Source organism: Clostridium sp. CTA-6 (assembly GCF_054768115.1).
Genome location: NZ_BAAAAU010000001.1, coordinates 173,015 through 403,700, shown reverse-complemented (window position 1 = coordinate 403,700; position 230,686 = coordinate 173,015). Strand labels below are relative to the sequence as shown.

Sequence of the window (230,686 nt, the reverse complement as noted above, 5' to 3'; positions counted from 1 at the left end):
ATAAGTATACTTAATTGACTAGATAAAATAATTGATGAAGATAATGCTTTATTAGTATTAAACTTATATTTTAATACTAAAGAAGGAACAAATTTAATTACATAAATTATTAGTATAAGTAAAGGAATTGATATTAAACTTTTAGGATTTTGAAATATAGTAGTTATATCTAAATTTACTCCTACCATTATGAAAAATATAGGAATCAAAAAACCATAACCTATAATATCTAATTTATATTTTAAATCTTCCTCATGGCTTTTGTCTGTCAATAATGTAAATATAACTCCGGCTAAAAATGAGCCTAAAGCTATTTCAGTACCAGTTTTATTTGATATAGTAACCAAAGTTAATATTAACGCAAAGGCTGCCCTTACTTCTAAATGAGTATTATTAGTTGCCAAAGTAGCAAAATCATATTTTCCTTGTAATTTACTTAATACTCTATAAATTAAAAATGAAACTATAATAACTATTAAAAATAAAAAGCTTTTATAACTTAATCCATAGGTTAACTTAGAAGATATAATAGTCATAGCAATTAAGCTTACAAACTCTCCTATAAGTGAAAATATTAATAGTATTTGCCCAAACTCTGTTTTTAATATACCTTTTTGCTTTAAGAATGGTACTAAAAATCCAGGAGCTGCTGCAGAAAATAAAAAAGTCATAAAAATAGAATTTTTAATAAGTCCTAAAGAATATAAAAATTTACATATAACAAAAGAAACTACTATAGATAATAAAGACATTATAAGACAAATAATTATATTATTTACTCCTTTACTATCTTTACTAACTTTTATACTATGAACATCAATTTCTAAACCACTTAAAAACATTAAGTAGGCTAATCCTAAATTAGATAAAAATTGTATCCAAGGGTCTATTTGTATTAAATTTAAAAAGCTTTTTCCAATTATAATACCTACAAAAAGTTCTCCCACTACAAAGGGAACCTTATATTTTTTTAAAGCATTTATAAAAAGTGGAGTTATAAATGCAAGCAAAGAAAGTATCAGTAATGAGTCATAATTAATATGTTCCAATTGAAAATCTCTCCTTTAAAATAATTATTAGTCACATATAAAATTAGAATTTATTAATTATAACACATTAATTTTAGAATTTAAATATTTTGAAATTTAAAAATATTATTTAATATTTAATTTAATTCAACTTTTTTATTAAAATATGTATTTAATTATCATTAAGTTCCTATAGATAATATGCATAATAATTATTAGTAAATAATAAAATATAAACTATACACTATATATTTCATAAAATGCTTCTTAGGTTCTGGTGGAATCTCCTTAGAAGAACTACTTTTCCTCATATGAAACATATAAACAAAAAACTTTAACAAATTAAAAATAAAAGGATTTTTATTTTTAATTGTAGAATATATTAAAATATGCTTAAAGAATTTTACTATATAATGGAGGGATTCCTTTGAAATTTGAAAAAATATTGCAAATAGTTTTGGTAATAGCTATAGTTATTCAGTTTTTTTATTCTTTTATATTAGGAAGAAAACAAGATAAAGATATTGGCAATAAATTAATGACTTTAAAAAGAAGTGCAATGAAACAAAGTTTTATACTATTACTTATGGTAAGTATCGTATTTTATATGCTATATGCTTTTATAAAAAGTACTGCTTCTAATACAGGGTTACTTATAATTATATATTTTCTTATAAGTATATATGATTTTACAAAATTAAAAATAGTAACAGATAAAGGTATTGGGAATAAAAGTTTATATAATAATAGTATATATAATTTTGTATACTGGGAAGATATAACAAGATGGGAATGGCATCCTAAACATCCTAATCTTTTATTTTTTACTTTTTCAAACAAAAAAGGAAGGACAGATAGAAGAGACTGGGATATTCCATCTTCAGATAAAGAAAATTTTGAATCCATATTAAATAAATATGTAAAACATGCTTTTGTAGATAGTACTTTAGAAAACATAAACCCTAATTCTGAAAAAAATAAATAGCCTGTTAATTTAAAACTAAAAATAAAATCATATTATAATTTAACTAATATGGTATTTACCTTATACTTTTTAATACTTTGCTTAAATTAATAGGTTTATAATAATTTAAGTTGGAGGTGTTTTATGAATAAATTAAAAATAGCTTTATGCCAAATGCAAGTTCAAAAAGAAAAGAAAAAAAACATAGAAAAAGCTATAGAAATGCTAACAAAAGCTAAAGAAGAAAATTGTAATATAGCCATTCTACCGGAAATGTTCAATTGCCCTTATGAAAATAAATGTTTTAAGCCTTATGGAGAAATAATAAATGAAGAAAATGGGGGAGAAACTGTAAAAGCTATAAAAAAAGCTGCAAACGACCTAAATCTTTATATTGTAGCAGGGTCTATTCCTGAAATAGAAGGGGATAAAGTTTATAATACATCTATGATAGTAGATAATAAAGGTGCTTTAATAACTAAGCATAGAAAAATTCACTTATTTGATATAGATGTAAAAGGAGGAGTAACCTTTAAAGAATCTGATACATTAACTGCTGGGAATAAAATAACACTCTTTGATACTCCCTGGGGAAAACTAGGGGTGATGATATGCTATGATATAAGATTCCCGGAACTTTCAAGAATAATGGCACTTAAAGGAGCTAAAATCATATTTACGCCAGCAGCTTTTAATATGACTACAGGCCCCGCTCATTGGGATACTTTATTTAAAAGTAGAGCATTAGATAATCAAATTTATATGGTAGGAGTAGCACCTGCTAGGAATGAAAACAGCAATTATATATCTTATGGTAATTCATTAATTGCTAGTCCTTGGGGAAATATAGTAGGTAGATTAGGTGCTGAAGAAAATATACTTTTTTCAGAAATAGACTTGGACTATGAAAATAAAATAAGAGAAGAACTACCTCTTTTAAGACATATAAGAAAAGACATATATAGGTTAACAGAAGTTTAATTTAACAATTCTAATAATTATATGTTAAAATTAAAATAACCTTCAGAGAAATTATATTCTTTGAAGGTTATTTTAAAATTTTTACATTACAATATAAAGCATAAAGGAGGAACCATGAAAAAAGAAATTAAATTATTTATAATATTTATTTTAATTGTTATTATAGGAATTATGGCTTGGGTTAAAGCTGTTAAACCTAAGGAAGAATATTCAAACATAGGAAGGGATTCAGTAAAAGAAGAAACCCTTGATTATGAAGCTAATATAGGTAAAATGCCTGTATTATTAGAATTAAGTTCCCCAACCTGTGGACCTTGTAGAAAAATGACACCTATTATAAAAGAAGTAAAAGAAGAATATAAAGATAAAGTGGATACTCATATAGTAGATTTAACAAAGAATCCTGAATTTGGAGACAAATATAAAGTTTCAGTAGTTCCAACACAAGTATTTTTGGATAAAGAAGGGAAAGTATTTTTAAGACATGAGGGTATGCTTACAAAAGAAGAAATTATAGATATAATAAATAAGATGGGTGTAAAATAATATGAATGAGATTATAACAAAAGCTGTAAACTTAATGGGTAATAATATTTTTTTAGCCTTGATAATATCCTTTTTAGGTGGCATAATATCTTCTTTTAGTCCTTGTGTGCTTTCTTCACTTCCTCTAATAATAGGTTATGTAAATAAATATGGCAAAAATGATAAAAAAACTGCTTTTAAATATTCCTTGTTTTTTTCTTTAGGTATAATAATCACCTTTACCTTCTTAGGAATAATTTCTTCTTTGGTAGGAAGATTATTTACATCTGGAGGGAAGCTATGGTACTTATTACTAGGAATTATAATGCTTTTCGTAGGTTTACAACTTATAGGTGTAATAGAATCTAAAAATAAGTCGTGTAAAGTGCCTAAAAAGAGAAAAGGAATACTTGGAGCCTTTTTTTTAGGAATATTAGGTGGGGTTTTATCTTCTCCCTGTTCTACACCTATATTAATAGCTATATTAGCTTTTGTAGGAAGCAAAGGTAATATATTATTAGGATTTTTAATGTTACTTTTATACTCTATAGGTCATTGTTTTGTAATAATTTTATCAGGAACCTCCTTAGGATTTGTTGAATCTATAAACGGATCTTCTAAGGCAAACAGAATAAATAATATATTAAAAATAATATTAGGAATAATTATATTGGCTATAGGACTTTATCTAATATATATAGGAATATAAAATAGAACCTAGATTTCTCAATCTAGGTTCTATTTTATATTAGTTAAAGTTTAAATATAGATACACTTTCTTTTAAATTTTCTACCATACTAACTAACTTCTCTATAGATTCAGTAATTTCTTCTATGGTAGCGCTTTGTTCTTCTGTAGAAGCAGCTACTTCTTCTGTATTTGCAGAGGCTGTATTAGATATGGTTTCTATATCATATAATTTTGATGCCATAGTTGTAATACTATCATTGGAAGCTGCAATCATAGAATCTACACTTTCAAACTTATGATTTACACTAGAGAATGAAGTTAAAATTTCTTCTAAAGATTCTTTTACGTTAGCAACTATATTTTCACCTTTTTCTGATTGTGAAGCTCCATCTCTTATAGAATTTAAAGCTGCTTTAGTTTTATCCTGAGTATTCAATATTAAATTTTTAATATTATTAGCAGAGTTCATAGATTCTTCTGCAAGTTTTCTAACCTCATCTGCTACTACGGCAAAGCCTTTTCCTGCTTCTCCTGCTCTAGCGGCTTCAATAGAAGCATTTAACGCTAATAAATTAGTTTGATCTGCTATAGTATTTATTATTTCTACAATATTTCCTATTTCCTCTGAATTCTTTTGCAAATCATATATTATATTAGAAGAATTTACCACACTGTTTTTAATTGTTGACATTTGCCTAACCATACTAGACATGTTTTCTTGTCCTTTTGAGGCTAATGTATTTGTATTATTGGAAAAAGATATTATTTCATCAAATTCATCTTTTAAAGTATACATATTTCCCATAACATCATTCATTAGTAGGGAGGATTCATTACTAGCCTTTACTTGATTTTCAGCTCCAGAAGCAATTTCTTCAGTGGCACTAGAAATTTCCTGTGATACTGCTGAAGTTTGCTCTGCAGAGGATAAAATTTCCTGAGAGGAACCAGCTAACTGTACTGAAAAATTATTTATATTTTGTGTGATTTTTCTTAAACTATCTATCATTGTATTAAATATTTTGCTTAACTCTCCAATTTCATCTTCATTAATAATTTCAACCTTTTCTGTTAAATCGCCATTGGAGACCTTTTGAGCTATATTAGATAAATTATCTAGTGGCTTTAAAGACATCTTTAGTATATAAAGTATTACTAATCCAGCTAAAACAAAAGTCACTAAAGTTATCAATATAGAAGTTATTAGTATATTTCTAAGAGCAGTTTCTTGAGTAGCCAAAGATACTCCTATATCCATAGCACCTAATAATTTACCAGTTTCATCTTTTAAAGGCATTATAACATCATAAACTTCTTCACCATTATAATCATATGTAGATGTATAATTTTTACCCGTATCTAGTACACTTTTACTTCCAGTATCAGTTAAAACTTTTCCGACTCTCTTCTTATCACTATGATGAGTAACTTTAAGTTTATTATCCATAATTAAAGCAAATTTTATATTGCTATCTTTTGTTAATTTTTCTAATATAATTTGCGGGTCTACTGACTTATTAATATTATGTATTTCATTTGCGTTAATACCTATTTGTATTAAGCCACCATTAGGCATAGCTAACGCGCAATATTTATAATAATTATGATTTACCTTATTTTGTCTTATTTCTTCAATAACTTGATCTTTTTTACCCTTTAATATGTCTTGTCCAGAATAATCTAAAGGATATACATAGTTTATATTCTCTGGCATATTTGAATATATTATTTTAGCATTTTTATCTGTTACATTTATTTCTTGAATATTGCACTTTACAGCAACGCTAGTTAAATATTCATTAGAAATATTTTTGTTTTCTATAGCCATTTTTGAAATAGATAAAACTTTATCTGCTAAAATTTTGTCTATTTCCTTTGTAGCCCTTTGTGATGAAGTAATTTGAGAACTTACTTGCTTTGCTAGATTTAAGCCATCTTCTTGAACTTGATTTTGGAACTTACCACTTACCATTTTAAAGGTAAATCCCGTTAACAAAATCATTGAAATTAAAAAAATTGATAGAGAAGATATTAATATCTTCTTTTTAAAATTAAGTTTTATAAAATTTTCTTTAGTAAACATTGTATTAATCCCCCTAAATATTATTACATAATTTAGCATTATGTAATAATATTATAATGATTTTTTAAATTTAAATCAAACGAAAATCAAAATTTAAACTATAAACAGGCAAAAATACCATAATATTTTTTGTACCATGAAATTTTTTATTGATTCTAATCTTAGAATTCTTACCTTCTAGAAAAATTTAAAATTGGATAAGAGATTACTTCTTATTTCTCTATCTGTATTATTAGTGTTATTTAATATCAGTTAAATAAGATAGTATTCTATACTCAATGAGGAAAGAAAAAACAAAACAAAAATACCCGCTATAAAAACAGCAGGTATTTTTGTTTTGTTAGTTTTATAATTATATATATTAAGGGTAAAGGCTAATATTTTAAAATTAGCCTATAAAACTATCACAATAAGCATCGTAACCTTTTAAATGTTCAGCATAGTTATTAGCTTCGGAATTTATGCCATAGGTCATAATTAAATTTTTTATAAATTCTTCTTTTGACATTCCTGAATCACCTATTAAGCTATCAACTTGATCCAATACATTTTTAGGAATTTTATTAAAGTTTTTGTTCATAAAAAACACTCCTTTAATTTAATGTTAAATTCTCAATAGAGTATACTATATATTATGTATACATTTACACAAAAGGTTTATCAATCATATTACAATATAAAGTATAGCACATAGCCTGTATAAAGTCAATATGATCAACATAAATATGTATAAAAATAAATATATGTTTAAATAATCCTATACAGAAATTACATATAATATTACTTTATAATATGACTAATATATAATTGAAATGAATAATTTAAGAAATAAAAAATACTTTTAATGATTAACAACTATACGAAAATGTGTTATCATGAATAACGGTATAATTTTTAAAAATAAATTAAGGACAGTATTATTAAATATTTAAATAGAAAGGGTAAAACTAATGAAGGATTTTATTTTTGATTTAACTTTAATTTTTCAAATTTTTGTATTTGTTATAACACTATATTACCTTATATTATCTTTATTTGGTATATATAAAAAAAAGGACAATGGTGCTGAAAATTACACACCTAAAAAAAACTTTGCGCTAGTAGTAGCAGCTCATAACGAAGAAATGGTTATAGCCAAAATAATAGAGAGCTTAGAATCTCTAGACTATCCTAAAAATATGTATGATATTTTTATAATAGCGGACAATTGTACTGATAATACTGCTAAAATTGCTAAAACTTACGATGGAATATATGTTTGTGAAAGAAATGTACCAGACAAACGAGGAAAAGGTTATGCTTTAGAATGGATGTTTTCTAAATTGTTTAATATGGACAAAGACTATGATGCTATAGCAATATTCGATGCAGATAATTTAGTTTCTAAAAACTTTTTAAAAGAAATGAATTACAAAATGCTTAAAGGTTATAAAGTTGTTCAAGGATACATAGATAGCAAAAATCCTAATGATTCGTGGATAACCGGTTCTTATTCTATAGCTTTTTGGACAGCAAATAGATTATTTCAATTAGCAAGAGCAAATTTAGGACTATCAAATCAAATAGGTGGTACTGGTTTCTGTATGGATTCAAAAACCCTAAAAGAATTAGGTTGGGGTGCTACTTGTTTAACGGAGGATTTAGAATTTACCTGCAAATTAGTCTTAAATGGACACAAAGTAGGCTGGGCACATAATGCTAGAGTTTATGATGAAAAACCCCTTACTTTAAAACAATCTTGGAATCAAAGGAAAAGATGGATGCAAGGATTTGCGGATGTATCTTCGAGATTTTTTACAAAACTTATTAAAAAAGCTTTTAAAGAAAAAAGTTTTGTTGCCCTAGATTGTGCTTTATATACGGTGCAACCTTTTGTTACTCTTTTACTTGCACTATCAGCTATCCTTACCTTAATACAAAATAATTCTTCTAGGGGAGCTAATATATTCGTAATAAGTTATTTATTTTCACCTTGGATATGGAAGATGTTTAGCATAATACAATTTTTATTTACTCCTCTTATTATGCTTTTAGAAAAGAAACTTTCTAAAGGAATGTTTTTGACATTTTCAGCTTATTCTTTAAATGTATTTTTATTCGGATTGATTTTAGGTAATAAACCCAAATTATATGAAGTAGCTGTTTTATCAGTAATATATTTAAGCATTTTCATATTATTATTATATATAGTAGACAGAAAAAAATCCTTAAAAATGTTTATATGGTATTTATTGTATGGAATATATACTCTGACTTGGATACCAATAACCATACAAGGAATATTAAATAAAAATAATAAAGAATGGAGCCATACAAAACATATAAGAAAAATGAGCATACAGGAAATGGATTAAACCATAAAGATACAGTCCCATATAAAGAAAATTTATATGGGACTGTATCTTTATATATAGAATTTTAAAATAACTATATCACTATCTTAAAGGCTCTCTATTAAAAATAATATTAACAAAGGAAATTAACATTATTTTGTAGAAATTAATAATTAAGAAGCTTTTATTTATATAAGCCTAATTTAATAAACTTATATATAAAATACATAACTTTATTTTTATAAATGAAAGCTTAACTCTAATATTACTCTCATATGATTAGAACTATAATCTACTAGTACAAAACTATATATTATATTTGGAGGGATATTATGGATGAAAATATTATAATAAATATATTAAAAAAAGAGATGGTGCCAGGATTTGGTGTTACTGAACCAGCTTCTATAGCTTTATCAACCGCTAAAGCCTATGAAGTAATTGGCGGAGAAATAAAAAATATAAAAGTAATAACAGATCCTGGGTTATTTAAAAATGCTTTTTCCTGTACAGTTCCAGGAACAAATGAATTTGGTAATGAAATGGCTGCTTTATTAGGGGCTATTGGTGGAGATGCTTCCTTCGGTTTAGAGTCTTTAAGAAAAATAAAAGAAAAAGATGTAAAAAAAGCTAAAACTATGTTAGATAAAATTAATATAGAATTAAAATCTGAAACAGAAGGACTTTATGTAGAAGCTATCGTAACTACAAATAATGGAGTAGGAAGAACTATAATAAGATATAAACACGATAATATAATTTTAGTAGAAAAAAATGATAAAGTGTTATATCAAAAGGAAGATCCTTTAAATAGAAACAATGAGCTTTCAAGAAAAACTGTAAACTCTAAAAAAATAACTGAAATGAAATTAGATGAAATGGTGCATTTTGTAAATACTGTTAATTATAAAAAAATAGAATTTTTATTAGAATCAATTAAAATGAACAAGAAACTATCTAAAAAAGGATTAGAAGGTTTAGGAATAGGCCTTGGTAAACTAATTTTAGAAAGCTGTGATGAAAATAATTATGAATTATATGCTGAATCACTTACTTGCAGTGCTATAGATGCTAGAGTGTCTGGTGCTGCTTTACCTGCTATGACAATAACAGGCAGTGGCAATCATGGTATAATAACTACCTTGCCTTTGCTGGCTATAAAAGAAAAGAAGAATTTAAATAATGAAATGCTAGCAAGATCCATAGCTTTGAGCTATATTATAAATATATATATAAAGGAATATTCCGGGAAACTATCTGCTTTCTGTGGCTGTGCTGTAGCTGCAGGTACTGGAGCTAGCGCCGGAATTTGTTACTTATTAGGTGGTGGTTTAAAAGAAATAGAAAACACCATAAAAAATATGACCTCTAATATTACAGGAATGATTTGTACCGGTGGAAATTCAGCCTGTTCACTAAAAGCGAACACTGGTGTGAAAGCAGCTTTCTTAAGTGCTAAAATGGCCATTAAAAATATAGTAATACCAAATAAATGTGGCATTGTTTCAGATTCCATAGAAACTACAATGAAAAATATAGGTAGAATAGCTTATCCTGGAATGGTAGAAACAGATAAAGAAATATTAAATATAATGATAGAATGTTCAAAATAAATTAATTATATTATCCTAGGTTTTAAAGGTAAGAGATTAAAATAAAAGTACTTTTAGTGAATAAATAGCTATAAAAATAAGAAATGCTAATTTCCCCTAAAAGTACTTTCTATTTTATACCTTTAAAAGTTATCATAGTAATTTCCAATTATACGCTATTTATTGTACTTTGTTCTTTATAATATGTTCTTTACCCATCATACTCTTGACACATTTAAATAAAAAGTGTAAATTTAAAATTAATTTGTCATAATTTGAAGGAGGTTTTAATTATGCAGCAATTAGGATTAAAATATGGGAAGGATTCTATAAAATTTTCATTATCTGAAGAAGATTTATTAGGGGTAATAGATCGTAATGAGTGGAATTTAGATAAAACAGAAGAAGAAATAATAAAAGAATCTATAGAAAACCCTATATGCAGTGCACCTTTAAAGGAACTTGTTCATGAAGGAGAAAAAATTTGTATTGTTATACCAGATATAACTAGAGCTTGGCAAAGATCAAGTGTATATTTACCTTATATAGTAGAAGAAATTAAAAAAGGTGGAGTAAAGGATGAAGATATAATTTTCTTAAGTTCTACAGGTACTCACAGAGAACAAACAGAGGAAGAACATAAAATACTTATAGGTGAAAAATTATATAATAACTATAAAGTAGTTGACCACATCAGCACTAAAAAAGAAGATTTAGTCTACGTTGGTAAGACCTCTTACAACACTCCTGTAATGATTAATAAACTTGCATTAGAATGTGACCATGTAATACTTACAGGTGCAATAATATATCACTTTTTAGTAGGTTATTCCGGCGGTAAAAAAGCTATATTACCAGGTATAAGTAGTTTTGAAACAGTAATGGCTAATCATTCGCTATCCTTATGTGGGAACCTTGGTGATGGTGAAAATCCTAATGTTCGTGCAGGTAATATATATGAAAATCCAATTCATAATGATATGTTAGAAGCTGCAAGCTTTATAAGACCTACATTTATGTTTAATGTAATAATAGGTCCAGATGGAAATATAGGTGCTGCAGTATCTGGAAATTACATAAAAGCTCATGATAAAGGGAGAGAATATGTAGATAAAATAGATGGAGTAGATATAAAAGAAAAAGCAGATTTAGTTATATCTACAGCTGGAGGATTCCCTAAAGATATAAATTTTTATCAATCTTCTAAAACTATAGTTAATTCAAGAGAATCCTGCAAAGAAAATGGAACAATTATAATACTATCAGAATGTAGTGAAGGACTAGGTGGCGACGAAGGTGTTAAAATGATGCTTACAGACTTTACTAATGCCTTAGATAGAGAAAAAGAACTTAGAGATAACTATAGTATATCTAAACATACAAGTTATATAGCTTGTGATACAGCAGAAAAATTCAACTTAATATTAGTAAGTAATATAGATCCTGAAATTATGAAAAATACAAAAATTAAAGTTGTAAAAACTTTAGAAGAGGCCTTAGAGATAGTAAAAAAAGAAAAAGGGGAACACCTAAAAACCTATGTATTACCACATGGAGCTAATACATTGCCTAAATTAGTATAATACAAGGAAAGTGCAACGCACTTTCCTTAAATTTTGACTTTTTACATAAAACCTATACAATAGTATTGTTAGTATTGTTACAATAAAATATAATATAAAGGTGATTATATGGAAGAAAGATTACAAAAGTATATGGCCTCTTGTGGCGTTGCGTCTAGAAGAAAATGTGAAGATATTATTTTAGAAGGGCGAGTAGAAGTAAATGGCATTAAAATAAAAGAAGTAGGCACAAAAATTATATCTGGAAAAGACATTATAAAAGTAGATGGGAATATTATAAAACCAGAAGAAAATAAAATTTACATTTTACTTAATAAACCAAAAGGGTATCTATGTACTGCTAAAGATGAAAAGGGCAGAAAAACTATTTTAGATTTAGTAAAAGTTAAAGAAAGAATATACCCTATAGGCAGGTTAGATATGGACACATCAGGTATAATAATACTTACCAATGATGGAGAAATATACAATAAGATTATTCATCCTAAATTTGAAAAAATAAAGACTTATAAGGCTAAAGTAAAAGGAACTATGAAAAAAGACCATATAGAGTTATTTAAAAAAGGCATAGATATAGGGGATTACATAACAGCTCCAGCGGCATTAGAAATTTTTAAAACAAATAAGGATACTTCTGAAATAATAATAAAAATTCACGAAGGTAAAAATAGACAAGTAAGAAGAATGTGTAAATCTATAGGTCATCCTGTTATAGATTTAGATAGAATTTCTATAGGTAATATATCAAAAGGTGATTTGAAATTAGGTGAGTGGAGATACTTAACTAAGAAGGAAATAGATTATATAATTAAAATATAAATTAAATCTAAAAGTAAATAAGGTTGTTAAAAACTTACCAATAATACATTCAAATATTTTTAAGATTCATTTTTTAAAATCATAAATAGTTTCAAAGAAATATAGTTTTATGTAAAAACACTTATAATTCATATTATTTAAAAGATTAAGAGTATACTTATAATTATACTCTTAATAGCTGTTTCAATGATTATTTAAAATAACTTCAATATTTATTATAAGTTTATATTCTAAATATCACATCAAAGAAAATAAATATATATATATATATACGAATAATAATTGTTTTAAATAGTTCAATTAACAAACAATTGCATCATCTATTGATAAAGTTTTCAATAGATGATAAACTGAAATAGATAATGCATAATTTTTTTTACCTGTAAGAAAGGATTTGATTTATATATGGAAGAAAACAAACAAGATTTAATGAGAATAATTCAAGTTAAATTTCCAAGATTAAGTAAAGGTCAAAAATTAATAGCAGAGTTTATATTAAAGCATTATGATAAGGCTGCTTTTATGACTGCGGCAAAACTTGGAACAAGCGTAGGGGTTAGTGAATCTACTGTGGTTAGATTTGCAAATGAGCTCGGATTTACTGGATATCCAAAACTTCAAAAAGCTCTACAAGAACTTATAAAAAATAAACTTACAACAGTTCAAAGAATAGAACTTTCAAATGATTATGTAAGTGAAGAGTCTGCTTTAAAAGGTGTATTAAAATCTGATATGGAAAATATAAGAGCTACTTTAGAAAAAATTAATCATAATACTTTTCAAGATGTAGTGGACAATATATTTAAAGCTAAAAGAATTTACATTTTGGGGCTTAGAAGTTCTACTGCTTTAGCAGAGTTTTTAGGATTCTATTTAAATTTAATATTAGATAATGTAAATATAATTGCTTATGGAATTAGTGATATTTTTGAACAAATGATAAATGTATCAGAAAATGACTTAGTTATAGGTATAGGGTTCCCAAGATACGCAGCTAGAACTATAGAAGCTCTAACTTTTGCTCAAAATAGAGGAGCAAAAGTTGTGGCTATAACAGATAGTTTATTATCTCCTTTAGCTGCAAAAGCAGATTATACATTAATAGCTCAAAGTAATATGGCTTCCTTTGTAGATTCTTTGGTTGCCCCACTTAGTGTAATAAATGCATTAATTATAGCAGTAGGATTAAGAGAAAAAGACAAAATATCTTCAACCTTCAGTACCCTTGAAGATATTTGGCAAGAATATGAAGTTTATTCTTACAGGGACAATAAAGATAAAAAATACTAAAATATTCATAAAAAAGCTGTTTTTAGGGCTTGTGTAAAAAAGAGATCTCTTTTAGACCTCTTTTTTCTGTTTTTTATTATTTTTCTAAAAATTTAATTATTTTTTTATTTTAAAGAAGGAAAAGTTAAAAATTTATAGAATACATATAATATAAAAGTAATTAAAAATAAATTTTAAATGTAAAATTGCAAAATTTGTTGCAATATTATATTCACTATTGGGAGGTAATCAATATGGCAAAAGAAAATTTAAATCCATTTGAAAATGCACAAAAACAAGTTAAAACAGCTTGTGACAAATTAGGTATGGAACCAGCAGTATATGAGTTATTAAAAGAACCTCAAAGAGTAATTGAAGTTTCAATTCCAGTTAAAATGGACGACGGCTCAGTAAAGGTTTTCAAAGGTTATAGATCTCAACATAATGATGCAGTAGGTCCAACAAAAGGTGGAGTAAGATTCCATCCAAATGTTTCTTTAGATGAAGTGAAAGCGTTATCAATCTGGATGACATTTAAATGTTCAGTAACAGGAATTCCATATGGTGGTGGAAAAGGTGGAATCATAGTTGATCCAAAAACTTTATCTAAAGGAGAACTTGAAAGATTAAGTAGAGGATACATAGACGGTATTCACAAATTAATAGGTGAAAAAGTAGATGTCCCAGCTCCAGATGTAAACACAAATGGTCAAATAATGGCTTGGATGGTAGACGAGTATAATAAATTAGTAGGAAGAAGTGCTATAGGCGTTATAACTGGTAAACCAGTTGAATTTGGCGGTTCTTTAGGAAGAAATGCAGCTACAGGTTTTGGTGTTGCAGTAACTGCGAGAGAAGCAGCTGCTAAATTAGGAATAGATATGAAAAAAGCTAAATTAGCTATCCAAGGTATAGGTAATGTTGGAAGTCACACAGTATTAAACTGCGAAAAATTAGGTGGAACAGTTGTAGCTTTAGCTGAATGGTGCAAAGAAGAAGGAACTTATGCTATCTATAACGAAAACGGTTTAGATGGAAACGCTATGATAGAATATGTTAAAGAAAACGGAAATCTATTAGGTTATCCAGGAGCTAAAAAAATATCTTTAGATGAGTTCTGGGCATTAAATGTAGATATATTAATCCCAGCAGCATTAGAAAATGCTATAACTCATGAAAACGCTTCATCAATCAATGCAAAACTTGTTTGTGAAGCTGCAAACGGCCCTATAACTCCAGATGCAGATGCTATATTAAAAGAAAAAGGAATAACAGTTACTCCAGACATATTAACTAATGCTGGTGGTGTTACAGTTTCTTACTTCGAATGGGTACAAAACTTATATGGTTACTACTGGACAGAAGCAGAAGTAGAAGCTAAAGAAGAAGAAGCTATGGTAAAAGCTTTTGAATCAATTTGGGCTATAAAAGAAGAATATAGTGTTACAATGAGAGAAGCAGCTTACATGCACTCAATTAAGAAAGTAGCAGGAGCTATGAAATTAAGAGGTTGGTATTAATCTTAATCTTAAATATACAAAAAGAGGTTTGAATTATCAAACCTCTTTTTTCGTTTTTAGTATATTTTTATAAATTTTAATTTAAAAAATACTTAAATATTTATTCTTAAATATACAAATTATAATACTATATGTGAAATAAATGTACTATAAAAATAAAGTAAAACTTAATTTATAATTGTAAAGTTATCTATGAAATAAATACCTTTTTATTATAAAATATATATTTATAGTAATGAATTTATTATATAATAAGTATTAGAAAATAAAACTTAGAGGTGATAAGGTGTCAAAAATTATAGTAATAGGTGGTGGCCCTGCTGGTATGATGGCAGCCATTAAAGCAGCAGAAAAACATGATGTTATATTAATAGAAAGAAATGAAAAGGTGGGTAAAAAATTATATATAACTGGAAAAGGGAGATGTAATGTAACAAATTCTAAAGATATAAGCGAATTTTTTGATTATATTCCAACTAATCCTTATTTTTTATATAGTCCTTTATATACTTTTACAAATGAAGATACTATTAAATTTTTTAATGATAGAAATATTAAATTAAAAGTAGAAAGAGGAGATAGAGTATTTCCTTCTTCAGATAAATCTTCAGATATAATATATGCTTTAGAAAAAGAACTTATAAAAAGAAATGTAAAAATATTACTTAATAAAAGAATAACAAAAATTCACAAAGAAGATTCATGCATAAAATATGTGGAAACAGAAAAAGGAGAAAAAATAAAGGGAGATTATTTTATATTATGTACTGGTGGGGTATCCTATCCTCAAACAGGTTCTGAAGGTGATGGACATAAAATAGCCGAAAAATTAGGCCATAATATAAAAAAATTAAAACCATCTTTAGTTCCCCTAGAGACAAAAGAAGAGTGGATAAAAGACTTACAAGGACTGGCATTAAAAAATGTAGAAATAAAAGTTATAGATTCTGAAAATAAAACATTATATAAAAATTTTGGAGAAATGTTGTTTACTCATTTTGGCATATCAGGGCCTATTATACTTACAGCTAGTAGTGTAATAGATAGAGATAATTTAAAAGTTTTTATAAATTTAAAACCTGCTCTCTCACCTAATGATCTGGATGAGAGAATACAAAAGGATTTTAAGAAATATTGTAATAAAGATTTTAGTAATTCTCTAAATGATTTATTACCTAAAAGACTTATAGATATTATAATAAACTTAAGTAAAATAGATCCGAACAAAAAAGTAAACTCTATTACAAAAGAAGAAAGAAAAAATTTAGTACATTTGCTACAAAATTTACCATTAACTATAAAAGGAAAAAGATCTATAAAAGAAGCTATAGTAACCTCTGGAGGTGTTGATGTGCTAAATATAGACCCATCTACTATGAAATCTAAAATAATAAATAATTTATATTTTGCAGGAGAATTAATAGATGTAGACGCCTTTACTGGTGGATTTAATATACAAATAGCTCTATCTACAGGCTATTTAGCCGGTTTAAAGGTAGGTGAAAATTAATGCAGTCTATAAGAGGGGCAATAACTATAGAAAAAAATGAAGTAAAATATATTAAAGAAGCTTCAATAAAACTTTTTTCAGAAATATTAATAAGAAACAATATAAATATAGAAGATATATTATCTATATTTATATCCTGTACAAAGGACATAGATAAGGACTATCCAGGGAAATATATTAGAGAGAATTTTAACTTAAAAAATGTAGCTATAATGCATTTTAATGAAATGTATGTTGAGGGTTCTATGCCTTTATGCATAAGAATTCTAATTCTAATAGACAAAAAAAATAAAAATATTGAAGAAAATATAGAGTATGTTTATCTTGGCAGAGCAAAGACTCTTAGAAAAGATTTGTTTTCGCCAAATTAAAGGAATTTTTATAGATTTTATAGAATATAAAATTATATAGTGTTAATTATAAAATGCATTAAGGAAAGGCGGAATAATGTTGAATATATCTATAGCCATAGATGGCCCTGCAGGAGCAGGGAAAAGCACCATAGCAAAAATTATTGGAAAGAAATTAAATATAATGTACATAAACACAGGTTCCATGTATAGAGCAGTAACCCTTATGGCATTAGAAAATAATATAGAACCCTCTGATATAGAAAGCCTTAAGACTTTAATTAATTCCATGGACATAAGTTTTAATGGTAATAATATAATTGTTAATGGAAAAGATTTAGAAGAGGCTATAAGAATGCCTATAATAAATAATAATGTATCTAAATATGCAGCAGTGGAAGAAGTAAGAGAACTTTTAGTTTCCATGCAACAAAATATAAGCAAAAAATATAATGTGATAATGGATGGGCGAGACATAGGTACAGTAGTTCTTAAAGATGCTCCTTACAAATTTTTTATTACAGCTAGTGCGGAAGTTAGAGCAAAAAGAAGATTAAAAGAATTAAAAGAAAAGCATATAAATATTGATTTTGAGGATGTATTAAAGGAAATTAAAGAAAGAGATTATATAGACAGCAATAGAAAAATTAATCCTTTAAAGCAAAGTAAAGATGCTATTTTGATAGATACTTCTAATTTTACTATAGAAGAAGTAGTTGATAAAATATGTACCATAATAAAAAGAGATTAAGAAATAATTATTAATCCTATGAAAAAAACAATATTAAAAACATTAAAGTTAGGAGAATAAAAGATGAATGTAATTTTAGCAGATAAAGCAGGATTTTGCTTTGGTGTTAAAAGAGCTTTAGATACAACAATAAATACCAAAGAAAATTTAAAAGGTAAAATTTATACTTTAGGGCCCTTGATACATAATAATGATGTAGTTAATCTTTTAAAAGGCAAAGGTATAGAACCTATAAATATAGGGGATGTAGATAAACTTAACAAAGATGATACTATTATTATAAGATCACATGGAGTACCACTTCAAACTATAAACTATTTAAAAGACAAAGGGTTAAATGTTATAAATACAACCTGCCCTCATGTGGCTAATATACAAATTAAAGCTAAAAAATATTATGAAGAAGGCTACAAAATAGTAATAGTTGGAGATGAAAATCATCCAGAGGTTATTGGGATAAATGGTTGGTGTAATAATTCTGCTATTATCTCAAAGGATGGTTCCAATATAAATAACTTAGATAAAAAAGTTTGTGTATTGTGCCAAACTACAGAAAAACAAGAAAATTGGGAAAAAGTCCTTAATATATTAATAAAAAAATCTAGAGAGATATTAGCTTTTAATACTATATGTAATGCAACACAAGTGCGCCAACAAGCTGCAAAAAAATTATCTGAAAAAGTAGATAGTATGGTAGTTATAGGTGGTAAAAATAGTTCTAATACTACTAAGCTTTATGAAATATGTAAAAATAATTGCAAAAATACAATACATGTTGAAAATGCAAAGGAAATACCTGAGCACATATATAAAAACTCAAATATTATAGGTGTTACTGCCGGAGCATCTACACCAGATTGGATTATAAAGGAGGCCGTTAATAAAATGAATAATAATGATAATATAATAGAAGTATCAAAAAATGAAATGCTTGAATATATGAATGAAAAAGAGCAACAAATAGTAGTTGGAAAAGTAGTAAAAGGAACTATAGTTTCTTTAAATGAAAATGAATTATTTGTTGATTTAAATTATAAATCTGAAGGTATTATACCTAAGGAAGAAGTAACTTTAAATGAAGAATCTATATTAAAAGAGGCATTTAAAGTAGGAGATGAAATAGAAGCTAAAATAGTTAGAATAAAAAATGAAGACGGATATGTAGTACTATCTTTAAAAGAATTAGATCGTGAAAAAGCGTTAAAAAATTTAAAAGAAACCTTTGAAAATAAACAAACTATAAAAGTTATTGTAAAAGATGCCGTTGATGCTGGATTAATATGTATATATAATGGTGTTAGAGTATTTATTCCTGCTTCTCATATAGAACTTTCTCATGTAGATAACTTAGAAAAATATAAAGGATCAGAATTAGAAGTTAATATTATTGAATTTATAAAAGATAGATATAAAACTAAAATCGTAGGTTCAAGAAGAGAGATATTAAAAACTATTAGAGATGAACATATAGAAGAAACCTGGGCCTCTTTAGAAAAAGATACAATAGTAGAAGGAGAAGTAAAAAGATTTACAAATTTTGGGGCTTTTGTAGAAATTAACGGAGTAGATGGGTTATTACATGTTTCTGAAATATCCTGGGGAAGGGTAGAAAGGCCAGAAGATGCATTAAAAGTTGGAGATAAAATAAAAGTATATATTTTAGATATTGATAAGGAAAATAAAAAACTAGCTTTAAGCATAAAAAAATTAATAGAAGATCCTTGGAAAAGTGTAGAGCTAAAATATCCAATAGGAAATATAGTATTAGGAAAAGTAGTTAGATTTGCAAGCTTTGGAGCATTTATAGAATTGGAACCAGGTGTAGATGGCCTAGTGCATATATCAAAAATAAGTAATAAAAGAATAGATAAACCAGAAGAAGAGTTAACTTTAGGAAAAGAAGTTAAAGCTAAAATACTAGAAGTTAATTCACCTGAAAAAAGAATTGCATTAAGCATAAAAGACGTTGAAGAATTTTAATATTATTTAGAAATTTATTTTTAAAATCAATATTATTTTAAATGTATAAAATATATGTATTAGATGAAAATATTAATACATATATTTTATTTTTTTATAATTTTAAATTAGTATATAATTAACTTTTTTAAACAAGTATAAAGTAAAGATAAAAATGATCTAATAAAGAAATTTAAACAAATAAATTTACTTGTTATTGATTTAGCAAAGGTGGTAATAATCAATGAATGGACTTGGGCGTCATATTTTAGCAGAAATATATGGATGCAAAGCTAACTTATTAAATGATAAACATTATATAGAAAATTTAATGGTAGAATCAGCGCTAAAATCTGGTGCTGAAATAAGGGAAGTAATTTTTCATAAATTTAATCCTCAAGGAGTAAGCGGCGTAGTTATTATTTCAGAATCTCATCTTACAATTCACACCTGGCCAGAGTTAGGCTATGCAGCAGTAGATGTATTTACCTGTGGAGATACTGTAAATCCATGGGATGCTTGCAGTTACATGACGGAAAAACTTAATGCTAAAAATATGACTGCTACAGAAATAAAAAGAGGAGTTTTCTATGGACCTGTTAATATAAAAAAGATTAAGTCTTAACATATAGATCATCCTAAAAGATGATCTATTATTTTATATGGAGATATTTTTACTATATAGAATAAACATATAAATAAACTTTATTAGTTCTTGCTTTAAATTTTCTACCCATGGTTTTAAATAGGTTTTATAATTTTTAGTAATATTCCCTATATCTATTAATATAATTTAATAGATATACTAAGGGAGGAATCTAGATGGGGAATAGAAGAGTTATTAATTATGATGAAAGCCACATTACTAAAAAAGAAAGACAAATGATTAATAAAGTATTAAGTAAATACAACTTTAATGTTATAGATTTTTCTAAAGTAAGAAGTGTATATAAAGTTGAAACTGCAACAGGAAATAAATGTTTAAAGAGAACTAGACACGGGAAATATAAAATAAGGAATGGGTTTATATTTGTAGAAGAATTAAAAAATGTAGGATTTAACAATGTAGCCTCCTATTATAAGAGTAAAGATAATAGAAATTATATAAAATATAAAAAATGGGTATTTTATGCTACAGAATGGATAGATGGTGATGAATGCGATCTAAATGATATAGTAGAAGCAGAAAATTGTGCCAAAACTTTAGCTCAGTTTCATAAAGCTACCCAAGAAATTGATATAAATAGACTAGAAGTTAAAAGTCATCTAAAAAAATGGCCTAAAAGATTTAATAAAAGAATATCTGATATGGATAGATTTAAAAATAATATAGAAAATAAAAAAATTAAAAATGAATTTGATATTACTTACAAGGATTATATAGATAGTTTTTATGAAAGGGCTATGGTAGCACTTTCCTTTTTAAATAAATCAGACTATTATAAATTATCTAAGGAAGCTGAAAAAAATAAAAGTCTATGTCATCATAGTTTTTATTATCAAAATATAATTAAAAAGGGCAAAGAATACTATATAATAGATCTAGACAGCATAATAATAGATTTACAAGTAAATGATTTAGGAAAGTATATACGAAGACTTATGACTAAAAAAAGCTATCAATGGGATTTTGAAAAAGCCAAAAGAATAATAGAAGCTTATAGCTCTGAAAATAAACTTACTAAACAAGATCTAGAAGTTATGTTATCTTTAATTATATTTCCTCATAAGTTCTGGAAATTAGGAAAAAAACGATATATAAAGCATAAACATTGGCCAGAAACTAGGTATATGAAAAAACTAAATAAAATTATAAAATACGATGTTATGCAAAGAGAATTTCTAGAAAGTTATTTGAAATATCTAGAGCAGTATGAATAATATAGTATAAATTGACTTAAATTTCATTAAGATTTATACTATATAAGTAACTATAATAATTAACAAAGAGGCTGATTATGTTTAAATGTATTAATTTAAATAAGGATAATATTATAAAATTCAAAGAATTAAATAAAAACAGTAAAAATTTCAATCTTTTAAATGAAGATTTTTTTATTTTATATAATAACTGTAGTTTTATACAAAGATTATTTTTAAAAAAAAGAGTAAAATTGCTATATAAAAAGGAAGAATGCATTGGATATATATGGACAAATACTACTATAAAAAACATATGTCATATAAATGCCTTAAACATTATAAAAACAGATAATCTAAAGGAAGTATCTACTTATCTCATAAAATCTATAGGTGAGAATTTAATTATAGAATATGATTGTGAACATAACGGTTATAACTATAATATATTAGAGGATATAGGATTTAAAAAGGGTAGGGGAGTTCTAGAATTATATTTAGATCTGGAAAAGTTTAATGATTATATAAAAACTCCTGAACATATTAATTTTGAAAATCCTATAATAAACAAACATGAAAAAATAAGATGTTATATACAAAATGAAGTTTTTAAAAGCAATAATAGAGTTCCTCTAACCAAAGAAGATATATATTTTGATGAATCTCAAGATTATTATCTTAAAGATGTATCCTTTTTTATAAAGGAGGATGATGAATATATAGGATATGGCCAAGTTATCTTAGAAAATAATATACCTTTTATTGTGAATTTCGGAATATTACCAAATTTTAGAGAAGAGGGCTATGGGAAAGTACTTTTAAATCATATTTTAAATAAATTAAAAATTAAAGGTTTTAAAAAGGTAATGATAAGGGTAAGTTCTGAAAATAAAGTAGCATTAAATCTTTATGAATCTCTAGGTTTTTTGTTATATAAAGAAAAGCATGTATTTATAATAAATACTTCAAATAAAAAATAACCCCAAAGGGGTTATTTTTTATTTGCTATTATATTTTTCTATAGCTAATTTTAATATTTCCATAGCTTCTTTCAAATCTTCGCCCTTTAAGCAATAGGAAAGTCTTATTTCATCTTCTCCTAAACCTTCACTTGCATAGAATCCAGCTGCTGGAGCTACCATAACAGTTTTATTATTGTGACTGAATTCAGTTAACATCCATTTAGTAAATTCTTCTGCGTTATCTACAGGAAGTTTAGCTACTATGTAAAAAGCTCCTGTTGGTTTTTCGCATACAACTCCAGGAATATTTTTTAATCCTTCAAACATTATATTACGTCTGTTTTCATATTCAGCCTTTACTTCTGTAAAATAACTTTCTGGAGTATTTATTAAGTTAGCTGCTCCTATTTGTTCTACTGTAGGAACGCATAATCTTGATTGACATAATTTTAGTATTTGATGTATAAGTTCTTTGTTTTTAGAAGCTATAAGTCCTATTCTAGCTCCACAAGCACTATAACGTTTAGATATACTATCTATTACTATAACTCTGTCTTGTACATCTTCTAAGTACATAGCTGATGTATATTTTAATCCATCATATACAAATTCTCTATAAACTTCATCCGCAATTAAGAATAAATCGTTTTCTTTAGCAATATCTGCAAGCATTCTTAATTCTTCATAAGTATAAACAACACCAGTTGGATTTCCTGGATTTGAAACTAATATAGCTCTTGTTTTATCAGATATTTTGCTTACTATTTCTTCTTTTTTTGGAAGATGGAATCCTTCCTCTGCTTTTGTTAAGAAAGGAACTACATTAACGCCAGCTGATTCAGCAAAACCGTTATAGTTTGTATAGAATGGTTCTGGAATTATAATTTCATCTCCAACATCACATAAAGCCATTAATGCAAATTGGATAGCTTCACTTCCACCATTTGTTACTAGTAATTCATCTTTTTCAAAATTTATATTCCATTCTTTATAATATTTTATAAAGCTTTCTAATAAAGGATCCATACCTTTAGAGTCAGAATATTTTAATACAGGTTCTTCATAAGATTTTACACCTTCAGTGAAACATTCTGGAGTTTTAATATCTGGTTGTCCTATGTTCAAATGAAAAACATGGATACCTTTATTTTTAGCTTCAGTTGCATAAGGTGCAAGCTTTCTTATTGGTGAAAATTGCATGTCAGATATTCTTTTTGAAAATTTCATTGTTTTTACCCCCCATTAATAAATGTTTAAAATTTAATAAATATATTTAAAATTTAATAAAATATATTTTCTCTTGGAACATAACTTGATTTTAAGTTAATTAAAGTATTTTCTGTTACTATCTTATTGTAGTAACTTCTATCTATAATGCATTCATATTTTAATCTATCATTATATGAATAATCCTGTTCTTCTAAAACCTTTACATCATACACATAAATCATCTCCTTCTAGTTTTATTTTAACCTAAAAGGAGATAATTTATTTTATTTAAATAGATTCTACTAAAATAACTTAATGTTATTTATAATATTTATCTAAAACTTTACCTAATCTTTTTACACCTTCAACTATTTTTTCATCACTCATGCAAGAATAGTTTAATCTAAAGTAGTTTTCATGCCCTCCATTAGGGAAGAAAGAACCACCAGGTACATAAGCAACATTTTCAGCTAAAGCATCTTTCATTAATTCTTTAGCATCTAAATCTTCTCTTAATTCAACCCATGTAAATAATCCTCCAACAGGATGAGTATATTTTACGCCTGCTGGGAAGTATTTTTTCATACTATCTAGCATTAAATCTCTACGTTTCTCATAAACTTTTTTAATTTTTTCAATATGTTCATTTAAATCATATTTTTGCATGAATAAAGCTGTTGCTCTTTGATCTAATGTACCAGCCTGTAAATCAACACCTTGTTTTACAATTATATATTTATCTAATATTTCAGGTTCAGCACAAACCCATGCAAGTCTTAATCCAGGACAGAAATTTTTAGAGAAAGTCCCAAGATAAATAACCCATCCTTCTTTATCAAAACTCTTTATAGATGGATGTCTTTCTCCTTCATAGATAAGATCTCCATATGGATTATCTTCTATTACAGGTATTTCATATTCTGCAGCTAATTCTGCTATTCTCTTTCTTCTATCATCTGGCATAGTTCTCCCAGTAGGATTTTGGAAATCAGGGATTGTATATATCATTTTAACTTTGCCTTTATTTTCTGCTAAAGCTTTTTCCAATTCCTCTATAATCATTCCATTATCGTCCATAGGTATTTCAACAAATTTAGGTCTATAGGATTTAAACGCATTTATAGCACCTAAATAACTAGGACTTTCGCAAACAACTATATCTCCTTCATTTAAGAAAATTTTAGCTGAAAATTCTATACCTTGTTGGGAACCATTAGTTATAGCAATGTTTTCATAAGAAACGTTTACACCAGCTGGTTTCATTCTTTCATTAGCTATGATTTCTCTTAATGGTTTGTAACCTTCAGTAGAGCTATATTGTAATGCTGCTCTTCCTTGAGTATCTAATACTTCTTGCATTATACCTTTCATTTCTTCTACAGGGAATAATTCTGGTGCTGGTAATCCTCCTGCAAAGGAAATTATCTCTGGCATTTCAGTTAATTTTAATAGTTCTCTTATCTCTGATGCTTTTAATCCTGATGCTCTTTCTGAAAAACGTATATTCATTAGCAAATCCCTCCAAAAATATAATAGGTTAATCAATACCTTTATAGATATATCTATTCTACAAACACTTATTATATCCTTCTTTTCAATATATAAAAAATCAAAAAAATTTTTAAAAAAACCCATTGATGTTAAAATTTTATCATATTTCCTCATAATATTTTGTCTTAATTTGTCATTAAATAACACTTAATGATTCTTTTATCATTTATAATGTAGGGAATTTTAATCTAAATATATTTTATAATAAATATTTTTTTGATTTTTTATAATATATTATAAAGTTAAATAACTTATTAATTCCAAAAAAAAATTTAGATGTTATAAATTTATCATATAATTTGAATTATTATTACAATAAATTTAATTTATATAACTTTCTTTATATTATATAGTATCACATTAGAAATTATTAATAAAATATAGTATAATATATAAGTCGAATTTTTTAAATTTATGAGGTGAATAAATAGTGAATGAAATATTAAATACAAAAGATATAAATATTATAGGAAAATTTTTCATAGAAACCTGGGGTTGCCAGATGAATGAAGAGGATTCAGAGAAACTTTCAGGCATGTTAAAAAGAGAAAGTTATATAAGAACTGAAGAAAGAGAAGAAGCAGATGTAATTATATTTAACACCTGTTGTGTTAGAGAAAATGCAGAGCTTAAAGTATATGGCAATTTAGGGATACTTAAAGGCTTAAAAGCTAAAAATCCTAATTTAATTATAGCTGTAACTGGTTGCATGATGCAACAAGCAGGTATGGCAGAAACTATTAAAAAGAAATTTCCTTTTGTAGATATTATAATAGGAACGCATAATCTTCATAACTTTTCAAATTATTTAAATGAAGTTAAGAAAAAACATACATCTGTATTGAAAATACAAGAAAAAGAAGATAGTATAATAGAAAACATGCCAATAGATAGAAAAAATAGTATGAAGGCTTTTGTTACCATAATGTACGGTTGTAATAATTTCTGTACTTATTGCATAGTTCCCTATGTAAGAGGAAGGGAAAGAAGTAGAACTCCTGAAAACATAGAAGATGAAATAAAGAATTTAGTTTCTAAAGGTTATAAGGAAATAACTTTACTAGGTCAGAATGTAAATTCCTATGGTAAGGATCTAGAACCTAATGTTACTTTTGCAGAACTTTTAAAAAGAGTAAATACTATAGAAGGATTAGAAAGAGTAAGATTTATGACTTCTCATCCAAAGGACTTAACTGATGATGTTATAGAAGCTATTGCTAAATGTGATAAACTATGTGAACAAATACATCTTCCTGTACAGTCTGGCTCTAGTGATATGCTGAAAAAAATGAATAGACATTATGATAGAGAAAAATATTTAGATGTGGTATCTAAAATAAAAAAACTTATACCTAATGTAGCTCTTTCTACTGATATAATAGTAGGATTCCCTGGAGAAACTGAAAAAGACTTTGAAGAAACATTAAGCTTAGTAAAGACAGTAGAATATGATTCTGCTTTTACTTTCTTATATTCCATAAGAAAAGGAACTCCAGCTGCTAAGTTTGACGATCAAGTACCTGAAGATGTTAAACACAAAAGATTTAATAGATTAGTAGAAGTAGTTAATGAAATAAGTGCTAAAAAGAACAAAGCCTATGAAGGAAAAATAGAAGAAGTTTTAGTAGAGGGTACTAGTAAAAATGATGAAAATAAACTAATGGGTAGAACAAGAGCAGGAAAACTTGTTAACTTTATTGGTAATAAAGAATCCATAGGAAAACTTGTTAATGTTAAAATAACAAAAGCAAACTCTTTTTCATTAACAGGAGAAGAAATTTAAATATAAATTAAAAAGCTCTTAATAAGAGCTTTTTTTAAAAGATTAAATTAAAAGAAATATTTTAAGGAGGAAAAAATATGGGATTAACTCCAATGATGAAACAATATTTAGAGGTAAAAGAAAGCTGCAAAGATTGTATATTGTTCTTTAGATTAGGAGATTTTTATGAAATGTTTTTTGAGGATGCTAAAGTTGCCTCAAAAGAACTAGAGCTAGTATTAACAGGAAGAGATTGTGGTCTAGAAGAAAGAGCTCCTATGTGTGGTATTCCATATCATGCTGCTAATACATATATAGGTAGATTAGTCAGTGCAGGCTATAAAATAGCTATTTGTGAACAATTGGAGGATCCTTCCGCCTCTAAAGGTATAGTAAAAAGAGGAATTATAAAAATAATTACACCAGGAACTTATACTGATTCTTCATTTTTAGAAGAGAATAAAAACAATTATATAATGAGCTTTTATTTAGATGATAATATGTGTTCTATGAGCTTTGCGGATATATCCACAGGTGAATTTAACTCAACTCATAGCAATTTTAAAGAAGCTGTAGTATTGGATGAAATATCAAAATTTGCTCCTCGTGAAATAGTTTTAGATGAAAATACAGAGGAAGACTTTATACATACTATAAAAGAAAGATTTCCTAATATCTCTATAAGCAAAATAAAAGAAGAAAATTTTAGTTATAATATAGATAATAATTTAAAGGATCAATTTAGTAATTTTAATGAAGATGAATATGAAACCATAGTAAAAAAATCCGCTAATGGTCTTTTATATTACATATTTCATACCCAAAAGAATATATTATCTAACATTAATAAAATAGACTATTACAGCATAGTAGACTATTTAACTATAGATGTAAATTCAAGAAGAAATTTGGAGATAACAGAAAATTTAAGAGAAAAAACTAAAAAAGGATCTCTTTTATGGGTATTAGATAAAACTAATACAGCTATGGGTGGAAGGCAATTAAGAAGATGGATAGAACAACCACTTATAAATAAAAACCCTATAGAAGATAGATTAAATGCTGTAGAAGAATTATTAAATAATATATCTCTTCAGGAAGATTTAAAAGAAGATCTAAGATCTATATATGATATAGAAAGAATAGTAGGGAAAGTAGCTTCTAAAAGTGTTAATGCAAAGGAACTTATATCTTTAAAATGCTCTATAGGTAAGATTCCTTATATAAAAGAATACTTAGCAAATTTTAAAAGCGATTTATTTTTAAATATGGAACAAAATATAGATACTTTAGAAGATATTCATGAATTGCTAGACAAATCTTTATTAGATAGCCCATCTTTATCTGTAAAAGAAGGCAATATAATAAAAGAAGGATTTAATGAAGAAGTGGATTCCCTAAGGGAAGCAAAAAGCAACGGTAAAAAATGGATAGCTTCTTTAGAACAAAAAGAAAAAGAAGAAACAGGTATAAAATCATTAAAGGTTAGTTATAATAAAGTATTTGGTTATTTTATAGAAATTACAAAAGCAAATTTAAGTTCAGTGCCAGAGGGAAGATATATAAGAAAACAAACTCTAGCCAATGCTGAAAGATATATTACTCCTGAGCTTAAAGAAATGGAAGAAAAAATATTAGGGGCAGAAGAAAAACTTATAGATATAGAATATAAACTTTTTACTAAAATAAGAGATTTTATAGAAGAAAATATAGATAGAATGCAAAAAACTGCAAGAATAATATCTGATATAGATTGCTTATGCTCATTAGCTACTGTAGCCTTAGAAAATAATTATATAAAGCCTAACATAAATGCTAAAGATGAAATTCTTATAGAAGAGGGAAGACATCCTGTAGTAGAAAAAGTTATACCTAAAGGTGAATTTATATCTAATGATAGCTTAATAGATACAAAAGAGAATCAACTTATATTAATAACTGGTCCTAATATGGCAGGGAAATCTACTTATATGAGACAGGTAGCCTTAATTACAATTATGGCCCAAATAGGTAGCTTTGTTCCTGCTAAGAAGGCTAATATTTCTATATGTGATAAGATATTTACAAGAATAGGCGCCTCAGATGATTTAGCTGCAGGTAAAAGTACTTTCATGGTAGAGATGTGGGAAGTTTCTAATATACTAAAAAATGCTACCTCAAAAAGTTTGGTGCTTTTAGATGAAGTAGGTAGAGGAACCAGCACCTACGATGGCTTAAGCATAGCCTGGTCTGTTATAGAATATATATGTAATAATAAAAATTTAAGATGCAAAACTTTATTTGCAACTCACTATCATGAACTTACAAAACTTGAAGACAATATTGAGGGTGTTAAAAATTATTCTGTATCCGTATCAGAATTAGAAAATGAAATAGTGTTTTTAAGAAAAATAATAAGAGGAGGAGCAGATCAATCCTACGGTATAGAAGTTGCTAAACTAGCTGGCTTACCTTCTCCTGTAATAAATAGAGCTAAGGAGATATTACAACATATTGAAGGTGATACGGAAGAAAACTCCCTTAATATTACTACTTCTAGAGAATATAAAAACAAAGATTATATAGAAGCATCAAGGGAAACTTTAAGTACTAAAAATAATCTTGGAAGTGGAATACAACATGATACTTTATCTGAAACTAATACTACTATAATAGAGGATGAGAATACTAAAGATAATCCTTCTTGTAATAAAAAACAAATGAACTATAAAAAAAATGATGAAAAGTCTATAAAAAAAGAAGTAGCAATGGATTCTTTTCAAATAAATTTTGAATATATAAAAAAAGATAAAGTAATTGAAGAAATTAAAAATATAGATATACTTAATATGACTCCAATGGAAGGTTTTAATAAATTATATGATATAATAAATAAAACAAAAGGTATAGATTAAAGGATAGTTGTATTATTAGATTTTAAAAAGCTATATATTAGTACATAAAAAAATCTCATGATCTTTAGATTTTTACTAACCTAGTACCACTTATAAGTGGTACTAATCTATATAATAAAATATACGCTATGTGGTGATTTAAATGAGAAAAATAAATTTATTAGATCTAGAAACTACAAATAAAATAGCTGCAGGAGAAGTTATAGAAAGGCCCTTTTCTGTAGTAAAAGAATTAGTAGAAAATAGTATAGACGCCAATGCTAAAAATATAACCATAGAAATAGAAGATGGGGGACAAAGACTTATAAAAATAATAGATGATGGAGAAGGTATTTATCCTATTGATATAAAAAATGCTTTTCTTCCTCATGCTACAAGTAAAATAAATTCCATAGAAGATATATATAAAATAAGCACTATGGGCTTTAGAGGTGAAGCGCTAGCTAGTATTTCCTCCGTATCAAAAACTAAACTTAAAAGTAGGGTTGCTTCTTACAATTTTGGTAAAGAAATATATATAGAAGGTGGCAAAATAGAATATTTAAAGGATACTGGTTGCAATGTTGGTACAACTATAGAGGTTTCTGATTTATTTTATAATGTACCCGCAAGACTTAAATTTTTGAAAAGTACAAGAAGCGATAGCACTGCTATATCAGATATAGTAAATAGGTTTATATTAGCTCATCCAGATATATCTTTTAATTTAATAAACAAAGGAAAGCAAAGTATAAAAAGTTACGGTACCGGAAATCTAAAGGATTCCATACGATGTGTATACAACAAAACAATCAGTGAAAACCTTATAAACTTTGAAAGTCATAAGGATATAATATCTGTATATGGATTTATAGGGAAACCTGAAATAAGCCGTAAAAGCAGAACAAATCAAAGCATATTTGTAAATAAGCGGTATGTTAAAAGTAAATTTATAACTGCTGCGGTAGAAAATGCTTTTAAATCTTTTTTAACAGTAAATAGCTACCCTTTCTTTGTAATATTTATAGATATTTTCCCAGAATATATTGATGTAAATGTACATCCTACTAAATCAGAAGTTAAATTTAAAGATGAGAGGGCTATGTTTAAAGCTATATTTGATGCAGTTCATGAAGCTATAAAAGAAGAATTAAAAGAATCATTTACAAATTTCTTTAATAAAGAAGATATTAATATATATGATTCTGAAAAATCTATGGGTGAAACTATAAAAACAGAAAAAGAAGAAGTACAAATACCAATAGATTTAAATAACAATAATAAAATTCATATTTTTGGTAATAATATAAATAGTTCAACTAAAACTAACAATATAGAACCTGCTAAAGATGAAAACATTGAAGGAAAAAATATATTTGAAATTAATAATAATTCTTCTATTTCTAAACAAGATGAAGTATACTATAACAAAAATAATACTGAATACTTAAATTCAAATAATAACAAAGAAGAAAGTTCATCAAAGCAAGATAATAAGAATCCCAATACCCTATATATAAATGAGAATGATACAACGTCCTCATCTATAAATATTAAAGAAAATAATCCTACTAATTTTTATATAGATATGAAAATAATAGGACAGTTTAATAATACATATATATTAATAGAAAAGGATAAAGAACTTTATATAATAGATCAGCATGCAGCTCATGAAAAGGTGCTATTTGAAAAATTTAAATCCGAAATAGAAAAGGGATATGTAATAAGCCAAATTTTATTATCGCCTGTAGTTATAGAACTATCAGAAGATGAATTTAACATATACGAAGAAAACAAATATATTTTTAAAAACTCAGGTTTTTCAGTGGAAGCTTTTGGAGAATATACTATAAATATAAAAGAAGTGCCTTTAATTTTAGGTAAACCCAATGTAGAAAATCTTTTTATGGATATACTTTATAACTTAAAAAATATGAAATCTAAAGAAACTTCTACAATAAAATACAATGCTATTGCTACACTAGCATGCAAATCCGCAGTTAAAGCAAATGACACCTTGAAAGAGGAGGAAATAAAAAAATTAATAGAAGATATGCTTATATTAGATAATCCATACACTTGTCCCCATGGAAGACCTACTATGATTAAATTTACATTAAAAGATTTAGAAAAAAAATTTAAAAGAATACAATAAGGGGGATAAGTAAAAATGATAGACTTATTAATACTTGCAGGTCCTACAGCAGTAGGGAAAACAGATATCTCTATAAAACTTGCAAAAAAACTAAATGGAGAAATAATATCCGCTGACTCTATGCAAATTTATAAATACATGGATATAGGTTCAGCTAAAATAACCAAAGAGGAAATGAAGGGTATACCTCATCATCTTATAGATGTAGTAGCACCTCATGAAGAATTTAATGTATCCTCCTTTAAAACTTTAGCAGAAAAATGTATAAAAGATATATGGAGTAGGGGGAAACTTCCTATAATAGCAGGAGGCACAGGTTTATATATTAATTCTTTAATCTATAATTATGATTTTACAGATGCAGATAGAGACGAAGATTATAGAGAATATCTAATTAGATTATCAGAAGATAAAGGAAAAGAATATGTTCATAGCCTGCTAAAAGATATAGATGGAAAATCCTATGAAAAATTATATCCTAACGATTTAAAAAGAGTTGTTAGAGCCTTAGAAGTTTACAAAATCACAGGTAAATCTATAAGTGAATATACAAAAGAAAATGAAAAAAAATTGTATAATATACCTTATAACATAAACTACTTTGTTTTAAATATGAATAGAGAAGTACTATATGAAAGAATTAACAAAAGAGTGGATATAATGATGAATAAAGGCTTAATAGAAGAAGTAAAAAAATTAGAATCTATGGGATATACTCCAGATATGCAATCTATGAAAGGCATAGGTTATAAAGAAATTCTATTTTATTTAAAGGGCGATATTTCACTAGATGAAGCTATTTATTTAATAAAAAAAGGGAGCAGAAATTATGCTAAAAGACAACTAACTTGGTTTAGAAAAGATAAAAGATCTATATGGATAGATAAAGATAAATATAGATCTGAGGAGGAAATAGTAGATAAAATTATAAAAATGGTAAAATATAAATAAAATTAAAAGGATTTTTAATTTATTTATAGAATTATATAAGAATAAGTTTCTAATTATTTGTAATTTTTTTAGGAGGGAAAGGTTATATGACTAAAGTTGTTAATAATCTACAAGATATATTTTTAAATGGTGCTAGAAAAAATAGAATTCCTGTTACCATATATTTAACAAATGGATTTCAATTAAAAGGATTTGTTAAAGGCTTTGATAACTTTACAGTAATATTAGATTCAGATGGTAAACAAATGATGATATACAAACATGCTATATCTACAATTAATCCAGCAAAGCCCTTATTATTTGTACAAAATCCTAGCGGAGATGATTATAAAGATAAAGAATAGGTTAATTGCCTATTCTTTTTTTATATGTTAATATATACAATGTTAGATAATACATACTTATTATTTTTCTTACATATAGAGGAGGATGGAGATAGAAATGCTACATATAACAAAAGATACTCTAAGAAACATATATGACATAAATCCTAAAGTTCTAGATTTATATGAAAAGGCTATAGAAGATATTAAAGATGAGTTCCAAAAATATGATGAAATAAGAGAATTTAATCAACTAAAAGTTTTAAATGCTCTTCAGGAAGAAAGAGTTAGTGAATCTCATTTCACAAATTCTACAGGGTATGGATATGGAGATATAGGAAGAGATACATTAGATAGAGTTTATGCTAGGATATTTAACACAGAAAGTGCTTTAGTAAGACCACATTTTGTAAATGGTACTCACGCTATTGGAGCTGCTCTATTTGGAAATTTGAGACCAGGGGATACTATGTTATCTGTATGTGGAAAACCTTATGATACATTACACAATATAATAGGAATAGAAGGGGAAGAGAACATAGGTTCTTTAAAAGATTTTGGAGTTAAATATAAACAAGTAAATTTAAAAGAAGATCATTCTATAAACTATGAAGAAATAGAAAAGATATTAAAAGAGGATATTTCAATAAAACTTATACATATTCAACGTTCAACAGGTTATGGATGGAGAAAAGCTCTCCTTATACCTGAAATAGAAAAACTAATTTCTTTTGTAAAATCCATAAAAAAAGAAGTTATATGTTTTGTAGATAACTGTTATGGTGAATTTATAGATACTAAAGAACCAACGGATGTAGGCGCAGATTTAGTAGCAGGATCCTTAATAAAAAATATAGGTGGAGGAATAGCACCTACTGGTGGATATATAGCTGGCAGGGAAAAGTATGTAACTCAAGCTGCCTATAGATTAACCACTCCTGGCATAGGAGGAGAATGTGGTTCTACCTTTGGAGTAGTTAGGCAAATGTACCAAGGACTATTTTTAGCACCACATATATCTATGGAGGCTGTTAAAGGAGCGGTATTTTGTTCAAGGATAATGGAATTAGCTGGTTTTGAAGTGCTTCCAAAATATAATGATGATAGAAGCGATATAATTCAAGCTATTAAATTTAATGATAAAGAAAAGCTTATAAATTTTTGCAAGGGAATACAACAAGGTTCTCCTGTAGATTCCTTTGTTTCTTGTGAGCCGTGGGATATGCCAGGCTATAAAGATCAAGTAATTATGGCTGCAGGAGCATTTATTCAAGGGTCTTCCATAGAATTATCTGCAGATGCACCTATAAGAGATCCTTTTATAGCATATCTACAGGGCGGACTTACTTTTGATCATGCTAAAATAGGTATTTTAATTTCTCTATCAAAAATATTAAAATAATAAATTTTAACATGTAAATTAACCAGAATTACCTTGGGGATATTAAGTTTAATATATAAGTTTAATATAATAGAAAAAGCAGAATTAATATAAAAATAGTTCCCAGAAGTTATTTACTTAATACTTCTAGGAATTATTTTTATTAACAATCCTTTTTAAAAGCAATTTATTTTTAATACACATTTATTTATCAAAATAACAATGTTATTAATACTTTCTATATATTCCTACTAATCTTCCAAGAACTTTACAATCCTCTAAAATTATAGGTTTCATACTTTTATTTTCAGGTTGAAGTCTTATATAAGAACTTTCTTTAAAAAATCTTTTTAAAGTAGCTTCGTTGTCTATTAGAGCAACCACAATATCTCCATTATTTGCAGAATCGGTTTTTTCAATAATAGCTAAATCACCATCTAATATTCCAGCTTCTATCATACTTTCTCCAGATACCTTTAACATAAATAAATCCTTTGTGTTTTTTACATAATCAATAGGTAATGGAAATACATCTTCTATATTCTCTATAGCCAAAATAGGATTTCCTGCAGTTATAGTTCCTACAATAGGTACATTTATAACTTCTTTTTTTGAGGTAGGATCAACAATTTCTATGGCTCTAGTTTTGCTGCTATCTCTTTTTATCAAACCTTCTTTTTCTAATCTTTTAAGATGAAAATGCACTGATGAAGTTGAACTTAAACCTACAGCCTTGCAAATTTCTCTTACAGAAGGAGGATAGCCTTTTTCTTTAATTTGTAATTTTATAAAGTTATAAACTTCATTTTGTTTGTCAATTCGGCTTTTATTCATAATCACACCTCATTACTTAAATAATAATTAAATTATACCATAAAAATGGAAAGCTGCAAACTAATGTTCAAATAATTTATAATATAGCTTATGATTATAAAGGGTTTTTTAATGCATATAAACTATATTTTTGCTATAATAGTAAGAGTGTTTTTATAGAAGATATAAATTTCTCATAATAATAAGTGTTTTTATTATGAGGAATAACTTTTAAGTATAATAATAACCAATATAATAAATTTATAATTTGTAATAAGATACCATAAAGAAAGGTAGAGTGTAAATATATGAACAGAGAAACTTGTATTTTTAATTATACTAAAAAATGTACTGACTGTGGTGAATGTGAAATTTGTGATTTGAACACAAATAAAAAATGCGATAATTGCGGAGAATGCTTACAAAGAGAAGGAATAGATACTCAAGCTATAAAGATTGATGAAATAAAAGAGGATAAAAACTTTGTAGATAAAGAAGCCTTAAAGAAGGTACTAAAAGAAGATGAAGAGGAGTTAGAATCCTCAAAAAAATTTGAGCAGGATCTAGAAAATGAAATCCTACAGGATACAGAATTACTAAGGGACTATGATGAAAATTTTAAAGAGCAGGGACTATATGCCATAGAAAATGTAGATGGAGTACAAATAGAATATATAGAAGATGTAGATGGATTAAGTGAACTGATGGAGGATGAATCTAGATTGAAAAAGGTAGCCTACGAAGAATTTCCAGGGCTTATAAAAATTAGAGAAAATAAATAGAAAAACAAGAGCTTCTTATACAACAGTAGAAGAAGGGATGTTGGAATTGTAAAATCTAAGATAAAGCACTTTAAAATACCTATATAATACAAGGTTTTAAAGTGCTTTATAAAGTTTGCTTTATTCATCACTTAAAGGATTAGATTTAACTGCTTCTCTTAATCTATCACTATCTACATGAGTATAAATTTGGGTTGTAGATATGTTTTCATGGCCTAATATCATTTGTAAGCTTCTTATATCAACACCACCATGCTTGTACATTAATGTAGCAGCCGTGTGCCTTAATTTATGAGGAGAATATTTTTCTCCATCTAAGCCTGATTTTTTTACATACTTCTTTACTAACATCTCTACAGAACGTTTATTTATCCTTGTATAATTTTTACTTAAAAATAGAGCATCCTTGTCAACTATTTTTTCTCCCATTTCTTTTCTTACGCTTAAATAATCATTCAAAGTTTTAATGCAGGCTTTATTAAGGTAAACAGTTCTTTCTTTGTTTCCTTTACCTATAACAGTTAAAACATCATTTTTAATATTAGATATGTTTATACCACATAATTCTGAAAGTCTTAACCCGCAATTTAAGAACATAGTTACTATACATAAATCTCTTTCTTTAAACTTACCATCTATAGAAGATAATAGTCTTTTACTCTCATCTAATGTTAAATATACAGGATTTCTTTTACTTATTTTAGGACTTTCCAACTCTAGGGCTGGATTTTCCTTTATGATTTTAACTTTACCTTGTAAAAATTTAAAGAAAGATCTTAATGTAGCTACTTTTCTAGCTTTAGCATAGCTACCATTATTTCTATAATTCTCTGCAAAGGATACAAAAGCGAACAAATCCGTTAATGATATATTCTTAATGTCTTCATCACTTATATTGCTTATTTCTATATCATTAAATTCTGTTTCTCCAGGAACCATACCTTTGTATAATTTTAAAAATCTAAAAAACATAATCAAATCCAATTTATAACTTTCAATTGTATTTTCTGATTTTCCTTTTATAGTTCTAAGATAATTTAAAAAATCATTTAATCTTTGAGGAAGATTAGGATCATATAATTGTTGAATATTATATTTCATTGAAAATATGTACCTCCTTAGCCTAAAAATAACAACAACTTCGCGAAATTTATATTTCGCGATTATAATATTCTATATAAAAGGGGTAAAATCCTTCTTTTTTTTTATTAATATTATAAGTTTTGTAAGTTTTGTTATATAGATATATAACTCATAAGTATTATCTGTATTTTTATATAGATTCTTCACTATAGCTAACATATATAAAACCGCTAAGAATAGTATACCTTAGTATATATAGTTTAGCTAGCAGTTTGGATCATAGTTGAATTTTAAATTTCTGCCCTATCCCAGTCAATTGCATTTCAATTGATAATGAACATCAATTATTTAACTATGTATAATTCTATATTTATACATTTCATTCTTTTAACAGCATGTGTAAAAAAATGGTATTAATTATTAAATTGATTTTAATTCACAATATGTAATTATGTTTGTGGAAACATAATTTTACATTTATTACCATTGTTTTAATTTAAAATAATTTTTCAGTTTATTTGTATAATAATGAATAATATTTTATTCTACACTATATTTTATATGCGTCTACATTTTATTTTTATTAAAATTATTATATATGCATCTGCAAGAAAGATAACTATACTATTAAAGATAAGGTATTTCAAACTAATTTTTAAATCTATTTATTATATATTCATTGTTATTTTTAATATTACATATTTATCTGAATCTAATTATTTATAAATAATTAGATTCAGATTACAGAAACAATAAATAATAGATATCATTTGAAAACTCTTATAAATTATAGCTATTTATAAATATTTTTAATAGATAACCTCCTAGTATATTGAAAATATTTATAATATATAATAATATTAATATTGTTAGATTTAAACTAAACCAAATAAAAATAATATATATATTATTTTTAACACAATTTTATATACAATAGAGGAGATGTTTATATGACACCAGTTAACATGAGCGATTTAGCTTATAAAGAATTTAAAAAATTTATAGAAGAAAATAATGTGAATTCAAACATATTTAGAATATTTTTAGCCGGAAATGGTTGAGGAGGTCCTGTTTTTAGCATTGTTCTGGATGAACAAACAAACGAAGATTTACTATCACCTATCGGAGAATTATCATTTCTAGTACATAGGGATCTTTTTTCAGAATTTGGAGGTTTTATAATCCAATGTGCCGAAGAAAATGGCAAAGGTGGTTTTACTATAGATCCACTAATACAACCAGAAGGCATTAGTTGTTCTACTTGTTCAAGTTGTAATTAACTCAAAATACATATATAAATAATTTTTAATGTATCTTATCAACTATAATATCGATTTAAACAAATAAACAATATTCGAATTGTATATAAATATATAATTTAAATATTGTTTATTCATGTATAATTTAAACTTTTATATAATAAACTTAAAAGGAATCATATAAGAAATAAACTCTTATATGATTCCTCAATTAAATTGCTTTTATATTAGTGTGTTTGGTGTAATATAATTATTTTAACTATTATAGATTTCTTTCGTAAGCTTCTACCATCTTTCTAACCATATTTCCGCCTACATATCCGTTTTGTCTTGAAGTTAAATTTCCTTTATCCACAGCATCATAGTTTGCTATTCCAACTTCGTTTGCAACTTCCATTTTTAATTGATTTAATCCATGTTGTGCCTCTGGCACTACTAAATTATTAGAATTTCTATTTGCCATGATATATTACCTCCTTATACACCTATCTTCAAATTTTATTTTTAATATTTGTGTTTAGTTTATAGATTTCTTTCGTAAGCTTCTACCATCTTTTTAACCATGTTTCCACCTACATATCCATTTTGTCTTGAAGTTAAGTTTCCTTTATCCATTGAATCATAGTTTGATATTCCTACTTCGTTTGCAACTTCCATTTTTAATTGGTTTAATCCATGTTGTGCTTCTGGCACTACTAAATTATTAGAATTTTTATTACTTGGCATAAATATTACCTCCTATTTATTTATCTTTTGTTTTTATTTATGCTTTATTAAGTTTTGTATTATAAGTATGTGTAGTTTTAAATTTATTATTATATAAAACTAAAGGTAACTATGATTAAGTTTTACTCTTAATACATATATTGTATATAATCTTAAATATAATATATATAAACAAAAAAATAAAGAGCATAAGCTCTTTAATAAATAATAAGGATACATTAATATATTTCTATAAGGAATTTCTAAAACATATTAATTAAGTAAGAAGGAAATCATTATATAATATATAAATCAAACCATTATTAACCCCACTTATATGAGTAGCAAAATTCATGCCAAGTACTTAAAAGCTAAAAACGGTAAAGATTTATACTTTCTAATCTCAAAATGCTATAATTAAAATATCAATTTGAGATTTTATTAATATTTGTTACATTTTGATACACTATATATGAATCACATTACAGTTAATTTCAATTTCAAACTTATCTTCGTTAAATTCTATTTAATTTATTTAGTGTATAAATTTTCAGAAAAATGCGACTACAAAGCCATTAACCTATGTTTTGCAATAATAAAAACACTTTTTTTTGAATAATTATGCGTAATTAAATTAACCCCCTATTGCAAACCTTGATATCCCTAGACTTCTGCTATTTATTCAACTTGATTTTATTATAATTATACATTATAATTTAAAATAACATGAATAAAAAATTGCAAAGGAGATGGTGTTTTGGAAAATCAAAAAAATAACAAATATTCATTTAATGAATTATTTAAATTTATTTGTCCGTCTTTAATAGGTTTTATACTCTTTATAATACCTATTTCTTATGATGGAGAAATAACAATACCTATTGCTGTACTTTCAAAAATTGTTTTAGCTGGGTTAGGTAGTATATTACCTCAACTTATGGGAATCATCATATGCATTACTTTTATTTGTACAATGATTACTAAAATATTTAAACCTAAAGCTATTTTAGTAAATAAATTTTTTAACAATTTATTCAACGTGTCCACCGTATGGGTACTAGCTAGAGTATTAGGATTTATATTTATTATTTCTACCTTTTTTAAAATAGGTCCTGAATGGATATGGTCAAAAAATACAGGGGGCTTATTACTTTATGATTTGCTTCCTATATTATTTTCAGTATTTATATTCGCAGGAATGTTACTTCCTTTATTATTAGACTTTGGTTTATTAGAATTTGTTGGGGCATTACTTACTAAAGTAATGAGACCAATATTTAATTTACCAGGCCGTTCTTCTATAGACTGTATGGCTTCTTGGCTTGGTGATGGTACTATTGGTGTATTACTTACTAGCAAACAATATGAAGAGGGTTATTATAGCGAAAGAGAAGCTGCAGTTATAGGAACAACCTTCTCAGCAGTTTCTATAACTTTTAGTTTAGTTGTAATATCTCAAGTTAAACTTGCTCATATGTTTGTGCCTTTTTATTTAACAGTTTGCTTAGCAGGTATAATTGCAGCTATATTAATTCCTCGCATACCACCACTTTCAAGAAAACCAGATGCTTATTTAAATGGTGGAGAAAGCAAAAATTCTGAAGCTCTTCCAGAAGGATATACACCTTTTACATGGGGTCTTGAAAAAGCTGTTGCTAAAGCCGACTCCAATGATGATCCATTTAATTTTATAAGACAAGGGTTACAAAATGTATTGGATATGCTTTTAGGCGTAACTCCTGTAGTTATGGCTATGGGAACATCTGCTCTTATATTAGCTGAATATACTCCGCTTTTTAAATGGTTAGGTCTACCTTTTATACCACTACTAAACTTATTAAAAATACCAGAAGCCGCTTTAGCATCACAAACTATTGTAGTTGGTTTTGCAGATATGTTTCTACCTTCAGTTATTGCAGCCACTATACAAAGCGAAATGACAAGATTTATAATAGCTTGCCTTTCAGTTACTCAATTAATCTATATGTCTGAAGTAGGAGGACTATTATTAGGTTCTAAAATACCTGTTTCATTAAAAGATCTGATTATTATATTTCTTGAGAGAACCTTAATAACTTTACCTATTATTACTTTAGTAGCTCACATATTATTTTAAAAAAATATATTATATATTAGAGATTAATAAAAATAAATATTTAAAACATTCTAATAGCAATTTAATAGATTTATATTTTAAAATACTATTAGAATAATTTTAAAATAAGCACTTATAATTTTAAATAAGTGCTTATTTATATTAAACAAATTTAAAAATGTGTTTTATCAATCTAGAGGTTTTATTTAAATTTTCTCAAAAGCTACATTTACATCTATAGGAATATCATCTGCTACTATCTTAATATTTAATATTTTATCCGTATTTAATTTTATTTTTATATCCTGACCATACATTAAGGTAGGTGTAGATATATTAACATTAACTCCTATATTAGAAAAGTTTATACTAGCATTAGCTGTAAGCATATTTGAAAGTTCAGAAAGAGCACTTTGAGCCATTTCATTTAGTTTCTCCACAGGAAGACCCATCATCATTTTTGAAGCTATTTTTTTACCATTTTCCCCTTCTATATTATACACAATATTTCCTTTAATATCTCCTACAATACCTAAATTTATAAGTATTCCTAAACTTTCTACACTGTTTTTTACAGTAACATCCTCTCTTGTAACATTAGAAAAACCAATTTGAGGTAATATATTGTAAAAAGAATCTATAAAAGGATTAATATATTTTGCATCCATTATGATTCACCTCTCTTGAAGCCTACATTTATATAAATTTGCCCAAATTCTGTATTCGATTCTACAGCTAAGCTCTCTAGTAAGCTTTGAGATATATTAAGGGATTTACCATAAAATATACTTGGAGGAGCTATTCTTAATCCAAACACTTTATTTTTTCTGTTTAGCATAGAACATGCATTTCCAGCTACAATATTAGAAAACTCACCAATAACATTTAAAACCTCATTCATATCCTTTGGTTCTCTCTTCAACATAAAATTAACCATACTATTAGCTGTTTCCTGTGATAAATCTAAAATCATTCTTCCTGAAAAATTACCTATTATACCTATAACTACAGCCATACCTCTGGAAGTTTCTGAAATAGTACACTTTCTATCTTCTGAAAATTCTGCAGTAGTCTTAGTAAATTTATTTAAAGTGTCTCTAAAGGATTCTTTAAAAATTTCAAAATAATTATTTTCAAGTTGTAAAAATAATTCTTCCTTCATAATAACCTTTTCTATTGTTGCTATAAGTTCTTCTGGATCTATAGGTTTTTGAATATATCCACAAACCTTATTTTCATTAGCTTTTTTTACTATTTCTTCATCCATCATAGAACTTATAACTATTACCTTTACATTTTCATTTATTTTATTAATAGCTTTTATACATTCTATTCCATCTGTACCTGGCAAAGTCATATCCATGGTTACAATATCTGGTTCTTTATCCTTTACTACATTTATAACTTCTTCTAAGTTCCCTGCTTCTCCAACTACAGTTAATCCATTTTCCTCTAATATGTCTTTTATAATACTAATTGAAAAAGGAGAATCATCTACAATAACTACTTTAGTATTTTTCATATTTTTCCCTCTTCTTTCTTCCCAAATTTATTAATAATAAAGATTATTTCTTATTGTTTCTATTTTAATATATTTTTCTTAAAATTTAAACAATTTCTATAAATAACTTATATAAATCTTTTTCGTTCATATAATAGCTTCCTTTAGATTTATAAAAAAAATTTAATATTTTTCTATAATAAAAAATTTATTATATATTATTAACTATAAATCTTAGTTTTACTATATTCTAAATAATAATTTATTAAATACATTTAAATTTTTTGTATATATTTGTTGAGATATCAACTTATTTGTTGATTGCATAATTATATTAATATATAATTAGTATATAAGATTAAAAATTACACATTATAGTAATAATTGCTATTAAATATACCTTTAGTTACTAAATTTATTTATAGGAGGAAATTTTATGCTAAGTGAAAAATTATTAAAAGCTTTAAATAATCAAATAAACTTTGAATTTTATTCATCTTATATTTATTTAGCTATGGCTTCTTATGCTGAATCAGAGGATTTAGCTGGATTTGCTAACTTTTTTAGAGTGCAGGCTCAAGAAGAAATATTCCACGCTATGAAATTTTATGATTATGTAAATCAAATGGGCGGAAGAGTAATACTTGAGAAAATAGATCAGCCTAAAGCTGAATATAAAAACATACTTGAATGCTTTGAAGATGGATTTAATCATGAAAAAATAGTCACAAGTAGAATTTATAATTTGACTGATATTGCCACAGAAGAAAAAGAACATGCTACTATAAGTCTTTTAAAATGGTTTATAGATGAACAAGTAGAAGAAGAAAATAATTTTAATACTATAATAAGAAAATTAAGGAGAGCAGAATCTAATCCAGCAGTACTTTATATGCTCGATGATGAGTTATCTACAAGAGTATTTACTCCACCAACAAACACTGGAGCTTAATTTTTAATATAAAAAATCTGCTATTAAGTTAAATCCTATATTCAATTTTAATTAAAATACTCCCTATTCACAATCTAGTTGTGATAATAGGGAGTATTAATAATTTACTAGCGACAGATTTCACTTTATTTTCTGCTTATCTTCTCTTGAGTTTTACTGTCTATTAACTGCAAATTATATTCTCTTATAATTTTTCCAAGTAAACTACTATATAATAAATTACCATCCTTATCTTTTTTAGTACTATACCCTGCCTTTTCTATGGCTTTTGCTTGTGTCTTATATTCTGTAGCTCTAAAAACTTTATTTTCTCTATATCTCTTATTCTTAACTAAAAAATTTGCATAATCCTTTATAGAATCCTCTTTGGAAGAATAATATCTAAAGTTATCTTTAATTTTATCTTTATAATTTTCTGAGGTTTCCATATTTAAAACCTTACCTTGCCAAGAAGGAGTAGCCTTAATTCCAAATAAATTATTTCCTTTTTTACTAAGTTCCGATCTACCCCAATCTGATTCTAAAATAGCCTGTCCTATAGTTATAGAAGGTAAAATCCCATATTCATCATATAATTCCTTTGATATAGGTATCAATTCATCTATAAACTGCCTTTTATATTCATCTGGTGTTATAGGATATATATTATTTAACTTGTCTAAATATTTATGTACATTCTTTTTTTCTTCTTCAGTAAGAGACATTTTACTTATAACTTCATCTAAAGTCAGTAATCTATAATTAGTATTCTTAAACTTTCTATTTTTACTAATTTCTAAAAAACTTCCTCCTAAAGTCTTTGCACTTTCTATATTAGCTTTAGAAAAATCTCCTTCATTTTTAACTGCATCTAAAGCAGCTATGTATTTCCAATTAACTTGCAATTTGTTCTCACTAACTTCATCTGCAGCTCTAATATAAATATTCATTGCATTCTCTGGTAAAAACCTTTCTTTTGTCTTGTTTAGAATTAATGAATTAAATATTATAAAAATAGTAAAAACTAATAAAACTAATATTATTAGCTTTAAAAACAAACCTGTTATTTTCTTCATAAAACCCTCCATAACTTCCTGATATAGCTTATATATGTCTTTGTAAAAATTATTATATCAAAAATCTAAATAATTTTATTATAAAAATTATTTAAAAAGCTAATATTAATAAATATATAAGAAAAATTTAAACTATTAATTATTTTATATTTGTATTTTAATTTTGGCAGTTTACTTTTTAGTTTATTTACATAATATTTATTACGTTAATAATTTTATTTTAAAATTAATTTATTTTCTATATATAAATTTTAATATTTTATTTTAGACAAAAATGCATTCTGTTTTACTTAAAGATCTCCTATAAAATAGAAAAGAGAATTAACCTTTTAATATAAAAAATGTTAATTCTCCTTTATTTCTATATATGTTTTAAATAAGTATAATGCTAATTTTTTTTATGCATTATATTACTTATTCTTCATAAAACTTAGATATTTTATCTTCATTATCTGAAGGAATATAGTAAACTTCCCCTTCTAAAATATTTATATATTTAACTGATTTTTTAGTCAATTTAACCCTATAGCTACCATCCAAGCTTATCTTATATAATGAATCATTATCCTTATTGTCTATATAATATATGTTATTACTATATCCATTTATATTAGTTATCACTCCTGAATATAACAAGCTATTGTTACTTCCATCTATAGATATTTTATAAAGATTTCCATTTGAAATATAGTATATATAGTTTCCTATTATATTCATTTGGCTGCAAGGTATATTATTTAATTTTACTTTACCTGTACCATCAATTTTGATTTTATATATTGATGAATTATCCTCATATTTTGTATAGTATATCCATTCTCCTGAAACTACAAATTGAGAATCCGCTCTCCATCTTCCTTCTGATACTACTGCACTATATCCTGTCTTGTCTATTTTAATCTTGTATATGCCGCCTTTACTCTTATCAAAATAATAAATAAAGTCATTGTATACTGTCATATATGAAGCTGATGCCTCTTTAATCAGTTCCTCTCCATTGCCATCCTTTTCTATTCTATATATACTACCATTGCTTACATAGTATATATATTCTCCATATATATTTAAAAATTCTGCAGCATTACTAGAAAGTAGTTTATCCTCCGCTCCAGTTATCTTATTTCTATATATTTTTCCACTACCATTTTCTTTATTTATATAGTACATATAATTATTATCTTTTACCATAAATCCTCTATTTAATATATTACCAGCAGAATTACCCATACCATAAGGAACTTCTCCATTTACCTTTAGTGTTAATTTAACTTCTCCAGTATAGCCATCTACAGTACCTATATATGTATATACACCTGGTTTTGATGTATCTACACTATTCTCCTTCCAATGTACTTTAAACTTGTCCTTAGAGTCATCACTCATTATTACCTCTACAGAATCTGGGAGAGTAACTTTATCACCTTTGCTTACTTCTTTTTCAATAGGCCTTATTTCCTTTATAACTATAACATTACTATTATTTAAATCAAAATTTTTGTAAGTAAGGTTATAATAATATCCTGCTACAGGACTATAATCCTGAATTTTTTTAGGATTTGTTATTGGTAATGTTAATGATTTTAAATTAACTAAATTTTTTAAAGCATATATGCTAGTTATATCATCATTTCCAACTAAATCTAATGTAACTAATTTTGTAAGCCCTTCTAAAGATGATAAATCAATTATTTTATTTTTACCTAAATATAATTTGTTTAATTCTTTTAATCCCTTTAATATACTTATATCGGATATATTATTATCAGATAAATCCAATGCTTTTAAATTAGTAAGATCTTCTAAAAATAATAGTCCTCCGCTTAACTTCGTATTGTTTAAATATAGGTACTCTAAACTTTTTAAATATTTAATATAATCTAAAGAGTCTACTTCTCTTCCAGCTAAATCTAACTTAACTAAAGTCTTAATAGGCATTAAATTTTTTATGCCTTTTAAAATTCCTTCTCCCTTTAAGTTAATAGAAGTCAAATTAGAAAAATACTGAATCCCTTCTAAATCTACTATATTATCTCCAGTTAATTGAAGTTTAGCTTTTAATCCATCTTTTTCTATTCTCTCCTTGCTTAAATCCAAATCTGTTATATTCTCTACATCACCCTTAAATACATTAGTATTTTTATCTCTTCCTAAAATTTCTCTAGTAATTTTAGCTAAATCACTTTCTGATTTTTCATCAAAAACTATAAAATCTGAGTGAGTTGTAAAATCCTTTTTCTCCAGGTTATTATAATAAGCTAAGGTTACATCAAAATTTGATACCCCGCTATTTTTCAAATAAAGTTCCTTAAGACTATATAATTTTTTTAAAGATTCTTCTCCCTCTGAAATCTTGTTTTCGTATAATGATAAGTATTGTAAGTTTTCAAGGCCACTTAAATTAGCTATACTTACAACTCCATTTTTTGATAGATCTAATCTTGTTAATTGTGACAATCCTCCTAAAGCTGTTATATCTCCAATTATATTATTAGATAAGTCTAATTCCTTTAAAGATTTTAAATACTCTATAGGTTTTATAGAACCTATTTTATTCTTATGAAGTACTAATTTGTTTAAGTTTATAAGCCCTTTTAAAGAACTTATATCAGAAATTTCATTATTAGACAAATCTAAATATGTTAAGGTGTCCTTCATACTCTCTAGCCCTTGCAAATCCTTTATACCTTTACCAGAAAGCTCTAATTTAGTTATAGATGAAAGCTGTCTTTTATATATAGGTTCTGAGTAATTCTTAATTAATTCTCTTATTTCTTTTTCTAAAGCTTTATCTGCAAACATAACTGTTTCATTACCTATTATTTCTACATTACTAAGATGACTAAGAATCTCTGTATTTATTTTAGTACAACCTGTTATATCTAATTTTTTTAGATTTATTAGTTCTTTTACCACATCTATATTAACTACATCTGTACCTGCTATACTTAAATATTCAAGATTTTTTAAATATTTAATATTATCTATGTTATCTAATATATGACCTTTTATTTGCACATTACTTAAGCATAAATAAGTTAATTTGCTAAGAGATGATATAAATTCAATATTAGTAACATTACAATTAGAAATATTTAATTCTTTTAAACTAACTAAATCTGGAATAGTACTTACCTTTGTATCAGATACATATAACTTTTCTATATGTTTCATATTTTTAATATACTCTAAATTAGCTACCTCTGTTTTGTTTATATTTAAATGTTTAATATAAGGGGAGTTTTCTAAAGCCCTTATGTTATTTATATTTGTATCTGATATGTTTACTTCTTTTAAATTAGTTAACTCATTTAAAAGAGATATATCTTGTATGTCTGTTCCACTTAAATTTAACTTTTCTAAAGATATCATATTTTCTATAGCATTTAGTCTTTCCACATGGGTGTTATGAAGATCTAACTCTTTAATATTTTCCAAATCACTAGGATATACATAACCAGAAGGTTTATTAATCTCTTTTCTTATTAACTCCTCAAATATCTTATCCTTAAATGCTATAGGTATATTTAGTTTAAAATCCTTATCTTTAAGATTGTTGTAATAATCTTTAGCATAATCATAATTTGAGCTATGGTTACCCACTAAATATAAACTTTTTAAATATTTTAATTTAGATATTGGTGAAAAATCTCCAATGTTATTATTAGACATAAATAAATAAATTAAAGATATCTTGCCCTCCAAAGAATCTATATTCTCTATTTTATTATCCCTTAAGTCTAAGTGCTCCAAATAATTTAAATTTTTTAAATAAGATATATCTATAACTTCATTTTTAGCCATATTTAGATATTTCAATTTTGGTAAGTTGCTAACGGCTGAAATATCTTTTATATCATTATTATATAGGTTTAATTTTTCTAAACTATCAAGGCCTCTTAAATAGGATATATCTGTTATATGGTTATCTGATATATCTAAATTACTAATATTCTTTAAATATTCTATACCTTTAAGACTTTTTATATTTTTGTTATGAAGGTTCAATTCTTTTATACCTGAAACATCCATATTGGTTAAAGGACCCTTAGGTCTATCCTTAGGATTGGCTGCTTTTCTTACTTCTTCTTCTAGATTTTTATCCTGGAATTCTATATAACCATCTATATAGAAATTCATTTTTACAGTTTCTTTTAAATTTTTATTTTTATCAGAAGGAACGCTCTTATCTATATAAAGATAATAATTTTCTTTTTCTTTATAACCATCTTTAGGTGGTAATATTTCTAAGATTTTTTCATTTGGCTTTATTTTAATATTGCAATCTAATTTATTTCCTTTAGAATCCTTTATATAAACCTTATCCTTTATAACACTAATATTATTATTTAATTTTTTTGAAAGTTTAATCGTCCATATTTTATTTTTATCTGCTGTTACTTTACTATCCCATTTATAATAATCTTCAGCTTTTACAGATAGTGGTGAAAGGCATAGACAAGCTCCCATAAATACTGGAATAAGAACTTTTTTATTCATTATGTACCTCCTTTAGGTAATGATCTAACTTTATATGTAAATCTATCATTTCTTATATATTAAACTATTTTTATATTCATAGAAATCATTATATTTACACCTAAAAAATTTATTTTAATAGGTGGTAGTAACTATTTTCCACCTCTATATTATCTTCGTATATTTTTAACATTTATGTAGTAAAATTTTTACATCAATGAAGCTTTTTATAAAAATTAATTTATTTACCCTAAACATTATACCATAACTATTTACCCCTAATATTGTCATTACACATTACAAAAGATATCTACATCAAATTTAAAATCTATAAAAAGGGATTCAACACTAATTTTTAATGATTTTGTGTTAAATCCCCTAGGATTTTGAATTAAATTTTTAAATATTCACTTTTACTTATAGTAATCTTTAATTAAGCTCTTTAAAACTTTTAATTGTCATAATTAAAAGATTCTACAGTAAATGTAGGTATTACAGCACCTCCATAGTTTCTAATTACCTTAATTGTATTACCAGTTGCAGTTGCACTTTCATATCCATCTAATATTCTATTATTATTTATAGCTGTTGCAATTTTTGTTGCTATGGATTCTGCACCTTCATTAGCCACTATATCAATATTAAAGCATTTACCTGCTAGACATATTATTAGTTTACCCTTGTTCTTATCTTCTCCTGTTACAGTTATTACATATTGTTGTTTTTCTGAATCTACTCCTGTATTACCTTCATCAGGATTTAATCCTATCATATTGCTTACTATAGCTGTATCTGTGCCTATTTTAGTTTTATCATTTATTTTTATAAGCTCTTTATCATTTCCTTCTATATATATAACATCATTTACTTTATATATACTTACCTTTGAGCTTAATTGAGATCCATTTTCCTTTGGCTTGTTAGTATTTGAATCCCATTCTTTTGCTTGCATAAGTGCATTCATAAAGGCATCTATAGAAGGACTTACACCTAAGCTTCTTAAAGAATCTTCCTGTAGAGCATACTTAACTGTACCTATAGTAACTTCATAATTATCACTAACCTTTGTTAGATCCTTTGCCATATATTTTGTTCTTCCTACTAATCTAGATTTAACTAAGTCTACACCTTCCTGGTCTATTCTAATAGCTAAGGCTATAGTACTTGTATTAGTAGCAGAAGCTTGTTCTTTAAGATTTATTTGTCCAATATTTCCTGCTTTATCTTGTCCATATATAGCATAATCTGTTATTTTAGCATTTGGATCATTAATTGTTACTTCAAAAGTTTTAATGCCCTTATCCTTAATTTCTTGAGTTTTTACAGCACTCTTTGGACTATCCAATCTTGCCATACTAACAGTTATACCTTCCTTTATACTATTATCAAAACTATTATCAAAGGCTGCAAAGGTTACTGTAATCTTTTGTCCAACAGTTTCTTTAACTATATTTCCACTTCCATCTATAATTGGTTTTCCATCTTTATCCTTTGCATCTTTTTGTATTGGATCAATCTTTGCAGTATCTAATCTAACTACTGGATCTTCATTATCTACAATAACTTCTCCAGAGGATGGACTTGAAGAACCTATAGGATTTACCATATAAACTTTATATTTTCCTGATCTAACCCCCTGAGGAATTTTTCCATCTACAAGTTTGCATTGATATCCCTCTTCTATAGCTGGTTTTCCACTCTTTTCATATTCTGTTTCTCTCTCATCTTTACTCTTAGATTGATCTTCAAAGAATAAATTATCATGGGATTTATATGGTTTATTAGTTATATCCTTCGCTACATAGCTACCACCTTCTGGAGCTAAATATATTTCATCTTCCTTTGTTACTCCGGATATTTTTATAGCATCTCCTGCTTTAACATATTGTTTAGTTACACTTGGAGCTTTAGGAATCTTCTCCTCTGTAGCTTGCATAACTTTTGGAATACTTGCTGTTTTTCCTATTACAAGTGGTGATCCAAATCCATTTATATCCTCTTCTGCTTTTCCATCATAACCTACTACTACATAAATGCTATAGTTACCTTCTTTTAATTTATTTTTTAAACTATCATTAGTTAAAAGGTCATAATTAGTAAGTAATGCTCTAGCATTTCCACCATTCCAATAATTTGCACTAGTGATTCCTGCAGGTATAACACCTTGATTTTCCATATTTAATTTACCTGTTCCAGGTATTACATAGATACTTTTACTGCCTTGAGCAGCTATTTCTGTGGTATCTGATATAAATCCATCATCTCTTATGGAAGGATTATTCCATCCCTTTACAGTGAAATCTCTTCCATCTACTCCTAATGCTTCTCCATCTTCATCTAATACCTCTCCTGCTACCACAGCAGAACCTAGTTGTCTTACTTCTGTTGGCTTACTTTCTGCTTTATTTTTTCTTGTTATAGTTATCCAGAAACTTCTTCCATACATATCCAGATCCAAAGCCTTAACTAAAGGACCATTAGCATTATTAGCATCTACCTTTACATTTCCTAATGGCTTTTCCATATTTGGATTGTCATATACTTTTATAACATCTCCTATTTCTACTCTTTTTGCAAGTTTTAATTTTTCTTTTAACTCTTGATCCTGTTTTGATGGACCAAAACTTCTTTCTTTTATTATTATGGAACCATTCTTAGGTCCATTGTTATAAACTTCTATTATACTAGTGGCATTTAGCATTTCGGACGGTATAGTCAATGTACACTTTATCTGTTTACCATGTCCTAAAACTGTACCTGTATAAGTATAAATACCTTGACCGTTATATTTTCTATTTTTAATATCCCAATCTACTGGAAGCTGTTGTACTGTATCATCCTTCATAAACACTGCAACTTTTTGTGGTAAATATTTAGCTTCCAACTCTCCTATAGTTTTATTAGCATCCTCATAGGCTACAGTTATAGCTAAATCTTTAACATCCACTACAGTATTACCATTATTATCTTTAGTTACTAAAGTAGGTTTTATAGTCCCATCTGTATTAAGTGGGAGAGTATAAGTTTTTCCAGCACTTATTAGATACATAGTGTCTCCTACTATATTTATATAATCTGTAGCTAGATCTGCCAATTTTTTCTTTTCTCCAGAGCCATCTTCTTTTATTCTATAGAGTTTTCCGCCATCTTCTGCATTACTATAGTATAACCATCCATCTACTATATTTAAATGATATCCCTTATCTACTTTTCTTGTAGTTCCTCTTAAAGGTATCACAGAGCCTGTACCATCTACTCTAACTTTACTTATAGCACCGGATCCAGAACAGTAGTATGCCCATGCTCCTACTATTTGTATTCCATCTGCCCATTCATCATTTACTTTTCTTCTTATATTTCCATCCTTATTTACAGTATATATTTTGTGTCCATCCGAGAAATTACTGTAATATATCCAATCTCCTACTACATTTATAAAATTAGCTTGATCTGTAGCTTTATTATAATTACCGTAATCATCCATTACCGGCATACCATGAACCTTTCCTGCAGGGTCTCTATTGGAAGCTCCGCCATCTATGGTACCGTCTGTATTTATTTTATACAGTCTTCCCTTATCTGATTGATTTGCATAATATACAACTCCACCGGATACAGTTATATAAGTTGCGGTATCATCACATAATATTTGCTTTTTAGTACCATCCTTTTTCATCTTATATATTTTACCATTATCATTATAATTACTGCAATATAACCAATCACCTATTACATTAATATATTGAGCTTTATCAAGACTTATTTGAGTATCCATTCTGCCTGTTAAAGTCTTTCTATATAAAGAATTTTTATCTGCAGAATTTACATAGTAAACATAAAAATCTAAGTCCATAGCAGCGCTACCATTATTACTTATATTACCTGCTGTGTTTCCTAAGGTTTCATTTACACTACTTAAACTAACATAACCAGTTTTAGGCAAATATACATCCACTAAAGCTGTAGCTAAAGGCGTTTCATCTGCGGATAATATAGTTAATTTTTCTGTTGGATAGGTCATAGAATAAGAAATTGATTCTCCTATAGGTTTAATGGTATTACTATGAGCTAATTTGAAATATTTCGCCCCCGGTACTGCCTTTACCTGTTTTACAGCTAAATTAACCACTCCATTTATAACTCCTGGAGTTACGTCTACATAAGCCTTTGGAAGAACTAGTTTATATTCACTAAAAGCCTCATTCCACTCATATTCATATTGATTTCCATTTGGTGCATAATATAATATTTTATTTGCCCTTTCCTGATTACCTTTAGTAGTATTATTACCTAATACTTGTTTTATCTTTTCTCCATATTCTTTACTTATATAGGCTATGTAATAATTCCCATTAGAAGTTATTTCATTTGCTATAGAAGAATGCTTAGAAAGATACTCTACAGAATAAGCCTTATCTCCTATTACTATTAAACCATCCTCTATAGGAAGACCAGGATATTCATTGTCTCCTATAGTATTAAAGTCCATCACTGTTTCATAAGCAAGATTCTTAGATTTCTTGTTTTTATAAGCCTCACTCATAAGACCTTCTTTTGCAATCAAGGTATATTTTTTATCTTTTTCATATTTCCCTGTATAATGTACTCCATTATAAGTTCCACTTTTAAGAGCAATTTTTACATAATGCTTATCCACATCTAAAGATAGATCTATAGGCATTTCTTTTCCTTGACTATCTAGTATTTTTATATTTTCTGGATTTAATGTAGCTTTATCTACTTCTCTTGAAAATCTAATTTTCCATACTTTATCCAATGAAACATTATATTTTGTTTCATATTGTTTAGGTGAAGCTGCTTGTACATAATTATAGTTAAATATTGGTACAATAGCTAGAGAAGAATATAATAAAATCTTTGCTACAGTTTTTTTACTAAATATAGCAAACACCCCCCTTATTAAATTTTAAAAGTTAAAAAAATTTCATTTTAAAATAATTATCGTATATATATCTAATTTCTTAATAAATTCCTATATATAATATCCAAATATTATATATTAAATTATTCTGATTTGTATTATTTAATCAATAATCATAATACTCTTTATTTATTTTACTGCTCTTTGTATTCTTACTTTTTTTCCTTTTATTTTCATATCTTCACTGGCTTTAAGTACTATATTCCCTTTTCCTTCTAATATATCTACATAGGAGTGATTATCCTGTATATCTATTATACCTATATCATCTACATTAATGGTTTCTATACTAGTAATAGCACCTACAATATCTCCTGGTCTAATTTTTTTCTTTCTTCCTGCACTTATATATATTTTAGTAATATCCTTTTGTTTTTTATTATCTTTTTGTACTTTTATTTTAAGCCTATCTTTTATATTTTCTTCAAATATTTTTTTACCCTTATTTACTTCCTCTAAAGAAGGTTCTTCCCTTTTAGATATTTCTTTATCTATATAATCTTCTATATCTTTTAAAAATCTAACTTTGTTAGGCTCTATAAAGGTTATGGCTACTCCTTCTTTTCCTGCTCTTCCTGTTCTACCTATTCTATGAACATAACTTTCCTTTTCATAAGGCATTTCATAGTTTATAACATGGCTTATATTTTCTATATGAATACCTCTAGCTGCTACATCTGTACATACTAAAAACTGAAATTGTCCCTGTTTAAATTTTTTCATAGTTTCTAATCTATCCTTTTGTTCCATACCACCATGTAGAGCAATAGCGTTAAAACCTTCTTTCTTCATATACTTTAATATTTCATCTACCTTTTCTCTTGTATTACAAAATATAATAGAATTATCTACTACTTCTTTATATATTATTTTCTGTAAAAGGGAAAATTTGTTTTTTTCCTCTACTTCATAATAACATTGATTTATAGTTTTTGTAGTTATATTTTCTGGATTTATATTTATATTTTCTGGATTATTCATATATCTTTTACATAAATTCTCTATTTTATCTGGTATAGTAGCTGAAAACAACATAGTTACTCTATCTTTGGGTAATCTTTTGATAACAGCCTCTACTTGATCTATAAATCCCATATTAAGCATTTCATCTGCTTCATCTAAAATAAAATATTTTATCTTCTTTAAATTCAAATTTTCTCTTTCTATATGATCTAAAGTTCTACCTGGAGTACCTACAACTAAATGTACCCTTTGTTTTAGTTCCCTTTTTTGAAGACTCATAGGTTGCTTACCAAAAATCGCTGTACATCTTAATCTTTTATATAAAGCTATATTTGATATTTCCTCTTTAATTTGAAGAGCTAATTCTCTAGTAGGGGTAAGTACTAATACTTGAGGATCCTTTTCTTCTAGCTCTAATTTTTCACAGACAGGTATGGAAAAAGCCGCAGTCTTACCGCTACCGGTTTCAGATTTTACTATAATATCCTTATCCTTTAATATTAGTGGTATAACTTGTTTTTGTACGTCAGAGGGATTTTTATATCCTAGTTTTCTCAGGGATTTTAATATTTCATCACTTAATTTATAATTTTCAAAAGTTAATTTATTCATAAACTCAACCTCATTTTTATTTTATATAATTCTTTATTGTAGTTAATATATTTACATTTAATTTAAATAAAAATCTTTACACAAATTCCATAATTCTAAACTACAAAAATATTACTTAGTTTAATTAAATAAAAGCATCTACCTTTGGTTAGATCCAATATAGCAGATGCTCTTTCTTTTATTTAAGCTTAATGCCCTTTTCAATAAATTCTATTTTACCTTCTTTTAAAAGTCTTCCTACTGCTCTTTTAAATGCATTTTTACTCATGTTCAAAAGTTCCTTTATAGCTCTTGGATCACTATTATCATTTAAATAAAGCTTACCGCCATTAGAATTTAGCTTTTCTAAAATAGTATCTACATCCTCATCCATTTGTTTGTATGCTTTTTTTCTAATGCTTAAATCTAGTTTACCATCTTCCTTTACTTTAGTTACTCTAGCCTCCACTATATCTCCATATCTAAACTTTCCATATAATTCATTTTTAGGTATTAGTCCATGGTATTCATCGTCTACAGCAACAAAAGCTCCTATTTCTCTTTTTATATCATATATAAACCCTTTAACTTCATCATCCTCTTTATAAGGGGATTCTGTACTTAATACTCTATATACATTCATACTAGCACATAGTCTATCGCTTTTGTCTATGTATAAATAAACTAAACATTCCATTCCTTCCTGTATACCGTAAGTTTGTTCTTTAAAGGGTAAAAATAAATCTCTTTCTAGTCCCCAGTCTAAAAAAGCTCCCATTTTAGTTTTTTCTATAACCTTTAAAGGAGCTATTTCCCCAATAGTTATTTTAGGCCTATTTATAGTAGCTATCATCCTATCTTCTGAATCCCTATAAACAAAGACTTCTACTTCGTCACCTATTTTAGCATCTTTAGGCACTTGCTTTCCAGGTAATAATATATCATTTTCACTTTTATCCTCTTTAGAATTTAAATATACTCCCATAGGAGCCTCTCTTATTATTTCTAACTTTTGTATTTCACCTAACTTTATCATACTGCACCTTCTTTATTAATTAATTTAATACTATTTATGTAAAATAATCTATTTATATTAAACAATAATTTTTAAAATTATTAATTATTTACCACAATTTCACTGAATATATTTACCTACATAAGTATAACTTATACATTATACCATATAATTCTCATATTTATATATATTTAATTATTTTACTAATGTTTATTATTATTTTGTATATATAAGTAATATTTTATACTTAATAATACATTATCACTCTTTATATTTTCAAAACAAAAAGAGGAGCCTCAAAATAACTTTTATTTTAAGACACCACCTTTTTATTTATTAAATTAATACTTTTTCTTTTTATGGTTGTTTTTTGATTTATTTATAGAGCTACTTCTTTTCTTTTTATTATTATCTTTATGCGCTGAAGTAGATTTGTCTTTACTCTTTGGATAGCTGGAACTTTTTTCTTTAGAATTAATCAAAGTTCCCTTATAAATCTTTTTTTCCTCTATATTGATATTAAATTCTTTTTCATACTTTCTTATTAATGGTATTTCCTTTTCTGTTATTATGGAAATAGCAGTTCCTTCCTTAGAAGCTCTTCCTGTTCTTCCTACTCTATGCAAGTATTCCTTTGGGTTTTCAGGTAAATCTAAATTAAATATATGAGTTACGTCTTTTACATCAAGTCCTCTAGCGGATAAATCCGATGAAACTAATATTTGAATTTTTCCTAATCTAAAATCTTCTAAAGCTTTTTTACGTTGTTCTTTTTCTGCAGCACCATATATGCCATAGGCTTTAATTTTATGATATTGAAGTTTTAGTGTAGTTAATTCTATTTCTTCATTTCTATTTATAAATACAATAGCTCTTTTAGGATTTGTAGCTGCTATAAGTTTCCTTAAAATTTCAATTCTTTCTCTATGTTCTCCAGTAATATATAAATGCTTAATATTTTCATTTACAGTATTTTTTTCTTTAACTTTTACTATTTGAGGTTCCTTCATTAAATCCTTTGCAATATTTAAAGTAGATTCAGTTATTGTAGCTGAAAATAACATCAACTGTCTTTCTCTTAAAGTTGCCTTTATTACATCCTTTACTACTTTTAAATTATTTTTATCTAAAAGTTTATCCCCTTCATCTATAACTATAGTTTTAACTGTATGCGCAGTTATTTTTTTCTTCTTTATAAGCTCTAATATTCTTCCTGGAGATCCTACAATAATATGTGGTTTTTCTTTTAATTTTTCAATCTGTCTTTTTATATTTGCCTCTCCTATTATAGCCATAGATTTTACATCCATATTTGAATTTGAAGATATATTTTTTATCTCATTATTTATCTGCATAGCTAATTCATGAGTAGGAGCTAATATAATAGCTTGCATTTCTCTTTTTTCTGTATTTATTTTTTTAAATATAGGCAATAGGTAAGCTAAAGTTTTTCCAGTACCTGTTTCTGACTGACCTATTATATCTTTATTTTCCATAGCTAAAGGTATAGTCTTTTCTTGAATTTCTGTAGGTATATTTATATTTAACTTTTTTAGTCCCTCAATTAATTTAGGCTCCAAATTTAATTTATCAAATGAATCATTCATATTATTCTCCTTTATATAATGTATATAAATTATATTTATAATTAAAAACTTATATAAGTTTAAACTTAGGAAATCATTTTGTCAAGAAATTAATCCATCTTATACCAAGCAACTCATACAGCTAAATTACTACATTCACTTTAAATTCATAGTATCATCTATTCATAGTATCATCTAATTATTTTTTAATATTAAAATTTATAAACTTCTGCATCATTTAATTTATTGAACAAAATTACTATGTTATAATGTAATCACTATATATTACTTATTAATGAAACTCCTCATAAAAACAAGTAAAAATATAAAGTAATATTTTTTATATACGAAATATACAATAAATAAAATATAAGCATTTTTTTGCTATAATCCAGAAAGTGGGGTAATAAAATGGAGACTAATATATTATTAGAATCTGGTACAGGAGAAGTAGAAATAATAGAATTTTTAGTTAATAATAAACACTATGCTATTAATGTTATAAAAGTAAAAGAAGTAATAGAAGTAGATAATGTAACTAAGGTACCTCAAAGTGATCCAGCTATCGAAGGATTAATTCTATGCAGGGAAAAGATTTTCCCACTAATAGACCTTTCTTATATATTGGATCAAAAGAATACTTCAAAGAAAAAATTTAAAACTATTATATGTGAATTCAATAGGGTTAGTGTAGCTTTTAAAATAGATGAAATAGTAGCTGTTCACCGAATAGGTTGGGATAAAATATTGAAACCAGATGATATAGCTGCTAATCCATTGGTCATAGGGAACATATTATTAAAAGATAAAATTATATTATTACTAGATTTTGAAAAAATAGTTACAGATATAAATCCAAGTACAGGTATTAGTGAAGAAAGAATAGTTAATGTAGATTACAAAGATAGATCTCATATTAAGGTATTTTTAGCTGATGATTCTTCCTTAATAAGAAAGCTTTTAAAAGACACCCTTACTAAAGCTGGATTTAAAAAGCTAACTATATTTGATGATGGAAAGCAAGCTTTAGACAAATTACTTGAACTAGTAGAGAAAAAAGGCGAAGATTTTACAGAGGATGTACAAATTCTTATTACAGATATAGAAATGCCCCAAATGGATGGACATACTCTTACAAGAAAAGTTAAAGAACACCCGATACTTAAAAGACTTCCTGTTATAATATTTTCCTCTTTAATTACAAAGGATTTAAAACATAAAGGAACCTCTGTAGGAGCAGATGCTCAATTAAGTAAACCAGATATAGGTGAATTAGTAAGTATAATAGATAATTATATAGAATAAAACCTCACTAATTAAACAGAAAATTCAAATCGTAAGGGACTCACACCAAATTTGATATTTGGTGTGAGTCCCTTACTTTTGTAGTAAAAGAGTAGAAGTTTTATAATTATAAAAAAATATCTAAACTATATTAAAATAGGCAGAAGCTCACTGTATATCCCTATACCCTCATCTTTTTTTTATAATAATATAGCTTCTTCTACTCTTTCAAATCCTATTCTCTCTATCATTTTAGCTAATCTTTCACCGGGATTTCCCATTTCACTATATACATCAAAAATCCTTTGTACTAAAGCTGGTATTTCCTCTTCTTTGTACAATCCCTTTAATCTATTACCTATTCTATATTCCCTTCCAAATCTTCCACCTAAATATACTTGTAATCCTTGATCTTTAATGGCCATAGCTCCAAAAGGGCATACTGTAGCGCATTTACCACAATTTACACATAAGTCTTTTTTATATACTATTTTTTTATTTTCTACAGTAACAGCCTTTTGTCTACAGGATTTAGTACATATACCGCAGGCTTTACATTTTTCTTCATTAAGTTCCACATATGCCTGTCCCATAATTCCTATATCATTAATAGATGCCTTAGCACAGTTATTAGGACATCCTACTAGAGTTATTTTAAACTTTGATGGCAATTCATAGCCAAAGTATTTATCATGAAGCTCACCACAAAGTTTTTGTGTATCATATAATCCATGAACGCAAACGGTACCTTTACAAGATACTAAAGGTCTCACTCTTTTACCTGTACCTCCATGAGCCATGCCACTAGATACTATTTCTTTTTTTACTGCTTCTATATCTTTGTATTTAATCCAAGGAATTTCTGTAGCTAATCTTGTAGTAACTCCTAAATAGCCTTTTCCATAATTATCTGCTATTTCTGCCAATTTTATAATCTGTTTAGAAGTAAAATTCCCCGCTCTACTTAATATTCTTACAGAAAAATATCCTTCTTGTTTTTGAGCTAAAAATCCTTCACCTTTAAGTTTTGCAATTTCATTTTTACTTATCATTTTCATTAGTTGCCTTTAAAGTAACCCTTTTATGGTTATTTTAGCTTTAAAATTATTTTTAAATATAGATTTTTATTAATTTAATACTAAAATAAATATAAAATAGGTCAGTATTAAAGCAACAATTCACCTCCCCTTCTATTTTGTTCCATTATTAAATTAGTCTTTGTAAAAAACTTAAAACTTCTTTAATCTAAGATTACTTTCATAATTTTTAAATAAAAATTATATAACCTCCTATAATTTCTCAATTATAATATTACTATAATCTATAATAATAATAAAATAGTTATTTAATTATATATATAATAAGTATAACCTTATATATTTATTTTAATTTATCATAAAAATGTAAAAATAATACAAACCAAATAAGATGATGTCTCAAAATAAAATAGACTTAATTTAGCACCGCTATGGCAAAAGTATACTTTATCAACAAATTTATTTTGCTAAAAAGTTCTAAACCTAGCTCCATCAAAATTAAATCTACTTTGAGACACCATCTTTATAAAATAAACTTTATCTTATGATTCCACTCTGTAATCATCATCCTTCTAAAGTAGGATATAAGATCTTCCACACTTCTTATATATAAAACTTTCTATATTAAACTACTACATTTTATATTTATGTAAAATATTATAAATTTTAATATATTAAAGTTATTTACACACATCAATCCATAAACCTTTAGTTATACCTTCTAGCTCATCTAAGGTTACTTCTATTGCAGTATTTGCATTACCTGCTGCAGGGTATACTTTTTCAAATTCTTTTAATGATTGATCTAAATATATATCTATAGGATTTTCAAGCCCAAAAGGACATACTCCTCCAATGGCATGACCTGTTACTTCCAATACTACCTCTGGAGTCATCATTTTGCCCTTTCCATTAAAATGAGCTTTAAACTTTTTATTATCTATTCTAGCATCGCCTTTAGCTACTATAAGCATATCTTCTCCCTTAACATGAAAAGCTAAAGTTTTTGCTATTTGACCTGGTTCTACTCCTAAAGCTTTTGCTGCTAATTCTACTGTAGCTGTACTTTCATCAAATTCTAATATTTTGAGATTTAAATTTTCATCTGTGAATTGTTTTTTTACACTTTCTAAACTCATAATCCTCACCTTCTTTTTATATCTAGTATACAAGGTATAATCCCCTTATCATAGCTATACATTACTTTTATTATATGTTTTTTCTTAAAATTTAATTTTAAGAATTAGAGTTGAATAATGATTCCACCCTTATAATGATTTTTATGTATATTATATCATATTAAAGTAACTAAGACTTCTGTTGCTTTTTATAAAATACTGCTTTAAAAATTAATTTTATTTAAAATAATTTACTGATTTGAAAAGTTTGAAAGATTAACAAATACCTTCTTTTTAAATGGCTTATTTTATGGTATAATGTCGCGAGAACATAAATTTTAGTAAAGGATGGTATAGACTTGATTACAGTAACAAATTTAAGTTTAAGATATGGGGACAAAAAACTTTTTGAAGATGTAAACCTTAAATTTACACCTGGTAACTGCTATGGTGTTATAGGTGCTAATGGTGCCGGCAAGAGTACCTTTTTAAAAATTTTATCTGGAGAAATAGAGGCTAATACTGGAGATGTATCTATACAGCCGGGAGTTAGAATGTCTATTTTAAAACAAGATCACTTTAAATACGATGAATTTCCTGTTTTAGAAACAGTTATAATGGGAAATGAAAGACTTTATCAAATAATGAAAGAAAAAGATGCTATATATGCTAAAACTCCTTTTACAGATGAGGATGGCATAAAAGCCTCTGAACTAGAGGGAGAATTTGCAGACCTAAACGGTTGGGAAGCAGAAGCTGAAGCTTCATCCTTACTTCAAGGCTTAGGAATAGGCACAGAGCTTCACGAAAAAAATATGAAGGATTTATCCGGTAGCGAAAAGGTAAAAGTATTACTAGCCCAGGCATTATTCGGTAATCCCGGAGTTCTTATACTAGATGAGCCTACTAACCACTTAGATATAAAATCTGTGAACTGGCTTGAAGAATTCTTAATAAATTTTGAAGGAACAGTTATTGTAGTATCCCATGATAGACATTTCTTAAATAAAGTATGTACTCACATGGCAGATGTTGACTTTGGTAAAATTAAACTATATGTAGGAAACTATGATTTTTGGTATGAATCTAGCCAATTAGCGCTTCAAATGGCTAAAGATCAAAACAAGAAAAAAGAAGAAAAAATAAAAGAGCTTCAGGAATTCATTGCTCGTTTTAGTGCTAATGCATCTAAATCTAAGCAAGCCACTTCCCGTAAAAAATTATTAGATAAAATCGATTTAGATAACATACAGCCTTCTAGTAGAAAATATCCTTACATAGCCTTTAAACCCGAAAGAGAAGTTGGTAATGATATATTAAGAGTAGAGGGTTTAACTAAAACTATAGACGGAACAAAAGTATTGGATAATATAAGCTTTATAATAGGTAAAGATGATAAAATAGCTTTTGTAGGAGACGAATTATCTATAACTACTCTATTTAAAATAATATCTGGTGAACTAAAACCAGATAGTGGTGAATATAAATGGGGAATAACTATAACAAATGCTTATTTTCCAAAGGATAATTCTGAATACTTTAATGATGTAGATTTAAATTTAGTAGATTGGTTAAGACAATACTCTGAAGAAAAATCTGAAAGCTATCTACGTGGATTCCTAGGAAGAATGTTATTCTCTGGTGAAGAGGCCTTAAAAGAGGTTAAAGTTCTATCTGGTGGAGAAAAGGTTAGATGTATGCTATCAAAAATGATGCTAAATAATGCTAATGTAATTATATTAGATCAACCAACTAACCACTTAGATCTAGAATCTATAACTGCACTAAATAATGGTTTAATGGACTATAAGAGTAATGTATTATTTACTTCTCATGACCATCAATTTATACAAACTATAGCCAATAGAATTATAGAAGTATCTCCAACAAAATTTGTTGATAAAAAGGTTACTTATGATGAATATTTAGAAAGCAAATAAAAAACTATTTTGAAAATAAAAATCATAAAATCTAGAATGTATAACTAAATATATCCAAAACACTATCAATTTATTAAAATTTGATAGTGTTTTTTTAACAATAATAATTATAAAATAAATTTAATTCTTTACACTTTATATAGATTTAATAAAAAAATGAAGAGACATTAATAAAAATTTATTAATGTCTCTTCATTTTTTGTATATTGCAAACTTTTTAGTCTCTTAATTACTATTCTGTTTTAAATTTATTCATTTCATTTAACATATCCTGTGTCATTTCATTTAAACTTTGAGCTGTATTAGCCACTTCCTCTGAGGATGCACTCATCTCCTCAGAAGATGCAGATATTTCTTCTGCAGAAGCAGATATTTCCTCAGATATAGATGCTATAGTTTCTGATTTATTTAAAATTTCATTCTTATTTTTTTCTATAATATTAGCTGAATTATTTATATTTCTTATTTTAGGTATCATATTTGTAACAGATTTTGATATTTCCATGAAAGAATTCATAGCTTCATCTGCAGTAGATTTTTGACCATTTAATTTTTCATTTACTTCATTTGAACTTTTAACCATATCCTTAGTATCCTCTAAAACTCCATTTACTATGTTATATATGTCCTCTGAAGACTTTCTACTCATCTCAGCAAGCTTTCTTATTTCCTCTGCCACCACTGCAAATCCTTTTCCTGATTCTCCAGCACGAGCAGCTTCTATAGCAGCATTTAAAGCTAAAAGATTAGTTTTTTCAGCTATATCATTTATGAGATTAGTTATCTCATTGATTTTTTGTACATTAGATTCCATAGTCCAAATTTTTGTTTCAAAATTTTCAAATACCTTAGTTAAATTTTCTATAGAATTTAAAAGCTCCTTCATGTCTTTATTACTAACATTTGCTTTTTCATCTATTTCTTTAGACATTCCATCTATTTCTACTATGTTATTTACTGTAGAATTTATTTTATCGCTGAAATCATTAAGCATAGATACTATTTCAGTTAAAGCTTGTGCTTGATTAGTGGCACCTGTAGCTACTTCTTGTATTGCTGTTGATACATTCTCTGTGGTAGCTGTAAACTCCTCTGATATAGCGGCTAAATTATTTGCTTTATCATCTATATTAAAGGAATTGCCCTTTAAACTATTTATCATATTTCCTATAGAAAGCACCGTTTTAGATAGAGCCTTTGCCATATGACCTATCTCATCCTTTTCCTTCTCTATGTTTGAATTTACATTAGTTGTCAAATCCCCTGTTGCCACTATGTTTAAACTATCTCTCATGGATATTAAATTATTAGATATTTGTGTAGAAATAAACCATATGCAAACTAAAGCTATACCTATTCCTAAAATAGATACTATAATTATATTTCTTGTAATTTCAGCTACTTCTTTTAAAATTTCATTCTTAGGTGCATATATAGCTAAAGACCAACCGGTACTTTTCATTGGACTATAACTTATATATTTTTCAGCTCCTTTATATTTATATTGTCCAGTGCCTTCTTTTCCTTCAATCATTGACTTCTCTATAGCCGCTATTGGTTTTAATTCTTCATTACTTTGAGCATCTTTTATACTATTTTCTCTTTTAATAACAGATTCTTTATTTTTATGAGCTATTACTGTTCCAGTAGAATCTATTAAATATGCTCCTCCAGCTTCTCCTACCTTTATACTATTTGAAATATTGCTTATATCATTTCCCGCTCTTACAGCTGTAAGTGCCCCCATAATAGTATTGCCATTTTTAATTGGGACTGTATAAATTATAACTACCTTACCATCAACTTTACTTACTATAGGTTCGGATATAGTACTCTTTCCTTCCATTGCTTTTTTAAAATAAGGTCTATCCTTTATATTAACTGTAGTACCATCAGTTTGGATTGACTGGCCCCCTTTACCAACTATACCCATTTTTATATGTCCATGTAATTTAATTTCCTCATCTAATATGGTTTTCTTTTTATCCCAGCCTAGCTTTGGATCTTTTATTGTTGGCATATTAGCTACAGTTTCTATTGAATCAAGAGTTCCATTAAGACGTGCTTCTATATTTTGAACTGCTTGTCTACTTACCTCTGACATAAGACTTGAAGCTTTTCTTTCTATCATTTTTTTGGACATGAAATATGCCATAAATGATATTGCAATACAAATAATTAAAAAAAGGGATAGAAAATATGTAAGCATTTTCCCTTTCATGGTTTTAAATTTCATTTATTACTCCTCCTTATAAAATATACTTAGTTATTACCTTTTATTATTCGATATTTTTTTCATAAATCTTTACAATATATTAATTATTTTAAAATAAATATAAAATATACAATTATATTTGTTATAAAATGTTGTTTAATTAAAGGTAACCCTTTCCATTTGATACTTTTTTGCTTTCAATATCTAATCAAATATATATAATAAAACACTAGAAAGGTTTAAATCTCTCTAGTGTTTATATAAATTACAATTATAAAATTTTATAAAATCATTAAAACATTATTCTATTTTCACTATATAATTTAACTACTTTTATATTTACTGAAACTAGATTTACTATACTAAAAAACTACAACTTGTTAATTATTATAAGTTTAATTTATTATAGCTTTTGAACATTTATAGCTACAGGCCCTTTTTCTCTTTCTATTATATCAAATAATACCTCTTCACCTTCATGCAAATCCTTATTATGAGTTTTTTCTTTTACCTGCATAGAATGAACATATACATCTTTTCCATTATTCCCTGATATAAAACCATATCCTCTTTCATTATCAAACCATTTAACTATTCCTGTATGCATACTCATTTATATCTCTCCTTTAAATATTTAGTACATATACTTACACTAATTCATCTCTATTTATATATTCTTTGCTTTTTATAAATTCCATATACCAAATAAACTTAATAAAAACTTTTAAAAATTTAAAGGTAGAATGGGTAAAAACAAATCTGTTTTTACCCACTCTACCTTTAAATTAAAATATGTTAAAGATGGATACTTAAAATACTAATCTAAATTTGAACTTTACTAATTATTTCATTTAAATTTAATACAACTTCTTTTAATGTTTCTGCCGCTTCCATAGTACTATCCGCTATTTTGGTTTGCTCTTGGGTAGATGCTGAAACCTCTTCTAACCCTGCTGCAGACTCCTCTGATATGGCTGATATAGAATGAATTGATTCCAATATATTATCTTTATCTTTAGATACTCTTGTTATATTATCATATAAATTTGTAATTTGATCTATTGTATTTTTTGTGCTATGTTCTATCGTATTAAATACTTTCTTAGTATCCTCTACTGCATTGTTCACTTCTAAGATTATATTTTCACTTTCATTCATGCTATTTTTAGAATCATTTACTTTTTTCTGTATCTCCTGTATTTCTTGAGATATTTCTCTTGTAGATTCTTCCACTTGCTCTGATAACTTTCTTACTTCTTCTGCTACCACAGCAAAACCTTTCCCTGCTTCTCCTGCACGTGCCGCCTCTATAGCAGCATTTAAAGCTAATAAATTAGTTTGCTCTGCTATATCTTGAATTTTCACCACTATCTCTCCTATAGAATTAGACTTAGTCCATAATTCATTTACATTTTGACCTACCATAAATAATGCAGTTTTATTTTCAACAAATTTTTTATTTAGTATATCTATACTGTCTCTTCCTTTAATATTTTCTTTTTCTGTTTCTTTAGAAAAATCTTTTACCTTATTAGCTGTATCTACAACTCCATTAAGTTCCTCAGAAAAACCAGATAAACTCTCAACTATTATCTGTGAATTTTTAGCTTGATCTACAGACCCTTTTGCTAATTCTTCTAGAGTTTTTCCTACAGCCTCTATAGAATCAGCTGTAGTTTCTGAAGATTGTGATAAAATTTGAGAATTTGAAAGTAACAAATTAGAATTATCTTTTACACTTTCAAATATATGCCTTAACTGTTCTCTTAAATCTACTACAGCCTGTCCTATTACTCCTGTCTCATCTTTAAACTTTAATATATTATTGAAATTTTCATCATCAACCAAATTAAAATTTGCAGTTTTTTCTACTAATTTTGTTATATGAAGTATAGGAGAAGATATTTTTTTACCTAAAGTTATCCCTGCCGTAATGGCTAATGATAACATTACTACCATCATTATTAAAAGAAAAGTAATCTTATTAAAAATTTGTTTTTCTAAACTTTTTTGCTCAGTTAACATAATTTTATCTATAGTATCTATATAATTTCCTGTACCTATTACCCAATCAAAAGGTTTAAATAATTTGCTATAAGATCTTTTTGGTAAAGCTTCACTTCCCCCTTCTTTAGGAAAATAATAATCCGTAAATCCACCTTCTTCTTTTTTGCCATTTTCTATTATTTCTTTTATTAAATATTTTCCTTTAGCATCCTGCATTTCTAATCTACTTTTGCCCTCTGTATCTTTTCCTAGCAAAACTACATTTATACCCTCTAAAGTATCTGCCCAAAAATACCCTTCTTTTCCATATCTCATGTCTCTTAATAAATCTGCTCCTAACTTTTTAGCTTCTTGTAATTTTAGCTCTCCTTTTTGGTAACGTTTATTAATCCCCTCCAAAACACTGATTGCACTTTCAACTTCATTTTGTATACCTAAATCATAAGACTGTACCATTATTTTTCGTTGATTTTCCAGCACTTTATCTTTTGTACTAAATAATTGATATATTGAGAAGCCTCCTATACAAAATGCTGTAATAGTAGATATTAGTATAGCCATAATTGCTATTTTGGTGCTTATTTTTTTCATCTCAAAATCCTCCGTCTCTTATTAAAATATATTTATAATTATATGTTATTATCGATAATGTTTTTATTTTTTTTATAAAATAATGTTTCTTTTTATAAAAAATATTTCTTTTGTTAGAATATTATGGATATTTTAATTATTTTTAAAATGCCTTTTAATAAATGAAATAATGTTTTTTATTTTGAAACTAATATATTACACCTGTTTTATTAATATTTTTTTCTTTTTCATAATAACTATATATAAATATCAATTTTAGAATGGATAATTTAATAATTATGAATAATGAAAATAGCAAAAAAGATATTGATATAGAAGATATAGAAAATATAGATACTTTAATAAACCTATCTGATGAGTGTATAGAAAAAACCTTAAATAGGATAAAAAATATAAACGCTTTAAGAGATGAATTAATAAGACTTAATTTAAATCCAGAGGGATTAATTTATTTTAATAATGAAGTTTATCCTTTACTTTATACTTTAACGAATCTTAGCACCACCTCTCTAAATCTATCTACTTCTGCTAATGTTCTATCCACTGCTATATATTTAAAGCCTAAGGATTCTAAGATTAAGGATACGCTTAAATTAATTTATGAAATAACTGAACAGTGTGAAGACATATATGATTCTTTAAAATATAAAATAGATACTCTTATATGTATATCTAAAAAATCCAAATAAAAAGGCTATATCTATTAAATAAAATTTAAGATATAGCCTAAATTTGTTGGTTACATATTAGTGTCATTTATAGAATCTAACCATACTCTAACAGGTTCTATAGTTCTTTCAATAGTTTCCTTCTCAAATGGATTATTCAAATTAGCCTCTTTAACTAATTCTAAGAAAGATTTACTTCCTCCTTTTTTACATAAATTCAAATAATCTTCCCAAGCTTTTTCTCTATTTTCATTAGATTTATGCCAAAATTGCAATGCACAAATTTGTGCTAAGGTATAATCTATATAATAAAAAGGAACTGAAAATATGTGGGATTGTTTAAACCAAAATCCTCCTCTATTTAAAAAATCATTGTCTTCATAGTCTCTACTAGGAAGATATTTCTTTTCAATTTTTCTCCACTTATCTTTTCTCTCCAGAGGAGATGCATCAGGATTTTCATATACAAAATGTTGAAATTCATCCACTGTAACTCCATAAGGTATAAATATTATAGCAGAAGCTAAATGACTAAATTTATATTTTAATTCATCCTCTTTAAAAAACAATTCCATCCAAGGCCATGCAAGGAATTCCATACTCATAGAATGTATTTCTGCAGCTTCATATGTTGGGAATATATATTCTGGCACTTCATAATGTCTACTACAATAAGCCTGAAAAGCATGGCCTGCTTCATGAGTAAGTACATCTACATCTCCAGAGGTTCCGTTGAAATTTGAAAATATGAAAGGAGATTTATATTTTGATATATAAGTACAATATCCTCCTGAAGCTTTCCCCTTTTTGCTTATAAGATCCATAAGTTCATTCTGCAGCATAAATGTAAAAAATTCATCCGTTTCTTTAGATAATTCTCCGTACATCTTTTTTGCTTTCTCTAATATATCAGAAGCATCCCCCTTTGGAACAGCATTCCCTGTTAAAAATTTCAAAGGTTCATCATAATATTTAAGAGTTTTAAGCCCCAAACGTTGCTTTTGCCTTAATTTTAGCGACTCTGCTAAAGGAACTATATATTTTTCTACTGCATTTCTATAGTTTTTAACCATATTGGAATCATAATCTGATCTCATCATTCTTACATAAGCAAGTTCTACAAAATTATTGTATCCTAGTTTTTTAGCTATTTTATGTCTTACTTTAACTAATTTATCAAATATATTATCAAATTTCTCTTCATTTTCCGCATAAAAATTAGTAGAAGCTTCATAGGCTCTCTTTCTCATTTCTCTATATTTTGATTGAATAAAAGGTTCTAACTGTGCTAAATTCCTTTCTTCTCCTTCAAATACTATTCTAGCAGAAGCCTTTAATTTTTCATATTCAGTAATCAATTTATTTTCCTCTTTTAATTCCTCTAATATTCCATCTTCAAAGGTTTTAAGCTTCATCTCTGCCAATATAAATAATTGTTTTCCCCATTTATCTTCTAATTCATTCTTAAATTTTGAATTCACCAGCACTTTATAATATTTTGCTATAATCCCTTCGTATATAGGTATATTCTCATCCATAAAAGCTTTTTCTTTTTCATAAAGAGAATCTTCTGTATTTATAGAATTTCTTATATTCACAAGTTCTATCATACTTTCTACTTCATTTCTTAAAGTATTGATTTTTATTATTATTTTATCCTGTTCCTCTGAAGATTGAGATTTTTGAAAACCTTCTATTAACTTCTTAAATTCTAATAAAACCATCTCTATGTTTGGTCTTTCATATTTATAATCTGTAAATTTCAAAATATAACTTCCTCCTTATTTTAGATTTAATTAAATAATAGTTTTTCCCTTAATATAAATTTAATTACATCTTAGCATATTTTATCATCTTTATAGCATCAATTCCGAATATTAATAATATTTTAAATTTTTGAAATTATATAAAGTTATTTTATATAAAATTTATTTATTTTAACATTTGAAATATTGTTAATATTATGCTTTATAATAAAACTTTATTTCCATTTTTATTATAGGATATAAATGCACTTTTAAATTTAAACTATTATTGTAGAGAAATTTAAGGTAGGTGTAATAATTGAAGAAATTTTTATTTAAAAAAACTTTGTTCTCAGTGTTATTAGCTGGTTTTTTATGTATTTTCAAATGCACTAGTGTTTCTGCTGCTGATTATACTTCTTATACTGTAGTTTCTGGAGACAGCTTATGGAAGATTGCAGTAAAATACCAAATTGGACTAAGCAAAATAATAGAAGTTAATCCTCAAATCAAAAATACTTCTTTAATATATCCTGGTCAAAAGATAAATATACCAAGTATAGATACTATAAAAGCTTTAGAAAATGAAGTCATAAGCCTTGTAAATATTGAGAGAGAACAGGCTGGATTACCTCATTTAAGAACTAACTGCCAGGTTTCTAAAGTAGCTAGATATAAATCTCAAGATATGGCCACTAAAGGCTATTTCTCTCATACTTCATCAACTTATGGTTCTCCTCCTACCATGTTACAAAATTTTAATATAAAGTCTATTACCACTGGTGAAAACATAGCTTATGATAAAAAGATTCCTCAACAGGTTATGACTAATTTAATGAATTCTCCTGATGATAGAAAAAACATATTAAGCAATACTTATACTGAAATTGGTGTAGGTTTATATAAAAGTTCTTCTGGTGTATATTATTGGACTCAACTATTTATTAAACCTTAAGAATTAAATAAAAAGCTATGAATAGAGAATGTTTTATTCATAGCTTTTTAATGTTAAAATGAAATTTATTTTTGAATACTTTGTTACATAAGCATTCTATGTATTATATATTATATATTCTATATACTTATAATTACCCATATTATATGATTTAATTATAAATATTCTTCAACCCATTGAATATTTTTTATATTATTCTCTACAATATAAATTATCTATTTATCAAACAATCCACCAGTCTTTTTATTTCTAATGGCTTTCCTACTTCCTCCAATATTCTTTTGAGCCCTTAATTTAGAATTATTTTGTGAAGATTTATTTTTGTTTTCTTCTATTATTTTTTTCATTTTTTCTATAGTACTTTCCTTCATATTATTCTCCTCTAATTTCTATATTTTAATGATCACACAGACTTTCCCTTGAATATTATACTATTTTCTTAGAACAGTGAACACCCTACAATTTTGATAAATACAAATTTTTAACTAACTTTATTAACACAATACATCTGGAAATATTAATATTACATACTATCTTTCTATTTTTCTTTATAAATGTTTATAATTTTCACTGTAGCAAATCACTTATCATATCATATTAATTATAAGCATTTAGTGAGGTTTTAAATTTAAATGAATTGGAGAATAAAAAAACAAAACAGATACTTAAGAGAAAAGGCTGTAGCCTATGCTACAACTTATGCCTTAAATCCTAATCCCCAATATAGATACTTGCCTATAGTAAATAATAGTAGTGGTGATTGCACAAACTTTATATCTCAATGTCTATTAGCTGGTGGTGCGCCCATGAATTTTAATAGCGAGTATCCCTGGTGGTATAAACATAACAATACTATAAATGTAATGGATGATACCTGGTCTATATGTTGGGCTGTAGCTCATTCTTTATATTATTATTTAAAGGTAAACCAAGAAAAAGGTTCTTTTGGTGCAAAGGGATTAGAAGTTTACAATGAAAATGAATTAAATATTGGTGATCTAGTATTTTTTGAGGATAATAATAATCGTATATTTCATTCTACAATAATAACTTCTTTTCAAGGTAAAGAACCTTTAATATCACAGCATACCTTTAATGATTTAAATATTCCAATTAAAACTTCCTGGAAATATATCAAACCACATTTTTTAAAAATAAGTTTATAATTCTATGTGTGCTATTTTTAATACCATTGTAATATATTTTTTAGAGCTAATACTTAAGTTATATATTAGCTCTAAACTAATTTTTGTTAAAATATAAGTTAAAATTAGTTGTTTCAAAAAATAATTAGCTAGTATTTATTTATACTTATATTTAAGATTTTATACATATATAGCTATAGGCAAAGCTTGAATAGCTGGACCTTGTATACTTGTAATAATGTTATTTAAAGTTATAATATCATTATCGTTCAGTAGTTTTAAATGGGGAGTTATAGATTTTAAAAACTTATTGTAATAACCACTCATTCTAGTTTTTCTAAGCAAATCAATCTTATCTTGACTCTGTGCTATTTTAACAACCTTGCACAAAATTTTACAATTACAATAGGCCATATCATACATATATGGGTTTTCCTCAGAAAAATTATTTGTATTTACAGTTAATACTCCACTACAATTTTTTAGTCTTACTACAATATCTCTAGTATTATAACTGTTTAAATTTTCATTTAAATTTTTTAATTCTTTTAATACTACATTATAATTATTCATAAAGTGACTTTCATCTAATTTACTTTTTTCTTGAAGTAAATAATCTAATTTATTAACATCATAGCATTCCATAGTGTCTATTATACAACTTAATTGAGAAACTATACATATAGTATCCATATTAGCTTCAAACTCTACATAATCTCCACAATCTATATTATTATTTATAATATCTTTTTCTGTGATTTGTTTTATCATATTTTGGTTCATCATCATATTTTTTAAATTATGAAACAAATGAAAAGTAGTATATATTTTAGTAATTCCAAATTCTCTTATATTAGTATTTTTCCCATCTAAACTTCCCATAATATTAGATTCATCACTTAAAGAATTGCATTTGATTGATAAGCTTTCTTTATCCTTATTACATATGCTTTTTTCTCTGTTATGAAATTTATTTTTCTTTTTAGAATAAGTATCTTCATTTCTACAGCGTTTCTCCATCCCTTTTTGCAATCTAACAGAATCTGTTTTATCTGTAATATACTTTATACTTGTACTTTGTAAATATCCATTTATTAAAATAGAATGTAAATCCTGAATTAGCATCTTGTTTAAATAAATAGGCATGGATATCATAGGCTATCCTCATCCTTTAAATTATTTATACTATATATAATATTAATATACTATAATTTAGTTTACATATATGATGTCCTTAAAAAAATTATGCTTTAGCCTAATGCACATCTATTATTTATAAATTTTACTAAATTAAATAAGTTTTTGTCTATTATTTATCTGGTGCATAATAATAATTTGTAACTATTTGAGTAGATATATTATCCTCATCACCATAATAGTTTGAATTTATTTCTGGATTATTCTTTAAATCCAAACTATTTAATTGTTCTTTATTACCTCTTATTTTATTATTTTTAGTTTTCAAATAAACTCACTCCTTTTTAAATAGTTTTTTATTTTTAATAAAATTTTATTCATCATAAATTATATATATTTCCATCAACATAAGGTGATTTTTAAATATATTTTTCAAAAGTCCTGCATATTTTATTAATTTATTTGTATTTTTTTTATTATATCAAAAGTTTTTTAATTTATATAATATAAATTAAAAAAGATTAAAACAATATTAATATCTACTGTAATTTTTAAAACCTTATTACAGTATAATCGTAATATATAGATATTTTAAAATTACATTTATTTATTATAGTATAATTTTAGATTTAAAATACTTTTTGTCAAAAAAGGAAATATAGTTATTATTTATCTTTAATGTAAATCTATTGATTTTTATAACAATTAATAATATTATTATAATTGAGTTGTTAAAGATGTATGACTAGTCTGTCAATTAGATAAAAGAATAGATTTTCATTTAATTTAAATTAATATTTATTCTTTTTATTATATTTTGTTATATATTAAGTTTTTAACTTAATCATATATGTTTTAACATTAAATTTTAAATAAGGGGGGTCTTATTAAATGGCAAAAACTGAAAATTCAAAACATCCTTCAGGTCTTTATATCTGTGGGATGACAGTTGCTTGGGAAAGATTTTCATTTTATGGTGTAAAATCTGTACTTATTCTTTTTTTAGCAACTCAAATTATCAAAGGGGGCTTTGGCTTAAGCAAAGCGGATGCAGCATCTTTGGTATCCACTTACGCAGCACTAACTTATTTAGCACCAGTAATAGGTGGCTGGATTTGTGACCGTTATCTAGGAGCAAGATACTGCGTAGTATTAGGTACTTTATTAATGGCTGCTGGTAACTTTGTTCTTTTCCTAAATCAAGGGAAGTTTGGGGTCTATGCAATGATTATATTAGTAACTATTGGTACTGGTTTTTTTAAAGGAAATTTAAATACAATGGTTGGTCTTTTATATGATCAAAATGATTCTAGAAAAGATGGTGCATTCTCAATTATGTATTCATTTACAAATATAGGTGCTATGTTTGGACCTCTTTTATTTGGACTTTTTGCAGATCAAATATTTTCTACAAAAGTTAATGGAGAAATAGCTCATTATGGATACAAAGCTGTTTTCTTAGGTGGAGCTATAGCCTGTCTTCTATCAGGTCTTTCCTTTGCCCTTGGTGTTAAAAAGACAATGGGGGATTCTGGTAAGATAGCAGCTGCCAAACTCGCTCCTTCTACAACAGGTGCGGATAATAAAAAACAATCAACTGCACCTTTAACAAAAGCTGAGAAAAATAGAACTATAGTTATATTTGTATTAACATTCTTTTCTATATTCTTCTGGACAGCTTATAATCAGGCCTCTACGTCTATAGCTCTATATACTAGAGATTTTATAGATATGAATATAGGAAGCTTTACTATGCCAGTACCTTGGCTGGATTCATTTAATGGATTTATGTGTGTTATATTAGGACCTATAATGTCCGCTCTTTGGATTAAACTTGAAAATTCTAAAAAAGGTGATTTAAACATAACACAAAAAATGGCTCTTGGCTTTGTACTATTAGCTGTTGGTTTTGTATTTATGATCTTTGCAGTATTACAAAGAGGCGGTTCCGCTGACCCTGCAGTAAAGGCTAGTGTAATTTGGGTATTATTATTTTATGTATTACAAACTACTGGAGAAATGTGTTTCTCACCAATTGGAAACTCAATGGTTAATAGACTTGCACCTCCTAAATATGCTTCTGTATTAATGGGAGTTTGGTTCTTAAGTACTTTTGCAGCTAACAAGTTAGCCGGATACGGCCAAGCGTTCATAGATAAATTAGGCCCATTACAAGTATTTATAGCTATTCCTGTAGCTCTTATTGCAAATGCTGTAATAATATTTGCACTTAATAGAAAATTAACTAATATGGCAGAACAATTTGATTAATATAAAAGCCCCACATTTTATTGTGGGGCTTTTATTATTATTGAATTTTTTTCTTTAATATTCCTAAAGCCAACATTCCTATCAAAGAACCTATGACTAGTGCTACAAAATAGCCAAATGGATTACTTATATATAACAGGTAATACAAATATTCCACCATGTGGAGCTCTTAAAGAACACCCAAAATCTATAAATAAAGCTCCTGCAGTTATTGATTATTTGCTAAGGAAGCTGTTCCAAATACATAGGCTACCTTTAGAATGTCATTAATTAGTAAACCACTTAATTTTAAAATCATATTATAATATGCTTAACTAATTTTATATTTAAATAAATCAATCTTACTTTATAGTATTTGGTTTAATATCTCTTTTACTTTTTCTTTACTAGCTAAGCCTTCTGAAAATGCACTAGCACTACCAGTAGCTAATCCCATTTTGAAGGCCTCCTCTAAATTATTATTTTTTAAATATCCTGATATAAAACCTGCTACCATGGAGTCTCCAGCTCCTACAGAATTTTTTAAAACTCCCTTAGGTACTCCACTTTTTATTACTTCTCCTTTAGATGAAATAAATATTGCTCCATCTCCTGCCATGGAAATAAGAACATTTTCCGCTCCCATCGTCTGTAATTTTCTACTATAACCTATTATTTCTTCTTCATTTTTAATTTCTACACCAAACAATTCTGACAACTCATGGTGATTAGGCTTAATTAAAAATGGTTTATATTTTAATACCTTTAATAAAAGTTTTCCAGTGGCATCCACTACAAATTTTATATTTTTATCTTTAAGTCTTTCCATTATAGTTTCATATATATTCTCTGGAAGAGTTTTAGGAATACTTCCCGCAAGTATCAAAAAATCTCCTTCTTTTAGATTATCTAATTTATTAAACAATTCATCTAAGTCCTCAGCATTTATAGAAGGTCCTGTTCCATTAATCTCTGATTCTTCCTTTGATTTTAGCTTTACATTTATTCTAGACATTCCATTTTTTAATCTAATAAAATCCGTTTTACATCCAAAGGATCTAACTCTTCTTTCTATTTCCTCCCCTGTAAAGCCAGCTATATAACCTAAAGCTATATTTTCTACATCTAAATTATTTAAGACTATAGAAACATTTATTCCCTTACCGCCTGCATAAATCTTCTCATAGCTTGTTCTATTTAAATTACCTGTTTTAAAATCATCTACCTTAGCTACATAGTCTAAAGCTGGATTAAAAGTAATAGTATAAATCATTATATTGTTACCTCCACTATTCTTGTTAAATTCTTGTATTTATCATCTAAAATTCTTGTTGTAATTATAGTAGCTTTACTAATATCGCCAAAGGTTACAGAGCTTATTTGATCGAACTTAGAATCATCAGCTAATACATAAGCATTTTTAGATCTTGTTACCACCTCTTCCTTAACTAAAGCTTCTCTAATATCAGGAGTTTTATCCATTATATTTTTCATTTAAAATACCATTTAATAATATATTCATCAAATCTACCATGGCTTGTTTCATAGTAATATTATTATTAGTTAAAAATTTATAGTCTAAAAATGTATCACTAACTTTTTCTAAAATTAAACTTACTATATTTATATTTATATTTTCTCCTATTACCCCTTGATTTTTACCTTCTTTTAAAATTTTTTTTACTAAATCTATTTTAAAATCTTTAAACTCTTGAATTTTTTTAAATTCCTCAGGATAGAATTTATAAGCTTCATCCAAAATCCTTACTGGTAATTTATATTTATGATAAGAATAAATTATATTATATAATTTTTCATCTAAAGGCATTTTCTTTTCTAATAATTCTAAAGTGCTTTTTTTATCACTATCTATTATTTCATTAAAATATTGACTTATTAGATCATTCTTACTTTTAAAATACTTGTATATGGTTTTTTTACTTATTTTAAGATCATAGGATATATCATCCATAGTAAATTTTTTCAACCCATATAATTCTATATTTTTAGAGGTTATATCTAGTATGTTTTGTTTCATTATTTTATTCTCCTTTATGTAAATGGTATATAATATATCATTTGTTTTGTATACTAAAGGTTTTTTAATTAAGTATTTTTTCTTTATATTATACATCTATTAATAAAATTTTTCATTTTATGCTATAGTATCTAAAAACAATAACATTTCCCTAATTACAGCGTTTAAGCATAATTATCCCTAGAACACAAACTATTATAAGTAAAATCAATGCTATTTTTTCATAATTTACCCATAGAGCTGCCATAATAACTGAGCCAACAAAAGACCCTATATATTGAAAACTATTAACTATACCATTAGCTGTACCCCTATAGCTTTCCTCTGCTATTTCATTGGCAAGGGATGGTACTAATGTACATATACATATATATCCTGTCATAAATAATATAGTTCCTACTAATATAAATGTAAATGAACTTTTGTTAAAATAAAAAATCACACCTAAAGCAGTAACAGCAAAGGATATAATTAATAGCTTTATTCCATAACCCTTTTCTGAAACTCTTACAGCCCATGTCATAAAAGCTATAGCTATAAGAACTGAAGGCATAAATATTTTCCACATACCATCAATACCTGTAATACTTTCCAAATACTGTGGTAAAGCAAAAAATACTGCTGCCATTATAAAATTATTTAAAAAAGCTGCTATATTTAATTTTACAAATATATTATTGTCTAATAATATATGAAAAACTTCCTTAATGTTAATATTATTTTTAGAATATCCTTCTTTAGAATTAGTTTCACTTTTATGATGAGATTTTTCTTCTTTTAAAAATACTAATATTATAATCCAACTAAATAATATTAGCAAAGCACAATATAAGAACATATTATTTACAGATACATACCTATGTATTATAGGTCCTAAAGCAAAGGAAGCTGTAGCTGCAAAACCCAATATAATCCCAACTATACTTATAGCTCTTGTTCGTTTCTCACAATGTACACTGCTAGAAATCCAAGAATATCCTACTGCAATTATAGCACCACTTCCCTGCAGGGCTCTAGCAACTATTAATAAATAAATATTTTTTGCAAAATAAGCCAATAATAGTCCTATAATTACTTGCATAAGCCCTATTAAAATAACTTTTTTATTCCCAAATTTATCACTAAAAACACCAAAAGGTATCTGAAAAAAAGCTTGCATAAGACCAAATATACCCAATGCTACACCAGCTAATACTGGAGTACTATAAGCTAAAGTTTTGCTATAAACAGATATAAAGGGCATAACCATAGTCATAGCCATCTGCCTTATACCTAAGGTAAACCCTAGTGTACATATAAACATTAATTCTTTTTTTGAAAACACATTCTTTTTCATAATACACCTCTCACATTAAAATTTACCAAAGAAACTAAATTGGTTTTTTAAGTTTCTGACATAAGCTTAATACTTCCCCTCCATGATTGTCAAGAATAATTTTTTTACCGTATACTTCTAAATTACTACTTGTATTTAAATTATATAAAATTTACTTAACATTGAAATTAGATTAAAAATATTAATTTATATTTAAAAAACCTTTATTTTAAAAATTTATGTAATCTTCACTTAAAATTTTTTAATATAGATAAATAAATCTTTATTTTTCAGACTTTGACTTTCTTTGACTTTAGATTTATCATATACATATAAACTTAATAATATTAATTAACAAGGAGGAGTTAAAGAATGTTTGATATGATACCTTTTAGAAAAAACAGTATAAACAAAAAAGATGACTTCTTTTCACCATTTTTAGATACTTTCTTTAATGATGAGCTCTTTTCACTAATGACTAACTTACAGGGTAACTTCAAAGTGGATTTAAAGGAAACAGATGAAAATTATTTAATAGAAGCAGATCTACCTGGAGTAAAAAAAGAAGATATAGCAGTAGAATTTGTAAATAATTATCTTACAATTACTGCAAAAAAAGATTCTTCTATAGAAAATAAAAAAGAAAATTTTGTTAGACAAGAAAGATATTATGGAGAATTTAACAGAAGTTTCTATATAGATAATGTGGATGAAAATAATATAGAGGCTTCCTTTGAAGATGGGGTTTTAAAAATTAATTTACCTAAATTAGATAAAGAAAATTTAAATAGGAAAAGGATCGATATTCAGTAAAAATATAAACAGCCTCTTGAAATTAATCATAAAATGATAGGTTATTTTTATAATAACAAGTATAACTAAAGGAGTGCTATAAAAAGTACTCCTTTACACTTATATATACGATTTGTAATATAGAAAAGAAACCTTCTCATACTATACATAATAAACAGTAAAAAAGCTATCTTATCTCGTTTTTTATTTTTCTCCCATTGCACATAACCAATTTTTCTCTTCTAAGGTTTCTATGGATATCTTCTTATATCCCGCTTTTCCTAATAAGTTTTTTATATAATTCACACTATATATTTTCATACCTGGTACTTTTTTTAGATATTCTTCATTTCTTTCTTTAAATTTTTTACTGGTATAACTGGCATTTACTATAATAAATTTTCCTGAAGGTTTTAATACTCTTCTTACTTCTTTAAAACTATCTAATAAATTTGGCCAAAAGTATGTAGTTTCTACTGCAGATATAATATCAAATTTATCATCTTCAAAGGGCATTTTATCTACACTACCATGAATAATCTCTACTTTCCCCTTTTCTATTAAATCTTTGTTATATTTTTTAGAAAAATTTACACAATCTAAAGAATAGTCCATACCAAAAACTTTTCCTTCTGGAACTTTATTAGAAAGTCTATTTACAGTTCTTCCTCCTCCACAACCTATATCTAATATGATATTACTATCTTTTGCTTTAAGTTTATCAAGTCCCCAAGTAGTTACTTCAAAGTGTTCTTTATTCATACTTTTTGCAATAAATTTACCCATCATTCCTTTAGGTCTTCTAAATTGTCCATAAAATTTATTTATTAAATTTTTCATAGTGTACTCCTTTCTATAAAAAAATTGTATTTTTACAATAATCAAGTAATTTTCAGATTCCCATAGTAGAATATTAAAAGATGCAGAAATTTTAAAAGCTAGAAAAGAAGGCATGTGGACTTATTATAGTATCACCAATAATAAAATTTTAGATATTATATCTATGATTGAAAATTTAAAATAAATTTTTTAAATACACTTTAAATATTAACAGCCCCTATTCACTTATAGAGGCTGTTTTATAATTTTACAAAATAAAAGTAATCTAAAAATTTAACTTCTATATTTTATATATATTTTTAAGTTACAAATAAATTATATTCTTAAATTATTGTAATTTATATCTTGAACTTTTGTTAAGTTAAAAGATGTAGTTTTTTCTTCTTTATCAGTACCAAAAATATTATCGAAGAAATCTCTAATCCCTTTCCATATTTTCCCAAAGAAACCTTTCGCTTCTTCACTAGTTACAACATCTTTTAATTTATTGCTAACCTGATTTAGCTGATCTTTTATTTGTTTAAAATCTAAATCTAATCCATTTATCTTATCCATTAAAGCTGTTATTTTTTGCATGTCTTCATCACTTAATTTATAATCATACTTATTAGTTGCATCTTTTACTATATTTTTTATTTCTTTTTCTGTTTTTGGTTTTTCCTTAACAACCTCTTTTTTAACTTCATTTATTAAGTTAGCTGCTTCATCTTGTCCTATTTTTTCTCCTAGGTTACCAGTAACCACCATTTCTTCATTGGCTACTTTCTTCTTCTCTTCATCTATTTTTTTACCGCCTTTACTACTTTCAAATCCCTTTAATATACCTGTAAGAGCCGCTGTACCAGATACGTTAAAAGGTGATCCTACTTTAACATTGGCATTTTCTACTCCTGCTGTTATTAAAGCATTTCTAATCATACTCTCAGTAACCCAATATATATTATGGGTAGATATGTTTAATCCACCTTTGTCTGTAGGTTCCACATAGGCACAAGATATAGATTTCGTTCCTATTTGTTTTCTTGTAGCCACCCCAGCTAAATACTTATCTTCTTCTTCTTTGTTAACTTCCATTACATTAGCTTCTTTTCTAGTTACTCCAAAATATTTAAGCATTTCTTCCTTTTGTTCATTAGTTAAATCTGCTCCTAATGTGACAACTTTAAAAGCATCTGCATAAACTTTATTGGCCGAAGAAGCAGATATTATTAAAGAAAAAGTAAACACTAAAACTAATAATTTACTAATCACTGTTTTGCATTTCATATTTTCAGTCTCCTTTATACTTTATGTGTAGTGATATATAAATCTATACTGTTAATTTCATAAATAGGATAGATTTATATTATCATCATATATTATACTACATATCCAAGTATAAAAAAGTATAAATATAGTTACAAATTACTTATAATTTTATTAACTTTTTATTATAAATTAAGATTAATTTTAGACTTTATTGGAAAATTCATATATTATATAATTAAGCAAAGTTTAATTATATAGTATTTATGACTATTTAAGTTACAGACTTATGTATAAAGGAGATTTGTTTTATGAAAAAAATTTTTATAGATACAGAAACTACAGGTTTAGAACCTGGTGAAATTATACAACTTACTTATTGTGTTTGTGATATAAACTCAAAGGGAGAGGAAAGAGTTTCCTTTTCTAAAAACTTCTTTTTTGATGTAGATTATATTGAAGAGTCTGCGGAAGCCATTCATGGTTTTAGTGTAGAAAAATTAAAAATTTTATCTAATGGTAAAAAATTTAAAGATTTAGCTTCAGAAATTAGCTCTGATTTAAAGGATGGAATATTTATAGCTCATAATGTTAATTTTGATAGAAAATTTGTTACTGCTGAATTTAATAGATTAGATGATATAAATTGGATTCCTAAAGAATTCTTTTGTACCATGGAATATTTTAAACCTATTGTTAAAGCAACCACTAGAACGGGCAAACTAAAAAAACCTAGACTAGAAGAAACTGTTGATTTTTTAAACATAGATAAAAAAGTAGTTCTAAAGGGAGCTAAAAAACTTTTTAATTGTGATGATGTTGGATTTCATGATGCTAGATATGATGTAGCTGCTCTTGTATCTTGTTATTATAGAGCTAAAAAATTAGGATACTCTTAATTAAGTTAACTCGTACTTTTCAAATAACTCTGAAATAAAATTTTAAGGGATACAGGTTATTTAGTATCCCTTAAAGTTTATTGATAATAAAAATATTTTCCCCTTTATTAGTGATCTAGTAAGTTGGACTTAACTTTCCTTAAAAGCTTCTCATAGAATATATAGCCAAACAAGCCACCTAGTGTATTCAATATTACATCATTTCATTTATATCAACAGTTCTTATACTTCCCCAATAAATTGCTATATATTGAAAACATTCAATAAATAAAGATGTAAAGAACAAATAGTCAATGTAATTTTAAAATTTCTAAACATTTTCCTTAATAAAGGTAAAAAAATTGATAATGCTATTAAAAGCGCTATATTTCCCATAATATTTAGCATATTAATCTTTTAGTACAAATATTTTTAGGATTATTTAAAACCTCCAAAACGGAACCAGCTTCTACAATTTCACCCTTACTCATAACTAATATTTTATCTGAAATCTTCTTAGCTAAATTTATATCATGGGTTATATAGAGCATAGAAAATCCATTTAAGTTTTGCAATTGCTTTAATAGTCTTAATATATTAGCCTTAGTGGATGGATCTAACATAGAACTTATTTCATCTGCTATTAAAAGAGTAGGTTCCATTATAAGTGCCCTTGCTATTGATACCCTTTGTCTTTGCCCTCCACTTAATTCATTACATTTTTTATTTACAAAGGATTTTTCTGTAGATAATTGTACTTTCTTTAAAACTTGTAAAGCTTTATTATTTCGCTCTTCAACTGATCCATCTTTTATTATATCCAAAGGTTCTCTTATAGCCTCCATTATAGTAAAGGAACTGTTGATAGCAGACATAGGATCTTGGAATATAATTTGTATACCAAATTTTCTTGAAGTAAATTTATTACCTTCTAACTTTTCATTATTAAAATATACCTGACCTTCATCTGGCTTTAATATTCCAGATAGTATGTTTGCTAAAGTACTTTTACCAGAACCAGATTCACCTATTAAAGATACTATTTCACCACTTCTTATGTTTATATCACAATAATTTACCGCGGAAACTTTTTTATATTTAGTTTTATAAACTTTTTTTAATGAATGTGCTGTAAGTAAATTTACTATTCCACCTTTATTACAGCATATCTTTCTCCTATCTGATATTTCAGATAGATTAGGCTTTTTTTCTCTACACAAAATACCTCTTTGAACACATCTACCATAAAAAGCGCATCCTTTTTCTTCCGAAACTTCCTCATTAGGTATTCCCCATAAATCTCCAAAAGGATTTATTTCTATAGAAGAATTTATTATACCTCTGGTATAGGTATGCATCGGATTATTTATTATTTCTTTTGTGTACCCCTCTTCTAATAGGTTTCCCTTATATATAACCTCTAATTTTGTTGTTAATTTATCTATAACATATAGATCATGAGATATTACTATCATTGTCATATTATTTTTATTTTGCAATGCCTTTAAAAGCTTTATTACTTCATTTTTACTTATGTTATCTAAAGCACTAGTAGGCTCATCTACTATTAAAACTTCTGGCTCACAAGCTAATGCCATAGCTATAAGAACTTTTTGTCTCATTCCCCCGGATAAATTATGAGCATATTCTTCTCCGATATCTTCACTTAGTCCTACCATTTTCAATAGATTTTTTACTTTATTTAAAGCTTCTTTTTTATCAATATGTGAGTGTTTATAAATAGTTTCTAATATTTGTTCCTTTATATTTAAAACTGGATTTAATACTTCTGAACTATTTTGAAAAACTAGAGCTATTTTATCCCATCTATATTCATCTTTTTCTTCATCTTTTAACTTAAGTATATTTTTATATTTGTATATAATCTCACCCTGTACTTTAGAATTTGCTTTTAAAAGTCCCATTATAGCCATAGCTATAGATGTTTTACCGCTACCAGATTCTCCTATAACCCCTATGTTTTCTCCTGTTTTTAATGTAAAAGAAACATTATCTACTGCTTTATATAACTTTTCATTTTCATAATAAACAGATAAATCTCTTACTGTTAACAAGTCTTCCAATAAAATTCCCTCCAATTGATATGTAATATATTAAAAATTTTCTATCTCTTTTCCTATAAAAGCAAAGGATAGTACCAAAATAATAATAGAAAGTAAAGGTGCTGTAATCCACCATTTCCAATAATTCGTAAAGTATATACCATCAAAATCTATGGCATGATTTAAAATCATTCCCCAACTTTTAGAAACAGGATCTCCTAATCCTAAAAAAGATAAGGAGGATTCTGCTATTATTGCTTTACTTATTATTTTTACCATACTAATGCTCACTAAGGGGAAAATCTGAGGTAATATGTGCTTTCTTAATATATGAAAAAAGTTTGCCCCACAACTTTTAGCGAATTCTATATAGTTTTCACCTTTTATAGATATAACCTTAGATCTTATTATTCTAGCAGGTCCTACCCAAGAAAATATACTTAATACTATTATTACATTTTTTAAATTAGGTCCAAAAAAAGCAGCAAGAACTATCATAACAGGAAGCTGTGGTAATACTAACATTAAATCCGTAAATCTCATTAAAAATTTATCAACTAATCCTCCATAATAACCTGAAATTATTCCTACAAAACTACCAAAAGTACCAGCTAAAACAGCTGTAGATATACCTAAAGTTATACTTATTCTTCCTCCATAACAAATTTGTGACCATAGATCTATACCTAAGTCATCTGTGCCCAAAATATGCTCTATGGAGGGAGGAATTAGAGAACTGGCACTGGGAATATTATAAGGATACTTACATAACAGGGGACATAAAATAGCTATACTTATAAAAACAAGTGCAACTAAAAAGGATAATTTACCTATAACAGAACATTTTTTAAAAATTTCACAATACTTCTTCATATACTATCTCACCCTTGGATCTAATTTTTTGTAAAACATATCTGAAATTAAATTCATAAAAATAACCATAAAAGTAACTATTAAAAATATGCCTTGTATAAGAGGATAATCTCTTACACAAACTGCTTCTTTCATAAGTTTTCCAAGTCCAGGATAATTAAATACATTTTCAACTAATATAGATCCCCCTACTACAGATCCTAAACTTAAAAACATTTTCGTTATTATAGGTAATATAGAATTCCTAAGGATATGTTTAAATATAACTGTTTTGCTGCCAAGTCCTTTACCCTTTGCGGTTTTTATGTATTCTTTAGATATAACAGAAATAGCACTACTTCTTGCTACAAGATAAAACTCTCCTAACTTAGATATAGTTAACGTTATAATTGGTAATGCTGCATGATAAATTATATCTAGAAATTTATCCCCAAGGGAACTATAATCTTTAAAATCTGTTACAGCTCCAGAAAGAGGAAACAAATTTAATTTTCCTGCTAAAATAAATAAAAAAACTATACCTAATAAAAAACCAGGTATTTCAGATAAAGTCATAAAAAAGCCATATAATATCTTATCTAATCCTTTATTTTGATTAAAAGCTGATAATGTTCCTATAAGAGTACCTAATACAAAGCTTATAAATATAGAACTAATAACCAGCATAAAAGTCCACTTAAATCTAGCTTTCACTATATTTTTAACAGTATCATTGTAATAAATACTATATCCTAAATTACCTTTGCATAAGTTTTGAATGTAAGCTAAATATTGATTGCTTAAAGGTTTATCTAATCCATAATAGGCTTTATACTTTTCTATCTGTTCTTCTGAATAAGCTGATATTTCTGTTCCATTGTCTCCAGATAATATAACAAAAGGGTCCCCAGGCATAAGCCTAGGGATAAAAAAATTTAATGTAAGTATAATTACTATAGTAACCACATACTCTAGAATCTTTATAAACTTACTATTCATAATATCAACTTCCCTTATTTCCTTTGTAAGTAAGTTAATTTACTATGAGATACCACAAAGTGATCATACATATTCATATATCCATCATATTTATCAGTTTTGTGCACTGATATAGAAGATGTATTTATAATAGGTATCATAGGTATTTCTTCCGCTATTTTTTCTTGAAGCTGAAATACTATTTCTTTTCTCTTATCTGGATTCATTTCCTGCATTTGTTTCATACAAAGTTTATCTATTTCTTCATTTCTATATCCTGGTATACCATTTATAACACTGCCACCGCTTTTATCATTATTTGATTTGTAAAGTTCTCTTAAAACATCAGCATCTTTGCCCCAACCACCATGTTCAGTTATTATAGTTTCATAGTTTCCTGACTTTACCGCTGCATCTCTACTCTTCATATCCATACTTTTAATATTAACTTTTATTCCTGCTTTTTCTAATTGTAATTTTAAAAGTTCTGCCATTCTTAAATTATCCTTTTTATTTGAAACAATAATTTGGAAATTTATATTTTTTTCTTTTAAAAGTTCTTTAGCCTTTTCTACATTATAATCATATTTTTTTATATCTTTGTTATACCATATATGTTCCTTTGGTATATAGGATGCACTTCCTTCTGTTCCTATTCCTCTCATAACTTTATCTATTATTTCTTTTTCATTTATAGCATAGGCTATGGCTTGTCTTACATTTCTATCTTTAAATTCTGGATTTCTATTCATATTCAAACATAATCTATACCCAAAGAAATTATGTCCCTTTATCAATTTATATTCTTTGTTATTTTCATATTTTTTAGCTATATCTGGTTTAACACTTTCTACTAAATCTATATCCCCTTTTTCAAAAGCAAGTATAGGATCACTTACTGGAATAAATTCTATAGTTTTAACATTTTGTTTTGGTCCCCAATAATCTTTAAAAGCAGTAAATTTATAAGAACCTCTTTCTTTATTATAATCCTCTAACATGTATGGACCACAACCTATAAAAGCTTCCTTACCATCAAATTTTTTAGGATCCTCTACCTTTTCCCAAATATGTTTTGGTATTATTCTAGTAGTTCCTAAGTTTTCTAAAGAAGCTGCATTTACTGTATTAACTGTTATTTTGATATAGTTATCTTTGAGCACTTCTACCTTATCTATAAAACATTTTTTACCTATGTATATACTTTTGCTTACTGGTGGATGTTTTTTGTAATAATCAAAGGTAAATTTAACATCCTCTGGAGTAAAATTCTTGCCATCTTGCCATTTTACTCCCTCCCTTATTTTAAACAAATATTCCTTACCATTGTTTTTTATCTCCCATTTTTCTGCAAGCCATGGTATAATTCCCTTTTCATCCTTTTCTATAAGAGAATCATATATTAAATTAGTCTTAGACGTTCCTGGACCTCTAGGATATGTTCTATATGGATTTGGTTCTCCCCAATCTCCCCCTTCTAATTTAAGACTTACATCTCTTTTTTTTGTTTTATTATTTACATTTGTAGTTTCTTTTGCTTTTTTATCTCCTCCACAGCCTGTAAACAAAAAGCTTATAGCTATTAGCATTGTAAATACTAACAACATACTCTTTTTAGATAACCTTTTCATATTAGCCCTCCTACATTACTATAAATAATCTCATATTAATTTGTATTTATTTTTTAACTAGATAATACAATCTATTATTCCTGTTAAAAAAATTTGTTATTAAATACTATACTTATCCTATTATTGACTTTACAAAATAGATCTAAAGAACCCTTGAATATTCTTTAAAACAATCAGAGCAAACCATTTTTCCATCCATTATTCTTATTCTATGTTCTGCGGTACTTTCTTTACAGATTTCACAGGTAATGTTTTTAAATAATTTAGCTCTTTCTGGTAAGGAGTAACTAGGTTCTTTGAATTGGAAAAGTTCCTTATAATCTTCATTTAATATGTAATTCATATATTCATTTCTATCTTCCCTTTTTTCCTTAGGACTAAATATTATTCTTATTGCCTCCCCATTTTTTCTATTAAAAAAAGAGAAAGCCATCTTTCCAGAATCCTTATGAATAATATTACCTTTTCCTAAGGAGCAACCTAATAACACTTGTATTGCATCTACTCCACAGGCATCATTTTCTGTAACACAAACTATTTCTTCATCCTCTGAAAATTTTATATTCATAGTTTCTATAGCTGCCTCTGCAGCTTTGTAGCCTATGGCTAGCCCAGGACAAGAATGCCCATGAAAATTTGTGCATTTTTCCCATAATCCTTCTTTCATTTTTATACCTCCAAAAATATTATTATTTACTAATTGAGCACTTTACTTCGTTAAAAACACAATATAAATGAACATATTGTGTTTTACTTTGAAGGTGCCATATAAAAATAGATTTGATTTTATATTTGTGGTATAAAAATTAACTCTATTTTATATAGCCCCTTTTAATCATGAAAATTCTCAATTATCCCATAAATACTTAATAGCAATTAATATGCCAAGAACATAAATAATAGTAAATGTGCATTTGCCAATAAAATCATTAAATTTATTCTCAAAATGACACTTCTTTTGTTTCATTTTGATATTTTTATCACTTTGATACATTTTTATCTTATTTTTCCTAAATTTCGTCATATTTCTTTATTTTTTCTTATTTATATTTTATACTATACTTAATAAAAACATTATTAACTTTTGTACAGTTTCCTTAATAAGAAATGTAACTATATATACCACGATTAACATTAATTATTATTCTCAAGAGTATTCTAAATACCTGTAGCTAAATATTTATCTAATAGACTTATGGAAAAAAGTCTATTAGAATTGTTAATTGTAAAATTTATTGAAAAGGAGAATGAAGTATGGATACAATAAACTTAAAGCCTATTGGATATGTAAAATCGCCCTTTAAAAGTCTTGAAGAAATACCTCCTCAAAGTATTTATGCAAAGGATGAAAAAGCTACAATAGAAATAAAAGAAGATTTGGTAGATGGGTTAAAAGATTTAGACAAAAATTCGCATATAATAATTCTTTTTTATTTTAATAAATCTAAAGATTTTAATCTTATAACAAAAACTCCTTGGAGTGATGAAAAGAAAGGTGTTTTTTCTACTAGATCACCTAAAAGACCTAATGCTATAGGCTTATCTATAGTAAAACTAATAGAAATAAATAATAATAAAATAATAATTGAAGGGGTGGATATGTTAGATGGCACCCCTGTATTAGATATAAAACCCTATTCAGACAAACTAAATCCTTAATTAGATAAAAGATTTCATATTTGTTATTATAACGAATATGAAATCTTTATCTAACAATAACTTTTTTTATTGATCTTCTTTATATATACTTTCTACTACTTCTAAGTATAGATGGCTGTGCTCCTTTTCTTTGTACTGCAATGGCTGAAACCTTATTCCCAAATTTAACAGCTTCTAATAAGGATTTAAGCATAATATTCTCTGAATTTATTTTTGTACTTAATGCACCTATAAAACTATCTGCTACTGCTTGATTGGCACCCTTTCCCCCAGGTATTTTTTCAAAGGAGTTGCATAAAAACATCTTAAAATTTTAAAAGTTCTTCAATTTCCTCCTCTGCCATATTGGATAAAAGAACTTCCTCTCCTAGATTTTTATCTATTACCTTATCTATAATTTCTTTCTTTTTTTGTTGTATTTTATATATTTTTTCTTCTATAGTTCCTTTAGCAATAAGTCTTATAACCTCTACAGTTTTCTTTTGACCTATTCTATGGGCTCTATCTGAAGCTTGGTCTTCTACTGCTGGATTCCACCAAGGATCAAAGTGAATCACTATATCTGCTGAGGTTAAATTTAACCCTGTTCCACCTGCCTTTAATGAAATTAAGAATATGTCCCCCTTACCATTATTAAAGTCTTTAACTAAACTTCCCCTTACATTAGCCTTTGTACTACCATCTAAATATAAATAGTTTATATTATTTGCTTTAAAAACTTCTGATATATTTTTTAATACAGAGGTAAACTGAGAAAACAATAATATCTTATGCCCCTCATTTATATTACTATTTACAATATCTAAAAGGGTTTCTATTTTTCCGTTACTCCCCTCATAATTTTCTATAAAAGTAGATGGATCACAACATATTTGTCTAAGCCTTGTAATTATAGATAATATTTTAATTTTGCTTTTATTAAATCCCCTTTCTTTTATTTCTTTATAAAATTCTTCTTTTGCACTTTCTGCAAAGGATGCATATACTTTTTTCTGCTCTTCTGTCATGCTAACTATTATATTATGTTCAATTTTAGGTGGTAGTTCTTTTATTACATGTTTTTTTAATCTTCTAAGAATAAAGGGTTTTATATGATTATTTAGCTCTCTTAAAGCTTCTTCATTTTTATCTTTAACAATGGGAGATTCATATTTAGCATAAAATCTTCTATAATTTAAAAGGTATCCTGGCATTATAAAGTCAAAAATGGACCAAAGCTCTGTTAGCGAATTCTCTATAGGCGTTCCTGTTAATGCAAAATAGTTATTAGCTTTTATACTTTTTACACTCTGAGCATTTAAAGATTGAGGATTTTTTATGTTTTGTGCTTCATCTAAAAAACAATATCTAAATTTAACTTTTTCATATTTATCAATATCTCTTCTTATAAGAGCATAGGAAGTTATAACTACATCTGATGCGTCTATAGCTTTTATACTTTCTTCTCTAGAATCTTTATCCCCTGATACTAGCGTACATTTTAAATCAGGTTGAAATTTCTTTATTTCATCTTCCCAATTATAAACTAGAGAAGTTGGGCAAACTACTAAAGAAGGCATAGGTTTATTCTTATTTTCCTCCACCTCGGATTTTATAAAAGCTATAGTTTGAAGGGTTTTACCAAGTCCCATTTCATCTGCTAATATTCCTCCAAACCCACAACTTGCTAAGGTTTTAAACCATTTAAATCCAAACCTCTGATAGGGTCTCATTATGGATTGAAGATTTTTAGGGACCTCATAATCTATATCCTTTATATCCCTTATGCTATTTACTAATTCTTTAAATCTCTTATTTCTCTCTACAAAATATATTTCTTTTTCTTTAAGAGAATTATCTATGTAAACTGCATTAAATTTTGGAAGGGTTACAACATCCTTTTTAAAATCTGAAGCTTTTATATTTAAATAATCTATTATACTGCCCATATTCAAAATTTCATCATTATTTAAAGGTATAAAGCCCCCATTTTTTAATCTGTAATACTTTTTCTTTTGTTTTACTGCATTAAATATATTAAAAAGCTCTTTTTTATCTACTCCTTCTATACTAAAACTAAATTCTAAAAGGTCTTCATTATTAAGTCTAACATTGGATTTATAACTAGAAGAATTATATACTTTTATGTTTTTAAATCCTTCTGAATAATATACTTCTGCACACTGCTGAAGTTCTTCCATACCCTGTACTAGAAAATCTAAAAGTTTTTCTTCCTCTTCAAGTTCATAACACTCCACCATTTTTTTAAAAGAAAATCTCTCTAATAAATTAGTGATCGCTTTTTCTTCTTCTATATTTCTAACTAGAACTTTATGGTCTAATCTATTATTATATTGAAAAGGGTTTAGTTTAACATCACCATATGTAAATATTATATCTACTGTTACTTTATCATCTTTTTTATCAAAATAAACAGTGCTTATTAATTCCTCCTCATAAAATCTTTTTTTAAATTCTTCTTCAATATATAAAGTTTTACTTATTTTCTTTAAGGATGGAATCACATAAGAGGCTATATCTTCACTAAAACTTTCGTCAAAGCTTATCCCTATCCCATCTTCTTTAGTAAAACCTTTAACAAATCCTTTATATAGATTAATTTGTTCTGAGGAAGGCTCATAAATTTTATCATTATAAAAAAAATATTCTTTAGTAATGGTATGAGGTAAACAACCTGTCTGTTTTAAAACTAATTTATCCTTTTCCTTTTGAAGACTAAATTCTAAAGGGAAATCCTCCCTTACAATGGAAACCCCTTTAAAATTTTCACCATCTAATTTTAATTCTATGGTATCTTTATCTATTATATTAAAAAATCCTTTAATCATAGTTTCTGAAATATAAGCTTTTTTACCATTTAAAAATGAACTTATATTTGAAAAATTTATATTTTTTGCAAGTTGGTCATATTCATATACTTCTAATAACATATTTATTATTTTTTCATCTTTTTCCGTAAATCTATGTACATATGGATTGAAAATAAAATTCTTTCCAAAAGCTAATTCATGTTTTTTTGTAATAGCTTCTAAAAATCCTCTCATATTTTTTACTACATAAAATTTATCCTCCCCCAACTTAAGTTCTAGTGATATATATCTCTCATTTGGTGTACTATCTATACATAGTTTATAACTTACAGATAAATTTTTGGGCTTTGTATCTATAGTTACTTCCTTTAAAAAATTTTCCTTTATTACCTCTATGAAGTCCCTTTTTCTTCTTTTTTCGCTTTCTTTTAAGATTATATCTTTTTCATTTATATATTTAATAAGAGTGGCTACAGAATGTTTGCAATTTATTCCCCAATATTTACATTCACAATTACTACTTATATAGGTACCACCCCTTAAAACTTTTATAGATACCTCATAGAAATCTTTACCTAAAGAAGATCTTACCCTAGATCTAATATTTAAATCACCATTTTTCTCATATGCTTCTATATATTCTACTTGATTATTAATATAACAATTCAATCCTCTTTCATAGATTTTTTCTCCTGCAGCTATTCTAAGGTCTTTATTTGTAATATTCACAAAAATCTTCTCCTTAAATATGTTTAAAACTTTTTATTTATATAAGTATTATACCACCTAGAAAACTTATATAAAATAATCTTACTTACCATTAAAAATAATCTTATTTCAAAAATACATATAATACTCATATTAATTTCACAATTATTGTAAATCATTATACTATTTTAGTATAATAATATTTTTTACAATAATTTTCTTTAATTTTATTTACATATTTTCTAGACACATAAAAAAAGACATATTAAAATAATACTTATAGAATAAAAAATACTGACATCTATAATAAGCTAGAAAATTATTTTATATTATAATTTTTTATCTATTCTTTTAAAGGAGAGTTGCTATGAAAAAATACAAACAAATATATATCGTCCTATCATTGACAGGTTCAAATTTTGGACATCTTATAAAGTTTTATACAAAGGAGCCTTACTCCCATGTTTCCTTAGCTTTTGATAAAGAATTAAGGGAAATGTATAGTTTTGGTAGGAAATATCCTAATAACCCCTTCATAGCAGGGTTCGTTAAAGAATCTTTGGACAAGGGTGCATTTCTTAAGTTTAAAAATGCTGAATGTACCATATATTCCTTAGATATTACGGAAAGTAACTATTATAAGTTAAAAGAAATAATTGAAAATTTTAAAGAGGAAAGTGATAAATATAGTTATAACCTTCTAGGTATATTAGGCCTAATAATTGGTTATCCATTAGAAACAAAGTATAAATATTTTTGTTCTCAATTTGTTTCTCATGTACTTATGGAATCCGGTGTACAATTATTTAATAAACCTCCTGGTCTTACAACTCCTCAAGATTTTAGAATATATGAAAATAAAAAAATTATATATAGCGGAAAGCTTAACGAATATAATAATTATGCTTACACCCTTTAGCAGAAAATAAACTATATTTTCAAAATTATAAAATAAGAAATATTGTAAATATGTTTTTTAATATAGAGATTTTTTATAAAAATAAAATCCCTATTCAGTTATGACTTTGACATAACTAAATAGGGATAAACAAATATAAAAAATATTTTTATTAAATATTTTTCACTCCTAAATAAGTTCCATTCTCATCTATATATTTTACTCTATTTTCAAATTTAACCTTTGCCACTCCATCTACAAATTTTTCTGCTTTATCATAAATAGGTTTGATGATAAATTCACCTTCCTTATCTATATATCCCCATTTACCTTCTATTTCTACAGCTATTAAACCTTCAGTAATATCACCTACAGCATCAAACTTTAATGGTATTATCTCTGTACCCTCTTTATTTATAAAACCATATTTTTCTTCAAGACTTACCGCTGCAATACCTTCACAAAAATCAGCTACCCAATGATATTTTGTAGGTATAACTATCTCTCCATTTTTATCTATAAATCCATACCGTTCCATAAGTTCTACTGCAGCTAGCCCTTCTTTAAAAGTATGAGCTTCATAATATTTAGGCTTTATCGCCATATTTCCTGATTTATCTATGTATCCATATCTATCTCTTAACTTAACCGGAGCTAAATCTTCACTAAATTTTTTACCATAATCATAGTTAGCTTCTATAACCTTATTTCCTAGTTTATCTATATATCCTACCTTTCCTCCTGGTTGAACCATAGCTAAACCTTCACTAAAATCGCCAGCATCAAAGAACTCAGCCTTAATAGCAAAATCGCCTTTTTTATCTATATATCCCCATTTATATCCCAATTGTACCGCAGCTAAACCTTCACTAAAATCATTAGCTTCTTTAAATTGAGGAGCTACAACTATATTACCCCTAACATCTACATAACCTAATTTTCCTCCTTTATCTACTGCAGCCAATCCTTCTACAAAATCATAAACATCATCGTATTCAATATTAAGTATTTCATTCCCTTTTTTATCTATAAACCCAAAATAATCGTCTATAGCTACTACTGCTAACTCTCCTATGAATTCTTCAGCATAACTATACTTATTTTCTATACAAGTTTCGCCATTAGCATTAACATATCCATATTTACCCTTTGACTTTATTGGGAAAAGTTTTGTATCCATTGTCATATTTTTAAATCTCCTTTTTATATCTCCTTTAGCCTACTAAAGGAATTGTATTTGATTATTTTACATATAAATTATCTTTAGCTTCTAATAAGGTTTATTTAAAGGTAATATTCAAGCCTTATAAGCAACTTCTTAGAGGTTTGGTTTCTTACCGAAATAGCTCTTATTAACCTTGTTTTTAGAAAATCTTATACTCTAATAGAAAATCCTTGTGCTTTTGAAATTTTTCATTCACAACCGCAGCAACCAATATACATAGCATAATTTTCATAATTTTAAAACTCAAAAATCTTATATTTTTTTATAAAAAGAGGTGAAAAGTTTTGTGTTATATTCGTAAAACAAAACTATATGCAGATATACTTACTTATTCTCGAAAAATTATACCATAAAATGAATTTTAAAACATCAAAATTATCAAGGTTCATTTTTCTATTAGAATTCTATTAGAAAATAAATTTGCTAAATAAATTATTTTTACAATATTTTATTTATTCTGAATATTGACTTTTCTATGTATATATAGTATCATTTAATTAATCAATAGATAATATTTAATAAAAACTTTTCTTAAATTTAAAGTTCCTATCTATTGATAATAAAAAAGATTGGAGTGATTCCACCAAATAATTTAAACTTTATTCAATATTTTAAACTGTAGAAAGAAGAGGTATAGACCAATGGGAATTTAAACTTTAAAAATTATTTAAGTAAGTTCTAATTCAAATTATATATTCCCTGAAAAAATTATTTTATACTTTAAGTTTTCTATAATTAAATTAACCAGATATGTGTATATATTTGGAGTATTGAATTTGTTTAATGTTAAATTAGAAAAATTAGATTTATGTTTGCCTGTCGGTTGTAATTAAGATTTTAAATAAATTTTATAGAAAGGATGGTTGTTCATATTCAAATAGTTGAAAATGAGTTTATTAAATTAGAACTTACTAAGTGGCTAGTTTATATATGATAAGTACATATATAAACTAGCTACTATTATTTCTTTAGAATATTAAAGTCAATATAATAAATTCATATTTGTACTACATAAAAAAACAAAATAAATAAGAAGATTTGAAACCATGCTCATATTATTGAAAAACCCCATGGATTCCCATGGGGTTTTATAACACCTATTTAAATTTCAAATTTATTTACTACAGTATCTAATGTACTTGCTATTTCTTTTAAGTTTTCTGCAGTTTGAGCTATGCTTTCCATAGAAGCTGCCTGCTCTTCAACGGTAGCGGACACTTCCTCTGTGGATGCCGCAGATTCTTCTGCTATAGCAGATATGCCTTGGATAGCTGATAAGACTTCATCTTTATCTGAATCTACCTTTTTAACATTCTGCACTAATAGTTCTATTTGTTCTACTATACTTTCTATGGAATTTGTGATGTTATCAAAGGATTTTTTAGATATATCCATAGCCCCATTCACTTCCTCTACTACTCTTTGAGATACATCCATATTATTCTTTGTTTTATTGATTTCAAATTGTATTTCCTGCACTATATTCTCTATTTCTTTAGTGGAAGTAGAAGTTTGTTCTGCTAGTTTTCTTATTTCTTCTGCTACTACTGCAAAACCTTTTCCCGCCTCTCCTGCCCTAGCTGCTTCTATAGCTGCATTTAAGGCTAATAAATTGGTTTGCTCTGCAATAGATTGGATAGAACTTATTATTTCTCCTATAGAGCCAGACTTATTTGCTAACATATCTACGTTATTTCCTAATTCTTTATTCACTTTATTGTTTTCCTTAAATTTTTCTATAGTCTTTTCCATGGTTACTATGCCCTTTTGGCTATTTTCCTTTGTTTCTAAGGAATATTTTTTTACTAAATCCGCACTTTCATCTGTTATTTTAATCTCTTCTGCTAAAGTAAATAATCTTTCGGAACCATTTTGTGCATCTTTAGCCTGATCTACAGAACCCTGTGCCAATTCATCTACAGTTTTTGATACTGCCTCTATAGCTTGTACTGTTTCTCCTGTAGATTCATTTATTGATTGTGAATACTTTAAAACATCATTAGAAGAAATTTTTAATTTTTCTATAATATTTCTTAACTCTTCCCTTAGATGAATAACTGCTTTACCTATAATTCCTATTTCATCTTTATATGAATTTATATGATCATAATTATTGTTATCTTTTAAATCTAAACTTTTAGTTTCATTTACCAATTCAGTTATTTTTAAAATAGGATCAGATATTTTTTTAGCTGAATATATTGCAAATAATGTGGCCCCTATTAAACATAAAATCGTAATTGATATAAATGCAATTATTATATTATTTAAAGGTTTTTTAAACTCTGATAAAGGCACAGAAAACCCTATAGACCATTTAGCTGATGGTATCATTGTCCTTGCAAAAACTTTCTCTTTTTTATCATAATCTTTTAACATTAAGACTTTATTACTACTTGAATTTAAGGAACCTATGTCTTTTAAAGATCCATCCATAACTTGAGTTACATTAAATTTCTTTTCTTCATTAGGTTGAAAATCTTTATTTGCATGAACTACAAAATCATTATTTGCATCTAATAAAAATCCATAACTATTTTCTACAGGTGTAGCCCTTTGAACTATATTTTTAAGATCTTCTAAACTTATATCTATAGCTAAAACACCTATTACTTTCCCAGAGCTTTTAATAGGTTTTCCTATAGTTACTACCATTTTATTTACTGTTTCATCTATGTAGGGTGAAGAATAAGATATACCATTTTTTTGTATGACCTCTTTATACCAATCTCTTTCAGAACAATTATAGTCTGCTGATGGAACCCATCCATCACTAGATGCAAATTTATTATCATTAAACCCTGCATATATACATATAATATCTTTATTTCCTTTAGCTTGCTCTCTAAAATATTTCTTTAAATAATTAATATCATATTTATTATTATATTCAACATCTACTACCATAGAATCTATAAACTTTGTCTTTGTTAAAAGCCATCCTTCTATGATTTCTGAATACTTTTGTGATGCCATAGCAACTTTATTAGTTGATTCTTTCATTATTGCCTTATATGAAAAATAATAGCTTACAGAAGAACATAAAGCTACACTCACTATACAAACAATAGATATAATAAACAAGACCTTTGATTTTATACTTTTCATGATTTCCCCCTCTTTTGTTTAACAATTAATTTTTATACATTTTATTAAATCGTTATAAAAATAGGGTAGTTTATATATCAAATTATAGTGTTTTTTCTTATTTTTATAATTTTATTAAAATATTACCATTACTATTTTTCTTTATTTACTTTTGTCATATTATAATTTACAATTACTGAATTTTAACATTTACACTATTAGCAATTAACTAACCTAAAAAAACTTATATAAGTGTAAGAATTTTTTCATGTATAAATACTAATAATAAATGATATAACTCTATATTTATTAAACAAACTATGTAAAATACAACAAGACTTAATGAAAGGAAGATATTATATGAATGAAGATTTGAATTTTATAAACAGTTTCCCTAAATCTGTACCTGGTCAAGAACAACCAAAACAACCTGGTATAGAAGCTATTATGAATCCTAAACCTATTTTTGACAATCCTAACTACAAAGCTTCCGAAAAACTTATAAATAAAGTTTCCTTAATTACAGGTGGTGATAGTGGCATCGGTAGAGCTGTAGCTATAGCCTTTGCTAAAGAAGGGGCTGATATTTCCATTGTGTACTTTGATGAACATAAAGATGCAAAAGAAACTCAGGCTATAATAGAAAGTTTAGGTAGAAAGTGTTTATTAATTTCTGGAGATATTACGGATGATAATTTTTGCATAGATGCTATAAATCAAACTATAAATACTTTCAATAAACTAGATATCTTAGTAAATAATGCAGCTGTTCAATACATTCAAAATAGCATAGAAGATATAACAAAGGAACAATTAGAAAAAACCTTTAAAACTAATATATTCAGTATATTTTATTTAGTAAAGGCAGCTTTACCTCATTTAAATAGAGGTGCTTCCATTATAAATACAACATCTATAACAGCCTACAAAGGTCATGAAATTTTAATTGATTATTCTTCTAGTAAGGGTGCAATCGTAAGTTTTACTCGTTCTTTAGCATTATCTTTATGGAATAAAGGTATAAGAGTTAATGCTGTGGCACCTGGGCCTATTTGGACTCCTCTTATACCATCTTCCTTTGATACTAATTATGTAGAAACCTTTGGTTCTAAAACAACTATGGGAAGACCCGGTCAACCAGTCGAATTAGCTCCAACCTATGTATATTTAGCCTCTAATGAATGTTCCTCCTTTGTATCTGGTGAAGTAATACATATAAATGGAGGAGAAATCATAAATGGGTAACTACTATATATAATAATTTTACTTGTAATACTTTAACAATTTTAGGTAAGTATGAAATAGTAAATCATTTTAATTTAATTTTATATAATTTAAAATTAAAAAGCCTATGAAATCCTTAAACTTATAAGGACTTCATAGGTTTTTATCTTTTAAATCATCAGTACACATTTAAAAGCACCAATAAACAAAAAATTTTATTATTTTAATTATAATGTACTTATTGCTTCTTCAGCATTACATTCATTGTTCTTCTTTAGCTCATCATAAAAAACAGCTTCAGCAGATTTTATATAAGGAGTTATCCATAAAAATGCAATACTTATAGTTATAATTCCTAATAAATACCACAATATAAAACTTAAATATAATAAAAGTAATCTTGTCTTGTTTCCTTTCATCATAGCAACACTTTCCTTAATTGCTTTCATAGCTCCCATATCAGGATTATCAATATAGATATAATAAGTCATAGCATATCTAAATAAAATCATTGATAAGGCCACAGTTAAAGCTATAATTAAAAGTATAAAAATTGCTATCATCCATCCACTAAAATCATTACCATTACTATAAAAATTCATATTAGTTTTTGAAAATTCTCTAATTACCATAACAAAAATAATTACGAAGAAAGGTATAAAAAGCAATAATGACCATAAAAAACTGTATATACCTAGAACTATATTCATAATGAAAGTTCCACTAAAATGTTTAAACCCCTCAAATATATTTTCTATTTTATGGCTTTTATCTCTAACTAAATTCATAGAAAATCTAGTTATTCCATAGGTCATAGGACCTGCTAAAAGCAATTTTATAAAAAATATAATACCAGATGCTCCAAAGCCTGTATTCTCTCTAATTAAATAAGGATCATGTATATAATTTGAAATTTGATTTATATTATATACATAAGTTACAGAATACATTACTATATTAAATATAATGAACGTAATAACTGCTGTACCCCAATTCCCCTTTAAGGCTTCTTTAGCTTTAGACTTTATTTGAGAATTAGATAATATTGTCTTTTCTTCCATATTCGTCTCCTTTTGTGCATATTTTTTTCTTATTATACCATATTTTTTCCCCATTTCAAATAGTATTAAATTTTGTATTCATTTACAATAAGTATACAAAATAATCAGAAATTAATATTATACAACTTTTTATAAATATTTGAAACAAAATTAAAACTCTGTTTAGTTATATTTTTCAATAATTAAACAGAGTTTACTATTTATTTTTAAAATAAACAATTATAATTTCAACTTACTGCATGCAATATAAAATTTAACAAGAACATAATTGAAATTATATACATTGCATAAGAAATCTCCTTTGATTTTTTCCCTGATAACTTTACAATTGGATAAGCAATAAATCCAAAAGCCATACCATCTACAATACTAAAAGTTAGTGGAATCATAACTATAATTAAAAAAGCAGGGAATCCTTCTGAAAAATCATTAAAATCAATATTTAAGACATTTTTTATCATTAATCCTCCTATAACAATGAGTATAGGAGAAATGGCACTATTAGGTATAATTTTTATAATTGGAAGTAAAAATAGAGATACTAAAAATAAAATCCCTGTAAAAATAGATGTTAACCCACTTTTTCCTCCTGCTGTTATGCCAGCTGCAGTTTCTATAGTAGCTACTGTAGGACTTGTTCCCAAAAATCCACAAGTAATAGCAGATAATGAACAGGCCTCAAAAGAATTTTTAAATTTATTTTCTTCCTTTAACATAACATTTATATGACCATGTAAAAGCCCTAAATTTTCAAATACAAGCACTAGTGTTAATGAAAATACTCCTATCCAAAAGGTTATAGAAGTAATACTACTAAAATCCATTTTAAAGAAAAGCTCTTTATAAGCACCTAGTGAAAAGTTTGAAAAAGTAAGCTTTGCTATATCTAAAAGTCCAAAAAAATATGATATAATCGTTCCAACTATCATACTTATTAAAAAATTTCCTGGCACATTTTTTATAAATAATATTAATGTAATTATTAAATTAATAAAAGTTACATACACCATTGGATTATTAAAATGTGCTAATGCAACAAAAGTTGTATTACTTCCTATTACAATTCCACTTTTCTGTAATCCTATAAATGTAATTAAAATCCCAATTCCCACAGTTATAGCTTCCTTTAAGGAAATTGGGATCGATTCTGTAAGGGTTTTAGAAAACTTTGTAAAGGCTATTATGGAAAATACAATTCCTGATACAAATACCGCGGCTAATGCTTGCTGCCATGAAAGCCCCATAGAACCTACAATGGTATAGGAAAAAAGAGCATTAACTCCCATGCCTGGAACTAAAATTAGTGGAGCATTACTTATAAATCCTACCAATATACATCCTACAAAGGAAGATAATACGGTAGCTATTATTGCACCTTCTAAAGGTAGACCTGCATCAGATAATATAGATGCATTTACAGCAATTATATATACAATTGCAAAAAATGAGGTGAGACCTGCTAATATTTCTCCTTTAACTGTAGTGTTATACTCTTTAAGATTGAATAAACTGTTTAATTTATTTTTCACTTCTCCTTCGTCCTTTTCTTTTTATCCCTCTCCCACCCACATTATATTTTTATAATGCATTAAATATTATATTAAAAACAATTGATATAATCAATTATATTTCATGGATCCTTTATAAAATTCAATTATTACAAAACCAAATTACCCTCTTTATCAACTTCTGTGGCAATGGATTTTATATTGGACAACATATTTATAATTGTTTGTGACAACTGTGTGGCTTTTTTGCTATTTTCTTTAGCCTTCTCTGTGTTTCCATTCTTTATATCGTTTTTTACAACTTCCCCTACTTTATGTAACTCTTTATGTATATTATCTATTTTAATCCAAATTTCTTTTATTCCCTCATGTCTTGGCATAACAGAATTATAGAAATGGCCAAATCCACATTTTTGTCCATCCGTTTGTATTGGCTTTATTTTATTTTCCATAGCCATATTTTGGAGCTGCTCTACCCAATTTTCATGGGCCTTTATAGCATTATTTATGGCCACAATAAAATCTTTATTTGTAATCTTAAAGTGATTTTCCCCAGTTATATCACCACTTAGTTTAGCCAAATTAGACATTTCATCATCTATTTTATCCATTTCATCTGCTAGATATTTTATTTCTAAAGATTTTTCACTTAAGGCAGCAGCTTCATTACTTACTTCTTGTACATTTTCACCTATAATATCCATATTACTATTTATCTCTTCACTGGAAGCATTTATTTCTTCCATACTTGCAGCCAAAAGTTCTATGCTCTTTACTTCAGTATCTATAGATTCTCTAACTTTAGAAGATGATGCAGATATAGCTTCTGTATATTCTCCTAATTTATCTATACTTTCTATTGTATCCTTTACACTTTTGCTACTATTAGTAGAGCAAGTTCCTATATCATTAACAAATTCCTCCATCTTTTCTAATTGTTTCGATGTACTTTCGGAGAGCTTTCTAACCTCCTCTGCTACCACAGCGAAACCTTTTCCAGCTTCTCCTGCTCTTGCAGCTTCTATACTAGCATTTAAAGCTAATAGATTAGTTTTTGATGCTATTTCACTCATACCAGTAACTATAGTTTTCATATTTTCCAATATAGAATTTAACTCTGTCATATCTTTTTCCATAGATTGAGCCTTAAATTCCAATTCTTTATTTACATTTTTTACAAGTGCTAAATTCTTTTTATTTTCATCCATATGTTTTATTAATTCTATATTACCACTACTTATGTACTCAACGGTTTCTGCGTCATCTTCAATAGCTAATGTTATCTGCTGCATAGCCTCCTTTACTTCTTTAATAGATGAGTTTAAAACTCCAGAAGAATTATATAATTTATCCGCTGATTTTTTAAGATGCTCTCCAGAATAATCTAAGTTCACAGAGAATGTACTTATTCTAGTAGTAATTGATAATATTCCATTTATCATTTTTTTTACCTTAGGAGATATAACTCGTACTATTTTAGCTATACCCGCAGTAAATCTTACTATTTTATTTTTACTTGTAGACTTTTCTACTTCATCTAAAGCATGTACATTTTCATCATGAAAATTCTGTGATATTTTTATTATTTCCTTTTCAATTGTATTCTCTTTAAATATTCTCAATGATTTCACTCCTATTTTGCATATTTATTAATTACTTTTTAATTATACAAGAATAATTATTTGCTTTCAACTGCAATTAAATATCAATTTTAATTACAGTTTTACTTTTTATATAAAAAGAAAGTATGTATAAATATATTTAATTTTAATATATTAAATAAAAATATAGTAGACCTATGAATGAACTTTAGTACTCCTTCTTAATCTAAGAAGATTACAAATTCACCTAATTCCTCATAATATTTGAAGAATTAGGTGTAAAGCTTTAAGCTATATAATTTTTAACTTTTATAATATTTCTATTTTTAATGTAAACCCTTGGCACTCTCTTACTTATTATAGACATAATTTCTCCACTAGTCATGCCTACCTGAGATGATATATCCTCTGCATCATATTTTAAATTGTTAATATAATCCTTACCAATAATTATTGCTTCATCTCCTACTTTAACCTCTTTAATATCTGTAACGTCTATCATACATTGATCCATACATATGTTTCCAATAATAGGAGCATATTGCCCATTTATTATAACCTTGCCCCTATTTGATAAAAATCTAGTATATCCATCTCCATATCCTAAGGGAAGAATAGCAACCCTACTCTTCCTTTTAGTTTTAAATTTTCTATTATAACCAACATATTTGCCTGAATCTATGGTTTTTATATGCACAATATTGGCTTTTAAAGTCATTACTTGTTTAATGTGCAGATTTTCTTTATTTACCTCCATAGAAGGATAATATCCATATAATATTATTCCAGCTCTTACCCCATCTAAATAGGTATTAGGAAGATCTATAATTGCTGCACTATTAGCCATATGATGAATAGGGATTTTAATATTCATTTCTATTAATTTTTTTCTAAAGTGTTGAAACCTTTTAAATTGATATTCTGAATAACTTTTATCCTTTTCGTCTGAACTACTAAAATGAGAACATAGTCCTTCAATTTTAATATTAGATAGATTTTGTATCTTTTTTATTTCTTCTAAACTTTCTACTGTGGGATCAACTCCTAGCCTTCCCATTCCAGTATCAACTGCAATATGTGTCTTTACTATCCTGTTTTTCTGGCAAGCTGCTTTTGATAATTGGTATGCATAATCATAGGAAAAAACAACTGGTTCAATATTATAGTTTATTATATCCTCAAATAAGGGTGAAGGAGTAATTCCTAAAATATTAATAGGACAAGTTATACCGCCTTCTCTAAGCTCAATAGCTTCACTAAGACAAGCAACTGAAAGTCTAGTTGCACCGTTTTCAAGTAAAGTTGAAGCTATATCTACCGCGCCATGGCCATAACCGTTAGCTTTTACAACTGCAAAAATTTCTTTACATTTAACTTTATTTTTAATATTTTTCATATTATAAGATAGATTGTCTAAGTTTACTTCTTCCCAAACCGGCCTATGATTTCTAAACATAAATATCATTCCTCTTTCTTTCATATTCTTTTAGTTGTCTGCCATAATTTAAGAGCAAAAACCAATTTTGTGAAAGGATTGACTATATTCTATTTTATAATATTTATTTTAAGTTCAATATTTCTATACTAATATACGCTTAATACTTATTCAGTATTGTACTCCTTTAATATTGTACCTATTCTTTGTATTATCTGTATTGAACTGATTTTATATGAATTCGTTATTACATAGTAAATGTCCTCTTTTTTGTAAAATTTTATGTTTTAAATAAAAATAAAATCATATATTGCTAGAATTTCTAAGTTTATTTAAATAAAATTCTATGCAACATATAATTTTTAATAAATAAAAGGATTATTATTATAACAATTTTTTAAAGTTCCCTATAATTCCGAAACCTCTTTAAATAAAATTTATACAATTATTCTTATATTTATTAATAATCTTTATTTAAGCTTTTCTTCAAGTTCATAAATTAGGTTTATATATTTATCTTGTATACCTTTTTCTTTAGCTTCTTTTTCAATTCTTTTACAATCCTCATCTAATTTTTTTAAAGTTTCTTTAGATAGATTCCTTTCTGCAAATTTGTAAACTACATCGTCCTCTTTTTCTATATGCCTATACAATAAATCCGTATATGAAACCGCATTAGCTATTATATCTATTTTAGCTTCTTCTTCACCATTTTCTAAAGCTTTAAGAGCCTTTTCTAGATTTTGCATATATAGTCTCCCAAGATCATGTTCTACTAACATACCATGTTTTACTAACTTTTCTGTAGGTCCTTTAATTTCATCAACCATCCTATTAAATAAATAATCTTCTTCTTTTCCATGATGATGCTTATCTGCATAATTTCTTACAAAATCAATAATTCTATAAAAATCATTATAATCTACCTCTTTGTTTTTTAATACTTTAAAGCAATACTTTCTTATAACTGCTAACATACGCTTTATGTTTTTATGCTCATTTATCATAAGTTCAATTGAATTCATTTTTATTCCTCCTAAATTATTCTACAACTATTCTATTTTTTTATTGAATAAGTGTAATTTCCTAGGGATTCAAAATGGAACTCCTTATTTAAGGAATTTATAAAAGCAGCTATCCATGCTTCTCTTAAGCTATAAAAGTTTGCTACTTCACCACCTACAGCCTCCCAATGAGTAGTATGAAGACACTTATTAGCTTTCCAAGATATTTCATTTTCATTAGAATCTAAAATAACATTTACTCTATCACAAGGCATTCCTTCTAATATATAATCATTTAAAGCATTATACATATCCTCAGCATACATGGGATTATTTTGTTCTCTATACTCTAATGCACACTTTTCTCCTTGCTTTTTAAATATGTCCATTAAGTTTTTCTTATATTCTTTTTTCTCTTTCAATATAGCTGTAACCCAAGCCGCCTGTCTTACTTCTGCTGCATAAATTTTGTTTTGAAGCCATCCATGAATATTAGAAGTATCTATTATTTCCTCTAATGGTTTATTTTCAGTAGGATCACCATATTTTGATATAATTTCTTCTTTCCACTGTTCCACAGGTAAATTTTCACTCTCACCAAAATTTATTATTTCCTTTTCTAACTCTTCAAACCAAGTTATTTTATTATATAACCAATAATGTACCTTTCCTAAATATAAGCTCATAACAATACCTCCATATATGAAATTTTTCTAAAGCTTAAAAGGAGCCTACTTATAAGTAATACCTCACTCCATTTGAGCCTTATTTATATTTTCTCCTTAATTTTATGTTTATATTTTATATCACTTAATAATTAAATTCTGTAACAGATGTTACCAAAAATTTAGATGGAATAAAACTTTATCTAAATTAAGGTTCACTTTATATAACTAGTATAAGTAAAAAGAGTTTGATATACTCTAAAAACTTTAAGATTCTATAGTATCAAACTCTTTTATGTTATTTATTAAATGTGAAGTTATTAATCATTTTATATTATATTTTTTTATTTTTCTATATAATGTAGATCGACCAATATTTAATAGTTTTGCAGCTTTAGCTAAGTTTCCATCACACTTTTCTATAGCATTTTGAATATTTTCTTTTTCTAATCTTTTCATAGGAATAATATTTATATCTTGATTTTCATTATTTATTTCTTTAAATACATTTTCTTCAATATAGTAAGGTGAAATAGTATCTAGATCACTTAAATAATAATCTCTTTCCACCACATTCCTAAGCTCTCTTACATTACCTGGCCAATCATAATCCTTTAATTTATCTATATATGATTTTTTAACTCTTTTATTTTGTTGTAAATTTTTTTGGTTAAGATTTCTTACAAAACTGTTAACCAAAACTTCTATATCTTCTTTTCTATATCTTAGTGGTAATATTTTTATGTTTATTACACCTAACCTATAATAAAGATCCTCTCTAAAATTTTTCTTTTTCATCTCTTCCTTTAAATTTCTATTAGTTGCTCCTATAACTCTTACATTTAATTGTTTTTCATAAGTTCCTCCTACTCTTATAATCTTATTGTTATCCAACACCCTTAATAATTTTGATTGTATATCTAAAGGTAATTCTCCTAGCTCATCCAAAAATATCGTACCTCCATCTGCTAGCTCAAATTTTCCAGGATGCCCTTCCTTTGAAGCTCCAGTAAAAGCACCTCTTTCATATCCAAAAAGTTCACTTTCAACAAGTTCTCTAGGTATAGATGCACAATTTACAGCTACAAAAGGCCCTTCTTCTCTCATACTATAATTATGTATAGATTGGGCAATTACTTCTTTTCCCGTGCCACTTTCTCCTTCAATAAGTATATTGCACTGACTTTTAGCAGCTTTCTTAGCCATTTCGATCATTTGGATCATTTTATCATTTGCAGTTAATATATTATTAAAAGTATAAGTGGCTTTATATCCAATTACTTTATTAACTAATTTATGAACTAAAGTAGCCTCTCTAAAAGTTATAACAACACCTGTAACTTCTCCATTAGCCTTTATGGGAACTGCATTTATAATACATTTAATTCGATTATCTTTTATATAGAAATCCCCCTCTATGTTACTATAACTTTTATAACTTTCTTTTAAAATTTCTTTAATACTAATATTTTTTAATATACTGTCAATATTTATACCTAAAACATATTCACTACTTATAAATAAAATTTCTTCAGCTCTATGATTTAATCTTTTTACATTTAAATTTTTATCTAAAATAATCATACCCTCAGAAATAGAATCAAATGTTATATTTATAAGATTATAAGACATAGTTAAAGCCAATTGTTTTTCTATAGCTTGTGCAGAAGCTGTCACAATACCAAGTGTATGAGAATGAGCATTATAATAATTTCCAGACATATTTAAACATCCTATTATATTTCCACATTCATCATGAATAGGACAGGCTGAACAAGTCCAGGAATGCTGATTTATACAAAAATGCTCTGAACCAATAGTTTGTATAGGTTTATCTAAATAAAGAGCTGTCCCTATGGCATTTGTTCCAACAGCTTCTTCAGTCCAAAGAGCACCCTTTACAAAATTCAATTCATCTACTCTCTTCATTATGTCTTTATCTCCAATTACTTCAATTATATATCCATTCTTATCTGATAACATTATTGCAAAATCAGAACCTTCAACAATATTATATATACCTTTCATTATAGGTCTTGCCACTGAAATTAACTCTGCATTTTCTTGAACCTTAAATTCTACTGGAACCTTATTTTTACTATTCCCCCGACCATTCATGTGCTCTACACCGTAATTTCTACATCTTTTCCAAGATTCTGCTATTTCAGGCCTTACTTTATTATCTACATATTCAGTTTCAATAAATTTTTCCCAAGCATTATGTATAAATTTTAAGTAATCCTGCACACTCTCACCTCGCAAAATAATTTTAAATATTGAGTAAATACTCAATTATTCATGAAACAAATCTAATTTTACAAATACGTATATAAATCTATCAAAATTTATAACTAATATTTTAACACACCCATATATACTATATTATATCTAACAACATTTATAAAATAAATTTTTAAAATCATTATTAAAATAAAAAACTTCAACGGTATTTTGTTGAAGTTTTTTATAATTAATTTATTTACTCAAATATTCATCTATAGCGTTAGCAGCCTGTTTTCCTGCTCCCATAGCTAAAATTACAGTGGCAGCACCTGTTACTGCATCTCCTCCTGCATATACTCCTTCTCTTGTAGTTAATCCTGTTTCTTCTTCTGCTACTATACATTTTCTTTTATTTGTTTCTAATCCCTTTGTAGTAGAAGATATTAATGGGTTTGGAGAAGTTCCAAGAGACATTATTACTGTATCCACATCCATTATATATTCTGAGCCTTCTATCTCTACTGGTCTTCTTCTTCCAGATTGATCTGGTTCTCCTAGTTCCATCTTTATACATTTCATTCCTTTTACCCAGCCCTTTTCATCCTCTAATATTTCTACTGGATTTGTTAAAAGGTTAAATATTATTCCTTCTTCCTTTGCATGGTGTACTTCTTCTACCCTTGCTGGAAGTTCTGCCTCTGACCTTCTATATACTATATGAACCTCTGCTCCAAGTCTTAAAGCTGTTCTAGCAGCATCCATAGCAACATTTCCACCACCTACTACGGCTACCTTTTGTCCTACTTTTATAGGTGTATCATATTCATCTTTGAATGCTTTCATTAAGTTATTTCTTGTTAAAAATTCATTTGCTGAAAATACTCCATTTGCATTTTCCCCTGGTATTCCCATAAATCTTGGAAGCCCTGCTCCAGATCCTATAAATACTGCATCAAATTTTTCTTCTTCTATAAGCTCATCTATAGTTACAGTTCTTCCTATAATTACATTGGTTTCTATTTTAACTCCTAATTTTTTTACATTTTCTATTTCATGCTTTACTACAGTATCTTTTGGCAATCTAAATTCTGGTATCCCATACACTAAAACTCCACCTGGTTCATGAAGAGCTTCAAATATAGTTACATCATATCCTTTTTTAGCTAAATCTCCTGCACAAGTAAGTCCTGCTGGACCGCTTCCTATTACTGCTATCTTTTTATTTTTACTATCTTCCCTCTGGGATAAATCTACATTATGTTCTCTTGACCAATCTGCAACAAATCTTTCAAGCTTTCCTATAGCTACCGGTTCTCCTTTTATACCAAGAACACATTTTCCTTCACATTGGCTTTCTTGAGGACAGACTCTTCCACAGACTGCTGGTAGTGTGCTGTATTTAGCTATAGTTTTTGCAGCCTCTTGAAATTCTTGATTTTTTACATGTTGTATAAATTCTGGTATTCCTATTGAAACTGGACATTTTGTTACACACATTGGCTTCTTACAATTTAAACATCTGCCAGCTTCTTTAACAGCTTCTTCTTCATTGTATCCTAAGCATACTTCTTCAAAATTAGTAGCTCTTACCTTTGGATCCTGTTCTCTAACTGGTGTTTTTTTCATTCTATCCATTATGCATTTCCCCCCGCTCCTATATGACATACATGACCTTCTTTTTCTTCTTCTACTTTATGAAGCCTTTTTCCTTCTTCAGTTTTATATAAAGCTTGTCTTTTCATAGCTTCATCAAAATCTACTAGATGTCCATCAAACTCTGGTCCATCTACACAGGTGAATTTTGTTTCTCCACCTACAGTTACTCTACAGGCTCCACACATTCCTGTTCCATCTACCATAAGTGTATTTAAACTTGCAATGGTAGGTATTTTATATTCTTTTGTTAACTTGGTTACAAAATTCATCATTATCATAGGACCAATAGTTATTAATCTATCATAATTTTCTCCACTATCTATTAGTTCTTTTAATTTATTGGTTACAAGTCCATGAAATCCATAAGAACCATCATCTGTACAAGGATATACCCTTGCTCCTAACTCTACCATTTCCTTTTCTAATAGTATAAAGTTTTTGCTTTTTCCTCCTATTATAACCTCTGGTTTTACTCCTCTTTCACAAAGCCATTTTACTTGAGGGTATACAGGTGCTGCTCCTACTCCCCCTGCTACAAATATTAATTTCATATTTTTGAGGCTTTCTAAATCCTCTTCTAGAAATTCTGAAGGCTTACCAAGTGGTCCTACAAAATCCATGAAGTAATCTCCTGCTTTAAGCTGTACCATTCTACTAGTTGAAGATCCAACAGCCTGTACAACTATGGTTACCGTTCCTTTTTCTTTATTATAATCTGCTACAGTAAGTGGGATTCTTTCTCCTTTTTCATCAATTCTTACTATAATAAATTGCCCTGGTTTCGCTGATTTAGCCACCCTTTTTGCTTCTACTTCAATAGAATATATCTTTGGCGCTAATTCTTTTTTTTCAATTATTTTATACACTTTTATTCCCCCTATTCTCTCCCAATTAATATAAATCTAAAAATTTTCCTTACAAAGAATAATATATATTATACTTCTTAAAAATTCAAATATTTAAAATTTCTATACTATATTAAAACTATATTAAAAACTATTAAGTCTTGGGTACTAATCTATAAACTATAAATTTAATAAAAATTTCATTCAAAAGCACAAATTTTATTTGTTATAATTTTATATATAAATAATGAATTTTATAAAGTAATATGCAACTCTAAAACTTCCTCTTTTTAAAAAGGAAGTTTTAAAGTTATAAGTTATACAATAAAGTTATATTACTTTATTGAAATAGTTTTTTAATTAAAATGCTACATCTTCTCCGTAGTATGTGCAGGCAAATAATTTTTCCATAGTTTCATCATCAATTTCTCTTGGATTTGATCCAGTGCAAGCATCCAATACTGCATTATGAGAAATATATTTAACATTTTCCTTAAATTCTTCCTCTGCTATACCATATTCTTTTAAATTGGATGGTATATTCATAGTTTTATTCATTTCTCTAATCATTTCTATTAATGATTTTACTAATTCATCCTGATTCTCACCTGCAAGTCCAAGTTTTTTTGCAATAGTTGCATATCTTTCACCACAGGATTTGGCATTATATTGAATTACATAAGGTAGGAAGATTGCATTAGCACATCCATGAGGAATATGGAATACCGCTCCAGTTTTATGAGCCATTGAGTGCGTAATTCCAAGTAGTGCATTTGAAAAAGCCATTCCTGCTAAACATTGAGCCAAATGCATTTGTCCTCTTGCTCCTTTATTTCCATCATAAGATTTAACTAAATATTCCTTTACCATAATTATAGCTTGCATTGCAAGAGGATCTGAAAATACAGATCTTAATCCTGCCACATAAGCTTCTATAGCATGGGTTAGAGCATCCATACCAGTATGAGCTGTTAATTTTGCTGGCATTGTTTGAGCTAAATCTGGATCTACTATAGCTATGTCTGGAGTTAAATTAAAATCAGCTAAAGGATATTTTATCTTTTTCTTGTAATCAGTTATAACTGAAAAAGCTGTAACTTCCGTAGCAGTCCCACTAGTTGATGGTATAGCCACAAATCTAGCCTTTTGTCTTAATTCTGGTATGCCGAAAGGTACAACAGCTTGTTCAAATGTAAAATCTGGGTATTCGTAGAATATCCACATAGCCTTTGCTGCATCAATTGGTGATCCACCACCTATTGAAACTATTAAATCTGGTTCAAATTCTCTCATAACAGCTGCACCATTCATAACAGTTTCAACAGAAGGATCTGGTTCTACTCCTTCAATTAGTTTAACCTCTATACCTGCCTCATTTAAATAACTCTCTACTTTATCTAAAAAACCAAATCTTTTCATTGAGCCGCCACCTACAACTACTACGGCTTTTTTACCCTTTAATGTTTTTAATGCTTCTAGGGAACCTTCTCCAAAATAAAGATCTCTTGGTAATGTAAATCTTTCCATATCGAACTCCTCCTCATATTATAAATATTAGAATATTTTTATTAATCTTATTATTTCACAAATATTTAAAGCAAGTATTATGCCAAAAATTTAACAAAGTTACAGAATTAAATTGTGTTCTATTATAATAATATACGGATTTTTTATAATAAACTTAAAATCAAATATCTGCTTACTATCTAAAACACCTATATACACAGGCATTCCCTTAATCTACAGATTAATATAAAAAAACAAACTATCTGATAAAATAATAACTACTATATAATAAATAAATTTTATTTTATTTATATTTTACTCTAATAATAATATACATCACTTTAAAAAATTAAAATTTTAAATAGCTTATTGTATAATATTTATACAATAATTTGAGTTTCACTGTATAAATATTAAACACTGTATATTTTTTATACAGTGTTTGTTGTTTTTATCCAAAATTTTATGATTTTAATATTCTACAAAAAATTCGATTTTATTTTTATTTAAATAAAGAATTTCTCTATTATGAATAAAAATCCTTTGAAAAATCAAATATTATATTTCTTAATTTTTGAATATAGGGTAGCTCTAGTTATACCAAGAGCCTTTGCACTTTGTGACATATTTCTATTATATTCATTCAATGTATTTATAATAGCTTCTTTTTCAATTTCCTCTAATGTTCTTATTTTATTACTATATAAAAGTCCTATATTATTTTCATGAAAATTATGTTTATGCTCAATATTTTTAAAATCCTCTTCCAATATAAAAGAACTATCTCCCTTTAAATTAACTATGTTCTCTATAAAGTTTTCCAGTTCTCTTATGTTACCTGGCCAATTATATTCTAACATATTATAATATATATCTTCCTTTATATGAGGCATTGGTTTGTTTAATTTTATGGCTTTACTTCTCAAAAAATATTTAATAAGTATAGGTAAATCTCCTCTTCTTTCTCTAATAGGAGGTAATTTTATAGGTATTACACTTAATCTATAATACAAATCCTGCCTAAAGGTGCCCATTTCCACTTCTTTTTTTAAGTCCTTATTAGTAGCAGCAATAATTCTTACATTTACAGGTATTATTTTATCCCCACCAACTCTTGTTACATACCCTTCTTGCAAAACTCTAAGTAAGTTCACTTGCATATCTAAAGGCATTTCTCCAATTTCATCTAAAAATAAAGTTCCTCCATTAGCCAACTCAAATTTACCCGCATGTCCACCTCTTCTTGCTCCCGTAAAAGCTCCCTCTTCATATCCAAAAAGTTCACTTTCTATCAAACTTTTAGGTATAGCTCCACAATTTAAAGCAATAAAACTATTTTTCCTTCTATCACTATAATTGTGAATCGATTGAGCCAATAATTCTTTTCCTGTACCACTTTCTCCTTCAATTAATACAGTAGAGGGGGATGAACTTATACTTTTAGCATAGCTTATTACCCTATTTATTTCTTTACTTTCACCTATAATATCTTCAAAGTTATATACAGCTCTCATACCACTATATTTATTAACTAAATCCAACACCGTTTTTATTTCTTTAAAAACAATAACCATTCCTATTATTTCATCTTCTATTTGTATTGGAGTAGCAGAAACATTATATCTCCCTTTAATCAATTTATCATTTAAAACCGCTTCTTTATCCTCATAGGTTTTTCCATTTTTAATTCTTTCAAATATATCCTGCCAATTAGGTAATATGTTTTCTACATTTTGCTCTAATACGTCTCTATCTTCAATTCCAAGAATATTACAAGCTGCTTTATTTATGGTCTTAATCTTTCCATTAAAATCCACCACATATATTCCTGAAGATATTGAATCTACTATAGTATTCATATATTGATATGTTTCTAATAATTTTTTATTTGTATTATCTACATTTATTTGATTTTCTATAGATTTAACGGCTGCTACAACTAATCCTAATGTGTGAGAATGAACTTTATCTCTATCTCCACTTAAATTTAAAGATCCTATTATTTCTCCATTTATATCATGTATAGGTGCTGCAGAACATGTCCATCTGTGATAAGCTTTTATAAAATGTTCTCTTTCAGATATTTGAATAGGTATGTTCTCCTTTATAGCTGTGCCCATAGCGTTTGTGCCAATACTATTTTCTGACATAAATGCTCCCATTACCATATTTAGATCATTGGCAATATCTATTACTTCTTTATCTCCAATAATTTTTAAAATACATCCTTCTTTATCTGTTAAAATTATAAAAAACCCTGAACCCTTTAAAAAATCATATAATATTTCTATAAAAGGAGATGCAACTTCTAAAAAGTTCTTGTTTTTTTCTATATTATTAGTAATTTCTTTTCCTTTTAGAATTTTTTTGGGGAAAACTCTATTTTCCTCTATTCCAAAATAAACAGATCTCTCATGAGATTTTTTTATTATATTATCTTGTTTTTCTTTACCATAAATCAAACCATCACTTCCTTATGTGAGTATTATATCAAAAATTTAGATTTTTATTTACCTTATAAAATATAATCTTAAAAAAGATAAAGAAAAATACTATGAATTATTTAAAGAAATAAAAGAGTAAAATGTATCTTTCATTAAATGAAAAATTAAAAGAGGCTTTTAAAGTTCCTGTAATCACTGCGGGAAGAATGGACAATCAATTCTAAAAAAGAGTTATATAATGAATTAAAATTTGATGATAAGGATCTGTAGAGGTAATAATGCGTAATGTATTTATTAGGAGATGCAAAAGATGTAAAAAATATTATGACTGCTATATGGGATGCCTTTGAAGTAGCAAGACATATATAAAAAACTATCTTAAAATAAATTTAATTTAACTTCTTAAAAATAAAAGTGGATAGTTGTAAATAATAGGTAATTATATCAATGATTTTTTAGTTGTTCTAAAAAGGTAGAAGATAAGAAAATAACTTATATACCCATGCAATACTGCTTAAACACTGTCCCCTTTCAGTTTTTCATTTTACTATAAAATGCCTATAATATAATCCAAATGAAATTTTTTTTGCTATTTTAATAGACAGTACACCGTTGCCATAACCAATATCTAAGATCTGTCCATTATCAACTTCTAAATAGAACAAACCATAATCAATCATTTTACTTTGAATTTTATAATTACTACCATAATAAAATGAACCTCTGTAACTAAAAATATGACACATTGCGAATTCTGAAGATAGAATTCATTATCAATGAAATTGTTTTAATAGTCCATTTTATTGAAACTATCTTTCCTTCTGCAAATAAAAAAAAACTTATATTACATAAGTCATAACAAATTAATATATTTTTTTTGCATAACAGCCGTTACGTAGTACTGTTAAATATACTTGAAAGCATAGAATTACACTCTAAACTTTCAAGTGAAATTTTTTATTATTCTATTCCAGGCACCAACTAATATGCTACAACATCTACTTGAATTAACACATCATGAAAAGTTAAGTCGCTAGCATAGAATTATAATCTAAATTTTCAAATGAATTTTTCATTATTCTGTTCCAACCACCAACTGCATAATTGGCTATAACTTCTGCTTGAGTTAGTGCCTCATGAAGAGTTAAATCACTATTTAATACATTAATATAAGAATGCATACGCCATGAAACCAAACAATGTATTGTATATTCATTTATATTAGGATTCCTACTTGTTTTGCACTTATACAACTCCAAAAATTCTCTAAACACTTCCTCCACTAACTGAAGAACTTCATTATAATAATTCTCATAGCAAGACCCCTGTGATTTCATAACCAACAGAATAAATGCAGTCTTATTAGCATACATATACTTCATAAACTTCTTTTCATGCTCAACATGATAATTGAGATTATCTATATATTTACAATTACCATTCCAAATATTTTTGTAATTTTCTTTTTCTCTTTCTACAAAGGCACAAATAATTTTTTTAAAACTGTTTGCAATCTTTTTTACTAATGACTTAAATAAGTCTTCTTTATTATTAAAGAAAAAATATAGTGCTCCAGTTGTAAGTCCTACATTTTTACATATAGTTCTTAAGGAAGCTTTCTCATATCCATATTTCAAAAACTCATTTTGTGCAGAAATTAAAAGTTTTTCTCTGGTTTCCATTGTATTATATATGGCTATCCTCTCCTAACTTCATATACTCCATAACACTTAATAACTTGGAGTATAGTATTATATATGTAAAGTTTATATAATTCTAAAAAATTATTAATATGCTTACATTAAAATTTTTTACTAAATATCTTCTAAAATTCTCTACTTCTCCACTTATAAGAAATTAGTTAATCTTAAATTTCATCAAATTAATAACTACTAAATGTTATTTTTATATCTGTTTCATATATTTTTACCTTTTACACACTTAAACTAAATCTATTTTAGTTTATTTCACTTTCATTTCACCTACATTACAAACTTTACTATTTTCACATCCTAAATTTGCAAATTCAATAGCTGGTTTGTTGGTTTCGGGATTTAATATACACACTTTCAGTTTATAAATTCCCCATGGTAAATTTTTATCTAGTGGAATTTGAAATGGGATATCTACACTTCCTGGAAGTAGATTTCTAATATCATAATTCAAATTTTCTTTTTGTACAATCTCTCCTTTAGAATCTTCTAAAATCACTTGTATTGGCCACTTAAAGTAAAATGGTGCAACCCCAGAATTTTTTATGCCTATACTTCCAATTAAACTTTGCCCTGGAGAATTTAGATAAGAATATTGAATTTTTGTAATAGTGTATCTATAACCTATTATATTTAGCAATCTATCTAAATTCTTTTTCTTTTCCTTTGGTAATCTTATGTATCCAGGATTACTTGGACCTAACCAAGTTGTATGACTATTTTTTATCATATTAATTGTACTTTCAATATTTTTATTTTCTAAATACATATCTCCTGGATAATTTGCAAACTCCCCGCCCGAAGGACTTTTTTTCCAATATCCATTCATTTCAGGATTGTACTGATCATTGTCAGGAACTTTATATCCATTATTTATCCAATTTAAAAAGTAATCATTAGTTTGAAATTTGTCACCAAAGGAATCATTAAACAATCCCATTTTATTGTCTTTTGCTATCTTGAAAGGCCTTCTCATTAATAAAATCTTATTGCTTAAATACTGTATGTAAGGTCTAACGTACTTGTCTGTTACACTTGCATTAGGAAATTTATTTTCTACATTTGATATGGAATTATTCCATTCTCCCCATTGACCAATACTTCCTATTTCAACAAATACCACAGAACTATCCTTACCATATCTTTTTCCTAATGCTTTGATTAATTTGCTATGATAATCAATTAGTATTGGATTATTATATTCGGGCGCAAATCCTTTATTTCCATCTTTATCATACCAAACTCCCTTTCCCTGAATCTCTTTATACAGCCAATCTGGAATATCCATGTGTTTTTCACTAGAAGGATAATCCATATATACCCTTATAACATAGCTTTTATCTCTTTTCCAATACTTATATTTTATCTTTTTCTCAATTGCATTAAAATTAAACTTTCCCTTCTGAGGCTCTAATTCTCTCCACGATATTCCCGCATAAACCATAGAAAAAGGTTGTTCCGTAGAGCCTGAAGTAGCATCCATAACTAACCCCATATAAGGATTAATTATTACTCTATTACTTTCTTTAAATTCATTAACTTTAAATTCTTTATTTACAACACCTATACGTTTTTTATTATGAAGAAACATTATTACTATAATCCCAATAATTACTATAAGTAATAAATTAACAACCCAAATTTTAATTTTCATCTTATTCTGCATAATCTCCATTATATCTTACAAGAGAAGCATCAATAACACCTTCCATTTCTGATATTTCATTTACAAATGCTGTGTTATTATTTTTTACTTTTACTTCTAAAGCCATTTCAGTGACCCCTCTTGTAATAGATTTAGACTTTATAAAATATTGTACTTCTTGAAGTGTAACGATTAATTTTTCATTTATTTTTTCTTCATAATGTATAATAAACATATAGGTATTGTTTTTCACTTTATAATTTGTTAATAGTTTAATAGCTAGTCCTACAAGAAGAGATCCCAAAATAGCCACGGAATATATTTTGGCACCACAAGCTATTCCCACTGTTATGGCCCAAAACATATACATTACATCCATAGGATCTTTAATTGCAGTTCTAAATCTAACAATACTAAGTGCACCAACCATACCTAAAGATAATGCAACATTTGAACTTATAGTTAATACAATTAACGATGTTAATAAACTCATCACAAACAATGAAATATTATAACTATAACTATATACTACGCCTCTAAAAGTATCTTTATATATATAGAAAATAAAGGATGCTACAATGGCTGTTATTATCAGACATATAACTACTTGTGAAATGGGTATTTTTCCAAAATGATCTACTTGTGTGAAACTTTTTTTAAAAATATCTTGAAAAGTTAGACTTTTATCCATGTTTCCCCTCCATTTATATATTATTTTTTTGTACTCTACAAAAAACATACTTAGAAATTGCACTCAAATCTTCCGCATCTATACAGATCATTTTACGTACACTTTCAGGTAAAAACTCATTAAATTTCACTTCCATTATCATCTTTGGCATGGCTATAATGGTTTGAGTTGCAATATTTTCATTGAAAATATTATTGTCTGTATAAGATACTCTTAAGTTTTTATCAAAGGTAATTCTAGTTTCACTTATTTTTCCTACATATGCTTCTCTATCATAGTCCACAATTACTTTAGGAGCTAATATTTTATTTTTAATTTCCCAATAAAAATCTCTTTTCAAAGGATGCTTTGAAGAAACTAATGATTTATAATCACCATTAATAATCTCATCATACTCTTTTCTTGAAATTGTGGCGCTTTCTTTACAAACATATTGACCAACTTTATTTTTTCTTTCAAGTTTTATTACCTTATCACTCATATTATAAATTCTTATACGATATTTCTTTCTAATATTTACGCCAAAATTTTTTTCATATAATGCACTGTCATATATATCATCATAATATAAACTTCTAATAAAATATTCTCCACTTTCATCTGCATTTTGGTCCAATTTTAGTACATATTTAATTCTATTCCTTACTGAAATATAATCATTGTAATTTATATAATATTTTAATTCATGCCTAAATTTTTTTCCTCCATTTCTCATATTTTTACCTACTCCCTCATCATTTAACTTCTAATTCCTTTACTCCATAATATTTAGCATCTCCATCGTAACAACTATCAAAGGCTACTTGCTTCCTACCATTAGAATCGCAAATTTCCACTTTCCAATAATATTTTCCTCCTTCTAAATTAGGAACATTTATAAAAGTGCTTTTTATAGAGTCCTTTTTAAACACTATATTATTAAAGCTAGGATCTTTACTAATAGTAAAATTATATGTTAAACTATTTCCTTTGAAATCAAAGGATTCATCCCAATTAAACCTATACTCATTTCCCTCAACCTTTGGTTCACCTAAAAATATTGGCATTGGTGTATTCATTGAATCATAGAATTTCTTCTTATTTTCTTCAACAATAGAAGGTAACCTTTTAATCTCTTTTTCATAATTTTCTTGAGTTGACGGCAAAAATTGTATATCTGGTTGACTTTTAATAATAGCATTCGTTTCATTATAATATTTAGAAACTAAGCTCTCTATTTTATCTTTAGACATATATTTAGATATTTCTTCAACTTTTTGTGTTAAATCTTTTAAATTCTTAGGATTAGATAAAAACCTCTTATGCAACTTAACTCCCCAATAATTAGATAAAGGTTCCATTTGCCAAGGTGCAAATTCTACCTTTTGATCTCCCTGGGACTCAAATCCAAAAGCACCGTCATAGTCCCAAGGTATAAAATACCATTTGTCTGAAGTAACGGGACTAAAAAGCAAGAAGTTTTGGGATGTTGTATCTCTATTTCCTGTTAAAATATTTATAGCAAGCCAAGTTAAATAATTTTCTCTATTAAAATGCTTATTTATTACATCATCAATATTTAAATCATAATTGTTTACATCATCTAACATTTTTATTAATCTAGTATGATCTTCTATCCCTCTACATTTTAATATTTTACTAAACTCCACTTTATCATAGGCAGGATCAGTTACATTTTTAATTCTGTCAGCGTATCTATTAAACTCAAAAAATTCTGCCTTATATAAATACCCTTCTTGAGCTAGTCCATGATTTTTGATATATGATTCATTAGGTTGCTCAATTTGAGTATATAATCCTTGGTCTACAAATTCATTACTTCCTCCAGCTAAATCCTTAACATAAACTTGAAAAAATTCTGTTCTCATACTAAAAATATCTGGAATTGTCTTAATTAAATCAAAAGCTAACTTTGCTCTTATCCTTGTCAAATCATAAGGACACTTATTTAGATTTATTACACTTTGTCCCTTCCATTTTCCAGCTTTTTTAGAAAGCTTTATTTTATATGATTTTTGTGCTGCTCTACTGGTAGCATGTCCCTTAGGTTCAATAGTTGCATTCACATCTGAACCAGCCATTATAGGAGAAGGCTTATCAAACTCAACTTGTACATTTAATTTAGGTTTTGTTTCTGGTTTGCCCTTTTGAGTTAAAAAATTATGAAATCTGTATCTATATAAATTACCCATATTTTTTTTATTATCTTTTGCAACGGTAATATATATTTTCCTAACACCATCTTCATCCTCTTCATAAATTGCTTTATTATCTTTAACAGTATATTCAACTTTTCCACCATTTTTTATACTTTTTTCTTCAACCTTATTGACAATTATGATATTTTTGACAAATAATAAAATAACTATTATAAGCACTATTATTAAGGATATTGCAATAATAATTACGTTTTTTCTGCTAATCTTTTTCACTCAATTTGTCTCCTTTCATAATTTTATTATGGTATAATCTAACAAAAAAACCATCCACTTTTTTTATAAACATTGGTTGAGAAGCAAAAGTATAATAATCTATTTCTTTTAAAAACGAATCAAGCTTACGATATGAATAAATAAAGGAACTTAAAGCTGCTACAAAGAATCCAAATCCATAAAAATACTCACCTAAAAATAATGTTAATAATGTTAATAAAAAATTTAACACACAGAAAACAATTGATATTTTCATAGCATTTACCATACTGTCAAAATAAAGTAAAATCACTACTATAATATACATTATAGAAAAACTCATGCTTCCTAAAACTAGTATAGAAAATATATCTGTTGGCAATCCTGCCAGCCCTATCTGAGGTAAAAATTTTTTTCCAAATACCATAAATACTAAACCAATAATAAATTGCATTTCAATAAGATAATTTAGTTCAGAATACAATGTAGAAATCATTTCTGACCTTGCTAAATTAATATCTTCTATGTTTCCTTTTTCCTGAGATACCATATAATATTTCTTATATTTAGGATAAAATGCAGTTTCAGTCTTTACTTGAAATAGTACCGTTATCGGCATTAATGATAAAAAAGCATAAAATAATGCAATATCATAAAATGGCGCAACTCTAAAAGTATTCTCCACAGTTATTCCCTTAGGACTAAGCCAAAACACAAAATTATGTATATACATTCCAATATAATATAAAAAACCTGTAATAAATATATATGGATATTTATTAAAACTTGTAATTACTTCAAAGCACTCTTTATAGTTAAAACTATTTTGCCCAAATTCTTTTATTATCTTTTTTATAAACAACATTATCATTACAAAGAATCCAAAAGTAATAGAAAATAACGCACTATAAAATATACTAAACTTTATAAAATAACTTAAAACAAAATAAATTACTATTATATTACCAATCCCTATCAAAAAACTCTTTAAAATTGCTACATAATCTTTTAAAACAGATATGTATACTGATTGAATCCATACTACTGATAATTCACCTAAAAGAATTATAGAAAGTATTTTTACACAACTACTTATATTAGAATTAATATAAAATAAATTTGAAATAGTAAAATCAATTACCAAAACTATAGATAAAATACCAAATAGGGAAGGTACTATCTTTTCTTTATTATCTTTATATATACAATCTGAAACATATCTGGATATTAAAAGAGAAAATCCTCCTGTAATTATTAATGAAAATGAAAAACAATATACTATTATTGTCACAAAATATTCTACACTTTTATAACTTTCGCCCATAACTTTCATAAAATATTGCATTGTCGTAATTAGTAATATACATAAACATGTAGGTCCAATACTTACCAAGGAAGATATGAAATATGCTCTAATATCATAAAACAAGCTATGTTCTTTAAAAAGTTTTTTTAATTCAAAACCTATTCCAGCCATTATATTTCTCTCACCACTTCATTATAAATTTTTTTATAACTATTTATGAAATTTTCAATAGTATACCTAGTTGAAACTCTTGTATATGCATTTCCACCCAATTTATCCATAAGTTTTTTATTGTTACTTAATTTTATGATAGCAGCACCAAAGCCTTCATAATCCATAACAGGCACAATTATTCCAGCCTGTGCTGTATCATCCATGGTTCCATACATGAGTTCTTTGCAGCTTCCAACATCTGTAAGGACATGTGGTTTACCACAAGCCATCCCCTCTAATACTGCTAATGGTTGGCCTTCACTTATACTTCCAAGTACAAGAATGTCCATCTTACCTACATACTCTTTAACATTTATCTGGCCTGTAAATGTTATATTTTTAAGCTTCAGTGATTTAGCAAATGCCTTACACTCTTCAGTGTAAATAGGATCCTCATCTTCTGGTCCCATTATGAAAAGGTGAATATTTTTCACCTTTTCATAAGCTACAGCAAATCCTTGAATAATTGTTTTTACATCTTTTATTGGAACTACTCTCAAAATAGCCCCAATATTTATAATTTCATCTTTTTCTTTCTTTCTATTAATATTATTAAAGTCTTTGCAATTTACCCCATTAGGTATTATTGATATTTTATTTTCTTTACATCCTAATTTAACCTGAATATTTTTATTTCTTTCAAATAAGGTTATTACCTTATCTGAAAACTTATAGGCACATCTTGATAATGTATAAAAAAACTTTATCCAAAAATCCTTCAAATCGCTTTCAACCCAATCAGCCTTTATTAATTCTTCTTCTCTTTCTCTTGTATATATTCCATGTTCTGTAAGAATCATTGGAACATGATATTTATACTTTCCAAGGGACGCAATAACTCCAGCATACCCAGTGGACACACTATGATAAATATCAGCTTTAGGAATCTCATTTCTAAGAATTTGGAATAAAGTTAAAATCATTGATCGTATGGTCCAGAAAAAATCATTAAAACCTATATAAGGATATTTCTCTTCACATATCTCACGAATAATATCATAAAAATCTTTACTCATTAAAAACTCTGAAACAGAATAATTTTTATGCTCTTCAATAAATGAAAAAAGATCATTCCAATTTAAATTTTCTCCTAATATTAAATTCTTAATAACATTTTTCTCATTTTCTTTAAGATTCATCTGAATTATTACTTCACCGCTATCCTTAAGATATGTATCTAAAAAAATTTCTTTAACCTGAATAATGTTTTCTGGCAATTTGTACTTAAACTTCCCTTTTAAACTTTCCTCAGCTCCTATTGCAAAAATTACAAATTCATGCTCAGGCATTAATCTTACAAGACTTTGTATCCAGCTTGATACCCCTCCAGTAACATATGGATAACTCCCCTCTGCTATAATACAAATTCTCATCTCACATCATTCCATTTCTAATTTAAATTCATAATCTTTTACTTTTATTAAATAAAATTTATTATCAATTTCCTTAAAATCACAATTATTTGTTTTAGTTATTTTTTTATCACTTCTTAAAATATAATACATAGTGCCTTTGAAATTTTTACAATATCCATTAATAGAATTATCATTATATTCAAAAGCTATATCACTATCTAAATATTTACTTAGTTCTATACCACCATTTGAAATTGTCATACTGTTTAACCAATCAAAATTGGTATATACGTCTTTCATCATTTTATTATATTCAGTACTCATTTTTTCCCAATTCATTCCTTCACTTCTTTCTGGATCTAAAACATCATCTGGATGAACAAAATGTGAAAAAACCCCATAAGCCATAATTCCATTATAAATATCAAATTTTTTTTCTTCTGTGTATCCATAACCTGAAGAAAATCTTGGAATACTTAAAATCCCTTGAGAATCTTTTGAAAATTCTTGTACACAATGCACATCATCCTTATCACTATCCCCTTCTAGAACTGATGCTATTACTTTAATATCTGGGAAAACCTTTTTTAATGCCTCCTTACCCTTTTTATCAATTATATTGGAAGGTGGGACATAACTTCTAAATTTATAATTCGGGAAAACAGACTTTAAATAATTACTCACTTCTTCAAGAGCTTGTACCATTTTTTCTTGACTAGGCCAAATCTTATATTCTGACTCTACATCTTTAATTTTTTCATCTGAAAAAAGTGGTTCATGATTATATCCATGAAGACCTATTTCTCCACCATTTTTAATTACCTCATATCCTAATTTAAAAAGAATATCCCTATTCTCTTTACTTCTAGCTTTATCAAAATTACCATTTACCAAATCATTATAAGATTCAATATAATAAGTTGAATACTTGGCATCATAATTTTTAGCACTTCTTAGCATAGTGGGCCACCAAATTTCTGTATAAAAATCACTTGTATTTCTTCCATATTCTGAATATATTTTTTTATTATAACCTTCTGGAATAGGACAAGGAAAATCATCTATAAAATTTAATTTCATGTTCATAATAGGATAAATAAATCCTGATTTTATTTTACTTAACAAGCCTACAAACAAACCCCTATATTTCTTATATTGAAAAAGATCCCCATTAGTAAATAATATTCTCCCATTTCCTAAGGACTTTTCCCAAATTATAGGTCTGTTATTTTCAGAAACCGCATGAACAATACAATTTTTATCAACTTGAGCCTGAACAGATGAAATCTCTGCATTAGGGTTAGAAACCCCATTACCTTTAAAAATCAGATCATTTGTTAATTTAATCCCTTTAATATTAGTGATTTCTCTGTATTCATAAATTCCCACTTCCCTACTAATACCTTCAAGGCCACTATATGTTTCAGGTGTCACTGCAAAAATAACAGTACCTCCATTTTTAACATATTGAAATAATTCATTAAAAAATTTAAATTTATATAAATATTGAAAATCTATTATTACACATTTATATCCCTTAAAAGAAAAATTATTATCTGTATTTACTTTATAATCAACCTTCTTCTTAATAGATGAAAATACTATGCTTAAATTTTCTTTTATCTTAACACTAATCTCTTCCCCTGGGTTATATATAAAAAGGTATTTTTCATTATTAGCATTACTAACACTACTATACTTATCAGATGTCTTACCATCCTTACTGTTGTAATCTTTGTATACATCTGTATTTTCAACATTTCCTAAAATAAATTCTAGTCTAAAAACAAATAAACCAAGGGCTAGAACCAATAAAACTATAACAAATCTAATAAATAACTTATTATTATTCATTAAATTTCTCCTTCTAACCAAAATTTAATAAGATTTAAAGAATCTTTATTTAATATAACATTAGATTCCTTAAGCTTTTCTAATACTTTATTAAATTTAGTTCTATTTTTATTAATAAAATAGATTTTCATAATTAATAAATATGGTTTTTCAGATTTTTTAAATTTTTCAAAGTATCGATTGCAATATTCTATAGCTTTTTTAAATTCTTTTAATAGAATATAGCAGTTTATAATTTCTTCATATAGATATTCATCTGATTCGTCTATTTTAATGATCTTTTCTAATAATTCTATATATATATATAGGTTCTTTTGATATGCGCTCTTATCTAATAATCCACTATCATTATATTTTTTTATCGCATCTGCATATGCTTTTATTACAGTTAAATCAGTTTTATTCTTTTCATATCTTTCTTCAAACTCTTGAATTTCTAAAGTAAGTTTACGTTTCACCTCAGTAACTGCTGTAGCAGCATAATGTGATGTTTCTGTATCTTCATCCTTAAGTGCTTTTTTTAAAAAACCTAAATATTTATATGGATCACTCTTTAAAACATTAATAATAAGATCTTGCTTAATTTTTTCATCATTAAGCACAAGGGCGTCCTCTACTGGAATAACATCCATTTTCTTGCTTAAATAAAATGGTTTTGATGTTAATTCAGCAGATTGACTATAACTATCTTTTTCTAATTCTGAAACCTTAAATTTACTAGTAATTTTTTTTCTATAATAAATATTCATAATATAAAATACGCTCCCGAAAAAGGGTAGACAAATCATTATTATAAATCCAATAAAGTATTCTTCTTTTTTTTTCACTTTTGCAAAAAGAAAAATTATTAAGGAAAAAATGATATTAATTAAGTATATCTTAAACATATAGGCACTCCTCATTATATTCTTCAGCTTGTATACCTTTTTCATTTAATCTTTCTACTATTAAGCCACTATCAGATTTAGAAGCATTTGATAAAATCAGAACTAAGTCATCATGTGACGTCATTCCTATATAATCACTTTGCCTAATTGTTTTAAATATTAAATGAGATAAACTATTAATATCTTTATCTTTATTTTTAACTTTTAACATAATAAATTCTGATTTATTCTTCTCCATTTCATCTTTTTTAATATTTTTTATATTTTCAAAGAACTCTCTCTTTAAAATAGGCGTATTTTCTATATATCTTTTATCTCTTATAGCTTGTTCATATTTATATGCTTTTAAAATAGCTGCTTTAATTAAGCCTGTAACCACATTTATCAAATTTATAAAATGCAATGTTAATCTTTCAAACTTAACCGAATTAATCATTATTAAAGCAATCGGAGTACCATGCTGATCATTTATTGGAGAAATAAACATTGGAATATCCCTATGAAGATTTTTATTTACAAACAATTCACCATTAAATATATTAGTTTTTGCTTCTTTTAAATAGTCTAATGTGATTGTCTTAGGCATATTAATATCATTCTTCCCCTTTCTAACAATTAATCTTAAATATTTATTGTTTTTATCCATTGAGTATATTGATACATCCCCTACCTTCAAAATCTTTTCGATTACTTCAACTGCCTCACTATAAACATACTGTGATTCCAAGCTATCTAATTTCTTAATAATTCCATATATCTTTCCAAAGCTATTTTCTGAATTTACAACTTGATCTTGCAGAACTGACTTTTCTTCAAGTATTTCATTATATATATTTTGTAATAAATCATACTCACCTTTTAAAGACTCAACAATTCTCTTTTGTGACTGCTCTTTTTTCAAATATCTTTCAAAAATATAACTAAGGATAACCCCAACTAATATATACATACCAATTTTAAAAGCAAAATTAGTATCTAGAGGTAACGTAAAAACAGATCTTCCCTTTAAAATATTTTCAACAGTAACTAAAATGCTAGTTAATGTAGTTGCAATTATTGTTTGCTTTCCTCCATGTGTTAATCCTATTATAAAAATATAAGCAAGTTTTAAATCCATAGTATTTTCAAGATATTCTCCATTTTTAAAAGTAGTCAAAACTATTATTAGAATAAATAATGCTATATTTTCAATATAGGGTATACATTTTTTTATTTTATCATCATATTTTAACTTTTTTTTTTCCGTATTGTTTTCTTCAACTTTATAATTAGTTGAATACCAATCAAATGTATTTTTTATACCTTGTTCTAGTGAAACCATAGGTATCCATCCCAGTGCTTTCTTTATTTTGGTGTTATCTAGACTGGAATGTTTAATATCTCCTTTTCTATCTTCTTTTTTAATAATGCCCTTTATCTTTTTTAAATTGTTTAATATTTTAATTAAATTATTTAAGCTTGATCTACTATTAGTAGAAAGATTATACACTCCAAAAGAAATATTACTTTCAGCTGCTTTAAATAATGCATCTGTCAAATCTGATACATAGATAAAATCTCTTGTTTGCTCTCCATCACCATTTAAAGTAATTTCTTGATCTTTAGTTATATTATCCATAAAAATGGAAACAACTCCACCTTCTCCTATAATTCCTTGTCTTGGTCCATATACATTTGAAAATCTAAAACAAATAGTATCCAAACTATATATTTCATTCCATTTTTTACAATATCCTTCTCCCACATATTTACTTATACCATAAGGTGATAATGGTTCGGCTATCTCTTTTTCTGTAAGAGGTATATTTTCATTATTACCATAAATTGCTGCCGAAGAAGCAAAAATAAATTTCTTAACCTTATACTTTGTAGATAATTCAAGCATATTAACCAAACCTAAAATATTTGTTTTAGTATCTAAAAACGGGTCTTCTAAAGAGGTTATTACATTAATTTGCGCAGCTAAATGAACCACAATATCAAAGTTATTGTTCTTAAAAACAAATTCACATCTTTTATCTTCAACATCAAATTCATAAAATTTATGTTTACAATTTACATTTTCAAGTTTTCCTGAAGACATATTATCAATGATAAATACTTCATATCCTTCCTTTGCAAACCTTTCTACTACATGTGAACCAATAAAACCATATCCTCCAGTTACCAAAACTCTCATAAATCATCCCTCCAAAAAATTCCATTATGTTAAGTTATATAAATATTAATATTTTCACTATGAAAAACTATAAATTTAATAGAATAATAATAAAGCAAAAATGGAATTCCATTATGTCGATTCTCTCAAGTTATATAAGTTTAGACAAATAGACTATTGAAAAGAGAAATGTAATCTATAATTGCCTTTTAGCTTCGTCAATTAACTTAGCTTATATAATATCCTAGATATGTTAAATTTGTTTGTAGACAAATTTATAATTGAGATTTGCTAACACTATAACAGATATGAATTTGTCACAGATATATTGCCATAATATACTCAAGCAGTAGTTAAAATTTTAAATAATACGAAGCATACTTAAATAGATCCAATGTGAAATTATAATTATAATAATTTAATAATGCATTTAAATTTTAATATAAAGATAAAAAGGTATTTAATTTATTTTCAAATACAAATAACTCAATATATTTATTTATCCTTAAATTTAAAATAATGAATTATCCAATAATCTTGTCCCAATTAAAATTATTAGTTTCTTTAAAAATAAAATTAGTTTTACCGCCTTGTTTATTACTGCTTAGAAATTAATAAATAGCTTTATTAATCTGCCAAAATTATATTTATTCATAGCCTATTTGTCACTAATCAAATTAGCTAAACTTATACATTTTTCAAAGAACCTGAAATTTTGCCAATAGTTAAGATATTTTTTAATAATAACTTAACTACATCAAAATTTGCACAAAAAAACTATACCATAAATTTCTTTTGGCGTCAAAAAAAACTTTTTAAATCATTTTTTACCTTTATTTATCAATATATTACAAGGAAATATACGGTTTTATTCTTTTATAATTTTATAGATTTTATCCTAAAGCTAAAATATTTTTTAGAATTTTCTCATGGAATTTATTGTCAAATATACATTTAAATACATATAATAAATATTTTAAATATATATTTTTATATCTTTCCTCCGTCATTTTCAATATAAAAAAAACTTTTTTTAATATACTGTGAATATAATTCATTCATATATTTTAATTTTATTAATTTTCTAAATATACATAAAAAAGTGTATATTAAAGATATTTACTTTCAAAAATAAAAAGAATATATCTACTATATAGAGAATGCCTATATAGTAGATATATTCTTTTTTTAAATTATATTTTTATAAATTAATTTGAATTTCCTAAAGTATTAAAATTAAATACATTTTATTTTGAGAAATCATCTTTGGATTAACTTAAATTTTCAATTCTTATAACACTTTTTATCTTGTCTACTACCTCTAAGTGTTTTATTTCTTCTATGGATTTATTTATATTTCCTTCCAAAGTATCATAAGTTACCAACACTATGGATACAAAATCTTCTTTTTTAGGTTTCTGTATAAAGGATAGAATACTTACCTTATTTTCTCCTAATATAGCAGTAATTTTTGCTAAAACTCCTGGTTTTTCTTTTACAGAAATTCTTAAATAATATTGAGATTTAATACTTTCTACTGGTGCTACCTCTTTATTATTATAGTTTTTATCTATTTGAGGCACACCTTCATTTCTTACAACAGATATTATATCGCCAACCACTGCACTACCTGTAGGAAGTTCTCCTGCTCCTCTTCCATAAAGCATTAAATCGCCAACTGCATTACCTTTAATAAAAATTGAATTAAAAGAATCATTAACATTGGCCAAAGGATGAATTGATGGTATCATTGTAGGATGAACCCTAAGTTCAAGCTTTTCATTAACTTCTTTAACTATAGCTAATAGTTTTATAACATATCCCAATTCCTTTGCATATTCTATATCCTTTGCTTTTATCTTAGTTATACCTTCTACATATATATCTTCTACATCTACATTTGTTTCAAAGGCTAAAGTAGTTAAAATAGCTAATTTATAAACTGCATCATATCCTTCTACATCAGAAGTTGGATCTGCTTCTGCATATCCCTTTTGCTGTGCTTCTTTAAGTGCCTCTTGAAAGCTCATACCTTCTAAAGTCATTTTAGTTAGTATATAATTTGTAGTCCCATTAATTATACCTACAATTTCCTCTATTTTATTTGCAGTTAAACTTTCATTTATACTATTTATTACAGGAATTCCTCCAGCTACACTAGCCTCAAAATTCACAATTACCCCCTGTTTTTCAGCCTCTTTAAAAATTTCTTTACCATTAGTTGCAATAAGCATCTTATTAGCAGTTATAACATGCTTTTTATTCCTTATAGATCTTAGTATATATTCTTTAGCAGGCTCTAGCCCACCTATAACCTCTACTACAATTTTTATACTATCATCATTAAATATTTCTTCCACATCTGTAGTTAATAATTCTTTAGGTACTTCTATTCCTCTTTGTTTATTTATATCTTTTACCAATATTTTTGATATTTCTATATCATAACCGGCTCTTTTAATTATAGCTTCTTTGTTTGTCTTTAATATATTCCAAACACCTTTACCTACATTTCCTAATCCTAATAACGCAATTTTAACTTTTTCCACAATTTTTGCCCCCTTTTTTTTGCAAACAGCTTTCTAATTTTTAAATTCTTTTTTCAATCTACTCTTAAATTAAAAATCCTTTTAAATCACATATTTTCCCTTATACAAAATATCAAATAATTTCTATTTTAAAATTGATTTTATTTTGAAAATTACTTTTCTACATTTAACTTTATTACCATGTTTCTCAAAACTATATCAATTTATAAATTATTTATAATAAAAACTTTTAAAAATATCATACATAATATAAGAGTTTAACTTTATAGAACTTAAAGCTTTTTAAAATTAATAATATTATTAATACTGATATAATAAGTTTTTCTAACATTTCTACATAAATTTATAAAACTAATTTATAAAAGCTTTATATATGCCCCTTACAGCCTTTTCAAAATCATCATTTTCCACACCCACAATAATATTTATTTCACTAGAGCCTTGATTAATCATTCTTATATTTACATCGGCTTCTAAAAGTCCTTTAAATATCTTTGCAGATATTCCCTTAGTTCTATTCATTCCATTCCCCACTGTGGCAATCAGCGCCATATTAACATGAACTTCTAAAGAATCTGGGTTGCACTGTCTTTTAATTTCCTCTAGTATAATATCTAACTTATTACCAAGCTGACTATCTTCTATTACTAATGATACAGAATCTATACCTGAAGGAATATTTTCAAAGGCTACTCCATTTTCTTCTAATATAGATAAAAGTTTTCTACAAAATCCTAATTCTGAATTCATAAGCATTTTGTGTATAGCTATAACTGTAAATCCTTTTTTACCTGCTATGCCTGTAATAGATCCAGTATAATTTAAAGCTTTATCATCATCCACAATTAATGTACCTTTATCCTCTGGTTTATTTGTATTCTTTATATTTATAGGAATTTTTACATCTCTTACAGGAAATATGCTCTCTTCATGAAGGACCTTTGCCCCCATATAAGAAAGTTCTCTAAGTTCCTTATAACTTATTATCTCTATAGGTTTCGGATTATCTATAATATTAGGGTCCGCAACTAAAAACCCTGAAACATCTGTCCAATTTTCATAAAGACAAGCATCCACAGCTCTAGCTACTATAGCTCCTGTTACATCAGAACCACCTCTTGAAAAAGTCTTTATAGTTCCATTAGGTAGTGATCCATAAAAACCTGGTATAACAGCTTTTTTTACGTTCTTAATTTTTTCTTTTATTGCTTTTTCTGTTTTTTCTAAATCTAAACTTCCATATTTTTTGAAATGTATAATATCGGCTGCATCTATAAATTCATAATTAAAATAATCAGCTAAAATTAATCCGTTTAAATATTCCCCTCTACTAGCTGCAAAATCTCTTGAAGCACCTGCTTCAATTTCCCCCTTTATTTCTTCTAATTTATTTTTTATATCTACTTTAACCTGTAGTTTCTTTGCCAAATTTAAATATCTTTCCTCTATATGTATAAATACATCATCAAAAGATATACCACTTTCTCTATGTGCATGACATAAATATAAAAGATCTGTTATTTTATAATCCTTTTTAAATCTTTTACCTGGTGCTGAAGGTACTATATATTTCCTGTTTTCATTATCATAAACTATATTTTTTACCTTTCTAAACTGTTCACTGTTTGAAAGCGAACTTCCTCCAAACTTAGCTACAACTACTTTTTCCATTTTATTTTAAGCCCCCTATATATGAATTAGTGAGTAGTGGATGGTGGCTAGTAAATAGAATATTAAAACTTATTTTACCACCTAGTACCAACTACTAAGTATAATTTAAAAATTTTATGTTATTTTTGCAACTACTAACACTATATTTTTCTTTTAAAATTATAAATATTGCAATTATTGTGCTTAAAAGTACTTAATTTCTTTTTTAAATTTATTTACTTTAACACTAATTATTGTTTATTATAGTTCCTATATTATCTATCTTAAGTTCCCTAACTTCCCACTTATTTTTTAAAGTATCTAGAAAAACTTTAATATTTTTTGAAAAATAATTTTCCTCTTCTTTAATCATAACCATAATTGTTGGACCTGCTCCACTTAAAAATACCCCTAAGGAATTTAGTTTTTCACACTGTTTTTTTATTGAATAAAAATTTTCTATAAGTTTTGCTCTATAATCCTGATGTAATTTATCCTTACAAGCATATTTTATTAAATGAAAATCACCATTGTTCAATGCGGATACCATAAGTGCAGTTCTTCCTACATTAAATATTCCATCTTTATAATCTATACTTTTAGGAAGCACTGTCCTTGCCTTCTCTGTAGATAAAGTAAAATCTGGTATAAGTGCACAAAACTTAATCCCTTCACTTACCTTTACTTTACTATAAATTATCTCCTTATTATCAGATATGGAAACAGTCATCCCCCCACAAAAGGCTGGATTTACATTGTCTGGATGGCCCTCCACTTCCACTGCTAAATCTAAAAGTTCTTTTTTATTTAAAACCCTACCAGCTAATTCATTGGCAGAAACTATACCTCCTACCACACAGGCAGCACTACTTCCAAGACCCCGAGATACAGGTATATCACTTTCCATTTTTATCCTTAACCCAGTAGGTTTGTATCCAATTTTATCAAAACACTTTTTCATAGCTACATATATTAAGTTGTCCTCATTTTTAAATTTGTCCTCACAGCCTTCAAAAATAAGTCCCTCTTTAATTTCTTCTACAAAGAATTTATTATACATATTTACTGCTACACCTAAACAATCAAAACCTGGTCCTATATTTGCACTTGTAGCAGGTACTCTAACTTCTATCATTTTAATCACCTATATCCCTAAAAAATTTTTAATTACTTTTTCCATTTCATCCTTTTTACAAGTGACCTTATGACAAATTTCTTTTTCCTCTAGTCCTTCTAATCCTTTAGGCAACTTTAAATTTAATTTATCTGAAAATAAATTAACTAATTCAAAATCTGAGGCACTATCATTTCCTATATTTAATACTTCATTTATACTCCTTGGAAATTTAAATGGGCTTGCAGTGGATGCTATTATAGTAATCCTATGGTCTCCTGTTTTATTTTTATATTTTTCATAAACCTCATATGCTACTGCAGTATGAGTATCTATAAGATAATCAGAACTTTCATAAACCTTTTTAATAGTTTTAAGTGTATCATCTTCACTTGCAAAATCTCCATATAATATATCTAATCTTTTCTTCATTTCCTCTGTTATCTCATATTTACCCTTTTCTTTAAGTTCTGTCATAAGATTTCTTACAAGACGTGAATCTCTTCCACTTATTTCATACAAGAATCTTTCCAAATTACTAGATATTAGAATATCCATAGAAGGAGAGTTAGTCACAGAAAAATTTCTTCTTCTATTGTAGATTCTAGTATTTATAAAGTCTGTTAACACTTTATTTTCATTGGATGCACAAATTAATTTTCCAACTGGTATTCCCATATTCTTGGCATAAAAAGCCGCTAGAATGTTACCAAAATTTCCTGTAGGAACAACTATATTTATACTTTCTCCTTCCCCTACTTTTTTATCTTTAAGTAGGTTTACATAAGAATAAACATAATATACTATTTGAGGCACTAGTCTTCCTATATTTATAGAATTGGCAGAGGAAAAGATATAACCATTTTCATTCAGTAACTCATTAAATTCCCTATGGCTAAATATTTCCTTAACTCCACTTTGAGCATCATCAAAATTTCCCTCTATACCTACTACAAAAGTATTTTTTCCCTCTTGTGTAATCATTTGTCTTCTTTGAATTTCACTTACCCCATTTTTAGGATAAAACACTACTATTTTTGTGCCCTCTACACTATCAAAACCCTCTAGGGCAGCCTTTCCAGTGTCTCCTGAAGTAGCTGTTAATATAACTATGTCTTTAGTTATATTCATCTTTTTTGCTGAGGTTTTTAAAAGGTGAGGAAGTATACTTAAGGCCATATCCTTAAAAGCTAATGTTTTACCATGATAAAGCTCTAAAAAATATGCTCCTGCCTTATAATTTAATGGTGCTATAAGAGGATTTTCAAACTTACTATTATAGGCTCTATTTATACATTCCTTAAGTTCCTCTTCATTAAAATCATCAAAATATTTTTTCATAATATAAAATGCTAATTCTTTATAATTCATGTTTCCTAATTCTTTAAAACTCTTATCTATTTTAGGAAACTCTTGTGGTACATATAACCCTCCATCTTCAGCTATTCCTCTAATTATTGCCTCTGATGCTTTAACATTTTTTCCTTCTCCTCTGGTACTTTTATAAAACAAATTATTAGCCCCCTTTTAATGAAATATATCTTAATATGCTTTATTCCATTTTCTATTTTTTCCTGTTTTGTTAATATTAAAGTTATAACATATATATTATATTGTCTTTGATATAAAGTCAAGTGTTTTTATATAAAATACATTTTTTTAAATTTACTTATAATTTATTAAATATATAAAAAATAAAAAGTGTAGCTATTTTTAATAACCACACTTCTTCATATTATTATTCCTAATTTATTATTGTTGTATTACAAGTAATTCCCAAAACTCCATATCAATTATCATGTCTATAGCAAGTGGTTGTGAAACCACCAAATACACCAATGAAAAGATGGGAGTAGAAAAACTAGCTCTAAATATGTTTGATATTGATAAAACACCAGATCAATCACAAATTAGTGAATTAATTAGACGATTTGATTCTGATAGTATACATCAAGTAACAGATATTAATCATCATCTTTTTATGGAGATTAGAAAATGTTGAAAATCTCTCTTCAATTCCTAAACTAAAGTTCATTACTAAAGGATACTATACTATTAAAGCTAGTAATCCTGCAAAACATTACCTTATTCAAAATATACTCACGCCGATAATGCTGCTTGGATATATGAACTTCCTCAAAGCAAATGAGATATTGTCCAAAATAGGAGGCATCACATATAAATTTTCTTTTTCATATATTCTATTATAACTTATAGTATCACTATTTTATAACTCTTTTACGGATAAAAAAGCACAATGACTTTTTACATCACTGTGCGCTCTCTTAAATCTTATTTTTATATTGTTACCATTCCAGAGTAAACCTCCCCTTTTGTATTATAAGTAACATTAAACACCATATCTGAAAGCCATTGATTGAAGGATGAATTATCGTTAAATTGTTTGAAAATTTCCATATTGTTATACATCAAAGAAATCATAACTTTATTTAATGCTTTTTGACTTTCAATTTTAGCGTTTTGTTTATCAGAATTTTTCATGGCATTTTGATACTCTTTATCTTTTGCCACCATTTCTGGTATCCTTGCAATCTGTTTTTTTACACCCTCCTCATTCTCCCAAGGTATACTCCCAAAAAGTTCATGAAAATTTGACAATCTATTGCTTAATAAATCCAGCTTAGGTTCCTTTACACCTCTATGATTTGAGGTAACAACAGGATTTATTTCGTAGCTTTCTTTATCTTCAAGTACTATTGAGATAGTAGCTTGTGCTTCTGCCCTATAACTATCTAAATCTATTGATTCTAGTATTCCTTTTGAATCATCTTCCTCCTTTTGGGATGTAGGAAGTTTAGGTATTAGCATATTTAAAAATATACATAACTTTTCCCATTCTGAATTGCCATAAGGTAGAATAGAAGCTAAAAATCCATAGTTTCTTATAAAAGCTTTAGCCTTACTTCTAAAATTAACTTGTTCATCTTCATCTAAATCTTCCTTATAAGTTTTAACACAAACATCAAGAAGTGGATCAAGTTGCTCTTTACCTGCACCATTTAAATAAAGATATACTATGGTTTTTACATGATACTCACTAAAAACTTCATATTTTTTAATCTCTCTTTTTATTTCATTAAGTTTACTTGGGTCTGTTTCATCAGATAAAATAGTTGTTTGATAATATTTTGAGAAAGCTTCCTTTATTGCATTTATGTCATTTGCAAAGTCCCAAATAAAAGTATCATGTTTTTGAGGATGAGCTCTATTTAATCTTGATAAAGTCTGCACTGCATTAATATCTGTTATGACTTTATCCACATACATTGTATGAAGCAAGGGTTCATCGTAACCCGTTTGAAATTTGTTAGCAACTACTAAAATTCTATAAGGATGATGTCTTAGCTTCATTTCAATTTCATTACTTGGAAATCCATTAATACTACTTTCGCTAAGCCTTTCACCACCAAATTCATACTCACCGGAGAACGCTACAATTGCTTTATAAGGAGTTTTTCTTTTTACTAGATAATCTGAAATAGCATAATAGTATCTAATGGCCTTTTCTTTGCTCCCTGTAACTACCATAGCACGAGCTTTTCCTCCTACTTTCCCCTTTGCTATAACTTGATTAAGAAAATGGTCAATCATAATTTCAGCTTTTAATTCTATAGCTTTTTCATTAGACTCAACATATCTACGCAGTTTGTTTTGAGTCTTCTTTTTATCAAATAAAGGATCATCTTCTATACTTTTTGCAAGTTTATAATAACTATTTATTGTTGTATAATTTTTAAGTACATCAATGATAAACCCTTCCTCTATTGCTTGTTTCATAGTATAAACATGAAAAGGTCTATGCTTTATCTTTCCATTATCCTTATAAGGAATTCCAAACATTTCCAAGGTTTTGTTTTTAGGTGTAGCTGTAAAAGCAAAATAGCTTGCATTAGTAAGCATTTTACGTCCTTCTAATATTTTAAGAATCTTGTCCTCATCACTCTCATCATACACTTCTGATAAAGTCATGTTCATCTTTGCAGACATATTTCCACTTTGACTTGAATGTGCTTCATCAATAATAATTCCAAAATTACTCTTTCTATGATCATTTCCTATACCATTAAGTATATAAGGAAATTTATGAACTGTAGTTATAATAATTTTTTTACCATTTTCAAGAAGTTTCCTTAAATCTCCAGAGCTATCTGCGTGACCTACAGTATTCCTCATTTGCACAAAACCTTTAATAGTATTTTTAATTTGTTTATCCAGGTTTATTCTATCTGTAACTATAATAATAGAATCAAATATATTTTTACCCCTTTTTTTTACATCCACAAGCTTATGTGAAAGCCATACTATAGAATTTGATTTTCCACTACCTACACTATGCTGAATTAAATATTTTTGCCCCATCCCCTTAGCTTTTACATCATTTAAAATAGCTTCCACAACTGAAAGCTGATGAAAACGAGGAAATACTTGCTTTCTATTTATCCTTTTCGTTTCTTCATCTTTTTCTTCAATTATTTGAGCATAATTCTCTATAATATTTGAAAGTTCATTTTTACTTAATATTTTTTTCCATAAATAATCTGTTTTTATACCATTAGGGTTAGGTGGATTTCCTGCGCCATTATTATATCCCTTGTTAAAGGGTGAAAATAAAGACTTTTTCCCATTTAATTTTGTACACATCTTAATTTCATTGTCATCCACTGCAAAATGGACCATACATCTTCCAAATCCAAATAAAGTCTCCTTTGGATTTCTATCTATTTTATATCTATATGCTGCATCACCTAAATTTTGTTTTGTTAAATTATTTTTAAACTCACAAGTTATTATAGGAAGTCCATTTATAAATATAACGCAATCTATAGCAAACTTTGTATTATCTCTTGAATACTTAAGCTGTCTTATAACACTAAAAATATTCTTAGAATACAATTCTGCTGCCTTAGAATTTTCTTCCGTTGGAATTAAATAATATAAATCTAAATTCACAGGATATATTTTAAATCCATTCCTAAGCACATTTATAATGCCATCTTTTGTAATTTTATCCTGTAATTTATTTAAAAACTTAACTTTATTCATCTCACTACTTAATACGCCTAAAATTTGAAGTTTTTCTGGTTGAGTCTCTTTTAAAAATTCAAATAATCTATTTTCATCAATTGCATACTCTTTATTATAATCAATATTTGTTCCTAATTCATAACCATTGTTACGCTGAAGATAATTCACAATAAGGGTTTCAAGCTTCTCTTCCTTTGTATTAGTATTACTTATCATTACAATTCGATCTCCTTTATATCTGCTTCCTCCCTATTATGAATTATTTCATCTTCTATTTCATGAGTAATATCCTCTTCTGGAATAAATTCATCTACTGGAATATTTCTAACATCAACTTTTCCTATAACTATGTCTGAAATAAGACGTATACCATATTCGGTAATGAGCGAAATTTCTTTATTAATATGTAAGATACTTTTATCAATTTTATCTGTTATTCTTATAATATAATCTACTATTTTTTTCTGTTCTTCTATAGGTGGAAGCATTGTATAAATATTTATAATCCTTTCTATAGCTAATCCAGGCTGAGCAGCAGATTGAGAATATTGATTTAGATTCATTGTTTCAATTAAATATTTGGCCCAATCCACATTAACATTTGAATTTGTTGTTACTACAACTGCATGTTCTGAAGCCCAAAACCTTCCTTTCACTAAATGAACATTACCACAGAGAGCTCCTTGTCTGCCTATAAGCAAATAATTACCATCATGTGTATATTTATCAAAATATCCCCTTAGTCCATTTCCTCCATAAACAGGATACTTTCCTTTCATATCAATTTGTGAAGAAGTTATACTATCTCCACTTTTAAATTTTCCTAAATGCTTTAATTTACACTTTATCCAATGGTTCGGGATCTCCTCTACCCACTGTATGCCACTTGGCTTCATTTCTGACTTATATCTAACTTTACATTCTCCATTTTCAATTTTTATTTTTCCTATTATTGCTTCATTTATAAATACTTTCTTTTGTTGTTTTAGTAAATCTATAATTTTTTTCTTTTCTTTTATAAATTTTCTTATCTTACTAAGCTTACAATCCAAATATTTGACTATTTGCTTTTGCTCTTCCATAGGTGGGTTAGGCATTTTTGTTCTTAAAAATGTCTCTATATGAATTACTTTTCTAAGTCCAGTATAAAGCGATCTAAGTTTTTTGCTATTATCTAGTGACAAATAATAATAATATAAATATTTTTCATTAATATTTTCTATTTTAAAAACATTATATGAACCAGTAATCATTCCCTTCATTGAGGATAAACCAACTGTTCGTGGAGTTTCATCCATATCAAATAAGCAAAACACTATATTATTTGGATTTACTACTTGATATGCCTCAAAGTCTTTCGGAAATTTTCCCTTTGCATTTTCTAAATCACGTGGTATTATTCCTCTTTTTGTTAATGACAAAAGAGTATATTTACTGTGATTTCGTCCTACTATTTCTTTTTCTACCTTCATTACATTTTTATTTCTTATCATGTTCCAATGCTTAGGTATATAATCTAACCATAATAACTCAGTCTTTTTATAATCTTCGTAAGGTCTAAGTTCATTATGAATCTGTAATTTTTGATTTTTCATTGAACTTAACCTCCTATAATCTCATTTAAAAGTCCATCGGTTTCCGATTCAAGTATCTTAATATCTGCCTTTATTTCATTAAGATCTCTTAGCTTAATTGGCTTGTAAAAGTATTTTGAAAAACTTATTTTATAGCCTATTTGAGTTTTACTTTTATCTATCCAAGCATCTTTATTAAAAGGTAACACTTCATCTTTAAAGAATTTTTCGATACCACCTTCATGTAATAATGGTATCTCCTCTGTATCTCTTAAATTACTATCTGCTTCATATTCTACAATATGGTATTCATCTTCAATATTTTCATTAAATAATCCATACAAAGGATTTTTTTCTACTTTTCCTGGTTTGATTATTCTCTTTATTACCTTTTCTGCTACTTCATCAACCTTTGCCAGATTATTTTTAACAAGCTTTAATCTCTTTGAAGACAGCTTAATATTTAAATTTGAAGCTATTTTTTTTAGTTCATCTAAGAACAGATTATAATTCGTTAGTTTTTTATGTTGAAATTTATCTCCTAAAGTATAAATTATATCCATGAGTTCTGTATCTTTTTGTTCTTCACATATTTTACTGAATTCTTCTATGTTTTCTTTAGATAAATCCACACTTAAACGTAGTGGCTTTTCAACGGTTATTTTCCAATAACCAAATTCCTTATTATCAAATATTTTTGATTTATCATTTTCTTCAAAATTTATAAGTATATCAGTTATTACTTTTCTTATTTCAGGTGTTAATTCACAATTTTTATTTCCTTGATTTTTTCTAAGAGGACTTTTTAGATCTGTAGCATCTATAAGTTGTACCTTTCCCATTCTATGTTTAGGTTTTCTATTAGCAACTACCCAAATAAATGTTGCAATACCAGTGTTATAGAACATATTTTCAGGCAATGCTATTATAGCTTCTAGCCAATCATTCTCTATAATATATCTTCTTAAATTACTTTCACCTTGTCCTGCATCCCCCGTGAATAAAGATGACCCATTATGTACTTCTACAATTCTACTTCCAAGCTCTGTGTTTTGTTTCATTTTACTTATTTTATTCGCTAAGAATAATAATTGTCCATCACTAGAACGAGGAATCATTTTAAAATCGGATTCGTTATTATGCGTTACTGCAAAACGAGGATCTGTAATATGTTCTTTTCCACCTAATTTATTTAAGTCTGTTTTCCAGCTCTTACCATAAGGTGGATTTGAAAGCATAAAATCAAAATTTGTAGTTGAAAATTTATCATTAGATAAGGTAGATCCATAGGCAATATTATCAGCCTGCTTACCTTCACCCTTTAGCAGCATATCTGCTTTAGTTATAGCATAAGTTTCTGGGTTGATCTCTTGCCCATATAAATTTATAGAAATTTGTTTATTATTCTCCTTTGCAAGTTCTTGTAGTCTTTTTTCTGCAATAGTAAGCATTCCACCAGTACCACAAGCACCATCATATACAAGATAAGAACCATCTTTTATTTTATCTACCACCGGTAAAAAAGTTATGTCTGCCATAAGTTCAACAACATGTCGAGGAGTGAAATGTTCTCCTGCCTGTTCATTATTTTCTTCATTGAATTTATGGATAAGTTCTTCAAAAATACTACCCATAGTATGATTCTCAAGAGCCGGTAATTTAACTTCTCCATTATCGTCAAGAACTGGTTCTACACTTAAATTTATACGAGGATCAACAAATTTTTCAATTACTGATCCTAATATATCAGCTTCAATCATTGTATCTATTTGGTTTCTAAATTTAAATTTTTCAAGTATTTCTTGAACATTAGGTGAAAAACCATCTAAATATGTAATAAAATCTAGCTTTAATTGTTGTTGCTTTACCCTTGATTTTAAATCTTTAAGCATGAAAGGTGATGTATTACAAAAGGCTTGCCCTGCCACACTACAAAGTGCTGAAGTTTGATTTACTATACCTGCTTTATCTAATTTTTTTTTCATTTGTAATACTGCTTCTTTTGTTGGTTCAAGAACAGCATCAAGCCTTCTAATTACAGTCATAGGTAAAATTACATCTCTATATTTACCACGAACATATACATCACGCAAGCAATCATCTGCAATACTCCATATAAAGTTTACTATTTGATTATCCATGTATTTTTCCTCCAATATATATAATATATATTATAAATTTTCTTCTAAATTAAAATAATAATTGTATCAGCTCATCACAATTCCTCTTATATTATGAACTTATTTTTTGGGTTCCATAAAATTTGAGAAAGTAGCTATTTAACAACAACTTATGAAAATACCTATAAAAGTTATATAGATTTCCACTATACCTTTTCGAAATTCCCATAAAAAACTATAGATATTTTTATATAACTTTTCGACAAACATATAAAAAACTATAGATATTTCCACTATAGTTTTTCGAAAAATCCATATTTATTTCACCATAAAATTTATTCTCCCCATACTCTGTATACATATTTATATATATATTATATAATATCATAAATTTTGTACAAGTACTCTAAATAATATGAAATAAATATCTAATAATATTAATAAATTAGAAATATGCAATTTCATGGTAGAATATTAAAAAAAGTATTATTTTTTTACAGTTATACTAAACTCACCAAAGTAGTCAGGACCACTAATAAAACCAGCGGTATTCAAAACACAAAAAACCAACATAGTTAGTTCACATAAGTAAACTAATTATGTTGGCTATATCTAGCTAAATAAATCATTATTTTCTATCCATTCCACCAAGCAATTATTAAATTATCTACTATATATCATTAACCTTTTTCATATTAACCTATATCTGGCAAAATAAATACTTATCTTCCATATACATTATTAACACTATTTATAATATATCATCTTTCATAATCGTTTTCAATATTTTTTAGCACTAACGTTCAACATTTAGAAATACTATTGACAAAATTAATATGAAAGTTTATGAAGATTATCCATTAATTTTATAATGAAAAAATTAGCAACCTTTGCTTTAGTATAAGTAGCACCAAATACATAGCAAGGAGGTTGCTAATTATTAATAAATATAATTATACTATGTTGTTTCAAAAATTTATAGAGTTAATCGATTGGAAATCCTTCAAAATAGCTCCTTATAAGTTAAATATCAATTATTTGACTATAGAAAATCATCTTAGAACTTTAATAGATTCTTCAACTATTAGTACGTGTATAGCTTAGCTTCGAAAGCTGGAATTAAAGTTCATACAAAATTTGATTTAGGAAAAGGTATTCCTGAAACAATAGTTGTGACTAATGCTAAATAATTTTAATATTTTATTACACATAATAAACCATAAAAACATATTAAATATCACATTATTATTCCTAATTTATTATAGTTTTATTACAAGTAATCTCTAAAAACTCCATATCATGAGTTACAATAAATATAATATGATTTTCCTTTGATAATTTTTTTATCATTTTACTAACTACCAACATATTTTCATAATCTAATCCGCTGGTTGGTTCGTCAAAAATCAAAATTTTTTTATCTGTTAAAAGTCCTGTAGCAATGGCTAAACGCTGTTTCTGTCCCCCGGATAATGCCATAGGATGATTGTCTTTGTAAATATGTAAATTAAATTTCTTTAAAATATCTAATATAACCTCTTCTCTTATTTCTTCTAATGATAGTGTACACTCATTCCATACACTTTCTGAAAACAATTGATGATTTACATCCTGCATAATCATATAGCAAGCTCTATTACGTTGTTTACCATTTAAACACTTTTCATTTAACTTTACAGTACCCTTACTTTCTTTTATTAACCCTGCAAGACAACGCATAAGAGTTGTTTTACCGGTGCCATTGTTACCTAAAATACCAATAACTTCTCCTTCATTTGCTGAAAAACTAATGTCTTGAAAAATAGGATTTTTCTTAATTGAATAGGAAAGACCTGAAACAACTAAATCAGCTTTATTTGATATTACACACTTAGAATGTTTTGTTTCTGTGTTTTTTATCATTCTTAATCCCATTTTTATTCTATCGTCATCTTTTAAAGCTAAAAATTCTTCTCTTTGAAAAATACGAACAATTTTACCCTTGTCCATATATACAGCCCTATCAATTATATCTGCAAGATAATAAAGACGATGATCTGCAATCACAATTGTTTTGCGAAGACTTTTGATTTTTTCTAGTTGTTTTTTTAATATTTGTATAGATTTTTGATCTAGATTAGCCGTTGGTTCATCCAATACGTAAACTTCTGGATTCACTGTATATATGGATGCAAAGGCAAGGGCCTGTTTTTCTCCACCGGACATAGTAAAAATATTTCTATTCACTAGTCTTTCTATCTGCAAATCATTAATAGTATCAGAAACCCTTTTCTTTATATATCCGGGTTCCCTTCCATCGTTTTCCAAACAAAAAGCTAACTCGCTATCAGAATCTATGTTAAAAAACTGAGATTTTGGATTTTGAAATACAGAACCTATTTTAGAGGATAACTGATACATTTTTGTATTTTCTACATCCATCCCAGCTGAAATAACTTTACCTTCAAACTCCCCTCTTATAAAATGTGGAATTAGTCCATTAATAATCTTTGTTATTGTGGTTTTACCGCATCCACTTTTCCCACATAGTAAAACACATTCTCCAGACTTTATATGAAGATTAATATTTTTTAATTGATACTCTTCTCCTTCTGAATATTTAAAAGAAACATTTTTGATATGTATCATATACTACCTCCTATTGCATCATTATGATTACTATAAAAATAATTCCAATCCCAAGGCATATATAATCTTGTATATGAAACCGTATATCAACAACACTAGTTTTAGGTGCTGGATTTTCAATACCTCTAGTAATAGCTGCAGCACTTAACTCTTCCGCAGTATTTGCAGCGGATATAAGCATAGGCACATACATACACTCCATTCTTCTTATAACACCTTTTATTTTCCTCATTTTCATTGCTTCTTTAATATGAGTTACTTCCTCTTTAATGGCTGGAAAATAGCGTATAGTAATGGATAGTGGAATGATTATTTTTTGTGGAACCTTCCATTTTTGTAATGACAAAATTATTAATCTTACTGGTATTGTTTTTATGATTAATCCTCCTATCATCATACATGGAAGTAGCTTCCTAGCATAAATAGCTAATACAGAAAACATAACAGCAAGAAAGGTGGGCATAACTGGAATTAAATAATATTGTATAAACAATAAGGCTCCATAAAATCCAATCCATTTTATAGAAGATTTTCCACAACCACACAATAATAACAATACTGAGATAGCCACTATTATTAATGTTTCCATATAAACAGAAGAATTTGCAAAAGCAACTATGTTTGCAATGAAAATAAGCATAATTTTGGTTCTTGGATCCATTTGCAAATTTTTTTTACTTTCCTTTGCCATTATTAAACAATACCTGCCTTTTTAAAATGTTTTTTTAACATAGACTTACCAATAAATCCACCAATTAATGCAGCTATAAATGTTGCAACATACATTGACATCAGCATACCTGTAGAAGTAAGAGTTTTAAGTCCCTCTACATAACTTGCAGACATTCCTTGTTCCATAATGGATTTTAAAAAACTATCTCCAAATAACCAAATAGGAAGTGGTGACCCGGTCATACCAAGTGAAAAGATAGCATAAGCAATCAAATTTCCTGTAAAGCTTTTGTAACCAAATCCACGACGAATAAATTCCCCTATAATACTAACAATTGCAAAACTAACTAATAACACCACCGTAAATTGACCTGTTGCAAAATAAATCAGTGCTGTAATTATAGACATAATTAATATAGCTCCAAATTTTTGAACTTTTGCAGTCATCAGCATAAAAATAACACCACAAAGAAGTCCAATAATGGCAGGCATAAAAATCCATATAATCGGTGAAATACCTCCACAAACCATAACAATTAGATTAACCACAAAATAAATAGCTGAAAAAATACCAATAGTAACTAAATCTTTGATCTGTAGCTTATTTGTTTCTGTTTTTAACATTTTACTTTCCTCCTAATATATTATATTTTTTTAAAAGTTTATCCATAGATAAATAAACTTTATGTAATACTTTAATTTTGACTATATTCATAACAGAAAAACACCTTATTTTTAAGAATTATGGAACTACTTCCCTAAATCACCCTATATCTTTGAACTTTCATCTCCTCAAATTTCAGAAATTCATTTGTAGCTTGTACATAATAACATAACAACGTTATGTTATAACTAAAAAATTAAGAGTTCTCACTCTACTATTTAAAGTATAGTTAGCATAGACTAACCTATTAACAAAAAAAAGACTATGCCTTTTTTAATCTCATTAATTCATTCCATCCACCATAAAAAAATCTGGCAATAGCATCAACCTGTTTTAATGCTTCTTCCTTAGGAAGCTGATGACGAATTGGCTCTACAATGGCTGAAACTTGTAAACTCACAAGATTATGTAAGATATTCTCATCAAAGTATACACCTATTTCACCTGTGTCACGCTTATTCATAATATAATCTCTATTTAAATTCTCAAAGGATTCTACCATCCTGTCATAAAAATTCTCCATAGAAGAACCTGTTGATTTGCAAAGTAAAAGCACAAAAACATCAAAATTATCATACATATATTTTAAAATACCCTTAATCTGTAATGTATTAATATCAATAGCATTATCTAAGGATATTTTTTTATCATCACGAATAATTTTATTCTCATTTTCAATTTCTACTATATAATCTAAAATTACTTTTGCCTCATTACCAACAAGGTGATAAAATATATCATTTTTATCTTTAAAAAAGAAGTAAGCTGCTCCTGTAGTTACATTTGCTTTTTTGCAAATAGTTCGCATAGAAGCTTTTTCAAACCCCTTATATAAAAACTCTTCTTTTGCCACTTTAAGCAATAATTCTTTTGTGTCAGTTTTATCTTTCATTATTCCCAATCTCTTCTTTCTTTTTAAAAGTTGCTACATAACAGTGTTATCTTACCACACCTGCATATCAATGTCAATTAATTTTGAAAATTATTATCAGTAATTATTTTATCTATAAACCTCTTACTACTAAGTTATTAATTATAGTGAATACACTAAAAAGAGTATATCACCTTTTAGTGAAATACTCCTTTTTTCTTTTAAAATAAATTTTCTGATCTTTAATTAAGCTTTAAATAATGTACTGTATTAAGTTTATTATGTGTAATTAAACTCTTTACATAATTTTTAATATATACTTTTAATCTATTAACCCTTCTTTTTGCAAAAATTCTTTTGCTACTTCTTTGGGGTCCCTTTTATTTACATCTACTTCATAGTTTAATCTCCTCATTTTTTCATCGGTTATTCTTCCATCTAGTTCTCCTAAGACTTTCCTAAGTTCTGGGAATTTTTTTAATGTCTCTTCTTTTACAATTGGAACTGCATAATAGTCTGGAAAAAAGTGCTTGTCATCCTCTAAAAGAACTAAATTAAACTGTTCTATTAACCCATCTGTTGTAAAAGCATCTATAATTTGAGTTTCATTATTAACTAAAGCTTTATACCTTAATCCACCATCTATTGGTTTAACAGCCTTAAAATTCATATCATATGCTTTATTAAGACCTACAATCCCATCTTCTCTATTTGCAAATTCTATTGTTGGTCCTAATATCATTTTACTTGATACATTTGCTAAATCTGATGTGTTTTTTAAATTATATTTTTGTGCAATTTCTTTTGTAGTTGCCATTACATAAGTATTGTTAAAACCTATAGGCTTTAAGACTTCAATTCCAAACTTTTCTTTAAACTCTTTTTTGACTGTATTATAAACCGCCTGTCTATCTCTATTAGGTTTTTTAATGTTTAACATATTTCCATATGCAGTACCTGTATATTCAACATACATATCTATTCCGCCAGTTTTTAGTGCATTAAAACTTACTTGAGTTCCTCCTAAATTTAACTTTGTTTCAACATTTATATCCGTTTTATTATCGATTAATTCTTCCAATATATTACCTAAGATAATCTGTTCTGTAAAGTTTTTGGAACCAATAACTACTTTTTTATCCCCTAGTCCTATTAGCTTTGGAACTATTAATGCTAACACTATAATAATTCCTAATATTGATGCTATTATAGTATTTCTTTTCCTGTTTTTATTTGAAGAATTTCTTTTTACTTTCATTGTACCATCTGCTTTTTTTATACCATTTGGCATAGTTGCCTCTTCTATTCTTCCTGTTATCCAATCTATTATTAAAGCTAATATAGCTGCCGGAATAGCACCAAATAATATAAGATTATTATCTACTGTTTGTATTCCTGAGAATACTAAATACCCAAGTCCACCTGCTCCTACAAATGCTGCTATAGTCATAAGTCCAACGGCTGTTACTGATGCTATTCTTATACCTGCCATTATTATTGGCATTGCTAAAGGTATTTTTATTAATTTAAGAGTTTGAGTATTTGTCATCCCTAGACCTTTTGCTGCTTCTAGCATATCTGGATTTATATTAGTAATTCCTGTATAAGTATTTTTTAATATTGGTAACATAGAATATAAAACAACCATAGTTATAGCAGGGCCTGATCCTATACCTATTAAAGGTATTAGAAAACCTAAGATGGCTAAACTTGGTATAGCTTGTGTTAAATTTGCAAAGCCTATTACTATATTAGCTATTTTTTTATTTTTAGTAATAATTATACCCAGGGGCACTCCAATAACTACTGCTATTAAAACTGCTATTAAAGTAAGTTCTATATGTTCTATTAAAAGAGAGAATATTTCTGATCTTTTTAGTATTAATTGTTGTATAAAATTATTCATCAATTATCCCCTCCATATCTATATACTGACTACTTAAAACTGCTATTAAACTACTTCTTGTTATTAAGCCTAAAAGTTTTCCTTCATTATTACTTACAGGCAAATATCCCATCTTCAAACTATTGAATTTATCTAAAAGTTCTGGTAAATTAGTGTCTCCCAAAACACATTTTGGCTCTTTATTCATTACTTCTTCAACTAATTTATCTTTTTCTTTTATTTTTCGAATATATTCTAATTTTATATAACCAAGTAAATTTCTTTCTTTATCTATTACTAGTAAACTGTCCACTTTTTTATCTCGCATTATCTCTCTTGCTTGAAGTAGATTTCTCTTAGGAGTAACCGTCACTGGATTTGTTATCATAACATCCTCTGCTTTTATCATTTCCGGCTTAGTCCATATTTTATTTTTACCTACAAATTCCTCAACATATTCTCCTGCTGGATTTTTTAATATGTTTTCTGGAGTATCATATTGAAGTAGTTTTCCATCCTTCAATATACAAATTTTATCTGCTAAATTTAAAGCCTCATCCATATCATGTGTAACAAAAACTATAGTTTTTCTATATTCTTTCTGGATATTAAATAATTCCTCTTGAAGTTCTGTTCTTGTTATAGGATCTAGCGCACTAAAAGGCTCGTCCATTAAAATTATTTCAGCATTCGCTGCAAAAGCTCTTGCAACTCCAACTCTCTGTTGCTGCCCCCCACTTAATTCAACCGGATATCTATCCATATATTTTTCTGGATCTAATCCAACCATATTTAATAATTCATTTGTTTTTTTATCAATTTCTTCCTTAGATTTTCCCATAAGCTTTGGTATTATTTCTATATTTTCTTTAACTGTAAGATGTGGAAAAAGCCCTGTTTGCTGAATTACATATCCTATACTTCGTCTTAATTTTATTGGATCCATTTCCTTTATGTTTTTTCCATTAACCAATATTTCTCCTGCTGTAGATTCTATTAGCCTATTTATCATTTTTAACAATGTAGTCTTTCCAGAACCACTTGATCCTATTAATACAACTAAGTTACCTTTTTCTATTTCTAAATTAAATTTTTCTATTACAACAATATCTTTATAATTTTTTTTGATATTTTTAAATTCAATTATAGTATTTTTCATAAATATTTCACTCTCCTTCCTCTCTTTAGTTTAAAATTACACTTTTTGTATACTAACAACTTATTTTAGCAAGAGGTTGTACCTTTAATGCTAACACAAAAAATCATAGCTATCAAGTTTTAATAACATATTTCTTTATATGAATATATAATTACTGTTATTTTAATTACTTATTTTTATATATAAAAAATACAAATATTTTGTCTAAATAAGAAAGAAAAGAGCATCTCACTTTTAGCGAAATACTCTTTCTTATTTACTTTAAAATAAACTTTCTAATTTTTATATTAATGTTTTGTAACAATGTATTATATTATATTTGTCGTATAAATATATATTCTGTGCTTTTCGAAATAACATTTAAAAATTAACTAAATAAATAGGCTTTTAAAGTTCTACCAAACAGGATTTTATTTCATCAAAATATATGGTACCAAAATACTTCTTTATATCAATGGATTTTAAAAATTCATCTATATATTCTTCTCCATATTTTATCCCAATAATTTTTTTCTCTATTTCTGATACATCCATTACCCCTAAAAAATCGCCATATATTTTGCATTCATTAATATGTCCCTCTACAATATTCAATAATACTTCGAGCTTACCACCTTGAAATCTTTTATAATTTCTGTAATTAAATTCTGGTGACTCGCCATAGTTCCACTGCCAGGTCATGTACTTTTCTTTCATTAATTTTTCTATTGCACTAATATGTTCACTAGTCAAATTGTACTCTTTAAGGGAACTTTTATTCCATATAAAAATATTTTCTATAAGGATTTCTTTAAATTCCTCCATAAAAATATCTTCTTTTACATGTTCTTTAATGTTTGTTACTCTACTTTTTATTGATTCAATACCCTTAGATAGTATTTTATCATTGTCTACATTTAAGGCTTTTACTAAGTTTTCTAATTCAGAGTTAAACAATAAAGTACCATGATGAAGAAATCTATCTTTATATATGTGTTGAGAATTTCCTGATATTTTTCTTCCATCTATCAAAATATCATTTCTTCCTGATAACTCTGCTTTTACATTGAGTTTACCTAAAGAATAAACTACAGGATTGGTAAAGGTTTTAAAATCAAGCAAATGTTTTTCATCATATTTAGTTATGAAGGTAAAATTTATATTACCTAAATCGTGATATACAGCTCCTCCTCCAGAATTCCTTCTAACTACATTTATATTATTATCTTTTACAAAATTCATATTAATTTCCTTTAATGTATTTTGATGCTTTCCTATTACAATTGTAGGCTCATTTTGCCAGAGAATAAAATAGTCTTTCTTAATATCTACATTTTTTAAAAGATATTCTTCTAAAGCCAAATTGAAAAAAGGATTTGTTGATTTATTTACTAAAAACTGCATTATTTTTACCTCCATAACTTGATTTTATTTATTCACCATATGAATTGCTTCTTTGTTTACTGCAAGAGATGCCTCCTTCATCGCTTCTCCTATTGTTGGATGAGCATGTACTGTTGTAATTATTTCCTCTAGAGTAGCTTCCAGTCTTAGAGCTAAGGCTGCCTCTGTTATTAAATCCGTTGCCCTAGGTCCAAGTATATGAACTCCTAATACCTCTTCATATTTTTTATCCGCTATTATTTTTATAAATCCCTCTGTATCATTCATTATAAGAGATTTTCCATTATAAATTAGAGGGAACTTTCCTACTTTATAATCAATGCCCTTTTCCTTTGCTTGTTCTTCTGTTAATCCCACAGAGGCTAATTCTGGCTTAGTATATACGCAAGCTGGTACAGTTTTATAATCCATTTTTTTATTTTTACCCATAATATTTTCTACAGCTATTATTCCTTGATCTGAAGCTACATGGGCAAGCATATTTTTTCCTGTACAGTCACCTATAGCATAAATTCCTTTTATATTTGTTTCCATATTATCATTTACCCAAATGTATCCTTTTTCTATATATACTCCAGTACTTTCTAAATTTAGATTACTTATATTTGCTCTTCTTCCTACTGCTATTAAAACTTTTTGTGCCTCTATATTTAACTTACTATTATCTTCTTCAAAACTTACCTTTAAATTTTCATTGTTATTTTCAATTTTAGTTACCTTACAGTTATTATATATATCAATTCCGTCCTTTTTAAGCTTTTCCTTAAGAATCTCAGAAATTTCTCTATCCACTGGTGGCAATATAAATGGTAGCATTTCAATAACAGTTACCTTACATCCAAGGGAATTAAAAATATTTGCAAATTCTATTCCTATAACGCCTCCACCAATTATCACCATACTTTTAGGAATAGAATCTAAGCTTAAGGCTCCAGTACTATCAATTACTCCCTCTAATTCTTTTCCTTTTATAGGAGGTATAAATGGAACGGAACCAGATGAAATTATCACATTATCAAATTGGATATTTTCACTTTCTCCCTGATCCTTTGTTACTTTTATACTACTTTTTCCTTCAAAGGCTGCAGTTCCATTAATTACTTTAACTTTATTATGTTCAAGTAATGTTGAAACCCCTGAAACTAAGGTATTTACTACAGTATTTTTTCTATTTTGAAGCTGAGGCCAATTAACTTTTACTTCATTATTCACCTCTATTCCTAAAATTTTGGCTTCTTTTATTTCATTTAATAATTCTGAAGAATGTAATAAAACCTTAGTAGGTATGCAACCCATATTTAAACAAGTACCTCCTAGCTTTTTTTTTTCAATAAGAGTAACCTCTGCTCCTAGCTGAGCTCCACGAATAGCCGCTACATATCCTCCTGGTCCTCCTCCAATAACTACTAGCTTCATTTTTATTTCCCCCCCTATAATATAAGTAACTCTGGCTTTTCCATATATTTTTTAATTGAATTTAAAAACTGAGCCGCTACAGCACCATCTACCGCTCTATGGTCTGCAGTAAGAGATAAATTCATAAGAGGTTTTATCACTATTTCTCCATTCTCTACCACTGGAGTATTAGTTATCATATTCACACCTAATATAGCTACTTCAGGCTGATTTATAATTGGAGAAAAAGACTTTATACCAAACATACCAAGATTAGTTATAGTAAAGGTTCCCCCAGTACTATTTTCTTCAGTAAGTCCATTATTTTTTGCTTTTTGGGCTAATTCTTTCACTTCTATAGAAATATCCTTTAATCCCTTTTGGTTTGCATATTTAACCACTGGTACCACAAGGCCTTCCTCTAAAGCCACTGCTACTCCAATATTTGCATAATTTCTAAAAATCATTTCATCTCCTTCTATTGAGCAATTAACTAAAGGATATTGAATGAGTACTTTAGAAACTATTTTTACTAATAAATCTGTATAAGTAACTTTCCATTCATCTTTAATTTGTTCCTTTAACCTTTTTAAATTAGTCATGTCCACTTCAATGTCATAAGTTACAGTAGGAGAAATTTTTGAACTTTGGCTCATTCTTGAGGCAATTACTTTTCTCATAGTGCTCATTTTTACTCTTCTATCCATTAAATCTTCTCCTACAGAAGGAATAGATTTTTGGATAAATTCTAATATATCATCTTTCATTATTCTTCCGTCTTTCTTTATATCTTCTAAATTAACGCCTAAATCTTTAGCCATCTTCTCTGCTACTGGAGAAGTTTTAATATTATTCTTATTATTTTCTATATATGATTCTACATCTTTTAAAACTATTCTTCCTTCAGGACCTGTTCCATCTAATAGTTGAATATCCACATCATTTTCCTTTGCAAGTCTTTTTGCTATTGGGGATATCTTTGTTCTTTCTCCTTTTTTAATTTTCCTATTATCTTTTATCTCTTCCTTAGATTCTTTAACTTCTTTTTCTACCTCATTTCCCTTACTATCTTGCAAAGATTCCTTTAATAGATTTGATATATCCTCATCTTTATCTCCAATTATGGCTACTGGTTTCAAACATTCAACTACTGTACCTTCCTCTACTAAAATCTTTCTTACAATTCCATCAGCCTTTGCTTCCACATTATTAGTCAATTTATCCGTTGTTACATCAAATAAGGTCTCTCCTACCTTTATAGTATCTCCTTCTTTTTTATGCCATTTAACTAATTCACCCTCTGTCATAGTTAATCCCAGCTTTGGCATAACCTCTAACTTACCCATAAACAATCCTCCTTTAACTATTGTGAATAATATTGTTATATATTAAAAAATCCCTGAGCTTGTGCTAATTCTAATGCGGATTTTATATTAACCCTAATAGGTCCTTTTCTTGTTATTTTAAAAATAAAAGTTTCTCCTTTTTTAAAGGATATTTCTCTTTCTCCGTCCAACGCAATTACCCCTTTTTCCTTTGATGTAAACTTATATTCCTCATTAAGTTTAATTATTTTTATATCTCCCATATGAACTTTTTCAATAGTTCCTGCAGCTATTGGAGCTATTATTTTATATTTATTTTCTGTTAAATCAATAACTGCTCCAAAGTCATCTTCTATTTCTATTATTTTTCTACATCCCACAAGGGAAGAAAAGCCTATAGTACCTGGATGAGCCCTTGTAACTATTACCTTTTCCATATCCTCTACGTCCCAGATTGCTTTTGCTCCTACAAATAAGTTTTTTGAGATAACTGCATCTACAAGAGCTATGTCCACTAAAGTCCCATCTTTAAAAATTTCTATTCTTTTGTCTCTATGATATATATTATTTAAACCAAATTTTTCAGATGCAACAAAGGCTGCAGCCATTCCAACTACAGTGCCCTCAAGCATTTCTGGGTATACATTATTTGTTCCTGTAGATATTGAAATTATTGGTGTTTTATTAATAGACTTTGCTGCCGCTCTGCTTGTTCCATCTCCACCTAATACTACTAAACAATCAACTTCATACTCTTCCATTAATTTTGCAGCATTTATAGTATCTTTTATACTTCCTGTAATTTTCATATTAATTGTTTTTAGATTTGTAGATAACTCTCCTAAAGTATTTAAATTATCCAATACTTTATAGCCTATTTGAAATGTATCTGGCATAATAAATATGTTCTTCACTCCAAAAGCTTCTGCAGCTAAAACTATTCTCTCCACTATATTTACTTTTTCGTTGTTGTCTATAGTGGTTGCATGGGATACTAATCGTCTTATATCTTTACCTGAGGCTGGGTTTGCAATTATACCTATTTTATTCATAATTATCACCCTATTAATTAAAGGGAAAAATCCCCTTTATGTTTCTTTGCATTAGAATAGCTCTTTTACTTTTTTAACTATATCTTTAGAATCAGGAATAACATAACTTTCTAATGTAGGTGAAAATGGTATAGGGGTATTAAGGGCTCCAATTCTTCCTACAGGTGCATCCAAATAATCAAAAATCTCCTCATTTATTAAGGAAGATATTTCTCCACTATAAGCTCCTCTTTTATTTTCCTCTGTTACAATTACAGCTCTATTTGTTTTCTTTATAGAATTAAATATAGTTTCCTTATCTAGTGGATATAAAGTTCTTGGATCTACTACTTCTGCTTCAATTCCATCCTTTGAAAGTGCCTCTGCTGCTTTTAAAGATTCGTGTACCATTTTACCTGTGGCTATAATAGTAACATCCTTTCCTTCTCTTTTAATATCTGCCACACCTAAAGGTATTCTTTTTATTTCATCTGAAACTTCACCCTTCATGCCATATAAAAATTTGTGTTCCATAAACATAACTGGGTTATCATCCTCTATAGCTGCTACCATAAGTCCATATGCATCCTGTGGTGTGGATGGATATACCACTTTAAGACCTGGCACATGTGTAAGCCAAGCTTCAAGGGATTGAGAATGCTGTGCAGCTGCTTGTACACCTGCTCCCTCTGGTAATCTAACCACCATAGGTAAACTTATCTTTCCCCCAAACATAAATCTCATTTTTGCAGCTTGATTTACGATCATATCCATTGACACCGTTAAAAAGTCCCCAAACATTATCTCTGCAATTGGTCTTAGACCTGTAGCTGCTGCTCCAACAGCACATCCTGCAATTGCACCTTCAGATATAGGAGTATCTCTTACTCTTTTATCTCCAAATTCTGCATATAAATCTCCAGTTACTCCAAAGCATCCTCCAAAAGCTCCTACATCTTCCCCAAAAATTAATACCTTATCATCTTCACTCATTTTAGTTCTCATTGCTTCTCTTATTGCTTCTGCGTATGTTAACTTTTTCATAGTTATCTAACCTCCTCTTTAATGTCAGTATAAACATCTTCTAATACTGACTCTAATTCTGGATATGGACTATTATTTGCAAAATCTACTGCTTCATCAATTTGACTCTCTACCTTATTTTGAACTTCCTTAAGCTTTTCTTCTGTCAAAATTTCATTTTCTACTAAATATTTTTCAAATCTTGGTATAGGATCTTTAGCTAGCCATTCTTCCTGTTCCTCTGTTGGTTTGTAAACACAAGGATCTCCTTCAAAATGTCCTCTATGTCGATAAGTTTTGCATTCTATGAGTGTTGGTCCCTTGCCTTCTCGTGCTCTTTTAATAGCTTCTTTAGCTGCTTCATACACAGCAAATACATCATTACCATCTACTACAATACCTGGTACATTATAAGCAACACCTCTATCTGCAACATCCTTTATTGCTTGATGTCTATTTTGACTCATAGATATTCCATAAAGGTTATTTTCGCATACAAAAACCACTGGTAGTTTCCATACACTTGCCATATTTAAAGATTCATGAAATGTACCTTGATTAGTTGACGCATCTCCAAAGAAGCATACACACACTTGATCAGTTCCTCTGTATTGTGCACTTAATCCAGCTCCAACTGCAATATTATGACCGGCACCTACTATACCATTTGCCCCTAAAATGCCTTTAGTTGCATCTGCAATATGCATAGAACCTCCTTTTCCTTTGCAATATCCTGTAGCCTTTCCAAAAAGCTCTGCCATCATAAATTTCAAATCTCCACCCTTTGCAAGTATATGTCCATGACCCCTGTGAGTACTTGTTATATAATCACTATCCTTTAAATTAGCACACACTCCTGTAGCCACTGCTTCTTCTCCTATATAAAGATGAACAAAGCCAGGAATTTTTCCTTCTGCAAAGGTATTCATTGCCACCTGTTCAAACTTTCTTATTTTTAGCATAGTTTTATACATTTCAACAATAGAATTTTCATTTAATTTTTTCACAATTTTTCCCTCCTGTTTTTTATTTAATGTATACTTCAATACAAGCAATCGCCACTTCAATACTATTATCCGAGTCTCCAAATTCAGGAATAAAAATTCCTGGCACATTAAGCCCACCACTTACGGACTGAACCTTTACTTCTCCTACGGGCAAATAAGTTTTTATCTTTTCTTTGTCTATTTTTTCTGACTGGGTTGTGGAAAGGATTACATTCACCACAATATCCTTGTTCATATCCTTAATGCCAAGGACTTCTTTTAAACCACATAAACAACTTTTGGATATAGCATCAAGTACTGCCTTATGGGCAGCTTTATTTACATCTTGACCATGAAAATCCATACCTAGCCCAAATTCAATAATATATCTTTTAATAAGCTTCACCCCCAATACGAGAATTTTTCAATATAGTGTGAATATTTATTTTTTTCTTTCAATTATTATAAAAGCAACTATTATGCCAAAAGAAAAAGCCTTGCATTTGCAAGGCTTCTAAAGATTATTTATTTTTAAAGTTTCATTTTGGGAAAATACTTATTTCAAAATGGGAATTATTAATTATTTTTCCCATTTTGAAACTTCCTCTAATCTATACTTTTCTATTTTTCTATATAAAGTTGATTTACCAACTCCTATAATCTTGCTGGCATTAATAACGTTTCCATTACAATACTTTAAAGCTTGTATAATAAGCTTTCTTTCCATTTCTTCAAGGGTTGGTGGTTTAGATTTTTCTTCCTTATCTTTAATTTCTTCCCCTTTTATATTGCCATTTATATATTCTGGAATAAAGGAATAATTAATAACTTCATCCTTGGATAAATAATAAGCTCTTTGAATTACATTTTCAAGCTCTCTCACATTTCCTGGCCAATTGTAGTCTTTAATTAAATTTATAAACTCTTTGTCAAAGGATTTATTCATTCTCTGGTTTTTATCATTTAATCTTTGAAGAAAATAGTCTGCACATAATTCAATGTCTTCCGGTCTTTCCCTTAAGGGAATTAATCTTACATTAAATACATTTAATCTATAATATAAATCACTTCTAAAATTATTTTTATTAATTTCTTCATTTAAATTTCTATTTGTTGCAGCTATAACCCTTACATCTAATTTTCTTTCAAAATTTCCACCTATTCTTGTTATTGTATGGTTATCTAAAACTCTTAAAAGCTTAGATTGAATTTCTAAGGGCAATTCCCCAATCTCATCTAGAAAAATTGTACCTCTATTTGCCAATTCAAACTTTCCAGGATTTCCCTCCTTTGATGCTCCTGTAAAAGCAGATTTTTCATATCCAAAAAGTTCGCTTTCAACTAAGTCCTTTGGAAGAGCCGCACAGTTTATTGCTATAAAGGGACCTTTACATCGATTACTAGAGTTATGAATTGAATGAGCAAACAATTCTTTACCAGTTCCACTCTCTCCAGTAATTAACACTGAGCATTCATTCTCAGCAATTTTTTTAGCCTCCTCAATTACGGATAACATTCTTTTATTATTAGTTATTATACTTTCAAAGGTATATTTAGATGAAAAGCCCGCTATTTTTCTAACCACATTTCTAATGCTATCAATTTTTTTAACCAGTATAACATATCCAATATACTTACTTTCTAGTTTTACAGGAGAAACATTTATATTGCACTCTAATTTACGATTTTCTAAATATAAATTAGCCTCTTTATAGTTAATTCTATTATTACTAAAGTTATTTTCATCCTTTATGATATCTTTTAAAAGTAATTTTATATCTAATCTATTAACTTTTTCCTCTGACACCTGTAGAATTTCACAGAGTTTTTTATTGAAATCTTTAACATAAAAGTCTTTGTCTATAACCAAAATACCATCCTCAATAGAGCTAAATGCAACCTCTACCCACTTTCTGTGCTGAACTATGGCAAATTGCTTTTCTATAGTTTTTGCTGCCTCAACTACTATCCCAAGGGTATGAATTTGATAATCATAAAAATCTCCAGATAAATCTATAACACCTATAATTTTTCCTTTTTCATCATGTATAGGTGCCGCAGAACAAGTCCATCCATGTTGCCTTTTACAATAATGTTCCGCTCCTATTGTCTGTATTGGCTTGTCTAAATAAATACTAGTTCCTATGGCATTAGTACCTACATCCTTTTCCATCCATTTGCATCCTTTAAGAAAATGCAATTCCATATTTTTATTCATTATTTCTTCGTTTCCTATAACTTCAAGAATTACTGCATTTTCATCCGCTAAAATAATGGAATAGTTTGTATCCTTTACTACATTGTATAAATCAATCATAGCAGGTATAGCTATTTGAATAAGATCTCTTTTTTCATATAGTATTTTTTCAAATTCCTCTTTAGGTAATTCTTTACCTTGTCCATTATTAGTATCTACATTATAATTTTTACATCTTATCCATGAATTTAATATCTCAGGTCTTACACTTTTCGGTATATCATTATTTTTAATGAAATTTTCCCTTTGTTTTTCTACCTCTAATATATTAATCATAGTTATCACCTACATAATAAATAATACTTGCAAAAATTTATTAAAACAATTTAAATTTATCAACATAAATATTCTTTTCTTTTTTAAATTAATACTTAAAGCTTCCCTTAAATTCATATAAAATATTTCTAATTTATAAATAATAATATATTTATTAATTTACTGCTATTATAACACATCTAATAAGATAATCTCTTATATAAATAAAAATGCTCTCTATTACATACAAACAAGCAATAAATTCATTCTTTAAATTTTATTTTTCCTAGAATTAAAAAAAGAGCATCTCACCTTTTAGTGAAATACTCTTTTTGCTTATTTATAAAAGATTTTAAATAAATTTTACTATTTATTTAGTAAGATTTACTCTAAATTTTAAATCATTTCTTATTTCATAATGTCCTAAATCATTAGTTCCTATTTTATATTTTTTATTCTTATCTAAAGGATCAAACTCCATAATATAATCATTAGGATTATTATTATCTTTTTTTATATCAATATTATTATCCTTTCTTTGTACTCCATTATCTTTATCACCCATTATGAATAACTGTTTAGATTGTAAAAATGGCGCCTTTCCTTCTACCTTATATTTAACAACAGTTTTATCTTTTTCAGTTTTTATCTCTTTAATTATAAGTTTACCTATACTTCCTTGAGAAAGTTCTATAGGATATACACCATCTATATTTTTATATACTGGTGGTATAAATATTGATCCATCATCAGATTTATATTTTTTATATTCTTCCTTATGAAAATTAATTTTATATGGTATAACAGTTAAATACTTCGGAATAAATTTTAAAGCAACCAAATTGAGATTATAAGTAAAGTCCTTTGAAGATGCATTTTGGCCTCCATCGCTGGTAGAACCTTTTAGTGTAATCTCATTACCTTTATCATCAAAAACAAACCATTCATCATATTCATATAAATTCTGCCCTCCTGCCATTTCTTTCTTAAAAGCTTCTTGTCTTTTTTTAGAAGCTTCCTGACTTTTATCTTTGTAATTACCAGTAACAGTTATAGTAGTATTTATAGGTGTAAAACTCACTTTTTTTACATTAACAAGTACATCTTTAAACTGAACTTTTGTATTAGGTTTAAACACCTTAATATGCTTGGATATTTCATTCTTTGAAGCGCTAAATTTAAAATTCCAATTTCCTATTACACCATATATATTATTTATATTCAAATCTACATTAAAGCTATTTTTAAGATTCATATCCCCTATATTTATACTATCTGAATTTATATAAGTATGCCCATCTAAATATTTACCATCCTCACCTGAAGCACTACTAGGATGTCTATCATTTATCTTAATGTATGGAAATAAAGTAAAGGTCATAGAACTAGCATCTTTTCTTTCTTTAACTATTTTTTTTATATTATCTTCAGTTTTTATAGTATAACTTACCATTAATTCTGTATCATCGCATACTACTTCGTTTATAGTCAAAGTTATCCCTTCATCAGTAACACTTTTGTTTATAATATTAGAATATTTTTCATATTCCCCTTCTTTTGGTACTCCATATCCTACTAAAGCTTGAATTACTGACTTAAATTCTGAAATATTTTTTGCAAAGGCAGGTATATTTACACTAATAAGGGCTGCAGCTATTATTAAAGAAGCAGCTATAGCCTTGTGTTTAAAACTCTTTCTAGTTCTTTTACCCTTAACTTGCTTTAACAAATTCTTTCTTAATTTTTTCTTTCTTAAATTATCCATATTTGAATCTAAGTTTTCTTCTTCATCCTTATCTATATTAATACAATTAAGTAGCTCTAATATATCCTTCTCTTCAAATATATCTTTATTCATTTACACACTCCCCCTTTTTTAGTTTTTCAAGTTTTTCTTTTAAAATTTTTCTACTTCTTGAGAGTCTGTTATCTACTACACTTCTATTTACTCCTAAATAGCTTCCTATCTCAACTATATCTTCCTGTATTAAATATCTTCTTATAAAAATTTCTCTATCCATTCCCTTTAGATCCTTTATCATATTTATGATCTCATTTTTATTTTCCTTGGATACAATCAAATTTTCTACTTGTTCTTTTGATTCAAAAATATAATTTTCAATACAATCTATATTTGCATTTTTAATAATTTTTTTCTTGTAGTTTATAGCCTTATACTTTGCTACAGCTTTAAACCAATACTTAAAGTTTCCTTTTTCCTCATGAAATTTATCTATGTTGTCCCATAAACACATAAATATATCATTAATGCATTCATCTATATAAGTAGAATACTCTTTAGATCCAAATACAGAAAATACTACTTTATATACATAGTCGCAATAAGTATCAAAGGCATATTCTAAAGCCTTTGAATCTTTATCTTTCAGTTTGTTAATAAAATTGTCTTCATTTATCTGCATCTTTACCTCCTGATCATTTCTTATAAACTTTACAATGATATTCCATTATATTGAATAATTACTAAAAGGCCTTTCATATACTAATACAAATCTTTTTATACCTTTCTATCATAAAAAATAAACTTTTTTTACTTTTATCTTCTCTATTTCCTTTTTATTCTTTAAATTCTTTATTATTATAATATAATTGATTTATAAACTAAAATTTAATTTGTATAATCTTTTATCTTAGATGACTTTAAGCATAGTATTTTTTATTACTACTTTTAATAATTACTTTTAATAATTATAGGAGAAAATTTATGATAAAAAATACAAATATAAACTCAAGATTTTCTTATAATGTAACAATATCTATTTTTGATCTTGATACAAATAAACTTTATATTTATACATTAGATACTTAATATACAAAGGCATGGTGATATAAATGGAAACTATTAGTATTTTTGAAAAACAGCTTGAATTAGGTACTGACCCAGATAAACTTTACTCGATAAATTCAAATAAGTTAAAAACTAACAGAATAATCTCCTATTATAAGATTGATTTAAATGGATACAATAAAATATGTAATTAAGTTTAGTTGTATGTTATACTTAATAAGTTGAAATAAAATAAATAAGAAAAGAGAAAAAATGATGAGATATGCTAAAGTAGAAAAATTAATAAAAAAAATGGATAGAGAAATAGAATCGCTTAAAATTGCCTCAAAATACCTATCAAACATAGATGAAATTAATGAGGTTAGAAACACTTTAAATAAGAAAAGACAAGAATTAGCTGATGAACTTTATAGTGAAGATACAAAATCATATTATGATTGTCGTGCAATTATAAGAGAACTTTTGGATAAAGAACTAAATGAAGAAGATCAAAAGCACTTACTTGAAAACATTAAAGAAAAGTTTGGAAGACAATCACCAAATCCTACAAAACAAAGCGTTGGATTAAATGCATGGCTTAAAGAACTCGATATTGAATTTAATTGGGTGCAAACTAAAGGGAACAGCTGGGCTACTCTTATAATAACTGGCTTTGGAGCACATGAAAAATAATTTAGGAAAAGAACTTATTAAACAATTAATTAAAGAAACAAAACAAGTGGGTTGTTTAGATAACATTCTTGACAGGCTACTATTATTTATAAAAATTAATTAATACAAAACTGCAAAACACTTACCTTTATACCGGTAAGTGTTTTGTATAGATTTAAATACTTTATTAGATTGATTTTTAAAATCCTCCAAAAAATCTTTTGGCTATATCTACTGCTTCCTTTGCATCCTTAGCATAATAATCTGCGTTTATCATTTCTGCATATTCCTTATTAAGCACTGCTCCACCAACAAAGACTTTACAATCCATTCCACTTTCTTTTAAAGCCTTTATGGTATCTTTCATACTATTTACTGTAGTAGTCATTAAAGCACTTAATCCTACTAACTTTATATTGTTTTTCTTTACTTCCTCTACTATTTTCTCCGCTTCAACATCCTTACCTAAATCTATAATATCAAATCCATAGTTTTCTAGTATAACCTTCACTATATTCTTTCCTATATCATGAATATCACCTTTAACAGTGGCCATTAATATTTTCCCTTTATTTATTTTTGGTGAATTGTCCTCTATAAGTTTTTCTTTTATAGCTGCAAAAGCTTTTTTAACAGTCTCCGCTGATTGAATTAACTGTGGTAAAAATATTATACCTTTCTCGTATTTTTCTCCAACTTCATCTAATGCTGGAATTAGCTCTTCATTTATTATTGAAAGTTCATCTCTCTCTTTAAGAAGTTCATTTGTTTTACTATATGACTCTTCTTTTATTCCTTTTATAACTATTTCCTTTAAGGTTAAGTTGTCTCTCTTGATTTTTACTTTCTTACTATTTGAAGTTTCATTTGTATAAATATCTATATAATTTGTAGCTCCTCTATCCTGATTATTTAAAACTTTAAAAGCATTTATAATGTTTATCATTTCTTTATTGTTAGGATTTAATATGGGTAAATCCAATCCTGATTGAAGACTCATAGCTAAAAAAGTTTTGTTTATGAGTTCTCTATTAGGTAATCCAAAGGATATATTAGATACTCCTAGTATTGTTTTCACCTTCAATTTTTCTTTAACTAAAGCTACTGCTTTAAGGGTTTTTCCAATATCTTCCTGTTGTGCTGATGCGGTTAAAACCAAACAATCAATAAATATATCTTCTCTTTTTATGCCATACTCTAAAGCCTTATTAACTATTTTCTCAGCTACTTTTAACCTTTCTTCAGCTTTTTTAGGTATACCCTTATCATCTAAAGTTAATCCAACAACAGCAGCTCCATATTTTTTTATTAATGGTAATACATTATCTAACACTTTGTCTTCTCCATTTACAGAATTAACTATAGGCTTTCCATTGTATACTCTCAATCCCTTTTCTATAACTTTAGGATTATTAGAATCTATTTGAAGAGGTGTATCAATTATGGATTGAATCTCTTTTATAACTTTTTTCATTGTCTCTTCTTCATCTATTTCTGGAAGTCCCACATTTACATCTAATATATCTGCACCAGATTCAACCTGACTTATTGCTTCTTTTAATATATAATCTATATCATTATTTCTAAGGGCTTCTTTAAATAATTTTTTACCCGTTGGATTAATTCTTTCTCCTATTATCTTAACTCCATCTATTAAAACTGCCTTTGTAGAAGAACATACTCCACAAATATTGTTTTCTTTTAACTTTTTTATCTCTACATCCTTTAAACTATATACAATTTCTCTTATAAATTCATCTGTAGTTCCACAACAACCTCCTACTATTCTTACTCCCTTCTCTGCGATACTCTTTTGAAAAGCTGCGAATTCTTTAGGCTTAATATTATAAATAGTTTTACCCTCTTTAACTGTTGGAAGACCTGCATTAGGTTGAACCATTATTGGTATGCTTGAATATTTTATTATTTCATCTACAATGTCTCCTAATTCATTTGGTCCTAGGGAACAATTGACACCTAAAGCATCTACACCTAATCCCTCTAAAGTAAGAACCATAGATAATGGAGTGCATCCAGTAAAAGTTCTCTTATTTTTTTCAAAGGTCATAGTACAAAATACAGGAAGATTTGTATTTTCTTTTGCTGCTAAAATTGCTGCTTTAGCTTCGTAAAGATCCGTCATTGTTTCTATTAAAATTATATCTGCTCCACTTTTTTGTCCTTGTATAGCCTGTCTTTTGAAAATTTCATAGGCTTCTTCAAATTTTAGTGTTCCCATAGGTTCTAAAAGCTGTCCTATTGGACCTATATCTAGTGCTATAAATATTTCTTTATTCCTCCTTGCTTTTTTTACATTATTTATAGCTTTATCTATAATGCTTTCCACAGAAAATTCACTTTGTTTAAGCTTTATTTCATTTGCTCCAAAGGTATTGGTTGTTATAACCTTTGCTCCTGCTTCTATATATTTTCTATGTATGTTTATTATTTTTTCAGGTTCTAATATATTTAATTCTTCTGGCAAATCTGAAATCTTTAACCCTAATTTTTGAAGCATTGTTCCCATGGCACCATCAAATATTAATACATTTTCTTTTATATAATCTTTAATATTCACATATCTCACCTATCTTTCTAAATTTACAACTATTAAATTTATTGCACTGATTACAAGATTTTTTATTTACTATAACTTCTTTTGGAATTATACCTATGATAGCCGTTACAGATTTTCTAGGTATTAATATATTGTGGGATGAAACCGTTAATCCAATAGTTCTTTCAGCATCTAAAGATTTTAATAAATCTCTTTGTATAGATATATCCAAATCACCATAACCTGGACTGTATCTCCAATTTATATTTAATTCATCCTCCACTACCTCTTTTTTTATTTCATTTTCTATAAAATCACAATATTCTTCTATAGCAGTTGTGGCACAGGAATCTAAAATTACTGCTTTAGTCATATTAACCTTTTCATAATATAATATTTTTCTATCAACTTCACTTCCTAAAGTTGCAGCCATTACACAACATTTATTGGATTTTTCTAAATGACCAATAATATCTTTTCCCTCTAATTTTAAATCAATATCTATTAAATTAACCTGATTATTTATCTCAACCTTAGAGTATTTATAAGTATTTCTTAGACTAACTAAAGTTTTTATTTCTTTTATACATTCCTCTATAAGAGAGTGTATTTCATTAGAAATTTCCTGTCCCCTATATCCTAAGTACCTTAAAATCTGATTTTTATCTATATTTAAATTATTATTGTCCATTTTCTATTCACCCTATCTATTAAAATCTTACTTCAAAAGTTTTTATTCCATTGCTAAGATTATTTTATTCTTTAGGACATATACTTTAAATTTTCTTATGTTTTAGCCTAAATATTTCTACTTTTTAATAATCACTGTGAGCCAATATATTATTTAATTAGTATTAATTTTTAAACCGCTACATCTTTATTTATGGAATTAAATATTGACTTTGTACTTTCTGTTATTCTCCTAGCTATATAAGGATTGTTCATCGTATATAGATGTATTCCCTTTACTCCACTAGACACTAAATCAACTATCTGTTCTACTGCATAGGCTATTCCTGCATCCTTCATAGCCTCTTTATCATATTCATATCTGTCTAATATTTTCATAAATTTTTTAGGTAATGTTGCACGAGATATTTTAATTATCCTCTCTATTTGTTTTTTATTAACTACAGGCATTATTCCTGCCTGTATAGGAACATTTATATTTTTTTGTTGTGCTTTATTTAAAAACTCATAGAATATATTGTTATCAAAAAATAATTGAGATATCAAATGTTCTGCCCCTGCGTCTACCTTTCTTTTTAATTCTTTTATATCCTTTTCTAAGCTTTCACATTCAATATGTCCTTCTGGATAACAAGCCCCTGCAACTCCAAAATTATCGTTTTCTTTTATTTTTCTTATGAGTTCAAAGGCATAGTTATATTCTCCAATAATATTTTTATCCTTTGGGATATCTCCTCTTAAAGCTAGTATATTTTTAATATTATTTTCTTTTAATTCTTTTATTATTAAATCTATATCATCCTTTGTTGAGTTTATACAAGTTAGATGTGCCAATGCTTCTATACCATATTTGTTTTTTACAAGAGATGATAACTCACAGGTTTTATTATCCTTTAAGCTTCCTCCAGCTCCATAAGTTACACTTATAAAATCTGGTGTTAAATCTTTTAACTCCTCTAAAGTTTCATATATTGTTTTTACAGATGATGTAGCTTTTGGTGGGAAAATTTCAAAAGAAAAAACTAAATTTTTTTGATTAAACAATTCTTTTATATGCATTCTAAAGCCTCCTAATAATTTTTTATATAGTGTATTGCAAATATTTAATTTCTGAGAGACTTTAAAAATAAAAAACCTAAAGGATATTTCCCTTAGGTTTAAAATTCCTAGATATATCCTCATCTCTCAGCTTATGCTGCAGGATTTAGCACCTTATATGCACTTTCATATAGGTTGCTGGGTTTCACAGGGCCAGTCCCTCCACCGCTCTTGATAAGTATTTAATTTTAATTTACTAAATTTTAACTGTAATTATATAATAAAAAATTATTATTGTAAAGAGTTTTTTTATATTCTTAGAAATTTTTTTACTTATCCACTATTTTGTATTTAAATAAATTTATTTGAAATTATTACAAAAATATGTATAATATATAATATATTCATTTAATATTTATGTGAATTTAATTAAAATTCTAATTAAACATTAAATTAAATATAATATTTATAGTGTGAGGTGTAAAAATGAAAAAAAAATTTATTAAAATGCTATGCTCAGTAGCTATATGTTGTATGATAAGTACAAGCTGTATAGCTAAAGTATCTGCATCCCCTTCTAATAATACCAAAGCTAATTCTAATGAAATTAGTATTCTAGAAGATAGTAGTAAATCTGAAAGAATCCCTTCTACTAAATCTAAACCTTTAGGTTTAAATGCTACAAAAACTAATACATCAAAGTATTCCTTTAGTGATTTAAACAAACTAAATAATAAAGAAATTCTAGATTTAACTTCAAAAATAAAATGGAATGATATTTCAGATCTTTTTCAGTACAACAAAGATAGTTATGCTTTTTATTCAAATAAAGAACGTGTACAAGCTTTAGTAGATGGTTTATATGAAAAAGGTTGTAGCTATACTGACACTGATGACAAAGGAATTGATACACTAGTTGAAATTTTAAGATCCGGATTTTATTTAGGATATTATAATGATTCTTTAAAATATTTAAACGATAGATCTTTTCAAGATAAATGTATTCCCGCAATGATTGCTATAGAGAATAATAAAAATTTCAAACTAGGTGAAAAAGGTCAAGATACAGTAATAAACGCTTTGGGTAAACTTATAGGGAATGCCTCTTGTAATGCTGAAGTAGTTAACAAAACAATGCCTATTTTAGAACAATATTATAGAGAAATGAACAAATATCCAAAGGATAAATTAAAAGCAGATGCTGTATATAATCTTATGAAAGAGATAAATTATGATATCTCACAATATGCATATGATCATAATATTACAGATGGTAAAAACACTCCTTGGTCCAGTAAAATAGATCCTTTCATAAATACAATTTCAAAATTTGCAGGTATATCTAAAGTTACAGAAGATAATGGCTGGATTATAAATAATGGTATTTATTATACTAGTAAATTTGCTATATATCATAGCAATCCATCTATTCCTCATTCAGTAATAGACAAATGTCTTCAAATACTTCCTGCTTATAGCGAACAATACTATATTGCGGTAGAAAGAATAAAGGAAGATTTTAATTGTAAAGATTCAAAGGGAAATGTTATAGACATTAATAAATTACGTGAAGATGGCAAAAAACATTATTTACCTAAAACTTATACTTTTGACAACGGAAAAATGATTATAAAGGCTGGAGATAAAGTAGAGGAATCAAAAATTCAAAGACTTTATTGGGCGTCTAAGGAAGTACAATCTCAATTTCATAGGATAATAGGTAATGATAAACCTTTAGAGTCAGGCAATGCTGATGATGTGTTAACTATGGTAATATACAATAGTCCAAAAGAATATAAACTAAATAGAACTTTATATGGATATAGTGTAGATAATGGTGGAATATATATCGAAGGAATTGGTACTTTCTTTACTTATGAAAGAACCCCAGAGGAAAGCATATATAGTCTAGAAGAACTTTTCCGTCATGAGTTTACTCATTACTTACAAGGGCGTTATTTAGTACCAGGATTATTTAATGAAGGTGATTTTTATAAAGGAAATAGTGGAAGAATCACATGGTTTGAAGAAGGTTCTGCTGAATTTTTTGCAGGCTCAACTAGAACTTCTGTATTACCAAGAAAATCAATGGTTGGTGGACTTTCTGAAAACCCTAAAGAAAGATTTAACGCAGATAAGATATTACATTCAAAATATGATGATGGATGGGAATTCTATAAATATGGATATGCTTTCTCAGATTATATGTATAATAACAATAAAAAACTATTCAGGGATTTAGTATCTACTATGAAAAATAATGATGTTAAAGGTTATGAAAACTTAATAGAAAATGCAAGTAAAGATCCTAACGTTAACAAAAACTATCAAGATCACATGCAAAAACTAGTAGATAATTACAATAATTACACAATACCACTAGTATCTGATGATTACATGAAAAAATATAATAACAAAAGCTTAAATGAAATAAAATCAGATATTGAAAGTACTATGGATTTAACAAATTCTCAAATAACTAAGGAAAGTTCTCAATACTTTGATACTTATACTCTAAAAGCAAATTACACATTAGATTCCAACAAAGGTGAAATTGACAATTGGAATTGTATGAATAATAAAGTTAATGAATCTCTAGAGAAACTAAACAAATTAGAATGGGGCGGATATAAAACAGTTACTGCTTATTTCTCAAATCCTAGAGTAAATTCAAATAATCAAGTAGAATATGATATAGTTTTCCATGGATTATTATCTCACAATAAAGATTTTAATGAACAACCAACAATTAAATTAGATTTCCCTAAAGTATCCAATACAGATGAGGAAATCAAATTTTCTAGTGAAGGTTCAAAGGATGATGGTAAAATAGTTTCATATAATTGGGATTTTGGGGATAACATTACTAGCACAGAAAAAAATCCTGTTCATATTTATAAAAATCCTGGTACTTATACAGTAAAACTTACAGTTACAGATGATAAAGGTTTAAAAGCAGAAAAAACTTCATCTATAACTATAAATAAAGTTCTTAAAGGAAATATAGTATTAGAAAAAGAAGATAATAATGATTTTACAACTGCTAACCCAGTTTATCTTAAGGATTTAGTAAATGGATCTGTTAGTTCATCAGATAATAAAGATACTTTTTATTTTACTGTTACTAAGCCTTCAGATATAACTATAACTGTAGAAAAAACTAATAAAGATAAAAGTGAATTTAACTGGCTTTTATTTAACGATGAAGATAAATCAAACTATATTGCTTTTCCAAATAAAGAACTAGGAGATCAACTTTCTAATACTGTAAAAATAGATAAACCTGGTAAATACTATTTAGTAATTTATAAAACCCTTGGAGAAAAAGCAGACTATAAATTTAGCATAGAAGGAGCTATATTGTCATCTTCAGAAGGTGACAAAGATACTGATACTAACCCTGACAAAGATAAACTAGTTATATCAGAAAAAGAAGATAATGATTCTTTTGATAAAGCTAATAGAGTTTGTAAGAACCAATCAGTACTAGCTACTTTAGATACTAACGATAATCGTGACACTTACTATTTTGATGCTTTAACTGCTGGAACTATAGATGTAATCATGGAAAACACTGATAATAATTCTAATATATTCAATTGGCTTGCTTACAGTAGTGACAATACCAATAATTATATTGGATATTCTACAAAAAAAGAAGGTAATAAACTTTTAGGAAGTTTTAAAGTACCTAAACCTGGAAGATATTATATATTAGCTTATAAAAATTCTTCAAATAAGATCAACTATAAATTAACTATAAATGGTGATATTGATAAGGCTCCCCTTAAAAATGAAATTCATGAAAAAGAAAACAACGATTCTTTTGAATCTGCAAATAAAATTGTACCTGATGCTCCTGTATTAGGTAGCCTAAATGGTGAAGATCTTAGAGATATCTATTCATTTGACATAAAAGAAACTAAAGATTTAAATATAAAACTAACTAATTTAAATAATTTAGGATTGACTTGGACTCTTTATAAAGAATCAGATTTAACTAATTATATTGCCTATGGATCAAAATTAGGTAATACAATAGTAGGTAACTGTCATGTAACCCCTGGTAAATATTATCTATATGTATATAAATATTCCGGTAATAGCGGTAATTATTCATTAATAATAAAATAATTTCTCAATAATAAAAATTCTAATTAATATTTTAAAACAAGAGGATGTTCAAAACTAGATTTAATTTTGAAACATCCTCTCATTTATTTATTTCTAATAATCAACAAACTAAAAATTGAAATACTTACTTTTTAGTAGATTCCTCATCTTTTTGTTGTTTCATAACAGAAGTTATAGTTTTGTCAAGGGTAGTTAACGCTTTAGTTATTTCATCAAGCTTTTTTTCTATTCTTAATAAAAGATATAAACTAACTGCTATAGGGAATCCCACATCACTTATAAGCTTTATTAATTGCTCATACATGGAATCCACCACCTTTTTAGAGTTTTTTATCCTCTACTATTAACTATGCTCTTCAAGTATCTTTTGCAGTTTTTTTATAGCTTTATTTTTAATATACCTTACCGAGTTATAGCTTTTATCTATAGAATTTGCCACTTTCTGAAGGCTATTATTTTTAATATAAAAGCTATTTATCACTTCTTTTTCCTCTGAGGTAAGCTTGTCTAATGCTTTATAAAGTTCATTTATATTTTCATAGGCTATTATTTCATCCTCTATAGTGAAGAAATATTCATTCCCTTTATCTGATATATTTTCATCTGGTATTTCTCTATGATGCTTTATCTCTCCTTTTAATAGAGCTTTATAATTTGTTTTAATAGTTTTTATACAATAGGGAATAAATTTACTTTCCTCCCCTTTAAACATATTAGCAGCCTTTATAACGGAAAGATATCCATGCTGTACTAAATCTTCATATTCATAACATGAAATTCTCCACTTTGAAGCCTCTTTTAATATAATTGGAGTAAAATATGCTATAATTTTGTTCAAAACTTCTGTATCTCCTTCTTTATATTTCTCTAGTAGCTTGTACAATACAAACACCATCCTCTTATTAATAAAAAATTATAGCTCTATCTACTATTCATATTATTTATACATCTCCTTAAGGTTGTCTACTAATTTAAAATTATGAAATATTTAATTATAAAAAAGAAGTAGTTTCTACACTATTTTTTTAATTTAAATTTATTTTATATATATAACTTATCCTGAATATTGCATTAATACACTTATTAACATAGTCCTCATTGTTTAAATTCATCTTTTTAATTATTTTTAATATACTTATATGGAATAAATAATTAAGGTGAGTATATGTTTTTTAGAATTCCAGAAGAAATTAATGGCACCAAAGATAAAATATATATTTTAGATACCAAATGTGCAGATGTAAACGGTGATGGATTCGATGAAATTATAACAGTTACAGGTAAAAAACCCTATGGTGAAAATGGTTTTATTGAAGATATAACCCTTAATGTAAAAAATAAAAAAACTAATGTTGATATAAGTATAAAACCAAAAGAAAATGCAGGTTATGAGCCAAATCTATTTATAGGTAAATTTGGAGAAGATAATATTCCTAAAGTATTTCTCTCTATAAATTCTGGAGGCAGCGGTGGATATTATTTTAACTATATTTATTCCTTTAAAGATAATATTGCAAGACTTATTTTTGATTATGAAAAATTTAGTAAAGATAATGAATATACCGTAGTATATGAAGACTATTATAAAGCAAGAGTAAAATCCTTAAAAGGTAATTTAGAAGGAATAATTGATCTTACAGCTATAAGAGATAAAGAATACTTATGACAAATTTATAATGAAAATGGTAAGCTTAAAGAACCTATAAAAGCTGAAGTTTTATTCCTTAGTAATTTATCTCCTTTAAGTTTAAATGGTTCTGATAGCTTTAACCTGCTTACCCATCAAAGAATTATAGGTCTTTATAATGCTGATACTCTAGGTTCAGTAGAATCTATTCTTAAGTGGGATGGTTATCAATTTTACCCTATTGTGACTCAACTTGTAGTATTGATGTAAAAATATTTTTAATTAAAATTTATAAAAACAAAAATTAAGCCTTATCTAAATATTGTGTGAAACTATTTAGGTAAGGCTATTTATATTCTATGAAAAATTTTTAGAACATAGATCTAAGACAATATTTATTATATAAAATTTCTTTTTAACTTAAAAACACTTATTAAAAATTAAAATTACTTAAAATTACTTAAAAACACTTGATAAATTACTTATGTTAGCTTATAATTAACTTATAATATTTCTGATCTGGAGGTATAAAGTTTTGTATCAAGAAGAAAGAATGAATAAAATATTAGAATATTTAAAAATAAATAAACGAATAAAAGTAGATGAAATATGTAAAATGTGCAATGTTTCAAGAGATACTGCAAGACGGGACCTTGTAAATCTTGAAAAAGAAGGAGCAATTCTTCGAACCCATGGTGGTGCCATATTACCTAATACAAGAGGTAAAGTAAAAAACTATGAGGACCGTCTTCTTGCTTATCCCGCTGAAAAAAAACTTATAGCAAAACTTGCAACATCTTTAATCAAAAACACAGATAAATTAATAATGGATTCATCAACCACAGTACAAATTTTTGCAGAAATGCTTGAAGTAGATAATTTATCTGTTATAACCAATTCAATAAATTTGGCACATACATTATCAAAAAAAACTAATATAGACATTCATTTATTAGGAGGAATTTTAGATTGTGAATATAAATTTTTATATGGTCCTAGTACCATAGCTATGCTTTCCAATTATTTTGCTGATAAAGCATGTATAGGTGCCCTTGGAATATCAGAAAAGGGTATAACTGTAGCTCATGCAGAGGATGCTTCTGTTATGAAAAAAATGATTGAACAATCTAATGAAACTATAGTTTTAGTAGACCACAGTAAATTCGGTAACAATAGTTTTTTTAAAGTATGTGATTTATGTGATATTGATTTAATAGTTACAGATAAATTACCAAATAAAGATTTAACTAAAATATTTGAAAAAAATAACATAGATATTATGGCTGTAAATGAGAAAGGTTAAGGTGCATAATGATGAAGTTAATAGCATTAGATTTAGATGGTACTCTATTAAATAATAAAAGCATCATAAGTAATGAAAATAGAGATGCCATTAGATATGCTCAAAATAAAGGAGTAGAAATCACGATTTCCACAGGACGCCCTCATTTTGATGTGTGTTCTATATGTGAAAAAGCAAATATATCTACACATATAATTGGAAATAATGGTGCTTCTATTCATTTTAAAGATAAGAAAAAATTATACTCTATAGGTATAGATAAAAACGATGTAAAAGAAATATTACATTGGTTAACTGATAAAAACTTTTATTATGAGGTATCTACAAATAAAGCTATTTATACTCCTTTTAATGGAAAAGATATGTTGAAAATAGAGGCAGATAAAGTAATTAGCAGCAATCCTAAATCTGTAAACATAGAAGAAATCTATGAATCCTGTGAAAAGCAACTTATTCAATCAGGCTTTGTTTTTGTAGATAATTATAAAGAAATATTAAGTAAAGATGATGATTTTTATAATATACTTGCATTTTCTTTTGATGAAAAAAAGAGAAAAGCTGGTATGGATTACTTTAAAAACTTAGATAAATTTTCAGTGTTCTCTTCTGGGGATCATAACTTTGAAATAGTTAACAAACATACTTCAAAGGGAGCTTCATTAGAAAGATTAGCCTCAAATTTAAACATATCCCTAGAGGAAACTATGGCCTTTGGTGATAATTATAATGATATATCTATGTTTGAAAAGGTAAAATATAGTGTTGCTATGGGCAATGCAGATGAAAATATTAAATCAATATGTAAACTGGTCGCAGATACTAATTATAACAATGGAGTAGCAAAAATGATTTATAAATTCATTGGCTAACTTTATAGAATATATTAAAACAATAAAAATTAATTAATCTCTTGTGGGCGTGACCTTTTGGGCGTAACCATAAGTTATTAATATGGACAGGAATATTATATCCTGTCCTTTTAATTACATATTTTAAAGTTAACTTTATTTTATTCAATTAAACTACACCTAATTTATACATACATTCCTATAGGCATTATATGTATGGCTGGTGCTTTTATTTCTGTTATGATACTCTTAGGTGTAACTATATTATTACTTCTAAGTATATCTAAGTATGGCTCTAAAGAATTTATGAAATCTATATAATAATCTTCCATACCTGTTTTATCTAATAAACATATACTTCCTTTATTATTTTCACATCTTAAAACCTTACCTAATACTCTACAGGGAAAATATGAATTATCATATATACTTTTGCTACAAAAGCACTTTTTATCCACACTTAATACTGCTTTGCATTGATTGAATCTTGTTACCACATTTGCGTAATCATTTGTTTCCAAAAGTTTCTTTAGAATTTCTAGTTGTTTTTCTATTATAGTGTAATTAGTAATAGCTTTTTCCATATCTGTATTTTGCAATAATTTATTTAACTCCTTAGAATCATAACACTTTATAATATCTAATAAATTTGTTATTTCATTACAAGTAGACTCTGATATAATATTTGAATCAAACTCAACGTATTCTCCTGGAATTAAATTATTATTAAAAATATCCTGGTCTGTAATATACCTTAGCATATTCTTATTTATGAGAGTATTTCTTAAATCATAAAACAAATAAAACTTAGTATATATTCTTTTTATTGTCAATTCATTTCTATTAACGGACCTGTCATCTAAAGACCCGGAAAAATCATTTACCATACTTTGTGAAATATCCTCTATTTTATTATGCTCTTTATCATTATTAGATATCTTATTATCTTCTGACCTTTGATTTTTACGGCCAGTTTGAAGCCTTATAAAATCACTTTTATCTCTCATAAATCTTATAGATTTACTTTCTATAAATCCATCTATTACTATAGGATAAATATCTGATAACAGCTTCTCATTTAAATAAATAGGCATAGGCATTAATTCATTCAAAGATGATCTGATTTAATTAATCAGACTTTTCACCTACCTTATATATTGATACTTATCATATCTATATATATTTTATAAAAAAATTATAAATTACTTTTTTGTTATGCTTATCTTAAGGGAATCTTTCCTATAATATTTATAAAATTTTTCATACCCGTAATACAATTTCACGTTATCATTTTCTTTTTCTTTGAACATAAAATTCTCCAACATATTACATGATATATTTAGAGGATTTTCATCATTAATTATTTTTATTTCTTAATATATAAAATCTTTACACTAATAATTAAACAAATCTATTTAATTATTGTTATTATTTAAAGCAACATCTTCTATTTTAGACCTTTCATGTCTAAAGGTTAATCCTATAATAGTTGCTATAATCATTAATACTGCTGCTACTATATATGCAGAATTATAATTTCCTGTAGAATCAAAAATAGCTGCTGCTGTCATAGGTCCTATAATTCCTCCAATTCCCCAGCCTGTATAAATTAATCCATAGTTAATTCCAAAATTCTTTACTCCATATCTATCTGTAGCTGCAGCAGGAAATATTGCAAATCCTGCACCATAACATAATCCTGCTATGGCTACTCCTATTGATAAAAGTACTACATTAGAATATCTAGGAAACATAAACATATTTATTCCTTGGAAAATAAATATCAATTTCATAAGATTTATTCTATCCATTTTATCTGATAAAGTACCACCTAATACTCTACCAAGTGTATTAAATATGGCAAGTAAAATAACTAATATAAATCCCCCCTGCCAATTTACCTGAATTTTCGCAATATTGGATATATGACCTATGATCATTAGTCCTGCTGAAGATGAAAATGCTAGCATTAGCCAAAGTTTATAAAAGTCTGCAGTCCTGATCATTTCTTGCCATGTACAATCCTTTGATGATTTTATCTCTTTTTTATCCTTAGAATTAATATTTTTATGTATAAAGTCTTCCGGTGGATTTTCTAAAAATTGTGCTAAAAGTACTGACAAAATTAAAGCACCTACTCCTATATATATAAAAGTTTTAGATAAACCAACTGTTTTTATTAAATAATTTGCTAATGGTGAATAGAATGCTGATGATAAACCTATTCCAGCTACTACTATTCCTGTGACCATTCCTTTTTTTTCATGTGGAAACCATTTTACCACCGGCGGTGCAGTAGAAGCATTTATAGTACCTATCCCTGCTCCCGCTATTATCCCCATAGTTAAAATCATTATATTAGGTTCTGTAAATATTCCTGAAAAAATAAGTCCTACTCCCATCAATATTCCACCTAAAGTTACTGTAAGTTTTGGCCCCTTTAAATCCTGAACTTTTCCAAATACCACCATAGCAATTACAAAGGATACTGTAATCACTGTATAAGGAAGGGAGGCCTGCTTGCTTGTCCAATTAAGATCATTAATTAATGATTTACTTATAACACTCCATATGTAAATTAAACCTGCAATAAAGTTGGTCGATGTTGCTACCCACAACACCCTATAGGATTTTTTATTCATTTTTAGTCCCCTTTCTGAAAACCTTTTAATTTCATATTGTTTTTAATTATATCATCTAAAAATATACTCTACAATATATATTTACTGCTTTTAAGAGGTTCTATATCTTTTTATGTAAACTTTTACATAAATCATGTTTAATTCTATAGTTATGTTATTTTATATCTTTTATATTTTTACTACAAATTAGATCTTATTTATAAGATAAGATTTGTTTAAATAGTATGTATATATTTTTGTTAAGAAATTTGTAAGAAATATCATACCTGTTTTGTTAAAAAGTTACTATATAATTGAATTATTCAAAGGTCATTATTCATTAAAAATCAGTTTAAAATTCTATAACAAAAAACAGTTCATTAAAAATTAAGGCTGACTTTTGTAGCCTATTTAGGAGGTAATAAAAATGGTATAATTTATTTGGTAAAGAAAGGATGGGACAAAATATGATTGAATATAAGGTTTTAATAGTTGATGATGAAGATGAAATAAGGGAAGCTATAGAAATTTATTTGAAAAATGAAGGTATAACTGTTTTTAAAGCTAAGGATGGAATAGATGCATTAATGCTTTTAGAAGACCAGGACATCCATCTTATTATAATGGATATTATGATGCCTAAAATGGATGGTATTAAGGCAACCTTCAAAATTAGAGAAAATAAAAACATTCCTATAATAATGCTTTCAGCTAAATCTGAGGATACGGATAAAATATTAGGGCTTAATATAGGGGCAGATGATTATGTTACAAAACCCTTTAATATGTTAGAACTAGTAGCTAGAGTAAAATCTCAACTTAGAAGATATGTAAACTTAGGAAACTACAAAGAAACTGAGGATAAAGTTGTGGCAGGATCTCTTATATTAGATAAGAAAAGGAAAATAGTATCTGTAGATGAAAAAGAAATAAGACTTACTCCTATTGAATATAAAATACTGGAACTTTTAATAGAAAACAAAGGAAGAGTTTTTTCTATTGAAGAAATATACGAAAAAGCTTGGAAGGAACCCTATTATAATGGTGAAAACACTGTAGCTGTACATATAAGAAGAATAAGAGAAAAAATTGAAATTAATCCTAGAGAACCTAGGTACTTGAAGGTGGTGTGGGGAATTGGTTACAAAATCCAAGAATAAATTTATCTATATAATATGTTTCATTGTAGGCATATATATGATATCTCTTTCAGTTTTAACTGGTTATGATTTAATAAAAAACAGAACGTGTCTTGTGAAAGATCCTTATTTTAGCAGCAAAGAGTTTGATGAAGAACTACAATCTTATTGCAACAATTTATATAACTTTCATATAACCTATAAAAATTTTAATGATAAAATTGCAGAAAGTAGAGTTACTAAAGAACAAATAACAACCTTAAAATCATTTTATGAAGATAATATACTAAGTTCTCAAATGACTATCAAAGATGAATATAATAGTTTTTTATCAGAAGCTGAACAATCTGGTGATAAAAACAAGCTCGCTAAATTAACTCAACAAAGAGATGAAAAACTTAAAGAAGTAGAAAAAGAAAATACTAAAACTGAGACTGAGTTAAAAAAAGAAATTGCATTATGGTCTTACAATGACTATAAAAACATAAAAAAAGCTATAGAATCTAAAAGAGAGATAAAATACTATATTAAAAACACCTTAACTAAAGAAGCTTATACTAATTTAGAACCTAAAACTAATATAGATAGATATATAAAAAATAATTCTATTTATTCTATAAGTTTTCCATTAAAATCTCGAAAAGCCGAAAAATTTTCAGAAACCAATAATTTACTTAATTCTTTTAACTGGGAAGGATATATTATAATTACAAAGGATTTTAATTCTAATGGTTATATATTAAAAAATTATAATTATTATAATTCCATTAGAGATAGGCTTGTAAAAGAAATAATTATAGGTATATCTTCCTTAATCATAGGAATTTTTATATTAACTCTGTTTAAAAAAAGAAATTGCTTAAATCCCCCTATCTTAAATAAAATAAAAAAAATATATAATAATATCCCTTTAGATTTAAAATTATTTATATTTATTTTATATACTGCTGTAATGGGAAGTTATTTAATAAATCTTAGTTTTTTTTATAAACCCTTAGGAATTAATCACTTTGTTATTATCACTTTAGTAAGCCTTTATATTTTATATTTAATATTTAATGTAAAATATGCTATAGGACTAAAAAAAGATAAAAATCAGTTTTTAATTCAATGTAAGGGAAGTTTCATTAATAAATTATTGAATGCTTTTAAAAATAGTAATTTGAATAAAAATATTAAATTTAAAATAGCTTTTATTATGGCATTATCCTTACTATCAGCTACATTTATACTCTTAGTAATATTACTAGGAACTCATAATATAATAGTTGCATCTATTGTGGCTATTATTTATATAGTTTTCCTTATTAGATACTTATTTAAAAAGGCTGATTATTTAAATGAAATATTAAAAGCTACAGAAGAAATGTCCTGCGGTAACTTAGATTATGCTATAAAGGAAAAAGGAAAAAGTACTCTAAGCAAAATAGCCCATAATATTAACAACATAAACAAAGGCTATAAAAAATCTCTAGAGGAACAGGTTAAAAGTGAAAGATTAAAAACTGAACTTATAACCAATGTATCTCACGATTTAAAAACTCCTCTTACCTCTATAATAAATTATATAGATTTACTTAAAAAAGAGGATTTAAGTAAAGACGAAGTTAATGCATACATTTCTGTTTTAGATAGAAAATCTGAAAGACTTAAATCCCTTATAGAGAATTTATTTGAAGCATCAAAGATGTCCAGTGGTGCGGTAGAGTTAAATATTGAAAAAATAGATGTAACAGCTTTATTAAAACAATCCATAGCAGAATTTGAAGAAAAAATCACAAAATCCTCTCTAGAACTTAAATTTAAATATGATAATAATAAAACTTATGCAAATCTAGATGGAAAGAAAACCTGGAGAGTATTTGAAAATTTAATAAACAATATTATAAAGTATTCTCAACCTAATACTAGAGTATATATAGATTTAATAGAAACAAATACTAAAATAATAATTACTATGAAAAATATCTCACGCTATGAAATGAACTTTACTTCTGATGAAATATTTGAAAGATTTAAAAGAGGAGATAAGGCTAGAAACACAGAAGGATCTGGCCTCGGTCTTGCTATTGCCAAAAGTATTGTAGAACTCCAAGGTGGAAACTTAAACATTAATATTGATGGGGACCTTTTTAAGGTAATTATAGAATTTAACAAATAATAAAATCAAAGCAAGATGAAGTATGAATAATCCTACATTTTCTCCTTACTTTATTTTAGATATATTTGTAAATTTACCCTTTATATTAATATTCTTATATTCTATGGTTATTTATTTTTATTAGGTTAAAATTAGAGTGAAACAAAAAATTTTTATAATAAAAGCACACCTATCTATAGGTGCGCTTTTGAAAAGATGTGATTTTAATAACTAAATACATAATAATGGTTCATTATTATGTATTTAGTTAAGATTTATTTTAAACTATTAGTTGCATGGATGAGTATAGTTAGCAATTATTTTTACCTTTAGATCCATAGATGAGCATAAATCCCTTGTTGGAAGAATAAAGCTAAATCTTCTACTAGTGTTTGTACATGGTGAGCCATGTTTATCCTCTGAACATCCACATCCACTACCGCCATGGCCCACAGTAAAGGTTTGAGATTTAAATGCTAATACTGTACCAGTTCTATCTATTAATATACAGCCCACTGTTAATTCCTTTCCAATACAAACATTTCTTAAAGCTACATTTACTTGTAGTAATCTTGATGTATCAGCTACATTTATAGGATCTAGTATTGCTCTTTTACAGATTTCACAAGGTTTAAAATGAATAAAGTTACTTCCTTCCTCTGCATTACAAAATTCTGATATATTAAAAGAATTTATATTTAAAACTTCTTTGTTTTCCATCTTTTCTTCTGAAGATTTACTCATGATTTTTCCCCCTTTGATTAATTTAAATTGTATTAATTAAACTGCCTATACTATACTATATTAATAGATATAAAAAAATGTTACCTTTCTCTTTTACTTATTAAAAATTCTTTTCATTTAAATTCATATCATATTCCATGTCTATATTTATAGCGTTTTCCTTTAATTTTTCTATATCCATTTCATTAAAATCAGTTTCTTCTAGATTTACTTCCTGTAAATTAAGATCATATATGCTCTGCGCTAAATTTATTTCACCTAAATTATTACTCACTATTTCTTCTACATTTTTATATTCTACCTCTTCCTTAAAATTTCCATCTTTTATATCCTCGTATTCTACTTCTTCTCTAAAATCTACATCTTTTATATCTTCATATTCTATTTCTTCTTTTAAGTTTACACCTTCTGTATCTTCAGGCTGTACTTCCTCTTTTAAATTTGATTCTTCTACTTCTTCACATTGTATCTCTTCTTTTAAATTTGTATCTTCTACTTCTTCATACTGCACCTCTTCTTTTAAATTTGTATCTTCTACTTCTTCATACTGTGTCTCTTCTTTTAAATTTGTATCTTCTACTTCTTCATACTGCACCTCTTCTTTTAAATTTGTATCTTCTACTTCTTCATACTGTGCCTCTTCTTTTAAATTTGTATCTTCTACTTCTTCATACTGTGTCTCTTCTTTCAGATTTGTATCTTCTACTTCTTCATACTGTGTCTCTTCTTTCAGATTTGTATCTTCTATTTCTTCATATTGTACTTCTTCATATTGTACTTCTTCTTTTAAACTTGATTCTTCTGCCTCTTCATACTGTGCTTTTTCTTTTAGATCTGTATCTCCTACTTCTTCATATTGTACTTCTTCTTTTAGATTTGTATCTTCTACTTCTTCATATTGTATCTCTTGTTTAAAATTTACATCTTGTATATGCCCATATTCTGTATCTTCCTTTAAATTATCCTCTTCCATATTGTCATATTCTATCTCTTCTTTAAAATTATCTTCTACATCTAGAACCTCTGTATATTCTTTTACATCTTCATTTCCCATTTGTAAAATTGTTCCTATGCCAATTAATAAAGATACTGAAAATTTATTTTCATTTAAAGGAGCAATAAAAGCTTCTTCAATAAATAAAGTTGGTTTTAAGTTGTCCGTATAGTCACTTTCTACTGGTAAAAACCCTGAAATAATTTTATTAATTTCAGTAGAATAAATGTTCTCATCATATGGATTTTCTAAAAACAATACTCTTATGTTTATGCATCCTTCCATAAAGATTTTATACTGCCCTTGAGTAAATATATATTTCCATTCTCTTATTTTAGGTTCTAAAAAAACCTTTAAAATTTGTCCTATCTTTGGATTATTATTTACAAGACTTATAGTATATGATTTGCAAAATTCCTTATATGGATATTGTATATTATATTTACTTATTTCCTCTTCAGAAGTAATACCTAATATTTCTATAGGCTTATTTTCCATGATAACTCTCCTTCCTTATATAATTTATCCCTTCTTAATAGTTTATGTTTTTTTATTTATAATGTGTAAACTTTAAGAAATAGAAGTATGCATAAAAAATTAATATTACCTAAAATATACTAAATTGGATCATATATAAAATAGAACTCTATTATAAAAAAATTACTCCAGATAAAAATATAGTATTATATGATACTAATGGAAAAGATGCTAAAGAAGTAGTAAAATATTTAAGTAATAAAGGATATTGAAACTAAAATTCCTACTAATAAAGAAATAATTGATACTCTGCCGAATTTGAAGAATAAAAACAACCTTTCATTTTAAATCTTAAGCAAATAATTTAATATTTGCAGTCTAGGTTATACTAATAGTAAATATATATATAGAAAGGATGATACTAAACTATGAAATTTGATTTTTTTAAAATAGAAACCTTTATACCAGAAGAATATATAAAAGAATTAAGAAAAGCATTAAACCATATAGGAGCTCTTACAGTAGGAGGAAATTATGATAACTGTATGGCAGTTTCTAAAGTTAAAGGTTCCTGGAGAGCTCTAGAGGGAGCAGACCCCTTTAATGGACAAATAGGTGAAATATGTGAAGCAGAAGAATATAAAGTAGAGTTTTGCTGTACTAAAGAAGTATTGAAAAATACAATAACTACTATAAAAAAAGTACATCCTTATGAAATACCAGTAATAAATATAATTCCAATATTAAATTCATTTGAATAGAAAGAGGACAACCTAAATGGGTATCCTTTTTCTTTCATTAATTGTATAATTATCACTATCCACATAATTATATGTTTAATTTATTTTATTAATTATATTATTCTCATCACAGCTAAAACTATTAAGATTATTCCTGATAACCAGGATAAATTAAGTTTTGATTTCTCAACAAATTTTTTTCCTGCAAATAATCCAATGTATATAAAAATAAAATGAGCTACTAAAGATAATAAGATTATTTGTATATAATTTACATTACCTAAACTACTTCCTAATCCTATAGCTAAAGAATCTAAAGAAAGGGCTGCAGCAAGATACAAAGCTTCTTTAGGATTAAGATTCTTTGAATGATCTATATCTGCTTTAGTTTCGTCAATACATATATCTATTATAAAATTTAAATCTGAAAACTTTATCTCTAACTTTTTATTAGAATTTCTATTCTTTTTTACATAATTTTTTACAATACTATCAAACAGATAGTATATTCCAAATAAACACAATATAATAAAACTTATTATTGAAGTAATTTTAATAGGCACAAATTTTTTTATTACAGAGCCTAAAAAAAGTGATACCCCAAGAACACTTGAACAAATAATATTTATTATTGTTGCAGAAACAAAAGGAATTTTTATTTTATTTGTTCCATAAGCAATACTGGCCACAAAAGCATCTAAAGATACAGCTAACACTAATAGTAATGATTCTATCACTTAATCACCTCGCTTACATAAATATATAAACTGATAGCTAAGTATTTAATTTTTATATAATTTAACTATTAATATGGTATTCTGCTATTTATAAATAGTTACAATATTAAAGTTATAACTTTTCCAAAAGAGATTTATTTAATGATACATATAAATATATTTATTAAATAACAACAAAAAGTTTAAATCCACACAAAAAAACCGCACTCCAGTTAAATACCAAAGTACAGCTTAAAAATAAACATCCTATTTAAAAAAATTTATAATATACCTAACCCTCTATGCAGAACCAATAGAAAATTACTATGGACAGTTCATAAACTAAACATTACAAACTGTCCAACACTTTTTTAAATTTCTATTTTTGCTTCAACACCAAAATGATCTGAAATTATTTCTTTATTTATTCCGTTAAATATAACCCTGCAGTATTCTATGTCTAAATTTTTATTAGATAATATAAGGTCTATCCTCATATTTTTTCTATTACTTTCCCAACCATCAATATTTCCAATAACAGTTACCCCATTATCTTTTGATTTTCCTAAATCATATATATCTTTAAGATTTTTATCTATAACATAATCATATCCTTCATACCTTAAAAAAGCATCATTATTAAAATCTCCCATTAGTATACAGGTTTCCTCTTCTTTTAAATCTTGAACCAATTTATTTACTTGGAATTTAAAATCTTCCTCTTCATCATCCCACCAGCCTAAATGGCAGGAATAAAGGGAAATTAGATGATTATTATAATATATTTTACATTTTATTATTTTTCTAGTTTTCCAAAAATTCCTGTCTTTACTTTTGGAAATATAAAAAGAATCTTTTTCTTTTATAGGATACTTAGTTAATATAGCAAGACCTTCTTCATATTTATCATAACCTATATGAGCAAAATCCCACAGAATTTTAAATCTATTCTCTCCTAATTTTTCAAGTTCTTTAATTAATATAAGAGCAAAATTATCCTCTTTTATATTATCAAATAATATTTTACTATTAATACTTTGACTAACCTCTTGAAGAGCAATCACATCATAATTATTTTCATATATTACCTTTGCCAAATATCTTATTTTTTCTATTTGTTTTTTTTCTTGCCAAGAGTGACAATTTAAAGTAAGAACTTTCATAAATTAATCTCCTAAAATATCTTGAATATCTGACTTTAATACATCTGCCTTTGGTCCATATATAGCCTGAACCCCTTTATCCTTTACTATAAGACCTAATGCTCCAAGTCTTTTCCATTCTTTTTCCTCTGCAACTAGGCTCTTATCCTTTACTGTCACACGAAGACGAGTCATGCATGCATCTACATCTATTATATTTTCCTTTTCTCCTAGTAAACTTATTATTTTCACTGGTAATGAATCTTTATTAGCCTCTTTTCCCGTTACTTTTTCTTCTTTATTATCCTGTTCTCCTTCCATTTCTATATAATTTCCTGCTCTACCAGGCGTTGGTATATTGAATTTCTTTATTAAAAAATTAAATATTAAATAAGTTAGTACAAAATATATCACTGATACAATTGCAAAGTTTAGCATATCTTTTGTAATTCCAGCCTTTATCATCATAGGAGTACGAGCTATAAATTCAACAAATCCAAAACAGTGAACTCTTAAATTTATTAAATCTGCTAAAGCAAAAGCTGTTCCTGTAATAACTGCATAAACTCCATATAAAATTGGTGATATAAACATAAACATAAATTCTATAGGTTCTGTAACGCCTGTTAAAAATACTGCTAATGCTGCTGATAAGAAAACAGTTTTATATTTATCTCTTTTATCCTTATCTACATTTTTATACATTGCAAAAGCTACACCCAATAATGAAGCTGAAGATGTTATTACCTGTCCTACTTTAAAACGTGCAGGTATAACAGTTGTTAACAAATTATTATATTCTGTCATATTGCCGGCTGCTTTCAAATTAATTAAATCATTTGCCCAAGCAAGCCATAATGGATCTTGACCTGCAACTATAGTGCCTGCAGTTGGTCCTGTTAAAATTTTATAAGTTCCTCCAAGAGAAGTATAATTTAGTGGTACTGTTAACATATGATGAAGTCCAAAAGGTAGTAATATACGTTCCAATGATCCAAAAATGAAAGGTGCTACTATTGGTGCAGTATCCTTAGATGTTGCTATCCATTTTCCAAAAGCGTTTAACGCACCTTGAATAGAAGGCCAAATCATAGATAAAATTATTGCTGTTACTACAGATCCTAGTATAACTACAAAAGGTACAAATCGTTTTCCATTAAAGAAAGCTAAAGATTTTGGTAATTTATTAAAATTATAATACTTATTATATAAGTAAGCTCCCAAAAATCCTGAAATTATACCTATAAATACACCCATATTTAATGCTGGTGCTCCAAGTATAGTTGTAAAATAATCTTTAACTACTAATTGTCTTCCAAACATTGAAGTTACTTTTGCTGCTTCATCAGAAAACATGTCAGGTTTAACTCCGAAAATAGCTCCTGTTATTCTATTTGTAAGAATAAAAGTAAGTAATCCTGCAAAAGCTCCTCCAGCACGCTCTTTTGCCCAAGATCCACCAATTGCTACTGCAAATAGAATATGAAGATTTCCTATTATTGCCCATCCTATATCTTCTATTACTCTTGCTACAGACTGTAATAATCCCATAGAAGCCTGCATTCCTATAAGTTTACCAATACAAATCATAAGTCCTGCTGCAGGCATAACTGCCACAACAACTAGCAATGTCTTTCCAAATTTTTGCCAAAAATCAAAAGATATTAGCTTATTCCTTTTCATCTTTATCCCCCCAATATTTATAATTCTCTATCAATTTAAATTTTAAAATATTTTATAAAGTCTAGCTTCAAAAGGTTTTAATACTATTTCTGTTATATCCTCATGTTTTTCTACTGGATAATTTGAAATTATCAATTCTTTATAATTTAATTTTTCTTTATTATAGATATATTTAGCTTTCTTATTGGTTAAATTAGCAATTACTATAAATTTTTCATGCTCTAAAATTCTTGTGTAAGCATATATTTGTTCATGATGTTCTAAAATCAAATTATATTTTCCATATACAAGTGCCTTATTTTTCTTTTTTATTTTTATAATTTTTTTATAAAAATTTAAAATGGAATCTAGGTTATTTTCTTGTTCCCTAACGTTTATATTTACATAGTTCGGATTAACTTTCATCCATGGTTTTTCTTTTGAAAATCCAGCATTCTCTGTAGTATCCCATTGCATTGGTGTTCTTGAATTATCTCTTGAAGTTTCCCAGACATACTTAAGAGCCTCTTCTTTTGGTATACCTTTTTTTATTTTTTCTTTATAAATATTTATAGTTTTTATATCATTATAATCCTGTATATCTTCAAACTTAACATTAGTCATTCCTATTTCTTGACCTTGATATATAAAGGGAGTCCCCTTTTGCATAAAATATATAAGAGCCAAAGCTTTTGAACTTTCTTCCCAAAAGTTTTTATCATCTCCTAAAGTTGAGACTACCCTTTGAATATCATGATTTTCTATAAATAAAGCATTCCATCCAACCCCTTCTAAGCCTTCTTGCCACTTACTTAATACTTCTTTTAATTTTTTTACTGTAGACTGTTCTTCTCGATCAACATCCCAAAGATCTAGATGTTCAAATTGAAATATCATATTAAATTTCCCATCTTTTTCTCCTACCCACTGAGGAGCTTCATTTATATTTACTCCATTAGCTTCTCCAACGGTTATTATGTCATATTTATCAAAGGTATTTTCCTTTAACTCTTTGAGATATTTTTGAATTCCTTCTACATTCATATGTTTATCAAAGGAAGGGACATATTCTAATTTTTTTGGATTAGGCATATCTTTTAATCCATCTTCTTTTTTTATATGACTTATAGCATCTACCCTAAATCCATCAATTCCTTTATCTAGCCACCAGTTAATCATCTTATATAACTCTTTTCTAACATCTTCATTTTTCCAATTTAGATCTGGCTGCTTTTTGCTAAATAAGTGAAGAAAATATTGATCTGTATTTTTGTCATATTTCCAGGCAGAACCTTTAAATATACTTTCCCAATTGTTAGGTTCCTTTCCATTTTTACCATCACGCCATATATAAAAATCACGTTTTGGATTATCTTTAGAAGATCTTGACTCAATAAACCATTTATGTTCATCGCTAGTATGATTTATAACTAAATCTATTATAAGTTTCATACCCTTTTCATGAACCTTTTGTAACAATTTATCAAAATCCTTCATAGTTCCAAACTCATCCATTATAGCTTTATAATCACTTATATCGTAACCGTTGTCATCATTTGGTGACTTATACATAGGACAAATCCAAATTATATCTACACCTAAATTCTTTAAATAGTCTAATTTAGAAATTATTCCCTCTATATCTCCTATGCCATCATCATTGGAATCCTTAAAACTTCTTGGATATATTTGATATGCAACAGCTTCTTTCCACCATTTCTTATTCATTAATAATCCTCCATTTGCAGTTTTGCGCAATCGTTTGCGCAAAATAGTAAAAAAATAATGCTTTAATAACATTTCTATAAGTAATTTTACTATAAGTATTAGTCTTTTAGAACTAATACTTATAGATTATAAATTTTTTTCTTATCCTAAATAATAACTATAATCTTATTAAAAATATGAAATACCTAAATATATAACATATTAAGAATATTAATTTTTACTTTCAGTTATAGCTAAGGCTGCAGCTCCTAAAACCCCTGCTTTTCCTCCAAGCTTAGCTTTCTCTATTTTACAGTTGTCTGTAATGGCTTTCCAACATCTCTTTTTAACTTCTCTATTTATTGTATCAAAAACAATTTCCCCACCATTTATAACTCCTCCACCTACAACAACCATTTCTGGATCAAAGGTATTTATTATATTGGCTACAGTTATACCTAGATATGATAAACAAAATTCTAGTACTTCTTTTGAAACTTCATCTCCTTTTTTAGCTTCTTGAAAAACTTCTTTAGCAGTTAAATCATCATATTCTTTTAAGGCTGTTTGCTTATTGTCTTCACAAGCCTCTTTTGCTTTTTTCATTATAGCAGTACCAGATCCTAAACTTTCTGCACAACCGCTATTACCGCAACCGCATTTAGGTCCATCTTTCATAACGGTTGTATGACCTATTTCTAAAGCATTTCCTGTATTTCCTCTATATATTCTACCATTTATTATAGCTCCTGCTCCAATGCCTGTACTTGCTGTTATATATATCATATTCTCTGTGCCTTTTCCTTCGCCAAACATGAATTCTGCTAAGGTAGCTACATTAGCATCATTATCTAGATATGTTGGAATATTATATTTATTCTTTATAGGCTCAACTAAACTAAAATTTTTAAAGGGTAGGTTTGAAGATGAAATTATAACCCCTTTTTTAGCATCTAAAGGTCCTGGAGATCCTATCCCTATAGCTTTTATTTCTTCTAAATTTACCTCTTCTATAACATTATCAATAGTATCAATTATTTTATATAATACATCAACTTCTCCCTTACTTGCTTCTGTTTTAACTTTTTTTTCTTTTATTATATTTCCATCTAAATCCACAAGCGCTGTATATATTTTTGTTCCTCCTAAATCAACACCTACTATATATTTTTTACTCATTTTATCACCTCAATAGTTAATAATATAAATTTAAAACTTTATATTAATCCTTATAAAATCTATCATCTAATAAATTTTTATTTATTACTAGTACTAATTTTATTGATTTTTATTATATCAATGGAAGTAAAAGTTTACAATGCTAGAATTTTTCAAATTCATTAATTTTATTAACTTATTATGCTAAATTCTACAAAATACTCATTATTTTTAATGCATTCTTGCGCAAACGTTTGTACAAATATGCATTATAGATTAAACTATTTATTCTTCATATTCCTTTTAAAAATATTAACCTATTTAAAAGATTCTCTCTCTACAAAAGTTGTTTCTATAATATAGTGATCTCTAATATCTTCCACTTCTTCTATCTTGTCTATTAACAACTTTGTGGCATAATACCCAAGCTCCACTCCATTTATATCCACAGAAGCTAACTCAGGTTTTTGAAATTTATCTAAGGGTATATTATTAAAGCCAACTATAGAAAGGTCATTTAAATCTTTTTCTTTTAATGCCTTCATAGCACCTATTCCTAGCAAATCATCCATTGCCACTACTGCTGTTGGCTTTATTTTTTCTAATATTTTCTTCATTTGCATATATCCTTCTTCTTCTTTAAAATCTTCTCCATAACTAACTAAATTTTTACTAAAATTAATTCCATTCATCTCTAGTGCTACTTTATATCCTTTTTCTCTATCCTTACATACGTTTAATTCCTTTTTAGCTCCTATCAAGGCTATATTTGTATGACCTTTATCTATTAATTTATTAACTATATTATACATAGCCTTAAAATTATCATTATCAACCCAAAGAACTCCTTCGGTATATTTTAATCGTCCCATAATAACAAAAGGAAAATTTATGTCTTTTAAGTATTTTATATTTTCATCATTTTCTTTTGGTCTTAAAAGAAGCATACCTTCTATTAGTCCACTACTTGTTAAATCCTTTATATGTTTTTTCTCACTTTCTTTATTATTACTAAAAGCATAGGTTATATAATATTCTCTTTTTTCAGCATAGGAGCTTATGCCTTTCATAGCTTGTATAAAGAAAGGATTAGATAGCAAATTTTCTGCTTCCTCTGGGAGTACAACCCCTAATATTCTAGTTTTGTTATTAACTAATCCTCTAGCTATTGCATTAGGTTTATATTTAAGTTTTTCTATAACTTTATATACCTTTTCCTTTGTTTCATCACTTATTCTAGGACTATTTGACAATACTCTTGAGACTGTAGAGGGTGAAACCTTTGCTTCTTTAGCCACATCTTTTATGGTAACCTTCATTTTTATTAATCTCCTTTTAATATATCTTGTATATAATCACACAGAATCCTTTTTTTCTTATTTTCATCTATGAATAATGTTTTATTTAGTCTTTATTGAATTTATTATATATAAATATATTTAACTAAAAGTAATCATTTATAGCTTACCAACTAATTATAAATTTCTCAAGGAGTAAATAGTTTATTTATTTAAAAATTAATTTAAATAATAAAGGAGCTGTCTCAAAATAGCTTTAATTTTAAGTTCGTAAATATAAATAATTCATTCATAAAGCAATTCATTTTGCTAAGTAGTTCTAAATTTGACTCCATTAAAAATTTTTTACTCAGTAGAGGCGTCATCCATGCCTTCACTACTGACTCCTCACGTCCTGTGAGGAATTACAAAAATTTTTAATTCCGTCAAATTTAGAACTATTAAAGCTTTTATTACATGTATTTTTTATATTTACTATATTAAAATTAAAGCTCATCTTATTTTGAAACAGCCCTCTTTTATTATTTAAAATTGTATATAATTATCTATATCTTTAACTTTATATTGCCCAATTTTTAGCTCTTTCCATTTCATTATACATATTGTAATATCTCTTTTTATTATTTATAAGTTCCCTATGACTCCCCTTTTCTTCTATATGCCCTTCATTTAAAACTATAATTTGGTCTGCATCTTTTATAGTATTTAATCTATGAGCTATAACTATAACAGTTTTATTTAAAGTAAGTTTCTTTATGGCCTTTCTAATTTCTAACTCATTATCAGCATCAAGGGAAGCTGTAGCTTCGTCAAGTAATACTATAGGTGCATCTTTGAGTATTGCTCTAGCTATAGATATTCTTTGCTTTTCTCCTCCTGATAAGGTTGATCCGCCTTCTCCTACTATAGTATCATATTTATCTTCTAATTTTTCTATAAATTCATGACAATTTGCAATTTTAGCTGCCTTTATAACATCCTCTTTAGTAGCCTTTTCATTTCCTAATTTTATATTATTATATATGGTATCATTTAAAAGATATACATCTTGAAATACCATGCTTATGTGTTTTAATAATGAATCTGGCTTTATATATTTTATATCTTGCCTACCAATTTTTATTGATCCATTATTTATATCCCAAAATCTAGCTATAAGACTTGTAACTGTAGTTTTGCCTGAACCAGAAGGTCCAACTAAAGCCGTCATAGTTCCTTCCTTTGCTTTAAAGCTTAAATTATCTATAGTATTTTCTCCTTCTTCATATTCAAAACTTACATTTTCAAACTCAATATCATAATTTTTAAAGTCTACTTCTTCATAATTGTAACTCATTTCTGGTTTATTATAAGTATCTATTAATTTTTGTGAGGCAAGTTTTAAATACCTAAACTGTCCATATTGAGCACCAAAAGCTCTTAGTATATTTGTAAGGGCTATATTTATTATAATAAATGTTAAAAAAGCTTTCTTGTCAATATTCCCATATCCAAATTTAGTTGTAGCTATAAGTAATAATATAGGGAAACTTATATCAACTATTATCTGAAATATAAGTACAAAAGGTACAATAGATATTTCTGTTCTTATACTTTCTCTCTTTAAATCTCTAAAGGATTTTTCTAATCTTTCAAATTTCTTACCTGCTAAATTATGAGCTTTAAACACCTGTATACCACTTAGGTATTCAACCATTCTTGATATTACTTCATTCATAATTACTTTCTTTTCCTTACCTATTCTAGCAACTTTTTTTCCTCCTGTTAAAATAATAGGCATAGCTACAAATACAAATGCAAGTTGAATTATAGCTAATTTAACATCAATAAAAAATGTTATTATGAGTAAATAAATACTAAGAACTATAGTTTTTATCAAATCACTAGTATTATGAGTTATAATTTTTTCAAAATCTTGCAAATCATTTGTCATTATATTGGACAAATTTCCTATACTATTTTTATTGAAAAACCCTAAATTTATATTTTTAATATGATCTCCTAAGGATATACGCATACTTTCAATGCCTCTTGCACCTTTAGCTTGTATTCCTGTGTATCCTATTGCATTAACTATAGTTCTAAATATAAACGCTATTACCATGAATATAGTATAATTTTTAATTTTAGAAAAACTTAATTGGGAATTAATTAAATCTAACAACACAAAATATAATATTGAATAAAAAAACATATTAAATAAACTATCTATAGTTAATAAAATTATAGGCTTTCTAAGCTTTTTACTATGCTCACCTAATAATACCTTTATATCCCCTATCATACTACATACCTCCTGCTACTTCTGCTGTTTCTGTTAGTTCATAATCATACATATCCCAAAGATGTCTATATAATCCCTTTTTATTCATAAGATAATTGTGAGTTCCTTGTTCTATAATTTTTCCTTCCTCTAAAACTACAATTTTATCTGCATTTTTTATTGTATATAATCTATGGGCTATGATTATAGCAGTTTTCCCTTTCAGAAGATTCCTAAGGGCTTTTTGTATTTTGCTTTCATTTTCTATATCTGAATAAGAAGTAACTTCGTCTAAAATTACAATAGGGCTGTCCTTTAATATAGCTCTTGCAATAGAAATTCTTTGTTTTTCTCCTCCACTAAGCTTAATTCCATTTTCTCCAAGAGAGGTTTCGTACCCATCAGGTAAACTCATTATAAAATTATGAATTTGTGCCTTTTTACTAGCCTCAATAACTTCATCCATACTTCTATTAGAACCCATTTTAATATTTTCTAATATAGTATCTTGAAGCATGAATACATCTTGAAATACAAAGGATACCCTGTTCATAAGTTCTTCCATTTTTATATCTTTTATATTTATATCATCAATAGTAATATTACCTTTTTCAACGTCCCAAAACCTTCCTATCAATTGACCCAATGTAGTTTTTCCTGAGCCTGAAGGCCCTACAAGAGCAACTGTACTCTTAGGTTCTATAGTTAAAGATAAATCTTTTATAACTTCCTCTTTGTCATATTTAAAAGTAACATTATTAAACTCTATTTTCCCATTAATATCTTTCTTTAAGCTTTTCAATCCTTCTACTTGAGGCTCTTTTGCAAGAATATTTCTTACTTTTCCTGCTCCTTCTAATAACATTGAAAAAGTTGATCCAAATTCTAATAATTGTTTAAAAGAATTAAGGAAATTTGCACTTAAAATTAAAAATAATATATAAGTAGGTGCATTTATACTTCCCTTTAAAAACATAACTCCTCCAATAGGAATCATAAATAAAAGTCCTGAATCTATAAGTACTAAGAATACTGCATAAAGAGGAGCAGTTTTCATACTTAAATCAATCCAATAATCTGCATATTCTTTTGTTATGTCTTTATAACTTTTAAATGATTTTGCTGTTAGATTAAAAGCTTTCATAACATTCATTCCGTTTATATATTGAATAATAGTAGAATTAAGCCTTTGAACTAAATCATGATAATGGGCCATCATTTTTTCCATACCTTTAAACATACCTATTTGACTTACAAATCCTAAAATAATAGGAATAAATAAAGCTAAGGCCAATTTCCAGTTCAAATATAAAAGATAAATTATAATTATAATAGGTGTTACCACAGCTGCAGATAAATCTGGAATTTGATGAGCTATGAAGTTTTCTAATTTTTCAATATCCTCATTTATTGTTTTTTTCACATTCCCTATAGTGTTACCTGTAAAAAATCCCATATTAAGTTTAGACATATGGTTTATTGTCTTCATTCTAAGCTCATAAAGTATGCTATAGGCCGCTATATGAGAAAATACCCCTGATAATAAAAATATAACCATTCTTAAAACTACAATAGTACCTACAGTTATAGCCATGGATTTAATTTTCCCATAGTTTACAGTGTCATTAAAAAGCTCCAAAACTATATTATACATAAGAATATACGGTACTATAGCCATAAGTGAACTTATTATACTAAACAAAGCTGATATATATAATTTAATTTTTTCTTTGCCTGATACCTCTAAAAGAAAACTTAAATTTGATTTTTCTTTCATAATTTCTCTCCTTTCTCTTCTCAATATTTAGTACAATTATGAAATAACTTCATCTTTATTATAATTGAAAATCATTTTCAACTTCTACTCCAAAAAAAACAAAAAATGCTCCAAAAATAAAAATCTGACTATAAGATTTTTATTAAATTTAGAGCATTTTTAAGAACTAAAAACTAAGTTTATACTGATCTATTTAATTTTCTATATTTTAATGGATTAATATTATTATAACTTTTGAAAGCATTTGAAAACTTGCTTGGATTTTCATAACCTATTTCATTTGCAATTTCTAAGATTGACATATCCGTATTTTTTAATAAATATTTTGCCTTTTCAATTCTTGATTTTTTTATATATTCATAAACTGTATTTCCAGTACTATTTTTAAAAGCTTTTTGTAATTTATATAAACTTATATTTAAATCACTAGCTAGTTCTTTAAGTGATGGGGGATCTTGTAAATTCTTATTTATTATATCCTTAGCCTTAATTATACACTCTCTCTTCTCATCTTCTGAATTTTCCATTAATTTCACATTAGAATTATTTTCAAAAAAAATAGCCAAAAATTCTATTGTCTTTAGCTTAAGCTTCATATAGCCCATCATACTATCAATTGAAATGTCATCTATTTCCTCTGCTATTTTTTTTATATCATAACTAGCTTTTTCAAGTACTAATATATCTTTTTTAAATATATTATTCATTTGAGTTTCCCAGTCCATTATAACTTTGTCTTCCCATATTGGATTTACAGCATTTTTAAAAGTATTAAAATGTAAGTTAATAGATACAGTTTTGCAATTATTATATTTAAATTTAAAATATTCTACATCATTTAGTGTTTTATATATAAAAATATCTCCTTGTTTAAGTATATATTCTTTATTGTTAGGCAAAGATATTATTTTTGAATAGCCACTATAGCAATATCCTAATTCAAAAACATTATCATTACATCTTCTATTATCAAAATCCATAATTGTTTTATCAACGATAACCTTTGAAATTTCTAATCCCTTTTCTATTTTCATTCTTGAAAAATTTCCTGTACCAAACTGTTTTCCAATAACATATTTTTTGCCTAATAATTCTTCTGAAATTTTACAATTAAACTCTTTTTCGATATATTCATAATAAGTATCTACAATATCTTTTTCACTACTCAAAATTATCCCCCTTAACATAAATAATTATATATACAATTTAAATGATTTTCATTTTCATTCCACTTAAATTATATGGGATTTTATTCTAAAAAGCAATATAAATCCTAACACCGCACTATTGTAATAAGTACAAAATCTAAATTAATATACTAATTTTAATAACTTTATTTAAATATTTAGAGCCTAGAAATTTGAAAAATAAATTAGCAAATTCCTAGGCTTTTAGGGATAGTTTTTATTAATTGTTTTACTAATAAAAATATATTTATTTTTATATTATCTATTGTAGTTTCTAATTATTTCATTAAGAATATTTAAATGATTGTAATAATCATTTACCACAGCATTTACTTCCTTCATCAAACTAGGGTCTAAATCCTTATTTTCTTCCTTAAATTTTTCCCCTTGCTTTATACCCATTTCCATAGCTTTTATAGCATGATCACAAACTTGCAAATCATTATTTACAGGTGTTAATTTTATCTTTTCAAAAAATTCTGCTATAGTTCCTAGAAATCCTAAAGTGTCTGGGGCATCTCCTCCCATTTGTTCTATTCTATTGGTAATAGCTTCTTCATGTCTTTTAAAAGATTCTATAATATTTTTTAACTCATTTTTCAAATCAACATTCTGAGCTTTTTCAAGATAGTCTTTAAAAGTACTTCCTCCCATGTGCACTCCTTTTAAAAATTTATCCATTTGTTTTGTATCTTCTTTTAATGCTATTTTCATAGTAAAATCACCTCAATTTATTTTTTTCCAATAGCAAATTTATTATACTTACATAAAAAACTCCCGGGATTTTACCGAGAGTTTAAATTATTGATATTACATATAAAAAACTTTTTCATTAATTTATAACTTTTAAACCATAAAGATATTTGTATTAAATGAAGAATCTATTTACAATTTTTATTATTTATTTTTTCCTTTAATTTTTTTATTTCCTCATCCTTAGAAGCTATTATTTCCTCATATTTTCCTTCTCTTTCACACCAATTTTTGTTAAGCAAATTTATAAAGGAGGCCATTTCATCTGCACTTCCTGAAATACGATTAAATAAAAGAAGATTTAATGCCAAAACCTCAGGAATTTCTTTATGGCAATATCTTAATTGGTGATCAATTTCTCCATAACCTTCTTCAAATATAGTTCTTACTTGAATTTCTGCTATGACCCTTTGGTTGGTAGGAAAAAATTCTATAAGATAATGTACAGATCTATAACCAGATTTTCTAGATTGAATTTGAATATTCAGTTCTTCAAATCTTTTTGTATCGTCTCCATCCCTTACATTTGCAGTTATTTCTATAACTTTCCAAGTATTTAAAATAAACTGGTGTATATCTTCCCAATCCTGTTTGAATATATGTATAACTCTAATACCTATTAAATCATTTATTTCTTCCTTATAGTTTTCAACAGTAAACTGAAAATCTTCCCCATATCTTTCTTTTCTATTAGAGGTTTTTCGAATAATTTTTTCTATTAACCTTTCAGGATTTTTAACTCTAGATTTAACAGAATGTATTTTATTGTGAGTCCTCAATATATTGGATATAAAATCACATTGGCTTTCATAAGTATCTTTGTATTTATTAAAATCTAAATATATATCTCTTAGATTATTCCACTCTATTTTATTTTCAATAATGTCATCTTCTATAGAAGGATATTTTTTTAAAAATTCTTCCTTTATAAGTTTATTCTCCATATTTTCCTCCAACCTTACCTTATAATATATTTTTATTATTCATATACTTAAACACTTTTTTCTTGGTTTATTTTTCTACCTATATCCTTAACGTTCTTATGCTTTATATATGCAATACTAATATAAATTAATATTTCTATAAATTTTATTAAAGGATTTACTAAAAGTCTATATTATCTATTTCAATTATTAAGTAAATAAATCTAATATCTCTTCTTTTGATAATGTATTTATTAAATTCCCACTCTTCAAATCACTATTCATAACATTATTTATAAGTTCCTTTTTATCATCTTGTAACATTATAATTTTTTCTTCAATGGTTCCCTTACATACTAACTTTATTACCTGTACTAAATTTTTCTGCCCTATTCTATGTGCTCTATCAGTGGCTTGATCTTCTACTGCTGGATTCCACCAAGGATCAAAGTGTATAACTAAGTTTGCTGATGTTAAATTTAATCCTGTACCTCCTGCCTTCAATGATATTAAAAAAACCTTAACATTTGAATTTTTATTAAATTCATTAACTAGCTTAATTCTTTCACTAGCATTAGTTGATCCATCTAAATAGAAGTATTCTATACCTTCTTTTTCTAATAGCTTTGAAATATTTTTTAATACTGAAGTAAATTGTGAAAACAATAAAATTTTCTTTCCTTCATCTACTCCTTCCTGAACTAATTCCATGGCTATCCTAAGTTTAGAACTTCCCCCTTTATATTCATCAATTATAAGAGAAGGGTCTAAGCATAGCTGTCTTAGTCTTGTAAGATACGAAAATATTGTGATTTTATCTTCTTTGTTGTTTTTTAATTTTTCCTTTATACTTTTCATATATGCCTTATATATTCGCTCTTGATTAGTAGTCATTTCCACTAAAAATTTCTTTTCTATCTTATGTGGCAAATCCTTTAATACATTCTTTTTTTCTCTCCTTAAAATAAATGGACGAATTAAAGTTTTTAGTTTATCAATATTTGTTTCCACTTCATCTATAAATTTCTCTTGGAACCTTTCTTCACTATATAAATATCCTGGCATAATAAAATCAAATATAGACCAAAGCTCCATTAGATTATTTTCAATTGGAGTTCCTGTTAATGCAAATCTCACTTTAGAATTAATTCTCTTAACACTATCAGTATTTTGAGCCAGTGGATTTTTAATATTCTGTCCCTCATCTATTATACAATAATCAAATATTATATCTTTATATAACTGAAAATCATTTTTTAAGGTTCCATAAGTAGTTAGTAAAACATCATATTTCTCCCTATCATCTAAAACTTTCATTCTCTCTTCCTTGCTTCCATGGATAACTCCAATCTTTAAAGTTTTAGCAAATTTTTGAAATTCATCTTGCCAATTATATATTAAAGAAGTTGGTGTAACTATGAGGCTTTTAGCTCCCTTTTCTGATAACAGAAAGCTTATAGTCTGTATGGTTTTACCAAGTCCCATTTCATCTGCTAAAATCCCACCAAATTTCATATTACTTAAAATTTTCATCCATCTATATCCTGCTATTTGGTATTCTCTAAGAGTAGCATTAAGATTTTTAGGGACTTCATAATAGCCGTCATTTATCTTTGTAATTCTGTTTGAAATATTTTGGAGCAAATCTTTTTCTTTAATAAAAGACGATCCTCTGCTTTCAATATAATAGGCCCTATTTTTATGAATTTTAAAAGAATCTCCATTTATATCTCCATTAAAACTTAAGTCTTCTAATAAACTAAAAAAACTTTTAACTTCATTATCCTCTAAATCAATAAAATTATTATCCTTTGTTTTATAAAAATTTTTATTATTCTTAAAAGCCTTAAATATATTTTTAAACTCTTTTTTAGAAACATTTCCAATATTATAAGACAAATTTAACCATTCCTCAGAAGTTTCAGTAATATTAACTTCTATAGAAGTTAAACCATATAAATTTAAACTTTTCAAACTGTCTGATAAAATTACTTCTCCTATATTTCTAAATCTTTTTAATCCCTTGCTTAAAAAATTATATAAATCATTTTCATCTCCAATAAATAAAAATCTATTTTCTCCTTTTATAAATCTAAATTTTCCCAATTCCTTAATTATTTTTTCTTCTTTTTCTAGATCTCTAATAATAACTTTACCACCTAAATCTTCTTTCCTAAAATTCTCACATTTTATATTATTAATATATAGCTCTTTTCCTATGGATGGTGGTAAATTTATCTTTATAAAATTTGATAAATTTTTATTTTGTGCATCCTTAATAAGTTCAAAATATTCTTGTCCATAATATAATTTAACTTTACAAAAAATTTCTTCTGATTCCTTATAAAAATAGAATTTTGGTACTATGAGAGCTGACACAAAATTTTTAACCCCTTCATCAAAAGTTATTACCTGGGAAATTTTGTTTAATATTACTATTAATTCTTGAAAAGTTTTAGCATCTTTACTAAATGATATCTTCCCTTGCTTTTTCAGATGTTTATAGAAAGGTTTGTATAATTTCCTTTGAGTTCTAGAAGGAATATATAGATTGTTACCATAAAAACATACTTCTCCCTTTAAAGTAAGTGGAATCGGAAACTGTTTCTTAGTAGTTAAAATAAAACTATCTTCCCTTTCTTTCAGAGTGAAAGAAAGAGGTAAATCTTTATGTATAATCTTAGTATTATAATCTATATACTCATACTTAAATTTAATTGTTCTATGTTGAATAGTCTCTAGAAATCTTTCTAATACACTTGTTAATATTATTAGCTTTCTACCATCAATTATTTTAAAGGGTAAATTTATCTTGTTTTTAAATATTTCTTTATTTATTGATATGTATTCTTCTATAAACTCAATAATTTTTTCATCTTCAGGAGAAAAATAATGAATTTTAGGATCATATACCAATCCATTATTAATAAAAACCTTAGTTCCTTGGATTCTTCCTTGAACAAAATCCTCCAAAGAATTTATTAAATACATATTACTTTTACCAATTTTAAACTGAGCTTCATAATAATCTAAATCATCATTATTTATGTGATTTAACTTTATACTAACATTTAGTTTTTCTCTTAAATTATTATATTTTGTTATTTCATTTAATATAGTATTTCCTACTATAAATTTAGATTTATCTTCTTCTTTATTAGTTTTATCCTTAAGAGTTTTAGATGCCAAATCATAAAACTTATACATAGTGGCTATAATATGCGGACATAAAAATTCTTCCTTATACACGGAGTTATTAATAAAATCATCACAGCTACATTTAGTTTTTTCTAATATACTCTTTGACATATTTATCCTTATATGAGTATAATAATCATTGCTTTTATTTTCATTTTTAACTTTTCCATATATATTATAAGAATTATCTATTTTCTTGCTTTTTATATCAAATACTAATCCACCTTTATAAAGCTTCTTTCCTTCTATTCTTACCAACTTTGAACACTTAATGAGGACTATTTCTATTAATTTTCTTAAGTTCAATGACTATCACCTCCTACATTATTATATACCAAATTTCATATGAGTTTCTATAACTTCTTGCTTTAATAATAATCTAAAATACCAGATTCCTGCTATAGATGCTAAAATATGACTTAGCAAGACAGCAATCCAAATTCCATTTAACCCCAATACAGTTAAAGATAATAACTTTGAAAGTGGTATACGAATAATTATATAGTAAAAAATCATTAAATACATAGCTGCTCTTGGTTTTCCAAAGCCATTAACTGTTCCAAGTACGCAGTTAGTAATAGTATTACAAATATATCCAATTGATATAATTGAAAAATAAACTTTAACCAATTTTCCAACACTTTCACCAGCTCCAAATATAGATGCTAAATTTTTTGAAAAAACTACTACTATAACTGTTAATATTATTAAAAATCCACTGCCTAATAACATGCCACTATGAAGATACTCTTTTGCTTTTTTAGTATTTTTAGCACCGAAACATTGACCAGTACAAGTGGTAATTGTCATATTAAGAGCCATAGCTGGATAAAATAAAATTGTTTCCAATTTTCCTGAAATACCAAAAGCAGCTATAGGTAATATACCAAATCCGCTGACTAAAGAAGTTATAAAACTTGTACTAATTGCAGGAATGCTTTGTTGAATAATAGATGGAACTGCATTTTTTACTATTTCCTTTAAAATATTTTTATCAAATAATTTAAAATCAATTATAATTATTTTTTTCTTAATAATATATATAACCATAATCCCCATCATAATTCCTTGTGAAAATAAGGTTGCAAATGCAGCTCCTCTTATTCCCAATTTATTTATAAAAATAGGATCTAACACTAAATTGAGTAAAGTACAAAGAATAATAGAAATCATCTGCATAATTGTATTACCAAAACTACGCAATATAGCAGTAAAATATAAATACATAAATACAAAAACATATCCTAACATATATATAACAAAATAATCCTTTGCCATAGAATATATACTATATGGCGTATTTAAAAGATTTAAAATAATATTGGTACCAAATTCACAAACAATAGTTACTATTATGCTAAAAATTATTGCACCTACAAATGAGGTAGAAATCACTTTATTTATACTATTCTTTTCCTTAGCTCCAATATTTTTGGATAATAAAATTGCTATTCCATTAGTAGCTCCCATTGCAACAGAAGTAAACAAAAGGATAGGTGGCATGGATATGGTAAGAGCCGCCATGGCCTTTTCTCCTAGTAAATTTCCAATCCAAACACTATCAACTATGTTATATGCCATGTTAAATATAAAAGCTATAAGCAATGGAATTGTAATTCCAATTAATTTTTTTGTTGTATTACCTGTAGTAAAATCCTTCTCTAATTTTTTGTTCATTTAAATCCTCTTCTTTCTATAATTATTATCTTACAATGAATCAAAGTCATTGAATTTAATTCATTCATATAGTATTTTTTTACCCTAACAAAATATTGCATTACAGCAATACTTTATTAGGGACATTTTATTAAATTTCTATGTAATATAATAAATAATCTCATATTATATTTTTATCAGTCTATATCTAATATTAAATTTATAAATTTGCGAATTTTTTTAATTCTTTCATTCATGGTGATATTTTCGCAACCTAAAACACCGATTTGTCCGTACATTATAAAATTAGTGATAACCTCCACATCATCACTACTAATTTGAATTTCTCCTTTTTCAGCCAGTTTCGTTAACTCTTTACTTACAGAAGGAATTAAATTCTTTGCAATTTTTATCATAAGTTGTTCATGTAACATCTCATTACCAACCTTATGATAAAAATCATGATATTTACTATTATTTTCCTGGCTCTGCATAAGTTCAGTCATAGCATCCATGCGTTCTATTAAATTTTTTTTATCATCACAAATTACTGTTAAAAATTTTTCTGAACATTCCTTGGCATACTGCTCCATGGCAATATCAAAAAGTTCTTGTTTAGATTTAAAGTAACGGTAACATAAACCCTGAACTACATTTATCTCCTTTGCTATATCTGCCATAGAAGTTGCTTCGTAGCCTTTCATATAAAACAACTTCATTGCTGCCTCTAATATTTCTTGCTTACGAACTTCAGGATCTTTTGAAATTCTTACCATGTTATGTAGACTCCTTTCTAATGTAAATATAGTATATAATACTAATGAACAAAAGTCAATGAATATTATTCATTGACTTTTGTTTATCTAAAATTTTATCTTGCTAAATTTCCCTTTATACTTCCATAAAAAACCTTATCAACTTTTTCATCTATTACATTTCCCACATAAACATTATCTTCTCCATCTACCCCTAAAACACATAAATTATCCGTTCCTGGTATGCTTAATGAATTTTCTCTTTCACTAATTCTCACATTTCCATAACGTAGATCCTCATATATAAAATTATCATCCCTATTTAATGAATCTATTTTCCCTATTTTAGAATATGATTTGTATTTTTCTATTTGTGACATTATATTAAGTCTATAAATATCACTTCTATTATTATTTATTTCCACCTTTACATATTCCGCTCCATTAAGGGTTGATATTGCATGATCTTTAACTTCATATTCTGAACTTTTAAGTGAAATTTTTACTTCCTTATAATGATTATCTGCTACTTTTTCTTCTACCTTTTCTATTTTACACTGCCCTTTAGTGGCTAAATAATATTTATCCACATAAAAAAGCCCTGCAAGTTCAAAAGTTAAAGGTAATCAGCTATAGCTAACTCATCTTCTATTATAAGAATCTTTTTTATCATAGATAACCCTCTCTCCCTATCTATAACTTAAAATAAAGAGACCTTATGTTTTAGTCTCTTTATAATTTATCTCTATTTTAACAATAATTTATTGTCTTTTAAAAAGTTATCTATTAATTTCTCCGCCATTCTCTTTTCCATATTAGCTTTACTAATTAAAGTAAATATTAATAAAATTAACTCTTTTAATTGTACATCTTCTCCCTCTAATTTTTCAGATTTCTCCTTTATTATGTCCCTTAACTTTTTAAACTCTTCATGAAAGCTTTCTAACTGAATTTCCTTTATATTTAAAAAAGTTCCATATAAGTCTTCCACTGAAGGAAATCTATTATCTTCCTTATGTATACTTTCCATAATTGGTGTAAGTATTGTTTCAATATCTAAAAGAGATAAGCTTTGTTTTAGATTATAAATTATTTCTAATAAAATTATCTGCTCTTTATTATATTTTTTGCCCTTTACAGCTGGGAAAAATTTTCCTTTAGCATAATTATTGACCATAGTTTTGGTCATAATTTTATCATTTTCATCTCTTTTTAATGACTTTAGCTTCATATCAAACAGTGTTGTTACTTGATCCATATATAAATCTATATCTGGAATATCTGAAAGTCTAATATCATTAAATTCTGTAATATTTGAAAGAATGATTTCCAAATTTTCTTCATTATATTCCATAAAATCACCTCATTACAATTATATAGTATTAACTACTACAAATCTATATATTCTACTCTAATATATAGTAACTAAAACCTATATCTATAGTTTATTTCACTATTTTTATATTTTAATTATTAATATAATCTTTAATTAAAAACTATATGCCTCATTAAGTAATCTTTGATTTTATATGAAATATCTTAGATAAAATACTAATTTACTACAAATTTCTTTCACAAAGTAGACAGTAATTATTAGAAGAAATAATGATTAAATAAAAATATTTTAAATTAACATCTTGAAAAATTTTATATTTAGTATTAAAATAACAATAAGATAATACATAGTTTTGAAAACTACGTATTATTATATCAATACATTTTAGAGAGGATGGTTTTTATGTTTAAAAAGTTTAGAGATCCAGTAAGTGGTTTAACTCATTTGTTTGGAGCTATCATGTCTATAGTAGGGCTTATAGTATTAGTCAATTCCTCAATATTTCAAAATAGTCCTTTGCATATTACAGTTTTTGCAATTTTTGGGGCAAGTTTAATATTATTATATAGTGCTAGCTCTATATATCATTTGGTAACAACTTCAGAAAAATCCATTAGAATATTAAGGAGAATAGACCATTCAATGATTTACGTTTTAATTGCAGGTAGTTATACTCCTATTTGTTTATTGGCCTTAAAAGGAACCTTTGGATTAACCATGTTAGCTATTATTTGGGCTTTAGCTATTATTGGGATACTAGTTAAAAATTTTTGGTTTTCTGCTCCAAGGTGGATATCTACTGGTTTTTATTTAATTATGGGCTGGCTTATAGTTATTGCAATATTTCCATTATCTAAAACTCTTTCCTCTGGTGGCCTATTTTGGTTAATAAGTGGTGGAATTGCCTATTCTATAGGTGCAGTAATTTATGGTACAAAACGACCTAAAATCGCTAGTAAATATCTTAATTTTCATGATATTTTTCATATATTTGTGCTTATGGGTAGCTTATGTCATTTTATACTTATGTCAAATTACATAATGTATATGTAAAAAAAGGATAACCAGCAAGGCTATCCTTTTCTCATTTATATCTTTCTCTTTATAATAAAAAATCACCCCCTTAAGTAAATTTTAACCATTTTAGTAATGGGATTTACTTAAAGAGGTGATTTTAATCATAGGTCACATATAACCTATTTAGCATAAAAACAGTTTTAATTTTTATATTTTACTTTATATAAAATATATTACACTATTTATCTAAATATTATAGTGATATTTTTCCTATTGCTAGTAAAACTATCATAGCTACTCCTACAAATACAACTACAGCTGTACCGATCTTCTCCATTGATGTATACTTTTGTTTCTTTTCCTTCTTGGCTTTATTGAAAACTATTGCTCCAGAGGCATACATTATAAATGCAAGAGCAAAGTATTTTATTCCACCTGCATATATACCATATATTGTATATACAGAAGCTAAAATTGCTATTATTTTATTTTTTCCACTTATCTTTTCTTCATTACACACCTTTATAGCATATAATGCTGATAAAGTATAAGGAATTAACATACAAGTAGTTGCTATGGCAAATACTAAACTATAAGCTGATTGTAATTTATCTGAAAGTAATGCGCATAAAAATACTTGTGTTATAATATTTGTAAATCTTAATGAATTTATTGGAACTCCTGCAGTATTCTCTTTAGCAAACCATTTTGGCATAACTCCATCTTTAGCTGCTACATATGGTATTTCTGCTGCAAGCATTACCCAACTTATTAATGCTCCAAACAATGATATTATAAGACCTAATTTAACTATTATAGCTCCTGCTCCTCCAAAAACTGTTTTGGATAAAACCTCTGCTAGAGGAGTTCCTGATGCTACAAGTTCCTTAGCTGGAATAATCCCCATTGCAAGTAAGGATATTGAAACATAAATAAGTAATGTAATTAACAAACTAATTACTGTCGCTTTTCCAACTATAGCCTGTGATTCTGCTTTTTCTGAAAGAACTACAGATGCTTCTACACCTATAAAGCACCAAATTATAGTTCCCATAGCACCATTAACCTGTTTAAATGTAGATGTTGCTTCTCCAGAACTTGCAAGTACTGTGCTCCAGTTTGAAACCGTAAATAATTCTGGCTTAAATATGAATATACCTAGTATAACAACTAATGTTAATGGTAATAACTTACCTATAGTTACAACTGCATTTATGATTCCTGCATTTTTTGTTCCCTTTGTTTGAATATAATGCACAGCCCATAATAATAAGGATGCTGCTACAAAAGACACTATTGGCTTTAATTCACGGCCTGGTCCTAATAAACTGTTTATAGTTTTAAACATTAAAACTATAAAAGCAATATTTCCAAGCCAAGCAGAAAGCCAATATCCCCAAGCTGAGTTAAAACCCATAAAGTCTCCAAATCCATCCTGTGCATAGGAATAAATTCCACCTTTTAAATCTGGCTTCTTATTGGCAAGAAATTGGAATACTAGTGCTAAACATATAATTCCAAATCCACCTATTATCCAAGCAATTAGAGCTGCTTGTGGATTAGCTTTTGTTATTAAGTCTGTGGGACTATTAAAGATCCCACCACCTATCATAGAGCCTATACCAAGAGTAATCAAAAGTCCAAGACCTAATTTTTTATCTTGTGTTCCCATTTTCAAACCCCTTTTCTAAATGTATATAGATTATTATACAAAATTATATAGATTGCTATGGAAAATTATATAGATTATGTTAACATAATTATACAAATTATGTTAACATATCTAAATAATTGGGTTATCTTAAATTGTCTCTATGAAGAGGCATACTCATGCATCTTGGGCCGCCTCTTCCTCTTGAAAGCTCTGCACTTGGCATAGTAAGAACATTAATGCCCCTCTTAGTTAAAAGTTCATTTGATACATAGTTTCTTTCATAAGTTACAACAGTTCCTGGAGCTATTGCAAGTGTATTTGAACCATCATTCCATTGCTCTCTTCCTGCTATTATAAAGTCTCCACCACCACATTGAATTAACTCAACAGATGGAATTTCAAGAGCTGAAGCTAATATTTTTTCTAATGGATCTGTATGATGTTTAAATCTTAATGTTCCATTTTGACCCTTAGTAACTTCATAAACGCTAAGTGGACCTTGTATTTGTGGATGAATTGTAAATTTATCATAATCAACCATTGTAAATACTGTATCAAGATGCATAAATGCTCTACAGTTTGGTATATCAAATACAAGAACCTTTTCAAAACTTTCATTTTTAGCAAATAAGCCTTTAGCTACTATCTCAATGGCTTCAGCTGATGTTCTATCACTGCATCCAATAGCCACAACCTTGTCTGAAAGGATAAGCTCGTCTCCACCTTCTATTGAATAAGGTAGCGTTCTATTATACCATAAGCTAGTTTCGCCATTAGCAAAGTTTTTGTGATATTTATGAATGTATGTTAAAAATAATGTTTCTCTTCTTCTTGCTTCTGTTTTCATTGTATTAATTGTCATTCCAGATCCCATTGAAGCTGCTGGGTCTCTTGTGAAATAAAGGTTTGGCATTGGATCAAGGTAGAATGGATAGCTATCTTGCATTAACTCTATTAATGAAGTAGCTTCCTTAACTTCAATAGCTTCCTTTCTAACTCCAGCCATTAATGTATCAACCATTTCTCTTGTTGGCATTTTAAGAAGATATTCCATTAAAGCTTCTCTTATTACTTGTGATGTTATCTTACTTTCTGTTAAAAACTCTTCTAAAAACTCTTTCTTTATTTTGTCATCTTCTAAAGTTTCTGCTGTAAGTTCTTCTAAGTAGAAAACTTCAGTTCCATTTTCTCTTAGAATTTGTGCAAATCTATCATGCTCTTCCCTTGCAACTTTTAAAAAAGGTATATCATCAAATAGTAACCTCTCAAGATATTCAGGAACTAGATTTTCAATTTCTGCTCCTGGTCTGTGAAGCATAACTTTATTAAGCTTTCCTATCTCGGAAGTTACATTAATAAAAGAACTCATATTTTTTTCCTCCTCTTGTGTACTCATGTACTAGTTATTTATTTAACATTTGTTATTCATTATACATACAATGCATAATTAATTCAAATTGATATTTCTAGTCAAAAATATGAATAATTAACTGTATTTTTACATTTTTCTTCAATTTTTATATGTTTTTCTTAGATTTTAGACGGTTTTTACGGGGTTTTAAAAATATTCTGTATATTATTCATGCAATCTATATTTTTAAAAATGTATATGCCATGTATAATTATTCATTTTTTTATGTGTTTTATGCTGTATATAAGTTTTTTTTATGATTTATAGTATATATATATTTATTTATGCATATTTGTATCGTTTACTTTTTTTATTTATTCATTTAATTATTCATACATATAGAATAATTAAACAAATTATTTTTTATATATTTTTCTTAATTTTTTTAAATTTTATTGTTTTTCAAATTAAAATCACTAAAAATTAATCAAAATCTTAATTAATTTCTAGTGATCTATTTTTAAAATATTTATTTTTACGCCATTCTTGCTTAAAAGTAATTATTCTAAATAAACTTTAGCAAACCTAAAAGTCATTTAATAAAGGTATTTTAATTATTACCTTTCCTCCTCCTTGATGTGAATTTTCAATAGTTAAAATTCCATTATGTTGTTTTACAATAGAATCTGCAATATAAAGCCCCATACCCCAATGTGTTTTTGATGTTCTACTTGAATCTCCCATATAAAATTGTTTCTTAGCAGCTTTTAAATCCTCATTAGAAAATCCTTTACCACTATCAATAACTGAAAATTCAACAGAGTCACTTTTACCTTCAACATAAAAATATAAATTACTATTACAGGATGAATAGTCCACTGCATTAGAAATTATATTTATTATAGCTCTATGCATAGCTTCTTTATTTATGATTATATTTTCTGGTATATCTTTTTGTTGGAAATTAATATGTAGTTCCTTTGGGCCCGCAAGAGCAATTAGTTGATTATAAATGTCATAGACAAATTCCTTTGTGTTAGTTTTCTGCAATTTTTCTAAAAACTCTAATTTCCCTTTTGACATATCAATAAGCAGTTTTATATACTTTTCAATCTGTATTGAATTCTTTTCTATAAACCCAATATATTCTTTCTGTTCATTATTAAGATAAGAGTCTTTTAAAAGTTCAGTATTCCCTTTAATAATAGTTAAAGGAGTTTTGATATCATGGGCTAAAGAAGATATCTGATCTTTTTTAGTCTTCTCTAAATTCCACTGCTCTTTTAAAGACTCTTTTAGTTCCTCTTTCATATCAGAGATAGAACATAATACATCATTAAATTCCTTTATAGGAGAATTTTCAATTTCAAAATCTAAATCCTGTTCTTTTATTTTTTCAGTAGCCTTCATTAAAGGAATTAAATTATTTTTTAAATTTTTTGCAAAAACTATAGAAATAATAAAAGCTCCAATTAAACATCCTAAAATAAGAATTGTAATTAATAAAAATTCTGGATTAGGAAAATGTTCATTCATCCATTCTGAAGAATAGCTCATTTTAATATAATATTGCAATACACAAAATCCATCTTTTCTTTCAATAAAATAATAACTTTTCTTATCTCCATTTTTTCTACTAATACCTTTAGCATATAAAGTTGCTTGTTTTAAATCTTCCTCTTTAAGATCTGTTGTAATAACCTTAAATTCTTTATCAAATACAGCAAATTTACATCCATTAGGAATCATATCTTCTGTAATCTTTTCTGCAGATTGGAGTATAGGCTTTGCTCGTCTTGCTAAATCTTCACTATAATTAGCACTATTAAAAAAATTCATTTGCATCCCTAAGCTTGCAATAATTATTTCAATTATTATTGCTGCAAAAAAAGCAAGAGCTAATGCTAATAGATACCTAAGAAAAACAGTTTTTAATGTGGCCTGTTTTTTATTTATACCCATTTGTACCCAATTCCCCAAACAGTTTCTATTGGTGACATATCAAAAACTTTTAACTTAGCTCTAATATTTTTAATATGCTCTGTAATAGCAGAACTATCGCTTTCTCCATCATAACCATAAACCGCTTCATATATCTGTTCTTTAGAAAACACCTGCCCTGAATTTCTTGCGAGGTATTCACATATAGCATACTCTCCCTTTGTGAATGGAACCTTTACATCACCTATTTTAATTTCCTTACTGGATAAATTAAATATAATATCTGAAGCTACAAAAATATGTCGTTTTTCACGATGCTCTCTGCGAAGATGAGCATTTACTCTAGCCTTTAATTCTCCTACTCCAAAAGGTTTTGTTATATAATCATCCCCACCAATTCCTAATCCAAACATAATGTCACTTTCCATAGTTTTTGCCGTTAAAAAAAGAATTGGACAGTCTACCATCCCTCTAATTTCCTTACACAAAGTAAATCCATCAATATCAGGCATCATTACATCCAATAAAATCAAATCAAATTTTACAAAATCATTTAATGGAATATCTTTTGCTTCCTTTACTGTAGTTACTAAATGATTGTCTTTGGAAAGAACATTTTTAATAAGAATTAAAATATCTTCCTCATCATCAATTGCAAGTATTTTTGACATAATATCCTCCTGCCTTTATGATATTTTTCATTTTTAATTATAAACTCTATGAGAAAAAAATACAGCCTGTTATTAATAATATATGCTGTATTTTTTAAGTCTTTATTTAATTTATAATTCTTCAAATTTAATATCTTATCCTTTTTCTTTATTCATAAGATTTTCTACCTTCCCAATACTTAAACCATAAAAAACTACCTATTAAAGCAATACAAACTTCAAGTATCATAATAAAAAATCCCCTTCCCACTTCTCTAGAAACAATATTATAATTTGAGGGATCTATTATTTTTAACATAGTATAGTCACAAAATCTAACTCCAAAGGCCCAAGGTGTCCACTGCCATACTCTGTCTCCTAAACCTGTAATCATTAGTGCTGAAAGTAAGGTTCCAACAATTCCCAAGCCTATGGAAGCTCCTCTCCCCAATTTAAGGGTTACTAATACATGTAAAATATAAATAAGAATATTTGCTACAAATAAAACAATTGCTTCCTGTACATAAAACATAGCATCCATCTTTTTAAAACCAAGTGCAAAAACTCCTATAGCAATTATTAGAGAAAAAATTCCTAATAAAAGTAATAAAATCAATTTACTTAGATAGGTAACACTCTTGCACTTTGTGCTACTTAAAAGCATTTGAAAATTTCCTGCTCTCTCCTCTTGTTCTATAACCATGCCACTCATTAAACCTATTAATAATGGAAATACTATTGCCACTGTCTCTAAGTACCCACAGATTGAATCTATATTCCCTTTAGAACCAAAAGAATAATAAAGTAAAAATAAAAACGAACCTAAAAATGGAATAAAAACATGTAGCCATAAAATAGGAGTACGTTTTAGTTTGTAAAAATCCGATTTTATACACCTAAATAAACTGATCATACTTAAGCTACCTCCTGATTCTTAAAACAATTGGTTGTAATAAACATAAGGATAATAAATAATAAAATAGACATACCAATTCCTATAGGAATAACATTAGGGTTTAATAATGGATCTCCTGGTTCTGCAAATAGTCCACTTGGTAATATTCCTAGTGTTGGACACATTAATCGAGTTGTCCATGTGTAAGGACATAACCACCATAAAGACTTAGACACCATACTTATACTAAAAATCACTCCTGCTCCAACATTTATTAGTATAACTCCAAAAGCTCCAAGCTTTTTTGATAAGAATAAACATAAAGGAATCTGCCATAAAGATGTTATAACCATAATAATAGTAGCCATTACAGTATTTAAAACTGGAATATTGTGAGCCCCACTAAAAAATACTCCAACTAAATTAATACCAATTAATAAAACCATACAAGCAATAAATAAATTCATAGAAATCATAATATTTTTAGCAATCCAGGTCTTTCTTAAATCAATAGGTAAAGAAAATACAGCTCTATAATTTAATTTTTTTTCCTCCTTTTGATGTACAAAGTAACAACTCAAAGCAATAAATCCCGGCAAAATTAATAGATACCACCAATTAAATGCACAAGCTTGATACCACAATGGTGATAAAAATGCAAGTAGCAAAACAGTAATTGGAGCTATATAAGTGTTCTTTTTCCCAAAGGTTCTTTTACATTTAAGCTTTTCAGCTTTTATATAATTTAACATTTTTATGTCCTCCTTTTCTTGTTCTTTTTTACCACTTCTGTGAAAAGTGTTTCTAAATTCTCTGAAGGATTAATTTTTGCTTCATATCCTAAGATCCCATTACTTATAATTCCAATGTGGTCTGCAATAAGCTGAACCTCCGCTAAAATATGGCTGGATAAAATAACTGTTATTCCTTGTTTTGGAAATGATCGAATTAATTCACGTAGTTCTTGAATACCAATAGGATCAAGACCATTTGTTGGTTCATCTAATATCAATAGTTTAGGATTGTTAAGTAGAGCAATGGCAATTCCTAAACGTTGTTTCATACCCATCGAAAACTTACCAGCAGTTTTTTTACCTGTATTGGTTAAATCAACAATTTTTAATACTTCATCAATTCGTGAGTCTTTTAATCCTAAAAGAGTAGTACGAACTTTTAAATTTTCCCTTGCAGTTAAATTTTCATAAAGGGGTGGAGCTTCAATAAGAGCACCAATACTCACTAAATCCTTCCTAGTCCAATGATGATTATGAAATATAATCTGTCCAGATGTAGGCCGCAACATTCCTGTTAGCATTTTTAACATAGTAGATTTTCCTGCCCCATTAGGCCCTAATAATCCGTACACAGAATTCTCTCTCACTGTAATTGAAATATTGTTTACTGCATGCTGACCTTTAAAAACTTTACAAATATCTTTTGTTTGTAAAATATATTTTTCCATATTAATCATCCTCTCCTTCTGTTCAATATTTACTCTAAACTACAATTATAAGGATTTTATAAGGATTTCAGAAAATACTTATTCTGCTTCTATAACCATTACTAAAATAAATTAATATAACTGTAAATTACAAATTAATATGAACATTTAAAGTATAAAACAATTTTATTTTCTAAAATTAAAATCACTAAAAACCAACTTAGTTTATAGTCGATTTTTAGTGATTTCTTTTATAATATTCATATTATCAAGAGAATACTAATGAGTATGAATTTGTTTTAGAATTTTTATATATTTTGAATTTCATTATGAATTAATATTGAATTTTTTAATTAAATTAACTCCTATTATACCTCCTAAAGTTAATGAAGGTAAGAATACCCAACCAGATAAAGACATACTAGATATAGCAGCATATAAAGCTCCAATATTACAACCTGAAGCTAATCTTGCTCCATATCCCATAAATATACCTCCTAAGGCATAAAAAATTATATCTCTTAATTTAAAACCTCTCTTAAAAGAAAAATGTCCTGCTAAAAGCGGAGATATTAAAGCTCCTATTATTATTCCTAAGTTTCTCATAGAACCTGGATCATTAATAAAACCAGCATTTATAGTTTTCATCTTATCTGCAAAATATGGCCAATTAGAAACATCTACTATTCCTAAAGATTGGTAAAGCCAAGCTCCCCACTCTACAAATGTAGAAGTAACTCCCCAATTTTTGGCTGTAGTTAACAATATTACTTCAAACATTATCATTAGTAAAACTGCTCCTGTATAAAAAGACCATCTTTTCACAAAAAATTTATGATAAGTTTCCTTACTAAAAAATTTATATTCATTAGTCTCTGGCAATTCCTGTTGCCAGCTATCATATTCTAAAGGTATATATGTGTTTTCTCTTTTTCTCTTATTTTCATATTTCTTAGTAAATATATAAATTCCTAAAAATCCTAATAAAGAAACTAAAATAGCTCCCATATATCCAAAAACATCTGGCAAATAAACACTCTTATTCCAAGTATAAACAGGAGTACTTTTCCACCATGGCATATCATGTGCTCCCCATAGAGAACCTGTTATAAAGAATAATAATACTATAAGAGCTCTAGCTTCCCCTTCACCGGCATCTGTTAAAGTACCTGAAGCACATCCTCCACCTAGCATCATACCAATTCCAAAAAGTATTCCCCCAAATACTGTAGCTAAATTTACAGGATATACACTTTGAGTTCCAGGTATTATTTTAACTCCCTCTGAAGCTCTATAAGCTACTTCAGCTCCACTAACATGGGCTCCATAATGAATAGCCGCTGTAACTATTAATGAAATAGAAAAAAGAAAAAGTAGTGCTTTAGTAAGACTTGATTCTCCTGTAACATATAGTTTTCTTATACCTCCTGCAAAACCAAATCTTGATCTTTGCATTAAATAACCTATGGCAAGGCCACTTATTAAAAACAATCCTAGCTTATAATTTCTATTGGACTGTACTATAGCAAATATGATCATTAATATTGAAATTATAAATCCTGAGAATATCTGTTTTTTATTCATAAAATCATTCCCTCCATCCATGTTAATTTAATCCATTGTTATAACTAATAGGCTAGTTAAGAATTGCTATGGTTCAATTGAAATAAAAGATCCCTTTGAACCATAGAATCCTTATAGTTATTTAAATAAGCTAAATTACTCAATTTCTAATTTTATAAAAAGTTATAATCTGTAAGAATTTTTTCTCTTTCAGTAGTTATGTCATCAAAGTATTCATAAAAAGAAATTCCTAAAAATCCACCAGAAACGTTATAAATATTTTCATAACCTAAATTTTTAAGAGCCTTTAATGCATTATAACTTCTTTGAGCACTTCTACAGTGTAAATACACAGGCTCATCTTTAGGTATTTCATTTATTCTATCTCTTAACTCACTAAGAGGTATATTTTTTGCATCAATAATATGACTTAATTCATATTCATGTTTTTCTCTTACATCTATGATTAAAGCTTTTTCTCTTACGATATTTCTTATATCTTTTTCTCTAACTTGTCTAAATTCATCCTGTAATAAATTACATGCTACATAGCCTGCAAAATTCACTACATCTTTAGCAGTTCCAAAAGGTGGTGCATAGCATAGTTCTAAGTCTCTTAGATCATCTACAGTAGCTCCAAATTTAATTGCTGTAGCAATTACATCTATTCTCTTATCCACGTTTCCTTTACCAATGGCTTGTGCTCCTAATACTTTCCCTGTAGGAATTTCGAAAATCAATTTAAAATGTAGAGGCTCACAATCTGGCATTAATCCTACTTTATCTCCCGGTATTACCTTAGCCACCTCATATTTTATGTCTAATTTCAATGCTTCTATCATTTCTTCATTAAGTCCTGTGGCTGCCGCATTATAATCAAAACATTTAATTACTGAACTTCCTATAAAGCCTGTATTCCTAACAACTCTTCCATGAATATGATCTGCCACCTGTCTTGCTTCTTTTTGAGCAGGTCCTGCTAAAGGTAGTTTAGTAGTTTTTCTAGCTAGGGCATGATAAACTTCAATAGCATCTCCTACTGCATATATATCCTTATCGCTAGTTCTATAGTTTTGATCTACTTTTATAGCTCCAGTTTCTCCAATTTCTAATTCTGATGCCTTTGCAAGTCTTGTATCTGGAGCTACACCTATGGCCATAACTACAGCCTCAGCCTGTACTTTTCTTCCAGATTCTAAAACTACTGTATCTTTTTCAAAAGCACTAACCTTATCTTTTACAATTAAATTCACACCATTATCATAAAATTCTTTGTGTAAAATTTGTGCCATATCATAATCAAAGGGTTTCATAATATGAGGCATAGCTTCAATTAAAGTAACATTGTTTCCTGCTTCTTTTAAATTTTCAGCAACTTCAACCCCTATAAAACCTCCTCCAATAACAGATATATTTTCAACTTTTTTATTTTTTAATTTTTCACTTAATCTTTCTATATCCATTACATTTCTTACTGTAAATATATTTACATTTTCAATCCCTTTAATTTTTGGAACTATTGGTGTCGCTCCTGGTGATAAGATCAATTTATCATAATTTTCAGAATATTCTTCTCCTGTTAATGTATTTTTAACTGTAACTTCTTTTTTATCTCTATTAATTGTTATAACTTCATTATTTACTCTAGCCTCTATATTGTATTGAGCTTTAAATTGCTCTGGAGTCATAAGTACTAAACTATTGGAATCCTCTACAACTCCACTCAAATGATAAGGTAAGCTACAATTTGAAAAGGATACATATGGATCTTTTTCAAACATTATTATTTGATCTTTTTCACTAAGTCTTCTAAGTCTAGCTGCGGTAGATGCACCACCAGCAACTCCTCCTATTATTAAATATTTTTTGCTCATAATTTATACCTCCATTAAAATATACTCTACAAGGTATTAAGCCCCTTATAATGGCTGTATTTATAAATAAAACTTATTGATCACTTAATTTTATAATTTTGTATATCCTTATATACAAATATACAAAGAGCAGTTATATTTATTGTTGCTACAATGAACATCAATAAGTCCACTGCATCAAAAATCATATCAAAATTTGATACACTTAATAGCCCCGAAGCTGTTACTAAGCATATATAAAATACTATCCTCTTATTTTCATTAAAATAAATAATTGTATTAATAAAATGATACGAACTTAAAACTGTAGTAAAACCACAGGTTAAAAAAAACATAATTATTATACTTTGTCCTAAAAAACCCGTAACTCCATAAGCGCTGTTTAAATAACTAGCAATTCTATCTAATCCATCTCCTGATAAAACTACCCCGTTAAGATTATATCTTCCATAAGTAAATACATAGGACGTTATTATAATTGCATTACATATAGTAATAATAGTTGCAATGGTCTGAATCATAGCCTCTCTCCTGGGAGAATTCATCATATCTGAACTAGCTAAAGCACTGGTTCCTAATCCTGTTTCACTTACTTGGATAATCCTTTGAAATCCCACAATAAGTCCTATAGGAATACCTGTAGCTGCAGTCTTAAAGGTTAAGAAATCTCTCCAAATTATAGATAAATACTCTGGTATAAAACTCCTTGTTATAAATAAAAATACTAAAAAGAATCCTGCATATAAAATAATTAATAAAGAAACAAGAGAACCTAATACATTAATAAAAAGTTTATAGCTTTTGGTTAAAACTATAGAAGATACTATAAATATAATTGGTATAACTATAAAAATTAATCTACCCTTAGTCGTAAAGTTATAGTTGAAATTTTGTTTAGCAAAAATTTTAACTACACTTTGAACTCCTGTCATTTGAAAACCTGTAAATCCAAAAGAATATAATATAACTAAAGATACTGCATAAACAGCTGCAACTTTTTTATTAATATATCGTTCTATAAAATTCCTTGGAGTTTTATTTATTACTTGAGTAAAAAAAACCTCTGAATAAGTTAATGGAATGAGTAAAATCATGCCAATAATAACCCAAAGTACTACGGCCTCTCCACCTATACCATTTTGGGAAGTCTTCCACATGGCAGCCAATACTCCTATTACAGCTCCTGTACCAATCTTTGAAGATAATGAAATTGAAAGGGCATTTTTCACTTTATTAAACTCTATCTTACTAGGATCTTTTTTGCTTATTACATTAAAAAAATTTTTTCTTTTATAATTTACATATAAAGCTGCTATTATTATAAAAGGCAAAAAAATGTTCCATAAATTTGTACTTAAAAAATTTACTGCTTCTCCAAATATGTTGATTATACTTATCCCCTCTCTTTCCTATTTATTTTTATACAAATGTAGATTATAATGAAAATAATAAAGTGTGTTTGTTAATTTTCTCTCAATCCCTATTTTTATTATAATATCATTGCACCCTATTTTATAATAAGTAAGTGTTATACTGCATAACAGTTACTTATATATCAGTTATCTAAAATTATTAATTCTAAGGATGTGAACATATATGAATTTTGAATATCTCCAATCTTTTTATATAACTGTAAAATATAACAGCATATCAAAGGCAGCTGAAGCTCTGCACCTTACCCAACCAGGGCTTAGTATGCAACTTAAAAATCTTGAAAAAGAAATTGGAGCAGATCTATTAATAAGAAGTAATAAGGGAGTGAAACCTACAGAGGAAGGTAAAATTATATACAATTATGCGGATACTATTCTATCTATGAAAGACAATATAGAAAGGGATATTAAAAATATAAAAAAGACTAGACCTAGATTAATCATAAGCTCTTGTAAAAGTGTGGGTGAATATGCACTACCTTGCAGCATATACATTTTTAAAAAGTTTAATAAAGAAGTGGACATAGATATGGAAATATTAAATTCTACCGAGGTTATGGAAAAATTATGTGATCACTCTAGTAATATTGGAATTATTCAAGATCTGCCTAAGGATAAAAGTATAGATGCAAAACTTATAACCTCAGATGAATTAATTTTGGTGGGAAATAATGGGTATAACAAAGATAGTATCACTTTAGAAGAATTAAAAAATTTACCCTTAATTTTACGAGAAAAAACATCTAATGCCACATATTTAGTAAAAAAAGCTCTTTCTGAAAAAGGAATTAGTATAGATGACCTAAACATTGTATATAATCTTAACTCTCCAGAAGCTATTAAGTCTTCCATATGTGCCGGAAAAGGCTTTGCTTTCTTACCTAAACTAACGGTGAAAAAAGAGTTAAAAAAAGAAAGTATTAAGCATATAAATTTAGAAAATATAGATATTAAATTTAATTATTATGTAATATTTCGAAAAAATTATGTATTTACCAAATACGAAAAAATGTTTGTTGATTTTATAATATCTAGAAAAAGAGGATTCTGCTAATAAAAATTAAAGAAGTTTATATTATCTATGTTATAATATAAACTTCTTTAATATTAATGTACCTATAAAGGCTCCTAAAGTAATAAAAATCCAATATATCCAACCATGTAAAGAAAAAGATGATATACCTATTAAAAAGCTACCAATATTACATCCAGAAGCAAGCCTAGCTCCATAGCCCATGATTATACCACCTATTAAAGCAATAATTACTTGTTTTCTATTTTTGATTTTTTTTATGTTAAATTGAGAAGCAAATAAAGTTGCTATTAAAGATCCTATAATAACTGCTATATTTAAAATAGTAAATTTATTTATAACTAAGCTATGATTTAATAATATCTCCTTATATTGTACATTAAATATATTAAAAAAATCCCACTTCAATGGTTCAGCTCCCAAAAAGTCTAATACTGCTGCACCCCATAGCAAAAACCCACTAGTGACATGCCACGCAACCCCCGTTGTTGCTAAAAGAGCTACATTTAAAATACCTAGCAGTATCCCACCTATCCAATAAGGCCAGGGCTTTTTTAATCTATCCTTTATGCATTTCATATTTTATCCCCTTTTTATTATTTTTGAATATAAACTTCCCATTCACCATTATCCACTTCAATTACTTTTATTTCATAGTTATTTTGTTTTGCCCATTCTTCTGCCATAACCCCTATACAACTTTGATCTGAATGTAAAACTACAATATCTCCAGTTTTCATTTTTTTTAATTCTTGACTTGCTCTAACTAAAGGTATTGGACAGGGCTCATATAGACAATCTAAATCCTTTACTTCCATAACTGTTCCTCCATTATTTTTCCTCAAAATTTCTCTTTTCTTTAAAAGAAAGGAATTTATATATAATTATAAGTATAATTATTTGTATTGCTATTGCAATTCTTATATCAATATATTCAGGAAAATAAATAACTTTTGAGTTTTTAATAATTTTATCATACCAAAAAGAATAGTCTTTAGCTCCTAAAAGATTCCCTATTATCATTCCTATAAATACTATCCATGGAAGAGCATGTCCCTCACCTATTCTCATAAGTATTCCTGATGCACAACCACCAGCTATAACCATGCCTATACCAAAAATAAAAGCTCCTATAGCTATATGCCATCCAAAGGAAGTAACGTTTCCAGGAATATTGTCATAACTCATAATATTTCCTTTAAGATAATAATACTGTATTATTCCAAAGCCTAAAGTATTAATTATAATAGTAATTATTACTCCTCTTAAAAGTTTTGTATTATTAAACAAAAATGGGTCTCTAAAAGCCCCACATAAGCAAAATCTAGATTTTCTTAATACAAAACCAATAGCTATACCTATAAGCCAATAAAATATATTATCAGGATTCATTTTCCATAAAATAGTTCCTACTAATAAACTTATTATACATATACTTATTGCCTGTGGAATTTGATTTTTCTTTTTTACATATCCCCTGTGGTTAATGTGCCTTTTGTGAATTAGCAAATCTATATCCTTAGACATGTTATCCCCCTTATAAAAATATTAATACTTTTTTCATTTATTAACTATTTTAAATTTATAAATATACGTTTATTTTAATCTATTAATGAAAATACTTCAAATTACAATAATTATATTGAATCTTCCTATTTTTATAATCTCTCTATTGTTTTTCTTTCATTTTTTTTATTGCATATTTTTTCTCTTCTTTTTTCTAATTCTTTTTCTATACCATGTAATTTTATTTGTTTTTCTGCCATTAAAACCATTATATGATAGGTTAAATCACATATTTCTTTTATCAGTTCCTCTTTGTCTTCATTTTTAGCCGCTATAATTACCTCTGAACTCTCTTCTCCGACTTTTTTTAATATTTTATCCAATCCTTTTTCAAATAAATATCCAGTATAAGAACCTTCTATGGGCTTATCCTTTCTGTCCTCTATTATATTGAATAAATTATTTAACACATTATCTTTATTCATAATTTGCCTTTAGTGATCAAATGTTTATAAATTACATCAAACCACCAAATACTCACATCCTTCCCCTTATCCATTTTATAACATTAATTCCTACATGTAATTTTTTCTATTTATAATTAATACATTTATATTAATGTTGTATAAAAGCAACTTCTATGCCCAGTATGACATGCCGGTCCAATTTGCTCTACTTTAATTAATAGAGTATCTCCATCACAATCTATATGAATACTTTTAACATATTGAAAATGACCTGAAGTTGCTCCCTTATTCCAAAGTTCTTCTCTAGATCTGCTCCAAAACCAAGTAGTATTAGTTTCAATAGTTTTTTCTAGAGACTCTTTATTCATATATGCTAACATTAAAACTTCCCCTGAGTAAAAATCCTGAATAATAGTAGGTATAAGACCTGATCCTTTTTTAAAATCTATTTTCTTTAATATTTTCTGTAAATTCATTTTTATCCTCCATTTTAATTTATAACCACATAATCTAACATCCTTTATTTAAAAATATGGAGATGAGAATTACAACATCTATTTGTAATCATTTATAATCTTTATATAGAATGAATTTCACCTATAAAATCTTAAAATTTAAATATATGAAACTAAAGTCTTACACTAAAGCCTTCTTCTTTTAAATAGTTTTTAACTTCCTTTATGCTTAATTCTTTAAAATGAAATAATGAAGCTGCTAATGCTGCATCTGCTGAACTTTTTTCAAAAATTTCTCCAAAATGTTTCAGTTTTCCGCATCCTCCTGAAGCAATTACAGGAATATTTACTGCCTTTGAAACTTCATTTGTAAACTCTAAATCGTAGCCTTCTTTTGTACCATCTGCATCCATACTTGTAAGTAGTATCTCACCGGCTCCCAATTTCTCAACCTTTCTTGCCCACTCTATAGCATCAAGGCCTGTATCTATTCTGCCTCCATTTATAAATACATTCCATCCATCCTTATCTTTTCGTTTTTTACCATCTATAGCCACTACAACACATTGTGATCCAAAACATTCTGCTGCCTTTTTTATAAGTTTAGGATTTCTTATAGCTGATGAATTAACTGATATTTTATCTGCCCCAGCTCTTAATATATCTCTAAAATCATTTATATTTTTAATTCCCCCTCCTACAGTAAGAGGGATAAATAGTTTCTCTGCTGTTTTTCTAATTACATCTATCATTGTAGCTCTTCCTTCATGAGTAGCTGATATATCTAAAAATACTATTTCATCTGCTCCTTCTTTGTTATAAAACTCTGCTATTTCTACAGGATCACCTACATCCTTTAGATTAACAAAATTAACGCCCTTTACAACTCTACCCATATCTACATCTAAGCATGGTATTATTCTTTTTGTAATCACATATAATCCTCCTTTTTAACATATTTTAAACCTTCTATTTTTTAATCATATATTCTTTTTTCATAATTTTATACTCCAATAATACTTTTACCCGATTTTTACTTACTATATTTTTAAACCTATTCTTTGTATCTATATTTTCTAAATATATAATGTTCTAATATATACTTTTCATATATATTTTTTATTTATATAGTAACTATAATTTATTTATAATCTCCTTTATTTTATCTATAAAAATCACCATTTCTTCTTTAGAACCTATACTAACTCTTAAATAATTACTTATTCTATCTTTGTTAAAATATCTAACAAGTACATTTTCATCCTTGAGCTTTACAAAAATATCCTTAGCTTCATATGTATCATGAGTAATAAATATAAAATTAGCTTTAGATGGTATTATTTTAAATCCTATTTTCCCCAATTCATTTATAGTCCAATTTCTTGTTTTTATTATTTTTGATGTACATTCCTTAAAATATTCTTCATCCTTCATGACCTCTATGGCTGCCAAAGCTGAAACTCTATCTATTGTATAGGAGTTAAAAGAGTTTTTTATTCTATCTAATCCATCTATAAGATGCCTTTGTCCTAAAGCAAATCCTACTCTCATTCCAGCTAAAGATCGAGATTTGGATAGAGTTTGTATTACTAAAACATTAGGATAATCCTTTATGAGGTTTACTGAAGACTCTCCTCCAAAATCAATATAAGCTTCATCAACTATAACTACCTTATTTACATTATCCTCTAAAATTTGTTTTATTGAATCTAAGGAAAGATACACCCCTGTTGGTGCATTAGGATTTGTTATAACAGCTCCTCCTCTTGCATTTTTAAAGTCATTAATATCTATAGAAAAATCTTCTCTAATTTTTGCTAACTTATAATCTAATTTATATAAATTTGCATAAACAGGATAAAAACTATAACTAATATCTGAAAAAACTACAGTTTCTTCTGGATTGAAAAAAGTTAAAAATGAAAGGGCTAAAACCTCATCAGAACCATTTCCTATAAAGACTTCTTCCTTACTTAAATTGTAGTAATTAGCTATAGTTTTTCTTAAGGCATCACAATTAGGATCTGGATATAATCTTAAATCATCCCTGGCAGCATTTTTTATAGCCTGCAATACCTTAGGTGAGGGAGGGTATGGATTTTCATTAGTGTTTAACTTTATAATTTTTTTATTTTTAGGTTGTTCTCCACATACATAGGGTTCTATATTTTTAGTTATATTGCTCCAATATTTGCTCATCTAGAACTCTCCTTGTTTATAATTTTAATAGCTTCATTCAAATCAATATTCCCTGAATATATAGCTTTACCTACAATAGCTCCATAAATATCCATTTCCTTTATAACCTTTAAATCTTCTATATCTTTAATACCTCCTGAAGCTATAATATTACAACTTACACTCTTATTTAGTTTTTTAAGCTGATTTAAATTAGGCCCCTTTAAAGTTCCATCTTTACTAATGTCCGTAAATATAATATTTCTAATCCCTATCCTTTCCATTTCCTTAGCAAAATCTATATAGTTTGTACTACTTATATTTAACCATCCATTTATAGCTACCTTTTCATTTTTAGCATCTATTCCTATGGCAATTTTTTTATCATATTTTTTCACAGCCTTTTCAACAAGTCCTCTATTATTTAATGCAGCTGTACCTAATATTACCCTTTCAATTCCTGCGTCTATAAGCATATCTATTGTATTTAAATTTCTTATTCCACCTCCAAGCTCTACAGGTATATTAATTGTTTTTATTATGGAAGAAATTATGGATAAATTTTTAATTTCTCCAGTAAGGGCTCCGTCTAAATCCACTATATGTATATATTCCGCTCCATTCTCTTTAAATTTTAGTGCTACCCCTATAGGGTCTTCTGCTACCACCTTTGAAGCTTTAAAATCTCCTTGATATAATCTAACACATTTACCCTCTTTTAAATCTATGGCAGGTAAAATTATCATTTTATCATCTCCCCGAAATTACTTAATATTTTAAGTCCTATATCCCCACTTTTTTCAGGATGAAACTGTATCCCATAAATATTATTTTTACTTACTATCCCCGGTACCTCTATTTCATATTGAGAATAGGCATTTAATATTCCTTCCTCTTCAATTTTTGCGTAATACGAGTGAACATAATACACATAACTGTCCTCCTTTATACCTTTAAGTATTGGAGAATCCTTACGAAAACTTAAACTATTCCAACCTATATGTGGTATTTTTAAATTCACTTTCATTTTTTCTATTTTCCCTTTTAAAAAACCTAATCCCCTACAGCTTTTAACCTCTTCACTTTCCTCAAATAAAAGCTGCATTCCAAGGCATATTCCAAGTAAAGGTTTATCCTTTCTTACTGCTTCCTTTAAAACTTTATCAATGCCATCTTTTCTAATGTTATTAATGGCATCTGGGAAAGCTCCCACCCCTGGTAATATTACTCCATCACTATTTAAAATTACTTCTCTATCTGATGTGATTACAGACTTTATCCCTAAAAAATTAAGTGCATTTTCTACACTTTTTAAATTTCCCATACCATAATCCACAATTGAAATCATCTATTTCCCCCCTATATTTCTTTTTTAATGCTATTAACTTTATAATATTCCCCATTACTCCTTGTAAAGTTTGTAATATTTAATAGTAAAAATAATTGTTTCTAAATATAATTCATATTTATTATTTCTATAGTGTACCTTTAGTAGACATAACCCCATTTATTTTTTCATCTCTATCTACAGCTTCCCTAAGAGCTCTACCTAAAGCTTTAAAAACCGCCTCTATCATATGATGATTATTTTTACCATATAGTACCCTAGCATGTAGAGTTATTTCAGCATTAAAAGCCAATGCTCTTAAAAATTCTTCCACTAATTCTGTATCCATTCCCCCTAATTTGTCTACAGTAAAGTTAAAATCACATACTATATATGGTCTTCCACTTATATCTATAGACACACTGGCTAAGGCTTCATCCATAGGAACAAAGCTAGTTCCATATCTTTTAATACCTTTTTTATCCCCTAAAGCTTCTCTAAAACTCTGACCTAAAACTATCCCTACATCTTCCACGGTATGATGAGAATCTACCTGTAAATCACCTTTTGCCTCTAGTTTTACATCAATAAGTCCATGCCTTGCCATAAGATTTAGCATATGATCAAAAAAACCTATGCCAGTTTTTATATCATATTTTCCTTCTCCATATAAATTAATTTCCGCCTTTACTTCTGTTTCTGAAGTTTTTCTATAAATCTTAGCTACACTTTCTTTCATAAATTTATCCTCTTTTCCATGGTGTATAAATTTTATTTAATAATTATAAACTGTTCCAATTGTATTTTTTATAAGAAACACATTAAACTACTATTTATTTAATAACCACCACTTATTAATCTTTGTTGATATTAAACCTAAACTTGAAGTTAAAAATTTTTGTTATCAAATCTTACTCTTATGGAATTTGCATGGGCAGTTAATCCCTCTG

The 230,686-nt window shown here is 27.1% G+C and carries 182 protein-coding genes and 1 riboswitch (2 of these 183 cut by a window edge); of the genes, 50 read left to right on the top strand and 132 right to left on the bottom strand.

Going from position 1 to position 230,686, the window contains the following annotated elements:
* Positions 1-1,049 carry the 5' portion of a cation:proton antiporter gene (locus tag ACYUDJ_RS01680; RefSeq protein WP_043031914.1) on the bottom strand. It extends 385 nt beyond the left edge of the window, so only the first 1,049 of its 1,434 coding nucleotides appear in the window; the start codon lies at positions 1,047-1,049; its stop codon lies off the left edge, out of view.
* A 406-nt stretch (positions 1,050-1,455) separates the two neighbouring features.
* On the opposite strand from ACYUDJ_RS01680, the gene ACYUDJ_RS01675 reads away from it, so the two are divergent.
* The 4 genes from ACYUDJ_RS01675 to ACYUDJ_RS01660 all read left to right on the top strand — a co-directional run bounded on the left by ACYUDJ_RS01675 (position 1,456) and on the right by ACYUDJ_RS01660 (position 4,207).
* Entirely contained in the window at positions 1,456-2,013 is a 558-nt protein-coding gene (locus ACYUDJ_RS01675) for a hypothetical protein (RefSeq protein ID WP_003485991.1), read from the top strand.
* 123 nt (positions 2,014-2,136) lie between these two features.
* The gene (locus ACYUDJ_RS01670; protein WP_003485993.1) at positions 2,137-2,973 is read left to right on the top strand and encodes a carbon-nitrogen hydrolase family protein; all 837 of its coding nucleotides are present in this window, start codon (positions 2,137-2,139) and stop codon (positions 2,971-2,973) included.
* 114 nt (positions 2,974-3,087) lie between these two features.
* A complete protein-coding gene (locus ACYUDJ_RS01665) occupies positions 3,088-3,519 on the top strand; it encodes a thioredoxin family protein (RefSeq protein ID WP_003485995.1) in 432 nt (143 codons plus the stop codon).
* 1 nt (position 3,520) lies between these two features.
* Positions 3,521-4,207, top strand: a complete 687-nt coding sequence (locus ACYUDJ_RS01660) for a cytochrome c biogenesis CcdA family protein (RefSeq protein WP_003485996.1) — start codon at positions 3,521-3,523, stop codon at positions 4,205-4,207.
* Between the two features lie 43 nt (positions 4,208-4,250).
* On the opposite strand, the gene ACYUDJ_RS01655 is transcribed toward ACYUDJ_RS01660, so the two are convergent.
* Together ACYUDJ_RS01655 and ACYUDJ_RS01650 are read right to left on the bottom strand one after the other, a co-directional pair.
* Positions 4,251-6,272 carry a methyl-accepting chemotaxis protein gene (locus tag ACYUDJ_RS01655; protein ID WP_043031913.1) on the bottom strand — a complete coding sequence of 674 codons (2,022 nt, stop codon included), beginning with the start codon at positions 6,270-6,272 and terminating at the stop codon, positions 4,251-4,253.
* A gap of 388 nt (positions 6,273-6,660) precedes the next feature.
* Positions 6,661-6,852 (bottom strand): ribbon-helix-helix domain-containing protein, encoded by a 192-nt coding sequence (locus ACYUDJ_RS01650; protein ID WP_003486000.1) that lies wholly within the window; start codon positions 6,850-6,852, stop codon positions 6,661-6,663.
* A 370-nt stretch (positions 6,853-7,222) separates the two neighbouring features.
* On the opposite strand from ACYUDJ_RS01650, the gene ACYUDJ_RS01645 reads away from it, so the two are divergent.
* The 13 genes from ACYUDJ_RS01645 (at position 7,223) to ACYUDJ_RS01585 (ending at position 22,798) form a co-directional block, all read left to right on the top strand.
* The gene (locus ACYUDJ_RS01645) at positions 7,223-8,626 is read left to right on the top strand and encodes a glycosyltransferase family 2 protein (protein ID WP_003486001.1); all 1,404 of its coding nucleotides are present in this window, start codon (positions 7,223-7,225) and stop codon (positions 8,624-8,626) included.
* Positions 8,627-8,937: 311 nt separating this feature from the next.
* On the top strand, positions 8,938-10,218 hold the full coding sequence (locus ACYUDJ_RS01640) for an L-cysteine desulfidase family protein (RefSeq protein ID WP_003486003.1): 1,281 nt from the start codon (positions 8,938-8,940) through the stop codon (positions 10,216-10,218).
* Between the two features lie 272 nt (positions 10,219-10,490).
* A complete protein-coding gene (locus tag ACYUDJ_RS01635) occupies positions 10,491-11,780 on the top strand; it encodes a lactate racemase domain-containing protein (RefSeq protein WP_043031912.1) in 1,290 nt (429 codons plus the stop codon).
* A gap of 108 nt (positions 11,781-11,888) precedes the next feature.
* The gene (locus ACYUDJ_RS01630; RefSeq protein ID WP_003486007.1) at positions 11,889-12,599 is read left to right on the top strand and encodes a pseudouridine synthase; all 711 of its coding nucleotides are present in this window, start codon (positions 11,889-11,891) and stop codon (positions 12,597-12,599) included.
* A gap of 405 nt (positions 12,600-13,004) precedes the next feature.
* Entirely contained in the window at positions 13,005-13,889 is an 885-nt protein-coding gene (locus tag ACYUDJ_RS01625; RefSeq protein ID WP_003486009.1) for a MurR/RpiR family transcriptional regulator, read from the top strand.
* 233 nt (positions 13,890-14,122) lie between these two features.
* The gene (gluD, locus tag ACYUDJ_RS01620) at positions 14,123-15,388 is read left to right on the top strand and encodes an NAD-specific glutamate dehydrogenase (protein ID WP_003486010.1); all 1,266 of its coding nucleotides are present in this window, start codon (positions 14,123-14,125) and stop codon (positions 15,386-15,388) included.
* Between the two features lie 286 nt (positions 15,389-15,674).
* Positions 15,675-16,898, top strand: coding sequence for a BaiN/RdsA family NAD(P)/FAD-dependent oxidoreductase (locus ACYUDJ_RS01615; protein WP_003486012.1), 1,224 nt, complete (start codon positions 15,675-15,677; stop codon positions 16,896-16,898).
* The gene (aroH, locus tag ACYUDJ_RS01610) at positions 16,898-17,269 is read left to right on the top strand and encodes a chorismate mutase (protein ID WP_003486014.1); all 372 of its coding nucleotides are present in this window, start codon (positions 16,898-16,900) and stop codon (positions 17,267-17,269) included. The genes ACYUDJ_RS01615 and aroH overlap by 1 nt, the downstream gene beginning before the upstream one ends.
* 76 nt (positions 17,270-17,345) lie before the next feature.
* On the top strand, positions 17,346-17,999 hold the full coding sequence (cmk, locus tag ACYUDJ_RS01605) for a (d)CMP kinase (RefSeq protein WP_003486015.1): 654 nt from the start codon (positions 17,346-17,348) through the stop codon (positions 17,997-17,999).
* A 63-nt stretch (positions 18,000-18,062) separates the two neighbouring features.
* A complete protein-coding gene (locus ACYUDJ_RS01600) occupies positions 18,063-19,979 on the top strand; it encodes a bifunctional 4-hydroxy-3-methylbut-2-enyl diphosphate reductase/30S ribosomal protein S1 (protein ID WP_043031911.1) in 1,917 nt (638 codons plus the stop codon).
* A gap of 223 nt (positions 19,980-20,202) precedes the next feature.
* A complete protein-coding gene (speD, locus tag ACYUDJ_RS01595; RefSeq protein ID WP_003486019.1) occupies positions 20,203-20,583 on the top strand; it encodes an adenosylmethionine decarboxylase in 381 nt (126 codons plus the stop codon).
* Positions 20,584-20,780: 197 nt separating this feature from the next.
* A complete protein-coding gene (locus ACYUDJ_RS01590; RefSeq protein ID WP_003486021.1) occupies positions 20,781-21,839 on the top strand; it encodes a CotS family spore coat protein in 1,059 nt (352 codons plus the stop codon).
* A 77-nt stretch (positions 21,840-21,916) separates the two neighbouring features.
* The gene (locus tag ACYUDJ_RS01585) at positions 21,917-22,798 is read left to right on the top strand and encodes a GNAT family N-acetyltransferase (RefSeq protein WP_003486022.1); all 882 of its coding nucleotides are present in this window, start codon (positions 21,917-21,919) and stop codon (positions 22,796-22,798) included.
* A gap of 18 nt (positions 22,799-22,816) precedes the next feature.
* Here ACYUDJ_RS01585 and ACYUDJ_RS01580 read toward each other — a convergent pair whose 3' ends face one another.
* The 3 genes from ACYUDJ_RS01580 to ACYUDJ_RS01570 form a co-directional block, all read right to left on the bottom strand.
* Positions 22,817-24,007 (bottom strand): pyridoxal phosphate-dependent aminotransferase, encoded by a 1,191-nt coding sequence (locus ACYUDJ_RS01580; RefSeq protein WP_043031910.1) that lies wholly within the window; start codon positions 24,005-24,007, stop codon positions 22,817-22,819.
* A 53-nt stretch (positions 24,008-24,060) separates the two neighbouring features.
* Positions 24,061-24,222 carry a hypothetical protein gene (locus ACYUDJ_RS01575; protein ID WP_003486026.1) on the bottom strand — a complete coding sequence of 54 codons (162 nt, stop codon included), beginning with the start codon at positions 24,220-24,222 and terminating at the stop codon, positions 24,061-24,063.
* Positions 24,223-24,307: 85 nt separating this feature from the next.
* Entirely contained in the window at positions 24,308-25,498 is a 1,191-nt protein-coding gene (locus tag ACYUDJ_RS01570) for an aminotransferase-like domain-containing protein (protein WP_042385544.1), read from the bottom strand.
* Between the two features lie 472 nt (positions 25,499-25,970).
* Between ACYUDJ_RS01570 and miaB the strand changes: the two genes are divergently transcribed.
* The 6 genes from miaB (at position 25,971) to ACYUDJ_RS01540 (ending at position 35,009) form a co-directional block, all read left to right on the top strand.
* A complete protein-coding gene (miaB, locus tag ACYUDJ_RS01565; RefSeq protein WP_003486029.1) occupies positions 25,971-27,323 on the top strand; it encodes a tRNA (N6-isopentenyl adenosine(37)-C2)-methylthiotransferase MiaB in 1,353 nt (450 codons plus the stop codon).
* Between the two features lie 77 nt (positions 27,324-27,400).
* Positions 27,401-30,196: a DNA mismatch repair protein MutS gene (mutS, locus tag ACYUDJ_RS01560; protein ID WP_003486031.1), complete on the top strand. Its 2,796-nt coding sequence runs from the start codon at positions 27,401-27,403 to the stop codon at positions 30,194-30,196.
* 142 nt (positions 30,197-30,338) lie between these two features.
* Positions 30,339-32,333, top strand: a complete 1,995-nt coding sequence (mutL, locus tag ACYUDJ_RS01555; protein ID WP_003486032.1) for a DNA mismatch repair endonuclease MutL — start codon at positions 30,339-30,341, stop codon at positions 32,331-32,333.
* 15 nt (positions 32,334-32,348) lie between these two features.
* Entirely contained in the window at positions 32,349-33,284 is a 936-nt protein-coding gene (miaA, locus tag ACYUDJ_RS01550) for a tRNA (adenosine(37)-N6)-dimethylallyltransferase MiaA (RefSeq protein ID WP_003486033.1), read from the top strand.
* Between the two features lie 86 nt (positions 33,285-33,370).
* Positions 33,371-33,628 (top strand): RNA chaperone Hfq, encoded by a 258-nt coding sequence (gene hfq, locus ACYUDJ_RS01545; RefSeq protein ID WP_003486035.1) that lies wholly within the window; start codon positions 33,371-33,373, stop codon positions 33,626-33,628.
* A gap of 97 nt (positions 33,629-33,725) precedes the next feature.
* Positions 33,726-35,009 (top strand): methionine gamma-lyase family protein, encoded by a 1,284-nt coding sequence (locus ACYUDJ_RS01540; RefSeq protein ID WP_042385547.1) that lies wholly within the window; start codon positions 33,726-33,728, stop codon positions 35,007-35,009.
* Between the two features lie 207 nt (positions 35,010-35,216).
* On the opposite strand, the gene lexA is transcribed toward ACYUDJ_RS01540, so the two are convergent.
* On the bottom strand, positions 35,217-35,822 hold the full coding sequence (gene lexA, locus ACYUDJ_RS01535) for a transcriptional repressor LexA (protein ID WP_003486039.1): 606 nt from the start codon (positions 35,820-35,822) through the stop codon (positions 35,217-35,219).
* Between the two features lie 287 nt (positions 35,823-36,109).
* Here lexA and ACYUDJ_RS01530 point away from each other — a divergent pair, with 287 nt between their 5' ends.
* Positions 36,110-36,583, top strand: a complete 474-nt coding sequence (locus tag ACYUDJ_RS01530; protein WP_003486041.1) for a hypothetical protein — start codon at positions 36,110-36,112, stop codon at positions 36,581-36,583.
* 120 nt (positions 36,584-36,703) lie between these two features.
* On the opposite strand, the gene ACYUDJ_RS01525 is transcribed toward ACYUDJ_RS01530, so the two are convergent.
* A complete protein-coding gene (locus tag ACYUDJ_RS01525; RefSeq protein WP_003486042.1) occupies positions 36,704-37,684 on the bottom strand; it encodes a tyrosine recombinase XerC in 981 nt (326 codons plus the stop codon).
* A gap of 932 nt (positions 37,685-38,616) precedes the next feature.
* Between ACYUDJ_RS01525 and ACYUDJ_RS01520 the strand changes: the two genes are divergently transcribed.
* Positions 38,617-38,946, top strand: a complete 330-nt coding sequence (locus ACYUDJ_RS01520; protein ID WP_460289483.1) for a HesB-like protein — start codon at positions 38,617-38,619, stop codon at positions 38,944-38,946.
* Between the two features lie 241 nt (positions 38,947-39,187).
* Here ACYUDJ_RS01520 and ACYUDJ_RS01515 read toward each other — a convergent pair whose 3' ends face one another.
* Positions 39,188-39,388: an alpha/beta-type small acid-soluble spore protein gene (locus ACYUDJ_RS01515; RefSeq protein WP_003358886.1), complete on the bottom strand. Its 201-nt coding sequence runs from the start codon at positions 39,386-39,388 to the stop codon at positions 39,188-39,190.
* 59 nt (positions 39,389-39,447) lie between these two features.
* Complete coding sequence (locus tag ACYUDJ_RS01510; RefSeq protein WP_003486049.1) at positions 39,448-39,651, bottom strand: alpha/beta-type small acid-soluble spore protein; 204 nt, start codon at positions 39,649-39,651, stop codon at positions 39,448-39,450.
* Positions 39,652-40,387: 736 nt separating this feature from the next.
* Here ACYUDJ_RS01510 and ACYUDJ_RS01505 point away from each other — a divergent pair.
* A complete protein-coding gene (locus ACYUDJ_RS01505) occupies positions 40,388-41,746 on the top strand; it encodes a YjiH family protein (protein WP_003486051.1) in 1,359 nt (452 codons plus the stop codon).
* 185 nt (positions 41,747-41,931) lie between these two features.
* On the opposite strand, the gene ACYUDJ_RS01500 is transcribed toward ACYUDJ_RS01505, so the two are convergent.
* Positions 41,932-42,393 carry a chemotaxis protein CheX gene (locus ACYUDJ_RS01500; RefSeq protein WP_003486052.1) on the bottom strand — a complete coding sequence of 154 codons (462 nt, stop codon included), beginning with the start codon at positions 42,391-42,393 and terminating at the stop codon, positions 41,932-41,934.
* Entirely contained in the window at positions 42,393-43,247 is an 855-nt protein-coding gene (locus tag ACYUDJ_RS01495) for a response regulator (protein WP_003486054.1), read from the bottom strand. The genes ACYUDJ_RS01500 and ACYUDJ_RS01495 overlap by 1 nt, the downstream gene beginning before the upstream one ends.
* 415 nt (positions 43,248-43,662) lie before the next feature.
* On the opposite strand from ACYUDJ_RS01495, the gene ACYUDJ_RS01490 reads away from it, so the two are divergent.
* Positions 43,663-44,178, top strand: coding sequence for a ferritin (locus ACYUDJ_RS01490; RefSeq protein ID WP_003486055.1), 516 nt, complete (start codon positions 43,663-43,665; stop codon positions 44,176-44,178).
* A 125-nt stretch (positions 44,179-44,303) separates the two neighbouring features.
* Here the strand turns inward: ACYUDJ_RS01490 and ACYUDJ_RS01485 are convergent, their stop codons facing one another.
* From ACYUDJ_RS01485 to ACYUDJ_RS01460, 6 genes are all read right to left on the bottom strand, one after another.
* Complete coding sequence (locus ACYUDJ_RS01485; protein ID WP_042385012.1) at positions 44,304-45,233, bottom strand: glycoside hydrolase family 73 protein; 930 nt, start codon at positions 45,231-45,233, stop codon at positions 44,304-44,306.
* A gap of 414 nt (positions 45,234-45,647) precedes the next feature.
* A complete protein-coding gene (locus tag ACYUDJ_RS01480; protein WP_043031909.1) occupies positions 45,648-49,730 on the bottom strand; it encodes a leucine-rich repeat domain-containing protein in 4,083 nt (1,360 codons plus the stop codon).
* A gap of 430 nt (positions 49,731-50,160) precedes the next feature.
* The gene (locus tag ACYUDJ_RS01475) at positions 50,161-54,621 is read right to left on the bottom strand and encodes a DUF5050 domain-containing protein (protein ID WP_043031908.1); all 4,461 of its coding nucleotides are present in this window, start codon (positions 54,619-54,621) and stop codon (positions 50,161-50,163) included.
* Positions 54,622-54,780: 159 nt separating this feature from the next.
* The gene (locus ACYUDJ_RS01470; protein WP_043031907.1) at positions 54,781-56,226 is read right to left on the bottom strand and encodes a DEAD/DEAH box helicase; all 1,446 of its coding nucleotides are present in this window, start codon (positions 56,224-56,226) and stop codon (positions 54,781-54,783) included.
* Between the two features lie 178 nt (positions 56,227-56,404).
* Positions 56,405-57,241, bottom strand: a complete 837-nt coding sequence (locus tag ACYUDJ_RS01465; protein WP_003486067.1) for a CvfB family protein — start codon at positions 57,239-57,241, stop codon at positions 56,405-56,407.
* Between the two features lie 320 nt (positions 57,242-57,561).
* Positions 57,562-58,827, bottom strand: coding sequence for a DEAD/DEAH box helicase (locus ACYUDJ_RS01460; protein WP_003486070.1), 1,266 nt, complete (start codon positions 58,825-58,827; stop codon positions 57,562-57,564).
* Between the two features lie 390 nt (positions 58,828-59,217).
* On the opposite strand from ACYUDJ_RS01460, the gene ACYUDJ_RS01455 reads away from it, so the two are divergent.
* Positions 59,218-60,111, top strand: coding sequence for a chemotaxis protein (locus tag ACYUDJ_RS01455; RefSeq protein ID WP_043031906.1), 894 nt, complete (start codon positions 59,218-59,220; stop codon positions 60,109-60,111).
* Positions 60,112-60,290: 179 nt separating this feature from the next.
* Here ACYUDJ_RS01455 and ACYUDJ_RS01450 read toward each other — a convergent pair whose 3' ends face one another.
* Both ACYUDJ_RS01450 and ACYUDJ_RS01445 read right to left on the bottom strand, forming a co-directional pair.
* Positions 60,291-61,148 (bottom strand): 4Fe-4S binding protein, encoded by an 858-nt coding sequence (locus ACYUDJ_RS01450; RefSeq protein ID WP_003486077.1) that lies wholly within the window; start codon positions 61,146-61,148, stop codon positions 60,291-60,293.
* 659 nt (positions 61,149-61,807) lie between these two features.
* Positions 61,808-62,266 carry a YbaK/EbsC family protein gene (locus tag ACYUDJ_RS01445; protein ID WP_003486079.1) on the bottom strand — a complete coding sequence of 153 codons (459 nt, stop codon included), beginning with the start codon at positions 62,264-62,266 and terminating at the stop codon, positions 61,808-61,810.
* Positions 62,267-62,604: 338 nt separating this feature from the next.
* Here ACYUDJ_RS01445 and ACYUDJ_RS01440 point away from each other — a divergent pair, with 338 nt between their 5' ends.
* Entirely contained in the window at positions 62,605-64,185 is a 1,581-nt protein-coding gene (locus tag ACYUDJ_RS01440; RefSeq protein WP_003486080.1) for an ABC-F family ATP-binding cassette domain-containing protein, read from the top strand.
* Between the two features lie 232 nt (positions 64,186-64,417).
* Here the strand turns inward: ACYUDJ_RS01440 and ACYUDJ_RS01435 are convergent, their stop codons facing one another.
* The 3 genes from ACYUDJ_RS01435 to ACYUDJ_RS01425 all read right to left on the bottom strand — a co-directional run bounded on the left by ACYUDJ_RS01435 (position 64,418) and on the right by ACYUDJ_RS01425 (position 68,998).
* Positions 64,418-66,421: a methyl-accepting chemotaxis protein gene (locus ACYUDJ_RS01435; RefSeq protein ID WP_003486082.1), complete on the bottom strand. Its 2,004-nt coding sequence runs from the start codon at positions 66,419-66,421 to the stop codon at positions 64,418-64,420.
* A 382-nt stretch (positions 66,422-66,803) separates the two neighbouring features.
* Positions 66,804-67,013, bottom strand: coding sequence for a cold-shock protein (locus ACYUDJ_RS01430; protein WP_003486084.1), 210 nt, complete (start codon positions 67,011-67,013; stop codon positions 66,804-66,806).
* 209 nt (positions 67,014-67,222) lie between these two features.
* On the bottom strand, positions 67,223-68,998 hold the full coding sequence (locus ACYUDJ_RS01425) for a methyl-accepting chemotaxis protein (RefSeq protein WP_043031905.1): 1,776 nt from the start codon (positions 68,996-68,998) through the stop codon (positions 67,223-67,225).
* A gap of 278 nt (positions 68,999-69,276) precedes the next feature.
* On the opposite strand from ACYUDJ_RS01425, the gene ACYUDJ_RS01420 reads away from it, so the two are divergent.
* Positions 69,277-69,687, top strand: a complete 411-nt coding sequence (locus tag ACYUDJ_RS01420; RefSeq protein ID WP_042385019.1) for a hypothetical protein — start codon at positions 69,277-69,279, stop codon at positions 69,685-69,687.
* Positions 69,688-69,737: 50 nt separating this feature from the next.
* Here ACYUDJ_RS01420 and ACYUDJ_RS01415 read toward each other — a convergent pair whose 3' ends face one another.
* Positions 69,738-71,390, bottom strand: a complete 1,653-nt coding sequence (locus ACYUDJ_RS01415; RefSeq protein ID WP_003486093.1) for a M3 family oligoendopeptidase — start codon at positions 71,388-71,390, stop codon at positions 69,738-69,740.
* A 340-nt stretch (positions 71,391-71,730) separates the two neighbouring features.
* Here ACYUDJ_RS01415 and safA point away from each other — a divergent pair, with 340 nt between their 5' ends.
* Entirely contained in the window at positions 71,731-72,366 is a 636-nt protein-coding gene (gene safA / locus ACYUDJ_RS01410; RefSeq protein WP_042385024.1) for a SafA/ExsA family spore coat assembly protein, read from the top strand.
* A gap of 215 nt (positions 72,367-72,581) precedes the next feature.
* Here the strand turns inward: safA and ACYUDJ_RS01405 are convergent, their stop codons facing one another.
* The gene (locus ACYUDJ_RS01405) at positions 72,582-72,737 is read right to left on the bottom strand and encodes a hypothetical protein (protein WP_003486098.1); all 156 of its coding nucleotides are present in this window, start codon (positions 72,735-72,737) and stop codon (positions 72,582-72,584) included.
* Between the two features lie 261 nt (positions 72,738-72,998).
* Here ACYUDJ_RS01405 and ACYUDJ_RS01400 point away from each other — a divergent pair, with 261 nt between their 5' ends.
* Positions 72,999-73,532, top strand: a complete 534-nt coding sequence (locus ACYUDJ_RS01400; protein ID WP_003486100.1) for an amidase domain-containing protein — start codon at positions 72,999-73,001, stop codon at positions 73,530-73,532.
* 159 nt (positions 73,533-73,691) lie between these two features.
* Here ACYUDJ_RS01400 and ACYUDJ_RS01395 read toward each other — a convergent pair whose 3' ends face one another.
* Both ACYUDJ_RS01395 and ACYUDJ_RS01390 read right to left on the bottom strand, forming a co-directional pair.
* Entirely contained in the window at positions 73,692-74,666 is a 975-nt protein-coding gene (locus ACYUDJ_RS01395) for a DUF6414 family protein (protein WP_042385028.1), read from the bottom strand.
* Positions 74,667-74,820: 154 nt separating this feature from the next.
* On the bottom strand, positions 74,821-74,976 hold the full coding sequence (locus ACYUDJ_RS01390) for a hypothetical protein (protein ID WP_003486104.1): 156 nt from the start codon (positions 74,974-74,976) through the stop codon (positions 74,821-74,823).
* Positions 74,977-75,539: 563 nt separating this feature from the next.
* Between ACYUDJ_RS01390 and ACYUDJ_RS01385 the strand changes: the two genes are divergently transcribed.
* Together ACYUDJ_RS01385 and ACYUDJ_RS01380 are read left to right on the top strand one after the other, a co-directional pair.
* Positions 75,540-76,919, top strand: coding sequence for a peptide MFS transporter (locus ACYUDJ_RS01385; RefSeq protein WP_003486107.1), 1,380 nt, complete (start codon positions 75,540-75,542; stop codon positions 76,917-76,919).
* Positions 76,920-77,036: 117 nt separating this feature from the next.
* Positions 77,037-77,189, top strand: coding sequence for a hypothetical protein (locus tag ACYUDJ_RS01380; protein WP_154698177.1), 153 nt, complete (start codon positions 77,037-77,039; stop codon positions 77,187-77,189).
* A gap of 76 nt (positions 77,190-77,265) precedes the next feature.
* On the opposite strand, the gene pfkB is transcribed toward ACYUDJ_RS01380, so the two are convergent.
* The 4 genes from pfkB to ACYUDJ_RS01360 all read right to left on the bottom strand — a co-directional run bounded on the left by pfkB (position 77,266) and on the right by ACYUDJ_RS01360 (position 80,272).
* The gene (gene pfkB, locus ACYUDJ_RS01375; protein WP_003486111.1) at positions 77,266-78,171 is read right to left on the bottom strand and encodes a 1-phosphofructokinase; all 906 of its coding nucleotides are present in this window, start codon (positions 78,169-78,171) and stop codon (positions 77,266-77,268) included.
* On the bottom strand, positions 78,171-78,392 hold the full coding sequence (locus ACYUDJ_RS01370) for a DeoR/GlpR family DNA-binding transcription regulator (protein ID WP_003486113.1): 222 nt from the start codon (positions 78,390-78,392) through the stop codon (positions 78,171-78,173). Before ACYUDJ_RS01370 ends, pfkB begins: the two co-directional genes overlap by 1 nt.
* The gene (locus ACYUDJ_RS01365; RefSeq protein WP_042385034.1) at positions 78,373-78,936 is read right to left on the bottom strand and encodes a TetR/AcrR family transcriptional regulator; all 564 of its coding nucleotides are present in this window, start codon (positions 78,934-78,936) and stop codon (positions 78,373-78,375) included. Before ACYUDJ_RS01365 ends, ACYUDJ_RS01370 begins: the two co-directional genes overlap by 20 nt.
* Before the next feature lie 151 nt (positions 78,937-79,087).
* A complete protein-coding gene (locus ACYUDJ_RS01360) occupies positions 79,088-80,272 on the bottom strand; it encodes an MFS transporter (RefSeq protein ID WP_043031904.1) in 1,185 nt (394 codons plus the stop codon).
* A gap of 351 nt (positions 80,273-80,623) precedes the next feature.
* On the opposite strand from ACYUDJ_RS01360, the gene hsp18 reads away from it, so the two are divergent.
* Positions 80,624-81,064, top strand: coding sequence for a heat shock protein Hsp18 (gene hsp18 / locus ACYUDJ_RS01355; RefSeq protein ID WP_003486120.1), 441 nt, complete (start codon positions 80,624-80,626; stop codon positions 81,062-81,064).
* A gap of 183 nt (positions 81,065-81,247) precedes the next feature.
* Here the strand turns inward: hsp18 and ACYUDJ_RS01350 are convergent, their stop codons facing one another.
* Both ACYUDJ_RS01350 and ACYUDJ_RS01345 read right to left on the bottom strand, forming a co-directional pair.
* Positions 81,248-81,883, bottom strand: coding sequence for a class I SAM-dependent methyltransferase (locus ACYUDJ_RS01350; RefSeq protein WP_042385036.1), 636 nt, complete (start codon positions 81,881-81,883; stop codon positions 81,248-81,250).
* Positions 81,884-82,198: 315 nt separating this feature from the next.
* Entirely contained in the window at positions 82,199-83,149 is a 951-nt protein-coding gene (locus ACYUDJ_RS01345) for a DUF1002 domain-containing protein (RefSeq protein WP_003486123.1), read from the bottom strand.
* A 290-nt stretch (positions 83,150-83,439) separates the two neighbouring features.
* Here ACYUDJ_RS01345 and ACYUDJ_RS01340 point away from each other — a divergent pair, with 290 nt between their 5' ends.
* Positions 83,440-84,027: a 3'-5' exonuclease gene (locus ACYUDJ_RS01340; protein ID WP_043031903.1), complete on the top strand. Its 588-nt coding sequence runs from the start codon at positions 83,440-83,442 to the stop codon at positions 84,025-84,027.
* Between the two features lie 380 nt (positions 84,028-84,407).
* On the opposite strand, the gene ACYUDJ_RS01335 is transcribed toward ACYUDJ_RS01340, so the two are convergent.
* From ACYUDJ_RS01335 to ACYUDJ_RS01315, 5 genes are all read right to left on the bottom strand, one after another.
* On the bottom strand, positions 84,408-86,090 hold the full coding sequence (locus ACYUDJ_RS01335; RefSeq protein ID WP_043031902.1) for an ABC transporter ATP-binding protein: 1,683 nt from the start codon (positions 86,088-86,090) through the stop codon (positions 84,408-84,410).
* A gap of 30 nt (positions 86,091-86,120) precedes the next feature.
* Positions 86,121-86,942 (bottom strand): ABC transporter permease, encoded by an 822-nt coding sequence (locus ACYUDJ_RS01330; RefSeq protein ID WP_043031901.1) that lies wholly within the window; start codon positions 86,940-86,942, stop codon positions 86,121-86,123.
* A gap of 3 nt (positions 86,943-86,945) precedes the next feature.
* Positions 86,946-87,920: an ABC transporter permease gene (locus tag ACYUDJ_RS01325; protein WP_003486132.1), complete on the bottom strand. Its 975-nt coding sequence runs from the start codon at positions 87,918-87,920 to the stop codon at positions 86,946-86,948.
* 14 nt (positions 87,921-87,934) lie between these two features.
* Positions 87,935-89,530, bottom strand: coding sequence for an ABC transporter substrate-binding protein (locus ACYUDJ_RS01320; RefSeq protein WP_003486134.1), 1,596 nt, complete (start codon positions 89,528-89,530; stop codon positions 87,935-87,937).
* A 142-nt stretch (positions 89,531-89,672) separates the two neighbouring features.
* Positions 89,673-90,197, bottom strand: a complete 525-nt coding sequence (locus ACYUDJ_RS01315; protein ID WP_003486137.1) for an FmdE family protein — start codon at positions 90,195-90,197, stop codon at positions 89,673-89,675.
* A gap of 587 nt (positions 90,198-90,784) precedes the next feature.
* Here ACYUDJ_RS01315 and tsaA point away from each other — a divergent pair.
* Entirely contained in the window at positions 90,785-91,189 is a 405-nt protein-coding gene (tsaA, locus tag ACYUDJ_RS01310) for a tRNA (N6-threonylcarbamoyladenosine(37)-N6)-methyltransferase TrmO (protein WP_003486140.1), read from the top strand.
* A 79-nt stretch (positions 91,190-91,268) separates the two neighbouring features.
* Here tsaA and ACYUDJ_RS01305 read toward each other — a convergent pair whose 3' ends face one another.
* Both ACYUDJ_RS01305 and ACYUDJ_RS01300 read right to left on the bottom strand, forming a co-directional pair.
* Complete coding sequence (locus tag ACYUDJ_RS01305) at positions 91,269-91,493, bottom strand: ribokinase (RefSeq protein WP_003486142.1); 225 nt, start codon at positions 91,491-91,493, stop codon at positions 91,269-91,271.
* 1 nt (position 91,494) lies between these two features.
* Positions 91,495-94,728: an SNF2 helicase associated domain-containing protein gene (locus tag ACYUDJ_RS01300; protein ID WP_003486143.1), complete on the bottom strand. Its 3,234-nt coding sequence runs from the start codon at positions 94,726-94,728 to the stop codon at positions 91,495-91,497.
* A 346-nt stretch (positions 94,729-95,074) separates the two neighbouring features.
* Here ACYUDJ_RS01300 and ACYUDJ_RS01295 point away from each other — a divergent pair, with 346 nt between their 5' ends.
* Entirely contained in the window at positions 95,075-95,626 is a 552-nt protein-coding gene (locus ACYUDJ_RS01295; protein ID WP_043031900.1) for a hypothetical protein, read from the top strand.
* Positions 95,627-95,777: 151 nt separating this feature from the next.
* Here ACYUDJ_RS01295 and ACYUDJ_RS01290 read toward each other — a convergent pair whose 3' ends face one another.
* On the bottom strand, positions 95,778-96,791 hold the full coding sequence (locus tag ACYUDJ_RS01290; protein ID WP_043031899.1) for a WG repeat-containing protein: 1,014 nt from the start codon (positions 96,789-96,791) through the stop codon (positions 95,778-95,780).
* Between the two features lie 1,140 nt (positions 96,792-97,931).
* Positions 97,932-99,938: a methyl-accepting chemotaxis protein gene (locus tag ACYUDJ_RS01285; protein WP_042385044.1), complete on the bottom strand. Its 2,007-nt coding sequence runs from the start codon at positions 99,936-99,938 to the stop codon at positions 97,932-97,934.
* Between the two features lie 339 nt (positions 99,939-100,277).
* Between ACYUDJ_RS01285 and ACYUDJ_RS01280 the strand changes: the two genes are divergently transcribed.
* Entirely contained in the window at positions 100,278-101,162 is an 885-nt protein-coding gene (locus ACYUDJ_RS01280) for an SDR family oxidoreductase (protein ID WP_080333517.1), read from the top strand.
* Positions 101,163-101,368: 206 nt separating this feature from the next.
* Here ACYUDJ_RS01280 and ACYUDJ_RS01275 read toward each other — a convergent pair whose 3' ends face one another.
* From ACYUDJ_RS01275 to thrC, 25 genes are all read right to left on the bottom strand, one after another.
* Complete coding sequence (locus tag ACYUDJ_RS01275; protein ID WP_043031897.1) at positions 101,369-102,202, bottom strand: DUF975 family protein; 834 nt, start codon at positions 102,200-102,202, stop codon at positions 101,369-101,371.
* Positions 102,203-102,429: 227 nt separating this feature from the next.
* Complete coding sequence (locus tag ACYUDJ_RS01270) at positions 102,430-103,731, bottom strand: NCS2 family permease (protein WP_043031896.1); 1,302 nt, start codon at positions 103,729-103,731, stop codon at positions 102,430-102,432.
* A gap of 128 nt (positions 103,732-103,859) precedes the next feature.
* On the bottom strand, positions 103,860-105,332 hold the full coding sequence (locus ACYUDJ_RS01265) for a methyl-accepting chemotaxis protein (protein ID WP_043031895.1): 1,473 nt from the start codon (positions 105,330-105,332) through the stop codon (positions 103,860-103,862).
* Between the two features lie 265 nt (positions 105,333-105,597).
* Complete coding sequence (gene alr, locus ACYUDJ_RS01260; RefSeq protein ID WP_043031894.1) at positions 105,598-106,767, bottom strand: alanine racemase; 1,170 nt, start codon at positions 106,765-106,767, stop codon at positions 105,598-105,600.
* A gap of 449 nt (positions 106,768-107,216) precedes the next feature.
* The gene (locus ACYUDJ_RS01255) at positions 107,217-107,771 is read right to left on the bottom strand and encodes a hemerythrin domain-containing protein (RefSeq protein WP_043031893.1); all 555 of its coding nucleotides are present in this window, start codon (positions 107,769-107,771) and stop codon (positions 107,217-107,219) included.
* Positions 107,772-107,803: 32 nt separating this feature from the next.
* Positions 107,804-108,436 carry a hypothetical protein gene (locus ACYUDJ_RS01250; RefSeq protein ID WP_003486156.1) on the bottom strand — a complete coding sequence of 211 codons (633 nt, stop codon included), beginning with the start codon at positions 108,434-108,436 and terminating at the stop codon, positions 107,804-107,806.
* A 303-nt stretch (positions 108,437-108,739) separates the two neighbouring features.
* Positions 108,740-110,662 (bottom strand): sigma-54-dependent Fis family transcriptional regulator, encoded by a 1,923-nt coding sequence (locus ACYUDJ_RS01245; protein ID WP_043031892.1) that lies wholly within the window; start codon positions 110,660-110,662, stop codon positions 108,740-108,742.
* A 228-nt stretch (positions 110,663-110,890) separates the two neighbouring features.
* A complete protein-coding gene (gene gltA / locus ACYUDJ_RS01240; RefSeq protein ID WP_043031891.1) occupies positions 110,891-112,273 on the bottom strand; it encodes an NADPH-dependent glutamate synthase in 1,383 nt (460 codons plus the stop codon).
* Positions 112,273-113,160, bottom strand: a complete 888-nt coding sequence (locus tag ACYUDJ_RS01235) for a sulfide/dihydroorotate dehydrogenase-like FAD/NAD-binding protein (protein ID WP_003486162.1) — start codon at positions 113,158-113,160, stop codon at positions 112,273-112,275. Before ACYUDJ_RS01235 ends, gltA begins: the two co-directional genes overlap by 1 nt.
* A 339-nt stretch (positions 113,161-113,499) precedes the next feature.
* Complete coding sequence (locus ACYUDJ_RS01230; protein ID WP_043031890.1) at positions 113,500-114,666, bottom strand: iron-containing alcohol dehydrogenase; 1,167 nt, start codon at positions 114,664-114,666, stop codon at positions 113,500-113,502.
* A 530-nt stretch (positions 114,667-115,196) separates the two neighbouring features.
* Positions 115,197-117,107 (bottom strand): sigma-54-dependent Fis family transcriptional regulator, encoded by a 1,911-nt coding sequence (locus tag ACYUDJ_RS01225; protein ID WP_003486166.1) that lies wholly within the window; start codon positions 117,105-117,107, stop codon positions 115,197-115,199.
* Between the two features lie 1,007 nt (positions 117,108-118,114).
* On the bottom strand, positions 118,115-118,771 hold the full coding sequence (locus ACYUDJ_RS01220) for a TetR/AcrR family transcriptional regulator (RefSeq protein WP_003486170.1): 657 nt from the start codon (positions 118,769-118,771) through the stop codon (positions 118,115-118,117).
* 280 nt (positions 118,772-119,051) lie between these two features.
* Positions 119,052-120,455 (bottom strand): DUF4832 domain-containing protein, encoded by a 1,404-nt coding sequence (locus ACYUDJ_RS01215; RefSeq protein ID WP_043031889.1) that lies wholly within the window; start codon positions 120,453-120,455, stop codon positions 119,052-119,054.
* Position 120,456: 1 nt separating this feature from the next.
* Entirely contained in the window at positions 120,457-121,137 is a 681-nt protein-coding gene (locus ACYUDJ_RS01210; RefSeq protein WP_032883719.1) for a DUF4956 domain-containing protein, read from the bottom strand.
* Positions 121,138-121,150: 13 nt separating this feature from the next.
* Positions 121,151-121,852 carry a polyphosphate polymerase domain-containing protein gene (locus ACYUDJ_RS01205; protein ID WP_003486176.1) on the bottom strand — a complete coding sequence of 234 codons (702 nt, stop codon included), beginning with the start codon at positions 121,850-121,852 and terminating at the stop codon, positions 121,151-121,153.
* A gap of 19 nt (positions 121,853-121,871) precedes the next feature.
* Complete coding sequence (locus tag ACYUDJ_RS01200; RefSeq protein WP_003486178.1) at positions 121,872-123,569, bottom strand: CotH kinase family protein; 1,698 nt, start codon at positions 123,567-123,569, stop codon at positions 121,872-121,874.
* The gene (pelG, locus tag ACYUDJ_RS01195; RefSeq protein ID WP_043031888.1) at positions 123,556-125,025 is read right to left on the bottom strand and encodes an exopolysaccharide Pel transporter PelG; all 1,470 of its coding nucleotides are present in this window, start codon (positions 125,023-125,025) and stop codon (positions 123,556-123,558) included. The genes ACYUDJ_RS01200 and pelG overlap by 14 nt, the downstream gene beginning before the upstream one ends.
* Positions 125,025-126,440 carry a GT4 family glycosyltransferase PelF gene (gene pelF, locus ACYUDJ_RS01190; RefSeq protein WP_003486185.1) on the bottom strand — a complete coding sequence of 472 codons (1,416 nt, stop codon included), beginning with the start codon at positions 126,438-126,440 and terminating at the stop codon, positions 125,025-125,027. The genes pelG and pelF overlap by 1 nt, the downstream gene beginning before the upstream one ends.
* 6 nt (positions 126,441-126,446) lie before the next feature.
* Positions 126,447-128,276: a DUF2194 domain-containing protein gene (locus tag ACYUDJ_RS01185; protein WP_003486187.1), complete on the bottom strand. Its 1,830-nt coding sequence runs from the start codon at positions 128,274-128,276 to the stop codon at positions 126,447-126,449.
* Positions 128,276-129,025: a tetratricopeptide repeat protein gene (locus ACYUDJ_RS01180; protein ID WP_242651476.1), complete on the bottom strand. Its 750-nt coding sequence runs from the start codon at positions 129,023-129,025 to the stop codon at positions 128,276-128,278. Before ACYUDJ_RS01180 ends, ACYUDJ_RS01185 begins: the two co-directional genes overlap by 1 nt.
* A 130-nt stretch (positions 129,026-129,155) precedes the next feature.
* Complete coding sequence (locus ACYUDJ_RS01175) at positions 129,156-131,342, bottom strand: NAD-dependent epimerase/dehydratase family protein (protein ID WP_043031887.1); 2,187 nt, start codon at positions 131,340-131,342, stop codon at positions 129,156-129,158.
* A 1,250-nt stretch (positions 131,343-132,592) separates the two neighbouring features.
* Positions 132,593-133,870 carry a homoserine dehydrogenase gene (locus ACYUDJ_RS01170; protein WP_003486192.1) on the bottom strand — a complete coding sequence of 426 codons (1,278 nt, stop codon included), beginning with the start codon at positions 133,868-133,870 and terminating at the stop codon, positions 132,593-132,595.
* A 351-nt stretch (positions 133,871-134,221) separates the two neighbouring features.
* Positions 134,222-135,541, bottom strand: a complete 1,320-nt coding sequence (locus ACYUDJ_RS01165; RefSeq protein ID WP_043031886.1) for an aspartate kinase — start codon at positions 135,539-135,541, stop codon at positions 134,222-134,224.
* Positions 135,542-135,767: 226 nt separating this feature from the next.
* Positions 135,768-136,655 (bottom strand): homoserine kinase, encoded by an 888-nt coding sequence (gene thrB / locus ACYUDJ_RS01160; protein WP_042385066.1) that lies wholly within the window; start codon positions 136,653-136,655, stop codon positions 135,768-135,770.
* A gap of 9 nt (positions 136,656-136,664) precedes the next feature.
* Entirely contained in the window at positions 136,665-138,146 is a 1,482-nt protein-coding gene (gene thrC / locus ACYUDJ_RS01155; RefSeq protein WP_003486197.1) for a threonine synthase, read from the bottom strand.
* A gap of 286 nt (positions 138,147-138,432) precedes the next feature.
* Between thrC and ACYUDJ_RS01150 the strand changes: the two genes are divergently transcribed.
* On the top strand, positions 138,433-138,636 hold the full coding sequence (locus tag ACYUDJ_RS01150; protein WP_003486199.1) for a hypothetical protein: 204 nt from the start codon (positions 138,433-138,435) through the stop codon (positions 138,634-138,636).
* Positions 138,637-138,932: 296 nt separating this feature from the next.
* Here ACYUDJ_RS01150 and ACYUDJ_RS01145 read toward each other — a convergent pair whose 3' ends face one another.
* From ACYUDJ_RS01145 to ACYUDJ_RS01055, 19 genes are all read right to left on the bottom strand, one after another.
* Positions 138,933-141,896, bottom strand: a complete 2,964-nt coding sequence (locus tag ACYUDJ_RS01145; protein ID WP_003486201.1) for a type I restriction endonuclease subunit R — start codon at positions 141,894-141,896, stop codon at positions 138,933-138,935.
* Entirely contained in the window at positions 141,896-143,275 is a 1,380-nt protein-coding gene (locus ACYUDJ_RS01140) for a restriction endonuclease subunit S (RefSeq protein ID WP_003486203.1), read from the bottom strand. Before ACYUDJ_RS01140 ends, ACYUDJ_RS01145 begins: the two co-directional genes overlap by 1 nt.
* Positions 143,276-143,280: 5 nt before the next feature.
* Positions 143,281-145,395 (bottom strand): type I restriction-modification system subunit M, encoded by a 2,115-nt coding sequence (locus tag ACYUDJ_RS01135; protein WP_003486206.1) that lies wholly within the window; start codon positions 145,393-145,395, stop codon positions 143,281-143,283.
* A 1,230-nt stretch (positions 145,396-146,625) separates the two neighbouring features.
* The gene (locus ACYUDJ_RS01130) at positions 146,626-148,002 is read right to left on the bottom strand and encodes an ABC transporter ATP-binding protein (RefSeq protein ID WP_043031885.1); all 1,377 of its coding nucleotides are present in this window, start codon (positions 148,000-148,002) and stop codon (positions 146,626-146,628) included.
* Positions 148,003-148,012: 10 nt separating this feature from the next.
* Positions 148,013-148,693 carry an energy-coupling factor transporter transmembrane component T gene (locus ACYUDJ_RS01125; RefSeq protein ID WP_043031884.1) on the bottom strand — a complete coding sequence of 227 codons (681 nt, stop codon included), beginning with the start codon at positions 148,691-148,693 and terminating at the stop codon, positions 148,013-148,015.
* A 2-nt stretch (positions 148,694-148,695) separates the two neighbouring features.
* Positions 148,696-149,298 (bottom strand): MptD family putative ECF transporter S component, encoded by a 603-nt coding sequence (locus ACYUDJ_RS01120; RefSeq protein WP_003486210.1) that lies wholly within the window; start codon positions 149,296-149,298, stop codon positions 148,696-148,698.
* A 302-nt stretch (positions 149,299-149,600) separates the two neighbouring features.
* The gene (locus tag ACYUDJ_RS01115) at positions 149,601-150,230 is read right to left on the bottom strand and encodes a TetR/AcrR family transcriptional regulator (protein ID WP_003486211.1); all 630 of its coding nucleotides are present in this window, start codon (positions 150,228-150,230) and stop codon (positions 149,601-149,603) included.
* A gap of 301 nt (positions 150,231-150,531) precedes the next feature.
* Entirely contained in the window at positions 150,532-152,115 is a 1,584-nt protein-coding gene (locus tag ACYUDJ_RS01110; protein ID WP_003486212.1) for an ABC transporter permease/substrate-binding protein, read from the bottom strand.
* A complete protein-coding gene (locus ACYUDJ_RS01105) occupies positions 152,108-153,253 on the bottom strand; it encodes a betaine/proline/choline family ABC transporter ATP-binding protein (RefSeq protein ID WP_080333516.1) in 1,146 nt (381 codons plus the stop codon). The genes ACYUDJ_RS01110 and ACYUDJ_RS01105 overlap by 8 nt, the downstream gene beginning before the upstream one ends.
* Before the next feature lie 387 nt (positions 153,254-153,640).
* Positions 153,641-154,636: a lipoate--protein ligase gene (locus tag ACYUDJ_RS01100; protein ID WP_043031883.1), complete on the bottom strand. Its 996-nt coding sequence runs from the start codon at positions 154,634-154,636 to the stop codon at positions 153,641-153,643.
* Between the two features lie 24 nt (positions 154,637-154,660).
* Positions 154,661-156,052, bottom strand: a complete 1,392-nt coding sequence (gene lpdA, locus ACYUDJ_RS01095) for a dihydrolipoyl dehydrogenase (RefSeq protein ID WP_043031882.1) — start codon at positions 156,050-156,052, stop codon at positions 154,661-154,663.
* Between the two features lie 14 nt (positions 156,053-156,066).
* Positions 156,067-157,377 carry a dihydrolipoamide acetyltransferase family protein gene (locus tag ACYUDJ_RS01090; protein ID WP_003486220.1) on the bottom strand — a complete coding sequence of 437 codons (1,311 nt, stop codon included), beginning with the start codon at positions 157,375-157,377 and terminating at the stop codon, positions 156,067-156,069.
* Positions 157,378-157,412: 35 nt separating this feature from the next.
* Entirely contained in the window at positions 157,413-158,408 is a 996-nt protein-coding gene (locus tag ACYUDJ_RS01085; RefSeq protein WP_003486222.1) for an ATP-NAD kinase family protein, read from the bottom strand.
* 51 nt (positions 158,409-158,459) lie between these two features.
* The gene (locus ACYUDJ_RS01080) at positions 158,460-159,431 is read right to left on the bottom strand and encodes an alpha-ketoacid dehydrogenase subunit beta (protein WP_003486223.1); all 972 of its coding nucleotides are present in this window, start codon (positions 159,429-159,431) and stop codon (positions 158,460-158,462) included.
* Positions 159,432-159,433: 2 nt separating this feature from the next.
* A complete protein-coding gene (gene pdhA / locus ACYUDJ_RS01075) occupies positions 159,434-160,417 on the bottom strand; it encodes a pyruvate dehydrogenase (acetyl-transferring) E1 component subunit alpha (RefSeq protein WP_011949161.1) in 984 nt (327 codons plus the stop codon).
* 19 nt (positions 160,418-160,436) lie between these two features.
* Complete coding sequence (locus ACYUDJ_RS01070) at positions 160,437-160,808, bottom strand: Lin0512 family protein (protein ID WP_080333515.1); 372 nt, start codon at positions 160,806-160,808, stop codon at positions 160,437-160,439.
* 168 nt (positions 160,809-160,976) lie between these two features.
* The gene (locus tag ACYUDJ_RS01065) at positions 160,977-162,929 is read right to left on the bottom strand and encodes a sigma-54-dependent Fis family transcriptional regulator (protein WP_003486229.1); all 1,953 of its coding nucleotides are present in this window, start codon (positions 162,927-162,929) and stop codon (positions 160,977-160,979) included.
* A gap of 349 nt (positions 162,930-163,278) precedes the next feature.
* On the bottom strand, positions 163,279-164,766 hold the full coding sequence (locus ACYUDJ_RS01060; RefSeq protein WP_003486230.1) for a DUF4179 domain-containing protein: 1,488 nt from the start codon (positions 164,764-164,766) through the stop codon (positions 163,279-163,281).
* A complete protein-coding gene (locus ACYUDJ_RS01055) occupies positions 164,759-165,331 on the bottom strand; it encodes a sigma-70 family RNA polymerase sigma factor (RefSeq protein ID WP_003486233.1) in 573 nt (190 codons plus the stop codon). Before ACYUDJ_RS01055 ends, ACYUDJ_RS01060 begins: the two co-directional genes overlap by 8 nt.
* Before the next feature lie 638 nt (positions 165,332-165,969).
* Here ACYUDJ_RS01055 and ACYUDJ_RS01050 point away from each other — a divergent pair.
* A complete protein-coding gene (locus ACYUDJ_RS01050) occupies positions 165,970-166,389 on the top strand; it encodes a hypothetical protein (protein ID WP_003486235.1) in 420 nt (139 codons plus the stop codon).
* 178 nt (positions 166,390-166,567) lie between these two features.
* Here the strand turns inward: ACYUDJ_RS01050 and ACYUDJ_RS01045 are convergent, their stop codons facing one another.
* The 3 genes from ACYUDJ_RS01045 to metF form a co-directional block, all read right to left on the bottom strand.
* Positions 166,568-168,946 (bottom strand): homocysteine S-methyltransferase family protein, encoded by a 2,379-nt coding sequence (locus ACYUDJ_RS01045; protein WP_003486237.1) that lies wholly within the window; start codon positions 168,944-168,946, stop codon positions 166,568-166,570.
* Entirely contained in the window at positions 168,936-169,616 is a 681-nt protein-coding gene (locus ACYUDJ_RS01040; RefSeq protein WP_003486239.1) for a hypothetical protein, read from the bottom strand. Before ACYUDJ_RS01040 ends, ACYUDJ_RS01045 begins: the two co-directional genes overlap by 11 nt.
* Positions 169,617-169,786: 170 nt before the next feature.
* On the bottom strand, positions 169,787-170,674 hold the full coding sequence (gene metF, locus ACYUDJ_RS01035) for a methylenetetrahydrofolate reductase [NAD(P)H] (protein WP_042385081.1): 888 nt from the start codon (positions 170,672-170,674) through the stop codon (positions 169,787-169,789).
* A 116-nt stretch (positions 170,675-170,790) separates the two neighbouring features.
* A riboswitch (SAM riboswitch) is annotated at positions 170,791-170,894 on the bottom strand.
* 245 nt (positions 170,895-171,139) lie between these two features.
* Here metF and ACYUDJ_RS01030 point away from each other — a divergent pair.
* Positions 171,140-174,787, top strand: a complete 3,648-nt coding sequence (locus ACYUDJ_RS01030; protein ID WP_003486243.1) for a collagenase — start codon at positions 171,140-171,142, stop codon at positions 174,785-174,787.
* A 124-nt stretch (positions 174,788-174,911) separates the two neighbouring features.
* Here the strand turns inward: ACYUDJ_RS01030 and ACYUDJ_RS01025 are convergent, their stop codons facing one another.
* Together ACYUDJ_RS01025 and ACYUDJ_RS01020 are read right to left on the bottom strand one after the other, a co-directional pair.
* Positions 174,912-175,091, bottom strand: coding sequence for a YvrJ family protein (locus tag ACYUDJ_RS01025; protein WP_003486245.1), 180 nt, complete (start codon positions 175,089-175,091; stop codon positions 174,912-174,914).
* 39 nt (positions 175,092-175,130) lie between these two features.
* Positions 175,131-175,670 (bottom strand): sigma-70 family RNA polymerase sigma factor, encoded by a 540-nt coding sequence (locus tag ACYUDJ_RS01020; RefSeq protein ID WP_030034920.1) that lies wholly within the window; start codon positions 175,668-175,670, stop codon positions 175,131-175,133.
* 282 nt (positions 175,671-175,952) lie between these two features.
* On the opposite strand from ACYUDJ_RS01020, the gene ACYUDJ_RS01015 reads away from it, so the two are divergent.
* From ACYUDJ_RS01015 to ACYUDJ_RS01005, 3 genes are all read left to right on the top strand, one after another.
* Entirely contained in the window at positions 175,953-176,453 is a 501-nt protein-coding gene (locus tag ACYUDJ_RS01015; protein WP_242867361.1) for a hypothetical protein, read from the top strand.
* Positions 176,454-176,949: 496 nt separating this feature from the next.
* A complete protein-coding gene (locus ACYUDJ_RS01010) occupies positions 176,950-177,717 on the top strand; it encodes a DeoR/GlpR family DNA-binding transcription regulator (RefSeq protein ID WP_042385088.1) in 768 nt (255 codons plus the stop codon).
* A gap of 11 nt (positions 177,718-177,728) precedes the next feature.
* Positions 177,729-178,586 carry a Cof-type HAD-IIB family hydrolase gene (locus ACYUDJ_RS01005; RefSeq protein WP_042385089.1) on the top strand — a complete coding sequence of 286 codons (858 nt, stop codon included), beginning with the start codon at positions 177,729-177,731 and terminating at the stop codon, positions 178,584-178,586.
* A gap of 164 nt (positions 178,587-178,750) precedes the next feature.
* Here ACYUDJ_RS01005 and ACYUDJ_RS01000 read toward each other — a convergent pair whose 3' ends face one another.
* Both ACYUDJ_RS01000 and ACYUDJ_RS00995 read right to left on the bottom strand, forming a co-directional pair.
* Positions 178,751-179,677 carry a DUF6414 family protein gene (locus ACYUDJ_RS01000; RefSeq protein WP_139814318.1) on the bottom strand — a complete coding sequence of 309 codons (927 nt, stop codon included), beginning with the start codon at positions 179,675-179,677 and terminating at the stop codon, positions 178,751-178,753.
* Positions 179,678-179,980: 303 nt separating this feature from the next.
* Positions 179,981-181,207 (bottom strand): L-lactate MFS transporter, encoded by a 1,227-nt coding sequence (locus tag ACYUDJ_RS00995; RefSeq protein WP_003486258.1) that lies wholly within the window; start codon positions 181,205-181,207, stop codon positions 179,981-179,983.
* 449 nt (positions 181,208-181,656) lie between these two features.
* Between ACYUDJ_RS00995 and ACYUDJ_RS00990 the strand changes: the two genes are divergently transcribed.
* Both ACYUDJ_RS00990 and ACYUDJ_RS00985 read left to right on the top strand, forming a co-directional pair.
* The gene (locus ACYUDJ_RS00990; RefSeq protein ID WP_374760613.1) at positions 181,657-182,346 is read left to right on the top strand and encodes a response regulator transcription factor; all 690 of its coding nucleotides are present in this window, start codon (positions 181,657-181,659) and stop codon (positions 182,344-182,346) included.
* Positions 182,347-182,383: 37 nt separating this feature from the next.
* Positions 182,384-184,486, top strand: a complete 2,103-nt coding sequence (locus ACYUDJ_RS00985; protein ID WP_460289521.1) for a sensor histidine kinase — start codon at positions 182,384-182,386, stop codon at positions 184,484-184,486.
* A gap of 267 nt (positions 184,487-184,753) precedes the next feature.
* Here ACYUDJ_RS00985 and csxB read toward each other — a convergent pair whose 3' ends face one another.
* Both csxB and ACYUDJ_RS00975 read right to left on the bottom strand, forming a co-directional pair.
* On the bottom strand, positions 184,754-185,209 hold the full coding sequence (gene csxB, locus ACYUDJ_RS00980; protein ID WP_003486263.1) for an exosporium protein CsxB: 456 nt from the start codon (positions 185,207-185,209) through the stop codon (positions 184,754-184,756).
* 100 nt (positions 185,210-185,309) lie between these two features.
* Positions 185,310-186,701, bottom strand: a complete 1,392-nt coding sequence (locus ACYUDJ_RS00975; RefSeq protein ID WP_003486264.1) for a hypothetical protein — start codon at positions 186,699-186,701, stop codon at positions 185,310-185,312.
* A gap of 407 nt (positions 186,702-187,108) precedes the next feature.
* Here ACYUDJ_RS00975 and cutA point away from each other — a divergent pair, with 407 nt between their 5' ends.
* A complete protein-coding gene (cutA, locus tag ACYUDJ_RS00970; protein ID WP_003486266.1) occupies positions 187,109-187,441 on the top strand; it encodes a divalent cation tolerance protein CutA in 333 nt (110 codons plus the stop codon).
* Between the two features lie 92 nt (positions 187,442-187,533).
* Here cutA and ytaF read toward each other — a convergent pair whose 3' ends face one another.
* The 16 genes from ytaF to ACYUDJ_RS00890 form a co-directional block, all read right to left on the bottom strand.
* Positions 187,534-188,157: a sporulation membrane protein YtaF gene (ytaF, locus tag ACYUDJ_RS00965; RefSeq protein ID WP_003486268.1), complete on the bottom strand. Its 624-nt coding sequence runs from the start codon at positions 188,155-188,157 to the stop codon at positions 187,534-187,536.
* 350 nt (positions 188,158-188,507) lie between these two features.
* Positions 188,508-189,299 carry an endonuclease/exonuclease/phosphatase family protein gene (locus tag ACYUDJ_RS00960; RefSeq protein ID WP_003486270.1) on the bottom strand — a complete coding sequence of 264 codons (792 nt, stop codon included), beginning with the start codon at positions 189,297-189,299 and terminating at the stop codon, positions 188,508-188,510.
* A 3-nt stretch (positions 189,300-189,302) separates the two neighbouring features.
* Positions 189,303-190,961: a PTS transporter subunit IIBC gene (locus ACYUDJ_RS00955; protein ID WP_003486272.1), complete on the bottom strand. Its 1,659-nt coding sequence runs from the start codon at positions 190,959-190,961 to the stop codon at positions 189,303-189,305.
* A gap of 42 nt (positions 190,962-191,003) precedes the next feature.
* A complete protein-coding gene (locus ACYUDJ_RS00950) occupies positions 191,004-192,668 on the bottom strand; it encodes a glycoside hydrolase family 13 protein (protein ID WP_042385096.1) in 1,665 nt (554 codons plus the stop codon).
* Positions 192,669-192,878: 210 nt separating this feature from the next.
* Positions 192,879-193,826, bottom strand: a complete 948-nt coding sequence (locus tag ACYUDJ_RS00945; protein ID WP_003486276.1) for an ROK family protein — start codon at positions 193,824-193,826, stop codon at positions 192,879-192,881.
* Between the two features lie 296 nt (positions 193,827-194,122).
* Positions 194,123-195,145 carry a LacI family DNA-binding transcriptional regulator gene (locus ACYUDJ_RS00940; RefSeq protein ID WP_343285868.1) on the bottom strand — a complete coding sequence of 341 codons (1,023 nt, stop codon included), beginning with the start codon at positions 195,143-195,145 and terminating at the stop codon, positions 194,123-194,125.
* Positions 195,146-195,662: 517 nt separating this feature from the next.
* The gene (locus ACYUDJ_RS00935; RefSeq protein ID WP_003486280.1) at positions 195,663-197,387 is read right to left on the bottom strand and encodes an ABC transporter ATP-binding protein; all 1,725 of its coding nucleotides are present in this window, start codon (positions 197,385-197,387) and stop codon (positions 195,663-195,665) included.
* 1 nt (position 197,388) lies between these two features.
* The gene (locus ACYUDJ_RS00930; RefSeq protein ID WP_003486282.1) at positions 197,389-199,143 is read right to left on the bottom strand and encodes an ABC transporter ATP-binding protein; all 1,755 of its coding nucleotides are present in this window, start codon (positions 199,141-199,143) and stop codon (positions 197,389-197,391) included.
* Between the two features lie 179 nt (positions 199,144-199,322).
* Entirely contained in the window at positions 199,323-200,330 is a 1,008-nt protein-coding gene (locus ACYUDJ_RS00925; protein WP_003486284.1) for a helix-turn-helix domain-containing protein, read from the bottom strand.
* 258 nt (positions 200,331-200,588) lie between these two features.
* Complete coding sequence (locus ACYUDJ_RS00920) at positions 200,589-201,044, bottom strand: DUF2383 domain-containing protein (protein ID WP_003486286.1); 456 nt, start codon at positions 201,042-201,044, stop codon at positions 200,589-200,591.
* A gap of 167 nt (positions 201,045-201,211) precedes the next feature.
* Entirely contained in the window at positions 201,212-202,027 is an 816-nt protein-coding gene (locus ACYUDJ_RS00915) for a RelA/SpoT domain-containing protein (RefSeq protein ID WP_003486288.1), read from the bottom strand.
* A 189-nt stretch (positions 202,028-202,216) separates the two neighbouring features.
* Positions 202,217-205,510, bottom strand: a complete 3,294-nt coding sequence (locus ACYUDJ_RS00910) for a DEAD/DEAH box helicase (protein WP_042385105.1) — start codon at positions 205,508-205,510, stop codon at positions 202,217-202,219.
* A 21-nt stretch (positions 205,511-205,531) separates the two neighbouring features.
* Complete coding sequence (locus tag ACYUDJ_RS00905; RefSeq protein WP_043031881.1) at positions 205,532-206,881, bottom strand: MATE family efflux transporter; 1,350 nt, start codon at positions 206,879-206,881, stop codon at positions 205,532-205,534.
* 176 nt (positions 206,882-207,057) lie between these two features.
* The gene (locus ACYUDJ_RS00900; RefSeq protein WP_043031880.1) at positions 207,058-207,636 is read right to left on the bottom strand and encodes a TetR/AcrR family transcriptional regulator; all 579 of its coding nucleotides are present in this window, start codon (positions 207,634-207,636) and stop codon (positions 207,058-207,060) included.
* A 95-nt stretch (positions 207,637-207,731) separates the two neighbouring features.
* Positions 207,732-208,205, bottom strand: a complete 474-nt coding sequence (locus ACYUDJ_RS00895) for a hypothetical protein (protein WP_043031879.1) — start codon at positions 208,203-208,205, stop codon at positions 207,732-207,734.
* Positions 208,206-208,360: 155 nt separating this feature from the next.
* The gene (locus tag ACYUDJ_RS00890) at positions 208,361-208,969 is read right to left on the bottom strand and encodes a DUF1836 domain-containing protein (RefSeq protein ID WP_043031878.1); all 609 of its coding nucleotides are present in this window, start codon (positions 208,967-208,969) and stop codon (positions 208,361-208,363) included.
* A 384-nt stretch (positions 208,970-209,353) separates the two neighbouring features.
* Here ACYUDJ_RS00890 and trhA point away from each other — a divergent pair, with 384 nt between their 5' ends.
* Positions 209,354-210,004, top strand: a complete 651-nt coding sequence (gene trhA / locus ACYUDJ_RS00885) for a PAQR family membrane homeostasis protein TrhA (RefSeq protein WP_043031877.1) — start codon at positions 209,354-209,356, stop codon at positions 210,002-210,004.
* Positions 210,005-210,221: 217 nt separating this feature from the next.
* Here the strand turns inward: trhA and ACYUDJ_RS00880 are convergent, their stop codons facing one another.
* The 10 genes from ACYUDJ_RS00880 to ACYUDJ_RS00835 all read right to left on the bottom strand — a co-directional run bounded on the left by ACYUDJ_RS00880 (position 210,222) and on the right by ACYUDJ_RS00835 (position 222,668).
* Positions 210,222-211,640, bottom strand: a complete 1,419-nt coding sequence (locus ACYUDJ_RS00880; RefSeq protein ID WP_043031876.1) for a basic amino acid/polyamine antiporter — start codon at positions 211,638-211,640, stop codon at positions 210,222-210,224.
* A gap of 124 nt (positions 211,641-211,764) precedes the next feature.
* Positions 211,765-212,991, bottom strand: a complete 1,227-nt coding sequence (gene arcA, locus ACYUDJ_RS00875) for an arginine deiminase (RefSeq protein WP_033059271.1) — start codon at positions 212,989-212,991, stop codon at positions 211,765-211,767.
* 567 nt (positions 212,992-213,558) lie between these two features.
* Positions 213,559-214,935, bottom strand: a complete 1,377-nt coding sequence (locus tag ACYUDJ_RS00870) for a HAMP domain-containing sensor histidine kinase (RefSeq protein WP_043031875.1) — start codon at positions 214,933-214,935, stop codon at positions 213,559-213,561.
* Positions 214,926-215,585, bottom strand: a complete 660-nt coding sequence (locus ACYUDJ_RS00865) for a response regulator transcription factor (protein ID WP_003486312.1) — start codon at positions 215,583-215,585, stop codon at positions 214,926-214,928. Before ACYUDJ_RS00865 ends, ACYUDJ_RS00870 begins: the two co-directional genes overlap by 10 nt.
* 148 nt (positions 215,586-215,733) lie before the next feature.
* Positions 215,734-216,477, bottom strand: coding sequence for a lantibiotic immunity ABC transporter MutG family permease subunit (locus ACYUDJ_RS00860; protein WP_003486313.1), 744 nt, complete (start codon positions 216,475-216,477; stop codon positions 215,734-215,736).
* A 2-nt stretch (positions 216,478-216,479) separates the two neighbouring features.
* Entirely contained in the window at positions 216,480-217,211 is a 732-nt protein-coding gene (locus ACYUDJ_RS00855) for a lantibiotic immunity ABC transporter MutE/EpiE family permease subunit (protein WP_003486315.1), read from the bottom strand.
* Positions 217,212-217,213: 2 nt separating this feature from the next.
* Complete coding sequence (locus tag ACYUDJ_RS00850) at positions 217,214-217,921, bottom strand: lantibiotic protection ABC transporter ATP-binding protein (protein ID WP_043031874.1); 708 nt, start codon at positions 217,919-217,921, stop codon at positions 217,214-217,216.
* 306 nt (positions 217,922-218,227) lie between these two features.
* Positions 218,228-219,484 (bottom strand): YeeE/YedE family protein, encoded by a 1,257-nt coding sequence (locus tag ACYUDJ_RS00845; RefSeq protein ID WP_043031873.1) that lies wholly within the window; start codon positions 219,482-219,484, stop codon positions 218,228-218,230.
* Between the two features lie 152 nt (positions 219,485-219,636).
* Positions 219,637-221,337, bottom strand: a complete 1,701-nt coding sequence (locus ACYUDJ_RS00840; protein WP_043031872.1) for an FAD-dependent oxidoreductase — start codon at positions 221,335-221,337, stop codon at positions 219,637-219,639.
* 80 nt (positions 221,338-221,417) lie between these two features.
* Complete coding sequence (locus tag ACYUDJ_RS00835) at positions 221,418-222,668, bottom strand: alanine:cation symporter family protein (protein WP_003486323.1); 1,251 nt, start codon at positions 222,666-222,668, stop codon at positions 221,418-221,420.
* A 265-nt stretch (positions 222,669-222,933) separates the two neighbouring features.
* Between ACYUDJ_RS00835 and ACYUDJ_RS00830 the strand changes: the two genes are divergently transcribed.
* Complete coding sequence (locus ACYUDJ_RS00830; RefSeq protein ID WP_003486325.1) at positions 222,934-223,824, top strand: LysR family transcriptional regulator; 891 nt, start codon at positions 222,934-222,936, stop codon at positions 223,822-223,824.
* A gap of 30 nt (positions 223,825-223,854) precedes the next feature.
* Here ACYUDJ_RS00830 and ACYUDJ_RS00825 read toward each other — a convergent pair whose 3' ends face one another.
* The 11 genes from ACYUDJ_RS00825 to hisD form a co-directional block, all read right to left on the bottom strand.
* On the bottom strand, positions 223,855-224,382 hold the full coding sequence (locus ACYUDJ_RS00825; protein ID WP_003486326.1) for a YeeE/YedE thiosulfate transporter family protein: 528 nt from the start codon (positions 224,380-224,382) through the stop codon (positions 223,855-223,857).
* A gap of 17 nt (positions 224,383-224,399) precedes the next feature.
* Positions 224,400-224,621, bottom strand: coding sequence for a sulfurtransferase TusA family protein (locus tag ACYUDJ_RS00820; RefSeq protein WP_003360814.1), 222 nt, complete (start codon positions 224,619-224,621; stop codon positions 224,400-224,402).
* A gap of 13 nt (positions 224,622-224,634) precedes the next feature.
* Positions 224,635-225,330 carry a YeeE/YedE thiosulfate transporter family protein gene (locus ACYUDJ_RS00815; RefSeq protein WP_003486329.1) on the bottom strand — a complete coding sequence of 232 codons (696 nt, stop codon included), beginning with the start codon at positions 225,328-225,330 and terminating at the stop codon, positions 224,635-224,637.
* Positions 225,331-225,461: 131 nt separating this feature from the next.
* Complete coding sequence (gene hisE, locus ACYUDJ_RS00810; RefSeq protein WP_043031871.1) at positions 225,462-225,794, bottom strand: phosphoribosyl-ATP diphosphatase; 333 nt, start codon at positions 225,792-225,794, stop codon at positions 225,462-225,464.
* Positions 225,795-225,919: 125 nt separating this feature from the next.
* On the bottom strand, positions 225,920-226,252 hold the full coding sequence (gene hisI / locus ACYUDJ_RS00805; protein ID WP_043031870.1) for a phosphoribosyl-AMP cyclohydrolase: 333 nt from the start codon (positions 226,250-226,252) through the stop codon (positions 225,920-225,922).
* Positions 226,253-226,404: 152 nt separating this feature from the next.
* Complete coding sequence (gene hisF, locus ACYUDJ_RS00800; protein WP_003486334.1) at positions 226,405-227,166, bottom strand: imidazole glycerol phosphate synthase subunit HisF; 762 nt, start codon at positions 227,164-227,166, stop codon at positions 226,405-226,407.
* 199 nt (positions 227,167-227,365) lie between these two features.
* The gene (hisC, locus tag ACYUDJ_RS00795) at positions 227,366-228,430 is read right to left on the bottom strand and encodes a histidinol-phosphate transaminase (RefSeq protein WP_043031869.1); all 1,065 of its coding nucleotides are present in this window, start codon (positions 228,428-228,430) and stop codon (positions 227,366-227,368) included.
* Positions 228,427-229,155 carry a 1-(5-phosphoribosyl)-5-[(5-phosphoribosylamino)methylideneamino]imidazole-4-carboxamide isomerase gene (gene hisA, locus ACYUDJ_RS00790; RefSeq protein ID WP_043031868.1) on the bottom strand — a complete coding sequence of 243 codons (729 nt, stop codon included), beginning with the start codon at positions 229,153-229,155 and terminating at the stop codon, positions 228,427-228,429. The genes hisC and hisA overlap by 4 nt, the downstream gene beginning before the upstream one ends.
* Positions 229,152-229,757 carry an imidazole glycerol phosphate synthase subunit HisH gene (gene hisH, locus ACYUDJ_RS00785; protein WP_043031867.1) on the bottom strand — a complete coding sequence of 202 codons (606 nt, stop codon included), beginning with the start codon at positions 229,755-229,757 and terminating at the stop codon, positions 229,152-229,154. Before hisH ends, hisA begins: the two co-directional genes overlap by 4 nt.
* Before the next feature lie 127 nt (positions 229,758-229,884).
* Complete coding sequence (gene hisB, locus ACYUDJ_RS00780; protein ID WP_003486342.1) at positions 229,885-230,475, bottom strand: imidazoleglycerol-phosphate dehydratase HisB; 591 nt, start codon at positions 230,473-230,475, stop codon at positions 229,885-229,887.
* 149 nt (positions 230,476-230,624) lie between these two features.
* Positions 230,625-230,686 carry the 3' end of a histidinol dehydrogenase gene (gene hisD / locus ACYUDJ_RS00775; RefSeq protein WP_003486343.1) on the bottom strand. The gene runs 1,243 nt beyond the window's last position, so the window shows 62 of its 1,305 coding nt (coding positions 1,244-1,305); its start codon lies off the right edge, out of view; it ends in the stop codon at positions 230,625-230,627.

What these genes read in the sequence shown, in the direction of transcription:
- metF (WP_042385081.1), bottom strand. Translation starts at nt 170,674, where the DNA reads ATGCATATAAAAGAATTGTTTAATCAAAAAAATTTAGTTTTTTCTTTT.
- ACYUDJ_RS01380 (WP_154698177.1), top strand. Translation starts at nt 77,037, where the DNA reads ATGGATTACTTATATATAACAGGTAATACAAATATTCCACCATGTGGA.
- gluD (WP_003486010.1), top strand. Translation starts at nt 14,123, where the DNA reads ATGGCAAAAGAAAATTTAAATCCATTTGAAAATGCACAAAAACAAGTT.
- ACYUDJ_RS01345 (WP_003486123.1), bottom strand. Translation starts at nt 83,149, where the DNA reads ATGAAATGCAAAACAGTGATTAGTAAATTATTAGTTTTAGTGTTTACT.
- ACYUDJ_RS01540 (WP_042385547.1), top strand. Translation starts at nt 33,726, where the DNA reads ATGCTACATATAACAAAAGATACTCTAAGAAACATATATGACATAAAT.
- ACYUDJ_RS01085 (WP_003486222.1), bottom strand. Translation starts at nt 158,408, where the DNA reads ATGAATAAAATAGGTATAATTGCAAACCCAGCCTCAGGTAAAGATATA.
- ACYUDJ_RS01210 (WP_032883719.1), bottom strand. Translation starts at nt 121,137, where the DNA reads ATGGATAAAAGTCTAACTTTTCAAGATATTTTTAAAAAAAGTTTCACA.
- ACYUDJ_RS01455 (WP_043031906.1), top strand. Translation starts at nt 59,218, where the DNA reads ATGGAGACTAATATATTATTAGAATCTGGTACAGGAGAAGTAGAAATA.
- ACYUDJ_RS01585 (WP_003486022.1), top strand. Translation starts at nt 21,917, where the DNA reads ATGTTTAAATGTATTAATTTAAATAAGGATAATATTATAAAATTCAAA.
- ACYUDJ_RS01645 (WP_003486001.1), top strand. Translation starts at nt 7,223, where the DNA reads ATGAAGGATTTTATTTTTGATTTAACTTTAATTTTTCAAATTTTTGTA.
- ACYUDJ_RS00865 (WP_003486312.1), bottom strand. Translation starts at nt 215,585, where the DNA reads ATGTCAAAAATACTTGCAATTGATGATGAGGAAGATATTTTAATTCTT.
- ACYUDJ_RS00975 (WP_003486264.1), bottom strand. Translation starts at nt 186,701, where the DNA reads ATGGAAAATAAGCCTATAGAAATATTAGGTATTACTTCTGAAGAGGAA.
- ACYUDJ_RS01385 (WP_003486107.1), top strand. Translation starts at nt 75,540, where the DNA reads ATGGCAAAAACTGAAAATTCAAAACATCCTTCAGGTCTTTATATCTGT.
- ACYUDJ_RS01365 (WP_042385034.1), bottom strand. Translation starts at nt 78,936, where the DNA reads ATGAAACAAAACATACTAGATATAACCTCTAAAAATATAGAATTATAT.
- ACYUDJ_RS01025 (WP_003486245.1), bottom strand. Translation starts at nt 175,091, where the DNA reads ATGTATGAGCAATTAATAAAGCTTATAAGTGATGTGGGATTCCCTATA.
- thrB (WP_042385066.1), bottom strand. Translation starts at nt 136,655, where the DNA reads ATGATAGAAGTTAGAGTACCTGCTACAAGTGCAAATATAGGACCAGGT.
- ACYUDJ_RS01105 (WP_080333516.1), bottom strand. Translation starts at nt 153,253, where the DNA reads ATGAAAAATACTATAATTGAATTTAAAAATATCAAAAAAAATTATAAA.
- ACYUDJ_RS00945 (WP_003486276.1), bottom strand. Translation starts at nt 193,826, where the DNA reads ATGAGTAAAAAATATATAGTAGGTGTTGATTTAGGAGGAACAAAAATA.
- csxB (WP_003486263.1), bottom strand. Translation starts at nt 185,209, where the DNA reads ATGAGTAAATCTTCAGAAGAAAAGATGGAAAACAAAGAAGTTTTAAAT.
- ACYUDJ_RS00825 (WP_003486326.1), bottom strand. Translation starts at nt 224,382, where the DNA reads ATGAAATGCATAAAGGATAGATTAAAAAAGCCCTGGCCTTATTGGATA.
- ACYUDJ_RS01080 (WP_003486223.1), bottom strand. Translation starts at nt 159,431, where the DNA reads ATGAAAAAGTTAACATACGCAGAAGCAATAAGAGAAGCAATGAGAACT.
- ACYUDJ_RS00850 (WP_043031874.1), bottom strand. Translation starts at nt 217,921, where the DNA reads ATGGAAAAATATATTTTACAAACAAAAGATATTTGTAAAGTTTTTAAA.
- ACYUDJ_RS01625 (WP_003486009.1), top strand. Translation starts at nt 13,005, where the DNA reads ATGGAAGAAAACAAACAAGATTTAATGAGAATAATTCAAGTTAAATTT.
- ACYUDJ_RS01100 (WP_043031883.1), bottom strand. Translation starts at nt 154,636, where the DNA reads ATGCAGTTTTTAGTAAATAAATCAACAAATCCTTTTTTCAATTTGGCT.
- tsaA (WP_003486140.1), top strand. Translation starts at nt 90,785, where the DNA reads ATGGATACAATAAACTTAAAGCCTATTGGATATGTAAAATCGCCCTTT.
- ACYUDJ_RS01215 (WP_043031889.1), bottom strand. Translation starts at nt 120,455, where the DNA reads ATGAAAATTAAAATTTGGGTTGTTAATTTATTACTTATAGTAATTATT.
- pelF (WP_003486185.1), bottom strand. Translation starts at nt 126,440, where the DNA reads ATGAGAATTTGTATTATAGCAGAGGGGAGTTATCCATATGTTACTGGA.
- speD (WP_003486019.1), top strand. Translation starts at nt 20,203, where the DNA reads ATGAATGGACTTGGGCGTCATATTTTAGCAGAAATATATGGATGCAAA.
- ACYUDJ_RS01395 (WP_042385028.1), bottom strand. Translation starts at nt 74,666, where the DNA reads ATGATATCCATGCCTATTTATTTAAACAAGATGCTAATTCAGGATTTA.
- ACYUDJ_RS01665 (WP_003485995.1), top strand. Translation starts at nt 3,088, where the DNA reads ATGAAAAAAGAAATTAAATTATTTATAATATTTATTTTAATTGTTATT.
- ACYUDJ_RS00870 (WP_043031875.1), bottom strand. Translation starts at nt 214,935, where the DNA reads ATGGGTATAAATAAAAAACAGGCCACATTAAAAACTGTTTTTCTTAGG.
- ACYUDJ_RS01285 (WP_042385044.1), bottom strand. Translation starts at nt 99,938, where the DNA reads ATGAAAAGTATAAAATCAAAGGTCTTGTTTATTATATCTATTGTTTGT.
- ACYUDJ_RS01185 (WP_003486187.1), bottom strand. Translation starts at nt 128,276, where the DNA reads ATGAATAATAATAAGTTATTTATTAGATTTGTTATAGTTTTATTGGTT.
- ACYUDJ_RS01435 (WP_003486082.1), bottom strand. Translation starts at nt 66,421, where the DNA reads ATGAAATTTAAAACCATGAAAGGGAAAATGCTTACATATTTTCTATCC.
- trhA (WP_043031877.1), top strand. Translation starts at nt 209,354, where the DNA reads ATGTTTAAAAAGTTTAGAGATCCAGTAAGTGGTTTAACTCATTTGTTT.
- ACYUDJ_RS01030 (WP_003486243.1), top strand. Translation starts at nt 171,140, where the DNA reads ATGAAAAAAAAATTTATTAAAATGCTATGCTCAGTAGCTATATGTTGT.
- ACYUDJ_RS01140 (WP_003486203.1), bottom strand. Translation starts at nt 143,275, where the DNA reads ATGAAAAATCAAAAATTACAGATTCATAATGAACTTAGACCTTACGAA.
- ACYUDJ_RS01495 (WP_003486054.1), bottom strand. Translation starts at nt 43,247, where the DNA reads ATGAAAAATACTAAAGTAGTTATTGTAGATGATTCTCCTTTTTCAATT.
- ACYUDJ_RS01325 (WP_003486132.1), bottom strand. Translation starts at nt 87,920, where the DNA reads ATGAATAGTAAGTTTATAAAGATTCTAGAGTATGTGGTTACTATAGTA.
- ACYUDJ_RS01015 (WP_242867361.1), top strand. Translation starts at nt 175,953, where the DNA reads ATGTTTTTTAGAATTCCAGAAGAAATTAATGGCACCAAAGATAAAATA.
- ACYUDJ_RS00880 (WP_043031876.1), bottom strand. Translation starts at nt 211,640, where the DNA reads ATGGGAACACAAGATAAAAAATTAGGTCTTGGACTTTTGATTACTCTT.
- ACYUDJ_RS01370 (WP_003486113.1), bottom strand. Translation starts at nt 78,392, where the DNA reads ATGAAAAATATAATGGATAAAACTCCTGATATTAGAGAAGCTTTAGTT.
- ACYUDJ_RS01305 (WP_003486142.1), bottom strand. Translation starts at nt 91,493, where the DNA reads ATGTTTTTATGCAACTCCTTTGAAAAAATACCTGGGGGAAAGGGTGCC.
- ACYUDJ_RS01180 (WP_242651476.1), bottom strand. Translation starts at nt 129,025, where the DNA reads ATGAATATTTATTATAGAAAAAAAATTACTAGTAAATTTAAGGTTTCA.
- ACYUDJ_RS01400 (WP_003486100.1), top strand. Translation starts at nt 72,999, where the DNA reads ATGAATTGGAGAATAAAAAAACAAAACAGATACTTAAGAGAAAAGGCT.
- ACYUDJ_RS01205 (WP_003486176.1), bottom strand. Translation starts at nt 121,852, where the DNA reads ATGAGAAATGGAGGAAAAAAATTTAGGCATGAATTAAAATATTATATA.
- ACYUDJ_RS01145 (WP_003486201.1), bottom strand. Translation starts at nt 141,896, where the DNA reads ATGATAAGTAATACTAATACAAAGGAAGAGAAGCTTGAAACCCTTATT.
- cutA (WP_003486266.1), top strand. Translation starts at nt 187,109, where the DNA reads ATGAAATTTGATTTTTTTAAAATAGAAACCTTTATACCAGAAGAATAT.
- ACYUDJ_RS00950 (WP_042385096.1), bottom strand. Translation starts at nt 192,668, where the DNA reads ATGAATAAGAAATGGTGGAAAGAAGCTGTTGCATATCAAATATATCCA.
- ACYUDJ_RS01135 (WP_003486206.1), bottom strand. Translation starts at nt 145,395, where the DNA reads ATGGATAATCAAATAGTAAACTTTATATGGAGTATTGCAGATGATTGC.
- ACYUDJ_RS00925 (WP_003486284.1), bottom strand. Translation starts at nt 200,330, where the DNA reads ATGTTAAGGGGGATAATTTTGAGTAGTGAAAAAGATATTGTAGATACT.
- ACYUDJ_RS00890 (WP_043031878.1), bottom strand. Translation starts at nt 208,969, where the DNA reads ATGGAATATAATGAAGAAAATTTGGAAATCATTCTTTCAAATATTACA.
- miaA (WP_003486033.1), top strand. Translation starts at nt 32,349, where the DNA reads ATGATAGACTTATTAATACTTGCAGGTCCTACAGCAGTAGGGAAAACA.
- ACYUDJ_RS01530 (WP_003486041.1), top strand. Translation starts at nt 36,110, where the DNA reads ATGAACAGAGAAACTTGTATTTTTAATTATACTAAAAAATGTACTGAC.
- alr (WP_043031894.1), bottom strand. Translation starts at nt 106,767, where the DNA reads ATGTTTAGAAATCATAGGCCGGTTTGGGAAGAAGTAAACTTAGACAAT.
- ACYUDJ_RS00960 (WP_003486270.1), bottom strand. Translation starts at nt 189,299, where the DNA reads ATGAAAGTTCTTACTTTAAATTGTCACTCTTGGCAAGAAAAAAAACAA.
- ACYUDJ_RS01450 (WP_003486077.1), bottom strand. Translation starts at nt 61,148, where the DNA reads ATGAAAATGATAAGTAAAAATGAAATTGCAAAACTTAAAGGTGAAGGA.
- ACYUDJ_RS01485 (WP_042385012.1), bottom strand. Translation starts at nt 45,233, where the DNA reads ATGAAGAAAATAACAGGTTTGTTTTTAAAGCTAATAATATTAGTTTTA.
- ACYUDJ_RS01230 (WP_043031890.1), bottom strand. Translation starts at nt 114,666, where the DNA reads ATGGAAAGATTTACATTACCAAGAGATCTTTATTTTGGAGAAGGTTCC.
- ACYUDJ_RS00905 (WP_043031881.1), bottom strand. Translation starts at nt 206,881, where the DNA reads ATGAACAAAAAATTAGAGAAGGATTTTACTACAGGTAATACAACAAAA.
- aroH (WP_003486014.1), top strand. Translation starts at nt 16,898, where the DNA reads ATGCAGTCTATAAGAGGGGCAATAACTATAGAAAAAAATGAAGTAAAA.
- mutS (WP_003486031.1), top strand. Translation starts at nt 27,401, where the DNA reads ATGGGATTAACTCCAATGATGAAACAATATTTAGAGGTAAAAGAAAGC.
- ACYUDJ_RS01670 (WP_003485993.1), top strand. Translation starts at nt 2,137, where the DNA reads ATGAATAAATTAAAAATAGCTTTATGCCAAATGCAAGTTCAAAAAGAA.
- ACYUDJ_RS00830 (WP_003486325.1), top strand. Translation starts at nt 222,934, where the DNA reads ATGAATTTTGAATATCTCCAATCTTTTTATATAACTGTAAAATATAAC.
- ACYUDJ_RS01515 (WP_003358886.1), bottom strand. Translation starts at nt 39,388, where the DNA reads ATGGCAAATAGAAATTCTAATAATTTAGTAGTGCCAGAGGCACAACAT.
- ACYUDJ_RS01660 (WP_003485996.1), top strand. Translation starts at nt 3,521, where the DNA reads ATGAATGAGATTATAACAAAAGCTGTAAACTTAATGGGTAATAATATT.
- pfkB (WP_003486111.1), bottom strand. Translation starts at nt 78,171, where the DNA reads ATGATTTATACTATTACTTTTAATCCAGCTTTAGACTATGTAGCTAAG.
- ACYUDJ_RS01005 (WP_042385089.1), top strand. Translation starts at nt 177,729, where the DNA reads ATGAAGTTAATAGCATTAGATTTAGATGGTACTCTATTAAATAATAAA.
- ACYUDJ_RS01420 (WP_042385019.1), top strand. Translation starts at nt 69,277, where the DNA reads ATGAATAATGAAAATAGCAAAAAAGATATTGATATAGAAGATATAGAA.
- ACYUDJ_RS01570 (WP_042385544.1), bottom strand. Translation starts at nt 25,498, where the DNA reads ATGAATATACGTTTTTCAGAAAGAGCATCAGGATTAAAAGCATCAGAG.
- ACYUDJ_RS01590 (WP_003486021.1), top strand. Translation starts at nt 20,781, where the DNA reads ATGGGGAATAGAAGAGTTATTAATTATGATGAAAGCCACATTACTAAA.
- ACYUDJ_RS01415 (WP_003486093.1), bottom strand. Translation starts at nt 71,390, where the DNA reads ATGGTTTTATTAGAATTTAAGAAGTTAATAGAAGGTTTTCAAAAATCT.
- ACYUDJ_RS00930 (WP_003486282.1), bottom strand. Translation starts at nt 199,143, where the DNA reads ATGAAAGAAAAATCAAATTTAAGTTTTCTTTTAGAGGTATCAGGCAAA.
- ACYUDJ_RS01470 (WP_043031907.1), bottom strand. Translation starts at nt 56,226, where the DNA reads ATGAATAAATTAACTTTTGAAAATTATAAATTAAGTGATGAAATATTA.
- ACYUDJ_RS01525 (WP_003486042.1), bottom strand. Translation starts at nt 37,684, where the DNA reads ATGAAATATAATATTCAACAATTATATGATCCTAATCTTCCTCAAAGA.
- hisE (WP_043031871.1), bottom strand. Translation starts at nt 225,794, where the DNA reads ATGAATAAAGATAATGTGTTAAATAATTTATTCAATATAATAGAGGAC.
- ACYUDJ_RS01125 (WP_043031884.1), bottom strand. Translation starts at nt 148,693, where the DNA reads ATGGCAAAGGAAAGTAAAAAAAATTTGCAAATGGATCCAAGAACCAAA.
- pelG (WP_043031888.1), bottom strand. Translation starts at nt 125,025, where the DNA reads ATGGCTGGAATAGGTTTTGAATTAAAAAAACTTTTTAAAGAACATAGC.
- ACYUDJ_RS01635 (WP_043031912.1), top strand. Translation starts at nt 10,491, where the DNA reads ATGCAGCAATTAGGATTAAAATATGGGAAGGATTCTATAAAATTTTCA.
- ACYUDJ_RS01360 (WP_043031904.1), bottom strand. Translation starts at nt 80,272, where the DNA reads ATGAAAAAGAATGTGTTTTCAAAAAAAGAATTAATGTTTATATGTACA.
- hisH (WP_043031867.1), bottom strand. Translation starts at nt 229,757, where the DNA reads ATGATTTCAATTGTGGATTATGGTATGGGAAATTTAAAAAGTGTAGAA.
- ACYUDJ_RS00855 (WP_003486315.1), bottom strand. Translation starts at nt 217,211, where the DNA reads ATGTTAAATTATATAAAAGCTGAAAAGCTTAAATGTAAAAGAACCTTT.
- hisI (WP_043031870.1), bottom strand. Translation starts at nt 226,252, where the DNA reads ATGAATTTACAGAAAATATTAAAGAAAATAGATTTTAAAAAAGGATCA.
- ACYUDJ_RS01065 (WP_003486229.1), bottom strand. Translation starts at nt 162,929, where the DNA reads ATGATTAATATATTAGAGGTAGAAAAACAAAGGGAAAATTTCATTAAA.
- hisA (WP_043031868.1), bottom strand. Translation starts at nt 229,155, where the DNA reads ATGATAATTTTACCTGCCATAGATTTAAAAGAGGGTAAATGTGTTAGA.
- ACYUDJ_RS01320 (WP_003486134.1), bottom strand. Translation starts at nt 89,530, where the DNA reads ATGAAAAGGTTATCTAAAAAGAGTATGTTGTTAGTATTTACAATGCTA.
- ACYUDJ_RS01110 (WP_003486212.1), bottom strand. Translation starts at nt 152,115, where the DNA reads ATGAATAATTTTATACAACAATTAATACTAAAAAGATCAGAAATATTC.
- ACYUDJ_RS01275 (WP_043031897.1), bottom strand. Translation starts at nt 102,202, where the DNA reads ATGGAAGAAAAGACAATATTATCTAATTCTCAAATAAAGTCTAAAGCT.
- ACYUDJ_RS01175 (WP_043031887.1), bottom strand. Translation starts at nt 131,342, where the DNA reads ATGAGAGTTTTGGTAACTGGAGGATATGGTTTTATTGGTTCACATGTA.
- ACYUDJ_RS00985 (WP_460289521.1), top strand. Translation starts at nt 182,384, where the DNA reads ATGATATCTCTTTCAGTTTTAACTGGTTATGATTTAATAAAAAACAGA.
- ACYUDJ_RS00955 (WP_003486272.1), bottom strand. Translation starts at nt 190,961, where the DNA reads ATGAAAAGGAATAAGCTAATATCTTTTGATTTTTGGCAAAAATTTGGA.
- ACYUDJ_RS00995 (WP_003486258.1), bottom strand. Translation starts at nt 181,207, where the DNA reads ATGAATAAAAAATCCTATAGGGTGTTGTGGGTAGCAACATCGACCAAC.
- hisC (WP_043031869.1), bottom strand. Translation starts at nt 228,430, where the DNA reads ATGAGCAAATATTGGAGCAATATAACTAAAAATATAGAACCCTATGTA.
- lexA (WP_003486039.1), bottom strand. Translation starts at nt 35,822, where the DNA reads ATGAATAAAAGCCGAATTGACAAACAAAATGAAGTTTATAACTTTATA.
- hfq (WP_003486035.1), top strand. Translation starts at nt 33,371, where the DNA reads ATGACTAAAGTTGTTAATAATCTACAAGATATATTTTTAAATGGTGCT.
- ACYUDJ_RS01150 (WP_003486199.1), top strand. Translation starts at nt 138,433, where the DNA reads ATGTCTATAGCAAGTGGTTGTGAAACCACCAAATACACCAATGAAAAG.
- ACYUDJ_RS00820 (WP_003360814.1), bottom strand. Translation starts at nt 224,621, where the DNA reads ATGGAAGTAAAGGATTTAGATTGTCTATATGAGCCCTGTCCAATACCT.
- ACYUDJ_RS00815 (WP_003486329.1), bottom strand. Translation starts at nt 225,330, where the DNA reads ATGTCTAAGGATATAGATTTGCTAATTCACAAAAGGCACATTAACCAC.
- ACYUDJ_RS01130 (WP_043031885.1), bottom strand. Translation starts at nt 148,002, where the DNA reads ATGATACATATCAAAAATGTTTCTTTTAAATATTCAGAAGGAGAAGAG.
- ACYUDJ_RS01220 (WP_003486170.1), bottom strand. Translation starts at nt 118,771, where the DNA reads ATGGAAACCAGAGAAAAACTTTTAATTTCTGCACAAAATGAGTTTTTG.
- arcA (WP_033059271.1), bottom strand. Translation starts at nt 212,991, where the DNA reads ATGAGTTCTTTTATTAATGTAACTTCCGAGATAGGAAAGCTTAATAAA.
- ACYUDJ_RS01120 (WP_003486210.1), bottom strand. Translation starts at nt 149,298, where the DNA reads ATGTTAAAAACAGAAACAAATAAGCTACAGATCAAAGATTTAGTTACT.
- ACYUDJ_RS00860 (WP_003486313.1), bottom strand. Translation starts at nt 216,477, where the DNA reads ATGATCAGTTTATTTAGGTGTATAAAATCGGATTTTTACAAACTAAAA.
- gltA (WP_043031891.1), bottom strand. Translation starts at nt 112,273, where the DNA reads ATGGATAGAATGAAAAAAACACCAGTTAGAGAACAGGATCCAAAGGTA.
- ACYUDJ_RS01290 (WP_043031899.1), bottom strand. Translation starts at nt 96,791, where the DNA reads ATGACAATGGATACAAAACTTTTCCCAATAAAGTCAAAGGGTAAATAT.
- ACYUDJ_RS01090 (WP_003486220.1), bottom strand. Translation starts at nt 157,377, where the DNA reads ATGGGTAAGTTAGAGGTTATGCCAAAGCTGGGATTAACTATGACAGAG.
- ACYUDJ_RS01490 (WP_003486055.1), top strand. Translation starts at nt 43,663, where the DNA reads ATGCTAAGTGAAAAATTATTAAAAGCTTTAAATAATCAAATAAACTTT.
- ACYUDJ_RS01060 (WP_003486230.1), bottom strand. Translation starts at nt 164,766, where the DNA reads ATGAATAAAGATATATTTGAAGAGAAGGATATATTAGAGCTACTTAAT.
- ACYUDJ_RS00935 (WP_003486280.1), bottom strand. Translation starts at nt 197,387, where the DNA reads ATGATAGGGGATATAAAGGTATTATTAGGTGAGCATAGTAAAAAGCTT.
- ACYUDJ_RS01630 (WP_003486007.1), top strand. Translation starts at nt 11,889, where the DNA reads ATGGAAGAAAGATTACAAAAGTATATGGCCTCTTGTGGCGTTGCGTCT.
- ACYUDJ_RS01165 (WP_043031886.1), bottom strand. Translation starts at nt 135,541, where the DNA reads ATGGAAAAAGTAGTTGTAGCTAAGTTTGGAGGAAGTTCGCTTTCAAAC.
- ACYUDJ_RS01295 (WP_043031900.1), top strand. Translation starts at nt 95,075, where the DNA reads ATGAAAAAATACAAACAAATATATATCGTCCTATCATTGACAGGTTCA.
- ACYUDJ_RS01460 (WP_003486070.1), bottom strand. Translation starts at nt 58,827, where the DNA reads ATGAATGATTCATTTGATAAATTAAATTTGGAGCCTAAATTAATTGAG.
- ACYUDJ_RS01640 (WP_003486003.1), top strand. Translation starts at nt 8,938, where the DNA reads ATGGATGAAAATATTATAATAAATATATTAAAAAAAGAGATGGTGCCA.
- ACYUDJ_RS01405 (WP_003486098.1), bottom strand. Translation starts at nt 72,737, where the DNA reads ATGAAGGAAAGTACTATAGAAAAAATGAAAAAAATAATAGAAGAAAAC.
- ACYUDJ_RS01040 (WP_003486239.1), bottom strand. Translation starts at nt 169,616, where the DNA reads ATGGACAATAATAATTTAAATATAGATAAAAATCAGATTTTAAGGTAC.
- ACYUDJ_RS00915 (WP_003486288.1), bottom strand. Translation starts at nt 202,027, where the DNA reads ATGGAGAATAAACTTATAAAGGAAGAATTTTTAAAAAAATATCCTTCT.
- ACYUDJ_RS01425 (WP_043031905.1), bottom strand. Translation starts at nt 68,998, where the DNA reads ATGAAAAAAATAAGCACCAAAATAGCAATTATGGCTATACTAATATCT.
- ACYUDJ_RS01430 (WP_003486084.1), bottom strand. Translation starts at nt 67,013, where the DNA reads ATGAGTATGCATACAGGAATAGTTAAATGGTTTGATAATGAAAGAGGA.
- ACYUDJ_RS00840 (WP_043031872.1), bottom strand. Translation starts at nt 221,337, where the DNA reads ATGAGCAAAAAATATTTAATAATAGGAGGAGTTGCTGGTGGTGCATCT.
- ACYUDJ_RS01280 (WP_080333517.1), top strand. Translation starts at nt 100,278, where the DNA reads ATGAATGAAGATTTGAATTTTATAAACAGTTTCCCTAAATCTGTACCT.
- ACYUDJ_RS00845 (WP_043031873.1), bottom strand. Translation starts at nt 219,484, where the DNA reads ATGAATAAAAAACAGATATTCTCAGGATTTATAATTTCAATATTAATG.
- ACYUDJ_RS01115 (WP_003486211.1), bottom strand. Translation starts at nt 150,230, where the DNA reads ATGAAAGATAAAACTGACACAAAAGAATTATTGCTTAAAGTGGCAAAA.
- ACYUDJ_RS01315 (WP_003486137.1), bottom strand. Translation starts at nt 90,197, where the DNA reads ATGAAAGAAGGATTATGGGAAAAATGCACAAATTTTCATGGGCATTCT.
- ACYUDJ_RS01480 (WP_043031909.1), bottom strand. Translation starts at nt 49,730, where the DNA reads ATGAATAAAAAAGTTCTTATTCCAGTATTTATGGGAGCTTGTCTATGC.
- hsp18 (WP_003486120.1), top strand. Translation starts at nt 80,624, where the DNA reads ATGTTTGATATGATACCTTTTAGAAAAAACAGTATAAACAAAAAAGAT.
- hisB (WP_003486342.1), bottom strand. Translation starts at nt 230,475, where the DNA reads ATGAAAGAAAGTGTAGCTAAGATTTATAGAAAAACTTCAGAAACAGAA.
- mutL (WP_003486032.1), top strand. Translation starts at nt 30,339, where the DNA reads ATGAGAAAAATAAATTTATTAGATCTAGAAACTACAAATAAAATAGCT.
- ACYUDJ_RS01255 (WP_043031893.1), bottom strand. Translation starts at nt 107,771, where the DNA reads ATGAATTCAATTGAACTTATGATAAATGAGCATAAAAACATAAAGCGT.
- ACYUDJ_RS01465 (WP_003486067.1), bottom strand. Translation starts at nt 57,241, where the DNA reads ATGATAAAGTTAGGTGAAATACAAAAGTTAGAAATAATAAGAGAGGCT.
- ACYUDJ_RS01250 (WP_003486156.1), bottom strand. Translation starts at nt 108,436, where the DNA reads ATGAGCTTATATTTAGGAAAGGTACATTATTGGTTATATAATAAAATA.
- ACYUDJ_RS01055 (WP_003486233.1), bottom strand. Translation starts at nt 165,331, where the DNA reads ATGCAGATAAATGAAGACAATTTTATTAACAAACTGAAAGATAAAGAT.
- ACYUDJ_RS00900 (WP_043031880.1), bottom strand. Translation starts at nt 207,636, where the DNA reads ATGGTAAGAATTTCAAAAGATCCTGAAGTTCGTAAGCAAGAAATATTA.
- ACYUDJ_RS01655 (WP_043031913.1), bottom strand. Translation starts at nt 6,272, where the DNA reads ATGTTTACTAAAGAAAATTTTATAAAACTTAATTTTAAAAAGAAGATA.
- ACYUDJ_RS01500 (WP_003486052.1), bottom strand. Translation starts at nt 42,393, where the DNA reads ATGGATGCAAAATATATTAATCCTTTTATAGATTCTTTTTACAATATA.
- ACYUDJ_RS01050 (WP_003486235.1), top strand. Translation starts at nt 165,970, where the DNA reads ATGATGAGATATGCTAAAGTAGAAAAATTAATAAAAAAAATGGATAGA.
- ACYUDJ_RS01600 (WP_043031911.1), top strand. Translation starts at nt 18,063, where the DNA reads ATGAATGTAATTTTAGCAGATAAAGCAGGATTTTGCTTTGGTGTTAAA.
- ACYUDJ_RS00920 (WP_003486286.1), bottom strand. Translation starts at nt 201,044, where the DNA reads ATGAAAATAGCATTAAAAGAAGATACAAAACAAATGGATAAATTTTTA.
- ACYUDJ_RS01350 (WP_042385036.1), bottom strand. Translation starts at nt 81,883, where the DNA reads ATGAAAAATTTAATAAATAAATTTTATGGACAATTTAGAAGACCTAAA.
- lpdA (WP_043031882.1), bottom strand. Translation starts at nt 156,052, where the DNA reads ATGAAGCTAGTAGTTATTGGAGGAGGACCAGGAGGATATGTAGCGGCT.
- ACYUDJ_RS01510 (WP_003486049.1), bottom strand. Translation starts at nt 39,651, where the DNA reads ATGCCAAGTAATAAAAATTCTAATAATTTAGTAGTGCCAGAAGCACAA.
- ACYUDJ_RS01330 (WP_043031901.1), bottom strand. Translation starts at nt 86,942, where the DNA reads ATGAAGAAGTATTGTGAAATTTTTAAAAAATGTTCTGTTATAGGTAAA.
- ACYUDJ_RS01445 (WP_003486079.1), bottom strand. Translation starts at nt 62,266, where the DNA reads ATGAGTTTAGAAAGTGTAAAAAAACAATTCACAGATGAAAATTTAAAT.
- cmk (WP_003486015.1), top strand. Translation starts at nt 17,346, where the DNA reads ATGTTGAATATATCTATAGCCATAGATGGCCCTGCAGGAGCAGGGAAA.
- ACYUDJ_RS01650 (WP_003486000.1), bottom strand. Translation starts at nt 6,852, where the DNA reads ATGAACAAAAACTTTAATAAAATTCCTAAAAATGTATTGGATCAAGTT.
- ACYUDJ_RS01340 (WP_043031903.1), top strand. Translation starts at nt 83,440, where the DNA reads ATGAAAAAAATTTTTATAGATACAGAAACTACAGGTTTAGAACCTGGT.
- ACYUDJ_RS01580 (WP_043031910.1), bottom strand. Translation starts at nt 24,007, where the DNA reads ATGAAATTTTCAAAAAGAATATCTGACATGCAATTTTCACCAATAAGA.